General features: G+C 68.4%; 213 protein-coding genes, 1 tRNA gene, 1 pseudogene and 4 riboswitches (2 of these 219 running past the window's edge). Of the genes and pseudogenes, 109 read left to right on the top strand and 106 right to left on the bottom strand.

Annotation, left to right across the window (positions count from 1 at the left end; genetic code table 11):
• The 4 genes in view from IM738_RS04325 to IM738_RS04340 are tightly spaced (at most 24 nt apart) and all read left to right on the top strand, a layout consistent with a single transcriptional unit that may run on beyond the window.
• Positions 1–1035, top strand: the 3' portion of a protein-coding gene (locus IM738_RS04325; RefSeq protein ID WP_236964661.1) for an AMP-binding protein. Its footprint begins 417 nt before the window's first position; 1035 of the gene's 1452 nt are visible here — the last part of the coding sequence; its start codon lies off the left edge, out of view; the stop codon is at positions 1033–1035.
• Between the two features lie 20 nt (positions 1036–1055).
• Positions 1056–1754, top strand: coding sequence for a TenA family transcriptional regulator (locus IM738_RS04330; protein WP_236964662.1), 699 nt, complete (start codon positions 1056–1058; stop codon positions 1752–1754).
• Positions 1751–2569, top strand: coding sequence for an SDR family oxidoreductase (locus IM738_RS04335; RefSeq protein WP_236964663.1), 819 nt, complete (start codon positions 1751–1753; stop codon positions 2567–2569). Before IM738_RS04330 ends, IM738_RS04335 begins: the two co-directional genes overlap by 4 nt.
• Before the next feature lie 24 nt (positions 2570–2593).
• Positions 2594–3280, top strand: a complete 687-nt coding sequence (locus tag IM738_RS04340; protein WP_236964664.1) for a tetratricopeptide repeat protein — start codon at positions 2594–2596, stop codon at positions 3278–3280.
• Positions 3281–3331: 51 nt separating this feature from the next.
• Here the strand turns inward: IM738_RS04340 and IM738_RS04345 are convergent, their stop codons facing one another.
• Positions 3332–3838: a dihydrofolate reductase gene (locus IM738_RS04345; RefSeq protein ID WP_236964665.1), complete on the bottom strand. Its 507-nt coding sequence runs from the start codon at positions 3836–3838 to the stop codon at positions 3332–3334.
• A 29-nt stretch (positions 3839–3867) separates the two neighbouring features.
• The gene (locus IM738_RS04350; RefSeq protein WP_236964666.1) at positions 3868–4713 is read right to left on the bottom strand and encodes a thymidylate synthase; all 846 of its coding nucleotides are present in this window, start codon (positions 4711–4713) and stop codon (positions 3868–3870) included.
• Between the two features lie 136 nt (positions 4714–4849).
• Between IM738_RS04350 and IM738_RS04355 the strand changes: the two genes are divergently transcribed.
• Positions 4850–5470, top strand: coding sequence for a glutathione S-transferase family protein (locus tag IM738_RS04355; RefSeq protein WP_236964667.1), 621 nt, complete (start codon positions 4850–4852; stop codon positions 5468–5470).
• Between the two features lie 12 nt (positions 5471–5482).
• On the opposite strand, the gene IM738_RS04360 is transcribed toward IM738_RS04355, so the two are convergent.
• From IM738_RS04360 to IM738_RS04370, 3 genes are read right to left on the bottom strand one after another with little or no spacing between them, the layout of a single operon-like run.
• A complete protein-coding gene (locus IM738_RS04360) occupies positions 5483–6643 on the bottom strand; it encodes an MFS transporter (protein WP_236964668.1) in 1161 nt (386 codons plus the stop codon).
• A gap of 53 nt (positions 6644–6696) precedes the next feature.
• Positions 6697–8121 (bottom strand): FAD-binding oxidoreductase, encoded by a 1425-nt coding sequence (locus tag IM738_RS04365; RefSeq protein WP_236964669.1) that lies wholly within the window; start codon positions 8119–8121, stop codon positions 6697–6699.
• A complete protein-coding gene (locus tag IM738_RS04370) occupies positions 8118–8582 on the bottom strand; it encodes a DUF2069 domain-containing protein (RefSeq protein WP_236964670.1) in 465 nt (154 codons plus the stop codon). The genes IM738_RS04365 and IM738_RS04370 overlap by 4 nt, the downstream gene beginning before the upstream one ends.
• Positions 8583–8668: 86 nt before the next feature.
• On the opposite strand from IM738_RS04370, the gene IM738_RS04375 reads away from it, so the two are divergent.
• Complete coding sequence (locus IM738_RS04375) at positions 8669–9910, top strand: YihY family inner membrane protein (protein WP_236964671.1); 1242 nt, start codon at positions 8669–8671, stop codon at positions 9908–9910.
• A gap of 3 nt (positions 9911–9913) precedes the next feature.
• Here IM738_RS04375 and IM738_RS04380 read toward each other — a convergent pair whose 3' ends face one another.
• Complete coding sequence (locus IM738_RS04380) at positions 9914–11203, bottom strand: cytochrome P450 (protein WP_236964672.1); 1290 nt, start codon at positions 11201–11203, stop codon at positions 9914–9916.
• Positions 11204–11273: 70 nt separating this feature from the next.
• Entirely contained in the window at positions 11274–12782 is a 1509-nt protein-coding gene (locus tag IM738_RS04385; RefSeq protein WP_236964673.1) for an aminotransferase-like domain-containing protein, read from the bottom strand.
• Between the two features lie 194 nt (positions 12783–12976).
• On the opposite strand from IM738_RS04385, the gene IM738_RS04390 reads away from it, so the two are divergent.
• Positions 12977–13351 carry a DUF2917 domain-containing protein gene (locus tag IM738_RS04390; protein WP_236964674.1) on the top strand — a complete coding sequence of 125 codons (375 nt, stop codon included), beginning with the start codon at positions 12977–12979 and terminating at the stop codon, positions 13349–13351.
• 3 nt (positions 13352–13354) lie between these two features.
• On the opposite strand, the gene IM738_RS04395 is transcribed toward IM738_RS04390, so the two are convergent.
• Complete coding sequence (locus IM738_RS04395; RefSeq protein ID WP_236964675.1) at positions 13355–14176, bottom strand: alpha/beta fold hydrolase; 822 nt, start codon at positions 14174–14176, stop codon at positions 13355–13357.
• Positions 14177–14261: 85 nt separating this feature from the next.
• Positions 14262–15572 (bottom strand): O-acetylhomoserine aminocarboxypropyltransferase, encoded by a 1311-nt coding sequence (locus IM738_RS04400; RefSeq protein WP_236964676.1) that lies wholly within the window; start codon positions 15570–15572, stop codon positions 14262–14264.
• Between the two features lie 118 nt (positions 15573–15690).
• Here IM738_RS04400 and IM738_RS04405 point away from each other — a divergent pair, with 118 nt between their 5' ends.
• Positions 15691–16158, top strand: coding sequence for a CBS domain-containing protein (locus IM738_RS04405; protein ID WP_236964677.1), 468 nt, complete (start codon positions 15691–15693; stop codon positions 16156–16158).
• Between the two features lie 164 nt (positions 16159–16322).
• Here the strand turns inward: IM738_RS04405 and IM738_RS04410 are convergent, their stop codons facing one another.
• A complete protein-coding gene (locus IM738_RS04410) occupies positions 16323–17537 on the bottom strand; it encodes a polyhydroxyalkanoate depolymerase (protein ID WP_236964678.1) in 1215 nt (404 codons plus the stop codon).
• A gap of 131 nt (positions 17538–17668) precedes the next feature.
• On the opposite strand from IM738_RS04410, the gene IM738_RS04415 reads away from it, so the two are divergent.
• Complete coding sequence (locus IM738_RS04415) at positions 17669–18325, top strand: glutathione S-transferase (protein WP_236964679.1); 657 nt, start codon at positions 17669–17671, stop codon at positions 18323–18325.
• 34 nt (positions 18326–18359) lie between these two features.
• On the opposite strand, the gene IM738_RS04420 is transcribed toward IM738_RS04415, so the two are convergent.
• On the bottom strand, positions 18360–18782 hold the full coding sequence (locus tag IM738_RS04420) for a cupin domain-containing protein (RefSeq protein WP_236964680.1): 423 nt from the start codon (positions 18780–18782) through the stop codon (positions 18360–18362).
• 186 nt (positions 18783–18968) lie between these two features.
• Between IM738_RS04420 and aroC the strand changes: the two genes are divergently transcribed.
• Both aroC and IM738_RS04430 read left to right on the top strand, forming a co-directional pair.
• The gene (aroC, locus tag IM738_RS04425) at positions 18969–20069 is read left to right on the top strand and encodes a chorismate synthase (protein WP_236964681.1); all 1101 of its coding nucleotides are present in this window, start codon (positions 18969–18971) and stop codon (positions 20067–20069) included.
• A gap of 76 nt (positions 20070–20145) precedes the next feature.
• Positions 20146–21315 (top strand): MFS transporter, encoded by a 1170-nt coding sequence (locus IM738_RS04430; protein WP_236964682.1) that lies wholly within the window; start codon positions 20146–20148, stop codon positions 21313–21315.
• A 25-nt stretch (positions 21316–21340) separates the two neighbouring features.
• On the opposite strand, the gene IM738_RS04435 is transcribed toward IM738_RS04430, so the two are convergent.
• Positions 21341–22228 (bottom strand): LysR family transcriptional regulator, encoded by an 888-nt coding sequence (locus tag IM738_RS04435; RefSeq protein WP_236964683.1) that lies wholly within the window; start codon positions 22226–22228, stop codon positions 21341–21343.
• Between the two features lie 107 nt (positions 22229–22335).
• Between IM738_RS04435 and speB (IM738_RS04440) the strand changes: the two genes are divergently transcribed.
• The 8 genes from speB (IM738_RS04440) (at position 22336) to IM738_RS04475 (ending at position 30558) form a co-directional block, all read left to right on the top strand.
• On the top strand, positions 22336–23301 hold the full coding sequence (speB, locus tag IM738_RS04440; protein WP_236964684.1) for an agmatinase: 966 nt from the start codon (positions 22336–22338) through the stop codon (positions 23299–23301).
• A 147-nt stretch (positions 23302–23448) separates the two neighbouring features.
• Positions 23449–24450 carry an agmatinase gene (gene speB, locus IM738_RS04445; RefSeq protein WP_236964685.1) on the top strand — a complete coding sequence of 334 codons (1002 nt, stop codon included), beginning with the start codon at positions 23449–23451 and terminating at the stop codon, positions 24448–24450.
• Positions 24447–25319 (top strand): sugar phosphate isomerase/epimerase family protein, encoded by an 873-nt coding sequence (locus IM738_RS04450; RefSeq protein ID WP_236964686.1) that lies wholly within the window; start codon positions 24447–24449, stop codon positions 25317–25319. The genes speB (IM738_RS04445) and IM738_RS04450 overlap by 4 nt, the downstream gene beginning before the upstream one ends.
• Positions 25320–25332: 13 nt before the next feature.
• Entirely contained in the window at positions 25333–26412 is a 1080-nt protein-coding gene (locus IM738_RS04455; RefSeq protein WP_236964687.1) for an isopenicillin N synthase family dioxygenase, read from the top strand.
• A gap of 71 nt (positions 26413–26483) precedes the next feature.
• On the top strand, positions 26484–27281 hold the full coding sequence (locus IM738_RS04460) for an ABC transporter substrate-binding protein (RefSeq protein ID WP_236964688.1): 798 nt from the start codon (positions 26484–26486) through the stop codon (positions 27279–27281).
• A 34-nt stretch (positions 27282–27315) separates the two neighbouring features.
• The gene (locus IM738_RS04465) at positions 27316–28842 is read left to right on the top strand and encodes an amino acid ABC transporter permease/ATP-binding protein (RefSeq protein WP_236964689.1); all 1527 of its coding nucleotides are present in this window, start codon (positions 27316–27318) and stop codon (positions 28840–28842) included.
• A gap of 13 nt (positions 28843–28855) precedes the next feature.
• A complete protein-coding gene (locus IM738_RS04470; protein ID WP_236964690.1) occupies positions 28856–29605 on the top strand; it encodes a class II aldolase/adducin family protein in 750 nt (249 codons plus the stop codon).
• A complete protein-coding gene (locus tag IM738_RS04475; RefSeq protein ID WP_236964691.1) occupies positions 29602–30558 on the top strand; it encodes a 2-hydroxyacid dehydrogenase in 957 nt (318 codons plus the stop codon). The genes IM738_RS04470 and IM738_RS04475 overlap by 4 nt, the downstream gene beginning before the upstream one ends.
• Before the next feature lie 194 nt (positions 30559–30752).
• On the opposite strand, the gene IM738_RS04480 is transcribed toward IM738_RS04475, so the two are convergent.
• Positions 30753–31556, bottom strand: coding sequence for an IclR family transcriptional regulator domain-containing protein (locus tag IM738_RS04480; RefSeq protein WP_236964692.1), 804 nt, complete (start codon positions 31554–31556; stop codon positions 30753–30755).
• 189 nt (positions 31557–31745) lie between these two features.
• On the opposite strand from IM738_RS04480, the gene IM738_RS04485 reads away from it, so the two are divergent.
• Together IM738_RS04485 and IM738_RS04490 are read left to right on the top strand one after the other, a co-directional pair.
• On the top strand, positions 31746–32669 hold the full coding sequence (locus IM738_RS04485; RefSeq protein ID WP_236964693.1) for a 4-hydroxyphenylpyruvate dioxygenase: 924 nt from the start codon (positions 31746–31748) through the stop codon (positions 32667–32669).
• Between the two features lie 4 nt (positions 32670–32673).
• Complete coding sequence (locus IM738_RS04490) at positions 32674–33585, top strand: sugar phosphate isomerase/epimerase family protein (RefSeq protein WP_236964694.1); 912 nt, start codon at positions 32674–32676, stop codon at positions 33583–33585.
• Positions 33586–33671: 86 nt separating this feature from the next.
• Here the strand turns inward: IM738_RS04490 and IM738_RS04495 are convergent, their stop codons facing one another.
• From IM738_RS04495 to IM738_RS04510, 4 genes are all read right to left on the bottom strand, one after another.
• Positions 33672–34658 (bottom strand): Bug family tripartite tricarboxylate transporter substrate binding protein, encoded by a 987-nt coding sequence (locus IM738_RS04495; protein WP_236964695.1) that lies wholly within the window; start codon positions 34656–34658, stop codon positions 33672–33674.
• A 105-nt stretch (positions 34659–34763) separates the two neighbouring features.
• Positions 34764–36209 (bottom strand): pyruvate kinase, encoded by a 1446-nt coding sequence (gene pyk, locus IM738_RS04500; protein ID WP_236964696.1) that lies wholly within the window; start codon positions 36207–36209, stop codon positions 34764–34766.
• Positions 36210–37460: a glycerate kinase type-2 family protein gene (locus IM738_RS04505; RefSeq protein WP_236966247.1), complete on the bottom strand. Its 1251-nt coding sequence runs from the start codon at positions 37458–37460 to the stop codon at positions 36210–36212.
• 172 nt (positions 37461–37632) lie between these two features.
• Positions 37633–38721: a tartrate dehydrogenase gene (locus IM738_RS04510; protein WP_236964697.1), complete on the bottom strand. Its 1089-nt coding sequence runs from the start codon at positions 38719–38721 to the stop codon at positions 37633–37635.
• 113 nt (positions 38722–38834) lie between these two features.
• On the opposite strand from IM738_RS04510, the gene IM738_RS04515 reads away from it, so the two are divergent.
• On the top strand, positions 38835–39764 hold the full coding sequence (locus IM738_RS04515) for a LysR substrate-binding domain-containing protein (protein ID WP_236964698.1): 930 nt from the start codon (positions 38835–38837) through the stop codon (positions 39762–39764).
• Positions 39765–39786: 22 nt separating this feature from the next.
• On the opposite strand, the gene IM738_RS04520 is transcribed toward IM738_RS04515, so the two are convergent.
• The 3 genes from IM738_RS04520 to IM738_RS04530 form a co-directional block, all read right to left on the bottom strand.
• Positions 39787–40350, bottom strand: coding sequence for a hypothetical protein (locus IM738_RS04520; protein WP_236964699.1), 564 nt, complete (start codon positions 40348–40350; stop codon positions 39787–39789).
• 113 nt (positions 40351–40463) lie between these two features.
• A complete protein-coding gene (locus IM738_RS04525; protein WP_236964700.1) occupies positions 40464–41438 on the bottom strand; it encodes a tripartite tricarboxylate transporter substrate-binding protein in 975 nt (324 codons plus the stop codon).
• 30 nt (positions 41439–41468) lie between these two features.
• The gene (locus IM738_RS04530) at positions 41469–42638 is read right to left on the bottom strand and encodes a mandelate racemase/muconate lactonizing enzyme family protein (RefSeq protein ID WP_236964701.1); all 1170 of its coding nucleotides are present in this window, start codon (positions 42636–42638) and stop codon (positions 41469–41471) included.
• A 96-nt stretch (positions 42639–42734) separates the two neighbouring features.
• Between IM738_RS04530 and IM738_RS04535 the strand changes: the two genes are divergently transcribed.
• Entirely contained in the window at positions 42735–43667 is a 933-nt protein-coding gene (locus IM738_RS04535) for a LysR family transcriptional regulator (RefSeq protein WP_236964702.1), read from the top strand.
• A gap of 14 nt (positions 43668–43681) precedes the next feature.
• Here IM738_RS04535 and IM738_RS04540 read toward each other — a convergent pair whose 3' ends face one another.
• The gene (locus IM738_RS04540) at positions 43682–44566 is read right to left on the bottom strand and encodes a pirin family protein (RefSeq protein WP_236964703.1); all 885 of its coding nucleotides are present in this window, start codon (positions 44564–44566) and stop codon (positions 43682–43684) included.
• Positions 44567–44728: 162 nt separating this feature from the next.
• Positions 44729–45328: an FMN-dependent NADH-azoreductase gene (locus tag IM738_RS04545; RefSeq protein WP_236964704.1), complete on the bottom strand. Its 600-nt coding sequence runs from the start codon at positions 45326–45328 to the stop codon at positions 44729–44731.
• Positions 45329–45418: 90 nt separating this feature from the next.
• On the opposite strand from IM738_RS04545, the gene IM738_RS04550 reads away from it, so the two are divergent.
• Entirely contained in the window at positions 45419–46357 is a 939-nt protein-coding gene (locus IM738_RS04550) for a LysR family transcriptional regulator (protein ID WP_336886548.1), read from the top strand.
• Between the two features lie 207 nt (positions 46358–46564).
• Positions 46565–48253 carry a YbaL family putative K(+) efflux transporter gene (gene ybaL, locus IM738_RS04555; protein ID WP_236966249.1) on the top strand — a complete coding sequence of 563 codons (1689 nt, stop codon included), beginning with the start codon at positions 46565–46567 and terminating at the stop codon, positions 48251–48253.
• A 190-nt stretch (positions 48254–48443) separates the two neighbouring features.
• Here the strand turns inward: ybaL and IM738_RS04560 are convergent, their stop codons facing one another.
• The 7 genes from IM738_RS04560 to IM738_RS04590 form a co-directional block, all read right to left on the bottom strand.
• The gene (locus tag IM738_RS04560; RefSeq protein ID WP_236964705.1) at positions 48444–49034 is read right to left on the bottom strand and encodes an RBBP9/YdeN family alpha/beta hydrolase; all 591 of its coding nucleotides are present in this window, start codon (positions 49032–49034) and stop codon (positions 48444–48446) included.
• The gene (locus tag IM738_RS04565) at positions 49016–49438 is read right to left on the bottom strand and encodes a carboxymuconolactone decarboxylase family protein (protein ID WP_236964706.1); all 423 of its coding nucleotides are present in this window, start codon (positions 49436–49438) and stop codon (positions 49016–49018) included. The genes IM738_RS04560 and IM738_RS04565 overlap by 19 nt, the downstream gene beginning before the upstream one ends.
• A gap of 7 nt (positions 49439–49445) precedes the next feature.
• Complete coding sequence (locus IM738_RS04570; protein ID WP_236964707.1) at positions 49446–50444, bottom strand: Bug family tripartite tricarboxylate transporter substrate binding protein; 999 nt, start codon at positions 50442–50444, stop codon at positions 49446–49448.
• Positions 50445–50503: 59 nt separating this feature from the next.
• Entirely contained in the window at positions 50504–51562 is a 1059-nt protein-coding gene (locus IM738_RS04575; RefSeq protein WP_236964708.1) for a 3-keto-5-aminohexanoate cleavage protein, read from the bottom strand.
• 31 nt (positions 51563–51593) lie between these two features.
• Entirely contained in the window at positions 51594–52442 is an 849-nt protein-coding gene (locus IM738_RS04580) for a TauD/TfdA dioxygenase family protein (RefSeq protein WP_236964709.1), read from the bottom strand.
• A gap of 19 nt (positions 52443–52461) precedes the next feature.
• A complete protein-coding gene (locus IM738_RS04585; RefSeq protein WP_236964710.1) occupies positions 52462–53442 on the bottom strand; it encodes a quinone oxidoreductase family protein in 981 nt (326 codons plus the stop codon).
• Between the two features lie 119 nt (positions 53443–53561).
• Entirely contained in the window at positions 53562–54602 is a 1041-nt protein-coding gene (locus IM738_RS04590; protein WP_236964711.1) for an AraC family transcriptional regulator, read from the bottom strand.
• Positions 54603–54718: 116 nt separating this feature from the next.
• On the opposite strand from IM738_RS04590, the gene IM738_RS04595 reads away from it, so the two are divergent.
• The 6 genes from IM738_RS04595 to IM738_RS04620 all read left to right on the top strand — a co-directional run bounded on the left by IM738_RS04595 (position 54719) and on the right by IM738_RS04620 (position 60716).
• Positions 54719–55699 (top strand): tripartite tricarboxylate transporter substrate binding protein, encoded by a 981-nt coding sequence (locus IM738_RS04595; RefSeq protein WP_236964712.1) that lies wholly within the window; start codon positions 54719–54721, stop codon positions 55697–55699.
• Complete coding sequence (locus tag IM738_RS04600) at positions 55696–56751, top strand: YeiH family protein (protein WP_336886549.1); 1056 nt, start codon at positions 55696–55698, stop codon at positions 56749–56751. The genes IM738_RS04595 and IM738_RS04600 overlap by 4 nt, the downstream gene beginning before the upstream one ends.
• Positions 56752–56872: 121 nt before the next feature.
• The gene (locus IM738_RS04605; protein ID WP_236964713.1) at positions 56873–57472 is read left to right on the top strand and encodes a nucleotidyltransferase domain-containing protein; all 600 of its coding nucleotides are present in this window, start codon (positions 56873–56875) and stop codon (positions 57470–57472) included.
• A gap of 69 nt (positions 57473–57541) precedes the next feature.
• Positions 57542–57907: a hypothetical protein gene (locus IM738_RS04610; RefSeq protein ID WP_236964714.1), complete on the top strand. Its 366-nt coding sequence runs from the start codon at positions 57542–57544 to the stop codon at positions 57905–57907.
• 297 nt (positions 57908–58204) lie between these two features.
• Positions 58205–59572 carry a DUF1800 domain-containing protein gene (locus tag IM738_RS04615; RefSeq protein WP_236964715.1) on the top strand — a complete coding sequence of 456 codons (1368 nt, stop codon included), beginning with the start codon at positions 58205–58207 and terminating at the stop codon, positions 59570–59572.
• Positions 59573–59576: 4 nt separating this feature from the next.
• Positions 59577–60716 (top strand): DUF1501 domain-containing protein, encoded by a 1140-nt coding sequence (locus tag IM738_RS04620; protein ID WP_236964716.1) that lies wholly within the window; start codon positions 59577–59579, stop codon positions 60714–60716.
• A 21-nt stretch (positions 60717–60737) separates the two neighbouring features.
• Here IM738_RS04620 and IM738_RS04625 read toward each other — a convergent pair whose 3' ends face one another.
• Both IM738_RS04625 and IM738_RS04630 read right to left on the bottom strand, forming a co-directional pair.
• Positions 60738–61994: an Hsp70 family protein gene (locus tag IM738_RS04625; protein ID WP_236964717.1), complete on the bottom strand. Its 1257-nt coding sequence runs from the start codon at positions 61992–61994 to the stop codon at positions 60738–60740.
• An 84-nt stretch (positions 61995–62078) separates the two neighbouring features.
• The gene (locus IM738_RS04630) at positions 62079–62870 is read right to left on the bottom strand and encodes an IclR family transcriptional regulator (protein WP_236964718.1); all 792 of its coding nucleotides are present in this window, start codon (positions 62868–62870) and stop codon (positions 62079–62081) included.
• Between the two features lie 122 nt (positions 62871–62992).
• Here IM738_RS04630 and IM738_RS04635 point away from each other — a divergent pair, with 122 nt between their 5' ends.
• The 4 genes from IM738_RS04635 to IM738_RS04650 all read left to right on the top strand — a co-directional run bounded on the left by IM738_RS04635 (position 62993) and on the right by IM738_RS04650 (position 67412).
• The gene (locus IM738_RS04635) at positions 62993–63463 is read left to right on the top strand and encodes a type II 3-dehydroquinate dehydratase (RefSeq protein WP_236964719.1); all 471 of its coding nucleotides are present in this window, start codon (positions 62993–62995) and stop codon (positions 63461–63463) included.
• A 40-nt stretch (positions 63464–63503) separates the two neighbouring features.
• Complete coding sequence (gene dctP, locus IM738_RS04640) at positions 63504–64493, top strand: TRAP transporter substrate-binding protein DctP (RefSeq protein WP_236964720.1); 990 nt, start codon at positions 63504–63506, stop codon at positions 64491–64493.
• 301 nt (positions 64494–64794) lie between these two features.
• Positions 64795–65262 carry a (2Fe-2S)-binding protein gene (locus tag IM738_RS04645; protein ID WP_236964721.1) on the top strand — a complete coding sequence of 156 codons (468 nt, stop codon included), beginning with the start codon at positions 64795–64797 and terminating at the stop codon, positions 65260–65262.
• Between the two features lie 2 nt (positions 65263–65264).
• On the top strand, positions 65265–67412 hold the full coding sequence (locus tag IM738_RS04650) for a xanthine dehydrogenase family protein molybdopterin-binding subunit (protein WP_236964722.1): 2148 nt from the start codon (positions 65265–65267) through the stop codon (positions 67410–67412).
• 19 nt (positions 67413–67431) lie between these two features.
• On the opposite strand, the gene IM738_RS04655 is transcribed toward IM738_RS04650, so the two are convergent.
• Positions 67432–68355, bottom strand: a complete 924-nt coding sequence (locus IM738_RS04655) for a LysR family transcriptional regulator (RefSeq protein ID WP_236964723.1) — start codon at positions 68353–68355, stop codon at positions 67432–67434.
• A gap of 110 nt (positions 68356–68465) precedes the next feature.
• Here IM738_RS04655 and IM738_RS04660 point away from each other — a divergent pair, with 110 nt between their 5' ends.
• The 5 genes from IM738_RS04660 to IM738_RS04680 all read left to right on the top strand — a co-directional run bounded on the left by IM738_RS04660 (position 68466) and on the right by IM738_RS04680 (position 73521).
• Positions 68466–69512 (top strand): zinc-dependent alcohol dehydrogenase, encoded by a 1047-nt coding sequence (locus IM738_RS04660; protein WP_236964724.1) that lies wholly within the window; start codon positions 68466–68468, stop codon positions 69510–69512.
• Positions 69509–70246 carry a hypothetical protein gene (locus IM738_RS04665; RefSeq protein ID WP_236964725.1) on the top strand — a complete coding sequence of 246 codons (738 nt, stop codon included), beginning with the start codon at positions 69509–69511 and terminating at the stop codon, positions 70244–70246. Before IM738_RS04660 ends, IM738_RS04665 begins: the two co-directional genes overlap by 4 nt.
• Positions 70243–71238: a Bug family tripartite tricarboxylate transporter substrate binding protein gene (locus IM738_RS04670; RefSeq protein ID WP_236964726.1), complete on the top strand. Its 996-nt coding sequence runs from the start codon at positions 70243–70245 to the stop codon at positions 71236–71238. Before IM738_RS04665 ends, IM738_RS04670 begins: the two co-directional genes overlap by 4 nt.
• Before the next feature lie 106 nt (positions 71239–71344).
• Entirely contained in the window at positions 71345–72058 is a 714-nt protein-coding gene (locus IM738_RS04675; RefSeq protein ID WP_236964727.1) for a YebC/PmpR family DNA-binding transcriptional regulator, read from the top strand.
• Positions 72058–73521 carry a phospholipase D-like domain-containing protein gene (locus IM738_RS04680; protein WP_236964728.1) on the top strand — a complete coding sequence of 488 codons (1464 nt, stop codon included), beginning with the start codon at positions 72058–72060 and terminating at the stop codon, positions 73519–73521. The genes IM738_RS04675 and IM738_RS04680 overlap by 1 nt, the downstream gene beginning before the upstream one ends.
• On the opposite strand, the gene IM738_RS04685 is transcribed toward IM738_RS04680, so the two are convergent.
• Together IM738_RS04685 and IM738_RS04690 are read right to left on the bottom strand one after the other, a co-directional pair.
• Positions 73518–74462: an amidohydrolase family protein gene (locus tag IM738_RS04685; protein ID WP_236964729.1), complete on the bottom strand. Its 945-nt coding sequence runs from the start codon at positions 74460–74462 to the stop codon at positions 73518–73520. The genes IM738_RS04680 and IM738_RS04685 overlap by 4 nt on opposite strands.
• 5 nt (positions 74463–74467) lie before the next feature.
• On the bottom strand, positions 74468–75463 hold the full coding sequence (locus tag IM738_RS04690; protein WP_236964730.1) for a Bug family tripartite tricarboxylate transporter substrate binding protein: 996 nt from the start codon (positions 75461–75463) through the stop codon (positions 74468–74470).
• 105 nt (positions 75464–75568) lie between these two features.
• On the opposite strand from IM738_RS04690, the gene IM738_RS04695 reads away from it, so the two are divergent.
• Together IM738_RS04695 and IM738_RS04700 are read left to right on the top strand one after the other, a co-directional pair.
• On the top strand, positions 75569–76474 hold the full coding sequence (locus IM738_RS04695; RefSeq protein WP_236964731.1) for a LysR family transcriptional regulator: 906 nt from the start codon (positions 75569–75571) through the stop codon (positions 76472–76474).
• A gap of 49 nt (positions 76475–76523) precedes the next feature.
• Entirely contained in the window at positions 76524–77147 is a 624-nt protein-coding gene (locus IM738_RS04700) for a hypothetical protein (protein WP_236964732.1), read from the top strand.
• A gap of 6 nt (positions 77148–77153) precedes the next feature.
• Here IM738_RS04700 and IM738_RS04705 read toward each other — a convergent pair whose 3' ends face one another.
• Together IM738_RS04705 and IM738_RS04710 are read right to left on the bottom strand one after the other, a co-directional pair.
• Positions 77154–77996: a DUF3047 domain-containing protein gene (locus IM738_RS04705; protein WP_236964733.1), complete on the bottom strand. Its 843-nt coding sequence runs from the start codon at positions 77994–77996 to the stop codon at positions 77154–77156.
• Positions 77997–78172: 176 nt separating this feature from the next.
• Positions 78173–78514, bottom strand: a complete 342-nt coding sequence (locus IM738_RS04710; RefSeq protein WP_236964734.1) for a flagellar basal body protein — start codon at positions 78512–78514, stop codon at positions 78173–78175.
• A gap of 259 nt (positions 78515–78773) precedes the next feature.
• Between IM738_RS04710 and sufB the strand changes: the two genes are divergently transcribed.
• From sufB to sufT, 6 genes are read left to right on the top strand one after another with little or no spacing between them, the layout of a single operon-like run.
• A complete protein-coding gene (gene sufB, locus IM738_RS04715) occupies positions 78774–80228 on the top strand; it encodes a Fe-S cluster assembly protein SufB (RefSeq protein ID WP_236964735.1) in 1455 nt (484 codons plus the stop codon).
• Positions 80229–80262: 34 nt separating this feature from the next.
• Positions 80263–81033 (top strand): Fe-S cluster assembly ATPase SufC, encoded by a 771-nt coding sequence (sufC, locus tag IM738_RS04720; RefSeq protein WP_236964736.1) that lies wholly within the window; start codon positions 80263–80265, stop codon positions 81031–81033.
• A 2-nt stretch (positions 81034–81035) separates the two neighbouring features.
• Positions 81036–82349, top strand: coding sequence for a SufD family Fe-S cluster assembly protein (locus IM738_RS04725; RefSeq protein ID WP_236964737.1), 1314 nt, complete (start codon positions 81036–81038; stop codon positions 82347–82349).
• A complete protein-coding gene (locus IM738_RS04730) occupies positions 82342–83598 on the top strand; it encodes an aminotransferase class V-fold PLP-dependent enzyme (RefSeq protein WP_236964738.1) in 1257 nt (418 codons plus the stop codon). The genes IM738_RS04725 and IM738_RS04730 overlap by 8 nt, the downstream gene beginning before the upstream one ends.
• The gene (sufU, locus tag IM738_RS04735) at positions 83595–84068 is read left to right on the top strand and encodes a Fe-S cluster assembly sulfur transfer protein SufU (protein WP_236964739.1); all 474 of its coding nucleotides are present in this window, start codon (positions 83595–83597) and stop codon (positions 84066–84068) included. The genes IM738_RS04730 and sufU overlap by 4 nt, the downstream gene beginning before the upstream one ends.
• Positions 84065–84610 (top strand): putative Fe-S cluster assembly protein SufT, encoded by a 546-nt coding sequence (gene sufT, locus IM738_RS04740; protein ID WP_236964740.1) that lies wholly within the window; start codon positions 84065–84067, stop codon positions 84608–84610. The genes sufU and sufT overlap by 4 nt, the downstream gene beginning before the upstream one ends.
• A gap of 43 nt (positions 84611–84653) precedes the next feature.
• On the opposite strand, the gene fdxA is transcribed toward sufT, so the two are convergent.
• The 3 genes from fdxA to IM738_RS04755 all read right to left on the bottom strand — a co-directional run bounded on the left by fdxA (position 84654) and on the right by IM738_RS04755 (position 86574).
• Positions 84654–84977 (bottom strand): ferredoxin FdxA, encoded by a 324-nt coding sequence (gene fdxA, locus IM738_RS04745; RefSeq protein WP_177139339.1) that lies wholly within the window; start codon positions 84975–84977, stop codon positions 84654–84656.
• A gap of 15 nt (positions 84978–84992) precedes the next feature.
• Positions 84993–85289 carry a DUF2249 domain-containing protein gene (locus IM738_RS04750; RefSeq protein WP_236964741.1) on the bottom strand — a complete coding sequence of 99 codons (297 nt, stop codon included), beginning with the start codon at positions 85287–85289 and terminating at the stop codon, positions 84993–84995.
• Between the two features lie 67 nt (positions 85290–85356).
• Complete coding sequence (locus tag IM738_RS04755) at positions 85357–86574, bottom strand: NnrS family protein (protein WP_236964742.1); 1218 nt, start codon at positions 86572–86574, stop codon at positions 85357–85359.
• Between the two features lie 123 nt (positions 86575–86697).
• Here IM738_RS04755 and IM738_RS04760 point away from each other — a divergent pair, with 123 nt between their 5' ends.
• Positions 86698–87192, top strand: a complete 495-nt coding sequence (locus IM738_RS04760) for an Rrf2 family transcriptional regulator (protein WP_236964743.1) — start codon at positions 86698–86700, stop codon at positions 87190–87192.
• Between the two features lie 43 nt (positions 87193–87235).
• Positions 87236–87493, top strand: coding sequence for a DUF2249 domain-containing protein (locus IM738_RS04765; protein WP_236964744.1), 258 nt, complete (start codon positions 87236–87238; stop codon positions 87491–87493).
• Between the two features lie 40 nt (positions 87494–87533).
• Here the strand turns inward: IM738_RS04765 and IM738_RS04770 are convergent, their stop codons facing one another.
• Positions 87534–88133, bottom strand: a complete 600-nt coding sequence (locus tag IM738_RS04770) for a PAS domain-containing protein (protein ID WP_236964745.1) — start codon at positions 88131–88133, stop codon at positions 87534–87536.
• A 43-nt stretch (positions 88134–88176) separates the two neighbouring features.
• On the bottom strand, positions 88177–90735 hold the full coding sequence (locus IM738_RS04775; RefSeq protein ID WP_236964746.1) for a chemotaxis protein CheB: 2559 nt from the start codon (positions 90733–90735) through the stop codon (positions 88177–88179).
• A gap of 149 nt (positions 90736–90884) precedes the next feature.
• On the opposite strand from IM738_RS04775, the pseudogene IM738_RS04780 reads away from it, so the two are divergent.
• A pseudogene (locus tag IM738_RS04780) lies at positions 90885–91604 on the top strand (Crp/Fnr family transcriptional regulator).
• Positions 91605–91625: 21 nt separating this feature from the next.
• On the opposite strand, the gene IM738_RS04785 reads toward IM738_RS04780, so the two are convergent.
• The 13 genes from IM738_RS04785 to IM738_RS04845 form a co-directional block, all read right to left on the bottom strand.
• Positions 91626–92498 carry a DMT family transporter gene (locus IM738_RS04785; RefSeq protein ID WP_236964747.1) on the bottom strand — a complete coding sequence of 291 codons (873 nt, stop codon included), beginning with the start codon at positions 92496–92498 and terminating at the stop codon, positions 91626–91628.
• Positions 92499–92547: 49 nt separating this feature from the next.
• On the bottom strand, positions 92548–93381 hold the full coding sequence (locus IM738_RS04790; protein ID WP_236964748.1) for a shikimate dehydrogenase family protein: 834 nt from the start codon (positions 93379–93381) through the stop codon (positions 92548–92550).
• Positions 93382–93554: 173 nt separating this feature from the next.
• Positions 93555–94031, bottom strand: a complete 477-nt coding sequence (gene aroQ, locus IM738_RS04795; protein WP_236964749.1) for a type II 3-dehydroquinate dehydratase — start codon at positions 94029–94031, stop codon at positions 93555–93557.
• Positions 94032–94177: 146 nt separating this feature from the next.
• A complete protein-coding gene (locus tag IM738_RS04800; RefSeq protein WP_236964750.1) occupies positions 94178–95176 on the bottom strand; it encodes a TRAP transporter substrate-binding protein in 999 nt (332 codons plus the stop codon).
• A gap of 115 nt (positions 95177–95291) precedes the next feature.
• Positions 95292–96569 carry a TRAP transporter large permease subunit gene (locus IM738_RS04805; RefSeq protein WP_236964751.1) on the bottom strand — a complete coding sequence of 426 codons (1278 nt, stop codon included), beginning with the start codon at positions 96567–96569 and terminating at the stop codon, positions 95292–95294.
• 15 nt (positions 96570–96584) lie between these two features.
• Positions 96585–97118, bottom strand: a complete 534-nt coding sequence (locus IM738_RS04810) for a TRAP transporter small permease (protein ID WP_236964752.1) — start codon at positions 97116–97118, stop codon at positions 96585–96587.
• Positions 97119–97339: 221 nt separating this feature from the next.
• A complete protein-coding gene (locus tag IM738_RS04815) occupies positions 97340–98011 on the bottom strand; it encodes a TetR/AcrR family transcriptional regulator (protein ID WP_236966251.1) in 672 nt (223 codons plus the stop codon).
• A gap of 2 nt (positions 98012–98013) precedes the next feature.
• The gene (locus IM738_RS04820; RefSeq protein WP_236964753.1) at positions 98014–98481 is read right to left on the bottom strand and encodes a DUF3237 domain-containing protein; all 468 of its coding nucleotides are present in this window, start codon (positions 98479–98481) and stop codon (positions 98014–98016) included.
• A gap of 5 nt (positions 98482–98486) precedes the next feature.
• Complete coding sequence (locus tag IM738_RS04825) at positions 98487–99422, bottom strand: alpha/beta hydrolase (protein ID WP_236964754.1); 936 nt, start codon at positions 99420–99422, stop codon at positions 98487–98489.
• Between the two features lie 19 nt (positions 99423–99441).
• Positions 99442–100755 (bottom strand): TRAP transporter large permease, encoded by a 1314-nt coding sequence (locus IM738_RS04830; RefSeq protein WP_236964755.1) that lies wholly within the window; start codon positions 100753–100755, stop codon positions 99442–99444.
• Positions 100752–101285: a TRAP transporter small permease gene (locus IM738_RS04835; protein ID WP_236964756.1), complete on the bottom strand. Its 534-nt coding sequence runs from the start codon at positions 101283–101285 to the stop codon at positions 100752–100754. The genes IM738_RS04830 and IM738_RS04835 overlap by 4 nt, the downstream gene beginning before the upstream one ends.
• 175 nt (positions 101286–101460) lie before the next feature.
• Positions 101461–102453 (bottom strand): TRAP transporter substrate-binding protein DctP, encoded by a 993-nt coding sequence (gene dctP / locus IM738_RS04840; RefSeq protein WP_236964757.1) that lies wholly within the window; start codon positions 102451–102453, stop codon positions 101461–101463.
• 161 nt (positions 102454–102614) lie between these two features.
• The gene (locus IM738_RS04845; RefSeq protein WP_236964758.1) at positions 102615–103301 is read right to left on the bottom strand and encodes a TetR/AcrR family transcriptional regulator; all 687 of its coding nucleotides are present in this window, start codon (positions 103299–103301) and stop codon (positions 102615–102617) included.
• Between the two features lie 150 nt (positions 103302–103451).
• Here IM738_RS04845 and IM738_RS04850 point away from each other — a divergent pair, with 150 nt between their 5' ends.
• A complete protein-coding gene (locus tag IM738_RS04850; RefSeq protein WP_236964759.1) occupies positions 103452–104495 on the top strand; it encodes a J domain-containing protein in 1044 nt (347 codons plus the stop codon).
• A 105-nt stretch (positions 104496–104600) separates the two neighbouring features.
• Here the strand turns inward: IM738_RS04850 and IM738_RS04855 are convergent, their stop codons facing one another.
• The 7 genes from IM738_RS04855 to IM738_RS04885 all read right to left on the bottom strand — a co-directional run bounded on the left by IM738_RS04855 (position 104601) and on the right by IM738_RS04885 (position 112847).
• Positions 104601–106178 carry an acyl CoA:acetate/3-ketoacid CoA transferase gene (locus IM738_RS04855; RefSeq protein ID WP_236964760.1) on the bottom strand — a complete coding sequence of 526 codons (1578 nt, stop codon included), beginning with the start codon at positions 106176–106178 and terminating at the stop codon, positions 104601–104603.
• Positions 106179–106191: 13 nt separating this feature from the next.
• Positions 106192–107355, bottom strand: coding sequence for an acyl-CoA dehydrogenase family protein (locus IM738_RS04860; RefSeq protein ID WP_236964761.1), 1164 nt, complete (start codon positions 107353–107355; stop codon positions 106192–106194).
• Between the two features lie 204 nt (positions 107356–107559).
• Positions 107560–108375, bottom strand: coding sequence for a sugar phosphate isomerase/epimerase family protein (locus IM738_RS04865; protein ID WP_236964762.1), 816 nt, complete (start codon positions 108373–108375; stop codon positions 107560–107562).
• A gap of 7 nt (positions 108376–108382) precedes the next feature.
• Positions 108383–109009: an NIPSNAP family protein gene (locus tag IM738_RS04870; RefSeq protein ID WP_236964763.1), complete on the bottom strand. Its 627-nt coding sequence runs from the start codon at positions 109007–109009 to the stop codon at positions 108383–108385.
• 29 nt (positions 109010–109038) lie between these two features.
• Positions 109039–110805 carry an FAD-dependent oxidoreductase gene (locus tag IM738_RS04875; protein ID WP_236964764.1) on the bottom strand — a complete coding sequence of 589 codons (1767 nt, stop codon included), beginning with the start codon at positions 110803–110805 and terminating at the stop codon, positions 109039–109041.
• Between the two features lie 115 nt (positions 110806–110920).
• Positions 110921–111754, bottom strand: a complete 834-nt coding sequence (locus IM738_RS04880) for an IclR family transcriptional regulator (RefSeq protein ID WP_236964765.1) — start codon at positions 111752–111754, stop codon at positions 110921–110923.
• Between the two features lie 31 nt (positions 111755–111785).
• Positions 111786–112847 (bottom strand): Gfo/Idh/MocA family protein, encoded by a 1062-nt coding sequence (locus tag IM738_RS04885; protein ID WP_236964766.1) that lies wholly within the window; start codon positions 112845–112847, stop codon positions 111786–111788.
• Positions 112848–113002: 155 nt separating this feature from the next.
• Between IM738_RS04885 and IM738_RS04890 the strand changes: the two genes are divergently transcribed.
• The 5 genes from IM738_RS04890 to IM738_RS04910 all read left to right on the top strand — a co-directional run bounded on the left by IM738_RS04890 (position 113003) and on the right by IM738_RS04910 (position 118854).
• Positions 113003–113797 (top strand): shikimate dehydrogenase family protein, encoded by a 795-nt coding sequence (locus IM738_RS04890; RefSeq protein ID WP_236964767.1) that lies wholly within the window; start codon positions 113003–113005, stop codon positions 113795–113797.
• Between the two features lies 1 nt (position 113798).
• Positions 113799–115544 (top strand): FAD-dependent oxidoreductase, encoded by a 1746-nt coding sequence (locus IM738_RS04895; RefSeq protein ID WP_236964768.1) that lies wholly within the window; start codon positions 113799–113801, stop codon positions 115542–115544.
• Between the two features lie 208 nt (positions 115545–115752).
• Entirely contained in the window at positions 115753–116766 is a 1014-nt protein-coding gene (locus tag IM738_RS04900; protein ID WP_236964769.1) for a tripartite tricarboxylate transporter substrate binding protein, read from the top strand.
• Between the two features lie 88 nt (positions 116767–116854).
• Positions 116855–117364: a tripartite tricarboxylate transporter TctB family protein gene (locus IM738_RS04905; protein ID WP_236964770.1), complete on the top strand. Its 510-nt coding sequence runs from the start codon at positions 116855–116857 to the stop codon at positions 117362–117364.
• Positions 117361–118854 carry a tripartite tricarboxylate transporter permease gene (locus IM738_RS04910; RefSeq protein ID WP_236964771.1) on the top strand — a complete coding sequence of 498 codons (1494 nt, stop codon included), beginning with the start codon at positions 117361–117363 and terminating at the stop codon, positions 118852–118854. Before IM738_RS04905 ends, IM738_RS04910 begins: the two co-directional genes overlap by 4 nt.
• Positions 118855–118997: 143 nt before the next feature.
• On the opposite strand, the gene IM738_RS04915 is transcribed toward IM738_RS04910, so the two are convergent.
• Positions 118998–119912 (bottom strand): helix-turn-helix domain-containing protein, encoded by a 915-nt coding sequence (locus IM738_RS04915; RefSeq protein WP_236964772.1) that lies wholly within the window; start codon positions 119910–119912, stop codon positions 118998–119000.
• A 114-nt stretch (positions 119913–120026) separates the two neighbouring features.
• Between IM738_RS04915 and IM738_RS04920 the strand changes: the two genes are divergently transcribed.
• The 11 genes from IM738_RS04920 (at position 120027) to IM738_RS04970 (ending at position 130559) form a co-directional block, all read left to right on the top strand.
• Positions 120027–120845: an SDR family NAD(P)-dependent oxidoreductase gene (locus tag IM738_RS04920; RefSeq protein ID WP_236964773.1), complete on the top strand. Its 819-nt coding sequence runs from the start codon at positions 120027–120029 to the stop codon at positions 120843–120845.
• 103 nt (positions 120846–120948) lie between these two features.
• On the top strand, positions 120949–122640 hold the full coding sequence (locus IM738_RS04925) for an FAD-dependent oxidoreductase (protein ID WP_236964774.1): 1692 nt from the start codon (positions 120949–120951) through the stop codon (positions 122638–122640).
• On the top strand, positions 122637–123035 hold the full coding sequence (locus IM738_RS04930) for an NIPSNAP family protein (RefSeq protein ID WP_236964775.1): 399 nt from the start codon (positions 122637–122639) through the stop codon (positions 123033–123035). Before IM738_RS04925 ends, IM738_RS04930 begins: the two co-directional genes overlap by 4 nt.
• A gap of 33 nt (positions 123036–123068) precedes the next feature.
• Positions 123069–124019 (top strand): LysR family transcriptional regulator, encoded by a 951-nt coding sequence (locus IM738_RS04935; protein ID WP_236964776.1) that lies wholly within the window; start codon positions 123069–123071, stop codon positions 124017–124019.
• Positions 124020–124130: 111 nt separating this feature from the next.
• Positions 124131–125066: an NAD-dependent epimerase/dehydratase family protein gene (locus IM738_RS04940; protein WP_236964777.1), complete on the top strand. Its 936-nt coding sequence runs from the start codon at positions 124131–124133 to the stop codon at positions 125064–125066.
• Between the two features lie 11 nt (positions 125067–125077).
• Positions 125078–125806 (top strand): SDR family NAD(P)-dependent oxidoreductase, encoded by a 729-nt coding sequence (locus IM738_RS04945; RefSeq protein WP_236964778.1) that lies wholly within the window; start codon positions 125078–125080, stop codon positions 125804–125806.
• Between the two features lie 103 nt (positions 125807–125909).
• Entirely contained in the window at positions 125910–126983 is a 1074-nt protein-coding gene (dctP, locus tag IM738_RS04950) for a TRAP transporter substrate-binding protein DctP (protein WP_236964779.1), read from the top strand.
• A 92-nt stretch (positions 126984–127075) separates the two neighbouring features.
• Positions 127076–127588, top strand: a complete 513-nt coding sequence (locus IM738_RS04955; protein WP_236964780.1) for a TRAP transporter small permease — start codon at positions 127076–127078, stop codon at positions 127586–127588.
• Between the two features lies 1 nt (position 127589).
• Positions 127590–128903, top strand: coding sequence for a TRAP transporter large permease (locus IM738_RS04960; RefSeq protein ID WP_236964781.1), 1314 nt, complete (start codon positions 127590–127592; stop codon positions 128901–128903).
• A gap of 64 nt (positions 128904–128967) precedes the next feature.
• Positions 128968–129699 carry an SDR family NAD(P)-dependent oxidoreductase gene (locus tag IM738_RS04965; RefSeq protein WP_236964782.1) on the top strand — a complete coding sequence of 244 codons (732 nt, stop codon included), beginning with the start codon at positions 128968–128970 and terminating at the stop codon, positions 129697–129699.
• Positions 129700–129716: 17 nt separating this feature from the next.
• On the top strand, positions 129717–130559 hold the full coding sequence (locus IM738_RS04970) for an SDR family NAD(P)-dependent oxidoreductase (protein WP_236964783.1): 843 nt from the start codon (positions 129717–129719) through the stop codon (positions 130557–130559).
• Positions 130560–130628: 69 nt separating this feature from the next.
• On the opposite strand, the gene IM738_RS04975 is transcribed toward IM738_RS04970, so the two are convergent.
• Positions 130629–131519, bottom strand: a complete 891-nt coding sequence (locus tag IM738_RS04975) for a DMT family transporter (RefSeq protein WP_236964784.1) — start codon at positions 131517–131519, stop codon at positions 130629–130631.
• Positions 131520–131685: 166 nt separating this feature from the next.
• Between IM738_RS04975 and IM738_RS04980 the strand changes: the two genes are divergently transcribed.
• Complete coding sequence (locus IM738_RS04980) at positions 131686–131985, top strand: hypothetical protein (RefSeq protein WP_236964785.1); 300 nt, start codon at positions 131686–131688, stop codon at positions 131983–131985.
• A gap of 7 nt (positions 131986–131992) precedes the next feature.
• Here IM738_RS04980 and IM738_RS04985 read toward each other — a convergent pair whose 3' ends face one another.
• The 3 genes from IM738_RS04985 to IM738_RS04995 all read right to left on the bottom strand — a co-directional run bounded on the left by IM738_RS04985 (position 131993) and on the right by IM738_RS04995 (position 136343).
• On the bottom strand, positions 131993–133921 hold the full coding sequence (locus IM738_RS04985) for a potassium transporter Kup (RefSeq protein ID WP_236964786.1): 1929 nt from the start codon (positions 133919–133921) through the stop codon (positions 131993–131995).
• Positions 133922–134091: 170 nt separating this feature from the next.
• Positions 134092–134793: a response regulator gene (locus IM738_RS04990; protein WP_236964787.1), complete on the bottom strand. Its 702-nt coding sequence runs from the start codon at positions 134791–134793 to the stop codon at positions 134092–134094.
• Entirely contained in the window at positions 134790–136343 is a 1554-nt protein-coding gene (locus IM738_RS04995; protein ID WP_236964788.1) for a sensor histidine kinase, read from the bottom strand. The genes IM738_RS04990 and IM738_RS04995 overlap by 4 nt, the downstream gene beginning before the upstream one ends.
• 247 nt (positions 136344–136590) lie before the next feature.
• Here IM738_RS04995 and IM738_RS05000 point away from each other — a divergent pair, with 247 nt between their 5' ends.
• Positions 136591–137250, top strand: coding sequence for a glutathione S-transferase family protein (locus IM738_RS05000; RefSeq protein WP_236964789.1), 660 nt, complete (start codon positions 136591–136593; stop codon positions 137248–137250).
• A gap of 42 nt (positions 137251–137292) precedes the next feature.
• Here IM738_RS05000 and IM738_RS05005 read toward each other — a convergent pair whose 3' ends face one another.
• Complete coding sequence (locus IM738_RS05005) at positions 137293–137412, bottom strand: LPXTG cell wall anchor domain-containing protein (RefSeq protein ID WP_236964790.1); 120 nt, start codon at positions 137410–137412, stop codon at positions 137293–137295.
• A gap of 193 nt (positions 137413–137605) precedes the next feature.
• On the opposite strand from IM738_RS05005, the gene IM738_RS05010 reads away from it, so the two are divergent.
• Positions 137606–137962 (top strand): hypothetical protein, encoded by a 357-nt coding sequence (locus tag IM738_RS05010; protein ID WP_236964791.1) that lies wholly within the window; start codon positions 137606–137608, stop codon positions 137960–137962.
• A 423-nt stretch (positions 137963–138385) separates the two neighbouring features.
• Entirely contained in the window at positions 138386–142537 is a 4152-nt protein-coding gene (locus IM738_RS05015; RefSeq protein WP_236964792.1) for a PAS domain-containing protein, read from the top strand.
• Between the two features lie 27 nt (positions 142538–142564).
• Here IM738_RS05015 and IM738_RS05020 read toward each other — a convergent pair whose 3' ends face one another.
• From IM738_RS05020 to IM738_RS05035, 4 genes are read right to left on the bottom strand one after another with little or no spacing between them, the layout of a single operon-like run.
• A complete protein-coding gene (locus IM738_RS05020) occupies positions 142565–144883 on the bottom strand; it encodes a catalase (RefSeq protein ID WP_236964793.1) in 2319 nt (772 codons plus the stop codon).
• A 55-nt stretch (positions 144884–144938) separates the two neighbouring features.
• Positions 144939–145223, bottom strand: coding sequence for a hypothetical protein (locus IM738_RS05025; RefSeq protein WP_236964794.1), 285 nt, complete (start codon positions 145221–145223; stop codon positions 144939–144941).
• Positions 145214–145429, bottom strand: coding sequence for a hypothetical protein (locus IM738_RS05030; RefSeq protein ID WP_236964795.1), 216 nt, complete (start codon positions 145427–145429; stop codon positions 145214–145216). The genes IM738_RS05025 and IM738_RS05030 overlap by 10 nt, the downstream gene beginning before the upstream one ends.
• Before the next feature lie 49 nt (positions 145430–145478).
• Complete coding sequence (locus IM738_RS05035; RefSeq protein ID WP_236964796.1) at positions 145479–145796, bottom strand: hypothetical protein; 318 nt, start codon at positions 145794–145796, stop codon at positions 145479–145481.
• Positions 145797–146105: 309 nt separating this feature from the next.
• On the opposite strand from IM738_RS05035, the gene IM738_RS05040 reads away from it, so the two are divergent.
• Both IM738_RS05040 and IM738_RS05045 read left to right on the top strand, forming a co-directional pair.
• On the top strand, positions 146106–146312 hold the full coding sequence (locus IM738_RS05040; RefSeq protein ID WP_236964797.1) for a hypothetical protein: 207 nt from the start codon (positions 146106–146108) through the stop codon (positions 146310–146312).
• A gap of 154 nt (positions 146313–146466) precedes the next feature.
• Positions 146467–147723, top strand: coding sequence for an NAD(P)/FAD-dependent oxidoreductase (locus tag IM738_RS05045; RefSeq protein ID WP_236964798.1), 1257 nt, complete (start codon positions 146467–146469; stop codon positions 147721–147723).
• A gap of 302 nt (positions 147724–148025) precedes the next feature.
• On the opposite strand, the gene IM738_RS05050 is transcribed toward IM738_RS05045, so the two are convergent.
• A complete protein-coding gene (locus tag IM738_RS05050) occupies positions 148026–148775 on the bottom strand; it encodes an IclR family transcriptional regulator (protein WP_236964799.1) in 750 nt (249 codons plus the stop codon).
• A gap of 219 nt (positions 148776–148994) precedes the next feature.
• Here IM738_RS05050 and IM738_RS05055 point away from each other — a divergent pair, with 219 nt between their 5' ends.
• The 15 genes from IM738_RS05055 to IM738_RS05125 all read left to right on the top strand — a co-directional run bounded on the left by IM738_RS05055 (position 148995) and on the right by IM738_RS05125 (position 163959).
• Positions 148995–149843: a fumarylacetoacetate hydrolase family protein gene (locus tag IM738_RS05055; RefSeq protein WP_236964800.1), complete on the top strand. Its 849-nt coding sequence runs from the start codon at positions 148995–148997 to the stop codon at positions 149841–149843.
• An 8-nt stretch (positions 149844–149851) separates the two neighbouring features.
• A complete protein-coding gene (gene mhpA / locus IM738_RS05060; RefSeq protein WP_236964801.1) occupies positions 149852–151354 on the top strand; it encodes a bifunctional 3-(3-hydroxy-phenyl)propionate/3-hydroxycinnamic acid hydroxylase MhpA in 1503 nt (500 codons plus the stop codon).
• A 50-nt stretch (positions 151355–151404) separates the two neighbouring features.
• A complete protein-coding gene (locus IM738_RS05065) occupies positions 151405–151956 on the top strand; it encodes a VOC family protein (protein ID WP_236964802.1) in 552 nt (183 codons plus the stop codon).
• Between the two features lie 11 nt (positions 151957–151967).
• Positions 151968–152420 (top strand): PaaI family thioesterase, encoded by a 453-nt coding sequence (locus IM738_RS05070; RefSeq protein ID WP_236964803.1) that lies wholly within the window; start codon positions 151968–151970, stop codon positions 152418–152420.
• Between the two features lie 76 nt (positions 152421–152496).
• Positions 152497–153522: a TRAP transporter substrate-binding protein gene (locus tag IM738_RS05075; RefSeq protein ID WP_236964804.1), complete on the top strand. Its 1026-nt coding sequence runs from the start codon at positions 152497–152499 to the stop codon at positions 153520–153522.
• A gap of 1 nt (position 153523) precedes the next feature.
• Complete coding sequence (locus IM738_RS05080) at positions 153524–154015, top strand: TRAP transporter small permease (protein WP_236964805.1); 492 nt, start codon at positions 153524–153526, stop codon at positions 154013–154015.
• On the top strand, positions 154012–155319 hold the full coding sequence (locus tag IM738_RS05085; RefSeq protein ID WP_236964806.1) for a TRAP transporter large permease: 1308 nt from the start codon (positions 154012–154014) through the stop codon (positions 155317–155319). Before IM738_RS05080 ends, IM738_RS05085 begins: the two co-directional genes overlap by 4 nt.
• A 4-nt stretch (positions 155320–155323) precedes the next feature.
• Positions 155324–155710, top strand: coding sequence for a nuclear transport factor 2 family protein (locus IM738_RS05090; RefSeq protein WP_236964807.1), 387 nt, complete (start codon positions 155324–155326; stop codon positions 155708–155710).
• Positions 155707–156723 carry an NAD(P)H-quinone oxidoreductase gene (locus tag IM738_RS05095; protein WP_236964808.1) on the top strand — a complete coding sequence of 339 codons (1017 nt, stop codon included), beginning with the start codon at positions 155707–155709 and terminating at the stop codon, positions 156721–156723. The genes IM738_RS05090 and IM738_RS05095 overlap by 4 nt, the downstream gene beginning before the upstream one ends.
• A gap of 10 nt (positions 156724–156733) precedes the next feature.
• Positions 156734–157435, top strand: coding sequence for a 3-oxoacid CoA-transferase subunit A (locus IM738_RS05100; RefSeq protein WP_236964809.1), 702 nt, complete (start codon positions 156734–156736; stop codon positions 157433–157435).
• A gap of 11 nt (positions 157436–157446) precedes the next feature.
• Positions 157447–158091, top strand: a complete 645-nt coding sequence (locus IM738_RS05105; RefSeq protein WP_236964810.1) for a 3-oxoacid CoA-transferase subunit B — start codon at positions 157447–157449, stop codon at positions 158089–158091.
• A gap of 94 nt (positions 158092–158185) precedes the next feature.
• On the top strand, positions 158186–159220 hold the full coding sequence (locus tag IM738_RS05110) for an aromatic ring-hydroxylating dioxygenase subunit alpha (RefSeq protein WP_236964811.1): 1035 nt from the start codon (positions 158186–158188) through the stop codon (positions 159218–159220).
• Between the two features lie 151 nt (positions 159221–159371).
• The gene (locus tag IM738_RS05115) at positions 159372–160385 is read left to right on the top strand and encodes an extracellular catalytic domain type 1 short-chain-length polyhydroxyalkanoate depolymerase (RefSeq protein WP_236964812.1); all 1014 of its coding nucleotides are present in this window, start codon (positions 159372–159374) and stop codon (positions 160383–160385) included.
• A gap of 395 nt (positions 160386–160780) precedes the next feature.
• Positions 160781–163510 (top strand): PAS domain S-box protein, encoded by a 2730-nt coding sequence (locus IM738_RS05120; RefSeq protein WP_236964813.1) that lies wholly within the window; start codon positions 160781–160783, stop codon positions 163508–163510.
• The gene (locus IM738_RS05125; protein WP_236964814.1) at positions 163507–163959 is read left to right on the top strand and encodes a response regulator; all 453 of its coding nucleotides are present in this window, start codon (positions 163507–163509) and stop codon (positions 163957–163959) included. Before IM738_RS05120 ends, IM738_RS05125 begins: the two co-directional genes overlap by 4 nt.
• A gap of 169 nt (positions 163960–164128) precedes the next feature.
• Here IM738_RS05125 and IM738_RS05130 read toward each other — a convergent pair whose 3' ends face one another.
• From IM738_RS05130 to IM738_RS05140, 3 genes are all read right to left on the bottom strand, one after another.
• Positions 164129–164758 (bottom strand): FMN-binding negative transcriptional regulator, encoded by a 630-nt coding sequence (locus tag IM738_RS05130; RefSeq protein WP_236964815.1) that lies wholly within the window; start codon positions 164756–164758, stop codon positions 164129–164131.
• A 75-nt stretch (positions 164759–164833) separates the two neighbouring features.
• Positions 164834–165484, bottom strand: a complete 651-nt coding sequence (locus IM738_RS05135; RefSeq protein WP_236964816.1) for an FMN-binding negative transcriptional regulator — start codon at positions 165482–165484, stop codon at positions 164834–164836.
• A gap of 9 nt (positions 165485–165493) precedes the next feature.
• Positions 165494–166144, bottom strand: a complete 651-nt coding sequence (locus IM738_RS05140; RefSeq protein ID WP_236964817.1) for a LysE/ArgO family amino acid transporter — start codon at positions 166142–166144, stop codon at positions 165494–165496.
• A gap of 73 nt (positions 166145–166217) precedes the next feature.
• Here IM738_RS05140 and IM738_RS05145 point away from each other — a divergent pair, with 73 nt between their 5' ends.
• Together IM738_RS05145 and IM738_RS05150 are read left to right on the top strand one after the other, a co-directional pair.
• On the top strand, positions 166218–167114 hold the full coding sequence (locus IM738_RS05145; protein WP_236964818.1) for a LysR family transcriptional regulator ArgP: 897 nt from the start codon (positions 166218–166220) through the stop codon (positions 167112–167114).
• A gap of 108 nt (positions 167115–167222) precedes the next feature.
• Complete coding sequence (locus IM738_RS05150) at positions 167223–169217, top strand: acyltransferase family protein (RefSeq protein WP_236964819.1); 1995 nt, start codon at positions 167223–167225, stop codon at positions 169215–169217.
• Positions 169218–169253: 36 nt separating this feature from the next.
• On the opposite strand, the gene IM738_RS05155 is transcribed toward IM738_RS05150, so the two are convergent.
• The 6 genes from IM738_RS05155 to IM738_RS05180 all read right to left on the bottom strand — a co-directional run bounded on the left by IM738_RS05155 (position 169254) and on the right by IM738_RS05180 (position 174937).
• Positions 169254–170258 carry a transketolase family protein gene (locus IM738_RS05155; RefSeq protein ID WP_236964820.1) on the bottom strand — a complete coding sequence of 335 codons (1005 nt, stop codon included), beginning with the start codon at positions 170256–170258 and terminating at the stop codon, positions 169254–169256.
• Entirely contained in the window at positions 170255–171109 is an 855-nt protein-coding gene (locus IM738_RS05160; RefSeq protein WP_236964821.1) for a transketolase, read from the bottom strand. The genes IM738_RS05155 and IM738_RS05160 overlap by 4 nt, the downstream gene beginning before the upstream one ends.
• Positions 171110–171141: 32 nt before the next feature.
• Positions 171142–172401 carry a TRAP transporter large permease gene (locus IM738_RS05165; protein WP_236964822.1) on the bottom strand — a complete coding sequence of 420 codons (1260 nt, stop codon included), beginning with the start codon at positions 172399–172401 and terminating at the stop codon, positions 171142–171144.
• Between the two features lie 31 nt (positions 172402–172432).
• Positions 172433–172948 (bottom strand): TRAP transporter small permease, encoded by a 516-nt coding sequence (locus tag IM738_RS05170; protein WP_236964823.1) that lies wholly within the window; start codon positions 172946–172948, stop codon positions 172433–172435.
• Between the two features lie 78 nt (positions 172949–173026).
• A complete protein-coding gene (locus IM738_RS05175) occupies positions 173027–174013 on the bottom strand; it encodes a TRAP transporter substrate-binding protein (RefSeq protein ID WP_236964824.1) in 987 nt (328 codons plus the stop codon).
• A 174-nt stretch (positions 174014–174187) separates the two neighbouring features.
• Entirely contained in the window at positions 174188–174937 is a 750-nt protein-coding gene (locus tag IM738_RS05180; RefSeq protein ID WP_236964825.1) for an SDR family NAD(P)-dependent oxidoreductase, read from the bottom strand.
• Between the two features lie 183 nt (positions 174938–175120).
• Between IM738_RS05180 and IM738_RS05185 the strand changes: the two genes are divergently transcribed.
• From IM738_RS05185 to IM738_RS05220, 8 genes are all read left to right on the top strand, one after another.
• Complete coding sequence (locus IM738_RS05185; protein WP_236964826.1) at positions 175121–176005, top strand: LysR substrate-binding domain-containing protein; 885 nt, start codon at positions 175121–175123, stop codon at positions 176003–176005.
• A gap of 46 nt (positions 176006–176051) precedes the next feature.
• On the top strand, positions 176052–176897 hold the full coding sequence (locus IM738_RS05190) for an NYN domain-containing protein (RefSeq protein WP_236964827.1): 846 nt from the start codon (positions 176052–176054) through the stop codon (positions 176895–176897).
• Between the two features lie 248 nt (positions 176898–177145).
• Positions 177146–178744 carry a M28 family metallopeptidase gene (locus tag IM738_RS05195; RefSeq protein ID WP_236964828.1) on the top strand — a complete coding sequence of 533 codons (1599 nt, stop codon included), beginning with the start codon at positions 177146–177148 and terminating at the stop codon, positions 178742–178744.
• A 193-nt stretch (positions 178745–178937) separates the two neighbouring features.
• Complete coding sequence (locus IM738_RS05200; RefSeq protein ID WP_236964829.1) at positions 178938–179543, top strand: TetR/AcrR family transcriptional regulator; 606 nt, start codon at positions 178938–178940, stop codon at positions 179541–179543.
• 109 nt (positions 179544–179652) lie between these two features.
• On the top strand, positions 179653–180654 hold the full coding sequence (locus tag IM738_RS05205; RefSeq protein WP_236964830.1) for an NADP-dependent oxidoreductase: 1002 nt from the start codon (positions 179653–179655) through the stop codon (positions 180652–180654).
• An 87-nt stretch (positions 180655–180741) separates the two neighbouring features.
• Positions 180742–181446 carry an SDR family oxidoreductase gene (locus IM738_RS05210; protein WP_236964831.1) on the top strand — a complete coding sequence of 235 codons (705 nt, stop codon included), beginning with the start codon at positions 180742–180744 and terminating at the stop codon, positions 181444–181446.
• 43 nt (positions 181447–181489) lie between these two features.
• Positions 181490–182566 (top strand): alkene reductase, encoded by a 1077-nt coding sequence (locus IM738_RS05215; protein WP_236964832.1) that lies wholly within the window; start codon positions 181490–181492, stop codon positions 182564–182566.
• 13 nt (positions 182567–182579) lie between these two features.
• A complete protein-coding gene (locus IM738_RS05220) occupies positions 182580–183548 on the top strand; it encodes an alpha/beta fold hydrolase (protein ID WP_236964833.1) in 969 nt (322 codons plus the stop codon).
• 226 nt (positions 183549–183774) lie between these two features.
• On the opposite strand, the gene IM738_RS05225 is transcribed toward IM738_RS05220, so the two are convergent.
• Both IM738_RS05225 and aroE read right to left on the bottom strand, forming a co-directional pair.
• Complete coding sequence (locus IM738_RS05225; protein ID WP_442908512.1) at positions 183775–184626, bottom strand: EamA family transporter; 852 nt, start codon at positions 184624–184626, stop codon at positions 183775–183777.
• A 43-nt stretch (positions 184627–184669) separates the two neighbouring features.
• The gene (aroE, locus tag IM738_RS05230; protein ID WP_236964835.1) at positions 184670–185491 is read right to left on the bottom strand and encodes a shikimate dehydrogenase; all 822 of its coding nucleotides are present in this window, start codon (positions 185489–185491) and stop codon (positions 184670–184672) included.
• A gap of 104 nt (positions 185492–185595) precedes the next feature.
• Between aroE and IM738_RS05235 the strand changes: the two genes are divergently transcribed.
• Positions 185596–186255, top strand: coding sequence for a DsbA family oxidoreductase (locus IM738_RS05235; protein ID WP_236964836.1), 660 nt, complete (start codon positions 185596–185598; stop codon positions 186253–186255).
• A 53-nt stretch (positions 186256–186308) separates the two neighbouring features.
• Here the strand turns inward: IM738_RS05235 and IM738_RS05240 are convergent, their stop codons facing one another.
• The 6 genes from IM738_RS05240 to IM738_RS05265 all read right to left on the bottom strand — a co-directional run bounded on the left by IM738_RS05240 (position 186309) and on the right by IM738_RS05265 (position 194206).
• A complete protein-coding gene (locus IM738_RS05240; protein WP_236964837.1) occupies positions 186309–186941 on the bottom strand; it encodes a glutathione S-transferase in 633 nt (210 codons plus the stop codon).
• A gap of 22 nt (positions 186942–186963) precedes the next feature.
• The gene (locus tag IM738_RS05245; RefSeq protein WP_236964838.1) at positions 186964–188877 is read right to left on the bottom strand and encodes a B12-binding domain-containing radical SAM protein; all 1914 of its coding nucleotides are present in this window, start codon (positions 188875–188877) and stop codon (positions 186964–186966) included.
• A gap of 183 nt (positions 188878–189060) precedes the next feature.
• The gene (locus IM738_RS05250; protein ID WP_236964839.1) at positions 189061–190449 is read right to left on the bottom strand and encodes an L-serine ammonia-lyase; all 1389 of its coding nucleotides are present in this window, start codon (positions 190447–190449) and stop codon (positions 189061–189063) included.
• A 16-nt stretch (positions 190450–190465) separates the two neighbouring features.
• Positions 190466–191722, bottom strand: coding sequence for a D-amino acid dehydrogenase (locus IM738_RS05255; RefSeq protein ID WP_236964840.1), 1257 nt, complete (start codon positions 191720–191722; stop codon positions 190466–190468).
• 59 nt (positions 191723–191781) lie between these two features.
• Positions 191782–191887, bottom strand: a riboswitch (glycine riboswitch).
• 12 nt (positions 191888–191899) lie between these two features.
• A riboswitch (glycine riboswitch) is annotated at positions 191900–191996 on the bottom strand.
• A gap of 9 nt (positions 191997–192005) precedes the next feature.
• Complete coding sequence (locus IM738_RS05260) at positions 192006–193004, bottom strand: tripartite tricarboxylate transporter substrate binding protein (RefSeq protein ID WP_236964841.1); 999 nt, start codon at positions 193002–193004, stop codon at positions 192006–192008.
• A gap of 29 nt (positions 193005–193033) precedes the next feature.
• Positions 193034–194206 (bottom strand): M20 aminoacylase family protein, encoded by a 1173-nt coding sequence (locus IM738_RS05265; RefSeq protein ID WP_236964842.1) that lies wholly within the window; start codon positions 194204–194206, stop codon positions 193034–193036.
• A 106-nt stretch (positions 194207–194312) separates the two neighbouring features.
• Here IM738_RS05265 and IM738_RS05270 point away from each other — a divergent pair, with 106 nt between their 5' ends.
• Positions 194313–195236: a LysR family transcriptional regulator gene (locus IM738_RS05270; protein ID WP_236964843.1), complete on the top strand. Its 924-nt coding sequence runs from the start codon at positions 194313–194315 to the stop codon at positions 195234–195236.
• Entirely contained in the window at positions 195205–195837 is a 633-nt protein-coding gene (locus tag IM738_RS05275) for a trimeric intracellular cation channel family protein (protein ID WP_236964844.1), read from the top strand. Before IM738_RS05270 ends, IM738_RS05275 begins: the two co-directional genes overlap by 32 nt.
• Positions 195838–195888: 51 nt before the next feature.
• Here IM738_RS05275 and gcvP read toward each other — a convergent pair whose 3' ends face one another.
• The 9 genes from gcvP to IM738_RS05320 all read right to left on the bottom strand — a co-directional run bounded on the left by gcvP (position 195889) and on the right by IM738_RS05320 (position 209110).
• The gene (gene gcvP / locus IM738_RS05280; RefSeq protein WP_236964845.1) at positions 195889–198822 is read right to left on the bottom strand and encodes an aminomethyl-transferring glycine dehydrogenase; all 2934 of its coding nucleotides are present in this window, start codon (positions 198820–198822) and stop codon (positions 195889–195891) included.
• Between the two features lie 151 nt (positions 198823–198973).
• Positions 198974–199345, bottom strand: coding sequence for a glycine cleavage system protein GcvH (gcvH, locus tag IM738_RS05285; RefSeq protein ID WP_236964846.1), 372 nt, complete (start codon positions 199343–199345; stop codon positions 198974–198976).
• A gap of 128 nt (positions 199346–199473) precedes the next feature.
• Positions 199474–200613, bottom strand: coding sequence for a glycine cleavage system aminomethyltransferase GcvT (gcvT, locus tag IM738_RS05290; protein ID WP_236964847.1), 1140 nt, complete (start codon positions 200611–200613; stop codon positions 199474–199476).
• Between the two features lie 72 nt (positions 200614–200685).
• Positions 200686–200800, bottom strand: a riboswitch (glycine riboswitch).
• 12 nt (positions 200801–200812) lie between these two features.
• Positions 200813–200923: riboswitch (glycine riboswitch) on the bottom strand.
• Between the two features lie 27 nt (positions 200924–200950).
• Positions 200951–201481, bottom strand: coding sequence for a hypothetical protein (locus IM738_RS05295; RefSeq protein ID WP_236964848.1), 531 nt, complete (start codon positions 201479–201481; stop codon positions 200951–200953).
• Positions 201482–201592: 111 nt separating this feature from the next.
• Complete coding sequence (locus IM738_RS05300; protein WP_236964849.1) at positions 201593–203755, bottom strand: ArnT family glycosyltransferase; 2163 nt, start codon at positions 203753–203755, stop codon at positions 201593–201595.
• A gap of 230 nt (positions 203756–203985) precedes the next feature.
• Positions 203986–204645 (bottom strand): nucleoside/nucleotide kinase family protein, encoded by a 660-nt coding sequence (locus IM738_RS05305; RefSeq protein ID WP_236964850.1) that lies wholly within the window; start codon positions 204643–204645, stop codon positions 203986–203988.
• Positions 204646–204667: 22 nt separating this feature from the next.
• Positions 204668–205963, bottom strand: coding sequence for an ABC transporter substrate-binding protein (locus IM738_RS05310; protein WP_236964851.1), 1296 nt, complete (start codon positions 205961–205963; stop codon positions 204668–204670).
• Positions 205960–207279 carry a TAXI family TRAP transporter solute-binding subunit gene (locus tag IM738_RS05315; protein WP_236964852.1) on the bottom strand — a complete coding sequence of 440 codons (1320 nt, stop codon included), beginning with the start codon at positions 207277–207279 and terminating at the stop codon, positions 205960–205962. Before IM738_RS05315 ends, IM738_RS05310 begins: the two co-directional genes overlap by 4 nt.
• 148 nt (positions 207280–207427) lie before the next feature.
• A complete protein-coding gene (locus IM738_RS05320) occupies positions 207428–209110 on the bottom strand; it encodes an electron transfer flavoprotein-ubiquinone oxidoreductase (protein ID WP_236964853.1) in 1683 nt (560 codons plus the stop codon).
• 148 nt (positions 209111–209258) lie between these two features.
• Between IM738_RS05320 and IM738_RS05325 the strand changes: the two genes are divergently transcribed.
• The 3 genes from IM738_RS05325 to IM738_RS05335 are packed head-to-tail and all read left to right on the top strand — an operon-like array spanning position 209259 to position 211451.
• Positions 209259–210041 carry an SDR family oxidoreductase gene (locus tag IM738_RS05325; RefSeq protein WP_236964854.1) on the top strand — a complete coding sequence of 261 codons (783 nt, stop codon included), beginning with the start codon at positions 209259–209261 and terminating at the stop codon, positions 210039–210041.
• 28 nt (positions 210042–210069) lie between these two features.
• The gene (locus IM738_RS05330) at positions 210070–210984 is read left to right on the top strand and encodes a DMT family transporter (protein ID WP_236964855.1); all 915 of its coding nucleotides are present in this window, start codon (positions 210070–210072) and stop codon (positions 210982–210984) included.
• A gap of 14 nt (positions 210985–210998) precedes the next feature.
• Positions 210999–211451, top strand: a complete 453-nt coding sequence (locus IM738_RS05335; RefSeq protein WP_236964856.1) for an acyl-CoA thioesterase — start codon at positions 210999–211001, stop codon at positions 211449–211451.
• Positions 211452–211483: 32 nt separating this feature from the next.
• On the opposite strand, the gene IM738_RS05340 is transcribed toward IM738_RS05335, so the two are convergent.
• Positions 211484–212077, bottom strand: a complete 594-nt coding sequence (locus IM738_RS05340; protein ID WP_236964857.1) for a peroxidase-related enzyme — start codon at positions 212075–212077, stop codon at positions 211484–211486.
• Between the two features lie 67 nt (positions 212078–212144).
• Here IM738_RS05340 and pcaC point away from each other — a divergent pair, with 67 nt between their 5' ends.
• Both pcaC and IM738_RS05350 read left to right on the top strand, forming a co-directional pair.
• Positions 212145–212534: a 4-carboxymuconolactone decarboxylase gene (pcaC, locus tag IM738_RS05345; RefSeq protein ID WP_236964858.1), complete on the top strand. Its 390-nt coding sequence runs from the start codon at positions 212145–212147 to the stop codon at positions 212532–212534.
• 28 nt (positions 212535–212562) lie between these two features.
• The gene (locus IM738_RS05350; RefSeq protein ID WP_236964859.1) at positions 212563–213543 is read left to right on the top strand and encodes a Bug family tripartite tricarboxylate transporter substrate binding protein; all 981 of its coding nucleotides are present in this window, start codon (positions 212563–212565) and stop codon (positions 213541–213543) included.
• Between the two features lie 133 nt (positions 213544–213676).
• Here the strand turns inward: IM738_RS05350 and IM738_RS05355 are convergent, their stop codons facing one another.
• Positions 213677–214264 (bottom strand): LuxR C-terminal-related transcriptional regulator, encoded by a 588-nt coding sequence (locus tag IM738_RS05355; protein WP_236964860.1) that lies wholly within the window; start codon positions 214262–214264, stop codon positions 213677–213679.
• A 71-nt stretch (positions 214265–214335) separates the two neighbouring features.
• Between IM738_RS05355 and IM738_RS05360 the strand changes: the two genes are divergently transcribed.
• Positions 214336–215037 (top strand): CoA transferase subunit A, encoded by a 702-nt coding sequence (locus IM738_RS05360; protein ID WP_236964861.1) that lies wholly within the window; start codon positions 214336–214338, stop codon positions 215035–215037.
• Positions 215038–215047: 10 nt separating this feature from the next.
• On the top strand, positions 215048–215686 hold the full coding sequence (locus IM738_RS05365; protein WP_236964862.1) for a CoA transferase subunit B: 639 nt from the start codon (positions 215048–215050) through the stop codon (positions 215684–215686).
• 68 nt (positions 215687–215754) lie between these two features.
• On the opposite strand, the gene IM738_RS05370 is transcribed toward IM738_RS05365, so the two are convergent.
• The 6 genes from IM738_RS05370 to IM738_RS05395 form a co-directional block, all read right to left on the bottom strand.
• Positions 215755–215828 (bottom strand) — tRNA-Gly (locus IM738_RS05370).
• A 13-nt stretch (positions 215829–215841) separates the two neighbouring features.
• Positions 215842–217320: an NAD-dependent succinate-semialdehyde dehydrogenase gene (locus tag IM738_RS05375; RefSeq protein ID WP_272907792.1), complete on the bottom strand. Its 1479-nt coding sequence runs from the start codon at positions 217318–217320 to the stop codon at positions 215842–215844.
• 103 nt (positions 217321–217423) lie between these two features.
• Entirely contained in the window at positions 217424–218500 is a 1077-nt protein-coding gene (locus IM738_RS05380; protein WP_236964864.1) for an ABC transporter substrate-binding protein, read from the bottom strand.
• A gap of 87 nt (positions 218501–218587) precedes the next feature.
• Complete coding sequence (locus IM738_RS05385) at positions 218588–218872, bottom strand: cupin domain-containing protein (protein WP_236964865.1); 285 nt, start codon at positions 218870–218872, stop codon at positions 218588–218590.
• A gap of 26 nt (positions 218873–218898) precedes the next feature.
• Positions 218899–219858, bottom strand: coding sequence for an agmatinase (gene speB / locus IM738_RS05390; RefSeq protein ID WP_236964866.1), 960 nt, complete (start codon positions 219856–219858; stop codon positions 218899–218901).
• A 4-nt stretch (positions 219859–219862) separates the two neighbouring features.
• Positions 219863–220231, bottom strand: partial view of a GNAT family N-acetyltransferase gene (locus IM738_RS05395; protein WP_236964867.1) — the 3' portion only. 237 nt of this gene lie beyond the right edge of the window; 369 of the gene's 606 nt are visible here — the last part of the coding sequence; its start codon lies beyond the right edge, outside the window; it ends in the stop codon at positions 219863–219865.

Raw genomic sequence — 220231 nt, forward strand, 5'->3', positions numbered from 1 at the left:
ACCGGCACCCCCAAGGGCGTGTGCCTGAGCACTCAAGCCATGCAACGGGTGACCGACGGGCTGGTGCAGGCGCTGGAGCCGCTGGACATCCGGCGCCACCTGTGTGCATTGCCCCTGGCCGTGCTGCTGGAGAACATCGCCGGTGTCATGGCACCGCTCGCCCGCGGTGCCGAGTGCCTCGTGCCGCCGCTGGCCGAGCTGGGGCTGACCGGTTCTTCCGGTTTTGACCCGGCCCGTTTTCACGCGGCGGTCGAGCGCTTCCAGCCCCACAGCCTCATCCTGCTGCCGCAGATGCTGCGCGCCTGGACCGGCTGGCTGCTGCAACAGGGCCTGCGGGCGCCCACCAGCCTGCGTTTGGTGGCGGTGGGCGGGGCCGCGGTGGGTGCACCGCTGGTGCTCGCCGCGCGCCAGGTGGGCATTCCGGCCCACGAGGGCTATGGCCTGTCCGAGGGCGCTTCGGTGCAGACACTGAACCTTCCAGGCGCGGACCGCCCCGGCAGCGCCGGCCAGGCCCTGCCACACGCGCGGCTTCGCGTGACCGCACACGGCGAGATCGAGATCGCGGGCAGCCTGTTTTCGGGCTACCTGGGTGAAGCGGCATCGCCACGCGAGTGGTGGCCCACCGGCGACCTCGGCGAGATCGATCCCGACGGCTTTGTGCACGTTCGGGGGCGCCTCAAACACGTCCTGATCACGGCCTTCGGCCGCAACGTCTCGCCCGAATGGGTGGAGACGGCGCTGCGCAGCGGCCCGACGCTGGCCCAGGCGGTGGTGTTCGGCGACGGCGAACCGGCGCTCAGCGCCGTGGTGTGGCCGCTGGCGGCGGTCTCCGACGCCCAGATCCAGGCCGGCATCGATGCCGCCAACCAGACCTTGCCCGACTACGCGCAGGTGCGGCACTGGGTCCGCGCCCAGGCCGGATTCTCCGCCGACACGGGGCTGGCCACGGCCAACGGCCGTCCGCAACGCAGCGCCATCCTCGACCGGCATGCCGAGGCACTCGGCATCGCTTCGGCCACGGCCGCTGCTTCCTGATTCATTGACGAAGGACCCCCATGTCATTCCATGCCCAACTGCTGCAACTCACCGAATCGTCCCGCATGGGGCTGCTCTCCGCCCCCATCATCCAGGGCTGCCTGCGTGGCGAGGTGTCGCTGCCGAGCTACGTTGCCTTCCTGACCGAGGCCTACCACCATGTGAAGCACACCGTGCCGCTGCTGCAGGCCTGCAAGGCCGCGCTGCCGCCGCACCATGCCTGGCTCAACGACGCCATGGACGAGTACGTGGAAGAGGAGCGGGGCCACGAGGCGTGGATCCTCGACGACATCCGCGCGTGCGGCGGTGACGCCGAGGCCGTGCGGCTCGGTCAACCCGGCCATGCCGCCGAGGTGATGGTCGCCTACGCCTACGACACCATCCACCGCCGCAACCCGCTCGGCTTCTTCGGCATGGTGCACGTGCTCGAAGGCACCAGCGTGTCGCTCGCGCTGCTCGCGGCCGACAACATCCAGAAGCCGCTCAATCTGCCCGACGCCGCGTTCAGCTACCTGCGCTCGCACGGCACGCTGGACCAGGAGCACACCGCGCACTTCCAGTTGCTCATGGACCAGATCGAAGACCTGCAGGACCAGCGCGACATCGTGCACGGCGCACGCGCCTTCTTCCGCCTGTACGGTGACGTGTTTCGCGGCCTGCCCTTGCCGCAGTCGCCGGTGGCGTTGCCCGCGCTGGCCTCGGCCGGGGGGGCGGCATGAAGGCCCCGCAAGCCCGGGTGGTGCTCACCGGCGCGAGTGGAGGCATCGGTCACGCCAGCGCCGCAGCGCTGCTCAAGGCCGGCGCGACGGTGATGCTGGTGGGGCGCTCGGCCCCCCGGCTGGCCGAGCAGGCGCGGCAACTGGTGCGCGAAACGGGCACCGATGCCTCGCGCGTCGAGCACCGCCTGGCCGATCTCTCGCGTCCGGAAGACCTGGCCAGCCTGTCGGTGATGGCCGCAGGCTGGGGCTGCAACGTGCTGGTGCACAACGCCGGTCTGGCCTCGTTCGGTCACTTGCAGGACCTGCGCCCGGCGGACGTGCAGGCGGTGCTGCACACCAACCTGATCGCGCCCATGCTGCTGACGCAGAGCCTGTTGCCCCACCTGCTCGCGCAGGCCCGGGCGCAGGTGATCTGTGTGGGGTCTGCGCTGGGGGCCATCGGACTGCCGGGCTACAGCGTGTACAGCGCCAGCAAGTTCGGCCTGCGCGGGTTTGCGCAGGCCTTGCGCCGCGAGCTGTGCGAGACCTCCGTGCGGGTCCAGTATCTCGGGCCGCGCAGCACGCGCACCGCCTTCAACAGCGAGGCGGTCGAGGCCTACAACCGCGCCACCGGTTCGGCCATGGACCGCCCCGAACAGGTGGCGCTGGAGCTGCTCGCCCTGATGGAGAGCGAGGCGGCCGAACGTTTTGTGGGCTATCCCGAGAAACTGGCCGTGCGCCTCAACGGCCTGGCGCCGTCCTGGCTCGATGGCAGTTTCAAGAAGCACAGCCGCAGCCTGCCACCGCTGGCGCCGGCGCTGCTCGCCCATTCCTGAACCGTTCTTTTTGGAGAAGATGTCATGCGTTTTGTTTCTGCCTCGAACCCCCTGACGATCGGCGCCACGCGCCGCCGTGCCACGCTGTCCCTGCTGGCCGCCGCCGTGATGGCGCTGAGCCCGACGGTCTGGGCCGCGACCTCCGATGAAGCGGTGGTTGACCTGCAGCAGGCCTGGGAGTTGATCAACTACAGGACCCCCGCTGCGGAGCGAGAGAAGAAATTCGAGGCGCTCGCCGACCGTGCTCACAAGGTCAGCGAGGCGTTCGCCGGCAAGCCCGAGCCCATGGTCTGGGAAGGCATCATCCTGAGCTCCTGGGCGGGCGAGAAGGGCGGCCTGGGTGCGCTCTCGCTGGTCAAGCAGGCCAAGGCGCTGTACGAAACGGCGATCCGGATTGACGGCAACGCGCTGGACGGTTCGGCCTACAACAGCCTGGGCGTGCTGTACTACAAAGTGCCGGGCTGGCCGCTGGGATTTGGCGACAAGGCCAAGGCGCGCGAGATGCTGCAGAAGGCGCTGGCGATCAACCCCAACGGCATCGACCCCAACTACTTCTACGCCGACTTTCTCGTGCAGACCGAGGAACCCCAGAAGGCCGTGGCCCACCTCGAAAAGGCCTTGCAGGCACCGGCCCGCGCCGGCCGCGCGGTGGCCGACGAAGGCCGCCGCACCGAGGTGCGCCAGCTGCTCGACAAAGTCAAGGGCAAGTAAGTCCCGCAGACATCGCGCGTGACGCGTGGAGCGCGGCAGGGCCGGGGCAATTCAACCGATGCGACGGTAGGTGACGAAAGCCAGCGGCAGGCCGCTGGCGGCCACCTGGCTGTCGCGCGCGGTTTCCTGCCACTCCACGCCCAGCGTGGGCGCGAAGGCGTCGCCCTCGAAGTCGCGTGCGATCTCGGTGACCACCACCGTGCTGGCCAGCGGCAGGGCCTGCGCGTAGATCTGCGCCCCGCCGATCACCCAGGCGTCGCTGCCGGGCGGGCACAGGGCGCGCGCCGCTTCCAGCGAATGCGCCACCAGGGCGCCCTCGGCACGCCAGTGAGCATCGCGCGTGACCACGATGTTCAGCCGGCCCGGCAGCGGGCGAAATTTCGCTGGGAGTGAATCCCAAGTCTTGCGTCCCATGATCACCGGGCATCCCATGGTGGTGCGCTTGAAGTGCGCCAGGTCTTCGGGCAGGTGCCAGGGTATGGCGTTGTCCTTGCCGATCACGCCGTTGGCGGCGCGGGCGTAGATCAGGTGGAGTAGGGCAGGAGGGAGGTCGGCCATGGGTGGGGGTGTGGTCGGAGCCCTCGGCCTCACACCGCCACCGGGGCCTTGATCGGCGGGTGGCACTCGTAGCCCAGTACCTCGAAGTCTTCGTACTGGTAGTCGAAGATCGAGTCGGGGCGGCGTTTGATGTTCAGCGTCGGGTAGGCGAAGGGCGCGCGGCCCAGTTGCAGGGCCACCTGCTCGTGGTGGTTGTCGTAGATGTGGCAGTCGCCGCCGGTCCAGATGAACTCGCCCACGTCGAGATCACACTGCTGCGCCACCATGTGGGTGAGCAGCGCGTAGCTGGCGATGTTGAAGGGCACGCCGAGAAAAATGTCGGCGCTGCGCTGGTAGAGCTGGCAGCTGAGCCTGCCGCGTTCGCCCGGGTTCTGGGGCGGCGCCACGTAGAACTGGAAGAAGGCGTGACACGGCATGAGCGCCATCTTCGAGAGCTCGGCCACGTTCCAGGCGCTCACGATGATGCGGCGTGAATCGGGGTTGGTCTTGAGGGTGTGGATCACGTCGGTGATCTGGTCGATGTGGCCGCCGTCGGGCGTGGGCCAGCTGCGCCACTGCACGCCGTAGACCGGGCCGAGGTCGCCGTCGGCGCGCGCCCACTCGTCCCAGATCGTGCAGCCGCGCTCCTGCAGCCATTTCACGTTGCTGTCGCCGCGCAGGAACCACAGCAGCTCGACGATGATGGCCTTCAGGAACACCTTCTTGGTGGTCACCAGAGGAAAGCCTTCGTTGAGGTCGAAGCGCATCTGGTGGCCGAAGACGCTCTTGGTGCCGGTGCCGGTGCGGTCGCCTTTGTCCACGCCGTTCTCAAAGACGTGGCGCATGAAATCTTCGTATTGCGAGCGCACGGGGCGCTGGGGGCGGTGGTCGGTCATGGGGCAACTTCGATGGGCAACGGGTGGGCCAGACCCGGATTGTGCCCGCTCTGCACCGTCCCCTGCGCCAGGGTGGACCGACACCCGCCAGCCGACTACGATGCGGCCTCGTTGTACGCCGACAGGAGACCCCGCCATGCCTTCACTCACGCTCTACACCAACCCCCAGTCCCGTGGCCGCATCGCGCACTGGATGATGGAAGAACTGGGTGAACCCTACGAGACCGTCTGGCTCGACTACGGCAGCGCCATGAAAGCGCCGGCGTATTTGGCGGTCAACCCCATGGGCAAGGTGCCGACACTGTGCCACGGCGATGCGGTGGTGACCGAGGCCGCGGCCATCTGCGCCTACCTGGGCGACCGGTTCCCGGAAAAAGGCCTGATCCCGCCGCCTGGTTCGCCGGCCCGGGCCGACTACTTCCGCTGGCTGTTTTTCGCCGCCGGGCCGCTGGAGCAGGCCGCCGTGGCGCGCTCGTTCGGCTGGGAGGTGCCAGCGGGCCGCAGCGCCATGGTGGGCTTCGGCAGTTACGCCGATACGATGCATGCGCTGGAACTCGGGCTGTCGAAGGGGCCGTATGTGTGCGGTGAACAGTTCACCGCGGCCGATGTCTATGTGGGGTCCAGCCTGGTCTGGGGCCTGATGTTCGGCACCATCGAGAAGCGGCCGGTGTTCGAGGCCTATGCCGCGCGGATGCAGGCACGGCCGGCTTCGCAGCGCGCGGACCGGATCAACGAGGCGCGCCTGAAAGCCGCCTGATACCGGGCCGTTTCAGGTCAGCCGGTCGAGGGCGCGGGTCGTCCACAGCAGGGCGATCAGCAGCAGCACCACCACCGGCATCACGGCACCGAGCCCGACCCAGGTGGCCAGCAGGCCGAACGCGGCCGGGATGACCGAGCCGCCCGCGTAGGCGGCCATCATCTGCCGGCCGATCACGGTGCGCGCCACGTCCGCCGGAAAGCGCCGCGCGGCCTCGTGCATCAGCGAGGGAAACACCGGCGCGCAGCCGAGCCCCATGAGCACCAGGCCGGCCAGCGACAGCGCCGGGGGCAGGCCGGGCAGGGCGAACAGCGTGGCACCGGCCAGGGCCAGCAGGACCCCCAGGCCCACCAGCCGCCGGTTGCCCAGGCGGTTCGAGACCAGGCCCACGCCGAAGCGCCCCGCGGTGATGGAGCCGAAATACACCGAGACCCAGAAGCCCGCCTGGGCCAGGCTGGTGCCCCGGTCATTGACCAGGATGCTGGCGGCCCACAGGCCGGTGCCCATCTCGGCCGCCACGTAGAACAGGAAACACAGCGGCGCCAGCCACAGGGCGCGTGGCGCGACCGGTTTGAACACCACGGGCGGCTCGCCCGTCGCCGCGCTGTCCGTGGGGTGGCCGTGTTCGCGCCGCCAGAGCGGCAGCGTGGCCCAGAGCAGCGCGGCCAGCGTGAGCTGGGCCAGCCCGAGGGCGAGCACGCCACGGGTCCAGCCGCCCGGGCTGGCCAGCGCCAGGCCCATCACGGCCGGGCCGGTGGTGGCCCCCACGCCCCAGAAGCCGTGCAGCCAGTTCATGTGGCGCGACGAGTAGTGCGCCGCGACGAAATGGTTCAGGCTGGCATCGACCGCGCCACCGCCCGCGCCCAGCGGAATGCCCAGCAGCACCAGCCAGGCAAACGACGGCGCGACCGAGAAACCCACCAGGGCCAGCGCGGTCATGAGGCAGCTGGCCGCCACCACCACGCCGGTGCCCACCCGCGCCACGAGGCGCCCGGCGAAGCCCGCGCTGAGCGCGGCGCACACCGTCATGGTGATGGTCAGCACACCCACGGCGGCGAGCGGCTGGCCCATGTCCGTCCGCATGGCGGGCCAGACCACGCCCATGACGGCGTCGGGCAGCCCCAGGCTGACGAAGGACACGTAGACGATGGTGAGCAGGAGCAGGTGGGCCAAGCAGCGGATCTCGGTGGGCGGTGGGTATGAGGGGCCGGCGCGGCCGGCCTGGCTCAGCGCGTCAGCACGCGCCCGGGGTTCAGCAGGTTCTGCGGGTCCAGCGCCTGTTTGATGGAACGCATCAGCGCCAGCGCCACCGGGTCTTTGTACTGCGGCAGCTTGTCCACTTTGAGGCTGCCGATACCGTGCTCGGCGCTGATCGAGCCCTCGAACCGCGCCACCGCGTCAAACACCAGGGTGTTCACGCGCGTCTCCTGCTCGCGCAGGAAGGCCTGGGGATCACCGTCGGCCGGCGCCTGCACGTTGTAGTGCAGGTTGCCGTCACCCAGGTGGCCGAAGTTGACCAGGCGCACGCCGGGAATCTCGCGCTCCAGCAAGGCGTCGGTCTCTTCGCAGAAGGCCGGGATGCGCGAGACCGGGATGCTGACGTCGTGTTTGATGTTCAGGCCTTCTTCGGCCTGCGCCAGCGGGATGCTCTCGCGGATGTGCCAGAGCGCGTGGGCCTGCTGCAGGCTCTCGGCGACCACGGCGTCGCTCACCACGTCTTGCTCGAACGCGGTCTCCAGCAGGCGCTCGAACTGCTCGCGGGCATGCGCTTCGGACTCGCTGTCGCTGTTTTCAAGCAGCACGCAATAGGCGCTGTGTTCCCAGAGCGGCACGCGCTGCTGCGGAAAGTGTTTCGCCACCAGGCTCAGCGCGAACTGGCCCATGACCTCGAAGCCGGTGAGGCCCGCGCCGAGGTGCTGGTGCGCCAGACCCAGCAAGGCAACGGCCGACGCCAGGTCGGGCACGGCGGCCCAGGCCGTGAGCCGGGCTGCGGGCTGCGGGTAGAGCTTCATGGTGGCGGCGGTGATGATGCCCAGCGTGCCTTCGCTGCCCACGAACAGGTCACGCAGGTCGTAACCCGTGTTGTCCTTGCGCAGGCCCGAGAGGCCATTCCAGACCTCGCCCTGCGCCGTCACCACCTCCAGCCCCAGGCAGAGGTCGCGCGCGTTGCCGTAGCGCACGACCTGCGTGCCGCCCGCGTTGGTGGCGAGGTTGCCGCCGATGGTGCAGCTGCCCTCGGCCGCGAGCGACAGCGGGAACAGGAAGCCCGCTGTCTCGGCGGCGTCCTGCAGGTTCTGCAGCACGCAGCCCGCGTCCACCGTCATGGTGAGGTTGGCGCCGTCGATGGCGCGCACGCGGTTCATGCGCGTCAGCGAGAGCACGACCTCGGTGCCCGAGTCGTCGGGCACCGAGCCCACCACGAGGCCCGTGTTGCCGCCCTGCGGCACGAGGGGCGCACCGGCCGCCACACAGGCCTTGACCACGGCCGCGACCTCGGCGGTGTTGCCCGGCCGCACCACGGCGAGCGCCCGTCCGCGCGAACGTTTGCGCCAGTCCTGCTCCCAGGCGGCCAGGTCGGCGCCGGGGTCGTCGTGGGTCAGCACCTGGGCGGCGCCCACGATGTCTCGAAGGGAGTGCAGCAGTTCGCTCATGGTCGGGCTTTGGGAGGGATCGGATCGCTGGCGTAGCCAGCCGCTGCGGCGCGCCGCGCCGCGTCGTCGGCGACGGCCGCCTTGCCGGCCGCGCGCAGGCGGGTGCGCACGTGCAGCGCGCAGGCCACGAAGAGCACCACGCACAGCAGCACCTCGATGCCCGCGAGCGCGGCCGAGAGGCCGGTGTCGCTCCAGGCACGCACCGCGCCTTCGGTGAAATACAGCCAGACCAGCAGGCTCACCCAGCGGTAGGTGTACATGCGGTTTTTCAGCAGGCCGGCCAGCGGGATGGTGAGCGGCAGCACCTTGATCACCAGCCACGAACCGCCCGGGCGCAGCGGCGCGAGCCACAGCTCCCAGGCCAGGCCGAGCACGATCAGGCCCAGCAGGCTGCCCACGGCGAGCGTGCGCGTCCAGCGCACGGCGGGGGAAAGGGGCGTCGAGGCGGGGGAGGGTGTCATGTGGGGGCGGGGGAGGGTTCGGGGCACCCGGGGCGCTGACGCACGAAGGTGGGTGACCCGGGGCATGGTTCTGGGATGATACCGGGATGACCCTGAATGAACGCTGGCGCCAACTGGAAACCCTGCTGGGCGAACTCTGGCGCGACACGCTGAATTTCCCCTGGCGCAACACCGCGCTCACGCTGCGCGAACGCTTCCGCGAAGACCAGCTGGGCGTGGCCGCGTCCAGCCTGACCTTCACCACCACCATCTCGCTGGTGCCGCTGTTCACCGTGGCGCTGGCGATCTTCAGCGCCTTCCCCATGTTCGCGCGCCTGCAGACCACGCTGCAGCGCTGGCTGATCGAAAGCCTGGTGCCCGAGAACATCGCCAAGCAGGTGCTGAGCTACCTCAACCAGTTCGCCGCCAAGGCCGGGCAGATGGGCTGGGCCGGCGCGCTGATCCTGCTGGTGACGGCGCTGGCGCTGATCCTGACGATCGACCGCAAGCTCAACGACATCTGGCGCGTGCGCCAGCCCCGGCCGCTGACGCAGCGCATCCTCGTCTACTGGGCGGTGCTCACGCTCGGGCCGCTGCTGCTCGCCGCCAGCCTCGCCGCGACCTCCTACGCCGTGTCGGCGTCGAGTGGCATGGTGTCGGAACGGTCGGGTGTGCTGCGCCTGCTGCTCGACTCGCTGCAGTTCGCGCTGATGACCGGTGGCATGGCCGCGCTGTACCGCTTCGTGCCCAACACCCACGTGCGCTGGAGCCACGCGCTGGTGGGCGGCCTGTTCGTGGCCGGCGGCATCGAGCTGGCCAAGGGCGTGCTGACCTGGTACCTGGCCAAGGTGCCCACCTACTCGGTGGTCTACGGCACCTTTGCCACGGTGCCGATCCTGCTGGTGTGGTTCTACGTGGCCTGGGTGATCGTGCTGCTGGGCGCGGTGGTGGCCGCCTACCTGCCCAGCCTGCTCTCGGGCATCGCGCGGCGCGGCAACTACCCCGGCTGGCGTTTCCAGCTCGCGCTGGAGACGCTGGCGCAGCTGCACACGCTGCGCGAGACACCGCAGCGCGGCCTGAGCCTGCAGGCGCTGGCGCAGACCCTGCGCGTGGACCCGCTGCACCTGGAGGAGCCGGTGGCGGCGATGGTCGCGCTCGACTGGCTGGGGCGGCTGGACGAAGCCGACGAGCGCTACGTGCTGTTGCAAGACCCGGCGAACCTGCCGCTCGCGCCCCTGGCCCAGCGCCTGCTGCTGCCACAGTCGGCCAGCACCGAGGCCTTCTGGGCGACCAGCGGCCTGGACGCGATGACGGTGGCGCAGGCGCTGGAAGCGCCCTCCGTGCCCTGAGCTTCAGCGGACGCTGAACGGCGCGCGCAGAAAGCCGCGAAAACGCGCCCGCCCGCCCCGGGTGGGCGCCTCACTCAGCTGGAAATCCGGGAAGCGCCGAAGGAAACGGCCGATGGCGATGCGGCCCTCCAGCCGCGCCAGGCTCAGGCCCGCGCACTGGTGGATGCCGAAGCCGAAGGCGAGGTGTTTGTTGCCTTCGCGTTTCGGTTGCAGCGTTTCGGGCTGAGAGTAGACAGATGGGTCGCGGTTGGCCGCGCCGATGCACAGCGTGACCAGCGCGCCGGCGGGCAGGTCGATGCCACCCACCTGCGTGGCCACCAGCGCGCGCCGGTTGCCGAGCTGGTTGGACGATTCGAATCGCAGGCACTCGTCCACCGCCAGCGACAGCACCTGCTCTTGTGCCGCCGCGTCGCCCTCCGTGGCCCGCAGGTCGGCCAGCCACAGGGCTCGCGCCACCGGGAACTCCTGCATCAGGATCAGGCCGTTGCCGATCAGGTTGGTGGTGGTCTCATGGCCGGCGTTGAGCAGGAAGATGCAGTTCTGCAGCAGCTCGACCTCGCTGAGCCGGTCGCCACCGGTCTCGCCCTGGATCAGGCGCGTGAGCACGTCGCGCTCGGGGTCGCCCGGGGCCTTGCGCCGTTCGGCGACCAGACCGCGCAGGTAGTCCAGCATCTCGGTCACGCTGCGGTTGCCGGCGGCGTGCTGCGCGGGCGTGGGCACGGGTTCGAGCGCACCCAGGATGGCCAGCGACCAGTCGCGCAGCGGGCTGCGGTCGGCGTGCGGCACGCCCAGCAGGTTGCCGATGATCTCGACCGGAATGGCCGACGCGAAATCCTCGATCAGGTCGCCGCCGCCCTGCGCGTCGATGCGGTCGAGCAGGCTGTCCACCAGTGCGATCAGGCCTGGCTCCATGTCGGCGATGGCGCGGCGCGTGAGGGCGCCCATGATGAGCTTGCGCACGCGGGTGTGCAGCGGCGGATCGTTGAACACCAGGCTGGTGGTGTGGTGCTCGTAGAGCGGCGAATCCGACCCGTACTTGGGCGCGAATTCCACGTGTTTGTCGGAGCTGAAGGTGGCGGCGTCGCGGTACACCGCGACCAGGTCGGCGTGGCGGGTCAGGAAGTACGAACCGTCGGGCATGCGGCGCACCGGCTCCGTCTCGCGCAAGGCCGCGTACACCGGGTAGGGGTTGGCCAGGAAGTCGGCGGGCAGGGCGCGCAGGTCGAACGAGGTGGCGATGTCACGCGCGCGCTCGGCGCTCATGGGCGGGGTGATCTGGTGCGGCTGGATCATGGTCCGGCCATTGTGGCAGCGACCCCCGCGAAGAGGGTCACCTGTGCGCGGCGGTGTGCGGGGGCGGTGTTCAGGCCCGGCGGCGTTCGTTCGGCCGGTGCTCGTTCAGCATCTCGCCCGCGATCTCGCCGATGCGCGCCAGTGCCTGCATGCTGACCGGGTTCCAGGGGCCGGAGAAGTTCAGGCGCAGGCAATTCCGGTAGCGGTCGGTGGCGGTGAAGAGCTCGCCCGGGCCGAAGGTGATGCCCTCGCTGGCGCAGCGCTTGAACAGCGCCATGCTGTCAATCACCGGGTCCAGCTCCAGCCAGAGCGTGTCGCCCGAGGGCGGGTTGCTCACGCGCGTGCCGCTGGGAAAGTGGTGCCCGATCAGGTGGCGGGCCTCAAAGCGGCGCTGGCGCATGTGGGCGGTGAGGCGCCGCAGGTGGGCCTCGTAGCTGCCCTGGGTCAGCAGGTCGGCGAGTGCCTCTTCCAGCACCACGTTGGTGGCCGCGCCCTGCAGCCGTTTGTGGGTGGCGACGGCATCGCGCCAGCGGCCGGCCTCGACCCAGCCGAGGCGGATGCCCGGGGTGAGCGTCTTGGCAAACGAGCCACAGACCATGACGTTGCCTTCGGTGTCCCAGGCCTTGGCGGCCTTGCGGCGCTCGTCGCCGGACAAGAGGTCGTTGAACACCACGTCCTCGATCAGCGGCACGCGCCGCTGCGTCAGCAGGCGCACCAGCCGCTGCTTCGCCGCCAGCGGCATCACCGAGCCCAGCGGGTTGGACAGCGTGGGCGCGGCGAGCACGGCCTTGATGGGTTGCGTGTCCAGCGCCAGCTCCAGCGCGGGCAGCGAGAGGCCGGTGGCGGGGTGCGTGGGGATCTCCAGCACCCGCAGGCCCAGCGATTCGATCAGGTCGAGGTAGCCGAAAAAGGTGGGCGACTCCAGCGCCACCACGTCGCCTGGCTGCGTGACCGCGCGCAGGCACAGGCTCACGGCTTGCGTGCAGCTGGCGGTGATCACGATGTCGTTCGCGTCCAGCGCGCAGCCCAGGTGCAGGGCGCGCTGGGCCACGGCCTGGCGCAGCGCGGGCCGGCCCGCGTCGGCCTTGTTGTATTCGGTGAGGCTGCGGCGGTGCACGCGCGAGGCGCGGCCCACGGCCACGCGCAGCCGCGCGTCGTCAAACAGCTCGCTGCTCTGCGGCGTGAAGCCACCGAAGCTGGCGCGGTCACCGGGCTGGTGCAGCATGGCGAAGGCCTCGGAGCGGCTTTGCCGCTCCAGCAGGAAGCTGCGCTGCGGCGGCGCGCTCAGGCTGGGCTGGGCGATGCGCTGGGCGCGCTTCACGAAGTAACCCGCCTTGGGCCGGGCCTGCACCAGGCCCTGCTCTTCGAGCTGGCGGTAGGCCTGCATGACGGTGGAGATGGACACACCCTGGGTCAGCGCCGTTTCGCGCACCGAAGGCAGGCGCTGGCCGGTCTTGAAGCTGCCGCCGTGGATCAGCTGCGCCAGCGCCTGCGCGATCTGCTGGTACAGCGGCAGGGCAGGGGCGGGTTCGGCCGACGGGACCGGACACAGCGCCAGGGTGGGTGGCGGGGCGGACATGGCCTTTCCATGCTAACCGAGGGGCCGTGGTCCGGCGCCGCGGGAGGGGCGCTGCGACCGGTACAGATGGACCCGAAACCGACCACACAGATGGGGTCTGTGCGGCATCTGGTGGCTCGAACTGTGTGGTCTGTGTGTCTGTTGCGCCAGCGCCCGAAACGGGACAGTGGAGCCTCATCCACAGGAGGCCCGCCATGCACCCCACCACCGCCCAGACCACCCGCCTCTTGCCGCGCCAGACCCGGCTCATCCACGCCAGCCACGGCATGCGGCTGCGGGTGGTCAGCGGCCGCCTCTGGCTGACCCAGCCGAACGTGGCGCAGGACCTGTTTCTCGGCCCCGGCGCCACCATCGACCTGCTGCAGGACTGGGTGGTGATCGGCGCCGACGCCGAGCCCCGCCGATCCGAGGACGCGCCGTCCTGCTACAGCGAGTACCTGCTGACGCCGCTGGTGGCGCCCGCGCCCCGGCGCAACTGGAGTGCCGCCGTCTGGCGCGCGCTGCGCCGACTGGCCGGCCGGGCCACGGCGACGACCTGCAGCGTGTGGGAGCGTTCGTTCGCCCGCTGAGGTTCAGCGGCCCTGCAGGAAGTCCCGGATGGCGAACAGCGTGGCGTCCGGGGTTTCGGTCATCTGGTGGTGGCCCACGGGCAGGCTCACGATCCGCACCGCCTTCCCGGCCGCCTGGGCGGCCTTGATCAGGCCCTGCGCGGCCTTGGGCGGTGTCATCTGGTCCTGGGCGCCGAGCAGGAACAGCACCGGGCAGGTGAGGGTCGCCATCGCGGCCTCGCCACCCGCGTAGGTGTCGCAGGCCACGAAGCCCCGGTGGAACACGTTCACCTTCGTGTTGCTGGCCAGCACCCGTTGGCCCAGCGCCATGCTGCCGCCGTAGACCCAGGTGCCCGGGCCGAGCGCCGATGGCGGCGCGGCCAGCGTGCTGCGCGAGAACACGTTGACCATGGTCAGCGCCTTCATGGGCTGGTTCAGCGAAGCCTCGATCAGCGCGGGCGAGACCTCCATGGGAAAGGCCGTGCCCACGAGCACCAGGTGGCTCACGCGCTGCTTCAGCCGGGCGGCGGCTTCCATGGCGATCAGCGAGCCCCAGCTGTGGCCCACCAGCGCGGCGGTCTGCGCACCCGCCGCGTCGAGCAGGGCACCGACGAAGTCGGCCGCAGCCTCGACCGAGGAGGGCGCTTCGCCGCCGCTCCGGCAATGGCCTGGCAGGTCCACCGCGAGCACGTTGAAGCCGTGGTTGGCCAGGTAGCGGCTCTGCAGGGCCCAGACGCTGTGGTCGTTGACCACGCCGTGGATGAAGACGACGGTGGGCTTGGCGGGGTCGAAGGCTTTGCCGCCGGTGTAGCAGTAGGTGGTTGCGCCATTGACTTGCAGGTACATGGTCAGGACTCCCGCCGGGCCGCCCCAAGGGAGGCCTTCGCCCCCTTGGGGGGCAGTGAATACACGAAGTGATGAACGTGGGGGTTCATGGCTTGCCCGCTTTCTCTGCGGCCTTGAGCGCTCGTTTCAGGTCGTCGATCAGGTCGTCCGGGTCTTCCAGTCCGATGGAAAGGCGGATCGTGCCGGGGCCGATGCCCGCACCCGCGAGCGCCTCGTTGCTCATCCGAAAATGGGTGGTGCTGGCGGGGTGGATCACCAGCGAGCGGCAGTCGCCGACGTTGGCCAGGTGGCTGAAGATCTTGAGCGCCTCGATGAAGGCCTTGCCCTGTTCGCGCGAACCTTTGATGTCGAAGCTGAACACCGCGCCCGCGCCCTTCGCGCCGTGCTTCAGCAGCTTCTGCGCGAGCGCGTGGCTGGGGTGCGATTCGAGCAGCGGGTGGCCCACGCGGCCCACCAGCGGGTGGCTGGCAAGGAAGCCCACCACCTTTTCGGTGTTGCTCATGTGCCGCTCCATGCGCAGCGACAGCGTTTCCAGCCCCTGCAGGATCAGCCAGGCACTGTGCGGCGAGAGGCAGGCGCCGAAGTCGCGCAGGCCTTCGCGGCGCGCGCGCAGCAGGAAGGCGCCGACCGTGCTTTCTTCGCTGAAGGTCATGCCGTGGAAACCGTCGTAGGGCTCGGTCAGCTCGGGGAATTTCCCCGAGGCGTCCCAGTCGAAGCTGCCGCCGTCCACCACCACGCCGCCGATCACGGTGCCGTGGCCGCTCAGGAATTTGGTGGCCGAGTGGTAGATGAGGTCGGCACCGTGCTCGAAAGGCTTGATCAGGTAAGGCGTGGTCAGCGTGCTGTCCACCAGCAGCGGCACTTTCGCCTCGTGCGCGATCTGGGCCACGGTGGGGATGTCCAGCACGTCCAGCCCGGGGTTGCCCACGGTTTCGCCAAAGAACAGCCGGGTGTTCGGCCGCACGGCGGCCTTCCAGCCATCGATGTCGCCGGGCTTCACGAAGGTGGTGTCGATGCCGAAGCGGCGCAGTGTGTAGTGCAGCAGGTTCTGGCTGCCGCCGTAGAGCGCGGTGCTGGCCACGATGTGCGAGCCCGCGCCCATGAGGGTGGCGATGCTCAGGTGCAGCGCGGCCTGGCCGCTGGCGACCGAGATGGCGCCGATGCCGCCTTCGAGCGCCGCCATGCGCTGCTCGAACACCGCGTTGGTCGGGTTGCTGATGCGGCTGTAGACGTGGCCGGCGCGCTCCAGGTTGAACAGCGCGGCGGCGTGGTCGGTGGACTCGAATACAAAAGACGTGGTGAGGTGGATCGGCACGGCGCGTGCGCCGGTGGCGTCGGGTGTGGCGCCGGCGTGCAGCGCCAGCGTGTCGAAGCCGGGGTCGGAATATCCGGGCATGAACGTGTCTCCAGTTGTTCAACACGCCCCCCAAAGGCGTGAGATTTGCTGGATTGTGGGCTATATTGCGGTGCATGCCAGCCATGCTGGGGACAGCCAAACACCGAGGAGAAGAGACATGAAAGTCAGTGACATCCTGCGCGTCAAGGGCGGCACGCTCTACACCATCCAACCGGACGAATCGCTCAGCCGGGCGATCGAAACCATGGCCCAGTTCGACATCGGTTCGCTGGCGGTCATGAACCATGGCGAGCTGGTGGGCATGTTGACCTTCCGCGAGGTGATCCACACGCTGGCCAAGAACGGTGGCAGCCTCGGTGACCGCACGGTTCGCTCGGTGATGGACGATCACCCCATGAGCTGCACGCCCGAAACCGAGCTCGAACAGGTGCGCCCGCTCATGCTGGAGCGCCACACCCGCTACATGCCCGTCATGGACAACAAGATGCTGATGGGCGTGATCAGCTTCTACGACGTGGCCAAGGCGGTGGTGGACAGCCAGAACTTCGAGAACAAGATGCTCAAGGCCTACATCCGCGACTGGCCCGAAGAAGAAACCGGCAAGAACGAGCCGAACTTCCCCTGAGCGCTCCCCGCTTCAAAACAAAACGCCCCGTGATCCGGGGCGTTTTGTTTTGAACGATCGTTTGAGCGAGGTGGCGCCAACCCAGAACACCGCGGGGCTGGCTTTGCCAGACCGCTGGTGTTGCCCCCAGCAGGGGGGTGACGCGCGCAGCGCGGCGCGGGGGGTTACATCGAACCATGGATCATGTCTCTGACGCGCGGATAGATCTGCTGGTTCCACCGGCGACCGCTGAACACACCGTAGTGGCCCACGCCGGTCTGGATGTGGTGGGTCTTCAGGTAGGGACGCACGTTCGGGCACAGGTCCTGCGCGGCCACCGTCTGGCCCACGGCGCAGATGTCGTCACGCTCGCCCTCGACCGTCATCAGCGCGGTGCGGCGGATCGCGGCCGGATTCACGGTGCGGCCCTGGTAGGTCAGTGCGCCGCGCGGCAGGTCGTAGGTCTGGAACACCTTCTCCACGGTCTCCAGGTAGAACTCGGCCGGCAGGTCGTTGACCGCCAGGTATTCCTCGTAGAAGTCCTGGATGATCGCGGCTTCCTCCACCCGGCCGTGCTCCAGGTGCTCGTAGATGTTGCGGAACGACTGCTTGTGGCGCTCCGGGTTCATGCTGATGAAGGCCGAGAGCTGCACGAAGCCCGGGTAGACGCGGCGCATGAAGCCCGCGTGCGGCAGCGGCACGTGGCTGATCAGGTTCTTCTCGAACCACTCGATGGGCTTGCTGGTGGCCAGTTTGTTGACCTCGGTCGGGTTGACCCGGCAGTCCACCGGGCCGGCCATGAGCGTGAGACTGCGCGGCTGGGCCGGGTGGTCGTCTTCGGCCATGACGGCCGTGGCGGCCAGCGCGGCCACGCAGGGCTGGCACACCGCGATCATGTGGCTGCCTTCGCCCACGGCTGCCGTGAAGCGCATCAGGTAGCCGATGTAGTCGTCCAGGCTGAAGCCGCCGTGCAGCAGCGAGACGTCGCGCGCGTTGTGCCAGTCGGTGATGTAGACGTCGTGGTCCTGCAGCAGCGTGCGCGCGGTTTCGCGCAGCAGCGTGGCGAAGTGGCCCGATAGCGGCGCAGCCAGCAGGACCTTGGGTTGGTCTTGCAGGCCGGGGTCGTCCTTGCGAAAGCGCAGCAGGGTGCCGAAGGGCAGGGTGAGCACGGTCTCTTCGACCACGGGCACCTCCCGCTCGCCGACCATGACCGAGTGGATGTTGTACGGCGGGCGCGAGTGGGTGAGGCGCAGGCGCGAGAGCACGTCGCAGGCGGCGGCCACCTTGCGCACCATGGTGCGTTCGGTTTTCTGCAGCCACAGCGATGCGCTGAGGTGCTGCGCTGCGAGCCGCAGCGGGGAGACCAGGTCGGACTGAAATTGGTAAGCCTGATACAGCATGACGGTCTTTCCTGTGGGTGATACCGCCTGCAGGCAAGGAACGGGCCAGCCGCGTGCACGGCGCTGGTGCGGTCGCCGTGCACAAAGGTGGCACAGGGATTGCTCAACAGACCCTCAACGAGGAGTGTTCCATGGCCAAAGCGGTTCTCACGATCAGCAGCAAAAACTACGGCGCCTGGGCCTTTCGCGGCTGGCTGATGGCCAAGCTGGCCCGGCTGGAGTTCACCGAACACGTCATTTCGCCCGACGACCCGGCCATGAAGGCCGAAATGCTGCTGCTCTCGGCCTCGATGCGCGTGCCCTCGCTGGACCACGACGGCGTGCACGTGTGGGACACGCTCGCCATCGGCGAATACCTCAACGAAATCAAACCCAAGGCCGGTCTGCTGCCGGCCGACCGCGCGGCGCGCGCACACTGCCGCGCGATCTGCGGCGAGATGCACTCGGGGTTCTCGGCCCTGCGGTCCTCGTTGCCCATGAACATCAAGGCGCATTTCCCGGGCTTCAAGCTCTGGTCGCGGGCCCAGACCGACATCGACCGCATCGAGATCATCTGGCAGGAATGCCTGGCGAAATATGGCGGCCCGTTCCTGTTCGGCGCCAAGCCCTGCATCGCCGACGCGATGTTCGCGCCGGTGGTCATGCGCTTCATCACCTACGACGTGCCGCTGGACGAGGGCTGCGTCGCCTATTGCGACGCCATCACGGCGCTGCCGGCGGTGAAAGAGTGGGTGGCGGCGGCTGAGGAGGAGCCGGACGAGATCGACGAACTCGATGCGGAGTTCTGAAAGGCGGGCACGGCCCGCCTTTCAGAACGGTCACTCAAGCCCAGGGCGTGGGCGGCGGGATCTCGCACACCGGGTCCACCGGCACCGATTTGAAATCCGCCGGGGAGACGATCTCCAGGTACTCCATGTCGGGTGAGTAGTCGAACAGGTAGTGGCGGATGCCCGGGCGCTGGTGCACCACGTCGCCCGCTTCCACCAGGGTCACCTGGTCTTCGTACATGAACTTGGCCCAGCCCTTGGTCATGATCACGATCTGGAAATCGGCCTCGTGGATGTGCCAGCCCGTGCCGCCGTCGGGGGGCAGGTTGGCTTTCACCAGGTGCGCGACCACCTGGCCGTGTGTGGCGGCGGCGATGCCCAGGTCGCGGTAGAGGAAGAAGTCGCGCAGGCCGCCGCGAATGAACTCGGTTTCGCCGGGTTTGACGTGGGAGAACAGGGTGGTGGTCCGGTCCAGCATGGGGCGCTCCTTGTCGGGTGGGGCAATCGGATTGTTGCGATGCAGCACAAAGCATGAAATGTTCCATTGGCCTTTCTGCCCGGATCGGGACGCCGGTGCACCGCCATCCGCGCCGGCACGCACCAAGCTGGGTTTGGCGGCACCATCCCGGTCACCGCATGCCCCTCTGGGATAATCCGGTCCACTATGAGCGGCAACACCTTCGGCACCCTGTTTTGCGTCACCAACTTCGGTGAATCCCACGGCCCGGCCATCGGCTGCGTGATCGACGGCTGCCCGCCCGGCATGCCGCTGACCGAGGCCGACATCCAGTTCGACCTGGACCGCCGCCGGCCCGGCACCAGCAAGTTCGTGACCCAGCGCAACGAGCCCGACGCGGTGGAAATCCTGAGCGGCGTGTACGAGGGCCAGACCACCGGCACGCCCATCGCCCTGCTGATCCGCAACACCGACCAGCGCAGCAAGGACTACGGCAACATCCTGCAGACCTTCCGCCCGGGCCACGCCGACTACACCTACTGGCAGAAGTTCGGCATCCGCGACCCGCGTGGTGGCGGCCGCAGCTCGGCCCGCCTGACCGCGCCCACCGTGGCCGCGGGCGCCGTGGCCAAGAAGTGGCTGAAAGACAAATACGGCACCACGTTCCACGCCTGCATGACGCAGGTGGGCGACGTGGCCATCGCCTTCGAAAGCTGGGACCACGTGCCCCACAACCCGTTCTTCGCACCGGTGGCCGACGTCTCGGCCATCGAGACCTTCATGAACGAGTTGCGCAAGAGCGGCGACTCCTGCGGCGCGCGACTGCGCGTGGTCGCGCAGAACATGCCGGTGGGCCTGGGCCAGCCGCTGTACGACAAGCTCGATGCCGACATCGCCTACGCGATGATGGGCTTGAACGCCGTCAAGGGCGTGGAGATCGGCGCCGGTTTCGCCAGCGTGACCGACCGCGGCAGCACGCACGGCGACTCGCTCACCCCCGAAGGTTTTGTGGGCAACAAGTCGGGCGGCGTGCTCGGCGGCATCAGCACCGGACAGGACCTGGACGTGTCCATCGCCATCAAACCCACCAGCTCCATCCTGATCCCGCGCGACAGCATCGACGTGGCGGGCGCGCCCACCGAGGTGATCACCAAGGGCCGTCACGACCCCTGCGTCGGCATCCGCGCCGCGCCCATCATGGAAGCCCTGCTCGCGCTGGTGGTGATGGACCACGCGCTGCGGCACCGCGCGCAGTGCGGTGATGTGCACGTGGACACGCCGGACATCGCGGCTGCTTCGCGCGTGTGATCCGTTCACCGTTCGGGCTGAGCCTGTCGAAGCCCTCGCGAGCCCTTCGACAGGCTCAGGGCAAACGGGGGTTTCTGTGAGTCAGCGAAAACAACTCTTGCCTTTCGCCGCGCTCTCCGCCAGCTACTTCGCGCACATCGGCTTCTTCAACCCCTACCTGCCGCTCTGGCTCAAAGAGCTGGGCTTCGGCCTGATCGCCATCAGCGTGCTGACCTCGGTGCAGTCGGCCACGCGCCTGTTTGCGCCCTACGCCTGGGGCACGCTCTCCGACCGCACGGGCGAGCGCGTGAAGCTGCTGCGCTACGGCGCCACGGTGGCGCTGCTGCTGTCCGTCGGCCTGTGGTTCCCGCTCGGGGGCGTGGCGTTGTTCATCGTGCTGCTGCTCATGTTCACCCACACCAGCGCCATGATGCCCATGAGCGAGGCGGCGCTCGCCCACCTGGTGAGCCAGGGCGGGGCGTTTGACGCCAAGCGCTACGGCCGCGTGCGGCTCTGGGGCTCGCTGGGTTTCCTGATCACCGTGATGGTGGCGGGCTGGTGGTTCGAGCGCTTCGGCATGGGGCACTTCCCGGCCTGGACACTGGTGACGCTGATCGCGGTGGTGGTGAGCGTGTGGTGGCTGCCGGACTTCAAGGAGGTCGTGCACCACGACGAGGACCACCCGGCGGTCTGGCCGCTGCTGCGCCAGCCGCCGGTGCGCTGGTTCTTCGCGGCGGTGTTCTTCCACGTGCTCGCGCACATCTTCATCTACGTCTTCTTCTCGCTCTACCTCGATTCGCTGGGCTACAGCAAGACGGTGATCGGCCTGCTGTGGGCCGTGTCGGTGCTGATCGAGATCGGCTGGTTCTTCAGCCAGGGGCGCTGGCTGCCGCTGCTCTCGCTCACCGGCTGGCTGGTGCTCGCGTCCGCGCTCATGGCCCTGCGCATGGGGCTCACCGCCGGCCTGCCGCTGCTGTGGCCGCTGCTGCTGGCCGCGCAGGCGCTGCACGCCATCACCTTCGCCGCGCACCACACGGTGTGCATCGCGCTGCTCTCGCACCACTTCCCGGGCCGGCTGCGCGGGCGCGGGCAGGCGCTCTACACCGTGGTGGGCTACGGCTTTCCGGGTGTGATCGGCGGGCTGGGCGGCGGGGTGCTGAGTTCGGCCTTCGGCCTGGCCAGCGTGTTCTGGCTCTCGGCCGCCTGCGCGTTGGTGGCGACCGGCTGCGCGCTGCGGCTGCGCGCGCTGGCGCACCGCGCCCCGTGAGCTGAGCGCCCCCACGGGCCGGCGCTCAGCCCCGCATCTTGCGCAGCAGCAGCTCCTTCATCACCTGGATCGGGGCCTCGCGCCCGCGGCCGCGCCGCGTGGCCAGCATGAACTGCGACTGGTAGCCGAACGCGGCGGGCAGCAGCACGCGCAGCCGGGCCTGGTCCACCCAGGGCTGGGCGTAGTGCTCGGGCAGATAACCCACATAACCGCCCGAGAGGATCAGGATCAGCTGGGCCTCCATGCTTTCCACCGTGGCCACGCTGTGCTTGAAGCCGTGGCGGCCCAGTTCGGTCTGGCTCCAGTAGCTGCGGCGCACCATGTTGAGGTCCGACACCAGCGCCTCCGGGATCTGCCGCTGGCCGTACATCGGGTGGCGGTCGCTGCAATAGAGCCACTGCTGTTCCCGGTAGAGCGGCTGGAACACCAGGCCCGGCGGGCGCGTGGGGAAAAAGCCCATCGCCAGGTCCAGCTCGTTGTTCAGCACCCCCTCCTGCAGCTCGTAGGGGCTCTTCACGAACAGGCTCAGGTGCACCGCCGGGTAGCGCTGGCAGAACACCCCGATGGCGTCGGGCAGGGGCAGGGTGGGGTCGGTCACGGTGGAGTCCAGCACCCCGAGCTTGAGGGTGCCCTGCAGATCGCCCTTGAGTGATGCGGCGTAGGCGCCGAAGCCGTCGAGCTCACCCAGCAGCCGCTGGGTTTCGGCCAGCAGGCGTTCGCCCCGTTCCGTGAGCGAGAAGCCGCCGCGCCCGCGCTCGCAGAGCTTGAAGCCGAGCCGGGTCTCCAGCTGCCCCATGTAGGTGCTGATGGCCGAGGTGGTGAGGTTGAGTTCCTGCTGGGCCTTGGCAAAACCCTGGTGGCGCGCGACGCACACAAAGATGCGCAGCAGCTTGAAATCGGGCGGGGTGGACATGGGGCCGGATTGGTTGTGATTTTTCTGAACTGAGTATTTGGTTCTGAGCATTTGTCGTGCCAGCGCCCGGTTCAAGAATGCGGCCAACGCCATGTGATGCCCCCGCCATGAACCCCACCGACCTGCCCCCGTCCCTGAACCAGCCACAAGGTGGCAACGAGATGCCGCGCTTCGCCGGGCGCGGCACCATGCTGCGCCTGCCCCCGGCCGACGACCCGGCCGACCTGGACGTCGCCTTCATCGGCGTGCCGCTGGACATCGGCACCTCGCTGCGCGCCGGCACCCGCTTCGGCCCGCGCAGCATCCGCAACGAGTCGGTGATGATCCGCCCCTACCACATGGCCACGGGCGCGGCCCCGTTCGACGCCCTGCAGGTGGCCGACCTGGGCGACGTGCCCATCAACACCTACAACCTGCTGGCCTCGGTCGACATCATCCAGGCCTATTTCGAGCGCCTGCTGCCGCACCGTGTGGTGCCGCTGGCGCTGGGCGGCGACCACACGATCACGCTGCCCATCCTGCGCGCGCTGGTCCAGAAACACGGCCCGGTGGGGCTGATCCATGTGGACGCCCACACCGACACCAACGACCACATGTTCGGCGAGAAGATCGCCCACGGCACCACCTTCCGCCGCGCGGTGGAAGAAGGCCTGCTGGACTGCCGGCGCGTGGTGCAGATCGGGCAGCGCGCCCAGGGCTACACCAGCGGCGATTTCCAGTGGGGCGTGGACCAGGGCTTTCGCCTGTTCACCGCCGAGCAGTGCTGGCACCGCTCGCTGGCGCCGCTGATGGACGAGGTGCGCCAGATCGTGGCCGGCGGCCCGGTCTACCTGAGCTTCGACATCGACGGCATCGACCCCGCCTGGGCGCCCGGCACCGGCACGCCCGAGGTGGGCGGCCTCACCAGCATCCAGGCGCTGGAGATCGTGCGTGGCTGCCGCGGCCTGCCGCTGATCGGCGGTGATCTGGTGGAGGTCTCGCCGCCCTACGACCAGAGCGGCAACACCGCGCAGCTGGCCGCCAACCTGCTGTACGAAATGCTCTGCGTCTTGCCCGGCGTTCCACGCCGATGACACCCCCCTGCGCGGCTGCGCCGCTACCCCCCCGCTCTGGCGCGCCTGCGGCGCTGGGCAGGGGGACGGCACCTGAGGCCCGGCGAAGCCGGTTCCTCGGTGCCCCTGGTCGAAGACACCGCTTGCATCCACTTCTGAAACACCGACATGACCTCTGAACACCGGTTCCCCCAGCCGCAGGACGCCGCCCAGGTGCCGCGCTACGCCGGCCTGCCCACCTTCATGCGCCTGCCCATGGCCGACCCCGACCGGCTGGGCGAGGTCGACATCGGCCTGATCGGCGTGCCCTGGGACGCCGGCACCACCAACCGCGCGGGCGCCCGCCACGGCCCGCGCGAGGTGCGCAACCAGTCGTCGCTGATGCGCAAGGTGCACCACGTCAGCCGCATCGCGCCCTACGACCTGGCCCGCGTGGCCGACCTGGGCGACGTGGCCCTGCCGCCCATGGACCTGATGCTCGGCCTGGACCTGATCGACGCCTTCTACCGCCGGGTGCACGCGGCCGGCGTGCGGCCGCTGTCGGTGGGCGGCGATCACCTGGTCACGCTGCCGGTGTTCCGCGGCATCGCCCGCGGCGCGGCGGTCGGCATGGTGCATTTCGACGCGCACTCCGACACCAACGACAGCTACTTCGGTGGCCAGCGCTACACCCACGGCACGCCGTTCCGCCGCGCGGTGGAAGAGGGCCTGCTCGACCCGAAGCGCACGGTGCAGATCGGCGTGCGCGGTTCGGTCTACGACCCGGCCGACCTCGACTTCGCGAAGGCCGTGGGCATCCGCGTGATCCAGATGGAAGAGGTGGCCGCGCGCAGCGACGACGACCTGCTGGCCGAGGCGCGCGCCATCGTCGGCGAGGCGCCCACCTACATCAGCTTCGACGTCGACTGCCTCGACCCCTGTTACGCGCCGGGCACCGGCACGCCCGAGATCGGAGGCATGACCACGCTGCAGGCGCAGCACCTGGTGCGCGGTCTGCAGGGGCTGAACCTGATCGGCGCCGATGTGGTGGAGGTGAGCCCGCCCTTCGACGTGGGCGGCGTCACCGCGCTGGTGGGCGCCACCATGGCCTTCGAGCTGTTGTGCCTCTTGGCCGATGCCCACGCCAGGTTCGGCCGCCTGCCGGTGGCGGGCGTGGGGGTCGCCCTATGAAGCTCGACCTGTTCCGCTCCCTCTGGGGCTGGCAGGGCGACTGGGCCCGCTGCGCGGCCGAGCTGCGCCAGATCGGCTGCGTGGGGGTGGAGGCGCGCCTGCCCACCGACCCCTACGCCCAGCGCGCGCTGCGCCAGAGCCTGCAGCAGGAAGACCTCGCCTACATCGCCGTGGTGTTCACCGGCGGCGACGTGGTGCCGCACCAGGGCTGGACCCTGCAGCAGCACTGGGACCGGCTGGCGCTGTCCATAGCCGGGGCGCAGGCCGTGGGCGCGCGTTTCCTCAACGTGCTGCCCGGCAACGACCGCTGGCCGCTGGCGCAGCAGGTGGAGTTCTTCGGCCGCGCGCAGGCGCTGGCCGACGCGGCGGGTGCCATCTGCAGCTTCGAGATCCACCGCGCCACCTCGCTCTACAGCCCCTGGGTGGCGCTGGACGTGATCGCGCAGCTGCCGCAGCTGCGCTTCACCGCCGACATCAGCCACTGGGTGGTGGTGTGCGAACGCCTGCTCGACGACCCGGCCGACGACCTCACGCCCTTCATTCAGCGGGTGCACCACGTGCAGGCGCGCGTGGGCTACGACCAGGGGCCGCAGGTGCCGCACCCGGCCGCGCCCGAGTACGCGCGCAGCCTGGCGTTTCACCAAAGCGTGTGGGAGCGCATCTGGGCCGCGCAGCAGGCCCGGGGCCAGGCGGTGACCACGCTCACGCCCGAGTTCGGCCCCGACGGCTACACGCACCTGCTGCCCTTCACCCAGGCGCCCGTCGCCGACGTGTGGGCGCTCAACCAGTGGATGACCCGCACCGAGGCCGAGCACTTCGCGCGCTGGCAGGCGTCCACCGCCACCGATTCTTCCGTTGTTTCTTCCTGACCGGGTTCCCGCCATGCCTTCCACCGCCAACTTCGACTCCCTGCCCGTCATCGACATCCGTGGTCTCTTCAGCGAAGCGCTGGCCGAGCGCCAGGCCGTGGCCGACCAGCTCGGTCACGCCGCCCGCCACGTCGGCTTTTTCTACGTCAAGGGCCACGGCATTCCCGCCGAACACATCGCCGGCCTGCGCCGCGCCGCCCGGCAGCTGTTCGCGCAGGACCTGGCCTGGAAGATGGGCCACCACATCGGCCTCGGCCGGGGCCACAAGGGCTTCGTGCCCGAGGGCGAAGAGATCTACGGCACCGGCAAGCCCGACCACAAGGAGGCCTACGACATCGGCTTCGAAGCGGGCGACGACCACCCCTTCGTGCGGGCCGGCCAGCCCCTGATCGGCGGCAACAAATGGCCCGACCTGCCGGGCTTCCGTGACGACGTGGCGACCTACTACGCCAGCATCTTCGCGCTCGGCCGCCAGCTCATGGGCGGCTTCGCGCTCGCGCTGGGCCAGCCCGAGGACGCGTTCGACAAGTACGTGACCTGCCCGCCGTCCAAGCTGCGCCTGATCCACTACCCGGTGGACGCGGCGGCGGAGGACACACCCGGCATCGGCGCCCACACCGACTACGAGTGTTTCACCCTGCTGCTGGCCGACCAGGCCGGGCTGGAGGTGCTCAACGACCAGGGCACCTGGGTCGACGCGCCGCCGCTGGCCATCGACGGCGAGGAGCTGTACGTGATCAACGTCGGCGACATGCTGGAGGTGATGAGCGCCGGCGCCTTCGTCGCCACCACCCACCGCGTGCGCAAGGTGCGGCACGAGCGCTACTCGTTTCCGCTGTTCTTCGCCTGCGACTACGCGACCCGCATCCAGCCGCTGCCGGCCTTCGACCCGGACGGCAGCAAGGCCGCGCGTTACGAACCCATCACCATCGGCGAACACATGTGGAGCATGGCGCTGCAGACCTACCGCTACCTGCGCGAGAAGGTGGCGCGCGGCGAACTGCAGCTGCCGGCCCAGGCCCGCGGCACCACCAGCTTCGGCCAGTTCAAGGCCCTGGCCAGCGCGCCGGCCGCCACCGCCACCGCGCCCTGATCCCCCACCCGATTCCGTTCCGCGTTCCCTGCCTTTCCTTGTCTGTTCCCTTCCTCACAGGAGTCCTTGCCATGTCCCCACTGACCCGTTCCTTCACCCGCACCGCACTGGCCGCTCTGGTCGGTGTCGGCTGCCTCGCCGCTGCGCAGGCGCAGACCATGGCGCCCGGCGTGCTCAAGGTCGGCCTGGAAGCCACCTACCCGCCCTTCGAGTCCTATGAGGGCGACAAGATCGTCGGCTTCGACCCCGACCTCACCGCGCTGCTGACGCGCGAGATGAAGCTCAAGCCCGCGCTGACCGACACCAAGTTCGTCGGCCTGATCCCCGGCCTGGCCGCCGGCCAGCACGACGCCGTGGTCTCCGGCCTGTACATCACGCCCGAGCGCCTGGCGCAGGCCGATGCGATTCCCTACGCCAGCTCCGGCGCCCTGATCATGGTGGCCAAGGACAGCAAGGCCCAGCCCAGGACCGAGAAGGACCTGTGCGGCCTGAAGGTGGGCCTGCAGGCCGGCACCTCGTGGGTCAAGCTGCTCAGGACCCTGTCGGACGAGCACTGCAAGGCCGCCGGCAAGGGCGCCATCACGGTGATGGAGTTCCCCACCGCGCCCGAGGTGTCGCAGGCCATCATGTCCCGCAACGTCGACGCCCAGATGGAGATCGCCGGCGCCGCCAAGATGATCGTGGAGAAGACCAAGGGCCGCGTGGCGATCAGCTCGCCCGACCTGGTCTACCCGCAGACCCTGGGCATCTACGTCAAGAAGGGCAACACGGCGCTCAAGCAGTCGTTCGAGACCGCGATGGCCGCGATCCGCAAGACCGGTGAATACGACGCGCTGATCAAGAAGTACGAGCTCACGCCCGTCAAATAAGCCGCCGCTGCCCCACGACACGAGGACGCCACCCATGGAACTGGACTGGACCTATTTCTTCTCGCTCTTCTCCATGGGGGCGTTCTACCGGGCCAGCGCGATGGTGATCGCGCTGGGCTCGCTGTCCTGGCTGTTCGGGCTGGTGCTGGGTTTCGGTCTGGCCCAGGCCGACGGCTCGCGCCAGCCCTGGCTGCGCTGGCCGGCGCGCGCCTACATCTGGTTCTTCCGCAGCGTGCCGCTGCTGGTGCTGCTGGTGTTCGTCTACAACCTGCCGCAGATCTTCCCGGCCACCGGCGTGGTGCTGGGCATCCCGTTCCTCGCCGGCCTGGTCGGCATGGTGATGACCGAGGCCGCCTACATGGCCGAGATCCATCGCGGCGGCCTGCTGTCGGTGGCCAAGGGGCAGCGCGAGGCGGCCCACGCGCTCGGCCTGGGCTGGTTCGCCACCCAGGTGCGCATCGTGCTGCCGCAGGCCTTCCGCATCGCCTTGCCCTCGCTCATCAACGAATTCGTCACCATCATCAAGCTCACCTCGCTGGTGTCGGTGATCTCCCTGCCCGAGCTGCTGCTGACCGGCCAGCGGCTCTACACGCAGAACTTCCTCATCCTCGAAACCCTGCTGGCCGTGGCGGTGTATTACGTCGCCATCGTCACGGTGTTCGGCGCCGTGCTGGGCGCGCTGGAGCGCCGGCTGGACCTGGCCCGCCGCCAGCCCGAGGCGCTGGCAGAACCGGCGCTGGCCGGCCTGCGCCAGGGCCTGGGCAGCGCACCGGTGGTCGCGCCCGCCGTGCGGGGCCATGGCGCGCCGCCCGCGCTGGAGCTGCAGGGCGTCCACAAGGCCTACGGCTCACACGCCGTGCTCAAGGGTGTGAACCTGACGGTGGGCGCGGGCGACGTGATCAGCATCATCGGCCCCTCGGGCTCGGGCAAGACCTCGCTGATCCGCACGGTGAACGCGCTGGAGCGCCTGGACCGTGGCGAGATCGTGCTGTTCGGCGAGAGCCACCTCAAGGGCGGCGCGCCGGTGGATGCGGCCCAGCTGCGCCAGGGCATCCGTCGCATCGGCATGGTGTTCCAGGGCTTCAACCTGTTCCCGCACCTCACGGTGCTGCAGAACATCCTGCTGGCGCCGGGCCTGCACGGCCAGGGCAGCGCGGCCGAGCAGCACGCCACCGCGTTGCGCCTGCTCGACAAGGTCGGCCTGCTGGCGCACCTGCACAAGTACCCGCACCAGCTCTCGGGCGGGCAGCAGCAGCGCGTGGCCATCGCCCGCGCGCTGGCGCTGCGGCCCGACGTGATGCTGTTCGACGAACCCACCTCGGCGCTCGACCCCGAGCTGGTGGGCGACGTGCTCAAGGTGATCCAGGACCTGGCGGCCGAGGGCATGACCATGCTCATCGTCACGCACGAGATGGAGTTCGCGCTGCAGATCTCCGACCGCATCGTGTTCATGGAAAACGGCCTGCTGCAGGTCGACGTGACGCCCGAACGCCTGCGCCAGAGCGACAGCGCGGACGACACCGTCGAGCGCGTGCGCCGCTTCATGCAACTGACCCCCTGACCCCGGAGACCCCATGCCCGCTGCCACTTTGCGCGCCGCCGACGAAAAAACCCTGCGCCGCGACCTCGCCGCCGCCTACCGGCTGGCCGCCCGCTTCGGCTGGGACGACACGCTCTACACCCACTTCTCGGTGCGCCTGCCCGGCGCGGGCGAGCGCTTTCTGCTCAACCCCTTCGGCCTGATGTTCAACGAGGTCTGCGCGAGCGACCTGATCGTGGTGGACCTGGAGGGGCACATCGTCGACGGCGACGCCCGCTACAACCCGGCCGGCTTCACCATCCACAGCGCCGTGCACATGGCGCGCGACGACGCGCACTGCGTCATCCACACCCACACGCTGGCCGGCATGGCGGTGGCCGCGTGCGAGCAGGGGCTGCTGCAGCTCAACCAGATCTCGGCCGAGTTCCACCAGTCGGTGGGTTACCACCCCTACGAGGGCGTGGCCTTCAACCACGAGGAGCGTGCGCGCATCCAGGCCGCGCTGGGCGAGCACATGGCGCTGATCCTGCGGCACCACGGCCTGCTCAGTGTCGGCCCCACGGTGGCCGACGCCTTCTGCATCATGTTCTACCTCAACCGCGCCTGCGAGATCCAGCTCGCGGCCGCGCAGCTGGCCGGCCTGGCCGGCCCGGTGACGCGCATCGCGCCCGCCGTCAGCGCCCACGCGCGCCAGCAGTTCCGGCGCGTGGAGCACGAGCGCGCGCTGGTGTGGGCCGCCTGGCTGCGCGAACTGGACCGGGTGGACCCGGGCTACCAGCGTTGAGCGCCGCGCCCACGCTGCTGCTCTGCAGCGAGACCGACGACCTGGGCGATCTGCGGCCGGCCTTCGAGCAGGCGGCGGCCGAGCTGTGCCCCGGCCTGCGCGTGGCGCTCTGGCCCGAGGTGGCCGCCGGGGCGGCCGAGGTGGTGGCGCTGGCGAGCTGGTTCGCGCCGCGCGGGCTGCCCGCCACGCTGCCGGGCCTGCGCCTGATCGCCTCCATCGGCGCCGGGGCCGAACACGTGCTGCGCGACCCGGGCCTGCCCGCCGGTGTGCCCGTCACCCGCATCGTCGACGAACAGCAGGCGCGCGGCATGGCCGAGTACGTGCTCTGGGCCGCGCTGTACTACCACCGCGGGCTGGACCGGGTGCAGCAACAGCAGCCACGCGGCGTCTGGCGCATGCCGCCGCAGCGGCCCGCGGCGCAGACCCGCGTGGGCGTGATGGGCCTGGGGGCCATGGGCGCCGAGGTGGCGCGCTGTCTGGCCGGGCACGGGTTCGAGGTGCACGGCTGGTCGCGCCGCCCGCAGACCATCGAGGGTGTGCGCACCTGGGCCGGCGATGCGCAGCTCGGCGACTTCCTGCGCCCGCTGGACATCGTGGTTTCGTTGTTGCCCCTGACCGAACACACGCGCGGCCTGTGCAACGCGCGCTGGTTCGCCCGCTTGAAGCCCGGCGCGGCCTTCATCAACTGCGGGCGGGGCGAACAGGTGGTGCTGCCCGACCTGCTGGAAGCGCTGGAGCGGGGGCAGCTGGGCGGCGCGGTGCTGGACGTGTTCGAACACGAGCCCCTGCCGCCGGCGCACCCGCTGTGGCACACGCCGCGCCTGCTGGTGACACCCCACATGGCCTCGTCGGTGTCGCCCGAGGCCATGGCCCGGCAGATCGTGGGCGACACGGCGCGCGTGCTGGCCGGGCAGGCCCCGGTGCACGCCATCGACCGGGGCCGGGGGTATTGAGGGACCACCCCCGCCGCGCTGCGCGCGACCCCCTCAAGGGGGCTGAGGGCCGCGGCTCCGAGCCTGCCTGCGCAGGCTTGGACGGCCCGAAGAAGCCTCGCCTCTGGCGAGGCTGCGGCCTGCAAGGCGCACTGGCCGTCCGGCGGAGCCGGCCCGGCGGTGCCCTGGGTCGCAGCGTTGCTGCTCCGGATCGGTTACAGCAGCGGCCTCAGGCCTCTTGCGGCTTCCTGCAGCACGGGCAGCACGCGCTTGGTGGCGTCTTCGCTGCTTTCCTGGTTGATCGGCATGGTGATGCTGATCGCGCCGTGCACCTCGTTGTTGCGGTCGAGCAGGGGCACGGCGATGCCCCGGTAGTTCAGCTCCAGCTGCTGCTCCGACAGCACCCAGCCCTGGCGCCGGTGGCGCTTGAGCTCGCTGCGCAGCTGCTCTTTGCTGGAGGTGGTGAAGGAGGTGAAGGCGCGCAGCGCGTGTTGCTCCAGCCAGGCGTCGGAGGCGGCCTCGCCCCGCGCCGACAGGATGGCCATGCCCGCGGCCGTCACCTGCGCCGGCACGCGCGAGCCCAGCATGTAGCCCGCGTTCATGTGGCGCTGCGCGCCGCTGCGCGCGATGTACACGGTGTCGTCGCCGTCGATCACGCCGAGGTAGGCGATCTCCTGCGTGCCGCCCGCGATGCGCTGCAGAAAAGGTTGCACCAACCGCGGCAACCGGGCCGATTCAAGGTAGGCGTGGCCCAGCCGCAGGATGCGCGGCGTGAGCCAGAACAGCTTGCCGTCGCTGCCCACGTAGCCCAGGTGCGCGAGCGTCAGCAGGTAGCGGCGCGCGGCGGTGCGCGTGAGGCCGCAGCGCGCGCCGGCCTGGCTCGCCGTCAGGCGCGGGTGCTGGTCGTCGAAGGTCTCGATCACCGCCAGGCCTTTTTCCAGGCCGGCGATCCAGTCGCGTTTTTCGAGCGGGGTCTGGCTGGGGGCGGGGGGCGCGAGTGACACGGTGGGGTCTTTCATGGGGGCTCAGGGGCGACGGTGAACGGGTCTCGGAAACCCTGATATCGTGCGATCAACAGGTGATTGCGTGCGATTATCGACCGGCTCGCGCTTCCCTTTCCAGACCCCTGCCGGCTGAAACCTCTACAGTGCACGCAGTGCATTTCCGGGCCCGCCGCACCGGCACCGCCCGCCCCACGGAGACCTTTCATGAGTGACCTGCTGCTCAACACCCCCGACACCCGCGAACCCCTGCAAGCCTCGTTCAGCGACGCCGCCAACCCGCTGGGCCTGGACGGCATCGAGTTCATCGAATACGCCACCACCAAGCCGCAGGCGCTGGGCCAGGTGCTGGAGATGATGGGCTTTCGCCCGGTGGCGCGCCACCGCTCGCGCGAGGTGCTGCTGTACCGGCAGGGCGAACTCAACATCGTCGTCAACGCCCACCCCAGCGACACGCAGGGCGCGGGCCACGGCAGCGACGTGCCCTCGATCTCGGCCATGGCGCTGCGCGTGCGCGATGCCCGCGCCGCCTACCACTACGTGCTGGAGCGCGGCGCCTGGGCCGTGCCCACGCACGCCGAGGTGATGGAGCTGAACATCCCCGCCATCCACGGCGCGGGCGGCAGCCGCATCTACTTCGTGGACCGCTACAAGGAGTTCTCGATCTACGACGTGGACTTCGTGCCCATCCCCACCGTGGACCAGCGCCCGCCCGCCACGGCCGGCATCCACTTCTTCGGCGTCGTGCAGTACATCGGCCCCGAGCGCAGCAACGACTGGATCGCGTTCTACGCCGAGCTGTTCGGCACCGAGCTGATTCCCGACGAGCAGCGCTTCGGCATCATGCCCAAGGGCACGCTGCTGCGCACGCCCGCGCTCGACCCGGCCAAGCGCTTCATGCTGCAGCTCGTGGAGCCGCCGCTCAACGTGCACGACGCCGACGAAAAGCTGCAACGCATCGGCCTGGGCGTGCCCGACGTGATCGCCGCCGTGAAGGCCTTGCGCGCGCTGGGCGTGGAGTTCGTCGAAACCGAAGCCGCCCACACCGAACAGCGCGGCGCCATCAGCAAGACCTACCTGGGCTCGGTGGTGTTCGAGCTGGTGCACAGCCAGCGCCGCAGCGGGGAGTGAGGCCATGAGACCCAGCCCCGCCGCGATCAGCGAAGCCATTGCCGGTTTCGGCATGGACACCATCACCCTGGCCGGCCCGCTCGAAGCCAAGCTCGCCGCCATGAAGGCCGCCGGCTTCTCGCAGGTGATGCTCAAGGCCAACGACATCAACGGCCACCCCGGCGGCATCGAGGCCGCGGTGGCGGCCGTGAAAGCCAGCGGCCTGCGCGGCACCGGCTTCCAGGTGCTGCGCGATTTCGAGGGCCTCAGCGGCCACCTGCACCACTACAAGGTGGACATCGCCAAGGCCATGCTGGAGATGTGCGCCGCACTCGACTGCAAGGTCTTGCTCGCGTGCTCCAGCACCTCGGCCCACGCCAGCCAGGACCTCGACCACCTCGCGCGCGACCTGCGCAAGCTCGCCATGCTGGCGCTGCCGCTGGGCATCAAGATCGCCTACGAAGGCCTGTCCTGGGGCCGCACGGTCAACGAGTTCACCACCGCGTGGGACGTGGTCTGCCGCGCCGACTGCCCCAACCTCGGCCTGGGCATCGACTCCTTTCATATCGTCGCGGCCAAGACCCCGCTGGAAGAGATCGACTACCTCGACCCGAGCAAGATCTTCCTGGTGCAGCTCGCCGACTTCATGTGGCAGGAGACCAAGACCTTTGAAGAGCGCATGAGCACCGCGCGCACCTTCCGCGTGTTCCCCGGCGAAGGCGTGCACAGCGAGCAGCTGGTGGAGCTGGTGCAGAAACTCGACCGCCTGGGCTACGACGGCGACTACAGCTTCGAGGTCTTCAACGACGACTACCAGCAGATGCCGCTGCCCATGGTGGCCGAACGCGGCAAACGCGCCGCGCTGTGGCTGGCCGAGGACGTGCTGCGCCGCTCGGTGCCGCTGCCGAACCAGATGCGATTGAAATCGGTGGATTGATCGCCAGGGCCTGACCCCCAAAGGAAACCCCCGCCAGCGTGTCGATGGCGGGGGTTTCTTTTTCAGCGGACCGATGGCCGCTCAGCTCACTCGATCTCGACCTTGGCTTCCTTGACCAGCTTGCCGAATTTTTCGGTCTCGCTGGCGATCTGCTGCGCCATCTGGGCGCTGGTGTTGCCGATGGGTTCGGCGCCGATGTCGGCCATCTTGGCCTTGAACTCGGGCGACTGGATGATCTTGACCATCTCGGCGTTGAGGCGGGCCACGATGTCCTTGGGCGTGGCGGCGGGGGCCAGCACGCCGAACCAGGTGCCGATGTTGAAACCCTTGAGACCGGCTTCGTCCAGCGTGGGCACATCGGGCAGCGCGGCCGAACGCTTGGCCGTGGTGACGGCCAGCGGGCGCAGCTTGCCGGCCTTGATGTGCGGCAGCACCGGCGTGATGGTGTCGAAGCTCATCAGGATCTGGCCACCCAGCAGGTCGGTGGAGAGCGGGCCGCTGCCCTTGTAGGGGATGTGGATCACGTCGGTGCCGGTGAGGTTCTGGAACTGCGTGCCGATCAGGTGCTGCGCCGTGCCGTTGCCGTTGGAGCCGAAGGCGTGTTTGCCCGGCGCCGGCTTGATCATGGCCACCAGTTCGGCCACGTTCTTGACCGGCGTGGTGGCGTTCACCACCAGCACGTTGGGCACCAGTGCCACGGTGGTGATGGGCGCGAGGTCTTTGGAGAAGTCGTAGGGCAGCTTCTTGTAGACGCTGGAGGCGATGGTGTGGTGCACCGCGCCCATCAGCAGGGTGTGGCCGTCGGGCCTGGCCTTGGCCACGTAGTCCGCGCCGATGGTGGCGCCCGCGCCGGGCTTGCTTTCCACGATGACCGGCTGGCCCAGGGCCTGCGAGAGCTTGTCGGCCAGCGCGCGGGCCAGCACGTCGGTGGTGCCGCCGGCGGCGAAGGGCACGATCAGGCTGACCGGCTTGCTGGGGAAGGCCTGCGCCATGGCGCTGCCACCGGACACGGCGAACGTGAGGGCGATGGCCTGCACCACGCTGCGGCGGCTGAAGAGGGAAGGGATGCTCATGCTTGTCTCCAAAAAATGGCGCGGTCTGCGCTCTGGTGAACCGGACTGTAGGTGCCGGACGGGTCGCCGAATCACCTGAGAAGTGAATCCGGCGTGAACTTCAAGTCAACAATTGGGCGCATTGGGGTCGTCTCCATCGACTTGTGCGATGCGCAGCAGGTTGGTGCTGCCCGGGGTGCCGAACGGCAGGCCGGCGGCGATCACGAGGGTCTGGCCCGGCTCGGCAAAACCCAGGCGCTTGGCGGTGTCCACGGCCAGGCGGGTCATGCGGTCCACGTCGGGCACGTCGGGGCTGAGCACGGGCATCACGCCCCACACCAGGCTGAGGCGGCGCGCCGTGCTCGCGCGTGGTGTGATGCCCAGGATGCTGGCGCGCGGGCGCTCGCGCGCCATGCGCAGGGCCGAGGAACCCGAGCTGGTGTAGGCCACCAGGGCCGCCACGTCCAGCAGACCGGCCACGGAGCGTGCGGCCCAGCCGATGGCGTCGGCCGTGTTGGCCGCGGGTGGTGTGTGCGAGGCGTCGATGGCCTCGCGGTACTGCGGGTCGGCCTCGGTGCGGGCGATGATGCGGTCCATCATCGCCACCGATTCCACCGGGTAGCGGCCCGAGGCGGATTCGGCCGAGAGCATCACGGCGTCTGCGCCGTCGTAGATGGCGGTGGCCACGTCGGAGGCTTCGGCGCGCGTGGGCACCGGCGCGCTGACCATCGACTCCAGCATCTGCGTCGCCACGATCACCGGCAGGCCGCGCTGGCGGCAGGCGCGCACGATGCGCTTCTGGATCGCGGGCACCTGTTCGGCCGGCATCTCCACGCCCAGGTCGCCGCGCGCCACCATCACCGCGTCGGTCACGTCGAGAATCGCGTCCAGGCTGTGGATGGCGGCGGGTTTCTCCAGCTTGGCCACGATGCCGGCGCGGCCCTGCACGATGGCCTTCACCTCCTCGATGTCGGCCGCGCGCTGCACGAACGAGAGCGCGACCCAGTCCACGCCGAGGTTGAGGCCGAAGTCCAGGTCGGCGCGGTCCTTGGCCGTCAGGGCCGAGAGCGGCAGCACCACCCCGGGCACGTTCACGCCCTTGCGGTCCGACAACAGGCCGCCGTTGAGCACGCGCGTCTCGGCAAAGTCCGGCCCGCAGCGCTCCACCACCAGGCGCAGCCGGCCGTCGTCGAGCAGCAGCTCGGCGCCGGGCTGCAGCGCGGCAAAGATCTCGGGGTGCGGCAGGGGCGCGCGGGTCGCGTCGCCCGGCGTGGCGCGGTCCAGGTCGAGCCGGAACGGTGCACCTTCCACCAGCGTCACCGGCCCATGGGCAAACGTGCCCACGCGCAGCTTGGGGCCTTGCAGGTCGAGCAGCACGCCGATCGGGTGGCCCAGGTCGGCTTCGATGCTTCGGATGAGTTCGAGGCGCTGCCGGTGGTCGGCGTGCGTGCCGTGGCTGAAGTTGAGGCGGAACACGTCGGCCCCGGCGCGCACGAGGGCTTCGATGGTGGCGCGGTCGGCGCTGGCGGGGCCGAGCGTGGCGACGATCTTGGCGTTGCAGGGGCGTGGCATTCAGGTGTTCTCGGGTTGTATGACGATGGCGCGGAAGTCGTTCACGTTGGTCAGCGTCGGGCCGGTGATCACCGCGTCGCCCAGGGCTTCAAAGAAGCCGTGGCCGTCGTTGGCGTCCAGCCGTTCGCGCGGGTTCAGGCCCAGCGCCCAGGCGCGGGCCAGGGTGTCGGGGGTGAGCAGGGCGCCGGCGATTTCTTCCTGGCCGTCGACGCCGTCGGTGTCGCCCGCCAGCGCGTGGATGCCGGGCTCGCCGTTCAGCGCCACGGCCAGCGCCAGCAGGAACTCCACGTTGCGGCCGCCGCGCCCTCTTGGCCCGTGCTCGCGCAGCGTGACCGTGGTCTCGCCGCCCGACAGCAGCACGCAGGGCCCCTGGAACGGCTGGCCCCGGCGGGCGGTCTGCAGCGCGATGCCGGCCAGCGCCTTGGCCACGTCGCGCGCTTCGCCTTCGATGGCGTCGCCCAGGATGTGGACTTGGAAACCCGCTTGTCGAGCGACAACGGCGGCGGCCTCCAGCGCCCCCTGCGGCGTGGCGATGAAGCGGGTGTCGATGCGCGGCAGGCGCGGGTCGCCGGGTTTGAGCGATTCGCCGTCGCCGCTCTCCAGCCAGGCCAGCGCGGCCGGCGGCACGCCGATGCGGTAGCGCCGCAGGATGGCCAGCGCGTCGGCGCAGGTGGTCGGGTCGGGCACGGTGGGGCCAGAGGCGATGTCGATCGGGTGATCGCCCGGCACGTCGGACAGCAGCAGGTTGAGCACCCGCGCCGGGTGGCAGGCGGCGGCGAGGCGCCCGCCCTGGATGGCGGACAGGTGGCGCCGCACGCTGTTCATCTCGGTGATGCTTGCGCCGCTGGCGAGCAGGGCCTGGTTCAGCGCCCGCAGGTCCGCCAGCGTGAGGCCGGGCGGCGGCAGCGGCAGCAGGGCCGAGCCGCCGCCCGAGATCAGGCACAGCACCAGGTCGTCCGCGCTGAGGCCTTGCACGGTTTGCAGCAGGCGCTGTGCCGCCACCTCACCGGCCGCATCGGGCACCGGGTGCGCGGCCTCCACGATCTGAATGCGTTCGCAGGGCACACCGTAGCCGTAACGTGTGACCACCAGGCCGGACAGCGGGCCGGGCCAGTGGTCCTCCACCGCGCGCGCCATGGCGGCCGACGCCTTGCCTGCGCCGATCACCACCAGCCGGCCTTGGGGCGGTGGCGGCAGCTGTGGCGGCAGGCACAGCGCGGGCTGCGCGGCGGCGATGGCGGCGTCGAACATCTGGCGCAGCAGGGCGCGGGTGTGTGTGGCGTTCACGGCAGGTCCTGGCAGCAACACGGGGCTTTCCTGAAGGCGGACGGGCGCCCGCCACCGGCGCGCACGGCGCCGGGAGGGAGACTTCAGGAAAAGGGGATCGGCCCGGCCGCCGCAGCGGCTTGCCGGGCCGCGGCCTTCAGGCGGCCAGGCGCTGCTGGCCGGCGCCGAGCAGATCGCACACGGCCTGCGTGACCTGGGCCGTGGTGGCCTTGCCGCCGAGGTCGCCGGTGTGCAGCGCGGGGTTGGCGGTGACCTGTTCGATCGCGGCCATCAGGCGCTTCGCAGCGTCGAATTCGCCCAGGTGTTCGAGCAACATCACGCAGCTCCAGAAGGTGCCGACCGGGTTGGCCAGGCCTTTGCCCATGATGTCGAAGGCCGAGCCGTGGATGGGCTCGAACATGCTGGGGTAGCGGCGCTCGGGGTCGATGTTGGCCGTGGGCGCAATGCCCAGGCTGCCGGCCAGCGCGGCGGCCAGGTCAGAGAGGATGTCGGCGTGCAGGTTGGTGGCGACCAGGGTATCGAGTGTGGCCGGGCGGTTCACCATGCGGGCGGTGGCCGCGTCCACGATTTCCTTGTCCCATTTCACGTCGGGGAACTCCTGCGAGATCTGCAGCGCGATCTCGTCCCACATCACCATGGCGTGGCGCTGGGCGTTGCTCTTGGTGATGACGGTCAGCAACTTGCGGGGACGCGATTGCGCCAGCTTGAAGGCGAAGCGCATCACGCGCTCCACACCGGCGCGGGTCATCATGGTCACGTCGGTGGCGGCTTCGATGGGGTGCCCCTGGTGCACGCGGCCGCCCACGCCGGAGTACTCGCCCTCGGAGTTTTCGCGCACGATGACCCAGTTCAGGTCTTGTGGCTTGCAGCGCTTGAGCGGCGCGTCGATGCCGGGCAGGATGCGCGTGGGGCGCACGTTGGCGTACTGGTCGAAGCCCTGGCAGATCTTCAGGCGCAGGCCCCAGAGCGTGATGTGGTCGGGGATGTCCGGGTCGCCGGCCGAGCCGAAGAGGATCGCGTCCTTGTGGCGCAGCGGCTCCAGGCCGTCGGCCGGCATCATCACGCCGTGTTCGCGGTAGTAGTCACCACCCCAGTCGAAGTTTTCGAAATCGAAGCGGATGCCGCTGCTGGTGGCGGCAATCGCTTCAAGCACCTGTTGGCCGGCGGGCACGACTTCTTTGCCGATGCCGTCTCCGGGGATGGTCGCGATGGCGTAGGTCTTCATGGTTTGTCTCCGTGTGGGGTGAATCGATGCCATGACTGTAGGACCGGGACGGGGCGCGTATTCACCGCTATAGTGAATCCATTGTTCACTTGAATTCAATAGTGGAGCACCCCATGAGCCACCCCATCCAGCCCGCCGACCTGGGCTTCTTCTCCGTGCTGGCCGGCGCCGGCAGCCTGAGCGCGGCGGCGCGTGAACTCGGCATCACCACGCCCGCAGTGAGCAAGCATCTGGCGCAGATGGAGGCGCGCGTGGGCGTGTCGCTGGTGAACCGCACCACCCGGCGCATGAGCATGACGCCCGAGGGTGAACTCTACCTGGAGCATGCGCGCCGCATCCTCGGCGAGATCGATGGCATGCAGGAACTGCTGGGCGTGTCCAAGGCCACGCCCAAGGGCCTGCTGCGCGTGAACGCCACGCTGGGATTTGGCCGCAGTCACGTGGCGCCGCTGATCTCGCGCTTCGTGCGCCAGTACCCGCAGGTGGAGGTGCAGCTGCAACTCTCGGTGAACCCGCCCGCGCTCACCGACGATGCCTTTGATGTCTGCATGCGCTTCGGCGCGCCGCCCGACGCGCGTGTGATCGCCCGCCATATCGCACCCAACCGGCGCCTGCTCTGTGCCTCACCGGCCTACCTGAAGCAACACGGCACGCCCAAGGTGCCGAACGACCTGGTCAAACACAACTGCATCGGCATTCGCCAGGGCGAAGAGGCGTATGGCCTGTGGCGCCTGTCCAGCGGGCGCGGCAAGAACGCGAGCACCGAGGCCATCAAGACCCGCGGCAACCTCACCACCAACGACGGCGAGATCGCGGTGAACTGGGCGCTGGACGGCCACGGCATCCTCATGCGCGCCGAGTGGGACATCCAGCGCCACCTGGCCAGCGGGCGGCTGGTGCAGGTGCTGCCGATGTACTTCACCCCCGACGCCGACATCTACGCCGTCTACCCGCAGCGCCACCAGCTCGCGGCGCGGGTGCGGGCGTTCGTGGACTTCGTGGCGCTGTCGTTTGCGCAGCAGCCGGGCGGCAGCAAGGGGTAGCGGAGAGACCCGACGCGGGCGTTCAGGGCACCGACTGGCAGCCACCCTTGAGCAGGTACTCGGGAGAGCGGGGGCTGAACAGGCTGGCCGGGTGGTCCGTCATGTCCGTGATCTCGCGCCGGAGCGATTCGATCTCCCTGTCCGTCATCCACGCCTGGGGCTTCTGGAGGGTGTCCATCGTCGGGTAGTGGGCGTGGCCGGCATCGCCGAGCAAGGCCAGCAGGAAGGTGGTCCCTCGGCTCCGCTGGGCGGCGCGCAGGCTGCTGTCGGTGGCCGCGTAACGGTGCCAGAGGCCCATCTCGACCAGGGTCGGGGTGTCTTCAGGGCGGATGGGCAAGCGGCAGAACACGCGGGCGACGGTGTTGAAGGTGACCTGGAACGACGGCAGGCCGGGCATCGCGTGGCCAGTGCCTGCCCACTGCATCTCCTTTTCCATCGCCCGGCAGATCACCCTTGCGCGTTCGCTCTTTTCGCTGGTGCATTTCAGGTCCCGCTGCCAGAGCGGTGCCGCTGCGTGCGTGCCGCCGCTGACCAGGGCCAGGGTCAGAAGGCACAGGGTGGCGGAGGAAGCCGGGTTCGCGCGCATGCCCGGCATTGTCGCCTCGACCGATGGCGCCCCGTTCCCGGGCCGCCTGCGTTGGCCGCCACCGCGGCCTGCGCGCCGCCATGGCGGTGTGATCTGGACCCGGGAACGGGGTGTCAGTCGGCGTATTGCCCCGCCGCCTTGATGACGACCGACCAGCGGGCCATTTCGTCTTCCACAAACTTCTTGTGCCCGCCGGCCTCCAGACGGCCGTCGTTCACCACCGACACGCCCAGCGCTTCCTGCTTCTTCACGAAGTCCGGATCTTTCAGGGCCGCTCGCAGCGCGCCATTGAGTTTGCCCAGCACCGCGGCGGGCGTGCCCTTGGGCGCGTAGAGACCGTGCCAGATCGAGACGTTGAAACCGGGCAGGCCCGCTTCGCTCAGCGTGGGCGCGCTGGCAATGGCCGGCTGCTTCGAACGCTGTGCGCTGGTGACGGCGTACAGCTTCACCTTGCCGGCCTCGATCTGCGGCACCGCGTTGGTGGCCTGGTCGCACATGATGTCCACCTGACCGCCCAAGAGATCGGTCATGGCGGGCGCCGTGCCCTTGTAGGCGATGGTGGTCATGTCCGCCTTGAGCGCGCTCTGCAGCATCAGGCCGCACAGGTGCGAGGCCGATCCCAGGCCCGCGTGCGCCAGGTTCACCTTGCCCGGATTGGCCGCGATCCACTGCCGCAACTCGCCGAAGTTCCTGGCCTCCATGGTCGGTCGTGTGATCACCGTGGACGGCGACTCGTTGATCAGCCCCAGGTACTCGAAGTCGTCCGGCATCTGGTAGCTGAGCTTGCGGTACAGCGCGGGCGCGGTGGCCATGCCGATGTGGTGCACCAGCAGGGTGTGGCCGTCGGCACTGGACCGGGCCACCTTGGCCACGCCGATGGTGCCACCGGCGCCCGCCGCGTTCTCCACGACCACGGGCTGCGGCAGGGTCTTGCGCATGGCCTCGGCCAGGTCCCGGGCGATCTTGTCGCTGGGGCCGCCGGCCGCGAAGGGCACGACCAGCACCACCGGTTTGTCGGGGAACTCGGCCAGGGCGGCGGTGGACAGGGCCGCCAGCACGGCGACGGAACACAGTTGCTGAATCTTCATGGTTGTCTCCTGCGGGTGGAACAGAACGAATCAGGCGGAGAGCGCCTGCATTTCCTTGAACAGATCGGCCTTACCTTCAAAGCCGATGCCGGGCAGGTGGTCGGGCAGGGTGACGTGGCCACCCTCGACCTTCACGCCGTCCGGGAAACCGCCGAAGGGCTGGAACAGGTCGGGGTAGCTCTCGTTGCCGCCCAGGCCCAGGCCGGCCGCGATGTTCAGCGACATCTGGTGCCCACCGTGGGGGATGCAGCGGCTGGCCGACCAGCCGTGTTCCTTCAGCATGTCCAGCGTGCGCAGGTACTCCACGAGGCCGTAACTCAGCGCGCAGTCGAACTGCAGCCAGTCGCGGTCGGGGCGCATGCCGCCGTAGCGGATCAGGTTGCGCGCGTCCTGCATAGAGAACAGGTCTTCGCCGGTGGCCATGGGGTTCTTGTAGTAGTTGCGCAGGGCCGCCTGCAGCTCGTAGTCGAGCGGGTCGCCCGGCTCTTCGTACCAGAACAGGTCGTACTGCGAAAGTGCCTTGGCGTACTGGATCGCGGTGTCCAGATCGAAGCGGCCGTTGGCGTCCACGCACAATTTCTGGCCGTCCTGCAGCACCTCCATGATCGAGTCGATGCGGCGCAGGTCTTCGTCGAGCGAGGCGCCGCCGATCTTCTTCTTGACCACGGTGTAGCCGCGGTCGATGTAGCTGCGCATCTCGTCTTGCAGCTTCTTGTGGTCCTGCCCCGGGTAGTAGTAGCCACCGGCGGCGTAGACGAAGATCTTGCGGTTGGCCTGGCCGTTGCCGTAGCGGTTGGCCAGCAGCTGGAACAGCGGCACGCCTTCGATCTTGGCCACGGCGTCCCAGACCGCCATGTCGATGGTGCCGATGGCCACCGAACGCTCGCCGTGACCGCCCGGCTTTTCGTTCGTGAACATGGTGTTCCAGATCTTGTGCGGGTCCAGGTTCTTGCCGCTGTCGTCGATCAGCGCATCGGGGTTGGCCTCCATCACGCGCGGGATGAAGCGCTCGCGCATGAGCTTGCCCTGGCCGTAGCGGCCGTTGGAGTTGAAGCCGTAGCCGACCACCGGTTGGCCGTCGCGGATCACGTCGGTGATCACGGCCACCAGGCTCAGCGTCATCTTGCTGAAGTCGATGTAGGCGTTGCGGATGGGCGAGCTGATGGGCAGGGTTTTTTCTCTGATTTCAACGATTTTCATGAGGGGCTCCAGAAAGAAGAGGGCCTATGATTTCGGAATCCAAGCGCGCTGACCAATGCTGTTTTTCTCTGCTTCAATGCTTTCAAAGCACCGCCCATGAACCTCTCCTGGCTGGACGATTTCGGGGCCCTGGCGGCCACCGGAAATTTCTCCCGTGCGGCCGAAGACCGGCACATGACGCAGCCCGCGTTCAGCCGGCGCATCCGTGCACTGGAGGAGTGGCTGGGGGTTGAACTGTTCGACCGCAGCTCGCAGCCGGCGCGCCTGACCGAGGCGGGGGAATGGTTCAGGGGTGTGGCGCAAGGCCTGCTGGCGCAGGTGGCGCGCCTGCCGGGCGAGGCGCAGTCCATTGCCGAGGCCAGCGCATCCACGCTGAAGTTCGCAGCGACGCACGCGCTGTCGTTCACCTTCATGCCGGGCTGGTTGCGTGGCCTCGAATCGCAGCTGGCGGTGGGCCCGGTGCAGCTGGTGTCCGACGTGATGCACCGCTGCGAGTCGCTGCTGCAGGACAGCAAGGTGCACTTCATCCTGAGCCATGCCCACCGGGGCACCCGTGGGCCGCTGGAGACCGCCGGCTATCCGTCGCTGGTGGTGGGTAGCGACACCCTGGTGCCCGTGTCGGGCGTCGATGCCCAGGGACGGGTGGCCCATGCCCTGGAGCCGGACAGCGCGCGGGGCGCGCCGCTGCTGGCCTACAGCGACGAGTCGGGGCTGGGGCGGATGCTTCGCGAAGCCAGCGGGGAGCGGTTGGCGCACTTCAACCTGCAGACCACGTTCACCGCGCACCTGGCCTCGGTGCTCCGGACCATGGCCCTGGGCGGACGGGGCATCGCATGGCTGCCCATGACGCTGGTGGCCGATGACATGGCCGCCGGTCGTCTGGTGAAGGTGGGTTCAACCGAATGGGACTTGGCCCTGGACATCCGCCTGTTCCGGGACAAGCGGGCGCTCGGGCCGGCGGCCGAGGTGTTCTGGCACGCCGCGTCGCGGCAGGCCGATCCCACGCCGTCGGTCGCGCCGCAGGGGTAGGACGGTCAGGCCGTTCAGGCCCGCGCCTCTTCGCCCAACCGCCCGTCGCGGAAGTCGTTCAGCGCCTGGTAGATCTGATCCTTCGTGTTCATCACGAACGGGCCGTACTGCGCGATGGGCTCGTTCAGCGGGCGGCCGGCGATCAGCAGGGCTTTCGCTTCGCTGCCGGCCTCGATCACCACGCCGTCGCTGCCGGCGGTGTTGGCGAGCAGGGCCATGCGGCCGGCCGGCACGCGCTGGCCGCCGATGCTCACTTCGCCCCGGTACACGTAGACGAAGGCGTTGTGCCCGGCGGGCAGGGCCTGCGCGAACGAAGCGCCGCTGGGCAGGTGCAGGTCCAGGTACACCGGCGCGGTGGTCTCGCGCGTCACGGCGCCGCCCACGCCATGGCTGTCACCGGCGATCACGGTCACGCTCACACCCTCGGGCGTGGTGAACTGCGGCAGCTCGGTGTTCTTGAAATCGCGGTACCAGGGCGGATTCATCTTGTCGCGCCCGGGCAGGTTCAGCCAGAGCTGGAAGCCTTCCATCACGCCCGCTTCCTGCTGCGGAATTTCGGAGTGGATCACGCCCTTCGCCGCCGTCATCCACTGCACGCCGCCGTTCTCCAGCAGGCCCTCATTCCCGGCGCTGTCGCGGTGCAGCATGCGGCCCGCGATCATGTAGGTGATGGTCTCGAAGCCGCGGTGCGGGTGGTCGGGGAAGCCGGCGATGTAGTCGTCGGGGTTGTCGCTGCCAAAGGCATCGAGCATCAGGAACGGGTCGAGCCGGCGCTGCAGGTCTTGCGTGAGCACGCGGGTGAGCTTGACGCCCGCGCCGTCGGACGTGGGCTGCCCCGCGATCAGCCGCTCCACGCGGCGTGCTTGCTGGACGCTGGGGGTGATGAGGGTGGTGGTCATGGCAGTCTCCTTGTGAAGTGGGGGCGGGACGCGCAGCGCGTGCGGTGGGTCAGCAACCGCTCCGGCGCGAAATGGGTCCACCCAGAACGCGGTGGAACCGGCTTTGCCGGGCCACTCGCGTTGCCCCCTTGAGGGGGGCGCGCGCAGCGCGGCGGGGGTGGGTCAATTCAACGCCGCTTCGATGTCCTGTTCGGCTTGCGCAAAGCCCTTGGCAGCCGCTTCCGGGCCCATGTTCAGGCCTTCGGCGTAGATGAAGCGCAGGTCGGTCAGGCCCAGGAAGCCCAGCACGGCCTTCAGGTAAGGTACCTGCGAGTCGTTCGGCGTGTCGCGGTACAGGCCGCCGCGCGCCAGGGCGACATAAACGGTCTTGCCCTTGAGCAGGCCTTCGGGGCCGGTCGCGGTGTAGCGGAAGGTGGTGCCGGCGCGGGCAATCGCGTCGATCCAGGCCTTGAGCTGCACCGGCACGCCGAAGTTGTACATGGGCACGCCCAGCACGATGGTGTCGTGCGCCTGGATCTCGGCGATCAGCGCGTCGTCCAGCGCCACGCGGGCGGCTTGCTCGGGACTGCGCTGCTCGGCCGGGGTGAACAGGGCGCCCAGGGCGGCTTCGTCCAGCACCGGGTGCGGGGTCACGGCCAGGTCGCGCAGGGTGAACGTGGCGGCGGGGTTCGAGGCCTTCAGGCGCTCCACCACGCTGTTGGCGACCTTGGTGGAGTTGGCGCCTTCGCGGCGGGCACTGGCGTTGATTTGCAGGATGTTCATGGTGGATTCCTTGGAAGGGTGAGTCGATGGAGTGACTTTAAGGCGCACCAATCACCTTGAAAATCCCTTGAAATGGATATGATTGTTGCCATGATGGAACAATCAAGCGCCGAAACCGGCATCGACCCCAACGACCTGCTGATCTTTGCGCGCGTGGCCGAACTGGGCAGTTTCAGCCGTGCGGCCGAGCGCCTGGGCCTGCCCAAATCCACCGTGTCGCGCCGGCTGGCCGCGCTGGAGCAGCGCATGGGCGAGCGCCTGCTGCTGCGCACCACGCGCCGCCAGACCCTCACCGAGTTCGGCCTGCAGCTGCTGGAGCACGCGCGCCAGGTGGTGGCCGAGCTGGACGCCGTGGGCCTGCTGCGCGAGCAGCGCCAGGCCGCGCCCAGCGGGCGGCTGCGCGTGTCCATGCCGGGCGACTTCGCCAACATGGTGCTGGTGGACAGCCTGGCCGCCTTCATGGCGCTGCACCCCGCGATTTCGCTGGAACTGGACCTCTCGCCCCGGCGGGTGGACCTGCTGGGCGAGGGGTTTGACGTGGCGATCCGCATGGGCGACCTGGCCGACGACGCCTTGCTCGTGGCCAGCAAGCTGGCGGTATTCACCCACGGCCTGTACGCCTCGCCCGGCTACCTGGCCGAACACGGTGACCCGCAGACCCCGGACGACCTGGCCGGCCACGCGGCCGTGCGCCTGATGCGTGGCAACGGCGAAGCCGCCGGCTGGACGCTGCTGCAGGGCGAGCAGCGCTGGACGGGTGTGCCCGCCGGCCGCGTCAGCGCCAACTCGCCCGAGATGCTGATCCGCCTGGCCAGCGCGGGCGCCGGCATCGCCGCTGTGCCCGACCACTATGCCGTGGCCGACGTGCGCGCCGGCGCGCTGCGCCGCGTGCTGCCCGGCTGGGACCTGCCCACCAGCACCGCCTGGGCGGTGTACCCGGGGCGCAAGCTCATGCCGGCCAAGACACGGGCGTTCGTCGACATGCTGCAGGTGGCGCTGCGGGGCTGCAGCGAGCCGCCGCTGGCCTGATCCGGCCGCCCTTCGCGGGCTCGGCGACGGGTATCCAGGGTGCCGTCACCGGGCGGGCATGGTGGGCATTTATATTGGGGTTGCCGTGTGCCGCCCCTCACGCCAGGGCCGGTGGGCCGCACACTGGCATCGCCCGCTCCCGCAGGCCCCCCATGACCCCCAATGGCCAGCGCCGCTGCCCGCCCTCAGGACGAACAGGACCCGACCATGCCGCACAACATCTCCCTCATCAACACCATCGCCGCCGGCCTGGGCCTGGCGCTGATCTTCGGCTTCCTGGCCACGAAGCTGCGCCTGCCGGCGCTCGTGGGTTACCTGCTCGCGGGCGTGGTGATCGGCCCGTTCACGCCGGGCTTCGTGGCCGACGCAGCGATCGCGGCGCAGCTGGCCGAGATCGGCGTGATGCTGCTGATGTTCGGCGTGGGCCTGCACTTCTCGCTCGACGACCTGCTCTCGGTGCGCAAGATCGCGCTGCCCGGCGCGGTGGTGCAGATGGTGGTGGCCACGCTCATGGGCATGGGGCTGGCGGTCTGGTGGGGCTGGGGCATGGGGTCGGCGCTGGTGTTCGGCATCTCGCTGTCGGTGGCGAGCACGGTGGTGCTGCTGCGCGCGCTGGAAAGCCTGGGCATCCTGGACTCCTTCACCGGGCGCGTCGCGGTGGGCTGGCTGGTGGTCGAGGACCTGGCGATGGTGCTGGTGCTCGTGCTGCTGCCGCCGCTGGCGGGCTTTCTCGGCGGCACGCAGCCGGCCGGCAGCGACGTGTCGATCTGGCAGACCCTGGGCGTGACGCTGCTGCAGGTGGGCGGTTTCGTGGCGCTGATGCTGGTGGTGGGGCGGCGGCTGTTTCCCTGGGTGCTCTGGCAGGTCACGCGCACCGGTTCGCGCGAGCTGTTCACGCTGTGCGTGGTGGCGGCGGCGGTGAGCATCGCGTTCGCGTCGGCCGCGCTGTTCGGTGTGTCGTTCGCGCTCGGGGCCTTCTTCGCCGGCATGGTGCTGCGCGAGTCGGAGTTCAGTCACCGCGCGGCCGAAGAGTCGCTGCCGCTGCGCGACGCCTTCGCGGTGCTGTTCTTCGTGTCGGTGGGCATGCTGTTCGACCCGTCGGTCTTGGTCGAGCGGCCCCTGCAGGTGCTGGCCGTGGTGGCCATCATCCTGCTGGGCAAGTCGCTGGCGGCGGCCTTGCTGGTGATCGCGCTGCGTTACCCGCTCAACACCGCGCTCACGGTCTCGGCCAGCCTGGCCCAGATCGGCGAGTTCTCGTTCATCCTGATCGGCCTGGGCGCCGCGCTCGGGCTGCTGCCGCCCGAAGGGCAGAGCCTGGTGCTGGCGGGCGCGCTGATCTCGATCGCGGTCAACCCGCTGCTGTTCAAGGCCATCGCGCCGGTTCAGGCTTTCCTGCGCGCGCGCTCCGGATTCGTCCGCCAGCTGGAGGAACGAGACGACCCGCTGGCCGAGCTGCCCACCGCCACGGAAGAGCGCTTCCTGTCGCGCCAGGTGGTGCTGGTCGGTTACGGCCGGGTGGGGCGCCGCATCGCGCAGGCGCTCACGCAGGCACAGCAGCCTTTCGTGGTGGCCGAACAGAACCGCGAGATCGTCGAGCGGCTGCGCGGGCAGGGCATTGCGGCGGTCTATGGCGATGCCGCCGACCCGGCGGTGTTGGTGCAGGCGCACGTGGCGCGCGCCCGCATGCTGGTGATCGCCACGCCCGACACCATGGCGGCGCGGCCCATGATCGACACCGCGCGCACCCTCAACCCTGGCATCGAGGTCGCGGTGCGTTCGCACAACGAAGAAGAGGCGCAGCGCCTGCGCGACGACGGGGCCGGCCACGTGTTTCTCGGCGAGGCCGAGCTGGCCGAGGCGATGGTGCGCCACGTGATGGCGGGGCGCGGGGCCTGAGCGGCGCGGTTCAGCGCCTGCGCATCCGCGTCGGTCGATCCACAGCACGGCCGCGCCGGCGTGGCCGATGCCGGCCAGCGCACCAAGCCGCGTCAGGTCGCGCCGCTCGGTGCGCTGCCGCCAGGCCAGGAAGGTGGTGAGGATGGGGATGGCTGCCACGGCGGCGGCCATGCGCACCAGCCCGTGCCAGTCAGCGGTCCAGATCGGCCATCAGCACCCGGGCCTGCGGCCACGGGCCATGGCCCGAGGCGGGGTTGAGGTGACCCGCCTGTCCCAGGTCGACCACGCGGCTGCCCCAGTCCCGGGCCAGCTCCCGCACACGGTCCGGCCGGCCCAGCGGGTCGTTCTCGCTGAGTGCGACCCGGCTGGGGAATGGCAGCGGGGCGCGCGGCACCGGGAACCAGCCCGCGGCACGCAGCGCGGCCGTGTCCGGGTAGCCCTCGGGCATCGGGGTGTCGAAGTCCGGTGGCGTGGCCAGGAGGGCGCCCCTCACACGGGCCGCCCGCTGGGTCGTTGCGGCCCAGTGCGCCACGGTGATGCAGCCGCCGCTGTGCGCGACCAGCAGCACCGTGCCGTCGACCGAGGCCACCGCCGCTTCCAGCGCGTTCACCCGGGCCTGGCGGTCCAGGTTCTCACGCCCCATCGGCGCCACCGTGACGCAGCCGGGCAGCTCGGCCGCCAGCAGGGTCTGCCAGTGCTGCGCGACATGGTCGCGCAGGCCGGGCACGATGACGATGGTGGACCGGGCGTTGGCCTGCACCATCACAGGGTTCCTGGGCATGGCCTTGCCGATGCCTTGGCCTGGTGGCGGGCCACTTCCTCCAGCAGCATGGGCGCACCCAGGCTGCTGGCATGCAGGCCGAGCACGCTCACGCCCTGGAGCACCGCCGCAATCTCCTCCTGGGTGGCTCCCAGCTCGAGCGCGCGGCGAATGTGGCGCCGTGTGCCCGGGCCGTACATGTGCGTGCAGGAGGCGTCCACCGCAATGGAAATGAACTCCCAGACCTTGGGTTCGATCAGGGCCTTGCGCATGGGGTGCATGGCCATGTCGAGGAATTTTTCGGTCCACAGCGGGTCGAGTTCGGCGAAGCTGTCCCACTCCGGGTTCCAGTAGCCACTGGCGCGCAGTTCGTCGCTGACCGGTGTGGCGCAGGAGGCCGGGGCGGCGGAGGTGGGGTGGCTCATGGGGGTCTCAAGCGGGCTTGTAGTTGATCGAACGCAGCATCCGGCCGGTGCTTTCGTTGTCTTGCCGGTGCGACTTCTCCAGCTCGGGAACGGTTTGAGCCGGGTTGCCAACCTCCATGCCCAGGGCGCCGAACTGGCTCTTCACCGAGGGCGTCGTGATCGCCTTGATCAGCTCCTGGCGGAACCTGTCGCGGATGTCCTGTGGAACGTCGGGCGTGGACCAGATCGTGGTGCCCATGGTCTGGCTCAGCTCGGGGAAACCGGCTTCCGCCAACGTGGGCACGTCGGGCAGGTGGGGCGAACGCCTGGCCGAGGTGACGGCCAGCGCGCGCACCTTGCCACTCTTGATCAGGGGCAACGAGGTGCCCATGCCGTCGAACATGAACTGCACCTGGCCGCCCATGAGATCCTGCAAGGCGGGCGGGGACCCCTTGTAACCCACGTGCTCCATGTCCAGCCCCGCGACCTTGCTGAACTGCATGCCCTTGAGGTGCGACAGCGTTCCCGGGCTGTAGGACGCGTAGGAGGTCTTGCCCGGGTGCGCTTTCACGTAGGCCACCATCTCGCCGAGGTGGGTGACCGGCAGGGAAGGGTCGGCCACCAGCACCAGCGCGACGGAGGCCACCTCGGCGACCGGGGTCAGATCTTTGAAGGGGTCGAAGCGGAACTTGTAGCTGTGCGGGTTTTCCGTCACCAGGGAGTTGGGCGACAGCACGAAGGTGTGGCCGTCGCGGGGCGCACCCAGCATGCTCTCGACCGCCAGGATGCCGCCCGCCCCGGGCTTGTTGTCGACCAGGACCGTCTGGTTCGTGCTTTTGCGAACGCTCTCCGCCACGGTGCGCGCGATCATGTCGGACGCGCCGCCGGCCGGCGCGGGGACGACGATGCGGATCGGCCGGCTGGGCCACGCGCCTTGGGCCGCCACCTGGGCGCAGGGCAGGACCAGCAGCGAGGCCAGAAGCAGGGTCCGGCGAGGGAAAGATGAGGAAGTGGGTTTGAAGATCATGAGGGTCTGCTGAGGAGGTCTACAAAGGGTTTTGATCGGTCGATGCCGGTGGCACCGGCTCAGGCCACCTTGCGCAGGTAACCCTGCTGGCCGCCGTTGCGGTTGGGCGCGAAACCGTTGGCGGCCAGCGTCTCCTCCACGCTGTCGTAGAACACGCCGATCTTGCAGATCGCGCGCGCCTGCTGCGCCGTGGCGATGGGGCGGCCGAATTCGCGCGAGATGCGCACCAGCTGCTCGATCTGCGCCACGGTGCCGATCTTGGCGCTGCGGTCCTGGTTCCAGAGGTTGTCCTCCGTGCCTGTGCGCACGTGCAGGCCCATGGCAATGCCCATCATGTTGACGGGCAGCACGTTGAGCACCGAGCTTTCCACCGTCAGCATGGCGCCGTCGGGCACGGCGCGCACGAAGTTGGCCAGGCTGTAGATGTTGGGCACGTCCATGCCGCCGCCGATGGCCACCCAGTTCATCACCAGCGGACCCTTGTAGATGCCCCGACGCATCAGGCGCTCCACCGACTCGAAGCTGTTGATGTTGTAGCACTGGAAGGCGCTCTGGATGCCGGCGGCCGAGAGGCGCCGGATGTGCTCCTCGGCCCAGCCAGGCTGGGCCGGCACCGTCATCTCCTTGTAGGCGTTGAAGACCACCGGGTCTTCCATCGACGAGCCCTGGATGTCGCGGAAGTCGAACTGCTCCAGGATGTTCATCTGCGAGGTGTTGATGGTCACCGTCACCTGGTCGGGCTTGGGGTCCAGCTCGGCCAGCATGTGGCGCGTGTCGTCGCTGAGCCATTTGGCGGCGGCGCCGTCGGTCTCGGGTGCGAAGCTGATCGAGCCGCCCACCTGGATGATCATGTCGGGCACGCGGGCGCGCACGCCGGCGATCAGCTCGTTGAACTTGGACAGGCGCTTGCTGCCTTTGCCATCGAGTTCACGCACGTGCAGGTGCAGCACGGTGGCGCCCGCGTTGTAGCAATCCACCGCTTTCTGGATCTGCTCCTCCATCGTCACGGCGATCTCGCCCGGGAAGTCGGAGGGCAGCCACGAGGGTGCGTAGGGGGCGGCGGTGATGACCAGGGGTTGCTGGTTTTCGGGGAACAGGTGGCCGTCAAGGAAGTTCATGGGGGGCTCCGCAAAAAAAGTTGAAGAAGGTTCAGAACGTGGGCGTGCCGACGATGCCGGCGCGCTCCATCTTTCGGTGGCAGGGCGGGTAGTCCATCACCGCGTAGTGCTGGGTGGTGCGGTTGTCCCAGATGGCGACGCTGTTGGGCTGCCAGCGCCAGCGCACCTGGTATTCGGGGATCGCGGCCTGGCTGATCAGGTACTGCAGCAGGCCCGAGGTGCCCTGCGTGAAGTCCTGCCCATAGCGCACGTTCTCCGGTGTGTGGTAGTTCGTGAAGTGGGTGGTGAAGCCGTTGACGAACAGCACCTTCTCGCCGGTCTCGGGGTGGGTGCGCACGACCGGGTGTTCGGCGTCGGGGAACTGGGCCTTGAGCGCCAGGCGGCGTTCGATCGGCATGGCCGCGCCGAAGCTGCATTCGATGCTGTGGCGTGCGCGCAGGCCGGCAATCTGCTGCTTGACCTGTTCGGGCAGGCGCTCGTAGGCCAGCGCCATGTTGGCCCACATCGTGTCGCCGCCCACCGGCGGGCACTCCACGCAGCGCAACACGCAGCCCATGGCGGGCGCCTCGCGCCAGGTGCCGTCGCTGTGCCAGGAGTTTTCGTAGCGGTCGTTGGGCGCGTCGGGCGTCTTGTAGATGCGCACCAGGCCGGGGTGTTCCGGGTCGCTGCCGGCCACCGGGTGGTCTTCCAGCTCGCCGAAGCGGCGCGCGAAGGCCACGTGCTCGGCGCGCGAGATGTCCTGGTCGCGCAGGAACAGCACCTTGTGCCTGAGCAGCGCGGCCTTGATCTCTTCGTACAGCGCGTCGTCGCGCGCGGCGTCGGCCAGGCTCACGCCGCTGATCTGTGCGCCGATGGCGCAGGTGAGGGGTTCGATCTTCATGGTGGTCTCCTCGGGCGGTTCAGATCACGAACACCGACGAGCCGGTGGTCTGGCGCGATTCGAGGTCGCGGTGCGCCTGTTGCGCGTCGGCGAGTGCGTAGCGCTGGTTCACTTCGATGCGGATGCGGCCGGCGGCCACGTGGCCGAACACCTCGGCCGCCAGCTCGGCCTTCTCGGCCGGGTCGGCGATGTAGTCGGCGAGCGCCGGGCGCGTCAGGTAGAGCGAGCCCTTCATGGCCAGCAGGTTGGGGTTGAAGCCGTCGATGGGGCCGCTGGCCGTGCCCACGCAGACCATCAGCCCGCGGCGCTTGAGCGAATCGAGCGAGGCCATGAAGGTGCTCTTGCCCACGCTGTCGAACACCACGTCCACGCCCTGGCCGCCGGTGAGTTCCTTGACCCGCGCGGCCACGTCCTCGTGGCTGTAGTTGATGGTGTGGGTGCAGCCGTGCGCTTTGGCGACTTCGGCCTTGGCGTCGGTGGACACGGTGCCGATCACGGTGATGCCCAGCAGCTGCGCCCATTGCGACACGATCAAACCCACGCCGCCCGCCGCCGCATGCAGCAGCAGCGTGTCGCCGGCCTTGAACGGGTGGATGCGCCGCATCAGGTAGGCCGAGGTCAGGCCGCGCATGGTCATGGCGGCGGCGGTCTCGAAGCCGATGCCATCCGGCAGCTGGATCAGCGGTGCGGCCGGAATCAGTCGCTCGGTGCTGTAGGCGCCCAGGGTGTTGAGGAAGCCGGTGTAGGTGACACGGTCGCCGACCGCCACGTTGTTGACATCGGGGCCGATGGCCTCGACCACGCCTGCGGCTTCCACGCCCATGCCGGCGGGCAGGGGCATGGGGTAGGTGCCGTTGCGGAAATAGGTGTCGGCGTAGTTCAGGCCGACGGCGGCGTGGCGCAGCCGGACCTGGCCCGGGCCGGGCTCGCCCACCTCGACCTGTTCGAGCTCCAGCACCTCGGGGCCGCCGGTGCGGTGCATGCGGATGGCAGTGGCCATGGGGGTTGTCTCCTTCGTGTGTTCGGGGCGCCGGGTGTCCGGGCCATGGAACGCATCGTAGGAGTCACCGCCATCCGCTGCTTGTCAAATTGGGACAATGGCTTGCGAATGTGGGACAGTCAGGGTTGACCCTGACGCACCGCCGCTTTCGCCTTTTCCTGCGTCCGCCAGGCCGTCACGCTGCAGCCGAAGGTGTGGCGGAACCAGTGCGAAAACGCGGCCGGTGCTGCGAACCCCAGCAGCTGCGCCACTTCGGCCAGCGGCAGGTCGCTGTCCCGCACCTGGCGCAGCACCAGCTCGGAGCGCACCGACTGCAGCAGCGTGGCGAAGCTCTCGCCTTCCTTCGCGAGATGGCGGTGGATGGTGCGGCGGTCCACGCCCAGGTGCTGCGCCACCTGCTGCGAGGTGCAGCGCCCGCCGGGCAGCAGCGCGGCGATCAGCTGGCGCACGGTGGCCTTGGTGCTCTGGTGCTGGCCCGAGAGCGCGCGGTCCAGGTACTCGCGGGCGAAACGCGCCATCTCCGGGTTGTGGCCCGCCATCGGTGCCTGCAGGTCGGCCGTGTGGCAGACGATGCCGTTGAACTCGCTGTTGAAGTCCACGGTGGTGCCGAAGAAGGCGCGGTGCGCCTTGGCGTCGCGCGGTGGCCGGTGGTTGAAACACACGCGCACCGCCTTCCACTGCAGGCCCAGCAGCTCGCGCAGGATGCGGAACATCACGCCCACCGCCAGCTCCATCGACTGGCGCGTGCTGGCCGTCTGTTCGACCAGGATCTCTTCGCGGATCACCAGCCGGTCGCCGTGTTCCTCGATGCGCGTGAGCAGCGAGGCGTTGAGCAGGCGCAGGTAGCGGCACAGGGTGTCCAGCGCGGCGCGCGCCGTGGGCTCTTCCTTGAGCACCAGGCTGATCGGCCCGAGGTTGCTGAGCTGGCGCCGCGCGGCCAGCCGCAGCCCAAAATCTTCGACGCCGCTGGCCTGCGCGCTGTGCTCCATCAGCGCGCTCACGGCCACCGTGCTCAGCGGGGTTTCGGGGTTCTCCAGGCTGCGGGGAGACAGGCCGGCACGGCGCAACATGGCGTGGGCATCGAGGCCGACGGACTGGGCCAGGTCCAGGTAGCCGTTGAGGCTGGCGCTGCGCACCACGGGCACGTAGGGGTAATCCATGAATGTCCCAATATCGAAAATCGCTGTCCCAATTAAGCAAGCAGAGACGGAGGGCGAATCCTAGTATTTGCCCCAGGGTGCTAGCCATGGCCCGAGAACCACACTGGAGACAACACATGACGCGCTTTTCCTTCTCTCCCCTTCGCCGCACCGTGTGCGCCGCCGCCCTGGCGCTGGCGCTGCCCGCCGCCCACGCATGGACCGACAAGCCGGTGCGCATGGTGGTGCCTGCGCCCGCCGGCGGCACCATGGACGTGGTGGCCCGCATCGTGGCCGAGCAGCTGGCGGCCGACATCGGGCAGCCGGTGGTGGTGGAGAACAAGCCTGGGGCGGGCGGCGCGATCGCGGTGCAGGCCATGCTGGCGGCGCCGGCCGATGGCAACACCATCATGATGACGGCGAGCAACATCCTGACCGAGATTCCGCATGTCATGAAGACGGCCTTCGACCCGTTGAAAGACGTGAAGCCCGTGACCGCCATCGCCCGCGCCAGCATGGTGCTGATCGGCGCGCCCAATGTGCCGGCCAAGGACCTCAAGGGTGTGATCGCCTGGGTCAAGGCCCACCCGGGCACGGTCAGCTTCGCCTCCTACAGCGCGGGCACCAGCTCGCACTACGCCGGCATGATCCTCAACCAGAAGGCGGGGCTGGACATGCAGCACGTGCCCTTCGCCGGCTCGCCGCCCGCGCTGGTGCAGGTCATGGGTGGCCAGATCCCGCTGATGTTCGACGGCATGGCGACGGCCAGGAAGATGATCGAAGGGGGCAAGGTCCAGGCCTACGGCGTGGCGTCGAAGAAGCGCTCGCCGCACCTGCCCAACCTGCCCACGCTGGCCGAGCAGGGCTACCCCGATCTCGACTTCAGCAACTGGGTCGGCATCATCGTGGCCACCAGCGTGCCGTCGGCCGTGGTGCAGAAGATCAACGCCGCGGTGGACAAGACCGCCGCCGCTCCCAAGGTCAGGGACCGCCTGCAGGGCGCGGGCTTCGACGCGGGCGGCGACGAGACCGCCGAGCAGATGGCGCAGTCGCTGCGCGCCGACTTCGAGCGCAACGCGGCCATCGTCAAGAGCTTCGACATCAAGCTCAACCCGTGAGCACCGCCGTGCCATCGGCCATGACACCGGGGGGCGACGGGCTCAAGGCCCAGGCGGCGCACTGGCTGCCCGGCGTGATCCTCAGCGCCACCGTGGCCGTGGCCGCCATGGCGCTGGCCAGCCACTACGGCGCGCCGGTGATGCTGTTCGCGCTGCTGCTGGGCATGGCGCTCAACTTCCTCTCGGCCGAGGGCCGCAGCGCCCCCGGCATCGACTTCACCGCCCGGCAGGTGCTGCGCCTGGGCGTGGCGTTGCTGGGGCTGCGCATCACGACCACCCAGGTGATGGCGCTGGGCTGGGAGCCGGTGGCGATGGTGGTGCTGGCCGTGGCGCTGACCATTGGCGTGGGCATCGTGCTCGCGAAGCTGATGGGCTTCCAGATGTTCTTCGGCCTGCTCACCGGTGGCGCTGTCGCGATTTGCGGCGCATCGGCCGCGCTGGCGCTGTCGGCCGCGATGCCGGCGCACCCGCTGAAGGAGCGCGCCACGCTGTTCACCGTGATCGGCGTGAGCACGCTCTCCACGCTGGCCATGATCCTGTACCCGCCGATCACGCACGCGCTCGGCCTCTCGCCGCTGGACGCGGGCACCTTCATCGGCGGCACCATCCACGACGTGGCCCAGGTGGTGGGCGCGGGCTACAGCCTGTCGCACGAAGCGGGCGACGCGGCCACGCTGGTCAAGCTCTTGCGCGTGGCGATGCTGCTGCCGGTGATCGCGCTGGCGGCCTGGCTGGCGCGCCGGCACCAGCGGGCGCAGGGTGATGGTGACGCCGGTGGCCCGCGCCCGCCGCTGCTGCCCTGGTTCGCCGTGGCCTTCGCGGTGCTGATGCTGCTCAACAGCACGGGCTGGTTGCCGGCGGTGGTGGTGGAGGGCGGCCAGAGCGCTTCGCAGTTCTTCCTGGTCGCGTCCATGGCCGCCATCGGCATGAAAACCCACCTGCGCGACATCGTCACCGTGGGCTGGAAACCGGTGGCGCTGATGGTGCTGGAGACCGTGTTTCTCGCTGCGCTGTTCTACGGGCTGCTTCTACTGAAATCGCAGGTGGGATGACGGGCTGAGCCCCTACCCCGACCGCGTCGCTGAACCTGGCGGTTGACAGTGGTGTGTAGTCAAATTGGCATCAGTGTAGTCAAGTTGACTACGTCGTAGATAAATCGTCTACATTCGTGCCATGAACGAACTGCAAATGGTGGAAGTGTTTGGCAGCGTGGGCCGCTTTCGAGCCCTGCGGGCCTTGTTTGCCGAGCCTGGCAGGGGCTTCGGGCAGCGTGAGCTGGCGGCTGAGGCGGACATTGATCCGGGCGGTGTGGCCAGGTTGCTCAAGCGCTGGGTGGCGGCTGGTCTGGTGACGCGACGGCAGCAAGATGGCTTGCCTCGTTACTACGCTAGCACCGATCCAGCATTGAAGCCCTTGGTCACGCTCATGCTGCAGGACAGTGTGTTGGTCAGCACGCTGCGGGAGGCTCTGGCCACCGTGCCAGGGGTCGCTGTGGCCTTGGTTTTTGGTTCCGTGGCGCGGGGTGAAGCCGGTGCAGGCAGCGACGTGGATGTACTGGTGCTGGGCAATGCGTCCGAGCTGAAGGTGAACGCTGCCCTCAAGCCAGCAGGGCGAATCCTGGGCCGTGCGGTACACGCCACGGCCAGTACCATCAACGCATTCATTGAACAGGTTCGCGGGGGAGAGAGCTTTGCACAGGACATCGTGCAGGGTCCGCGGATCGCCTTGCTGGGGAGCTTGGAAGATGCGGTCATTTCAAACATTGGCGGCTGAGCCCGGTGCGCCGTTGAAGCGTCAGCCCGCCAATGGGCACGACGCGTGCATTGGCTCAAACAGGCCAGCGTGAAGCTGGAGGACGCGAGGCAGACGGTGATTTCTGCCAGCACCCGAATGGACGCTGCGTGGGACGCCGTGCTGATGGCTTGCCTGGCTGTGGCGTGTGCCGAAGGTTGGCGAGCGACCAGCGACAAAGGTCATCACCAAGTGGTTCTGGAAGGCACTGCATCGTCCATTGGCCTGACTCAGGCGCGTATGGACGAGCTGGACACCTTGCGCGACTGGCGCAACCGCAAGTACCGGGCAGGCTTCAACGTGGACCCTGAAGAACTTGACGAGGCCATCGCTTGGGTGTCCCCTTTTCTGGATGCGGTAGGGCGATGGTTCAAAAGGGAAAAGGCGGCTCTGGTGAAACAGGGGCTGGCGCCATGAGCGGGGTCTCTGATGGGCGGTTGCATGGAACGGTCGCACAACCCGGTGACGTGCTGTGGCACTGCATGCAGCTGCGCTTGTTGGCTCTGCTGGGCTGAGGACCCCGACCGCTGGTCCCCGAGTGATGGCTGATGTCGGCGGACGGCAAGCTGATCGAGGCGTATCTGGCTGAGTAGTGGGAAGTCCTGCCGACACGTGTGGCCAAGCCTAGCAGTGCAAGCCGGCCTCGCCCGACCTTTACACGCCAGACACAAACCCTTCACCCCGGGTTGCATTCGACGGACCGAGAATGCGGCGATGAACGCTCCCGCGACAGCCCTGAACCGCTTTGGCCTCGGCGCCCGGCCCGACGAGCCACCACCGGACGACCCACCACGGTGGTTGTTGTCCCAGTTTGAAGAATACGAGCCGCTGCCGCCGGCCTGGCGGTCTGCCGAGCGCACACCGGCGCTCGTCGGTGCCTGGCTGGCGCAGCAGCGCGCGGTGCGCCTGGCGCCGGAAGGGCAACGCAGCGGCATCCGCGAAGCCTATTTGCGCCAGGGGCGGGACGCGCATGTGATGGCGGTGGGTGCCCGGACCGACAGCGCACTGCAGACGGGCACACCGTTTGTCGAGCGGCTGGTGCACTTCTGGTCCAACCACTTCGCGGTGTCGGTGGACAAGCTGCTGGTGGTGGGGCTGGCGGGCGGGTTCGAGGCCGACGCCATCCGTCCGAACGTCTTGGGGCGCTTTGAAGACCTGCTGCTGGCCGCCGTGCGCCATCCGGCGATGCTGCTCTACCTGGACCAGGCCCAGTCGGTGGGCCCGGGCAGTGCCGCGGGCCAGCGCGCAGCGGCCCGGCAGCAGCGGGTTCGTGGCCTGAACGAAAACCTGGCGCGCGAAATTCTGGAGCTGCACACGCTCGGCGTGCGCAGCGGCTACACGCAGGCCGACGTGACGGAGTTCGCCCGCGCGCTCACCGGCTGGACACTGCCGGGCGACGAGCCTGGCGACGGCGCCGAAGCCACGTTCCGCTTCGCTCCCGCCCTGCACGAGCCGGGCCCACGCACCGTGCTCGGCCGCCGTTACGCCGACGGCGGCGAGCAGCAGGCCCGCGCCATCCTCCACGACCTGGCCACCGCGCCCGCGACCGCCCGGCACATCGCCACCAAGCTCGCGCGCCACTTCGTCGCGGACGACCCGCCGCCCGCGCTGGTGCAGCGGCTGGCCGACAGCTTCGTGCGCACCGGCGGCGACCTGACCAGCCTGTACCGGGCCTTGGTGGCTTCGCCGGAGGCCTGGGCGTCTGCGCAGGCCAAGTTCAAGTCGCCCTGGGAGTGGGGCGTGTCCAGCCTGCGCGCCATGGGCCGGCGGGAGCTGCCGCCCATGCAGGCCACCAATTTGATGACCCAGCTCGGCCAACCGGTGTGGCGGCCCGGGTCGCCCGCGGGTTACGCAGACCTGAGCGCCACCTGGGCGGCACCGGATGCGCTGATCCGCCGCGTGGAGGCCGCGCAGCGTTTCGCCCAGCAGGCGGGCGGCGCCCTCGATGCCCGGGCACTGGCGACACGGGTGTTGCCGGGCGGCGCTCTCAGCGACGCCACGGCGGGCGCGATCGCCCGCGCCGACAGCGGGGGCACCGCCCTGGCGCTGCTGCTGGTGGCGCCCGAATTCCTGAGGAGGTAAGACGATGGACCGACGCCGCTTCCTGGGCTCCGCCACATTGCTGGCGGCCCCCCGCATCCTGTTCGCGAAGGCCGCCACCGAGCGGCGCTTTGTCTTCATCATCCAGCGCGGCGCGGCCGACGGCCTGAACACGCTGATTCCCTACGCCGACCCGGCCTACGCGAGTGCGCGGGGCGCCCTGGCCATCGACCCGGCCAGCGCGCTGAAGCTGGACGGCAGCTTCGCGCTGCATCCCTCCCTGGGCCATCTGCGCACGCTGTATGCCGCCGGGCAGGCGACCCTGTTTCACGCCGTGGCCTCGCCGTACCGCGACCGGTCCCACTTCGACGGACAGAACGTCCTGGAAACCGGCGGCAGCGCGCCTTACCAGGTCAAGGACGGCTGGATGAACCGGCTGCTGGGCGTGTTGCCGCGCGAAGGCAAAGAGGCCATCGCGTTCTCGCCCGCCGTGCCGATGGCGTTTCGGGGCGCGGTTCCGGTGACCTCCTACGCGCCCTCGGCGCTGCCGCAGGCCAACGAGGATCTGCTGATGCGCGTGGAACAGCTGTACGCCCGGGACGGCCAGCTGCACGCGCTGTGGTCGTCCGCGCTGGAGGCCCGCGGCATGGCGGGCGGCATGGGCGGTGGCGCCAACCGCCAGGACGCGGGCGCGCTGGGGCGCATGGCGGCCGGCTTTCTGGGGCGTGCGGATGGACCCCGCATCGCGATGATCGAGACCGGCGGCTGGGACACGCACAGCGGCCAGGCGGCGCGGCTGGCCGCGCAGCTCAGGAACCTGGACCACATGCTGGCCGGCCTTCAGGAGGGACTGGGGCCGGTGTGGGACCAGACGGTGGTGCTCGTGGCCACCGAATTCGGGCGCACCGTGGCGGCCAACGGCACCGGTGGCACCGACCACGGCACGGGCGCGATGGCGATGCTGGTCGGGGGTGCCGTGGACGGAGGACGCACCGTGGCCGACTGGCCGGGTTTGTCGGCCGCCAACCTGCTGGACGGTCGCGACCTGAAGCCCACCCTGGCGCTGGACGCGCTGATCACCGCCGCGTGTGCGGAGAGCTTTGCGCTGGAGCCGGAGCGGCTGTCGCCGGTGCTGTTTCCGCACGGCGGCAAGAGGCCGTTGGTGCCGCGTCTTCTGCGGTCATAGCGGCGTCATGCCCAGCAGGCTTCACCCCCGCGAATAAGCCAGCCCCGACGCCACGCCCCCAAACAGATCCCCCTCGATCAGCGGCACGCTCGGGAACGCCGCGCGCAGCGTCTCTTGAAACGGACGCAGGGCCGACGAGCCGCCGGTGAGGTAGACCGCGTCGAGCTGTTCATCGCGCAGGCCGGCGCGCTGAACGCACTCGCGCGCGCAGGCCACGGTGCGCGCCAGCAGGTCATCCAGGTGCTCGCGCAGCGCGGCCGTGCCCAGGGGCGCGGTGAGCGCCGCCTCGACGATGGAGAGGTCCACGGTGGTGTCCGCATCGGCCATCGAGCAGCGGATCTTGGCCAGCTCGACCTCGTGCGCGATGTGGTGGCCGTGTTTCTCGCGCAGCACGCGCATCAGCCGCTCGTGCAGCCGCGCGTCGCTGTAGTTGACGCGCAGCGCCTGCGCCTGGCTGATGGCGCGCGGCACATAGAGCCACTGGATCAGGTGCCAGGTCGAGAGGTCGAAGAACACGCGGCTGGGCACCTCGCGCCCCTGCGGGCCGAGCTGGCGGTAGCCCAGCAGCGGCATCACCTGCTCCAGGCTGAGGCGGTGGTCGAAGTCGGTGCCGCCGATGTGCACGCCGGTGGTGGCGAGCACGTCGCCCGAGCGATCGGCCAGCGCCATGTGCTGTGGGCCCAGGCGCACCACGGTGAAGTCGGAGGTGCCGCCGCCGATGTCCACGATCAGCACCACGGCCTCGCGGTCCAGCCGGCGCTCGTGGTCCAGCGCGGCGGCGATGGGTTCGAGCTGGAAGCTCACCTCGCGAAAGCCGGCCGCCTGCGCGGCCTCCAGCAACGACTGCTGGGCCATGGCGTCGCGCTCGACGTCGTCGTCGACGAAGTGCACGGGCCGGCCCATGACCACGCGCTCGGGCGCGCTGCCCAGCGTCTGCGTGGCGCGCTCGCGCAGCTCGACCAGGAAGGTGGTCACGATCTCCAGGAAGCTGATCGAGCGGTGGTTGACCTCGGTGCTTTCGTTGATCAGCGGGCTGCCCAGCAGGCTCTTGAGCGAGCGCAGCAGCCGGCCCTCGGTGCCGGCCAGGTACTGGGCCACGGCGTCGCGGCCGAAGTGGGTGCGGTGGTCTTCGGCGTTGAAGAACACGGCGGTGGGCATGGAGACGGCGTCGCCTTCCAGCGGGATCAGGCGCGACAGGCCGTGGGGCGACGCCCAGGACATGGCGGAGTTGGACGTGCCGAAGTCAATGCCGAGGGTGCCGGCGGGGTGTTTTTGCATGGAGGGAGAAGGGAAAGGACGGCGGACGGGGCTGGGCCCGGGCGCACACGGGGGAGCGGCATTCTCCCACCTCGCGCAAGGCGCTCAACCCTTGCCCAGCGGAGGGCGCCCAAACAGGCTGCTGGTGTTGCAGATCGGCCCGAGTTCGGCGGCCGCGGCCAGCAGGTCGGGCGCCATCTCGTGCATGCGCGCGGCGGTCAGGCGCTGGCGCGGGCCGGCCACGCTGATCACGCCGATGGCCTCGCGCCGGCGCAGCACCGGCACCGCGATGGCGCTCATGCCGGGCGCGAACAGCTCGTCGATCACGGCGTAGCCGCGCACCCGCGCCGCGTGCAGGAAGCCCAGCAGGGCTTTCACGGTGGTGGGCGCCTTGGGGCCGTACTCGGCGGGTTCGCCAAAGCCCTGCTGCGACACCAGCGCCAGCGCGCGCTCGTCGCTCATGGACAGCAGCCAGGCGTGGCCCGAGGCGGTGCACGAGAGGCGCGCGTCCTGCCCCATGTCGGGGTCGTAGCGCAGGCCCTTGCGCACGCCCTGCGCCTTGGCGATCCAGGTCAGGCGGTCGCCGTCGACGATGGACAGGCGCACCAGTTCGCCCGTGCGCTGCGCCAGCCGCTCCAGCAGCGGCTCGGCGATGTCCACGATGCCCGCGCCGCTGAGGTAGCCCAGCCCGAGCGAGACGATCTTGGTGGTGAGTAGGTAGTCGCCCTGGGCGCGCGCCTGCCGCACATAACCGCGCGCCTGCAGCGCGGCCAGCAGGCGGTGGCAGGCGCTGAGCGGCATGTCCAGCTCGTTGGCGAGTGAGGCCAGGGGCACGCCGTCGGGGTGGGCGGCGAGGTGTTCGAGCAGGGCAAGACCGCGGTCGAGGGCAAGGCTCATGGGTGGTATTTCTTGATATGAAACATCTTTCCAGAAAGAAAAGTGTTTCTCCATCGGGTCCAAGAATGGCATGGCCGCGGGCCTTTTCAGGCGAGCGCAGCCACAGAGGAGACCAACACTGTATGACCAAACACCCCGATACGGGCCAAGCCGCTGTCTATGTGCTCAACGGCCCCAACCTCAACCTGCTGGGCCTGCGCGAGCCGCACCTCTACGGCAGCGACACGCTGGCCCAGGTGGAGGCGCTGTGCCGCCGCGTCTGCGCCGAGCTGGGGCTGGCCTGCGAATTCCGGCAGACCAATCACGAGGGCGTGCTGGTGGACTGGGTGCAGGAGGCGCGCGAACGCGGCGCGGCCATCGTCATCAACCCGGCGGGCCTGTCGTTCCGTTCGATCCCGCTGCTGGACGCGCTCAAGACCATCGACCAGCCGATTGCCGAGGTGCACGTCACCAACATCCACCGCCGCGACCCGATCTACCAGACCTCGCTGGTGTCGCTGGCCGCGAGTGGCGTGATCTGCGGCTTCGGCATCTTTGGCTACGAGATGGGCGTGCGCGCCGTGGCCCACCAGATGGCGCGGGCCGCCGCCTGAACCCGTTCCCTTCACCGACCCCCACCCCAGGAGACACACCATGAACAGCTCACTTCCCCGCCGTCACGTCCTTCAGATCGGTGCCTCGCTGGCCGCCGCCACCGTGCTGCCCGCCTGGGCACAGACGCCGCCCACGCTGCGCTTCGCGGCGGTGTTCTCCGAGCGCGACATCCGCGCCGACATGATCAAGATGCTGGCCAAGTCGGTCGAGGCCGATTTCAAGATCGAGCCCTTCCTCAACAGCACGCTCTACAAGCAGGGCACCGAGCTGGTGGCGCTGCAGCGCGACAACCTGGACATGGGCAACATCGGCCCGCAGGACATCTCCAAGCAGGTGCCTTCGTGGTCGCTGCTGGCCTCGGCCTACCTGTTCCGCGACGCGAACCACCTCAACACCTTCTTTGCCAGCGAGCTGGGCGCGCAGATGAAGAAGACGGTCGAAGACCAGCTCAAGGTGAAGATCCTCGGCCCGACCTTCTTTGGCACGCGCCAGGTCGGCCTCAAGGGCAAGAAGAAGATCAACACGCCGGCCGATCTCGCCGGGGTGAAGCTGCGCATGCCGCCGGGCGAAACCTGGCAGTTGCTGGGCAAATCGCTCGGCGCCAACCCCACGCCCATGGCCTACGCCGAGACCTACACCGGCCTGCAGACGGGCGCCATCGACGGGCAGGACAACCCGCTGCCCAATGTGCAGAACATGAAGTTCTACGAGGTGATGCAGCAGATCGTGTTGACCTCGCACCTGGTGGGCTACGACCTGCTGACCATCAACCTGAAGGTCTGGCAGGGCATGTCGCCGGCGAAGCAGCAGGCCTTCCAGGCGGCGGCCGACAAGGCCATCGCCTGGAGCACGGCCGAGCACCTCAAGCGCGAGGCCGAGCTGGTGGCCGAATTCAAGCGCGCGGGGCTGGAGGTGTACACCCCCGACCTCAACGCTTTCCGTGATCACGCCCAGAAGATCTACCTGGCCTCGGACCAGGCCAAGGACTGGCCTGCCGGCATGTTGCAGAAGATCAACGCATTGAAGTAGATCCCCCCCTGCGCCGCTTCGCGTCACCCCCCCCCAGGGGGGGCGGCACTGGCCGTCCGGCGGAGCCGGCCCGGCGGTGCCTCTGGGGGCGTTGTGGTCATCGTTGGGGCTTGCGCTCCGGCTCGGTCGAAAGCAGAGCAGGGGCCGGCGGGGCGGTTCAGCGGCGGGGCTTTGTCCCCACTGCGACGTGGGGCAAGGGTTTGCGAGCAGCGGGTGATTGCCCGCACTCGCTACATTGACTTTGCCCCCACGGGCGCGCGCACCCAAGCCCGCGGCGACCACCACCACAGGAGACAACCCCATGCAGAACCTGACCGTCAACGGCCGGGCCGCGTCCATCGACGCCGAGCCCGACATGCCCTTGCTCTGGGCCATCCGCGAAGACCTCAAGCTCACCGGCACCAAGTTCGGTTGCGGCATGGCGCTGTGCGGTGCCTGCACCGTGCACCTCGACGGCGTGCCCGTGCGCTCCTGCTCCACGCCGCTCTCGGCCGCTGCGGGCAAGAAGGTGATCACCATCGAGGCCATGGGCGCCAGCAAGGCCGGCAAGGCCGTGCAGGCCGCCTGGGTCAAGCACGATGTGCCGCAGTGCGGCTACTGCCAGAGCGGCCAGATCATGAGCGCCACCGCGCTGCTGGCGGCCAACGCCAAGCCCAGCGACAAGGACATCGACGAGGCCATGAGCGGCAACATCTGCCGCTGCGGCACCTACAACCAGATCAAGGCGGCCATCAAGGACGCCGCGGTCGCACTGAGCAAGGCGGCCTGATCATGAACACCCCCCACACCCTCGACATCGACACCCCCTCGGGCACCACGCGCCGGGGCTTCCTGGCCGGCGCGGGCGCCGCGCTCGTGGTCGGCTTCACGCTGCCGCACGCCGGCCGCGCGCTCGCCGCCGAGGCCAGCTTCACGCCCAACGCCTGGCTGCGCATCACGCCCGACAACCGCATCACCGTGATCTGCGGATCGGCCGAGATGGGGCAGGGCGTGCTCACCGCCATCCCGCAGCTCATGGCCGAAGAGCTGGACGCCGACTGGACCACCGTGCGCGTGGAGCAGGCGCCCGCCAACACCGCGTTCAACAACCCTGCCTTCGGCATGCAGGCCACCGGCGGATCGACCACGGTGCGTGGCCACTGGGACGTGATGCGCAACGCCGGCGCCACCGCGCGCGCCATGCTGGTGGCGGCCGCCGCCGAGCAGTGGACGGTGCCGGCCAGCGAGTGCCGCACCGAAGCCGGCCAGGTGATCCACGGCAGCAAGAAGCTGAGCTATGGCGCGCTCGCCGAAGCCGCCGCGAAGCAGAAGGCGCCCGAGAAGGTGGCGCTGAAAGACCCGAAAGATTTCAAGATCGTCGGCCAGCGCAAGGCGCGGCTGGACACCGTGGGCAAGACCGACGGCACGGCGATGTACGGCATCGACGTGAACCTGCCCGGCATGCTGGTCGCGGTGATGGCGCGCGCGCCGCTGCCGGGCGCCAAGGTGGCCAAGCTCGACGACAGCAAGGCCAAGGCGGTCAAGGGCGTGAAGCAGGTGATCAGCCTGCCCACCGGCGTGGCAGTTTTGGCCACCGGTTACTGGGCGGCGAAGAAGGGGCGCGACGCGCTGCAGGTGGACTGGGACCTCGGCGCCAACACCGGCCTGAACTCGGCCAAGGTCACGGCGATGCTGACCGAGGCCGCGTCGGCGCCCGGCGCCGTGGCGCTGCAAGCCGGCTCGGCCGACGCCAAGGGCGCCAAGACCGTCGAGGCCACCTACGAAGCGCCGTACCTGGCCCACGCCTGCATGGAGCCGATGAACTGCTCCGCCTGGGTCAAGCCCGATGGCGTGGAGATCTGGGCCGGCACGCAGAGCCAGGGACCGGTGCAGGGCATCCTCTCGCAGGTGGCGTCGGTCGACCCGGGCAAGGTGAAGGTCAACACCATGATGCTGGGCGGGGGGTTCGGCCGCCGCTTCGCGCCCGACTTCGTGATCGACGCGACCCTGCTTTCCAAGATCAGCGGCGCGCCGGTCAAGCTCATCTACACCCGCGAAGACGACATGGCCGCTGGTTTCTACCGGCCCGCGTCGGTGGCGAAGTTCAGCGGCGGCCTGAGCGCCGACGGCAAGGCCACCGTGTTGAATGCAGGCGTGGGTTCGCCCTCCATCATGGCGGCCTCCGGCTTCATGAAGATCCCCGACAACGGCGTGGACACGTTTGCCATGGAAGGCATTGCCGACCACCCCTACGACATCGCCAACCAGCGCCTCGCCTACGGCCGCAAGGAACCCGGGCCCAGCGTGTGGTTCTGGCGCTCGGTGGGCCACTCGCAGAACATCTTCTTCATGGAGAGCTTCATCGACGAGATGGCCGCCGCCGCCGGCAAGGACCCCTATCAGTTCCGCCGCGCCCTGCTCGACAAGCAGCCGCGCTACAAGCAGGTGCTCGAAGTGGCGGCCGAAAAGGCCGGTTGGGGCAAGCCGCTGCCGGCGGGCGTGTTCCGCGGCATCGCGGTGGCGCAGAGCTTCGGCAGCTACGTGGCCGAGGTGGTCGAGGTGTCGGTGAACGCCGACGGCAGCCCCAGGGTGCACCGCGTGGTCGCGGCCGTGGACTGCGGCATGACGGTCAACCCCGCGATCATCGAGCGCCAGATCGAAGGCGGCATCGTGTTCGGCCTCACCGCCGCGCTCTACGGCAAGATCACCCTGAAAGACGGCCGCGTGGAGCAGGGCAACTTCCACGACTATCCCGTGCTGCGCCACAACGAGATGCCCAGGGTCGAGGTGCACATCGTCAAGAGCACCGAGAAACCGGGCGGCATCGGCGAGCCCGGCACGCCGCCCATCGCGCCGGCGGTGGCCAATGCGCTGTTCGCGGCCACCGGCAAACGCCTGCGCAGCCTGCCGTTTGACACGGCGCAGCTGAAGAAGGCCTGAAGAAGGCCTGAGCCGGGCCTCAGGGCACGGTCTGGCGGATCACGGCCTCCAGTGCGGTCATCTCGTCGGTGGCCGCCTGGATGACCTGCTGGCCCCAGTCGTCCTGCATCTGGTGTTCGCCGCGCACCATCACCAGCCGGCTTTTCTGCTGGGTGCCGCCGATCCGCCGCAGTTTCACCTGCGGCGGCGCCATGGACGCGCACGAGGCGGGCACGATGGCCACGCCCAGCCCGCAACCCACCATCGCGAGCACGCTCACGAACTGGCCGCCCGTGTGCCGCACGTCGGGGGTGAACCCGGCTTCTTCGCACAGCGCGGCAGTCTGGTCAAAGTAGTCGCTTTCCACGTAACGCGCGAAGCTCACGAAGGCCTGCTGGGCGACCTGCCGGAGCTGCACGGGACCGCGCCCCCGGGCGGCCGGCAGATCGCTGTGCAGCGCCAGGCAGTACGGGTCGTCGATGCTCACCAGTGCTTCCGGGGGCAGCTGGTTCTGTCCGGGGCGGATGAAGCCCAGGTCGATCTCGGCGTTGCGCAGCGCCTGCAGCTGCCGCGCGGACGGGATCATTTCCCGCGCCTCCACCGCGACCGTGGGATCGGCCTGCCGCAGGCGCTGCAGCAGGCCCGGCAGCAGGGTGTGGGTGGCCGACGGCATGAGTCCCAGCCGCAAGGTGCTGCGCTGGCCCGCCTGCCGCTCCCTTGCGCGCATCCCCGCCTGCTGCGCCCGCGCGAGGATCGCCCTCGCGTCCTCCAGAAACGACTGACCGGCGGGCGTGAGCCGCACGCCGCGGGGCAACCGCACCAGCAGGGCGGCGCCGACCTCCTCTTCCAGCTGCCGGATCTGGGCCGACAGCGGCGGCTGCGCCATGAAGAGCTTGACGGCGGCTTTGCTGACGCTGCCGAGTTCGGCCACGGTGACGAAATAGCGCAGGTGCCGGAGTTCCATGGTGGCGTTCAATCCATACTCAAAAAATATGCGATTCATACTAAACCAGTATTTGACGTATGTGATGGCGGCCTCGACACTCTCGCCACCCGAGCTTCAGAGAGATGCCCATGACCGCCTTGCGAAAACGCCACCCCGGACAGGGGCTGTCCCTGGAGGACACCGCTCGCCCCGAGCCCGGGCCCGGGGAGGTGCTGATCGGTGTGAAGTTCGCCGGGGTCTGCGGCACCGACCTGCACATCGATGAATGGACGCCCAGCTACCACTTCATGCACGCCCACCTGCCCGTCACGATCGGCCACGAGTTCAGTGGCGAGGTGGCGGCGCTCGGCGAGGGCGTGAGCGGTCTGCCCCTGGGTCAGCTGGTGACGGTGCGTCCCTCGGTGGTGTGCGGCCGGTGCGAAGCCTGCACGGCCGGCCGGTACGACGCCTGTGTCGCCCGGCGCGGCATCGGCGTGGCGCGCGACGGCGCGTTCGCCCGCTGGGTGCGCGTGCCGGCCCGCAACTGCGTGCCGGTGCCGGCCGGGGTGGACCCGGTGGTGGCGGCGCTGGCCGAGCCGCTGACGGTGAGCCTCGAATCCGTGCGGACGGGCGGCGTGAAGCCCGGCGACCGGGTGCTGGTGCTGGGGCCCGGCAACATTGGCCAGGGCATCGCCCTGTTTGCCCGCGCGGCGGGCGCTGCCCAGGTGGTGGTGGCCGGGCACGACGACGCGCCCCGGCTGGCCGTGCTGCGACAGCTGGGCTTTGCCGACCTGCTGGACTTTGCCGAGACGCCCATGGACCAGGCGCTGGCGCCCTACCTCGCGCAGGGCAGGTTCGACGTGGTGATCGAGGCGACGGGAGCGCCTGCCGTGATCGCGCCGGCGCTGGCCGCGCTCAAGGTGCATGGTGTGCTGGTGGTCACCGGCATCCATCCGCGGCCGGTTCCCATCGACCTCACGCAGCTGGTGCGCCAGCACCAGCAGATCCGCGGCTCCTACCGCGCCCCGGAAAGCGCCTGGCCCGAGGTGGTGGCGTTCATGGGCACGCACCAGGCCGAGTTGCGCGCCATGATCACGCACCGCGTGCCGCTGTCGCGCGCGGTGGATGGCTTTGCGCTTGCCCGGGGCAAGCAGGCGACCAAGGTCATGGTCGAGCCGGATGCCGCGGCCGCATGAGCACGCACCAGGCGGGCGCTTTTCTGGCGCTCTGGAACAGCATCAGCGACCCGCGCCTGGCGCGCGAGCACGACACCTGGCACAGCGTCGAACACGTGCCCGAGCGGGTGGGGCTGCCCGGCTTCCTGGAGGCCCGGCGCTACCGCTCTGTGGACGCGCCGCTGCGGTACTTCACCCACTACCGCCTGGACGCGCTGGCGGCACTGGACACGCCCGAGTACCGCGACGTGTTCGAGCACCCGACACCCTGGTCCGCCCGCATGCGCACCGTCCTGCGCGATTTCCACCGCCAGCCCTGCGAGCTGCGGGGCACCTGGGGCAGCTCGTCGGCGCGCTGTATCGCCACCGTGTGCCTGCGGGCTGACGGCGACGCGCTGGCCGGGCCGCTGGACAACGCATTGCGGCAGACCGTGCTCGAGGCCGGTCTGTTGAGCGCCCAGTGGGGGTCGGCCCGCCCCACCAGCGCCTTTCCCATCGCCAATCAGCGGGCGGAGATCGCCGGGGCTGGCCAGACGCACGTGGTGCTGCTGCAGCATCCGGATCTGGCCCGCCTGCGCCAGTGCACGCAGTCGCTGCTCCAGGCCATCGCGCCGCTGGCCCGCGTGGAGACGGCGCCCGAGTTCCACGAATGGCTCACCTCGGTGAGCCGCGCCGACCTGCCCGACGCAGCGGCCGGCCGGCCGCCGCCCCGCACCGATCTGTTCACCCATTTCAACCCAGGAGACACACCATGATTCCCCACGTTCAACGCCGCTTCTGGGCCCGCTTCGGGCTCCTCACGCTGGCCCTCTCGGCCCTGCACCCCAGCGCGGGCGCCCAGACCGCAGCCGCCTGGCCCAGCAAGCCGATCCGCATGATCGTGGGCTATCCCGCCGGTTCGTCGCCCGACATGCAGGCGCGCCTGCTGGTCGAGCCGCTGTCGCGCGCGCTGGGCCAGCCGGTGGTGATCGAAAACAAGCCGGGGGCCAGCGGCAACATCGGCGCCGACCTGATCGCCAAGGCCGACGATGGCCACACCATCGGCGTCATCGGCAACGGGCCGCTCACCAGCTCGCGTTTCCTCTACGCCAAACTGCCCTACAACCCCGAGACCGACTTCGCTCCGATCGCCCTCATCGGGACGGCGCCGCTGGTGTGGGTGACGGCCAAGCCTGCCGCCGAACGCAGCCTGGCGGCCTACCTGGCCCAGGCGCGCACCGACGGTGACAAGCTCACCTACGGGTCCATCGGCGCGGGTTCCGGCGGGCACCTGGGCATGGAACTGCTCAAGCAGTCGCTGGGCATCAGGCCGATCCACGTGCCTTTCAGCGGCGGACCGGCCATCCTCAACGCGATCATCGGCGGCCATGTGCAGATGACCCTGCTGCCCGCGTCCACCGTCAACCCGCTGGTGCAGGCGGGCAAGCTCGATGCGCTGGCCGTGACCTCGGCCAAACGCAGCCCGCTGGCGCCCACGCTGCCGTCGATGGAAGACCTGGGTGTCAAGGGCGTCAGCATCGAGGTCTGGAACGCGGTCATGGCCCCGGCGCGCATGCCGGCGGCGCACCAGGCGCTGCTCAGCCGCGAGCTCGACAAGATCATCGGCGCGCGCGAGATGCGCCAGAAGCTCTTCCTGCAGGGCTGGAAGGTGGACGACACCAGCGCCAAGGGCCTCACGCAGCGCATCAAAGCCGACACCGCCACCTACCAGGCGGTGATCAGCAGCAACCACATCCGCATCGACTGATCGCCTGTTCCTGTGGCAGGTCGGTCGCCGCCGTCCTGTTTCCGGGCCGACCGGTGCTCCACTAAACTCATGGACCCCGGTCGGCACACAACACAAGGAACTCCCCATGGGCGCGCAGTGGAAAGCGAAACACAAGGATCTGGCGGCCAACGCCAAGGGCCGGCTCTTCGGCAAGCTGGCCAAGGACATCATGATCGCCGCGCGCCACGGCGCCGACCCGGCGGCCAACGCGCGCTTGCGGCTGGTGATGGAGCAGGCGCGCAAGGTGTCCATGCCCAAGGACACGCTGGACCGCGCCATCAAGAAGGGCGCGGGCCTGACCGGCGAGGCCGTGCACTTCGAGCACGTGATCTATGAAGGTTTCGCGCCGCACCGCGTGCCGGTGATGGTGGAGTGCCTGACCGACAACGTGAACCGCGCCGCCTCCGACATGCGCGTGCTGTTCCGCAAAGGGCAGCTCGGCACCAGCGGCACGGTGTCGTGGGATTTTGCCCACGTCGGCATCATCGAGGCCGAGGCCGCCGCCAAGGGTGCCGACGCCGAGGTCGCCGCGATCGAGGCCGGCGCGCAGGACTTCGAACCCGCCGACGAAGAGGGCGTGTGCGTCTTCCTCACCGACCCGACCGACCTCGACCTGGTCAGCCGCGCGCTGCCGGCGCAGGGCTTCACGGTGCTGTCCGCCAAGCTCGGCTACCGGCCCAAGAACCCGGTCAACCCGGCGAGCCTGAGCGCCGAGGCGCTGGAAGAGGTGGAGGCCTTTCTCGCCGCCATCGACGAAAACGAGGACGTTCAGAACGTCTTTGCCGGGCTGGGCGGCTGATGGCCGCGCGCGGCAGCGGCGGCACCTCGCGCTGGCACCCCTGGCGCGTCGTGCGCTGGATCGGCATCGTGCTGCTGGTGCTGGTGGTCGGCGTGCCGCTGCTGTTCTACGCCGCGTTCATGGGCATCCAGGAAGCGAGTGAGCGCCAGTGGCTGGGCCAGGCGCCGCAGCACGCGGCCATCGACGTGCGTTCGCGCAAGCCGCACCCGGTGGCGCTGCTCGACGTGGGTTTTGATTCGCTGGCCGTGCGCCTGCGCATGATCGAGGAGGCCCGCGAGTCCATCGAGCTGGAGTTCTTCATCTACGAGCTGGACGAAGCCAGCCGCCTCATCACGCAGGCGCTGGCGCGCAAGGCCGCGCAGGGTGTGAAGGTGCGCATCCTGGTCGATTTCGCGCTGCCCATCTTCAAGCTCGCGCCGCACTACGCGCGCACGCTGGAGGCGGCGGGCGTGCAGGTGCGCTACTACAACACCTCGGGTCTGGCGCGTTTCTTCGCCATGCAGCACCGCACCCACCGCAAGCTGCTGGTGGTCGACCGCAAGGAGGCGGTGATCGGCGGGCGCAACATCGGCAACGACTATTTCGACCTCTCGCCGCACTACAACTTTCTCGACAGCGACCTGCTGATCCGGGGCGAGATCGCCTCGGCCATCGTCGACAGCTTCGAGCTGTACTGGGCCTCGGACTGGGTGACCCACCCGAAGGACCTGGCGGCCGACGCGGGCGCGGCGGGCCTCGATCTGCTCGCCCAGCCCACCGCCGCCGAAGACGCGCTGCGCGCCGAGCTGAAGGCGCACAAGCCGCAACACAGCTTCACCACCTGCAACGACACGCACTTCGTCACCGACTACCCCGGCTCCGGCGTCGAGCGTCGCCGCGTCTACACCGCGATCGCGCAGCTGGTGAGCGAAGCGCGCCAGCGCGTGATCGTCGAGAGCCCGTACCTGGTGCTGCGCGACGACGGCGTCGGCTTGCTGCAGAGCGTGTTGCAGCGCGGCGTGAAGCTGCAGTTCCTCACCAACACCCTGCACTCGACCGACGCGTTTTACGCCGTGGCCAGCCTGTCCGATTCGCTGGACCGCCTGAACCTGCCCAACCTGGAAATCTGGGGATACAACGGCCGTCCGCTGAAGCAGGGTGATCGCCCGCCCGCCTCCGAGCGCTGGGGCGTGCACGGCAAGCGCGCCGTGTTCGACGACCGCACCGTGGTCGTCGGCACCTACAACATGGACCCGCGCTCGGCCAACCTCAACTCCGAGCTGATCGTGATCTGCCGCAACAACCCCACGCTGGCCGCGACCATGACGCAGAGCCTGCAGGCGCGCCTGAAACAATCGCGCCCCATCACCGGCACCGCCAACGCGGGCGGCTACAGCGCGCTGATCGAAGGCGCCGACGCCGACGCGATCTTCCAGATGCGCATGGTCACGCCGTTCGCGAGCTTTCTCGACTTCCTGCTTTAGGGCGGCCCGGCCAGACGCGGAAACAGCGCCTGCGCATTGCCGCGGTGGATGGCGTGGCGCAATCCGTCAGGCATCGGGTAGCCGTCCAGCATGCCCGCGAAGTACAGGCTGCGCTCCTTGGGCGCAAAGGGCCAGTCGCTGCCGAAGGTGATGTGGGTCGGGTCGGCAAACGCCAGCAGCGAGGGCAGTGCGTACGGGCTGCTGGAGAGCGCCGTGTCGAAATAGAACTGCCGCAGCCGCGCGATGCCGCCCGGGTTGAGCCCGTCGGGTGAGCAGATGCGCGCCACCCGCTCGGCCGCGTAGGGCAGAAACCCGCCCGCGTGCGACAGGATGACCTTCAGGTCCGGGAAGCGCTCCAGCGACCCCGACTGGGCGTAGCGGATCGCCGCCCGGGTCGTGTCGAGCAGAAAGTCGGCCGCGAAGGGGGGAACCCCCGGAACCTCCGGGCAGGGCAGCGCGGACGGGTGCACGAACACGACCGCCTGGCGCTCGTTCAGCTCGGCCATCAGCGGTTCCCACGCCGGGTCGCCGAGGTAGATGCCGCCCGCGTTGGCCAGCATCAGCACGCCGTCGGCCTTCAGCACGTCCAGCGCGTAGCGGGCCTCGCTGATGGCCCCGTCCACGTCGGGCAGGGGCAGCGCGGCAAAGAAACCGAACCGTTCCGGGTGCCGCGCGGTCACCTCGGCGAGAAAAGTGTTGACCTGTCGCGCCATGTCGCGCGCCTCCGCGTCGTCGCCCATGTGCAGGCCGGGGGTTGAAATCGACAACACGGCGGTGGCGATGCCGGCCGCCTCCATCAGGTCGAAAGCACTCTCGGTGCTCCAGCTCGGAAACTGCCGTCCGCCCGCGTGGTCGATGCCGTGCTGGTTCAGCCACCGGGCATAGAACGGCGGGACGACGTGCTGGTGGGTGTCGATGCGTGGGGGGGCGTTGGTGGGCATGGGCATCACTCGCGTTCGATCCTGGCGGCCTGCACCACATGGCTCCACTTGGCGCGTTCTTCTTTCACGAAGCGGTCGAAGGCGGCGGTCGTGCCGCCCAGCTCGAAGGTGCCCAGCGCACGCAGGCGGGCCACGTTGTCGGGCTTGGCCAGCACCGTGTTGACGTCGCGTGCCACGCGCTCGACGATGTCCGCCGGTGTGCCGGCGGGGGCCAGAAACGCCAACCAGCCCTGCATCACCAGCTCGACGCCCTGCTCACGTGCGGTGGGGATGTCTTCATGACCTGGCAGCCGTTGTGCGGTGGTCACGGCGAGGGGCCGCAGTTTGCCGTCGGTGCCGATGAATGGCGCCATCGGCGGCACGGCATCGATGTAGAGCTCGGTGCGCCCGGCGATGGCGTCGACGGCCGCCTGCTGGCTGCCCTTGTAGGGGATGTTGAGCATGTCGATTTGCGCAACCTGGTTCAGGGTTTCGCCGACCAGATGGGGAATGTTTTTTGTACCCGAGGTCGCGAAGGACACCTTGCCCGGGCGTGCCTTGACGTAGGCCACCAGCTCCTTCAGGTTCTTGACGGGCACGCCCGGGTTGACCGAGATCACCATGGGGTTGACGCCGACGCGCACCACGGGATCGAAGTCTTTCTCGGAGTGGAACCCCGGGTTCTTGAAAAGGAACTGGTTCATCACCACCGGCGTCGCGTGGGCAAACCACAGGGTGTGGCCATCGGGCGCGGAGCGCGCGGCGGCCTGGGCGCCGAGGTTGCCGCCCGCGCCGGGGCGGTTCTCCACCACGGTGCCCTTGCCCCACATCTGGCCCAGCTGGTCGCCGATGAGGCGGGCGATGATGTCCGGCGCGCTGCCGGCGGCAGCACCCACGAAGATCTTCACGGGCTTGTCGGGCCAGGCCTGGGCATGAACCGCCAGAGGCGCGAGCAGTGCGGAGCAAAGGCAGAGCGCGGCGGCGCTGATGAAGCGGGTGGCGTGACGTCGGCTTGATGGCATGAATGTCTCCAGAGATGGCCTGCTCAAGTTGGCGGCCTGGGGCAGAGACTAGTGCCCGGCCACTGTTCTGAAAAGACGATCACGGCAATAATCAAATTCAGCTTCATGGATATCAGAAACGTCGACCTCAACCTGCTGCCCGTGCTGGACGCCTTGCTCCGGCACCGCAGCGTCACGCTCGCCGCGCGGGAGCTCGACATGAGCCAGTCGGCGGTGAGTACCGCCCTCGGGCGCCTGAGAGAGACCCTGGGGGACCAGCTTCTGGTGCGCACCGGGCGCGGCATGTTGCCCACCCCTCGGGCGAGCCGCCTGGCCGAGCCGGTGGCGTCCATCCTCGACCAGGTGCGCGACCGGCTGCTCTCGGCCAGCGGCTTTGTGCCCGCCGAATCGGAGCGTGTGTTCTCGCTGTGCCTGTCCGATGTGGGCAGCTACGTGCTGTGGCCCCGCATCGTGAGTGCCGTCGCGCAGGAGGCGCCAAGGGTGTCGCTGCGCATGCGCACCTTGATGCAGCCGATGATTGCGCCCGCACTCGAACACGCCGAGATCGACCTCGCGCTGGGCGCCTACCCCGAGCTGCCGGTCACGCTCTACCAGCGCCGCCTGTTCGAACGCAAGTACGTGGCCCTGGTGCGAACGGGCCATCGCCTGGCGGGCAAGCGCCTGACCATCCAGGCCTTTGCGCGCACCCCGCAAGCGGTCGTCCGGCTCGCGTCGGGCATCCAGGACAGCGTGGACGCAGCGCTGGCGGTCCAGGGCCTGAAGCGTGACCAGGTCCTGGAGATGCCTTCGTACCTGATGCTGCCGCCCCTGCTGGAAGCGGGCGACCACCTGACGGTGATCCCCGGTCAGCTGGCCGAGGCGTTTTCCCGCCATGGGCATTTCGTCAGCCTGAAACTGCCCTTCGACCTGCCCGCCAGCGTCATCCGCATGCACTGGCACCGCCGCTTCCATGAAGACGCCGGCAACGTCTGGCTGCGCGGCCTGATCACACGGGTGTTTGATCGCGTCTGAGGCCCCCGGGCGTTAGCATGGGTGCCGTTTGCCGCGAAGGAGCCGCCCCATGCCACGCCAGAAGCCCGTGTCGCCCAACAACCCCTGTCCCTTCCTCCGGGCCCTGGTGGCCCAGGGCCTGGTGCCCGACGACGTGGTGCCCATCGGTGAGCTGACGGACACGATCCTGGCCGTGGCCCGCACCGGCGAGGGCGAGCCCACGCTGCCGGCCACCGCGATCCGCGCGGTGGCGCTGGCGGCGAATGGTTTGGGCCCGCTGCAACTGTTGCGCTCTGGCATGGACGGTGTGGCGTTGAACGCGCTGCGCGACGGACCGCTGGACAAGAAGGGCGTGGGCTCGGGCATCCTGGACGCGACGGCGAACGTCGACGCGGAGCAACTCGACCGGCTCGATCGGTTCTCCAGCGACCACGTGAACGCCCGGGGCCGCAAGGAGCGCGGCCTCGACCAGGCCGCGCTGGACCGCATGATGGACGCCAACGTCGAGCGCGCCGCCAGCCCGCGGCTGCTCGACCGCCAGCTCATGGACGGCGAATGGCCCATCCTGCTGCAGGTCATGGGCAAGGACGGCCGGGCGGGGCGTTACCTCAGCGTCAGGGAGGTGCGAGCGCTGTTCCTGCACCGGCGCTTTCCCCGGCGCATGGCCGCTGCGCTGAAGGCTCAGCGCGGCTGATCGCCGTTAAGGCGTGGGCGCTGACAGCGTGACGTCCAGCGGCCCGTACCAGGCGGTCACGGTGGCGCCCGAGTTGTTCGAGTCGGTCATCAGGCCCAGGCCAATCAGCGCGCCAGGCGTTTCGCCGAAGGCCTTCTTGAAATCGGCCTCGATGTCGCGGTCGAAGTCCACCCACTGGTTCAGTCGCTCCGGCCCGGACTCGACCACGATCTGGCGGATGCGGCTGGTGTAGGGGTTGGGGATCACGCTGCCGGCGGGGTAGCGGCTGTCCCACACGTACATGATCGACGCGTAGGGCAGCGGCTTGCCCGCGATCAGGCTGGACAGCTCGGACACGATGTGGTCGCGCGCCGTCCACTGCTTGCTGCGGTCGCCCTCGAAACTCAGGATCAGCCGCGCCACCGCGTCGTCTTCGCCCTTTTCCTTGAGGTTGAACGCCGGGTTCAGGGTCGGGACGAACAGCGAGAATTTGATGCGCTTGGGCAGCGCACCGGGCGTGGGGGCCAGGGGCAGGCTCAGTGTGCTGTTGGCGCCCTCGGCCTGGGCCATCACGGCCGGGCGGCCGGCGTGCTCGGTGGCGTTGTAGTGCGTGGGCCGGCGGTTCATGTAGACCTGATGCTCCCAGCGGGCGGTGGGCGCGGCGCTCTCGATGTGGTTGCGGCTCTGCCAGGCCGTGCCGTCCAGCACCACCGGGCGCGACTTGGCGCGGCCACCGTCTTCTTCCGACTCGTCGGCTTCGACCACATCCGTCGCATCGGGCTGTGGCCCGGCGCAGGCGGCGAGCACGGCGCACAGCAGCAGCGGCGCGAAACGGGTGATGACGGGGGAGGGGCGGGGCAGGAGCGTCATGGCGAACGGCGGTGAGGGCCTGGCCGGGTGCCGGGCCAGAAATCGGGCGAAAAATTGGGACGTATTGTGCCGTTGCCCGCCTTAAGGGAGGCTTGCAGCACAGCGCCCCTTGCCTTCGGTTACCGGCCTCGCGGTCTGTTACGAATGGTCCGTGGCCGAGTTGAACTGGCGGGGTGTCAGGCCCGCGTGTCGAGCAGGGAGCCCAACATGCGGTCCTCCGTCTCGACCGTGCGCAGGTTGGCGGTGAAGCTGTAGACGCTCATGCGCTGCGCGACCAGGTCCTCGGCCAGGTGAGCGAAGTCGCCGCTCGCCGGCGTGCCCGCCGCGTCCTGCCCGATCTGCACATCCACCCCACCCAGACCCGGCCGTGCCGTCTGCGTCACCACCTGTCGCTGGAAATCCGGCGTCTGCGCGTTGGCCACGTTGTGCGCGCTGGTGTCCAGCCGCAGCTGCGCCGCGCGCATGCCGCTCAGGCCGATGGCGGCGGCGGAGGAACCGGAGAGGGCGGAGATGGACATGGTGTGTGGCGACGGGGCAGGGGGCTTCTGTCGGGTTTTCGGTGAGTTCGCCAGAAACTGAAGGCGCGGGGCCCCGGTGTGCGACGAACGGCGGGCAAAGGGCGGGGCCACGCACGGACCCAATGACCCTGGCAAGCCCGCGGGCAACGCGGTTTTTGATGGTGACGGCTTTTAAAGAGGCATACAATGTGCATCTTTAAAAGAAGGTTCAGTTCGGTCTTCCATCGAAGCTGCACCCCATCGCCGCAGGAGCCCCGCCATGACCACCGTTGAACAAGCACCGCCGCTGACCCAGGCCTTGCAGCAGTCCTACCGACACGGGTTCGTCACCGACGTGGAGAGCGACTCGCTGCCGCCGGGGCTGGACGCCGACACCGTGCGCGCCATCTCGCGCCGCAAGCGCGAGCCCGATTTCCTGTTGCAGTGGCGCCTGGCGGCCTTCGAGCGCTGGCAGTCCATGGCGCATCCGCACTGGGGCCAGCTGCGCATCGAGCCGGTGGACTTCCAGGCCCTGAGCTATTACTCGGCGCCGAAGTCGCAGAAGGACGGCCCCAAGAGCCTCGCCGAGGTGGACCCCAAGCTGCTGGAGACCTACGAAAAACTCGGCGTGCCGCTGCACGAGCGGGCGCGCCTGGCCGGGGTGGCGGTCGACGCGGTGTTCGACTCGGTGTCCGTGGGCACCACCTTCCGCGAGCAGCTGGCCGAAGTCGGCGTGATCTTCTGTTCGTTCTCGCACGCCGTGCAACACCACCCGGAACTGATCGAGCGCTACCTCGGCACGGTGGTGCCGCCAGCCGACAACTTCTACGCCGCACTGAATTCGGCGGTGTTCTCCGACGGCTCCTTCGTCTACATCCCCAAGGGCGTGCGCTGCCCGATGGAGCTGTCGTCCTACTTCCGCATCAACGCGGCCAACACCGGCCAGTTCGAGCGCACGCTGATCATTGCCGAGGAAGGCAGCCACGTGAGCTACCTCGAAGGCTGCACGGCGCCGCAGCGCGACGAGCACCAGCTGCACGCGGCGGTGGTCGAGCTGATCGCCCACGACGACGCCCACATCAAGTACTCGACGGTGCAGAACTGGTACCCCGGCGACGAACAGGGCCGGGGTGGCATCTACAACTTCGTCACCAAGCGCGGCCTGTGTGCGGGCCAGCGCTCGCACATCGCCTGGACGCAGATCGAGACCGGATCGGCCATCACCTGGAAGTACCCGAGCGTGGTGCTGCGCGGCGACGATTCGCGCGGCGAGTTCCATTCGATCGCGGTCAGCAACCACTTCCAGCAGGCCGACACCGGCACCAAGATGATCCATCTGGGCCGCAACACCAAGAGCCGCATCGTCTCCAAAGGCATCAGCGCCGGACACGCCCAGAACAGCTACCGCGGCCTGGTGCGCGTGGCCCCGACCGCCGCCGGCGCCCACAACCACACGCAGTGCGACTCGCTGCTCATCGGCCCCGACTGCGGTGCCCACACCTTCCCGTACATCGAGGCCGCGCGCGACGACGCCCTGGTGGAACACGAAGCCACCACCACCCGCATCTCCGAAGAGCGCCTGTTCTATTGCCAGCAGCGCGGCATCGACCCACAAGACGCCACCGCCCTCATCGTCGGTGGCTTCTGCCAGGCGGTGCTGGACGAGCTGCCGATGGAATTCGCGCTCGAAGCCAAGGCGCTGCTGGCCGTTTCGCTCGAAGGCGCTGTCGGCTGAACCAACCCACACGATCCATCAGGAAAGACCCACCATGACCCATGCCGAACCCCTGTTGCAGGTGCGCGATCTGCGCGTTGACGTTGGCGGCCGCCACGTGTTGAAGTCGATCTCGCTCGATGTCCCGGCCGGTGCGCTGGTGGTGCTGATGGGCGCCAACGGCAGCGGCAAGAGCACCCTGGGCCTGACGCTGGCCGGCCATCCGCGCTACAGCGTGGTCGGCGGCCAGGCCCGCTTTGGCGGTCAGGACCTGCTGGCCATGAGCCCCGAGGCGCGCGCCCGCGCCGGGCTGTTCGTCTCGTTCCAGGCGCCGCCCGAGATCCCGGGCGTGAAGAACAACCTGTTCATCCGCACGGCCCTCAACGCCGTGCGCGAGGCGCGCGGCGATGCGCCGCTGGATGCCTTCGATTTTCTGGGCGACGCGCGGGCCACGGCCAGCCGTCTGGGCCTGCCCGAGGCGATGCTGGCGCGTCCCGTCAACGACGGCTTCTCGGGCGGTGAGCGCAAGCGCAACGAGCTGCTGCAGCTGGCCTTGCTGCGCCCGCGCCTGGCCATGCTCGATGAAATCGATTCGGGCATGGACGTCGATGGCACCCGCGCGGTGGTGGATCTGGTGCAGTCGCTGCGTGCGCAGGGCACCGCCTTTGTGGTGGTCTCGCACTACCTGCACCTGATCGAGTCGCTGCAGCCCGACGCGGTGCTGCGGCTCGACCAAGGCTGCATCGCCGAGACCGGCGATCTGGCGCTGGCCCAACAGATCGCGCGGACCGGCTTTGTGCGCGCGGCCGACGCGCTGGAGGCCTGAGCATGGACCACGCACGCGCCGACATCCTGGCCGCCCGCCACCGGCTGCAAGACGCCGGCTGGGTCCCCCGCAACGCCGAGGCGTTTCGCCATCTGCCGCCACCGCCGGCCGCCGTCTGGCTGGGTGAAGCGCCCGAGGCCGAATCGGCCGGCTGTGACGCCCACCCGCTGAGCGGCGCCGGCTGGACGCTGCACCCGCTCGGCGACACGCCGCAGGGTCGCGTGGACGCCCGCTGGCTGGACGCCGCCGACCCGGCGCAGCGCCAGGAGCTGTTCGCCGGCCTGCCGTTGCCCATCCATCCCGATGGGGGGTCGGCCCCCGGCGACATCGCCCAGCACGATGCCGCGCCGTTTGCCTGGGTGCACCACGCGCTGTGCCGTCGCGGCCTGCGGCTGCGCATCGGCGGTGAACACGACAGCGGTCGCGGGGCCGGCGAGACGGTGTGGATACAGCTGCGGCACCAGCCACGCAGCGCGGTCGAAGCGCCGATGCTGGTGATCGAGGTGCAGGACGGCGTGCACTGCGTGCTGGTGGAAACCCATCACCGTCATCATGGCGAAGGGGTGGCCTGTGAACAGCCGGTGGTGCAGAACCTGCACACCCACATCCGGCTCGGCGCGGGCGCCACCCTGCAGCACCTGCGCAGCGTGCAGCCCGGTGCGGCCGACCGGGTCGCCCACCACCTGCAGCTGCAGCTCGGGGCTTACGCGCGCTACGAACAAGGCCTGATCGCCACCGGCAGCCGCTACCACCTGCAACGCCAGGTGGTCGAGCTGGCGGGGGACCGCGCAGAGGCCCGCAGCGCCGGCCTGCTGCTGGCGGCCGGCGCCGACCTCGAACAACAGGTGCGCATGCATCACACCGGCGAGCGCACCCGCAGCCACGTCGAGGCCCTGGCGCTGGCCAGCGGCGCGGCGCGCGCGGTGGTCAACGCCCACACCCGCATCGCACCGGGCGCGGCCGACGCCGAGGTGCGGCAGCGGCTGACCGGCGTGCCCACCGGCGGCCAGCCCAGGCTGGTGTTGCGGCCGCACCTGGAGATCCACCACGACCAGGTGCAGGCGGCACACGGCGCCACCTGGGGCGCCTTGCCCGAAGACGCGCTGTTCTACGCCCGCCAGCGCGGCCTGGACGAACGCAGCGCGCGCGGTCTGATCATCGAAGGCATGGCCAGCGCCTTGCTCGCGCGGGCCTTTGGTGATCCCCTGTTCATCGAGTCGCTGGACCTCGCGGGCCTGCTGAGACAGGCGGTGGCCCAACACCTGAGCGATGACCCCACCACCCCCACCACTCCGCAGGAGGCCACCCATGGGTGACGCCCTTTTGACCGACCGCAGCGCGCTCGATACCGTGCGCTCGCAGTTTCCGGTGCTCGCGCAGCGCATCCACGGCGCCGAGCTGGCCTACCTCGACAACGCGGCCACCACCCAGATGGCCCTGGCGGTGCAGGACGCGATGCGCGCCTTCGAACAGCACGACCGGGCCAACATCCACCGCGGTGTGCACACGCTGAGCCAGCGCGCCACCGACGCCTTTGAGCGCGCCCGCAGCGAGCTCAAGCGCTTTGTCGGCGCCGGACCCGACCACGAGCTGGTGTTCACCTCGGGCACCACCGACGCGCTGAACATGGTGGCCCATGGCCTCTCCACCACCGGCTTGCAGCCCGCCTGGCTGCAGGCCGGCGACGAGATCGTGGTCAGCGGCCTGGAGCACCACGCCAACCTCGTGCCCTGGCAACAGGCGGCGCGGCGCACCGGCGCGGTGTTGCGCATGTTGTTGCCCGATGCCCAGGGGCGGCTGCATGCGGCCGACCTGCGCCGCCTGCTCAGCCCCCGCACCCGCGTGCTGGCGCTCACCGCCTGCGCCAACGCCACCGGCGAGCGCCCGCCCTACGAGGCCCTGCTCCAGCTCGCCGCCGACGCGGGCGCGCTGACCGTGCTCGACGCGGCCCAGGCGATGGCCCACGGCGGGCCCGACCTGTCGGCGCTGGCCTGCGACTTCATGGCCTTTTCGGGCCACAAGATGCACGGGCCCATGGGCACCGGCGTGCTGGCGGGTCGGCGTGCCGCGCTGGAACGGCTGGAGCCCTTGCGCTACGGCGGCGACATGGTGGCCTGGGTCAGCGCCACCGAGGCCAGCTTTGCCGAACTGCCGGCGCGGCTGGAAGGCGGCACGCCCAACGTCGCGGGTGCGATCGGCATGGCGGCTGCGGCGAGCTTCATTCAACAGATCGGGCGCGATCGCATCGACGCCCACCTGAGCGCGCTGCGCGAACACGCGGTGGCGGGGCTGGCCGCGCTGCCCGGCATCACGGTGCTGTCGGCCCACAGCCGCGCATCGGCCATCGTCTCGTTTGTCGCCGACGGCGTGCACCCGCACGACATCGGCACCGTGCTGGACCAGCTCGGCATCGCGGTGCGCACCGGTCACCACTGTGCCCAGCCGCTGCTCGAACACCTGGGCCTGGGGCCCACCACGCGCGCCTCGTTCGCGCTCTACAACACCCACGCTGAAATTGAGCGCCTGCTCGCCGGCGTGGCGCATGCCCTAAAGGTGCTCAGATGACCCCCGAAACCGCTGCCGAACTCGACCTCTACCAGGACGTGGTGATGGACCACAAGCGCGCGCCGCGCCACTTCGGCACGCTGGCCGCGCCGACCCACCAGGCGCGCGGCCAGAACCCGCAATGCGGTGACGACCTGCGGGTGGCCCTGGTGGTCGACGACGGGCGGGTGCGCGACATCCGCTTCCACGGCCAGGGCTGCGCGATCTGCATCGCGTCCGCGTCCATGATGAGCGAGGCGGTGCTGGGGCAGGATGTGGCGCTGGCGCAGGCCTTGCAGGGCCGTTTCCGGGCCGTGCTCACCGGCCAGATGGAAGCCGAAGAAGCGCACCTGGGCAAGCTGATCAGCCTGGCCGGTGTGCGCCGCTACCCGGGCCGCATCAAATGTGCGCTGCTGGGCTGGCACGCGCTGATGCACGCGCTGGGCAGCGAAGCGGATCGCATTGACAACGCGACGGAGGCCAGGCCATGAGTACAAAGCGCGAACGGGTCATGGTCACGCGCGAGGTGGCGGTGACCTGCGTGCCCGATGGTCGCCCCGCCGAATTGCCGGCCGGCACGCTGGTGCAGATCACCCAGGCGCTGGGTGCCTCGTTCACCTTGCTGGTTGACGGCCAGCTGATGCGCCTGGCCGGCGCCGATGCCGACGCCATCGGCAAGCCGGTGCCGATCGCGCCGGTGCTGCCGGACGTGGCGGGGCCGGCCGGCCTGCGTGGACAGGTCTGGCAAATCCTCAAGACCTGCTACGACCCGGAGATTCCGGTCGACATCGTCGAGCTCGGGCTGGTCTATGTGTGCGACGTGCTGCCGATGGACGGCGGTGACTTCAGGGTGTCGATCAAGATGACCCTGACGGCGCCCGGCTGCGGCATGGGCGACATGCTGGTGGACGAGATCCATGAGAAGTTGCTGGCCTTGCCCCGCGTGGCCGAGGTGGACCTGGAATTCGTGTTCGATCCGCCCTGGGACCGTTCGCGGATGTCCGAAGCCGCGATGTTGTCACTCGGCCTGTGACGCGGCCCGGTGGCGGCCCCGGGTGCTTGCACCCGGGGTGGTTTCAGCGTTCGAGCTGGTCGCGTTTGTCCTGCACCGCGCTCCACGCGTCGGCATCGGGCAGCGCGGGCTTGGTCCGGGTGATCGGCTTCCACACCAGCGCCAGCTCGGCGTTGAGCGGCGTGAAGTCCCGCTGATCCTTGGGCACGTCTTCTTCGGCGTAGATCGCCGAGACCGGGCACTCCGGGACACAGACCGCGCAGTCGATGCACTCGGCGGGATCGATCACCAGGAAGTTCGGTCCCTCGCGAAACGCGTCGACCGGGCAGACGTCGACGCAATCGGTGTATTTGCACCGGATGCACGATTCGGTCACCACAAAGGTCATGGCGCTGGCTCCCGGTCAGCCGCCGCAGGACCCGCAGCAGGAATCCACCCCGTGCACGGGCGGGCTGTCGGCCGGCTTGGCGATCTGCACGCGCCATTGTTCGGGTCCGCTTTCCAGTGGAGTCCAGCTGAAGGGGCCGTAGAGACCGCTCTCGAACTGCCCGCGCAGCGGCTGCGGGTTGTGGTCGTTGATCAGTTCCATGGCCGCGCCGGGTGGCAAGGCCTTGAAGGTGGAGAACACCAGCGAGTGGCGTTCGCGCGGCGCGATGGTGCGCAGGTCCACGGTGGGGGCGGGAGCGGTGGTGGTGTTCATGAACAATTCCTGAGGTGGGTGAAAAGGGAGGGGTTGAAAAAAAAGCGGAGCGGGATGAAGAAAAGCGTCAGCCGTCCTTGCCGTCGAAGCGCGTCTGGAGCAGCCAGGGGGTGTAGATGAAGAGGTAGATCGCAAACGCCACCGACCAGGCCGCTGCCGCCACCACCAGGGCCAGCGGCAGCCATGACGGCACGGCCAGCGGCGGCAGCACGCGGGTCGCCGCCGCCAGCATCACGAGCACGTAGGCCGTGATCTCCGGGCGGGACACCTGCAGCGCGCGCCCGGTGTGGCCGCGGGCGGTGCGGGTGATCATGCCGATGATGAGACCGGCGGTGGCACCGATCGCAAGCGCATGCACGCCCGCTGAAACGCCGACCCAGCCGAACCGGGCCGCGGCCAGCAAGGCCAGGCCGAAGGGAATCCAGGCGTAGGACACATGCAGGATCCACAGGATCGGGCGGTGCCGGGTCAACGCGGGCCGCCACTGCAGCAGCCGCCCCACCTGGGCCAGCGCCGCGAGCGAAAAGACCAGGCCACCGACCATGTTCCAGCCCGCCGAGGCCGGCGCCAACACCCACAGCAGCAAGGCCAGCGCCGTGAGCGCCAGCGCGGCGCGCTCCACCGGCGCGCGCACCTGGAGCTTCAGACCCGGGGTCGCGCTCATGGTGAAGGCCGGAATCACCCGCCCTGCGATCACGCACTCGATCATCACGATCAGGGCCAGGGCGGCGTACAACGGGGTCAGCGGGGAGACATCGATGGCGCCGATCACCCCCAGGTGAAAGACACCGTTGGCCAGCGCGAGCAGCATCAGCATCCCCGCCAGCGGCAGGTTGCGCCGGTTGCCCGCGCGCAGCAGCAGGCGGGTGAGCACCGCGGCCACCAGGGGCAGCAGCGCCAGGTCCAGCAGGGCGTACAGCGCGTAGGGCCCGGTCACGGCGGCCACCCGGGCCGCCAGCCACAACAGGGCAAGGGCCCCCAGAAAAGCGCCACGCGGCGTGGCCAGCCCCGTCCAGGCTTTGACCGCGGTCAGCAGGAAGCCCAGGATGACCGCGATCGCAAAGCCGAACAGCATGTCGTGCGCGTGCCACAGCAGCGGTGGCAGCGCCATCGTGAGGTGCCACTGGCCCAGAAACAGCCCCACCCAGAGGGGAATCGCGAGCAGGGCGAACACCGCAGCGCCCAGGTAAAAGGGCCGGAACCCCAGCCTCAGCAGCGGCCAGCCCGGGGGCTGTGGCGCGGCGGTGGGCTCGGGTGGCGAGACGTGCAAGGTGGGGAGGGCCATGGTGTGGTGGGCGTTGCAGGGACGGTCGGGTCGCTGCGAAGACCTCATAAGAAGTATGTCGGATGAATCTTATACCCAAACCGCCTTCAAAGAAATATACTTCGTACCTCTTTAGGGGTTTCCATGCGACTTGCCGAGTACACCGACTACACCTTGCGCGTGCTGATGTACTGCGCGGCCCGCCCGCAGCAGATGGTGACCATCAGCGAACTGGCCGAACAACATGGGGTGTCCCGCAACCACCTGATGAAGATCGTCACCGACCTGGGCCGCCAGGGCGTGCTGGAAACCACGCGTGGCCGCGGCGGCGGACTGCGCCTGCTGAAAGACCCGGCCCAGCTGCGCATTGGGGACGTGGTGCGCGCTTCCGAGACCGACTTCCGCCTGGTCGAGTGTTTCGACCCGGGCTCCAACCAGTGCGCGCTGTCGCCGACCTGCCGCCTGAAAGGCCTGTTCAACGCCGCGCTGGGGGCCTACTTCAAGGAACTCGACGGCATGACGCTGGCCGACATCGTCGAGCCCGTGCCGGCCAAAGGGCACGCGCTGTCGCCGGGACTGGCTCCGGTGGTGGCGCCCCGCAGCCTTCGCCAGCCAGCCAGCAAAGCCAAGCCCTCCTGACGCCCTGCGCCGGGTCCCTCCACCGTCCACTCAAGGAACCGACATGTCACAAGCTCACACACACCTGTCACCCGACGCCATCTACCCGTTCGACGCCCGCGGCGTGGCCAAACGATTCCGGCACGCCGCCATCTTCGGAGCGCTCGACAGCCTGCAGCCGGGCGAGACCATGCGATTCGCCAACGACCACGACCCCCTGCCGTTGCTGTCGCAGATCGCGCAGCGCTACGGCGACCGCATCGGTGTGGCCTACCGGCAGCGCGAGCCAGGCGCGATCGTGATCGACTTCAGCGTGCTTTGAGAGGCTCAGCGTTGCGGCCCGGCCCTCGGGCGCCGCAGCCCTAGCAGGGCGACGGAGGCGCCAGGAGCACGAGCAGAAACCGCCCCGAAGACACCTCACGGTCAGCGGTGCACAGAAGCCTTCGGCTGACACCGCCCTGTGGCAACAGCGGCAACTCGAAGGTCTCGGGCACAGCGCCACCCCGTGCCAGCGCGAGCATCTTCCGCAGCTGTTCGCCCCCGGCCGCCGAAAGCAAACTGGCCAGCGGTCGGCCCAGCACCTCATTGCTCTCGGCACCCAGCAGCCGGGCGCCGGCGAGGTTGATTTCGAACAACACGGTGGCCTCGTCGACGACCAGAAAAGCGGCCGGCGCCCGCTCGATATGGGCGGTCTGGCGGATCAGGTCGCTCTCCAGCTCGACACGGGAACGGCGCAGTTCCTCGTGCTGCATATCGACTTCGACCTGGTGGACCTGGAGTTCGTGCAGCAGGGCAAGGGCATCACCCGCTGTGGATGGCGAAGACGCGAGCTTGAACAACACCGCCATCGCCTCCGAGGTGCTGGCGCGCGAGAGATCGCTTCGCATGCCGTCCGTCAGTTTCGTGGTCGCCCGCTCGCGCAGGCCCGACAGATAGGAAGAGGTTTCAGCGAGGTTTGACATGGATGCTCCCGATGTGTGGTGTCCCGGCCGGGATGTCTGCACTCTACCCCTTGCGCAGGCGGGCTTCGAGCTCTTTCGCTGCGGTGATGTCGATCAGGGTGATGACCACGCCCTGGATCAGGTTGGTCAGCGTTCGATACGGCTTGATGCGCACCAGAAACCAGAATCCATCGGTGGTCGTGATCTCTTTCTCCGTCAATGTCAGCGTCTTGAGCGTTTGCTGGGCGTCATCGTTGAGCGTGGGGTAGTTCAGCGTGCTGGCCAGGTCGGTGAGCGGCCGGCCAATGTCACCTTCTCGCAGGTGGATGATGCGGGTGATCTGCTCGGTGTAGCGGCGCACATTCAGCGCGCTGTCGAGGAACAGCGTGGCGATGTCCGTGCTGTTGAGCAGGTTCTGCATGTCACTCTGCGCCAGGGCAAGGTCGTCCAGCTTCGTCTGCAGCTCCTGGTTCAGCGTCTGAAGTTCCTCATTCATCGACTGCGACTCCTCCTTGGAAGTGGTCAGTTCTTCGTTGGCCGACTGAAGCTCCTCGTTGGTGGACTGCAACTCTTCGTTGGCCGCCTGCAGCTCTTCAGCGGAGGCGCCCATCTCCTGGCGCAAGGCGTGGATCTCGTCCTTGCAGCGCTGCAGTTCTTCGACCATGTGCGGGTCAGCCACACCTTCCGCGGCCCTGCGCCTGCGCTTGGCCGCAGAGGGCGCAGACACCTCGCGAAAGACGATCATGACCAGGCCCGCCAGGAAATGGGGTTCCTGCATCACCTTGACGGTCACATCCAGCGAGGATGCCGCAGGCTCCTCACTCAGCCTGAGTCCGCGCACCTCCACGCGGCCCTTGTCCTGGATGGCCTGTCGCAGGGCCGCCGCAATCTGTGTCCTGATGCTGGGCCGGGCCATCACATGGATGTTCCAGTTCGCTTTCCCCGACGCTGGCTCCAGGTACCTGCCCACGCGGCCATTGATGAAGACGACGTCGCCCTGGTCATTGACCAGCACGGCGGCGGGAGAGAACTCCTGAAGCAGCGCCTGCTCGGCATGGGTCTGCAGATTGGGGGGAAGCGTGGCCGAAGGGGGCACCTTGAACTCCTGAGGAAGCCGGTTCATCGCCCGGGGAGGGCTGGTCGGAAAGTACACCGAGCCAGCGTTGACGGGGTTTTCGCTGCGCCAATAGAGCCGGGACTTCTGATGGATCGGCGTGAAGAGGGCATGCGAATGGCCGATGGTCTCCGAGCCGCCCAGCAACAGCGCACCACCCGGGCGCAAGCTGTAGCTGAAGAGCGGCATCAGGCGACTTTGCAGGGCCGCATTGAAGTAGATCATCAGGTTTCGACACGACAGCAGGTCCAGCTTGGTGAACGGCGGGTCGAGAATCACATCGTGCTGCGCGAACAGCACCATCTCCCGGATCTCGCTGTTGATCTGGAAGCCACTCCCCTGCGCCGTGAAGAACCTGCTCAGGCGCGTCCGATCCACCTCGTCCGAGACGCGTTGCGGGTAGTGACCTCTGCGAGCGACATTGATGGCATCGGCGCTCAGGTCGGTGGCGAAAATCTGCAGCGAATGGCTCTCCGCGCCGGAAACCTCCGTCACCGCCTCCTTGAAGACCATGGCCAGGGAGTACGCCTCTTCGCCGGTGGAGCACCCCACGACCCAGGCCCGAAGGCGGGTGCCCTGCGGGCAGCGCGCCAGCAGGGCCGGCATGACCACGTCCTTGACATCCTGCCAGACCGAAGGATCGCGGAAGAAACTCGTCACGCCGATGAGCATCTCCTTGAAGAGCAGGTCCAGCTCCTGCGGGTTCTCCCGCACGAACCGTTCATACGCGTCATGGGTGGTGAGGCCGTGCACGCCGAGGCGCCGCTCGATGCGTCGGCGCAGCGTGCTGGGCTTGTAGTCCGAGAGGTCGTGTTTGCTGCGCTCTTTCAGCAAGCGCAGGATCGATCCGAGCGCCTGCGCACCGGCTTCGGCATCGTCCTCCTGCCACAGGGAAAGACCGTTCTTGTCTTCGATGACGCGGAGGATGCGATCGGGCAATTCAGCGGCCAGGTCGATGATGTCCACGCAACCAGCGGCGATGGCACTCTGGGGCATGGCGTCGAACTGTGCCGAATCGGGCAACTGCGCCAGCGTCAGACCGCCCTGCGACTTGATGGCCTGCAAGCCCAGGGTGCCGTCTGCCCCCATGCCAGACAGCACCACGCCAATCGACCGCTCTCCCTGGTCGCGCGCCAGCGATGAAAAAAACAGATCGATGGGCAGTCTCATGCCCCGGGGCTGAACAGGTTCTGCGAGGTGCAACAGCCCCCTCGCGACGGTCAGCTCCTTGTTGGGGGGAATGACGTAGACCACGTCCGGTTCCAGGCGCATTGTGTCGGTCGCCTCCCGCACCGGCATGGCCGTTGAGCGCTGCAGCAGTTCAACCAGCATCGCCTTCTGCGTGGGGTCCAGATGCTGGACAACGACATACGCCAGTCCGCTCGACGGTGGGACACGGGCCAGGAACTGCTCGAGAACGATCAGGCCCCCGGCCGACGCACCCAGACCCACGGCACGAACTGCACTCGAAGAGCGTGCGCCGATTCCGGCGCTGGGGGGGTGGCTCATGCCCGATTATCGGGGCAGCATCGCGGCGGAAGGAGCCGTCACATGCGCGGGCCCGGAGGGTTGGGCGGTAGTATCCAAAGGGCACCAAAAGGAATACAACCCCACCATCGCGCAGTGTGCCGCGACAACAGGCATTCGAGACCCACCCATTGACCGATCCCGTCGACCCACGCCAGAACCAGCTGCTGGCTTCGCTGCCGGATGCCGACTGGCTTCGTTGGCAGCCTCAGCTGGAGCTTTGTGAGATGCCGCTGGGCAAGGTGCTGTACGAATCCGGTGCGTCTCTTCACTGCGTCTACTTTCCAGTCAACGCCATCGTTTCGCTGCTGTATGTTCTGGAGGACGGCTCCTCGGCGGAAATCGCGGTGGTCGGTCGGTAGGGCGTGGTGGGCATCGCCATCTTCATGGGCGGAGGTTCCACGCCGAACCAGGCCGTGGTGCAAAGCGCGGGCATGGGTTACCGGATGCGCGCCGACGCCATCAAGGGTGAGTTCGAGCGCTCGATTCCGGTGATGCACCTGATGCTGCGATTCACCCAGGCGCTGATCACGCAGATGAGCCAGACAGCGGTGTGCAACCGGCACCATTCGGTGGACCAGCAGCTCTGCCGCTGGCTGCTGCTCAGCCTGGACCGCCTGTCCGGCAACGAGCTGGCGATGACCCATGATTTGATCTCCCACATGCTGGGCGTGCGCCGTGAGGGCGTCACCGAGGCGGCGCGCAAGCTGCAGGAGAGCGGCCTCATCAGCTACGCCCGCGGCCGGATATCGGTGCTGGACCGCCCGGGCCTGGAGCGCCGCGTGTGCGAGTGCTACGGCGTGGTCAAGAAGGAATACGACCGCCTGCTGCCCCATCGGGTGGCTGTCTGAACCGGTCGCTTCGGTTGCGACCTACCGCACCCGCACCCCCAGGCCGCCGCACAACGCGATCAGCGCCACCCCCAGCACCGTCCACCCGTCGGGCGTGTGTCCGAACACCACCCAGCCCGCCAGCGTGGCAAAGGCGATCTGGGCGTACATGTAGGGGGTGATGAGCGACGCGGGCGCACGGTGGTAGGCCTGGATCATCAGGTAGTGGCCCAGCGAGCCGAACACGCCCATGAGCCCGACCAGCCCCCAGAGTTCCCAGGTCGCCATGGGGGCCCAGCTCCAGGGCAGGGCGACGGTGCCGAACACCAGGCCGGTGAGGCCGGTGTAGAAGTGCATGGTGCCCGGGTCTTCGGTCTTGACCATCTTGCTGGTCACGATCTGGTAGAGCGCGTTGATGAACACCAGCACCAGCGGCAGGAACATGGCGCCGTGCAGGCCGCCCGCGAAATCGGCGGTCTTGGGGCGGATCACGATCAGCGCGCCGATGAAGCCACCGGCCACGAGCGCCCAGGTGAGGGCGGACACGCGCTCGCGCAGCAGCGGGGCGGCGAGCACGGTGATTGCCAGCGGCACGAGCATGAGGATGGCGGTGAATTCACCCACCGGCACGTGCTGCAGCGCGAGGTAGGCGATGGTGCCCGAGGTGACCATGAGCGCGCCGCGCAGCAACTGCCAGCCGGGTGCCTTGGTGATGAAGAGCGACCTGCCTTGGCTGGGGTAGAGCATGGCGGCGGTCATGCCGGTCTGCACCATGAAGCGCAGCCACACGGCCATCATCACGGGCACCACGCCCCCCACGTATTGCGAGGTGGTGTCGAGCAGGGCGAAACAGGCTGTGGCGGCGACGGCCAGGGCGATGCCGAGGGCCGGGTGGGGGTAGCGGGGATCGGTCAAGCGGGGGCTCTTCGGGTCGGCGGCGGCGCGGCCCGACAGCGCGGCCAGGTCAGTAGCTGAGGCGGGCCACCGAGCGCAGCACGTCGGGTGTGGTGGTGGGGAAGCCGAAGTATTCCAGATACGCGGGAATCATTTCGAACAGCATGTCGGAACCCACTTGCACGGGGCAGCCCCGGGCCTTCGCGGCGCTGAGGAAGGCGGTCATTTCGGTGCGCATCACGACCTCGCCCACGAAGGTGCGAGCGTCCAGGCGCGACACGTCCATGGGCAGCGGGTCGCCTTCGTTCATGCCCATGGGCGTGGCGTTGACCACGAGGTCGAAACCGGCCGGGTCGTTGCTGCCGGTGCTCACGGTGATGGCCGGGTAGTTGTCGCGGATGCGCTGGCCCAGGGCTTCGGCCGAGGCGTTGTTCACGTCGAACAGGCTGATGTGGGCGATGCCCGCGCCGGCCAGCGAGGCGGCAATCGCGCAGCCCACCCCACCACTGCCCACCACCAGCACGCGCGCACCTTCGAGGTTCAGGCCTTTGCGTTGCACGCCACGCACGAAGCCGGCGCCGTCGAACTGGTCGCCGACCAGGCGGCCGTCGGGCAGGCGCTTCACCGCGTTGCAGGCGCCCGCGACCTTGACGGTGGGCGTCACCTCATCGAGCAGGCCCACCGTGACCACCTTGTGCGGCATGGTGATCAGCGCGCCGCGGATGTTGGTGAGCGTGAAGACGCTCTTGAGGAACGCCGGGTAGTCCTCGGGCTTGCAGCCGAAGGGCACCACGATCGCGTTCACCCCGACGTGCTCGAAATAGGGGTTGTAGATCGACGGCGACTTGAAGCTGTGCGTCGGGTAGCCGATGTGGGCGATGAGTTCGGTGTGGCCGTTGATCATGATCTGGACTCGTGCGGAGGGCGAAGACAAGCTGGGCGGGACTGTAGGAGCGTCGGCATGGAAGCGGGTCGTCTGGCCTGCTTGTCTTGTCTGTTGAACGGTCGTTTCTGTGCGTTTATCGCGCATTTCAGGGGTAAACCCGCAGGCGTCGGTGACGCCTGCGGTCGCTCAGCTCAGGGCTTCTGGGTGGCGGCGGAGTGGACGAATTTGCGCACCAGCCCGTCCATGGCGATCAGGTAACCGTCGACCCCGAAGCCGACCACGATGCCGGCGGCAGCGGGGGAGACCCAGGAGTGGTGGCGGAATGCTTCCCGCGCGTGCACGTTGGAGATGTGGCACTCGATGACCGGCATCGGGTCCACGCCCTTGATGGCGTCGTGCAGGGCGATGGAGGTGTGGGTCAGCGCGCCGGGGTTGATCACCACACCGAGCACTGCGCCCGCCTTGTGGAGCCGGCCGTACTCGTGGATCTTGTCGAGCAGCGCGCCTTCCCAGTTGCTCTGCAGGCACTCCACCTCGTAACCGATCTTCTCGCCATGCGCCTTGCAGAAGGCCTCCACGTCGGCCAGCGTGGTGTGGCCGTACTGCGCCGGTTCGCGCGTGCCCAGCAGGTTGAGGTTGGGGCCGTTGAGGATCAGGATCTTTTTCATGGCGGACGGTTAAGGTGTGAGCGGTAGCGAGATTCGACCACAGGCGGTGTCTCTTCCAGCAATCACGGCGGAACCGGCTCTGCCGGGCCGCTCGTGATGCCCCCTTGAGGGGGTGACGCGCCCGAAGGCGCGGCGCGGGGGTGGGCTTACTTCCGCGCTTTGGCGAGTTCGGCCAGCAGGTCGGTCACCGTCGCTTCGCCCACGTTGGCGGCGTGCTTGCCGATCACCGGCTTCATCTTGTCGACCAGCTTGACCTGTTCGGCGGCGGGCAGCTCGGAGACGGTCATGCCGGCCTTCTTCAGGTTGTCCAGCGTGCTGGCGACCGACGCGCGGGCCTGGGCGCGCTGGAACTTGGCGGACTCGGCCACCGCGTCAGCCACGATCTTCTTCTCGTCGGCCGACAGCGCGTCCCAGAACTTCTTGCTGATCACCACCGACTGCGGGTTGTACTGGTGGTTGGTCAGGGTCATGAACTTCTGCACTTCGTGCAGCTTGGCGCCCCAGATCGTGGCGACCGGGTTCTCCTGGCCGTCGACGGCCTTCTGCTCCAGCGCGGCGTACAGCTCGGGGAAGGGCAGGGGGGTGGGGTTGGCGTCGAGCGCCTTGACCCAGTCCACGTTGATCGGGTTGGGGATCACGCGCAGCTTCAGGCCGGCGATGTCTTCCACCTTGGTGATGGCGCGCTTGCTGTTGGTGATGTTGCGGAAGCCCAGCTCGTAGTAGCCCAGACCGACCAGGCCCTTTTCTTCCAGCTTGGCGTGCAGCTTCTTGCCGAAGGGGCCGTCGACCACGGCGTCGGCTTCCTTGCCGTTGGCGAACATGAAGGGCAGGTCGAACACCGCGAAGTCCTTGACCTGGGCGGCGAAGATGCCCGAGTTCATCGAGGCCATCTCCAGCGTGCCGCCCTGCAGGGCCGAGACGTTGGCCTGGTCGCTGCCGAGCTGGCCGCCGGGGAAGACGTTGACCTTGATCTTGCCGCCCGACTTGGCCGCGACGATCTCGGCGAACTTCTCCATGCCCTGAACGATGGGGTGGCCCGCCGCGTTCTGGTTGGCGAACTTGATGACCTTGTCCTGGGCGGCGGCGATGCCGACGGTGCTCAGGGCGGCCACGGCCACGAGGGTCTTGATGAAGGTGCGTTTCATGGGTTTGTCTCCTGCAGACAGCTTGGGACGCGGTTTGAAAATGCCCTTGCCGTGGCGTACCCGATTCCGGGCAAGGGTGAGGTAACGGAGAGGTTCGGTGTGGGAAGCGGGGTGGTCAGTAGAACCAGCCCAGCGGAACCAGCACGATCTGTGGGAACAGCACCATGAGGAACATCAGGGCGAACTGGGCGATCATGAAAGGCCACACGCCGCGGGTCACCTCGTCCATGCTGATCTTGCCGACGCCGGCCACGGTGTTGAGCACCGTGCCCACGGGCGGCGTGATCAGGCCGATGGCGTTGTTCATCACGAACAGCACGCCGAAGTAGACCGGGTCGATGCCGGCGGCCTTGACGATGGGCATCAGCACCGGGGTCAGGATCAGGATGGTGGGCGTCATGTCCATGGCCGTGCCCACGAGGATCACCAGGAACATGATCGCGAACATCAGCAGCGTCGGGCTGTCCAGCAGCGGCTGCAGCAGATCGACCAGCTGGGCCGGCAGTTGTGCCACCGTGATCAACCAGGCCGAGACCATCGCGCCAGCGACCAGGAACATGATCACCGAGGTGGTCTTGGCCGCGGCCAGGAACAGGCCGTAGAGCTGGCTGATCTTGAGCTCGCGGTAGATCACCAGCGAGATGAACAGCGCGTAGACGGCGGCCACCACGGCGGCTTCGGTCGGCGTGAACACACCGAACTTCAGGCCCACCACCACGATCACCGGCAGGCCCAGGGCGTAGGCCGCGTCGCGCAGCGCCTGGAACACCTCGGCGCGGGTCTTGCGGACCGGCGGCTTGACGTTTTCCTTGCGGGCCACCCACCACCAGGTCAGGCACAGCGCCACGCCCAGCAGCAGGCCGGGCACGATACCGGCCATGAACAGCTTGGAGATCGACACGTTGGCGGCGACGCCGAAGATCACGAAGCCGATCGAGGGCGGGATGATGGGCGCGATGATCGAGGCCGCCGAGAGCAGACCGGCCGAGCGGGCGCGGTCGTGGCCGGCGCTGTGCATCATGGGCAGCAGCAGGGCGGCGAGTGCGGCGGCGTCGGCCACGGCCGAGCCCGACAGCGAGGCCATGATCACGGCGGCCATGATGGCCACGTAACCCAGGCCGCCGCGCACGTGGCCGACCAGCGACATGGCGAAGGTGACGATGCGTTTGGACAGGCCGCCCGCGTTCATGATTTCGCCGGCCAGCATGAAGAAGGGCACGGCCAGCAGCGGGAAGCTGTTGGCGCCCTCGATCAGGTTCTGCGCCAGGATCTGCGCGTCGAACATGTTGAGGTGCCACATCAGCGCGGCGCCACACAGCAGCAACGAGAACGAGATGGGCACGCCGATCATCATGGCGGCGATGAGGGAGCTCAGGAAGATGGCAATGGTCATGGTCTGGCTCCAGGCTCAGGGGTGCGGGTTGCCGTGGGGCATGTCGTCGGATTCGCGGATGCCGATCAGCTCGTTGTCGGGCATCTGGCCCGAGACCAGGCGCCACAGGTTGAGCAGCAACACGGGCGCGGCCAGCACGGCAAACGCCACGCCGCTGGCGTAGAGGTAGCCCATGGAGGTTTCCATCACGGCGCTGGTGGAGTCCCAGTTGATCTTGGTCTGCTCCAGCGAGCCCTGGAAGATCAGCCAGCAGATGAAGAGCATGGCCACGAAGGTGGCGCCCAGGCACAGCTTCTGGCCGGTCACGGGCAGGCGCACGATGAGCGAGTCGGTGCCCAGGTGGGCGCGCTCGTTGAGCGCGACGACCGCGCCCATGAAGGTCATCCACACGAAGAGCCAGCGCGAGAGTTCTTCGGAGAGGGTGAGGCCGGAGTTGAAGCCGTAGCGCATGACCACGTTGCCAAACACCATGACCACCATGAGCGCCAGCGAGGCCACCATCAGCCAGCCCAGCAGGCGGCAGTAGGCGTTGATGAGTTTCTGGATCAAAGGGATGTCTCCTTCGTTGTGATTGCCCATAATGTACGAACTGGTTAGTTTTTTGTGATGCGGGTTTTCCCTGATCCAGACGAACGGTTGTTCTGAGCCGCCACCAAAACCGCTGCGCAAGGTGTGTGGCTTCGAGGATGCGGTGGAGCCGGCCCAGCCGGTCCAGCCGGTCCGCCCGCATCGCCCCCATGACGGGGTGACACCGAAGGCGGCGCGGGGGGCTACTTCTTCAGGAAGCGCACGACCATCTCGACCACCGCGGCGCGGCGGTGCGTGGCCACCGCGGGGGCGGTGAAGTCGCGCTTGAAGATGCGGCCGAAGGTGTGGCGGTTGGAGACGTTGAAGAACGACAGCGCCGAGATCGAGGCGTGGATGTCGATGGTGTCCAGCCCCGGGCGGAACACGCCCTGGGCCACGCCGCGCGCGTAGAGCTTGTCGATCGCGGCGATGGCCTTGAGGTTGAGTTGCTGCATGGTCTTGCTCTGCGCCAGGAACTGCCCCCGGTTCATGTTTTCGGCCATGACCATGCGGATGTAGGGCTCGTTGCCGGCGTGGTGGTCGAAGGTGAATTCGACCAGCCGTCGCAGCGCGGCCTCGGGCGCCAGATCGTCCAGCCTGAGCTCGCTCTCGGTGGCCCGGACGCGGCGGTAGGCCTCTTCCAGTGCGGCCAGATACAGGCCTTCCTTGCCCTGGAAGTAGTAATAGATCATGCGCTTGCTGGTGTTCGTGGCGGCGGCGATCTCGTCGATGCGCGCGCCGGCCAGCCCCTTCTCGGCGAACTCCGCCATGGCCACCTCCAGGATGTTGGCCATGGTGCGCTCGGGGTCGTTGGTGCGCGTGGCCACCTTGGACGCCGGCGGCCTGGCTCGCCTCGGGTGTGGCGTCGCGTCCATCGTCATTCGACCTGGAACACCTGCAGCCGCACCCCGTCGCCCGCGCGCGCCAGCGTGGCGACAAACAGGTGGTTGTTGAGCCAGCTGTGCGGGCCCTCGGGGGCTTCAAAGCTGGGCGTGCCCCTGAAATACACCTCAGCGGGGTCCACGGGCTGCCCGGCGCGCATGCGCGCCAGCACCTCGGGCGACGACACCCGCAGGCCGCGGCTGCGCACGTAGATCAGCGCGCCATCGCTGGCCTCGATGGTGTAGTGCGCGTCGATCAGCGAGGCGCCGTCGGCGCGCACCAGCGCCCAGTCGGAGCCGCCGGAGCGGATGCGGCCCTGCAGCGCGGGGCCGCTGACCTCGCCGCCCTCAATGGGGATGTGCTGGCGCTGCCCCAGCGGCCCGGGTCCGCCCATGCCGATGGCGCCGATGCGCGCCACGATGGTGAACGCGTAACGCAGGCCCGGGGGCGACGGGTCGGCCATGGGGCTCAGCCGAGCGTGGCCTTGAGCCAGGCGGCCATCTGCTCAAAGCGCACCTGGGCCGGTTCGCAGTAGGCCTTGGCGCGCAGGTAGCCGTGGATCAGGCCCTCGCCCCGGTCGAGGTGCACCGGCACACCCGCGGCCTGCAGCGCGTCGGCGTAGGCGATGCCTTCGTCGCGCAGCGGGTCGTGCTGCGCCACCGCGATGAAGGCCGGCGGCAGGCCGGCGTGGCTCTCGGCCAGCAGGGGCGCGGCGCGGGGCGTGAGCAGGTCGGCCGGGTGGGGGCAGTACATCGCGTTGACGGCGGCCATGGACGCGACCGTCACCAGCGGGCCGTTGGCGTTCTCCACGTGAGAGGGGCGGTCGGTGTTGAACGACACGGCCGGGTACACCAGCAGCTGCGCCTTCGGGGCCTGCGGCGTGCCGCGCAGCAGCAGGGTGGCGGCGGCGGCGAGGTTGCCGCCTGCGCTGTCGCCACCGATGGCGATGGCGCTGCCGCGGATGCCCAGCGCCGGGGCCTGCTCGAAGGCCCAGCGCACCACGGCCATGGTGTCGTTCAGCGCGGCGGGGAAGGGGCGCTCGGGGGCCAGTGCGTAGTCGATGCTGATGACGATCTGCTGGTTGGCCGCGGCGATGCCGGCGGTGATGTCCCAGTGCGTTTCGGGGCTGCCCTGCATCCAGGCGCCGCCGTGCATGTAGACCAGCGCGGGCACCGGGCCGGCCGCCGCTTCGGGGCGGAACACGCGCACGCGCACCGGCTGGCCGTTCTCGGGCACTTCCACCCAGTGTTCCTGGGTGCCGATGCCTTCGGGGTGGGGCTCGCGCATGTCGGCGGCGACGGTTTCAAAGTGGGCGCGGCGCCCGGCCGGGCCGGCGCCGGCGGGCAGGGTGGCCCAGGCGGCGTCCCAGTCGGTGAGAAAGCGTTGGATGTCGGGATGGATCATGGTGTTTCTGCAAAAAAAGTCAGCCCTGGTAGCCGAGCACGCGGGGCAGCCACAGCACGCTCTCAGGGACATAGGTCATGAAGCCCAGGGCGGCGATGAGGACCAGGATGAAAGGCACCGTCTCGCGAATCACCGCCATCAGGGGTTGGCGCGACAGGCTGGAGGCGATGAACAGCAGGAGGCCGTAGGGCGGCGTGATCAGGCCGATCATCAGGTTGACCGTCACCACCAGCCCGAAGTGGATCATGTCGATGCCCAGGGCCCGTGCCGTGGGGATCAGGATGGGGATGACCACCAGCAGGATGGTCCCGCCTTCGAGCAAGGCCCCCAGCACCAGCAGGATCACGTTGACGGCCAGCAAGAACTCGTACTTGCTGAGCTCGTATCCCGCCAGCCACATCTGCACATCCTTGGGGATGTCTTCACGGGTGACCACGTAGTTGAAGACCAGCGCGCCGGCGATCAGGAGACCGACCGAGGCCATCTGGCGCCCGCTGGACAACAAGGCCGTGTACATGCCATTGCCGGTGACGGAGCGGTACAGCACGACCGAAATGACCAGGGTGTAGAGGGCGGCCATCGCCGCGGATTCCGTGGGCGTCATCACGCCGCTGTAGATGCCGCCCAGCAGCACCACCGGCATCAGCAGCGCGGGCAGGGCGCGCACGGTCAGCGGCAGCAGCTCTTTCATGGGGACAGCGGGCTCCACCGGGAAGTTGCGTGTGTGGGCCAGGTAGCTGTTCAGCGCCATCATCACCACCGTCATCAACAGGCCCGGGACCACGCCGGCCGCGAACAGGTACCCGACCGAGGTGTCGGAGATGAGCGCGTAAAGCACCAGCGGGATCGACGGCGGAATGATGGGGCCGATCACCGCGGTGGCGGCGGTGATCGCGGCGGCGTACGCCGGGGTGTAGCGACCGTCCTTGGTCATCATCTCCATCGTCAGCTTGCCCACCCCCATCATGTCGGCGATCGCGGAGCCCGACATGCCCGAGAAGATCAGGGACGACACGACGTTGACGTGCCCGAGACCGCCGCGGAATCGGCCCACCAGTGCATTGCACCAGGTCAGCAGGCGGTCGCTCAGCGAGCCCAGGTTCATCAGTTCGCTGGCCAGGATGAACAGCGGGATCGCCAGCAAGGTGTACGAGTTGTTCAAGCCGTTGAGCAGCTGCTCGGCGGCGATGCCGATGTCCTGACCCGAGACCAGGAGGTACAGCACCGAGCTCCCGATCATCGACAGGCCAATGGGCAACCCCAGCAGGCTCAGCACCACGATGCTGGCCACGCACCAGCCGAAGGGGGTCATGATGTTCAACAGATCGGTCATGGAGCAGCTTCCGTGGGCGCCGGGGAATCGTCTTCCACCAGGCGGTTGTTCAGGGCGTCCCAGGCGATCAAGCCATGCCGTGTGACCATGGCCACCACAAACACCGGGTAGATGACAAACATCCAGTTCATGGGGATTTGAAGGCTCGCCGAGCTCTCGACCTTCATGAAGCTCACATACGACCAAGTGGCCGGCAGGCTGATGAGCAGCAGCGCGACGATCAGCACGCTGGCCAGCAGGGTGAAGGCTCGGCGCAAACGCCTGGGCAGCACGTTGTAGAGCATGTCAAAGCGGATGTCCTCCCGGTTGCGCATCACGAACGAAGCGCCCCACAGGATGCCCCAGAGCCAGACGATGGTGCAGACCTCGTCGGTCCAGGCCAGCGGCAGGTTGAGCGCGTACCGGAAGGCCACTTGCAGGATGAAGGCCACGAACATGGCGGCCATCATCAGCACCAGCACATGGTTCGCGCCCAGCCGCAGCCAGCGCAGCAGCCGGTGGCCCGGCCGCTCAGGGGAAGAAGAGGTCATGGTGGAGTTCCGGGGGGCAGGTCAGATCAGCATCTCAGTTTTCCAAGGCGCCGGAGCGCCACCCGCACCGCATGAAGCCACGCCACCCAAGGGCACCGCCGGGCCGGCTTTGCCGGACGGCCAGTGCCGCCCCCCTTGAGGGGGGTGACGCGCAGCGGCGCGGGGGGTGTTCAGCTCACAACTTGTTGATGCGGTCCAGCATGCCGGCGGGCCAGTCGGCCGCGAACTTGCTCTTGCCGTACTGCTCCAGCACGTGCTTGCGGAAGGCGGCCAGGTCGGGCGTGTACACGTCCAGGCCCTGCTGCTTCATGAAGGCTTCCTGCTCGGTGTCGTCCTTGAGCGCCTGGGCCGTCACGGCGGCGGCGAACTTGTCGGCCGCTTCCTGCACCGTCTTCTGCTGCGCCGGGCTCAGGCTGTTCCACTTGCTCAGGCTGATGGCGAACAGGTTGTTGGCGATCAGGTGGCCGGTCTTGACGATCTGCGAGCTGACCTCGTAGAACTTCATGCTCTTGACCGCGCCCATGGGGTTGTCCTGGCCGTCGATGGCGCCGGTCTGCAGCGCGGTGTAGACCTCGGTGAAGGCCAGCGGCGAGGGGTTGGCGCCCATGGCGGTGCCCACGAACTGCCAGCCTTCGCCGGGCGGCATGCGCAGCTTGATGCCGGCCAGATCGGCCGGGGTCATGATCTTTTTCTTGGGCTTGAGGCCGACGTGGCGGGTGCCGATGTAGGGCACCGACAGCACCTTCAGGCCCATCTGCTTTTCCATCATGGCGAACAGCTCTTTGCCCACGTCGCTGTCAAACACCTTCTTCATGTGGAGGTGGTCGCGGAACACGTAGGGCGTGGTCACGATGCTCCAGGCCGGGACCTGCTTCTGCACGTCGAACGCGGCCAGGTTGGCCAGGTGCAGGTTGCCGCGCTGCATGGCGACCGGCTCGGTGCCTTGCTTGAACAGGGTGGCGCCGAAGTAGGGCTTGAAGTCGAAATCGGCGCCCAGGCCCTTGCCGAACACGTCTTTCAGGATCGCGGCGCGCGGGTCGGTTTCGGTGACGGTGTCCGAATAGATCAGCTCGATCTTGCCCTGGGCCAGGGACAGACCGGGCAGGGTGGCGGCGCACAGGGCGGTGGCGGCGCCGAGCAGCACGCGGCGGGTGAAGCGGTTGTTCATGGGTGTCTCCTGGGGAAATGGGCGTTGGTCAACGGCGCGGCACAAGGAATTTCCGGCCGTTCAGAAATAATGTACGAACCAGTTAATCCAGTCAACGGGAGCGGCGTAGGTGTTTTCCCGCTGGGTCGGCCGGGCGGGCCGCAGTCCCTGGAGCCGCTGGCTCAGAGCGCGAGCACGAAGCGCTCGACCATCTCGATCACGCTGCGGCGGCGCTGGGCCATCCAGTCGTCGCCGGCGGCGTCGAACTTGAAGATCAGGCCGAAGGTGTGGCGGTTGGAGACGTTGAAAAACGTCAGCGCCGAGATGGAGGCGTGGATATCCAGGGCGTTCAGGCCGGGACGGAACACGCCCTGTGCCACGCCGCGTTCGTAGAGCGAGCGGATGGCGGAAATCGCCGGCACGTTGAGCGCCTGGATGGCCGGGCTCTGCGCCAGGTACTGGCCCCGGTTGATGTTCTCGCCCATCACCAGGCGGATGTAGTTTTCGCTCAGGCGGTGGTGGTCGAAGGTGTAGGCGACCAGCTTGCGCAGGGCGTCGAGCGGCGCCAGGTCGTCCAGGTTCAGCTCCGCCTCGTGTGTCCGCATTTCCCGGTACGAGGCCTCCAGCACGGCGGTGTACAGACCTTCCTTGCTACCGAAGTAGTAGTAGATCATGCGCTTGCTGGTCTGGGTGGCGGCGGCGATCTCGTCGATGCGCGCGCCGGCCAGCCCCTTCTCGGCGAACTCCACCTGGGCCACGTCCAGGATGTTGGCCATGGTGCGGTCGGGGTCGTTGGTGCGCGTGGGCTCCTTCGCCGCCGACGTTTTGGCGCGAACCACGGGCCGCCGGGAATGTACTGGTTCGTTCATTTTGTCAGTATAGGGTGGGCGTCTGGCGCAGGGCGCCCTGAAGCCCTGTGTGGCGCCCTGAAACAAGGCGTTTGACGCTGTTTCTCGGGGTTTACCCTGTACGATGCACCGCTGTTTCTGACATGTTGTCCCGCCCGGACACCCCACGCCATGCCCCCAACCACCGCCCACGCCGCTGCGTCGGCTTTCTCGAAACGGCCCGTCGAGATGCCGACCGAACGCTGGAGCGGGCGGGTTCATCCCGACGGGCTGAAGCGTCCCGGTGGCCTGCTGATCGCGGCCCTGATGCAGGTGGCCGCGGAGCGGAATCTGTCGCTGGGCGAGCTGGCCACGGCGATGGGCGTGAGCTACTGGAGCCTGAGCCAGTTGCGCATCGGCTTTCGCCCCATTGAGTCGCTGGACGACGACATGGCCCAGGCCAGCGCCGCCTTGCTCGACCTGCCGCCTTTGACCATCGAGCTGCTGGCGGGTCTGGTCGACCCGGCCGAGGCGCTGGCGTCGATGCCGCTGACGGGCGAAGACATCTGGCACCTGCGCCAGCTGCTGGACACCGAGCCGGCCGATCTGGTGCTGCTGCCCCCGCCCAACCGCGCGCGGCCCCTGCAGTCCCTGAGCGTGGACGAGCTGGCGGTGTTGCACCAGGGGCATGGCGGGAACGCCTCGGTGTGTGAAGCGGTGCGCGCGGAGCTGGCCTGCCGCCCGCTGTCGAAGACCGAGCGCCTGCGGGCCGCGCTGGGCGTGAACGCCGAGGCGGCTGACAAGCCTTTCTCAGCGGCACCGCATCCACCGCCCATCCTGCGCTGCGTGTGTTGCCAGAAGCGCCTGCGCATTCCGCTGCTGGACGCCCCCGGCGAGGTGCGCTGCCCGACCTGCCAGACCGAGTACGCGGTGCACTGGCAGGCCTCGGTGTGCCTGGTGCAACGCATTGAGGCGCCCGAGGCCGAGGGCGATGCTGAAGACAGCGGCGAGGGCGACGAAGCGTTGCTCGACGGCGCCGCCGAAACCACGCCCTGGTCCGTGCTCGGCCTGGAAGAGGGCAGCCCCTGGGACGCCGTCGAACGCGCGCGGCGCACCCTGCTGCAGCAGTACCACCCCGACCGCCTGGGCCACGTGCCGCCGCTGGTGCGGCAGCTCGCCGAGCGCGAGTTCAAGCGCGTGAGCGAGGCCTACGACGCGCTGAAGACACAGCGCTGAGTCGCTGCCACCCAGGGCACCGCCGGGCCGCCCTTCGACAAGCTCAGGACGGACGGCCAGTGTCGCCCCCTGGGGGGTAGCGCGCAGCGCTGCGGGGGGGGCACTTCAAACCGCCGTGAAGTGCGCGGCGTCCATCACTTTCAGGTCTTTCGCCACCAGTGGCACAAAGTCCATCTGGTCCAGGATGTCGCGCTGCAGGTCGATGCCCGGCGCGATCTCGAACAGTTCGATGCCCTGCGGCGTGAGGCGGAAGCTGCCGCGCTCGGTGAGGTACAGCACCTCCTGCCCACGCACCAGGCCCTGCGGGCCGCTGAAGGTGATCTGGTCGACCTGCTTCACGAGCTTTTTGACCGCGCCCTGCTGCAGCACGCGCATCTGGCCGTCGCCGGTTTGCAGCTTCACGCCCTTGGCCGCGAGCGTGCCGCAGAACACCACCTTCTTCGCGTTCTGCGCGATGTCGATGAAGCCGCCGGGGCCGACGGTGACGCCGCCCAGGCGCGAGACGTTGACGCTGCCTTCGGCGTCGAATTCGCCGAAGCCCAGGCAGGCCACGTCCAGCCCGCCGCCGCCGTAGAAGTCGAACTGCGTCGCCGCGTCGAGCATGGCCGTGGCGTTGCGCGCGTAGCCGAACAGCACGCCGTCCATCAGCGTGCCACCGTAGGTGCCATGTTCGATGGTCTGGTAGATGCGGTGCTGCTCGTTGCGCGCCGCGATCAGCTTGGCCACCGCGTCGGGCACGCCCACGCCGTAGTTGATGACCGGGCGCGCCTTGCCGGTGTTGAAGAGTTCGACGTGCGCACGGCGCGCCACGGCCTGGCGTTCGCTGAAGGCTTCCTGTGATGCGGCGAGTTCGCGCGCATGGTCCTCGGCTTCGCTGGCCGCGCGGGCCTCGCCGGTCAGTTCGCCGCTGAGGGCCGGGTCGAACGGGATGTGATAGCTGGTCTGCTGCGCCGGGTCCACCACGATGGCGTCCACCCAGGCCGAGGGGATGCGCACTTCGCGCGCCTTGAGCGCGCCTTTCGGCAAGCGTTCCTTGACCTGCACGATCACCGTGCCGCCGCTGTTGCGCGCGGCCAATGCGAGCGACTGCGCATCGAGGTTCGCGGCTTCGTGTTCGAAGCTGATGTTGCCGTCTTCATCGGCCGCGCTGGCGCGCACGATGGCGACGTGGATGGGGAAGGGCTTGTAGCGCAGCCACTCGCGGCCATCGATCTGGATCACCTCGGCGAGGTCGTCTTTCGCGGCGTCGTTCATGCGACCGCCGCCAAAGCGCGGGTCGCAGACCGTGCCCAGGCCGACGTGGCTGATCAGGCCGGGCCGGCCGGCGCCGATCTCGCGCATGAGCTGGCTGCTCACGCCGCCGGGCAGGATGTAGGCCTGAATCTTGTTGTCCAGCGCGAGCTGCTGCATCGCGGGCGACCACACCCAGTGGCCGCCGACGACCTTCTTCACCAGGCCTTCGTGCGCGAAGCAGTTCATGCCCTTGGTCTTCTTGTCGCCGATGCCCAGCGCGTGCATCACCGTGAGATTGCGCGGTTGCTGGGTGGACAGGTAGCGCGCCTGCACAGCTTCGAATACATGGGTCGCCTCCATCAGGCCGCCGCCGCCGCCCATGAGGCCCACGGTGTCGCCGTCCTGGATCAGGTTCGCGGCCTCGGCGGCCGTCATGAATTTGCTGCTCATCGTGTGTCCCCGTTCAGCGGTTCACGTCGAACAGCACGGCGCCTTTTTTCAGCGCGCTCTTGGCGATCACGCCGCGGTGAATCTCCGATGTGCCGTCGAAGATGCGGTAGATGCGCGCGTCGCGGTAGTAGCGCTCGATCGGCAGCTCCTTGCAGAAACCCATGCCGCCGAACACCTGCACCGCGCGGTCCACCACGCGGCCCAGGGTCTCGGCCGCGTGCACCTTGACCATGGCGATCTGCTCGCGTGCGTCCAGGCCCTGGTCCAGCATCCAGGCGGCGTGGTAGACCATCCAGCGCGCGGCGTTGATCTCGATCACGCTGTCGGCCAGCATCTGCTGGACCATCTGGAAGTCGCCGATACGGGTGTTGAACTGTTTGCGGTCGTTGGCGTAGGTCAGCATCAGCTCGCACACGTGCGTGGCCTTGCCCACGGCGCGCGCGCCCACCTGGGCCAGGCGCACCACGTTGAGCGCGCCCATGGCCAGCTTGAAGCCCTGGCCCTGCTCGCCGAGCAGGGTGGCGTCGTCCAGCACCACGTTGTCGAAGAACAGCTCCAGGTGCGGCGTGCCACGGATGCCCATCATGGCCTGGTCCTTGCCGACGGTGAAGCCGGGCAGGCCCTTGTCGACCATGAACATGCTGATCTCTTTTTCACCCGTCTTGGCCGAGACCAGGAAGAAGTCGGACCAGATGCCGTCGCTGATGAAGTGTTTGCTGCCGTTGAGCACCCACTGGCCTTGCTCGTTGCGTTTGGCGTGGGTCTTGATGCCCGCGGCGTCCGACCCCGCGCCCGATTCGGTGATGGTGATGGCGCAGGTGCGGATGCCTTCCACGGCGGGTTTGAGCCAGCGCTCGACCTGCTCGCCCTTGCAGTGCAGCAGCGGTTCGTAGACGTTGCCGAAGGCGCGGCGGATCAGCATGTCGCTGGTGTGGCCGAACTGCTCTTCGCAGATGATGCGGTCCAGGTTGGACAGGCCGCCACCGCCGAGTTCGGCCGGCATGTTGAGCGCGTAGAGGCCCAGCTCCTTGGCTTTGGCGTGGATGCGGCGGGCGTCGGCGTCGGGCAGCGCGCCGGAGTTTTCCAGCGCATCTTCCAGCGGGTGCAGTTCTTCGGCGATGAAGCGACGGATGGTATCGATCATCATTTTCTGTTCGTCGTTGAGTGCGAAATCCATGGGGTTCTTTCGAGAGGGGTGAAGTTGGCTTATCCGGGGACACCGCCGGGCCGGCTTTGCCGGACGGCTGGTGTCGCCCCCTTGAGGGGGTGGCGCGAAGCGCCGCAGGGGTGGGCCATTTCAAGCACTGCTGAACCAGCGGGCGCCGAAGAAGAACGGCAGACGGGAAATGCGATCAAAACCAATCACCATGGATGTCTCCGTTCAGCCGTTCTGCTCGACAAACGGACGGCTTGCGGCCATGCAGAGTGCGGCCCATTCGCCGGGGTCTGCGGTCTTCTCGCGCTCCAGGTTCACCACCTCCACGCTCACCGGCAGGTCGGCGGGCAGGGCATCGAACAGGCCTTGCACATCGATGGTTCCGTCGCCGGGCAGCAGGCGTTCACAGCGCGCGGTGTGGATCATTTCTTCGACCGTGAAGTGCGTGCCGGCCACGGCGTCGCAGATCTGCGCGTAGTGCAGCAGCTCGCGCGGGATGGCGCGGATGTCGTCCAGTGTGGTGGTGGAGCGGCCGAAGTGCAGCGCGTCGACCAGGATGCCGGCGTTGGCGGGTGAGCCTGCGTTCTGCACGATGCGCAGGGCCGACTTCGCGTCCTTCACCGCCGTCCAGGGCATGAACTCGAGGTCGGCCGTCAGGCCGTAGGGCCGCATCACCTCGCACAGACGGGCGTAGTTCTGTGTCAGGCGCGCTTCGTCGAGGTCGTCACCGGCCACCAGGATGGCCTTGGCTTTCAACGCCGCGCAGGCGTCGTAGAGCGCATCCCAGGTGTGCGGGTCGAAGCCTTCGCCGATGCGGATGATCTCCACGTCGAAGATCCCGACGCCGGTGTCGGCCATCACGGCCTGTGTTTCCTTCAGCACCTCGGGTTTACCGAGCAGGAACTGCTGCGGTGCGCCCGGCGCGTTCGGCCAAAGGCGCAGGCCGACGTACTGGTAGCCGTTGGCTGCGGCGATCCGCACCGCCTCGGGCGGCGTGCAGCGGTGCGAACTCAGGTAAGCGAGGGAATGAACGCGGGCCATGTTCAGCTCACTTCAAGGGCGACACCGCGGTGGGCATCGCGATGGTCGAGACCATGTTGGTGGTCAGGTGCGCCGGCCCGCCCTTGGGCGGCCAGATGCTCTGGGCCACCGCGTCGGCGCGGGCCTTGCTGCGCGCGTCCAGCGAGGGGTAGGCCCAGATGTTGGTGAAGCGCAGGGGGCCGTCGAGCGCGACCATGGCGACCACGCAGGGCGAGAGCTGGTCGCGTGCCGGCACGTGCTGTTCCCAGAGGTCAATGGTGGGCAACACGCCGCCCGGCTTGATGCCGTAGGTGCGGATCTCGTACACCGGGCCGGTGATGCCGCTCTCGGCGCTGGGGCGCACCGGCTTCATCCACGGGAAGCCTTTGTAGCTGTGCTGCTCCAGGGTCTGGAAGATGTCGCCACAGCCGAAGGGCGATGCGCTGTGCTGCGTGCGCTCACGTTCGGCCTGCAGGTCGGCGAGCGACGCAAAGCCACGCAGCACGATCATCTGGTTGAGCTGGCCGATGTCGGTGAACCAGCAGGCGAGCAGCTCGCCCTTCGCTTCGGGCGCTGTGCAGTAGGCCTGCACGTTCTGGGCGGCCGTGCCGGCGGTGCCGAACGGCAGGGTCATGGTGGCGAGTTCGTAGTGCATGTGGGGTGTCCTCGGTTGGGTGGTGTCTGTCAATGGCGGTGTCGGGTTCCGTCACCATCACGCGATGGGTTTGGAGAGGGCTGGGGTGAGGGCTCGCGTCCGGCAGCGTGGTGAGCTGCAAGAAATCCAAAGACCATGGCCGGCCCGAGCGTGATGCCGCCGCTGGGGTAGTGACCGGCCATCATCGAATTCATGTCGTTGCCCCCGGCGTACAGGCCGGCGATGGGTTGGCCCAACGCGTCGAGCACCTGGGCGTGGGCGGTGGTCTTCAGTCCTGCAAACGTGCCGAGGCTGCCGGCGACCACCTTCACGGCGTAGAACGGACCGCGTTCCAGCGGTCCCATGCAGGGGTTGGGCCAGCCGCGTTCTGCCGCGAAGGGCGCGTCGCCCTGCATGCGGTTGTAGGGGGTTTCGCCTTTGGCGAAGTCTTCGTCCTGGCCGGCGAGTGCCATGGCGTTGTAGCGCTGCACCGTCTTCTGCAGGGCATCGCCGTCGATGCCGCAGACCTTGGCGAGATCGGCCAGCGACTGGCCACGCTTCAGGTAGCCGTTGTCGATCATCGGTGCCAGCGGCATCGGGGCCGGCTTGGCGGCGCCCAGGCCGTAGTGGCGCATGAAGGCGTGGTCGCAGACCAGCCAGGCTTCCACCGGCTGACCCGCCGGCACCGCGGCCAGCAGGCCCTGCATGAAGTCGTGGTACGAGTCGGCTTCGTTGGTGAAGCGGCGCCCGCGGCGCGTGACGGCGATCAGGCCGGGCTTGCCGCGTTCGATCAGGTGGGGGAAGTGCGCGAACGAGCCGTCGGCCTGCGGCACCAGCGACACGGGCGCGAGGGCCGCGGCCTGCGCGCCGTCGGTGGCCACGCAGCCGCCGGCGGTTTCACCCAGGCGCAGGCCGTCGCCGGTGTTGCCGCGCGACGCGGCCGAGTGGTGTTCGCGGCCGGTCGGCGCGTGGGGCAGCAGGGCGGCCTTGCGCGAGGCGTCGTGGGGAAAGCCGCCGCAGGCCAGCACCACGCCACAGCGGGCCTGCACTTCGATGGCGCCTTCGGGCGTGCCAAGCACGGCGCCGGTGACGCGCTCTCCATCGCGCAGCAGTCGCCGCGCCGGGCAGCGGGTGCGGACCTGAACGCCGGCCTCCAGCGCCGAGGTGGCCAAGGCCGCCACCAGCGCGTTGCCGTTCACCAGCCGCAGGCCCCGGCGGTGCAGCAGCAGGTCTTTCCCGTGCGCCAGCACGCGCTGGGTGACGTACCAGAGTGAAGCCGGTTTGCGCAGGGCGTTGAAGAAGTGGCGCAGTTCGGCACCCGAGGCGATGCCCATGCCCCAGAGGGTGGTCTCGGGCAGGGGCGGCTTGAGGTCGGCGAAACGTGCGCCCAGGCGGCGGCCGTCGAAGGGCGCCGCGCAGAGCGAGCGGCCGCCGAGCGATGCGTGTGGCGCGCGGCCGTGGAAATCGGGGATGGCGTTGCCATCGATGAAGCGCAGCGAGGTGTTGGAGCGGAAGAACTCGACCATGCGTGGCACCGCTTCGAGAAAGGCGCGGGCGCGGCTTTCGTCAAAGCGGTCGCCGAGTTCGTGGCGCAGGTAGGCCAACGGTTCGTCGATGGGTTCGACGATGCCGGCCTCCACCGCCAGCGGGTTGCGCGGCAGCCACATCCAGCCGCCCGACCACGCGGTGGTGCCGCCGAACTGCGCTTCCTTTTCCGCGACGATGACCTTCAGGCCCAGATGGGCGGCGGTGACGGCCGCCGAGAGGCCGCCCGCGCCGGAGCCGATCACGAGGAGATCACACTGGACGGCGCTCATGAGGCAGCCCCAACCCAGGGACACCGCGGAACCGGCTTCGCCGGGCCGCTGGTGTCGCCCCCTGAAGGGGGTATGCGGCTACGCGCAGCGAGCAAGCAACGGGGGGGAGACATGGTCAGACGGCGTAGATCGGCTTGCGGCCTTTGACGTCGCCTGGAGTGCCGGTCTCGGCCGTGAGCTGGAAGAAGGGCGACGCCCCGCTGGCCGCGGCCAGCTGCGAGGCGATGGACAGCAGCTCGGGCGCCAGCGCTTCCATGCGCTCGACGGTGAAACGCACCGTGGGGCCGGCGACGGTGATCACCCCCATGGCTGGCTGGCCGGCGAACCGCACCGGCGCCGACATCGCGGACAGGCCCAGGCTGTAGGTGTCCACCGTCAGGCTGTAGCCGCGTTCGCGCGTGGTGTGCACGGCGTCCAGCACGGCCTGCAGCGAGGTCGGGGCGGCCGGGCCAAACTGCTCGGGCAGGCCCAGGCCCTGTTTCGCCACCAGGGCCATGCCGGCGTTGTCGTCCAGTGTGGACAGCCAAGCCCAGCCCGACGACGAGCACGACAGGCGAGCATCGCTGCCCATGTCGGGGTCGTAGCGCAGGCCCTGGCGGGCGCCTTGTGCGCGGGCGACCCAGGTGAGGCGTTCACCGTCCACCACCGAGAGGCGCACCAGCTCGCCGGACAGCTCGGCCAGGCGGTTGAGCAGGGGCTGCGCGATGTCCACGATGCCGCTGTTGCTGAGGTATGAGAGGCCCATGCTCACCAGCTTGGTGGTCAGCAGGTAGTCACCATGGCCGCGCGCCTGGCGCACATAACCCAGCCGCACCAGATCGGCGAGCAGGCGGTGCACGGCGCTGCGCGGGATGTTGAGCTGGTCCGCCACGGCAGCGAGTTCCATGCCTTCGCCGTGTTGTGACAGCAGTTCGAGGATGCCGAGGGTTCGTTCGAGGACGCCGTTCATGGGGTGGGTTCCGTGTGTTCTGAGGGGAGGCTCAAACGGTGCAGGAGACCGGTGCGCCGGCGGTTGCCGCTTCCAGCACGGCCAGCGTGGCCTGCAGGGTGCGCAGCCCGTCGAGCGCGCTGCACAGCGGGGCTTCTTCGCCGCGGATCACGGCCGCGAAGTGCAGCAGCTGGGCGGTGTAGGGGTTGGCCCTGAGCGCCACGGTCTGCTCGCGCGTGATCTCGGCGTGCCAGCTGCGCTCGCCGCGGTAGTGCCAGAGCGAGAGGTCGGGCAGCGAGAGCGAGCCGTGCGTGCCGGCGATGAAGTGCGAAGGCACATCCTGGCGCGGGTACTGGTCCTGCTCGCCGGCGCTGAAGTCCCAGCCCCAGGGCGCCGTGGCGGTGTCCGACAGCACCAGCGTGCCCAGCGCGCCGTTCTCGAAACGCAGCAGGGCGGCGGCGGTGTCTTCCACCGCAAAGCCGCGCACCGCGTTGCTGCTGATGGCCTGCACCTGCGTGATCTCGCCGCAGAGAAAACGCAGCTGGTCGATCTCGTGGATCAGGTTGATCAGCACCGGGCCACCACCCGGCTGGCGGCGCCAGGCGGCGTCGAAGTAGGCCTCGGGCTTGAAGAAGGTGGCCATCACGTTGGCGCTCACGATGCGGCCGAGCCGCCCGCTGGCCACGATCTCGCGCGCCCGGCGGTTGATCGGGTTGTGGCGGCGGTGGTGGCCCACCAGCACCGGCACACCGCCGCGCGCCTGCGCGTCCACCAGCGCCTGCGCCTCGGCCACCGTGTCGGCCACGGGCTTTTCCACCAGGGCGGCGACACCGCGCGCCAGGCAGTCCAGCGCCATGGGCACGTGGGCCGGGTTGGGCGTGGCGACGATGGCGCCCTGCGGCTGGAACCGCTCCAGCGCGCTCAGGTGGTCGGGCGCCCAGGGCGCACCGAGGGATTCGGCCAGCGCGCGCCCGGCGTCCGACGGGTCGGCGATGCCGGCCAGCGCCAGGCCCGGCGTGCTGCGGATGCGCTGAATGTGCGTGCGGCCGATGGCGCCGGCACCCACCACCAGCAGGTGTACGGGTGCTCGATCGGTCGGAGCTGGGGCGGGCATGGCTTTGTCTCGTGAGGTGTTGTGTGGGCCGTTGAGGCGCCTGTTGAGGCAAAGTCTATCCAAAAAAAGAATGTTATTCAATACTTGAACACAATTCCACTTTTGCATATGATCCAGATCAACCATCCGATCCACCGCAGATCCGAGCGAGACACATGACACAAGCTTTGAGCGGCGCCACGCGCCTGCACTTCATCGTCGGCGACCCGATTGCCCAGGTGAAATCCCCCGCCGGCGTGACGCAGGCCTTTGCCGACCATGGCCGCGATGCGGTGTGCGTGCCGGCCCACGTCTCGCCCGCCCACCTGGCCGACTGGGTGCGCGGCGCCTCGCTGGCGCAGAACGTGGACGGCATCATCGTCACCGTCCCGCACAAGTTCGCGTGCACCGAGCTCTGCGCCACCACTTCCGAGCGCGCCGCCTTTCTGCACACCGTGAACACCATGCGCCGCAACGCCGACGGCAGCTGGCACGGCGACATGTTCGACGGCCTGGGCTTCGTGACCGCGATGCAGGACAACGGCTGCCAGCCCGCAGGCAAGAAAGCGCTGCTGGTGGGCGCGGGCGGCGCCGGTTCGGCGATTGCCCACGCGCTGGTGATGGCCGGTGTGAGCGAACTCGCCATCTTTGACCCGGACGACCAGCGCCGCACGGGCCTGGTGAACCGCCTGGCCAGCTTGAACCAAGGCACGGTGGGCCACGGCAGCGCCGACCCGACGGGCTTTCACATCGTGATCAACGCCACGCCGGTGGGCATGAAAGAGAGCGACCCCTATCCGCTGCAGGTGGAGAAGCTCGACGCCGCCATGTTCTGCGGCTGCGTGATCACCGCGCCGGCCATCACGCCCTTCATCGCGGCGGCGCGGTCCAGAGGCTGCGCCACGATGACCGGTGCCCACATGTTTGCGCGGGTCCGTGACCTCATGGTTGCCTTTCTGCTGGGCCAATGACATGCAAGTCCTGACCTCGCAGAACCAAATTCCCTCCGACGCGTCGTTCGACCTGGTCGTGATCGGTGCCGGCGGGGCCGGCATGGCGGCCGCGCTGTTCGCGGCCCTTGAAGGCCAGCGGGTGCTGCTGGTCGAACGCACCGAACACGTGGGCGGCACGACGGCCTGGTCGGCCGGCACCACCTGGGTGCCGGGCACGCACCACGCCGCGAAGGTGAACCCCACCGACACGCTGGCCGACGCCGCGGACTACCTCACCAACGCCATCGGCGAACGCACCCCGTCTGCGCTGCGCCAGGCCTTTCTGGACCACGGCGCTGCGGCCATCCGCCTGCTGGAAGACCGCAGCGAAGTGAAGTTTCGGCCCTACCCGAAGCACCCGGACTACATCTCCGAACTCGGTGGCTCCACGCTGAACGGCCGCGCGCTGGAGCCGCTGCCGTTTGACGGCCGGCTGCTGGGGGATTTGTTCAAGCTGCTGCGCCCGCCGATCCCCGAATTCACCGTGCTCGGCGGCATGATGGTCGACCGCACCGACATCAACCACCTGCTCGCGCTCACCAAGTCGTTCGCGTCTTTCAAGCACGCGCTGAAGATCATCTTGCGCCACGGCATGGACCGCCTCAGCCACCCGCGCGGCACGCGCCTGGTGATGGGCAACGCGCTGGTGGCGCGGCTGCTGCATTCGTTGTCGGCACACGCCGACGTGACGCTCTTGCTCAACACCTCGGTGGACCGCTTCGAGCGCGATGCCGATGGTGTGAGCGGCGTGGTGCTGCAGGGGCAGGGTGGTTCGCGCACCGTGGCCGCCTCGGGCGGCGTGGTGCTGGCCAGCGGTGGCTTCAACCGCCACCCCGAACTCCGCGCCGCGATGCTGCCTGGCGCCGACATCGCCTGGTGCCCGGCCGCGCCCGGCCACACCGGCGAGGCGCACGCGCTGGCCCAGGGCGCGGGTGCGGTCTACGGCCAGGGCGCTTTGAGCAACGCCTTCTGGGCACCGGTGTCGCTGCGAAAGCGCGCCGATGGCAGCACCGCCGTGTTCCCGCACTTCGTGATGGACCGCGCCAAGCCCGGCATGTTGACCGTGAACCAGGCCGGCGAACGCTTCGTCAACGAAAGCACCTCGTACCATCTGTTCGGCATGGCCATGCAGGCTGTCCACAACGGTTCACGCAGCGTGCCGGCCTACCTGGTGTGCGACGCGACCGCGCTGCAGAAGTACGGCATCGGCATGGTCCGCCCTGGCGCGAGCGCGAAGGACATGGCGCCCTTCCTCGCCGACGGCTACCTCACGCAAGCTCAGACGCTGGACGAACTGGCGGGCAAGCTCGGCATCCACGCCGCTGGCCTGAAAGCCAGCGTGCAGAAGATCAACGCCTGCGCACAGACCGGCGTGGACCCGGACTTCCAGCGCGGTGTCACGGCCTACCAGCAGAACATCGGCGACGCGGCCGCGGGCGGCAAGAACCCCAACCTCGGTCCGCTGGACACCGCGCCGTTCTACGCGGTGAAGCTCTACCCCGGCGACATCGGCGCGGCCACCGGTTTCGCCACCGATACCAGCGCCTGCGTGCTCGATGCGAGCGGCCAGCCCATCCCCGGCCTGTACGCCGTGGGCAACGACATGCACTCCATCATGGGCGGCGTTTACACCGCGCCCGGCATCACCATCGGCCCCGGCATCGTGTTCGCTTGCCTGGCGGCGCGCCACGCGGCGGCACACGCTCAGGGGAAACCCGGGTTCTGATCGATGATCGAACATGGGTGTTCATTTATCGCTCATCAAAGGGTGAGCAAGCATGGACCGTCCAGCGGGGCGGTCCTACATTCGAGGCCTTCATCTCAAGGGCGCTGCGCCAGCGCAGTGCCTGAGGAGGGGGCTCTCACTCCGTGTGTGAAACCCATGAGTCCGGGTCCCAGGGCTTGATTTTTTTCCAATAGAAGGAGACATGCAGATGCAATCCACCAAACGTCAATGGCTCGGCGCAGCCGTCGCTGCCCTCACCGCCGTCACCTTCGCCGGCCATGCGTCGGCCCAGAACTACCCCGAGCGCGACGTCACCGCCGTGATCCAGTGGGGCGCTGGCGGCGGCACCGACGTGGCCATGCGGGGCTACGCGCCGTACGCCGAAGAAGCCCTGGGCAAGAAAATCATCCTGCAGAACAAGCCGGGCGCGGCCGGCGTGATCGGCGCCAACTTCGTGCTGCAGCAGCCGTCAGATGGGTACACCATCCTCATGGGCGCCGAGCCGCAAGCCCTGTACCGCGTCATGGGCGTGGCCGAGTTCGACTACAGCGAGTTCACCCCCATCAACATCGCCGCCGTGGCCAACACCATCCTGCTGGTGACCAAGCCCGACGCGCCGTGGAACAACATGCAGGACCTGTTGAGCTTTGTGCAGGCCAACCCCAAGAAGGTCAAGCAGTACCTGGCCGGCCAGGGCACCGTGCCCTTCACCATGAACGCCATGATGAGCACGCTGACGAAATTCGAGACCATCAATGTGCCGTTTGACGGCGACGGCCCGGCCATCGCCGCGCTGCAGGGTGGCCACGTGGACATCGGCTTCATTGCTTCGGGTGCGGCCATCGAACACGTCAAGGCCGGCCGTCTCAAGGCCCTGGCCGTGGTGGACAGCAAACCTTATCAAGGCATCGCTCCGGTCACCGACGCTCCATCGCTCAAGGGCATCACCAAATACCTGCCCTGGGGCTCGTGGTACGGCGTGTTCGTGAAGAAGGACACGCCCGAGCCGGTCAAAGCCAAGCTGGTGGCCGCCTTCAAGAAGGCAGGTGACAACCCGCAGTACCGCAAGCTGATGGAAGGCCGCGGCACCACCATGCTGAACATCAGCGGCGCCGAAGCCGAAGCCTTCATCAAGAAGTTCCAGTCCACCACAGCGTGGCTGTACCAGGGCGCTGGTGCGGCCAAGAAGAACCCGGCCGATCTGGGCATCGCCAAGCCCTGATCCCGCGGGCTGACGAAGACGGTCTGTGGCAGTCCTTTCGCCCAGACCGTTTTTTTCACCCTTAGATCCCCACAACGAGGAGAACACCATGCACACCAGCCATTCGCGGCTGCCCGGTGAGCTGACCTTCATGGCCTTGATCGTGCTTTTCAGCGCGTTCATGCTGTGGGCGTCGTTCCAAATTTCCCGCTTCGACTCGCTGTCGTCGCCCGGCTTCTTCCCCATGCTGTGCGCGGCAACCATGCTGGTGACCGGGCTGTTGAGCCTGGTGAAAGCCGCTCGCGCCAAGCTGGCGCTGGAGCCCAACCAGTCGGTTTTCCAGCAGTTCGTGCAGAAGCTGGCGCCGCTCACGCTGGTGCTGTTCACCGTGCTGATCGTGGTCTACATGCTGCTGCTGGAGGTGCTGGGCTTCATCGTCGCGTCCTACCTGTTCCTGCTGCTGTCCATGCAGGTGCTGGGCAGCAAGCGACTGGGTCTCAATCTGGCTGTCAGCGCCGTGGTGCTGGCGGCCATCTTCATCGTTTTCCAGACGGCCTTCTCCGTGGTGTTGCCTTCCGGCAGCCTGGTGGGACCGTACCTACCGGAGTTCCTGAAATGATGGAAGCCATCGGTTATTTCTTCATGTCCTGGTTGGACGTGAAGATGCTGCTGCTCACCGCGATGGGCACCTTCGCCGGCATCTACATCGGCGCCATCCCCGGCCTGTCGGTGACGATGGCGGTCTCCATCCTGATCTCGTTCACCTTCAAGTGGGACGTGAACCACGCGCTGGCGCTGATCTCAGGCATCTACCTCGGTGGTGTGTATGGCGGCTCGCGCAGCGCCATCCTGCTCAACATCCCGGGCGCGCCCGCGGCCATTGCGACGGGTCTGGACGGTTATCCGCTGGCCAAGCGTGGCGAGGCAGGTCAGGCCATTGGTCTGACCACGGTGGTCTCGGTGTACGGTGGTTTCATCGGCATCCTGGCGCTGGCCGTGGCGGCGCCACTGGTGTCGGACCTGGCGTTGATGTTCGGGCCGCGCGACTACATGCTGCTGGCGATCTGGGGCCTGCTGCTGGTGGGCAGTCTCTCGGGTGAATCGCTCTCCAAGGGTATTTTCTCGGGCGCGCTGGGTGCGCTGATCGCCTGCGTGGGGCTGGACCCGATGACGGGCGAGAACCGGCTGACGTTCGGCAGCATGCAACTGTCTGCCGGCATCGCCTATGTGGCCGCCATGATCGGTTTCTTCGGTGTGGCCGAGGTGATCGCGCAGATCCACGAACTCAAGCTCAAGGCGATCAAGCAGAACGTGAGCAAGATCATTCCGTCGTGGGCGCTGGTGCGCAAATACCTGCCGCTGGCCACCCGCACCTCCACCATCGGTGTGGTGGTGGGTGCGCTGCCGGGCGCTGGTGGCGACATCGCCGCGCTGATGGCCTACGACCACGCCAAGCGCACGGTGAAGAACCCGTCGCGCCCGTTCGGCGAAGGCGCCTACGAAGGCCTGGTGGCGCCCGAGTCGGCCAACAACGCGGCGGTGGGTGGCGCCTACGTGCCCATGCTCACGCTGGGCATCCCGGGTGACGCGGTCACCGCTGTGATCATCGGCGCGCTCTACATCCACGGTCTGAAGCCAGGGCCGATGCTGATGATCGAGACCCCACACCTGTTCTGGTTCATCGTTGGCTCGCTCACGCTGGCCAACATCTTCCTGCTGGTGTTCGGCCTCACCGGCATCAAGATCTTTGCCAAGATCGTCGAAACACCCAAGCCGGTGCTGCTGCCGCTGATCCTGGTGTTGTCTGCGGTGGGCGCCTACGCCATCAACAACAACCCGGTGGACGTGTACTGGATGCTGGGCTTCGGTGTGCTGGGCTACTTCCTCAAGATGTACGGATTTCAGGTCGGACCGGTCATCCTGGGCATGATTCTGGGCCCCATCATGGACCGCAGCTACCGTCAGGCCATGATCTCCAGTGGCGAGGACCTGGGTGTGTTCGTCACCGAGTTCTTCACCACCCCGCTGTCGGCGATCCTGCTGGCCTGCGTGGTGTTCACGGTGGTGAGCCAGGCCGACTGGTGGAAGCGCCTGATCGGGAGGAAGTAGCTCCGCCCTGCGCCGCTGCGCGGCTTCCCCTCAGGTGGACCACGCCTTTGGCCCGGCGAAGCCGGTTTCGTGGCGTGAGCTGGCCGGTGACACGTGCTTCGGATGCGACACCTCGGGACCTTCGGGTACCGAGGTGTTTTCTTTTATGTGTTCGTTGGGTTGGCCAGTTGAGCCAGCGCCTGCGCGCGGAACTCGCGCGGGCTCAGTCCCGAGTGGCGCTTGAAGAAGCGACTGAAGTAGGCGTCGTCTTCAAACCCGAGCTCACCCGCCAGCTGTTTGATGCTGCTGCTGGTGTAGACCAGCTCACGCTGCGCCTCGTGCAGCAGCCGCGCGTTGATCACGTCCAGGCTCGACATGCCCAGCACCTCGCGGCAGATGCGCGAGAGCTGCCCCGCGGTGAGGCCCATGGCCTCGGCGTAGTGCTGCACCGGAAAGTGTTCGCGGAAATGCTGGTCGAGCAGGGTCTTGAACCGCTCGATCTGCCCGTTCTTGCGCGAGCCCGCCGCCGGCTCGGCGCGCATGCCCGCGTCGGGCGCCCCGACGATGCGGGCCACCTGCACCAGCAGCGCGGTCAGCAGCGACATGCCCGCGGCCGTCTGCCCGCTGGCGTGGATGCGCGACTCGCGTTCCAGCGCCAGGAACAGCGGCATCAGCGAATCGACGTGGCGGCTGTCTTCGGGCAGCGTCATCACGCGCGGCGTGCGGATCACCGCCAGCAGCTCTGGCATCAGCAGCGTGGCCATCGACTCCAGCACCTTCTGCGTGGCGGTGACCACCGGGCCGTCCACCTGTGGCGAGAAGCTGAAGCCGTGCGCCGTGCCGGCGGGGATCACGATGAAGCAGGGCGCCTCGGCGCGGATGCGGGCGTTGTTGACAGTGACCTCGGCGAAGCCCGCGCTCAGGTACAGCAGCTGCACGAAGGCGTCGTGCCGGTGCACCTGGATCTCCCATTGATACGGTTTCGAGCGCTGGGGGATCCATTCAAAGTTGAATGAATTCGACCAGTCGGGCGAGGCCTGGTCGCCGTAGAGATCGTAGTTCGGTATCGTTTTGGCCATCGGCCGTGTCTCCCGGTTTGTGCACGAATTGTCCTGTTGATGGCTGGAATCGTCAAAACACATTCCCGCGCCGCGCAGAACAATCCTTCACCACCCCATAAGACAGGAGACAACATGACCAACCACTCACCCCACTGGCTGGGCCTGGAAGGCCGCGTTTGCGCCGTGACCGGCGCGGCCAGCGGCATCGGCGCCTCGGTGGCGCGCCAGCTGGCCGCAGCCGGTGCGCTCGTGGCCCTGCTCGACCGCGACCTCGCTGGCGCCGAGAAGCTGGCGGCTCAACTCGCTGCAGAATTTGCAGAAAAAGGCGTGCGCACCCTGGCCGTGGGCTGCGACATCGCCAGCGAAGCGCAGACGCTCGCCGCCGCCGAGAAAGTGCAGGCCGAACTGGGCGACTGCGCCGCGCTCATCAACAACGCCGGGATGTTGCGCCCGGGCAGCCTGGACAGCGTCAGCCTCGACGACTGGAACGCTGTGCTCAGCGTCAACCTCACCGGCTACCTGCTGTGCTCGCGCGCCTTCAAGCCGCAACTGGAGCGCACGCGCGGCGCGCTGGTGCACGTCGCCTCCATCTCGGCCAATTTCCCGCAGAGCCACAGCGGCGCTTACAGCGCGGGCAAGGCCGGCGTGTTGCTGATGTCGCGCCAGATGGCGGCCGAGTGGGGCTCGCTGGGCATCCGCAGCAACGCCATCTGCCCCGGGATGATCCGCACCGCGCTGTCGGCGAAGTTCTACGAAGAGCCGGGCTTTGAAGCCAGGCGTGCGTTGGTCACGGCCAGTCGCCGCATCGGCGAGCCGCAGGACATCGCCGACGTGGCGCTGTTTCTCGCCAGCCCTCGCGCGGGCTACATGAACGGCGCCGAACTCGCGGTGGATGGCGGCATGTCGTCCATGCTGATGGACATGGTTCCGCGCCCTGGATTTAACCAATGACCCCCACGCTTGTCACTGCGTGTACTGCGCTGCCCCCCAAGGGGGCGCGGCCTTGCTTGGGGCGGCCCGGCGCGGCGGCCCACAACTTCTTGAGGAGACCTCTGTGAACAAGACTGAATTTGATGTGATCGTGGTGGGCTCCGGCGCCGCCGGCCTGGCCACCGCCATCACCGCGAAGAAGCGCGGGCTGGACGTGGTGGTCATCGAGAAAGAACCCGTCTTCGGCGGCACCACCGCGCTCTCGGGCGGCGTGCTCTGGATTCCGCTCGGGCCCCACGGCCGGCAGCAGAACCCGGCCGACACGCGCGAGGCCGTGCGTCGCTACATGATGGAAGAGACCGGTTCGTTCTTTGACGAAACCGCGGTCGAAGCCTTCATCGACAACGGCCCGAAGATGGTTCAGTTCTTCGAGCGCGAGACGGCCATGCAGTTCGTGCCCACGCTTTACCCGGACTACCACCCCGACGTGGCGGGTGGCGTGGACATCGGCCGCTCCATCCTCGCCAAACCGTTCGACATCCGCGAGCTCGGCGCCGACATGGCGCGCCTGAAACCGCCGCTGAAGACCATCACCTTCATCGGCATGATGTTCAACTCGTCGAACGCCGACCTCAAGCATTTCTTCCAGGTCACGAAGTCGCTCACCTCGTTCCTCTACGTGGCCAAACGCCTGGCCACGCACCTCAAGGAACTCGCGCTCTACCGCCGCGGCATCGCGGTCACCAGCGGCAACGCGCTGGCGGCGCGGCTGGCCAAGTCGGCGCTGGACCTGGGCATTCCCATCCTCACCAGCACCCCTGCGCAGGGCATTGAGATGGACGGGGAACGCGCCGTGGGCGTGCGCACCGCGCAGGGCATCCTGCGCGCGCGCCACGGCGTGGTGCTGGCCTGTGGGGGTTTCCCGCACGACGTCAAGCGCCTGGCCCAGGCCTACCCGCACGTGAAGCGCGGCCACCAGCACCTCTCGCCCACACCGGTCAGCAACACCGGCGACGGTGTGAACATGGCCGAGCAGCTCGGCGCCGTGGTGGACATCCGCTTCAAGGACGCGGCGGCGTGGATGCCGGTCTCGCGGGTGGACTACGGCAACGGGGAGATCGGTGTCTTCCCGCACCTGCTGGACCGTTACAAGCCCGGCATCATCGGCGTGCTGGCCAACGGCAGGCGCTTCACCAACGAGTCCAACTCATACCACGACGTGGGCGCGGCCATGGTGCGCGCTTGCGAAGGCCAGAAAGAAACAGCGATGTGGCTGGTCTGTGACAAGGCCACGCTGGCCAAGTACGGCATCGGTTTCGTCAAGCCCGCGCCCATGCCCATTGGCAAGTTCCTGCGCAACGGCTACCTGGTCAAGGGCAACACGCTCGCCGAACTCGCGAAGAACTGCGGCATCGATCCGGCCGGCCTGGAGCAGACCGTGCGCGAATACAACGTCGGCGCGGTCAATGGCGAAGACCCGGCGTTTGGCCGCGGCCGCACCAGCTTCAACCGCTACCTGGCCGACCCGGCCCACCGGCCCAACCCCTGCGTGGCGCCGGTGCAGACCGGGCCGTTCTTCGCGGTCAAGCTCATCATGGGCGACCTCGGCACCTTCGACGGCATCCAGACCAGCGTGGTCGGCGAGGTGCTCAGGCGCGACGGCAGGCCAATAGCTGGCCTCTACGCCGTGGGCAACGACCGCGCCAGCATCATGGGCGGCAACTACCCCGGCGCCGGCATCACCCACGGGCCCAACATGACCTTTGGCTACGTCACCGGCAACCACCTTGCCGACCGCGCAGGAGCAGCCGCATGAACGCCGCCATCACGCCACTGCCCTGGCCGATCCACAGCGCGAGCAACCTGAGCAAGCCGCTCGTGGACCACCGCGTGTACACCATCGCGCTGCGCCGCATGCCCGAGTTTCTCGACGTGTTCAACCGCCTGGCCATGCCCATCCTGATGCAGACGCTCGGGCACCCGGTCGGCTTCTACACCAGCCTGGTCGGTCCGCAGAACCAGTTCATGCACCTGTGGGCCTACGACGACCTGACCGACTATGAACGTCGCAGCCGTGCGCGCGACGCGCACCCAGACTTCCCGGCCTACCTGCAGGCCTCGGCCCACCTGATCACTGCCCAGGAAACGCGTCTGATCCGGGCGGCCTCCATGCCCGGCTGGCTGCCCGTGGCCAGCGCTCACCTGCCGTGAAGGAGGGATCGACCGTTCAGATGGATCACCTGGATGAAACGCCCCGAAAAACCCCGGCCCGACGACCTGTTGCTTGACGTCAAGCTGCTGCGCTTCTTCGACGTGCTGTACAGCACCCGCCGGTTGGCGCGGGCTGCCGAACAGTTGGGACAGAGTGCCCCCACCGTCAGCATCTGGCTCACCCAGTTGCGGGAGGCGCTGAAGGATCCGCTGTTTGTCCGCACGGCCAGCGGGATGCTGCCCACGCCCAGGGCCGATGCGCTCCTGCCCACCGTGCAGGAGGCACTGCGCGCCCTGCGGGCGCTCAGTTCGGAACCCCGGCCTTTCGAGCCGGAACACGCAGATCGCGTGTTCCGGATCTGCATGACCGATGGCGGCATGCTCACGCTGCTGCCCCACGTGCTCATGCGCCTGCGAAAGCTGGCACCCCATGTGCAGGTGGAAGTGATCAAGCTCGGGTCGGACACTGCGCCGCTGCTCGAAAGCGGGGAGGCCGATCTGGCGATCGGCCTGGTGCCCGACCTCGACGCCGGGTTCTACCAGCAGGCACTGTTCGACCAGGTGTGGGTTTGCCTGGTCAATCCGGAACATCCTCGCGTGCGCAACCGGCTGAACACGGACGACTACTCCCTTGAGGGGCACATCGACATCGTGCACGGTACCGGCCATCGCATGCTGGCAGCCGCGCTCGAACGCGCGCGGGTTTCCCGCAAAGTCTTTGTGGAGTTGCCGGTGTACCTGGGGGTGCCGGCCATTGTCTCGTCGAGCGACCTGATCGCCACGATGCCGAGTCGGACCGGGCACACGCTGGCCCGCAGCTTTGGGCTGAATCTATTTGCATGTCCGGTGCCCGTGCCGCCCTTCACGGTCAAACAGTACTGGCACGAACGTTTCCACCACGACGCCGGTCATCGGTGGCTGCGCGGGCTGGTGCAGTCGCTGTTTCTCGAACACGTGGCAGAGCATCCGGACGCTGGCGCATGACTTAAAAAATCACAAACTTCGTGTTTGGCTCTACCGCCTATTGCAGTCGAAGTCCCGTTCCTAGAATGAAAACCAGACCATGCGTTTCACAACAATCATTCGAGGAGCAACATGCGGGTACTGGTGACTGGAGGCAGTGGCTTCCTGGGGGCCTGGGTGATCAAACACCTGGTCGAGGCCGGGCATGAACCCCTGGTTTTCGACGTGGTCGGGGACCGCAGCAAGGTGGCGGAAATCGCCGGACAGCGGGTCGCCCGTGACCTGGTCTGGGTGGTGGGCGACATCCGTCGGCTCTCTGACGTGGAGATCGCCGCGCAGGACTGCGATGCGATCGTGCACCTGGCGGGAGTGCTCACACCCACGTGCCAGCAGTCGCCAGTGCTCGGCGCAGAGATCAACCTGCTGGGCACGCTCAATGTGTTCGAGGTGGCTCGCAAACAGGGTATCGGCTCCATCGCCTATGCCAGCACCGCGGGCGTGTTTGGTCCTCACGACAACCGGCAGCCCTTGCCCGAGACGCACTATGGCGCTTTCAAGCTGGCGTGCGAAGGCTCGGCGCGGGCCTACTGGCACGACGCGGGCATTGCCAGCGTGGGGTTCCGGCCCTTCGTGGTCTACGGACCGGGGCGCGACAGCGGCCTGAGTGCCGGACCCAGCCTGGCCTGCCGCGCTGCGGCCTTGGGCGAGGCCTACGTGCTGCCTTTCAGCGGGCGCTGCGGGCTGGTCTATGTGGCCGACGCGGCGGCACTGTTTGCCTGCGCGGCGCTGCAGCGGCACGAGGGCGCCCGGGTGTTCAACCTGATCGGTGAGGAGGCTTCGGTTGAAGATGTCATCGCCGGCATCCGCACCATCGTGCCGGATGCACGCCTGTCGAGCACGGGTCCTGCGTTGCCGATCTCGGTGGGTCAGGACGAGGCCGATCTCGACCTGTGCTTTCCCGGCATGGCCCGCACCTCTTTGGCCGATGGCCTGAGAGAGACGGTGCGTTTCTATCAGCGGCAGCCGTTCCCGGCTGCGGACCGAGCCGGCTGCGGGCTTGCCGCATGAGGCAGGCGTCCATGAACGGCCGCGTGGCGGTGATCGCTGGCGCGGCGGGCGGCATTGGCCGTGCCATCGCCAGCCGACTGGCCCGGGAGGGCGTTCGACTGGCCCTGCTGGACCTCAATCCCGGGGCGCTGAAGGGGGTGGCCGATGGATTGCCCGGCAGCCTGGCCATTGCAGCAGACCTGACGTCCGAGCGGGAGGTCCAAAGCGCGATCCGTCGCGCGGAAGAGGCACTCGGACGGATTGACGTGCTGGTCCACAGCGTCGGTGTGACCGGACCGTCTTTGCCCGTGCACGAGTATCCGGTCGATGTCTGGCTCCAGACGCTGGCCATCAACCTGCACAGTGCCTTCCTGTGCAGCCGCGCCGTGGTGGAGCCGATGCTGCGCTCGGGTTTCGGCCGCATCGTCAACATTGCCTCCATCGCCGGCAAGGAAGGCAACGCTCACCAGAGCGCCTATTCCGCCGCGAAAGCGGGCGTGATCGCGTTGACCAAGTCCATGGGCAAGGAGCTGGCGACCACCCCGATCCGTGTCAACGCGATTGCTCCGGCGGTGATCCAGACGCCGCTGATTGAACAGATGTCGCCTGAACTGCTGGCCACGGTGCTGGCCAAGATTCCCATGGGTCGCCCGGGCCTGCCGCAGGAGGTCGCGAATCTCGTGGCCTGGCTCAGCTCGGACGAGTGCTCCTTTTCGACAGGGTTCACCTACGACCTGTCCGGGGGCCGGGCCACGTATTGAGTGCCCTTGCGGCACGAAGGCATTTGTCCATCCAGCAGCCGCTGCGGATGGTCAATCGATGGCTCCATGGCGAGCCGATTTTTTCCACCAAGAGGAGACAGACATGAAGATCACCACCCCATTGTTGGGCCATTCCCCGCGGGACAGCCGCCGCACTTTCCTTCAGACCAGTGCCGGCGCCGCCGTGGCCGCCGGCATGTCCGCCGGGCTGTTGTCGCCCGCACTGGCCCAGGCCAAGCCCGTCATCCTCAAGGCGGTGATCCAGCACCGCAACGGCGAGTCGTACAAGAAGTGGCTGTGGCTCCAGGAGCAGGTCAAGACCCGTACCCAGGGCCGCGTGGAGATCGAGACCACCACCATCGGCGAACTGGGGCTGGGCGGAACCGAGATGCTGCGCGTGCTCAAGTCGGGCGTGATCGACATGGCAGAGATCCTGCCGGGCTACGTGGCCGGCGACTTCCCGCTGATCGAGGCCTGCGACCTGCCAGGCATCTCCACCGGCTTCGCGCAGTCGCGCAAGCTCTATGACGCCTGGACCGAGAACGTGGTGGGCAAGAACGAGTCCGTCATGGGGGGCAAGATCATGGGCTCGTTCTGCTGGTCCACGATGTTCATGTACACCAAGTTCCCGCTGGCCAGGCTGGATGACTTCAAGGGCAAGAAGATCCGCGTGTTCGCCCCTGCGCAGGCGCGCTTCCTGACCGCGCTGGGCGGCGAGCCGGTGAGCATGACCACCGCCGACGTCTACCCCTCGCTGCAGCGTGGCGTGATCGACGGCGCCATCACGGGCACGGAGCACGTCAAGGCCAGCAGCCTGTGGGAGGTCACCAAGTACATGACCAACGTGAACATTCCGCCCATGGGTTCGTACGTGGTCATTGGCACCCGGGGCCTGGCCAAGGTGCCGGCCGAGCTGCGCGGCATCTTCACCGGCATGTACAAGGAGTTGAGCGACCTGGGCTGGAAGCTGGGCAGCGACAACGACCAGCTCGGCTTTGCCTATGCGCTGGAAAAGGGCATGGTCCTCACCAAGGAGACCAAGCCCGAGTTCGTGCCGCAGCTCACCAAGATCTCCGCCGAGGACATCGTTCCCTGGTGGGCTGGCCGCGCCGGTGCGCGCGCCAAGCCGCTGTTCAACGAGTTCCTCTCGCCCATCGTCGGCTACAAGCTGAGCTGACCGGGTCGGCCCGGCGAAGACCGGGCGTCTGAAGGGGGCGGCTCTGTGAAGGGCCGCCGCCCTCTGGCCATTTCAACACCAAGAGGTTGTCCGTGCACATCTTCCACACCACGCTCATACAGCTGGCCAAGGCCATGGCCTGGATCAGTGGCCTGCTGTTTCTCCTGCTGGCCTTCTACATGACGGGGGATGCCGTCAGCCGCACCCTGGGCGGACCTTTCACCGGTGTGTCCGACCAGATCGCCTCCTACTGCCTTTCGCTGGGTGCCACCTGGGCTCTGGCGCACGGTGTCGTGGCCGGCACTCACGTGCGCTCGGACGTGCTGCTGCCGCTGGTGCCCGCGCCGCTCAAGCGCTGGTTTGGCGTGCTGGCCCTGGCCGGGCTGACCGTGTTCGCCTGGATGCTGGCCTATTCGTCCTATCTGCTGACGATGGAGTCTCACGACATGGGCTCGACCGTGCCGCAGTCCATCATCGACATGCAGCTCTACATCCCGCAGGCGGTGTCGACCTTCGGCTTCATCGTTTTCGCCATCACCGCGTTGGTGTCCACCCTGGTGGCCGCAGGCAACCCCGAGCCCATCGCCGAAGAAGGAGGTATCTGACATGGCCGCCATCGTCATCACCACATTGTTTGCGCTGATCGGCTGTTTCCTGCTGAGCTTTCACATCGCCAGTTCGCTGGGGCTGACCGCCGCCGTTGCGGGCGCACTGCACATCGGCGAGATCTGGGGGTTCTTCGGCCAGATACCGTGGAACAACATCAGCAACAGCGGCATGATCGTCGTGCCCCTGTTCATCCTGATGGGCGAGCTGCTGCTGCGCAGCGGCGTGACCGAAGAGCTCTACGGGATCCTGAGCAAGTGGATGGGGCGCGTGCCCGGTGGCCTGTTGCACACCAACGTGCTGGCCAGCGGGCTCTTTGCCTCGATCTGCGGCTCCAGCGTCGCGACCACCTCCACCATCGGCGCGGTCGCGCTGCCGGAGATGCGCCGTCACGGCTACGACGAGAAGCTCGCCATGGGCTCGATCACGGCCGGCGGCACCCTGGGCATCCTGATTCCACCGAGCGTCATCATGATCATCTACGCCATCATGGCGGAGGTGTCGATTGCCCAGCTCTACATGGCCGGCATCGTGCCCGGGCTGCTGATGATGGCGGCGTTCATGCTGGTCATCCTGCTGGCGGCGCTCATCTCGCCCAAGCGCGCACCCAAGCTGTCCACGCTCTACAGCTGGTCCGAGCGGATACGCGGCCTGACGGCGGTGCTGCCGGTGCTGTTCCTGCTGGGCATGGTGATGGGCACCATCTATGCGGGTGTGGCCACACCCACCGAGGCCGCGGGCTTCGGTTCGGTCGGAGCCTTCCTGCTGGCCCTGCTCAAAGGCCGGGTCAACCGGCGCATGCTCAGCGAGACCTTCCTGGCCACGGCGTCGACCACGAGCATGGTGTTGCTGGTGGTGGTCAGCGCCTTCCTGCTGCAGTTCGTGCTGTCGCTCGGCGGTGTGCCGGCGGCGATCTCCAACTGGATCGCCGGGCTGGGGCTGAGCCAGATCGAGCTGATCCTGATCATCGCGCTGATCTACATCGCGTTGGGCATGTTCATGGAGAGCATGGCGATGATCGTCTGCACCCTGCCGATCCTGTTGCCCATCCTGCACGCGGCCCAGGTGGACCTGGTGTGGTTCGGGGTACTGGCGGTGATTCTGGTGGAGTTGTCGCTCATCACGCCGCCCGTGGGCATGAACCTGTTCGTGATGCATGGCCTGCGCGCCCGCATGGACGGACCACGTGCCGGGCCACTGACGGAGATTTTTGCCAGCAGCGTGCCATTTGTGGTGGCCATGCTGGCGGTGCTGGGCCTGATCATCGCCTACCCGCAGATCGCCACCGGCATCTTGGCGAACATGAAGCAATGATCCGCAGACACCGGTCGTCCGGCCGGTGCGGAACCCCTCAACCTGTTTTCGAGGCATCACCCTCATGACGCTCCCTTTCAAAGAACAATTCGCCGTGGTCACGGGCGCCGGCAGCGGCATCGGCAAGGAAACCGTGCGTGTTCTGGCCGAACGCGGTGCCAGGGGCATCGTGCTGGCGGACCTGAACCTGGACAGCGCCAGCCATGTGGCCAGCGACATCGCAGCGACCACGGGATGCGTGTGCGTGCCCTGCCAGCTCGACGTGGCACAGCCGGCTTCGATCGAAGCGATGTTCAGGTTCGCCATCGAACGCTTCGGGTCGCTCGATGTGCTGGTCAATGGCGCCGGCATCTGCACCTATCTCCCGGTGGAGGAACTGGATGCCCAGAAGTGGGAGCGCGTCATGGACATCAATCTGAGAGGGTCTTACCTCTGCGCCCGTGAGGCCATCCGGCTCATGAAGCCGCGACGCCGCGGCAAGATCGTGAACATCGCCTCCGTGGCTGCGCGCATCGGCGGTGTTGCTTCCGGTGTGGACTACGTTGCCTCGAAGGGTGGGGTTCTCTCCATGACCTACGCACTGGCCAAGGCGTGCATTCCGTTCGGCATCAACGTCAACGGCGTGGCCCCCGGTGTCATCGACACGCCACTCATCACCGCGCACAGCTATCCCGAGGGCACCATCATCGGCCACCCCCGTGACGTCGCGAACGTGATCGCCTTTCTGGCCAGTGAGGACGCACGGCATGTGCAGGGATGCACGATCGATGTCAACGGTGGCCTCTACATGCACTGAAGCAGAGGGATGTCCACATGAGCCAGAACACCACCCCACCCATCCCGGATACCCCGCAGCATGTGCTCGTCACGGGCGCGACCGGCGGCATCGGCCTCGGCATCTGTCATGCACTTGCCGAACGTGCACGCCGGGAGGGCCAGCCCCTGCGCCTGACGGCAGCAAGTTCCCAGCCTGGCGATCGGCTGAACGCTCTGGTGGACGGTCTGCGACGGGCCGGCGTCGAGGCCCAGGGTGTCTTCGGCGACGTGACGGTCCCCGAACAATGCCACGCCCTGGTGGCGCAGGCCATCGCCGCAGGCGGCGACCTCACGGCGCTGGTCTGTGTGGCCGGAGCCTCCGGCCCGGGGCGCCTGGCCGACCTGCCGGTCGAGCAATGGGACCTCACGTTCCATCTCAACACGCGATCGGTCTGGTTGCTGGCGCGTGCCGCTCGCGAATCCCTGCTTCGCACGCGCGGCAGCATCACGGCGGTGGCGTCCATGTCGGGCCTTCATCCCCACCCTGGCTACGGTGCCTACTCGCCGGCCAAGGCCGCTCTGGTGATGCTGTGCCGCCAGCTGGCACAGGAATGGGGCCCCGAGGGCATCCGCACCAACAGCGTGTGCCCCGGAATGATCCGCACACCGCTCACGGAAGGCGTGTACCAGGACGAAGAAACCCTGCATCAGCGGGAGGCCCTGGTGCCGGTGGGGCGCATCGGTCGACCGGATGACATTGGGCAGGCCGTGGCCTATCTCTCCAGCGAAGCAGCCTCTTACGTCAACGGGATGAGCCTGGTGGTCGACGGCGGCGTGTCGGACCACATGCTGTCGATGATCCCCGGACGACCAGGCAAACGGCCGATTGGGCAGACCTGAGCACAGTCCGAGAAGATCCGCCGCAGGTTGTTGACTAGAGGAGGCCGCTGTCGCCTCGTGGAGCGGCGTTCAGGGTTTCGGGTTGTCGATCTCGGCCCGGCGCAGCGGGTTGAACCCCGTCACCAGCGCGGTCGCCAGCAGCACCAGCGCACCCCCGGCGAAGATGCCCGACGACACGGTTTCGCCGAGGAAGATGTGGCCCCAGGTCACGCCGAACACCGGGATCAGGAACGCCGGGCTGGTGGCCGCCACCGGCGACACGTGGCGGATGATGCGCAGGTTCAGCCAGTAGGCCAGGCCCGAGGTGAAGACGCCCATGATCAGCAGCGCGACCATGGCCGTGGGCGTGAAGTTCGCCTGTGGCAGCGTCCACAGCGCGCCGGGCAGCAGCAGCACCATGGCGGCCGCGCTGATGCCCGCGGCGATGGCCAGCGGCTGCATGTGGTTGGTGGCGCGCTTCATCAGCGGCGTCGAGGTGCCGTAGCAGGCCGCTGCCACGATGCAGGCCAGTGCCGCGGTGATGGTGGCCGCGTCCGGCTTCACCGGGCCCAGCTGCAGGATCAGGCCCACGCCCACGAAGCCCAGCGCGCATCCCAGCAGCTTGCGGGCGTTCAGGGTGTCCTGCCCGAACCAGGCCGACGCCAGCGCGCCGAACAGCACCACCGTGGTGTTGAGCAGGGCGCTGTAGCCCGCGGGCAGGCGCAGCGCGGCCCAGGCGTAGAGCAGGAACGGGGCGGCCAGCGAGAGCGTGCTCAGGCGCAGCAGCTCGCGCCAGTGGCGCCAGGGCCAGGGTTCCCGCAGCGCGGCCATCAACACCGCCAGTGTGACCGTGGCCAGCAGCACACGGCCAAAGGCCATGACCTGCGGCCCGAGCAACGGGCTCGCGATGCGCAGGAACAGGAAGGAGGCGCCCCACAGGGCAGACAGGCCCACGAGCTGGGCAAAGTGGCGTGTTTTCACACGACCATTGTGCGGGGCTTTGGGAGGCAGGTCTGTCCGGTAGGCGCAAGGGCTTCCCTCCGTTGGGGTGGGTGGGGGCCGGTCGGTGCCGCACCTCAGTAAAATCGCCCACCTCACCAGGCGGCCAACCGGCCCGCTGGCACATCGACCCCACCACTGGACACCCATGCGTTATTCCGTCTCTCACCACAAGCTCAACCAGATCCTCGCGGCCCACGGCCTCAAGAACGGCGACGCGGGCGGCATCGACAAGCTCTTTGGTGGCAACGACGGCTACTACTGGTTCGGCACCGTGCGCGACCTCTGCCCCCCCGGCAAGACCATCAGCTGGGACGACCAGTACAGCATGGTCAATGCCATCCAGGCGCACGAAAACGCCACCGCCGCCGAAGACGAGATGAAGCCGCAGGTGCCCAGCGCGGCCAACATCGCGGCGCTCTCCAAGGTGCTGGGCGACCCGCTCTGAGCCGGTTTCAGATCTGCACCCGCGTGCCCAGCTCCACCACCGCGTTGCCGGGCAATCTGAAGAACTCCACCACGCCACCGGCGTTCTGGCTCATGGTGGCGAACAGGCGCTCGCGCCAGTTCGCCATGCCGCCGCCGGGCGTGGGCACCACGGTTTCCCGGCTGAGGAAGTAGGTGGTTTCAAACAGCGGGATCGGCAGGCCCTGGGCCTGCGCGAGTTCCAGTGCCTTGGGCACGTCGGGCGTGTTCATGAAGCCGAAGTTCACCGTCACGCGCCAGAAGCCGTGGCCCAGCGGCGCGATGTCGAGCCGCTGCGCCATGGGCACCCAGGGCACGTCGCGGAACACCACGGTCAGGATCACGTTGCGCTCGTGCAGCACCTGGTTGTGCTTGAGGTTGTGCAGCAGCGCCTGCGGCACGGTGCTCGGGTCGGCCACGGCGTAGACGGCGGTGCGCTGCGCGCGGTTCACGCTGCGCGGGTCCAGCGTGTCGATGAAGTCCTGCAAGGCCAGGCCCTCGGCGCGGATGCTCTGCAACACCAGCGTGCGCCCGCGGGCCCAGGTGCTCATGGCGCCAAACAGCAGCAGGCCCAGCACCAGCGGGAACCAGCCACCGTCGAGAAACTTGATGGCGCAGCCGGCGACCAGCAGCGCGTCGATGGCCAGGAAGAAGGCCGTGGCGACCCAGGCCAGCGGCGCCGGCAGGCGCCAGCCATCGCGCACCACGAAGAAGGTGAGCACGGTGGTGATCATCATGGTCAGCGTGACGGCGATGCCGTAGGCACTGGCCAGCGCCGATGAGCTGCCGAAGAACAGCACCACCGCCACCACACCGGCCAGCAGCGCCCAGTTGACGGCGGGCATGTAGATCTGCCCGATCTCGCGGGCCGAGGTGTAGCGCACCGCCATGCGCGGCAAGAAGCCGAGCTGGATCGCCTGCTTGGTCATGGAGTAGGCCCCCGAGATCACGGCCTGCGACGCAATGATGGCCGCGAGTGTGGCCAGCAGCAGCGCGGGCAGCACCCAGGCGTCGGGGAACAGGCGGTAGAAGGGGTTCTGGATGGCGCTCGGGTCGCCCATCAGCAGCGCGCCCTGGCCCAGGTAGTTCAGCGCCAGGCCGGGCAGCACCAGGCCGGTCCAGGCCAGCTGGATCGGCTTGCGGCCGAAGTGGCCCATGTCGGCGTACAGCGCCTCGGCGCCGGTGAGCGCGAGCACGATGGCGCCCACGGCGGCGAACACGTGCCAGCCCCGGTCCATCAGAAAGCTCCAGGCGTGCAGCGGGTTGAGCGCGGCCAGGATGGCCGGCTGCTGCGCGATGTGCAGCGCCCCGACGGTGCCGAGCACCACGAACCACAACACGATGATGGGCCCGAAGAAGCGGCCCACCACCGCGGTGCCGAAGCGCTGCATGAAAAACAGGCCGACCAGGATGGCCAGCGTGATCGGCACCACATAGGGCTTGAGCGCGGGCGTCACCAGCTCCAGCCCCTCCATGGCGCCGAGCACGGAGATGGCGGGCGTGATCACGCTGTCGCCGTAGAACAGCGTGGCGCCGAACATGCCCAGCAGCAACAGCGCCTGGCGCAGCGCGGGGCGGTGGTGCACCGCCTTGGCCGCCAGCGCGGTGAGCGCGAGGCCGCCACCTTCGCCGTGGTTGTCGGCGCGCAGGATGAGGATCACGTACTTGAGCGTGACCACCAGCATCAGCGCCCAGAAGAGGGTGGACACGGCGCCGATCAGGTGCAAGGCGTCCAGTGGCACGCCGGTGTGGGGCGCGAAGATTTCCTTGATGGTGTAGAGCGGGCTGGTGCCGATGTCGCCGTACACCACGCCGAGCGCGGCCAGGGTGAGGGCGGCCGTGCCCTGGCGGGCGGGCGATGTTTCGCCTGGGGCGGTGGTGGCGTTGGGGGGTGAGGCGCTCTGCGCTGCGGGGGTCATGAAGGCTCCGGTGTTTCCAAGGCCCGCACGATGGCACCGCACGCATCAGGATCGCATAAGGACCGATCGGGTACAGCTCAATGGCACCCGGCGTGCAATGCCTGCTCCAGGGCACCCGTGGAGCGGGCTTCGCCCGGCCACAGGGTGCGTCCCCCCGGCGCAGGGGGGGCTTATTCGTGCTCCGCGATGCGGTAACCCACGCCCGGTTCCGTCAGCAGGTGTTGCGGCTCGGCGCTGTCCGCTTCCAGCTTGGCGCGCAGCTGGCCCATGTAGAGCCGCAGGTACTGCGTCTGCTCGGTGTGTTCGGCGCCCCACACGTCGGCGAGCAGCTGGCGGTGCGTGACCACCTGGCCGGTCTGGCGCACCAGCCGGGCCAGCAGCTTGAACTCGGTGGGCGTGAGGTGCACCTCCTGCCCGTCGCGGCGCACCTTCCGGGTGGTGAGGTCGATGTCCAGCGCGCCCTGGCGGTAGCTCAGCACCGCCGGCTGGCTGTGCCGGCCCCGGTGGCGCAGCGCCACGCGCATGCGCGCGAGCAGCTCCCCGATGCCAAAGGGTTTGACGAGGTAGTCGTCGGCGCCGCTGTCGAGCAGGCGGATCTTCTGGCCCTCGGCCTCGCGGGCCGAGATCACGATCACCGGCGTGCCGTGCTGGCCGCGCAGTTCGGCCAGAAAGTCTTCGCCGTCGCCGTCGGGCAGGCCCAGGTCGAGCAGCACCAGCTCGGGCGCGGTGTCTGGCCTGGTGTGCTGCAGCAGGGCGCGTGCGTCGGCCAGGCTGGCCGAGGTCTGCACCGCGTAGCCCTCCACCGAGAGCGCTTCCTTCAGCGTCGCGCGCAGCTCGCGGTCGTCTTCGATCAGCAGGACGCGCTGGCTCATGGCGCGCCTTCTTCGGGCGGTGTGGGCTGCAGCTCGCGCAAGGGCAGGGCGCATTCAAAGCAGCAGCCACCGTGCGCGCGGGTCTGCAGGCGCAGCTCGCCGCCGTGGGCCCGGGCGATGGCGCGGCACACCGCCAGGCCCACGCCGGCACCCTCGCGGCGGGTCTCCACCGAGGCGGCACGGCTGGCCTCGTCGCCGCGCTGGAACACCTCGAACACCCGCTCGCGCCACGCCGGCGCGATGCCCGGGCCGTGGTCGCACACGCTGAGCAGCGCCTCGCCGCCCTGGCGGCACACCTGCAGCTCCACCGGCGATTCGCTCGGGCTGTACTTGAGCGCGTTGTCCAGCAGGTTGTCCAGCAGCTGCGACACCAGCATCGGATCGCACCACAGCAGCGGCATCTCGGGCTCGATCCAGGCCTTCACCCGGGCGCCGTCGGGGCGGCGGCGCGCGCGGCGCAGCACCGCCCCCACGATCTCTTCGGCCGATTCCCAGTCGCACCGCAGCTGCACCGAGGGCGCGTCGAGCCGGGCCAGCTGCAGCGTGTTGTCGGTCAGGCGGCTCAGGCGCTCGGCTTCTTCCACGATGCCGGCGGCCAGGCGGCGGCGCTGGTCGGCGTCGAGTTTGTCGGCCTGGTCGTGCAGGGCCGAGGCCGCGCCCATGATGGTGGCCAGCGGCGTGCGGTGGTCGTGCGAGATGGCGGCGAGCAGCGCGTTGCGCGTGGCCTGCAGCTGCGCCTGTTCACGGGAGCGCTGAGCCTGCGCGCTGATCAGCGAGCGGTGCAGGGCGCTGCCCATCTGGTCGCACAGGGCTTGCAGGTGTGGCCGCAGCTCCGGGCCGTTGCGCAAGGTGGCCATGCCACACACCAGCGCCGCGCCCAGCGTCACGCCGCGCCCGCGCAAGGGCAGGTAGCCGTCGGGCAGCTCGTCGTAGCGGCCGGTGCCCGAACCCATGGCCCGACCGTCGCGGATGCACAGGGCGAGCCCCGTGCGCTGCTCGTCGTTCGCGTCGCCCACGTGCAGGGTGGAATCGTCTTCGGGCTGGGCGCCCAGGCCCCGCAGCACCGACACCGCCACCGGCGCCTGCGTGGCCTCGGCCAGCGCGGCGTGCAGGGCGCTGGCGTGGGCGGCGGGGTCGGCCGCGTCGCGCAGCGTGTCGCCCCAGGTGCGCAGCCTTTTTTCGCGCTCGGCCAGCTGGCGCGCGGCGTCGGCCAGCTGGCGCTGACGGATCACCAGGCCTGAAATGACCCAGTTGGCCACCAGCATCGCCAGCAGCAACAGCGCGTGCTGGTGCAGGTCCACCGTGAAGGTGAAGCGCGGCGGCACAAAGGCCCAGTTGAAGGCGATCACCCCGGCCGCGCTGGCCGCGGCGCTGATGACCCCGGGCAGCCAGAGCGACGCCACGACCGAGGTCAGCATCAGCAGCATGGCCAGGTTGGCCAGGTCCAGGTGGCGGTCGAGCGCCAGCATCAACGCCCAGCCGACCAGCCACGTGAGCCAGGGCCAGGGGCTGTGCCATCGCGGAGCGGGGGTGTTCAGGTTGCTTTGCATGGTGAGGCAGCCTAGCGGCAAGGCCATCAGGAAAGCATAAGGCCACCCAGGTTTGCCTTGCATCCGCCAACCGGGCAGCATCTGGCGCCCGGAGCCATGCGACAGCGTGGCCCGGGGCGCGTTTCGACGGTCGGGCAGCGGCGCGGCCTCGGGCGCCCTAAACTGATCAGCCCAAAAGAGGTTTCGGCGTTGGTCGGCCAGAGCGGCCCAGGCGCCATGAGAACGGTTTGATTCGAGAGGTTCCACCATGTCGCTCGCGCTCTACGGCCACCCCTTTTCCTCGTACACCCAGAAGGCGCTCATCGCGCTCTACGAAAACGGCACCCCCTTCGAGTTCCGCTGCATCGGGCCCGACACGCCGGAGCACGCGGCCGAGTGGCTGCGGCGCTGGCCCATCGCCCGGTTCCCGCTGCTGCTGGACGGCGAACGCCAGATCGTCGAGACCGGCCTGATCATCGAGTACCTGCAACTCGCGCACCCCGGTCCGGTGCGCCTGCTGCCCGCCGACCCGATGGCCGCACTGGACGTGCGCTTTCTCGATCGCTATTTCGATCTGTACGTGATGAGCGCCGTGCAGCTGGCCGTGGACACCGCGCTGCTGCGGTATCCGATGCCGGTTGACAAAGGCCGAGCCATCGCCAGCGAGCGGCTGGAGCGCGCCTACGGCTGGCTCGAAGGGCACCTGGCCGGCAAGACCTGGGCCGCTGGCGATCACTTCACGCTGGCCGATTGCGCGGCCGCGCCCTCGCTGTTCTATGCGGACTGGGTGCACCAGATCCCCGAGACGCACCCGGTGCTGCGCGCCTACCGCTCGCGCCTGCTGGCGCGTCCGTCGTTCGCCCGGGCGGTCGAAGAGGCGCGGCCATTCCGCTCGCTCTTTCCGCTGGGGGCGCCCGACAGGGACTGAGGCCGGGCGCGCGCTGGCCGCAGTCCGCTGCGTGGGTGGGTCTCAGCGCAAGCCAAAAAACGACAAGGCGGCGAGAACAATGACCACCAGGCCGACGATATAAATGATGCTGTTCATGAAGGGCCCCGTTTGCTGAAGTTGCAGGTTCAAAAAGCGGTCCACGTGTCAGAAGTCACAGGAACCGAATCTCCATTTCAACGCGCCGGGACAGATCTGTCGGTGTGCCAGCCCACAGAGGCAGGGCTGGCCTGATGAAAGCTCCGCGGTGACGGGTGTTCGTGTGGCGGCGCACAGACAAAACGGCACGGACCGCGTCTCATGTTCGCTCCACCTTCCACCGAAGCAGGAGCTGAACATGAACCCGTTGACTCCCCCCGCCTCCCACACACCCGTGGATGGAGACCTGGCCGAGCAGGCCAACCCTGGCCAGGGCATTCCCTCCCAGGACCCGGACGCCGAAGCGCAAACGCTGCTGGAACCGCACGAAGCCGAGCGAGAAGGCAAATCGATGCTGGTGGGCGGTGGCATGGTGGCCGGTGCGGCCACGGGCGCCGCCATCGGTGTCGCGGTCGCCGGCCCCGTCGGCATTCTGGCGGGGGCCACCCTGGGCGCCGTTGCCGGTGCCCTCGGCGGCGCCGCCGCCGGCGCCGCAGCCAACCCTGAAGAAGAAGCGGACACCGAGGCCCCCGAGCCGACTGATTCCGCTCGGTGAGGCGACCACCCGTGGCGACCGGTTCGCCCGGCACAACCCGCGGCATGGCGCCCGGCAGGGTTTCCGCTGGCTAAGTGTGCGTACGTATGTGATGATCGTCGCCGAGTCCCTGTGGTTGGGGGCGGGGGCCATCATGCGGGTCCCTGCGTCCGGAGCGCAGACCGCACACGATCTCCACAGGTTCACCCCATGACGATTCTGAACATGACTTTCCCACAAGCCATCAACGCGCGCCAGGCCGGTCGGAACCCGCGCGGCGCCCACGATGCGAACCGAGCACCGACCCGCTGACATGCCCTTGACCGAAGGCCCCGTCCACCGCTTCACGTTCCACATTTCCGGCGAGCCCGTGAACCCGCCGCCTGCGCTGGCCCACCGGCAGGCACGGGCTGGCACCACCTTGAGCCTGGGACCGGCACAACCATGAAATCGGAGCCTTTTGACACAGAGGCGCTCCGCCAGGCGCGCATCGCGGAGCTCATCGAGACCCTGCACGACGTGGAGCAACAGCTGGAGGCGTTGACCGGGGGCGAAGTCGACGCCGTGACCAACCGGGCCGGCCGCACCTGGCTGTTGCCCAGGGCCCAGGAAAAGCTGCGTCACGAGGTCGCCAGGAAGCAGGCCGCGTTGCTGGACGCGCTGCCGTCGAGTGTCGCGTTGCTGGATGCCAACGGCGTGATCGTCGCGGTGAACGAGGCTTGGCGGCGTTTCGGTGATGCGAACGGCCTCCGGGACCCCGATCACGGCGTGGGCCGCAATTACCTCGACATCTGCGACACGGTCGCCAGCCCGGACGCGGCCCGGAACCCGGCGGTGGCGGTCGCGCTGCGCGCCGTGCTGGCGGGTGAGCGCAGCACCCTCTCCATCGAGTACCCCTGCGACTCGCCGCAGGAACAACGGCGTTTCCTGCTGACGGCGGCTCCGCTGGAGGCGGGGCGGCGCGCCGGCGCGGTGATCATGCATGTGGACATCAGCGACCGGGTGCGGGCCGAGCAGGCCCACCTGCACAGCGCGGAACTGCTGCAGGCGGTGGCCGACGGCACGCCCGACATCGTCTTCGTCAAGGACCTGGAAGGGCGCTACCTGCTGTGCAACAACGCGCTGGCCCGTTTCACGGGGCGCGCGGTCGAACAGATTCTCGGCCACGACGACCGTGCCTTGTACGGCGCCGCAGAGGCCTCGAAGACCATCGAGAACGACCGCAGGCTGTTGGCCTCGGGCGAGGCGCACGCCTCCGAGGAGTCGCTCACGGGCCCGGGTGGGCGGCGCACCTTCAATTCGGCGCGGGCCCCCTTCCGCAACGCGCAGGGCGAGGTGATCGGGGTCATCTGCATCGCGCGGGACATCACCGACGACAAGCGGGCCCACCAGGCCCTGCGTGACAGCGAGGCGATTCTGGACATGGCGGGCCGGGTGGCCAAGGTGGGTGGCTGGCGGCTGGACACGATCCACCGCCATCTCCACTGGTCCGACATCGTGGCCAGCCTGCACGATGAGCCGGCGGGCTACTCGCCCTCGCTGGAGGAGGGCATTGAATCCTTCGTCGCCGAATACCGCGCCGGTGTCCGCACGGCCGTGGAGCGCTGTGCCAAGTTCGGTGTGCCCTACGACGTGGAGGCTGAAAAGATCTCGGCCACGGGGCGCCGTTTCTGGGTGCGCACCATGGGCGAGGCGGTTCGGGATGATGCGGGCCGCATCGTGTACATCCAGGGCGCGCTGCAGGACATCACCGAACGCAAGCTGGCCGCGCTGGACACACAGAAACTGGCCACGCGGCTCACGAACACACTGGAGAGCATCACCGACGGCTTCTTCACCGTCGACCGGGACTGGCGCTTCACGTATGTCAACCGCGAGGCAGCGCGCCTGTGGGGGCGGCCTCGCGACATGCTGCTGGGACACGTGATGTGGGACCTCTTCCCCGAGGCACTGGGCACGGCCTTCGAACAGGCGTACCAACGGTCGATGGGCGGCGAAACCGGTGTCAGCATCGAGGGCTTTTACGCCCCCCTGCAGACCTGGTTCGGCATCGACTGCCACCCGTCAGAGGACGGGCTCTCGGTGTATTTCCGGGATGTCACCGCGCGGCGCCTGGCGCAGCAGCACCTGAAGCTGCTCGAAGCGGGTGTGGCGCAGCTCAAGGACACGGTCATCATCACCGAGGTGGCGCCCGATGTGTCGCTGGGAGCCCGCATCGTGTTCGTCAACGAAGCCTTCGAACGCATGACCGGCTACGCCCGCGACGAGGTGCTGGGGCGCTCACCGAGCCTGCTGAATGGTCCGCTGACCGATCCCGTCGAGATTCACCGCATCAGCGCGGCGTTCGAACGCCTCGAACCCGTGCACGTGGAAATGATCGCGTACACCCGCAGCGGCCGGTCGCACTGGATCGAGCTCGACATCACCCCGGTGGCCACGTCGGGCGACCAGTGCACCCATTTCGTCTCGATCGCGCGCGACATCAGCGAGCGGCGTCACCACGAGCAACACCTGCGCGATCTCAACGCCGGGCTGGAGGACCGGGTGCGCCACCGCACCCTGGAACTGGAGCGGGCGCGCGAACTGGCCGAACAGGCCAACCGCGCCAAGTCGTCGTTTCTGGCGATGATGAGCCATGAGATCCGCACGCCGATGAACGGCGTCGTCGGCATGATCGACGTGCTCGAAGAAAGCCGGCTTCGCCCTGAACAGCGCGATCTGGTGAACACCGTGCGCGAGTCGGCCTATGCCCTGATGGCCATCGTCGACGACGTGCTGGATTTCTCGAAGATCGAAGCCGGCCAGTTCGACATCGATTGCGAGCCGATGGACGTGATCGCGGTCGTCGAGGGGGTCAGCGATGCCTTGCACCCGCTGGCGGTGAACAAGGGCGTGGGCTTTCACCTGTACACCGACCCCCGCCTGCCACACGGCATGCTGGGCGACGCCGCGCGCCTGCGCCAGGTGCTCATGAACCTGCTCGGCAACGCGATCAAGTTCAGCCAGGGGGTGTCGCGCCGTGGCACCGTGTCCCTGCGCGCCCTGCGCGTCGCCGGACCTGCCGGCGAAGACACGCTGCTGGTGGAGGTGTCGGACAACGGCATCGGCATGGACCCCGCCACCCTGGCGCGCCTGTTCTCGCCGTTCACGCAGGCCGACGCCAGCACCACCCGGCGCTTCGGTGGCACCGGGCTGGGGCTCAGCATTTCGCACCGCCTGTTGTCGCTGATGGGGGGTGAGGTGACGGTCCGCAGCGCGCCGGGCGAGGGGTCGACGTTCACCGTGCGCCTGCCCATCGCGGTGGCGCCGGACGACCCCCGCACCGGGACCGCAGAGGCACGGCCGCCGCTGGCGGGTTTGCCCTGTCTGGTGGTGGGCGCTGCGACCGGCCCCGCCCGCGACCTGGGCGACTACCTGGACCACGCCGGCGCCGAGGTGACCTGTCGGCAGACCCCGGAGCAGGCCCAGGCGTGGTTGCGCAGCGTCGGCCCGGGCCCCTGTGTCGTGGTCATCGCCGACGCCCCGGACACCCCCGAAGACAGCGACCCGATGCTCGCGGCCTGTCGTGCCGTCGGGGCGCAACGCCCCGAGCTGGCGCTGGCCTTCGTGCTCTTCGAGCGGGGTCGCCGGCACCCGCCGCGCCAGCACGCGCGGGACCAGGTGTGGCTGGACGGCGAAGGCCTGCACCGGGCCCGGTTCCTGGACGGCGTGGACCAGGCGGCGCGCCTCCGGCCGTGGGACGACCCCGCCGAGCCACCCGCCGAGGGGGAGACCGCGCCGATGCCGCTCCAGGCGCTGGACGGCCCCGCGAGCCGCCCTGACGCGAAACCCCTGATCCTGGTGGCAGAAGACAACGAGATCAACCAGAAGGTGCTGACCCAGCAACTCTCGTTGCTCGGCTACCGCGCCGAGGTGGCGTCCAACGGCGTCGAGGCGCTGGCCTGCTGGCGCCAGGGCGGGCATGTCCTGCTGCTGACCGACCTGCACATGCCGCTGATGGACGGCTACACGCTGGCCGCTGCGGTGCGCGCCGGTGAGGTGGGCGGTGCCGCGCGACTGCCCATCCTGGCCCTGACCGCGAACGCCCTGCGGGAGGAAGAGCTGCGCTGCCTGCAGGCCGGCATGGACGCCTACCTGAGCAAGCCGGTGCGCCTGGCGCAACTCAAGTCGGCCATCGAAACCTGGCTGCGGCCCACGCCAACGCCCACGCTGTCGCCCGTGACCGTGCCGGGAGGCGCGGCGGCGACCGCATCACCACCGGTGAACCTGGGCGTGCTCGCCGACCTGCTCGGTGACGATCCGGCCGTGATTCAGGACGTGCTGGCGACCTTTCGCGCCAGCACGGTGGGCGCGGCGCTGACGATGGCCCAGGCCCACGCCGCCGGTGAGGCGCAGACCCTGTTTCAAACCGCCCACAAGCTGAAGTCGGCCGCGCGTGCCGTCGGGGCGGCGCGCCTCGGGCGGATCTGTGCCGACATCGAAGCGATCACCGCCCAACGCCACTCGCCGCTGCTGGCGGCGCTGGAGCCGCTGATGGCCGAGTTCCGCATCGAGTTGCGAGCGGTGCACTCGTTTCTCGACCAGCAGCAGCGTTAGGGCGGCGGCGGACCGCCGTTGCCTCGCTCAGGGGGCCAGGGCGCCCGCTTCGCGTTCGGGGTGGCGGTGTCTGCCCAGCGCGGTGATGAAGTCCGCCACCGCGCGCTCCGCCTTGGCGGCGGTGCCGATCACGATGCCCGGATCGGCTTCGCCGCTCGCCAGCGTCGGCGAGGCGCCCGCCTGCGCCATCAGTGCCTTCGAGGCCCCGAGCGCGAGCAGGGTCTTGCCATGGCGGTGCTGGTTCGAGATGAAGTCCATCACCTCGATGAGGGTGCCGAGCGCTTTCACGCCCCTGGCGCCGTCGGGCAGCACGACGCCGTCGAACAGCACCGCGGGCGAGTTCTCCAGCGTGCCGGTGGCGTCGAAGGGGTCGCCGCTGGCGGGTTTCACCGGCCCCAGGCGCGGGGCGATCAGGTGCACCGTGGCGCCAGCGGCCCGCAGCGCCGCCTGCGCGGTCGCGAGCGACTTGCCGTCCACGCCATCGGCCACCAGGATGGCGACGCTGCGCGAGCGGATGCCGCCGCTGCCCGGCAGGGCCGTGAGCGACAGCGCGGTCGAGGTGGTGACCTCGGGTGGGGCGGGGTTCGCCAGCGCCTTCGGTATCGCGGGCGGGACGGCCATGCCCAGCCCGGCGGCGACGGAGGCAGCAAGTTCCTCGGACACGTTGACCAGCGACGACACCATGCGCTCGCGGATCGCCGGCACCGTGAGCTTGCTCAGCTCGAAGCGGAAACCGCCCGCGATGTGCGCCTTCTCGACGGCGGTCTGGCTCTCGTAGAAGAGCGTGGCCTGGGTGTAGTGGTCGGCGAACTTCTCGGGCTTGCCGCGCAGCTTGTCGCTCTGGCCCTCGTCCACCGGTTGCGGGAACGAGACGAAGCCCGCGGTGCCGGCCTGGAAGGGGCAGCCGCCGCCGAGCGAGTTGGGCTCGTAGGCGACACGGCCACGCGGGATGGCCCGGCGGTGCAGCCCGTCGCGCTGGTGGTTGTGCGGGGCGGCGAGCGGGGCGTTGATCGGAATCTCGTGGAAGTTGGCGCCGCCCAGCCGCGTGATCTGGGTGTCCACGTAGGAGTGGATGCGCCCGGCCAGCAGCGGGTCGTTGCTGAAGTCGATGCCCGGCACCACGTGCGCGGTGCAGAACGCCACCTGCTCGGTCTCGGCAAAGAAGTTGTCGGGGTTGCGGTTGAGCACCATGCGGCCCACCGGCGTCACGGGCACCAGCTCTTCGGGGATCAGCTTGGTGGCGTCGAGCACGTCGAAGCTGAAGGCCTCGGCCTGTGCCTCGGTGAAGATCTGGAAGCCGAGTTCCCACTCGGGGTACTCGCCCGCTTCGATGGCTTCCCAGAGGTCGCGGCGGTGGAAGTCGGAATCGGCGCCCGAGAGCTTCACCGCCTCGTCCCACACCAGCGAGTGCGTGCCAAGTTTCGGAGTCCAGTGGAACTTGACGAAGTGCGACTCACCCGCCGCGTTGACCAGCCGGTAGGTGTGCACGCCGAAGCCCTGCATCATGCGCAGGCTGCGCGGAATGCCCCGGTCCGACATCACCCACATCAGCGTGTGCGTGGTCTCGGGGCTGAGCGAGGCGAAGTCCCAGAAGGTGTCGTGCGCCGAGGCGGCCTGCGGCATGCCGTGGTGCGGCTCGGGCTTCACCGCGTGCACGAGGTCGGGGAACTTCATCGCGTCCTGGATGAAGAACACCGGGATGTTGTTGCCCACCAGGTCCCAGTTGCCTTCGTGGGTGTAGAACTTGACGGCGAAGCCGCGGATGTCGCGCGCGGTGTCGGTCGAGCCGCGTTCGCCGGCGACGGTCGAGAAGCGCGTGAAGACCGGCGTGATCTTGCCGGCGGTCTGGAACGGCGCGGCACGCGTGAACGCCGTCATCGGCTCGTAGGCCTCGAAGAAGCCGTGCGCCGCCGAGCCGCGCGCGTGCACGATGCGCTCGGGGATGCGCTCGTGATCGAAGTGCGTGATCTTCTCGCGCAGGACGAAGTCTTCGAGCAGGGTGGGCCCACGCAGGCCGGCCTTGAGCGAGTGCTGGTTGTCGCCGATGGCCACACCCTGGTTCGTGGTCAGCACCTGGCCCGAGGCGTCCGAGCGCGCGCGGTCGAGGTCGCTGCTCTTGGCCGACACGTTGACCTCGCTCAGTGTGCTGGCCGACGCGATGGGCGACGGGCTGGGCACGGTGGCGCCCGGCGGTGGTGTGACGGCGTTCTCGCGGCCGAACTCCAGCGCCTTGTTGGCGTTGTGGGGCATCGCTGCGGCGAGCGCCTGCGCGGCGGCACCTTGAGCCGCCAGTGGGGCGCTGTCCTGCGTTGGGTGGTCGGCGCGTTTGACAGGGGTGGGCTTCATGGGAGACCTCGTGAGGGTTGAAGGACGGCGCAGGCGGTGTGGCCTGGGGCAGGGATCAGCTGCCCGACGGCGGCTGCCCACCGGGGCCGGGCACCAGGCGGGCGCGGCGTTTCGCGTCCAGGCCGGGGGTGGCCCGCATGTCGGTGTCGACCAGGCCGGCGTCGAGGTCGCGCTGGGCCTGGACCATCTTGGGATCGGGTGCCTCGGCCGTGTCGTTGACGGTTTCGTCGCGTTCGTGGGGGAGCGGCAAGCCGGGGGGCGAGAGGGGCGCTTTCGCACCCCGCGGTGGCGTGGCCACCTGGCGCCCGACAGGCCGCCGGCCGCTGGGGTTCATGGACATGCGGCTTCCTCCACTGGGGAACGGCTGGGCCGGGTCTGCAGGCCGGGTTTGATCGCGGGGTCGATGGTCCGGTCGTGCTCGGGGTCGTCCGGGATGGCCGGGGGCATCGGCCCCTCGTCGGGTTCGACGGGCGGCGCGCCCGGTTCGAATTCATCCGGCACGTCGTTGTCGGGGAGATGGGGTCTGTGGGCGTGGACACGGGACATGGTGGGGCCTCCTGGGTGATGGGGGTTGGCTGGCGTGGCGGCTGCCGGCTTATTTGGCCGGGCTGAGCGGTGCCGAGTGGTCGTTGTTCTGCCCCGGCATCGGCTTCGTGTCGGATTCCTGGGCCGGTTTCCGGGTGCCGTCTGTTTTGCCGAGCGCGGGGTCGGTGGTCCCGGGTGGAAACACCGTGGAAGCGGGCGGCAGCGACGGGTCGGTGGTCGAGCCGGTGGTCGCGCCTGTCGAGGCACCGGACCCGGCCGGCACCGGCAGGGAGAGCGCTGGCGTCGGGGGGGCGGTCGGTTTCTTGTCGCAGGCGCTCAGGGACATCACACAGGCGCAGAGCGCGATCAGGGCAGAAGGTGTGTTCATGACGGTTCCTTGTGGGTGGGCCGGCGGGTGGCAGGCGTGGGTGGCGAGCGCATCGTGCACAGGACTTCAGTGCGCGGGGCCGTGCCTGAAGCGGTTCACGAAGGTGACCATGCTGTCCGTCGGCGGGGGGTGTGTCTGTGCGCCATCGAACGTGACTGGGACCGGCGATCAGGTCGCGGGTCCTGGGCAACGGTGTGCCGTCCATGAGCAGGCCGGCCGTTGCATTTCGTTTCGCGGGAATGTACGTCAGCGCACAGTGTTCCAGGCGACCGGCATCTAAATTGGTCCATCCATCAACAAGGGTCATCCATGAACGCACCTGTCGCCTGGGACGATGCTGTGAACCTGCTGGAACAGCGGGTCATGAAGGTGTGCCACGTCGGTTACGACGCGGCGGCCCGGCAACTTTGCCTGTTGTCCGACCAGCGTGTGCTGGAGGAGCGGGAACAGATGGTCCTGAGAGCGGGCCAGGCTGCACTGGGCTTGCGCGGAATGGCTCAGTCGTTCTGGCGATGAGTGCAACGTTCTGCGATTGCCAAGCCATTTGGAAGCAGCGGAGAATCGGCGGGGTCTGGGCTGAGGCCATGCCCTTCCACCGTTCGGAGAATCCGCCGTTCCCACACACCTGCTTCCCGCTGCCGGGGCGAACCACCCGGCCACACCCCATGTCGTGATCATCGGTGGGGGCTTTGCCGGCCTGTGGTGCACGCGTGCGCTGGCGTCGGCGCCGGTCCGCATCACCCTGGTCGACAAGGCCAACCACCACCTCTTCCAGCCGCTGCTGTACCAGGTCGCCACGGCGGGCCTCTCGGCCCCCGACATCGCGGCGCCGCTGCGGCACATCCTGCGGCGCCAGCGCAATGTGCGGGTGCTGATGGCCGAAGTGACCGGCATCGACGTGCAGGCGAAGGCGGTGCACCTGGGTGGGCCGGTGGCGCCGCAGACCCTGCACTACGACCGGCTGCTGGTGGCCAGCGGCGCCACCCACGCCTACTTCGGCCGCGATGAATGGGCCGCGCACGCGCCGGGCCTGAAGACGCTCGACGATGCACTCGCCATCCGCCGCCGCTTGCTGCTGGCCTTCGAGCAGGCCGAGGCCGCCACCAGCGACGAAGAGCGACAGGCGTGGCTGCACTTCGCCATCGTGGGCGGCGGGCCCACGGGCGTGGAGCTGGCCGGCACGCTGGCCGAGCTGGCGCGCCACACGCTGCGCGAAGAGTTCCGCCAGTTCGACCCGCGGCAGGCGCAGGTGCGGCTCATCGAAGCCGGCCCGGCGCCGCTGGCCAGCTTCCCTCCGAAGCTCCAGCAGCGCACGAAAGCCCAGCTGGAGTCGCTCGGTGTGGAGGTCTGCTGCGGCACGCCCGTGGCCGACATCACCGACCAGGGTTACCGCCTGGGCGACCAGTTCGTGCCCTGTCGCACGGTGCTGTGGGCCGCGGGTGTGGCCGCGTCGCCGCTGGGCGCGATGCTGGGTGCCCCGCTGGACCGGGCGGGCCGCGTGAAGGTCAACCCCGACCTCACGCTGCCCGGTCACCCCGAGGTGTTTGTCGCCGGTGACCTGGCGGCCCTGGCGCGGCCCGACGGCCGCCCCGTGCCCGGCGTGGCCCCCGCGGCCAAGCAGATGGGCGCGCACGTGGCCCGCAGCCTGCGCGCTGGGCTGGCGGGCGGCAGCGCAAGGCCGTTTGCCTATGCGGACCAGGGCAACCTGGCGACCATCGGCCGCATGGCGGCGGTGGTGGACCTGCGCGGCTTCCAGTTCTCGGGCCTGCTGGCCTGGTGGTTCTGGCTGGCCGCGCACGTGTTCTTCCTGATCGGGTTTCGCAACCGCGTCAGCGTGCTGTTGAACTGGGCCATGGCCTACTGGACCTACCAGCGTGGCGCGCGCATCGTGCTGGGCGAGGACCGTTCCTCAGACCAACCGGGCTGACGACCTTGACGCCTGGGGCGTCAGGCCCGGCGCGGGGTCCTGGCCGGGGACTTCTTCTTCGCGACGGGGCGGTCTCGCCGGCTTGCACCTTCTGGTTCACCAGGGCCAGGATGGCGTCGCTGAACCGGTCGGCGCAGGCGTCCGACTTCCAGGGGCCGGTCATGTCCGCGATGAGCTGCGCGAGTGCGTCGAGTGCCGGACAGTCCGGTGGCTCTTGCTTTGCGCAGGGCGGACCGTAGAGCCATGCCCGGGTGTGTCGGTGCGTTTTCGGTCCCTCGCCGCCAGACGCAGGCGTTGCGCGCCTACGCCTGGGAGGCCGCGAGCCGGGCGTTGATGTCATCGCGCGCCCGCTCCAGCAGCGTGCGCAGCTTGGTTTCACCCAGCTTGTCGAGCGATTCGGTGAGCCCGATCAACGCAAGACCCGCCGCCACCTCACCGTCCGCATTGAACAACGCGATGCCGGCGCCGGACACCGCGGGTTCCAGTTCTCCGCGGGACCAGTAAAACCCGGCGCGCCGGATTTCGCTCATGCGCGTTCGGAACGCATTCCAGTCGGCACCCAGTTGACAACGGGCGATCTCCTCGGCGTGGTCGGCGTACAGCCGGACGAGCTGGGGCCGCGCCAGATGGGCCAGGATCACCTTCGCCGCCGCGCCCAGGAACAGGGGACGGGGCCGTCCGCGCCCGTAGCTCAGCTCCAGGGTCGGATCGATGCTGGTCCGGTGGATGTCCACGAGGTGGTTGCCGAAAAGGGTCGTCAAGACAGCGTCCAGCCTGGCCTTGCGCACCAGTTCTTCCATCACCGGCACCGCCGTGAGCAGCAGGGGGTCTGAGCGGCGCAGCTGGAAGTCCAGCTCGATGATGCGCGGCCCCAGCGCATAGCGGCCAGCGGAGACCTTTCTCAGGAAGCCGAACTCGACCAGGTCCTTCACGTACCGGTACCCGGTGGCGCGCGTGTAGCCCGCCGCTTCGTTGATCTCGTCGGTGTGCCAGACAGGGTGCTGCTCATCGAACAGGCTGAGGATGGCAAGGGCCCGGGATGAGCTGGTCATTCTTGTTCTTCCTTTGATGGAGGCGAGGGACAACGGAATGCCGCTATTTTGATCGCCGTCCTGCCCGCCCCTTGCCGACGCGATCGCCACAGGGCGGTTTCCTGTGTCATTTAATAAAATCTCACACTGTGCGATATAGGGAAACCACCAGGGTTGATCCAGGTCAATGCATGTTCAACTTATATCTCAATTAATGAGATTAACGAACTTGGAGCATGCATGAAACTGGTGAGCTATGAACGCAATGGCGTGGCGGGGTTCGGGCTGGTTCGCGACGGTGGCGTCATCGACCTGCTCAGCGCCTTCGACGGTCGATATCCCGACCTCAAGGCGCTGATCGAGGGCAACGCGCTGGACGAGGCGCGCGGCTTCGCGTCGCGCCCGGCGGATTTCCCGCTGGACAGCGTGTCGCTGCGGCCTGTGATCCCCAACCCCGGAAAGATCTGGTGCGCGGGCTTGAACTACGGCGAGCACGTGCGCGAAACCGGGCGCGAGGTGACCGAGCAGCCCACGTACTTCCTGCGCTTCGCCGACTCGCAGGTGGGCCATGGCGGCAGCATCGTGCGCCCGCCCGAATCGATCAAGCTCGACTACGAAGGCGAGATCGCGGTGATCATCGGCAAGCCGGGCCGGCGCATCGCAGAAGCCGACAGCTGGGACCACATCGCCGGCTACGCCTGCTACAACGACGCTTCGGTGCGCGACTGGCAGCTTCACACCTCGCAGTGGGGACCGGGCAAGAACTTCTGGTGCACCGGTGGTTTCGGCCCCTGGATGGTGACCGCCGACGAGATCCCGGCCGACACCGAGATGACGCTGGTCACGCGGCTCAACGGCACCGAGGTCCAGCGGGCCACCACCCGGCAACTCATCCACAGCATTCCGCGCCTGATCGCCTACGCGTCGACGGTCGCGCCGCTGCGCGCGGGTGACGTGATCGTCACCGGCACGCCCGGTGGCGTGGGCGCCAAGCGCAGTCCGCCGCTGTGGATGAAGGCGGGCGACGTCGTCGAGGTCGAGGTCGACCGCATTGGCGTGCTGCGCAACACCGTGGCCGACGAAGCCTGAGGCACACGATGGCTGCCACCCACGACACGCCCCTGTCCAGCCGCTACGACGTGGCCATCGTCGGTTTCGGACCGGCGGGCGCCACGCTGGCCAACCTGCTGGCCCTGCGCGGGCAGAGCGTGCTGGTGCTGGACCGCGAGGCCGACCTCTACCGCCTGCCGCGCGCGATCCACTTCGACGGCGAGTGCATGCGCGTGTTCCAGACCATCGGCATCGCCGACGCCTTGTCGCCCGACCTGGTGGTCGCGCCCGGCATGAAGTTCGTCGCCGCCGATGGTGAGCTGCTGCTCGACTGGACCCGCCCCACCGAAGTGGGGCCACAGGGCTGGCACGCCAGCTACCGCTTTCACCAGCCGACCCTCGAGGCCTTGCTGCGCCAGCGCCTGGCCGGGCAGGCGGGGGTGGACGTGCGCCTGCGCCACGAGGTGTTTTCGGTCGAGCCGGGCGACGACGCGGTCGCGCTGCGCCTGGAGGACACCTCCACCGGCCGCCTGCTGCGCACCTCGGCCCGCTACGTGGTCGGCTGTGACGGCGCGCGCTCCACCGTCCGCCGGTTCATGGGCACCGAGCTGGAAGACCTGAAGTCGCACGAGCGCTGGCTGGTGGTGGACCTGATCCTCCAGCGCGAGCGCCCGGACCTCGGCGACCACAGCGTGCAGTTCTGCGACCCTGCACGGCCAGCCACCTACGTGCGTGGCCCCGGGATGCGGCGGCGCTGGGAGCTGATGCTGATGCCCGGTGAAGACGCCGCCCTGATGAGCCGGCCCGAAACCATCTGGCGCCTGCTGTCGCGCTGGGTGAGCCCGGAGGACGCGGTGCTGGAGCGGCCTGCCGTCTACACCTTCCACTCCGTGGTGGCACGGGGGTGGCGCAACGGGCGGCTGCTGATCGCCGGTGACGCCGCGCACCAGACGCCGCCGTTCATGGGCCAGGGCATGTGCGCCGGCATCCGCGATGCCTCCAACCTGGGCTGGAAGCTGGCCGACGTGCTCGACGGCGTGGCCGATCACAGCCTGCTGGACACCTACGAATCCGAGCGCTCGCCCCATGTGCGGGAGTTCATCGAGACCGCGGTGCGACTCGGCAGCCTGATCCAGACCACCGACCCCGAAGCCGCCCGCCGACGCGACGCCGAAATGCGCGCCACCAGACCGGTCTTCAAGACCCCTTCGCCGCAGCTCGGGCCCGGGTTGCACGAGGCGGGCGCTTTCGCCGGCTGCATCGGAGAGCAACCCGCGCTCGGTGACGGGACGCGGCTCGACGACCGCATCGGCTACCGGGCCGCGCTGTTGATCGACCCGGACTGGGCCATCGGCCCCGTGGGCGAGCACCTGACCGTGGTGCCCGCCGATTCACCCGCCGCCAAGGCCTGGTTGCAACGCCTGGGCGCCCGGGCGCTGCTGCAACGGCCCGACCGCTATGTCCTGGGCGTGGCCAGTGATCGCCAGAGCCTGGACCGACTGCTCAGCGCCTGGCCCGACCGTCGCGAGACCGCGCGGCAGGCGGCCTGACGCCGGCCCATCCACCGTCCTGCCCGCAGACATTTTTTGGAGAGTTGTTCATGTCCAGACCCGGCCTCACCTTCAGCCATGTGGGCTTCTTCGTCCACGACATCGCCCGGATGGAAGACTTCTACACCCGGCTGCTCGATTTCACGGTCACCGACCGCGGACAGCTGTCAGGGCCGAAGGGCCCGATGGACCTGGTGTTCCTGAGCCGCGACCCCGACGAGCACCACCAGATCGTGCTGATCTCGGGGCGGCCGCAGGAGATCCCCTTCAACGTGATCAACCAGGTCTCGCTCAAGGCCGACAGCCTCGGCACGCTCAAGGCCATGTTGCGGCGGCTGCAGGCGGAAGGCGTGGCGGGCATCGCGCCGGTGACGCACGGCAACGCCCTGTCGGTCTACGCCCCCGACCCCGAAGGCAACCGCCTGGAGCTCTACATCGACCTGCCCTGGTACGTCTCGCAGCCGCTGCGCGTGCCGGTGGACCTGGCGCTGTCGGACGAGCAGATCATGGCGACCGCCGAAGCCCACGCGCGGTCGCTGCCCGGCTTCCAGCCGCGCGCGCAGTGGCGGGCGGAGATGGCGCGCCGCATGGGCCTGGCGTGAGCCGCCCCGCCATGAGCGACGTTCAACAAGGCTGGTTCTGGGCGATGCACCGTGGCGAGGCGCCGCAGCCGCCCGTGGCCCACCTGCTTGGCCAGACCATCACGCGCGTGGACCCGGTGGCCGGTGAGCTCGATGCCGACTACGTGGCGGCGCCCGCGTTCGCCAACCCGGCCGGCCATGTCCAGGGCGGCATGCTGGGCGCGATGCTGGATGCGCTGACCGCCAGCGTCGTCGACGCCACGCTGCGCCCGGGCGAACGTGTGGCCTCGCTGAACCTCAACATCGCCTTCTTGCGGCCGGCCGGGCTGGGGGCCTTGCAGGGCAAGGCCCGTCTCGCGCGGCGAGGGCGCAACGTCGCCAACGCCGAGGCGCAGCTTCTGCAGGGCGGCAAGGTGGTCGCCACCGCCACCGCGGTCTGCATGCTCGTCGCCGCCCACAACGCTGCGCCAGCTGCACCTCCCTAGACACCGATCGCGCTCCCGCCACGTGCGGCCGCCGGCCGTTCGCCCCTTCCCAGACCGACAACACATGGAGACACACATGAACACCTCGCACCCCATTCGCCGCCGCACACTGCTTTCACTGGCGGCTGCCGGCCTGGCCGCACCGCTGGCCCACGCCGCCGACCCGGTGAAGCTGAAGTTCACCAGCTTCGAGCCGCCGATGGCCAACATCACCTCCACCGTGCTGACACCTCTGGCCAAGGACATCACCGCGGGCTCCGGTGGCACGCTTCAGATCGACATGTTTGCGGGCGGCACACTCGGCCGCAATCCGCTGCAGCAGCTGAAACTGGTGACCGACGGCGTGGCCGACCTGGGCTGGGTCGTGTTGCCCTACACACCGGGCCGCTTCGACGACACCGACATCGTGGGCCTGCCGTTCCTGGCGAGAAACGCCACGGAAGCGAGTGTCGCGCTGCAGCGCCTGTACGCGGGTGGCTCGCTCGTCGGCTTCCAGGGGCTGAAGTTCCTCGCGGTGGGCGCCACGCCGCCGGTGGCGATCCACGCAAACCAGGCCATCCGCCTGCCGGGCGAGCTCAAGGGCAAGCGGGTGCGCGTGTCGGGCGACCACCTCACGCGGGTCGTCGAGGCCCTCGGAGGCGCGCCCGTGCAGGTCGGCGGCGGGCAGATCGCCGAAGCCTTGTCGCGCGGCGTGGTCGACATGACGCTCAACAACTGGGGCTTTGTGGGTGACTTCAAGGTCAACGAAGTCAGCTCGCAGCACCTGGACATCCCGCTCGGCGCGGTGGCCGTCGGCATCGTGATGCGGCAGGACCGCTACGACGCGCTGCCCCCCGAGGCCCGCTCGGCCATCGACAAGGCGAGTGGCGAGGTGCTTGCCCGCAAGCTCGGCGAGGCGTTTGACCGGCAGGAACGCGAGGTGCGCGAGCGGGTGTCCAGGTCGGGCAAGAACACGGTCGTGGCGCCCTCGGCGGCCGACCTGGCGGAATGGCGGCGCGTGATCGATCCCGTGAACGAGGGGTGGCGCACGGCCAGGCCGCGCAACGGGCGCATCCACGCCGAGTTCACCGAGCAACTCAAGCGCATCCGCGCCGCGGGGTGACATGGCCGAACCTCGTCTTGCGCACGCCGCCTCGGGCGCCGCGCGCGCTCTGGCCTACGTCGCGGTGGTGGCATTGATGCTGCTGGCCCTGGGAACAGTGGCCGACATCGTGATGCGCTACGTGTTCGCCCGGCCCATCCGCGGCTTCGTCGACATCGCGTCGCTGGCCGGCGCGGTGATGCTGGCGGCCTGCTTCCCGCATGTGCTGGCGAGCCGCGGAAACATCGCCATCGACGCGCTCGGCAACTGGCTGGGGGCCTCGGCCAGCCGCTGGCTGGACCGTTTTGCGGCCCTCGTCAGCACCGCCTTCTTCAGCGTGATGGCGTGGCAGTACTGGCGTTTTTCGGCCGGCCTCAAAGACGATGGCCAGACGATCCCGGTGTTGCGCTGGCCGGCGTGGCCCTGGTGGGCGGCGGTCGCGTTCTTCGTGCTGGTCGCCGCGGTCACGGCGCTGCTGACCTTGAACGTGGCGCGCGAGAAGGACGCAGCATGAGCGGCCCGGTCGCGCTCACGCTGTGGGGTCTGCTCGGCACCTTCGTGCTGATCGCGTTGCACGTGCCGGTGGGGGTTGCCATGGGCATCGCCGGGGTGGTGGGCTTTGGCGTGCTGGCCGGCTTCGGCCCGGCGTTTGCGATGATCGCCTCGGAGACCTCCAACAACCTCGCCTCGCTCGACCTGGCGACGATTCCGCTCTTCGTGCTGATGGGCTCTTTCGCCGGCATGGCCGGCCTGTCGGAAGACCTCTACCGGCTGGCCTATGCGGTGGTGGGGCACCGTCGCGGCGGCCTGGCGATGGCCACCATCGGTGGTTGCGCGGGCTTCGGCGCGGTGTGCGGCAGCTCGGTGGCCACCGCGGCCACGTTCGGCAAGGCCTCGCTGCCCTCCATGCTGGCGCGCGGGTATTCGCCCGGCTTCGCGGCGGGCACCGTGGCCTCGGGGGGCACGCTGGGCATCCTGATCCCGCCGTCGTCCATCATGGTCATCTACGCCGTGCTGGCGCAGGAGCTGATCATCACGCTCTACATCGCCGCGCTGGTGCCCGCGCTGATCGCGGTCGCGCTGCATCTGGTGACGATCTCGCTCTACACCCGCCTGCGCCCGGGCGAGGCGCCCACCGGGCCCAAGGCCACCGCGGCCGAACGCCTGAAGGCACTGAGGGACAGCTGGCCGGTGGTGGTGTTGTCCAGCACGGTGATCGGTGGCATGGCCTTCGGCATCTTCACCGCGACCGAGAGCGCGGCGGTGGGGGCGGTGATGGCCCTGCTGTTCGCGCTGGGGCGCCGGCGCGTGCGCCGGGCTTCCCTGCGCGTCGCCTTGCTCGGCACCGCATCGGCGGCCGCGATGATCTATGTGCTGGTCATCGGCGCGTCGCTGTTCGGTTACTTCGCCGCCGTCACCCAGGCCCCGCAGGCGCTGGTGGAGGCCGTGCAGGCTTCAGGCATACCGGTCTGGCTGGGCGTGGTCGCACTGATGGCGATGTTCATCGTGGCCGGCGCCGTGTTCGACGAAGTGGCGGCCATGGTCGTCACCATGCCCTTTGTGCTGCCCCTCATCACGAGCTGGGGCTTCGACCCGGTGTGGTGGGGCGTGATCAATGTGGTGATCATCGAGCTCGGCATGCTGATCCCGCCGCTGGGCATGAACGTCTTCGTCATCAAGGGCGTGGCACCCCACATTCCGCTGAGCGCCATCTACCGGGGTGTCGCTCCCTATGTGGCATCGAACGTGGTTCGCCTGGGCATCCTGCTCAGCTTTCCGCCCCTGGTGCTGTGGCTGCCGCAGGTGTTGAAGGGGTGATGCCGTGAACCAGGGTTCAGTGATCGAGCGCGTGCTGGAAGCAGAGCGCTTGCGCGCGGCGGCCGTGGTGGCGCGCGATATCGCAGCGTTGCGAGCCGTGGCGCACGACGAGCTGGTCTACGTGCATGCGACCGGCGCTCGCCACGGCAAGGCCGAATGGTTGAGCCATGTCGAGCGCGGGCCCCGTTTCACCCAGGTGGATTTCGAGGTTCAGCAGGCGCTCGCGCTCGGCACGGCGGTGCTGCTCCACGGCGAGCTGCGCCTGCAACTGCGGCGGCACGGAGAGTCCGTTGCCGTGTCGGCGCAATCGTGGGCCAGCGCCCTGTGGCGGTGTGATGCATCGGGCCAGTGGCAGCTGCGCCTGTTTCAGTCCACGAGGCCGGCCGCATGACAACGCCCCGTCATCAACTCGCGATCCACATCGCCCGAGCCGGCGGCCCTGAGGTGCTGGAGGCCCGCACGGTGCCCGTGCCACGGCCGGGGGACGACGAGGTGCTGATCGAGGTGCGCGCGGCGGGTGTGAACCGCCACGACTGCAACCAGCGACGGCGCGGCCCGAGCGCCGTGCACAGCGACATCCCCGGCCTCGAGGTGGCGGGCGTGATCGTCGCGGCCGGGAAGGGGGCCGGTGCCCACCGGGTCGGCGAGGCCGTCTGTGCGCTCACCGATGGCGGTGGCTACGGCCCGTACGCGGTGGCGCAGTCGGCGCAGGCCTTGCCCATTCCGGCCGGGCTCGACTGGGTGACGGCGGCGGCGCTGCCGGAGGCGGCGTTCACGATCTGGCACAACTTCTTCCGCGTGGCGGCCCTGCAGCCGTCGGAAAGCGTGTTGCTGCACGGCGGCACCAGCGGTGTGGGCAGCCTGGCGATCCAGGTGCTGAGCGCGATGGGGCACCCGGTGTTCACCACCTGTGGTTCGGCGGCCAAGATCGAGGTGGCGCGCGGCCTCGGCGCCCGGCAGGCGTTCGATTACCACGAGGCCGCGTGGGTGGCGCAGACCCGCGAGGCCACCGCGGGCCAGGGTGTCGACGTGATCCTCGACATGTCGGGCGGGCGGCACACCGCGCTGGACGTGGAGGCCCTGGCGCGGCGCGGCAGGCTGGTGCACCTGTCGCCGGGCGACGGCGCGCTGTTTTGCGCACCGCTGCGAACGCTGATGGCCAAGGAACTGAAGATCACCGGCTCGCTCCTGCGGCCGCTGCCCGATGCCGAGAAGGCGCTCATTGCCGAGGCCTTGCTCAGCGCGGTGTGGCCGCTCGTCGCCGCGGGCCGCGCCCGGCCGTTGGTGCACGAGGTGCTGCCACTCGCCGCCGCCGCCGAGGCGCACCGGCTCATGGAAGACGGCCGCCACATGGGCAAGCTGGTGCTGGACGTGTCGCTCACCGGCGCGGCCGCCCCCCACTGAGAGACCAAACATGATCGACAAGACCTGTTCGAACCTGGCCGAAGCCGTGGCCGACGTGGCCGATGGCGCCACCGTGATGGTGGGGGGCTTCGGCACCGCCGGTCAGCCCAACGAACTGCTCGACGCCTTGATCGGGCAGGGCGCCCGAGAGCTCACCATCGTCTGCAACAACGCCGGCAACGGCGACACCGGGCTGGCCGCGCTTCTGGCCGCCGGCCGCGTGCGCAAGATCATCTGCAGCTTTCCGCGGCAGGCCGATTCGTGGCACTTCGACCGCCTCTTCCGCGAGGGCCGCATCGAACTCGAACTGGTGCCGCAAGGCAACCTCGCCGAGCGCATCCGCGCCGCGGGCGCCGGCATCGCGGGCTTCTTCACCCCCACGGGCTATGGCACCGAGCTCGCCAAAGGCAAGGAAACGCGCGTCATCGACGGCAAGGGCTACGTGCTGGAGTCCCCCATCCACGCCGAGCTCGCGCTGATCAAGGCCGAGCGCGCCGACCGCTGGGGCAACCTGGTCTACCGCAAGACCGCGCGCAACTTTGGCCCGGTGATGGCGATGGCCGCGCGCACGGCGGTCGCCACCGTGCACGAGCTGGTGCCCCTGGGCGAGCTCGACCCCGAAGCGGTGGTGACACCCGGCGTGTTCGTGCAGCGCGTGGTGCGCATCGAACGCAGCCGCACGGCCGCCGGCGGTATCAGGGCGGCGGCATGAAGGAGCAGACGATGTCGAAGTGGAACAAGACCCAGATGGCGGCGCGCATCGCACGCGACATCGAAGACGGCATGGTGGTCAACCTGGGCATCGGCATGCCCACGCTGGTGGCCAACCAGCTCGACGCCGACCGCGAGGTGATGATGCACAGCGAGAACGGCGTGATCGGCTTCGGCGCGGCGCCCGCGCCCGGTGAAGAAGATTACGACCTCATCAACGCCGGCAAGGAGCCGGTCACGCTGCTGCCCGGGGGGTGCTTCTTCCACCACGCCGACAGCTTCGCCATGATGCGCGGCGGGCACATCGACGTCTGTGTGCTCGGGGCCTTCCAGGTGGCGGCCAACGGCGACCTCGCCAACTGGCACACCGGCAGCGCGGACGCGATCCCGGCCGTGGGCGGCGCGATGGACCTGGCCATCGGCGCCCGGCGCACCTGGGTGATGATGGAACACACCACCAAGACCGGCGAGCCCAAGATCGTCGACCGCTGCAGCTACCCGCTGACCGGCCTGGCCTGTGTGAGCCGGATCTATTCCGACCTCGCGGTGATCGACGTCACGGCGCAGGGCCTGCGCGTCGTCGACATCGTCGAAGGCTTGTCGTTCCCTGAGCTTCAACGCCGCACGGGAACCGAACTCATCGACGCGCGCAGGTGATCCGCGCGCCGGTGAACGGGGTCTCTCGCTCACCGCCGTTCGGGACTGGGCTTCTTTTTTGAATGGACATACAAAGGAACAAAGGAGACTGGATGTGAGCAACACCTTCGTGATGGATGCGTGGTACGTCATCGCCTGGAGCGAAGACCTTCCCGCGATGGGCCGCGTGTCGAAGACGATCCTGGGGCTGCCGGTGGTCGCGTTCCGCGGTGAAGACGGGGTGGCGAAGGCGGTGACCAACCGCTGCGCGCACCGGGGCGTTCCGCTCAGCATGGGCACGGTCGTGGGCGGCAACATCCGGTGTCCGTACCACGCCCTGGAGTTCAATGGCGGCGGCGTGTGCGTGCGCAACCCTCACATCAAGGGGGAGCCCGGCCGGCTGACCGTGCGCAGCTACCCCGTGGCCGAGCGCCACGGCGCGGTCTGGGTCTGGACCGGTGACCCGGCGCGGGCCGACGCTGCGCTCATCCCGGACTTCAGCGGGTTCGACGTCGATGTGCCTGGTTACCGGACCATTCACGGTTACGTGACCGTGGAGGCGGACTACCGGCTGGTGATCGACAACCTGCTCGATCTGAGCCACGCCGAGTACCTGCACGCCAACACGGTCGGCACGCCGGGATCGTCTGGCTCGGTCAAGACCTCCGTGGACGTGGGCGACCAGCGCGTCACGGTGTTGCGAAAGGTCTTTGACCTCACACCTTCGGCCGTGTTCAAGCCGGTCTGGAGCCGGTCCGAGCGCATCGACCAGCAGGCCAACATGACCTGGCGCGCTCCCTCGCACCTGTTGCTCGACCTCGGGATCATGCCCACGGACGGCGTGTTGGCCGACGGCCTGCACTTTCCGTCGGCCCATCTGCTGACGCCCGAGACCGAACGAACAACGCACTACTTCTACGCCAACACGCGCAATTTCCTGATCGAAGACGCGGGCTTCGACGACAAAGTCCGCGCGACTTTCGTGCAGGCCTTCGGCAACGAGGACCGCCCCATCATCGAGGCGATCCAGCGCGCTGCGGTGGATGCCTCGGATGGATTCAGGTTCGCCGACTTCACGACCGGTGATGCGGCGGCCAGCCGCGTGCGCCGCATGCTGGACAAGCTGGCAGCCCCGCATTCGGCTTCCTGAGGTCGGATCGTTCGGCGTGCACCTCGCTGTCGGGCGGGCGCTGGTGCGCATCCGGGGGAGGGGCGGGTGCATGCGGGTATACCCTTACAGGTCGCTGCCTTCACCCGCACGCGAACCGCAGCGGACATGCCCCACCTGCAGAATGACCTGCATGAAAAAACGACCACGCGCGTCCACCTGGGCCAAAAGCTTCGAGCGCAGCCTCAACGCGATGACCCGGCTGGCGACCGCCTCCGGTGCCCGGGCGCTCAAGAAGACCTTGAAGCCCGTCGCGGCCCGGCGCACGCCGCCACCCGGTGCCGGGGCATGGATTCCCGGCGTCGTCATGGGCGCGGCGGGTGCCCGGCGCTTTCGCCTCTACCGCCCGCCCGGGGTGTCCTTCGGCGAGAAGCTGCCGCTGATGGTGATGCTGCACGGCTGCGGTCAGGACGCCAATGGCTTCGCGGCCAGCACGCGCATGAACCGCATCGCCATGCGCGAACGTTTCATGGTGCTCTACCCGGAGCAGGACCGCCTCGCCAACGCGCAGGGCTGCTGGAACTGGTTCGACACGGGCAGCCGCCGTGCCTACGGCGAGGCCACGTTGATCGTGAAGGCGGTCGATCAGGTCTGCCTGCTGTACCCGGTGGACAAGGCGCGCGTGGCCATCGCCGGCCTGTCGGCCGGCGCGAGCATGGCCGCCCTGGTGGTCACGCGGCACCCGGGGCGGTTCAAGGCCGTGATCATGCATTCGGGCATCCCGCCGGGCACCGCGCACTCCACCTTATCGGCGCTGGGCGCCATGCACGGCCATCGCGCCACCACGCCGTTGGCCGCCACGCCGGGCACGATGGAGGCCAGCTGGCCGCCCTTGCTGGTGATCCACGGCGACGCCGACGGGGTGGTTTCACCCAAAAACGGCCTGGCCGCGACGCAGGTCTGGGCTCAGGCCGCAGGGGCGAAGGCGGGCCCGGCACGCAGCGTGCAGCGGGGCAAGCGCTACCCGATGTCGGTCACCGACTTCAAGCGCAAGGGCAGCACGGTGGCCACGCTGGTCGCCGTGAGCGGCCTGGCGCACGCCTGGAGTGGCGGCGCCGCGAGCCAGGCGTTCAGCGATGGGCAGGGGCCGGACGCGTCGCGCATGGCCTGGGCGTTTGCGGCCAAGCAGTTTCCGGCTGGTGCGTGACGGCATGCCGGTGTGCAGCCGCTTCGATGGTCCCCTGTCGACACACTGCAGCCAGTTGCCATCGCCAAGTCAAGGCCCGGTGTGCGGCGATGGCTGCCCGGACCGCCCTATACTGAGCCCATCGATTTGCAGTCGCACAACCTCACTCCGTTGCCCGCGGATTGAGACAGCCCAAAGTGGTTTGGCGACTTGGTGGTAGGTCTCCGCGCTGTTCAGCCGCGCGCACAGTGCAATACATGACTTCACACGCATGACATGCTGCCCCAACACCTCAGCGAAAGCAGCTTGACGCCCCAGTCAGGTCGGTTCGTCGCGGCATCGCTTTTGCGTGGCCGAGAAGGGGCCGCATGCGCTTGAGTGGCCACTGCCGCGCAGCCCTTGTTTTCCTCGCGGTGATGGCCGCAAGTGCCGTGCAGGCTGCGCCGCGCGTGGTCCGGGTGGGCGTCTACGAGAACCCGCCCAAGCTGCTGGCCGGGCCACAAGGGCAACCCAGCGGCATTCTCGGCGACTTGCTGCACGAAGTGGCCCAGGTCGAGGATTGGACGCTGAAAGCGGTGCCTTGTGAGTGGGAGCGCTGTCTGCGGCTGCTGGAGGACGGCGCCATCGACCTGATGCCGGACGTGGCCTACAACGAATCCCGGGCGCAGCGCTTTGACTTCCACCGCGTGCCCGCACTGTCCAGCTGGTCGCAGGTGTATCGGAGGCCTGGCGTGACGCTTCAGTCGGTGCTCGACCTGGAGGGCAAGCGCGTGGTCGTGCTCGACGGCTCGGTCCAGCAGGAGCACCTGGCGGGCCTGCTGGCCAGCTTCGGGCTGCGTGCCGAGCTGGTGCCGGTGAAGTCCTTTGAGGAGGCTTTCAGCATGGTGGCCGCCGGCGAGGCCGACGCGGTGGCCGCGAACCACTTTTCTGGCGGAGGTGCGGCGAGCCGCCACGGACTCTCGGCCACGAGCCTGGTGTTCCTGCCCAGCAAGCTGTACTTTGCCGCGGCCAAGGGGCGCAATGGCGACCTGCTGGCCGCCATCGATGCCCGGCTGGACGCCTGGCAGGCGGACACGGGCTCGGTCTACTTTCAGGCGCTGGCACGCTGGGGGATGCAGAGCGCGCCATCCCGGGTGCCGGTCGCCTTCTGGTGGGGGTTGGCGGTGCTGCTGGGGTTGCTGGCGCTGGCGCTGGGCTTCCTGGCCCTGCTGCGGCGCGAGGTCGCGCGGCAGACGCTCGCCCTGCGCGCCAGCGAAGAACGGTTCCGCAACCTGGCCGAAAACTCCGTTGACTGGATCTGGGCGCTCGACCTGAACGGCCGCCACACCTACAGCAACCCCGGTGTCGCCACGATCCTGGGTTGCCGACCCGTGGATTTCCTGGCGCTTGACCCGGCGACGCTGGTGCACCCCGATGACCTGGCGTTGTTTGGTGCCACCCTGGAAGCGGCCCGAGCGCACCGGACCGGCTGGCGCAACGTCGTCATCCGCTGGCGCCACGAGGACGGCAGCTATCGGGTGCTGGAATCCAATGCCGAACCCGTCCTGGATGCCAAGGGGGAACTGCAGGGGTTCCAGGGGGTCGACCGCGACATCACCGAGCGCGTACAGGCCGAGCAGGAACGCCAGCGACTGGCCTCCATCCTGGAGGCCACCAGCGACATCGTCAGCATGGCCGATCCCGAGGGCCATCCCATCTACCTGAATGGACCGGGGCGCGCGTTGCTGGGCGTTGCCCCAGAGGGGCCCTTGTCGGAGGTGATCGCCGATGCGCATCCCCAGTGGGCGAGCGACATCATCCTGAACGAGGGCCTGCAAACGGCGATCCGGGAAGGCCGCTGGTCGGGCGAGACGGCGGTTCTCGGACCGGGTGGGGAGGAGATCCCGGTGGCGCAGCTCATCCTCAGTCACAAGGACCCACAGGGCAAACTGCTGTTCCTGTCCACCATCATGCGCGACATCCGCGCGAGCCGTGCGGCCGAGCTGGCGCTGCGCGAGAGCGAAGAGCGCCTGCGCCTCGCGCTGACCGCCGCCAGCCAGGGCCTGTACGACCTGGACCTGACCACGGGCGATGCCAAGGTGAGCCCCGAGTACGCGACCATGCTGGGTCACGACCCGGCCACCTTCCGGGAGACCAGCGCGGCGTGGCGCGATCGCATGCACCCGGACGACCTGCCCGCGGTGTATCGGGCCTATGAGGACTGCGTGGCGGGCCGCCTGCCGGAAATCCGGGTCGAGTTCCGCCAGCGCACGCGGGAGGGCGGCTGGAAGTGGATCCTCTCGCTGGGCAGGATTCAGGAGCGCGCGGCCGACGGGCGCCCGCTGCGCATGCTGGGCACCCACACCGACATCGACGCCATCAAGTCCGCCGAGGCGGCCCTGCGGGAACTCAACGCCACCCTCGAAGCCCGGGTCGCGGAACGCACCGCCGAGCTCACGGCGGCCAACCACGAACTGGAGACGTTTGCCTACGCCGTCTCGCACGACCTGCGTGCGCCACTGCGCGCGATGAGCGGTTTCTCCAGCGCACTGCAGGAAGACCATGCCGCCTCCTTGCCCAGCGAGGCCAAGGTCTATCTCGAGCAGATCGTCCTGGCCGGACGCAAGATGAGCGATCTGGTCGAGGGCTTGCTGACGCTTGCGCGCAGCACGCGCGGCGATTTGCGGATGGACTGTGTCGACGTGTCGGTGCTGGCCCAACGCCATCTGGCCGAACTGGCGGCGGCCGAGCCGGCGCGTCGCGTGTCGGTCGAGGTCGAGCAAGGCCTGACGGTGACGGGCGACGAGCGCATGATGGCCAGCGTGCTGGACAACCTGCTCGACAACGCCTGGAAGTACACCGGCGCCACGGCAGAGCCGAAGATCCGGGTGCACGCCTGCGCTGTCGACGGGCGGCCCGGTTTCTGTGTCTCGGACAATGGCGCCGGCTTCGACATGGCCCACGCGGCGCGTCTGTTCAAGGCCTTTCAGCGCCTGCACCGCCAGGACGAGTTTCCGGGCATCGGGATCGGTCTGGCCACGGTGCAGCGCATCGTGCAGCGTCACGGTGGCCAGATCAGCGCGCACGGTGTGCCCGGCCAGGGCGCAACGTTTTCAGTGGTCTTGCCGGCCAGGGCTGGCCAGCGGGAAGAGGAGTCAACGACATGAACATGAAGACCATCCTGCTCGTCGAAGACAACCTTCAGGACGAGATGCTCACCTTGCGCGCGCTGAAGAAGGCCCATCTCGCCAACCGCATCGACGTGGTTCGCGACGGCCAGCAGGCGCTGGACTACCTGTTCCGTGCCGGTGAGTTCGCCGACCGCGACGGCCCCGACCTGCCCACGGTGGTGCTGCTGGACATCAGCCTGCCGCGGCTGTCGGGCCTGGAGGTGCTCGAACGCCTGCGCGCCGACACCCGCACCGAGCTGCTGCCGGTGGTGATCCTGACTTCGTCCGACGAGCAGAAGGACCGCCTGAAGAGCTACGAGAACGGCTGCAACAGCTTCGTGCAGAAGCCGGTGGACTTCGCGGACTTTGCCGAGACCGTGGCCCGCCTCGGCGTCTACTGGCTTGCAACCAATGAGCCGCCACCTGAGCGGGCAATGCCGCGTTGAACCCGAGCTGGCCGACGGTGTCGACCCGTGGGAAAGACAGCGTTTCTCCTGGCAGGCCGTGGCGCCGCGAAACGCGTCCGTTTGGGCAGCACCCGTCGGTCAAGGTTCGACGCTGAGGGGCGGCCCCTGGCAAGCCGCCGCCGACCTCACTCCCTCACTCCCTTGCCCCTCACACCCCACGCATCGCCTGCGCCGCCTCTGCATTCCCCAGCCCGGCCACCCCCGCCGCCGCGCCCAGCCGGTCCCGCTCTTCGCGGTTTTGCCCCAGCTTGGACTTGCCCACCAGGCGGGTGATTTCAACCTCGATGCCGACGATGGCCTGCAGCAGGCCGGTGATGAACTCGGGCGCGGAGTCGCCCATCTTCCAGGGCCTCGCCTGCTGCGAGCGTTGCTCGTGCTCGCGCGTGAGGCGCGCCACCAGGCCGCGCACGAAACGCTCGTCGTCCATCACGCGCAGGCGACCGTGGGCGTGCACGACCTGGTAGTTCCAGGTGGGCACGTGGCGGTGGTGTTCGGGTTTGCTGGGATACCAGTTGGGCGAGATGTAGGCCTCGCTGGCCTGGAAGATCACCAGCACCTCGGCACCCTCGGCGGGCACCTCGCGCCACACCGGGTTGGCGCGCGCCACGTGGGCGTTCAGCGTGCCGTGCGGCCCGGCGGCTTCATCCAGCTCGAACGGGATGTGGTTGGCGTCCAGGCCGTGGGGGCCTTGCGTGATCAGCGCGCCGAGCGGGTGTTCGCGCATCACGCGCTGCAGTTCGCCGGGCCGGGTTTCTTCGAAGTGGGTGGGGAGGTACATGGCGGGTGTGGGGTGCTGGGTGCTGAGAAGGGGTTTGTATCGGTATCGGTTCTGGCGGGTGGCGGGCACAGGGTGTCAGGGCCGGGTGTCGGTGTCCAGGGCCTGCTGGACCAGCTCGGCCATGGCCTGCGTGGCCTCGCCGGGGCAGGCCCGCAACCCGTTCACGGTGCCCACCCGGTCCGCCCGGGCTTCGTCCTGGCTGGCCTTGAGTTTGCCTTCGAGCCGGTCAATGGGGATCTGAATGCCGACGATGGCGCGCAGCATCTGGTCAATGAACGGCGCGGGCGCATCGGCCACGCGCCAGGGGGTGGCTTGCCGGGCTTCGTGCGCGTGTGTGAGGCGGTTCAGCAGGTCGAGCAGCGCGTCGCGGTCGTTGATCACGCGCGCCACGCCGTGCGCGTGGGCGGCGGTGTAGTTCCAGGTGGGCACGACGCGGCCGTGCTCGGCCTTGCCCGGGTACCAGCCCGGTGTGATGTAGGCCTGCGGGCCCTGGAACGCCACGACACACGGCGTTGCCGTGTGCAGGTCTCGCCAGACGGTGTTGGCTCGGGCCACGTGGCCGAGCAGGGTGCCGTGCGGGCCCTGGCGGCGGTCCAGCAGGAAGGGGATGTGGTTCACGGTCAGGCCGCCCGGTCCCTGGCACACCCAGGTGCCCAGCGGGTGGTCGTCGATCAGCGAGAAGAGGGCGTCCCGGTCGGTGAGCCGGTGGCAGGGGGGCAGGTACATGGGTGGGCCTCAGGTGTTTTGCAGCGCGTGACGCACCAGCATCGCCGACAGCACCCACATCGTCACACCGATCAATGCGTCCAGCACCTGCCAGGCGCGGGGCCGGGCGAACAGCGGCGCGAGCCAGCGCGCGCCGAAGCCCAGCGCGCTGAACCAGGCCAGGCTGGCGATGCTCGCGCCCGCCACGAACCAGGCTTGCAGCCCGGCGGGTTGCTGGGCGCCGATGCTGCCCACCAGCAGCACGGTGTCGAGGTAGACGTGCGGGTTGAGCAGGGTGAAGGCGGCGGCCTGCGCCATGGCTGTGCCGAGGCTCAGGCCGGCGCCACCTTCGGCCGCCTGCAACTGGCTCGCGTGCCTCGCGCGCTGCAGCGCCCGCCAACCGTACACCGCCAGAAAGGCCGCACCGGCCAGCGCCAGCGCGCGGGCCAGGCCCGGGCTGCTGCCCAGCGCCTGCGCCATGCCCAGCACGCCGGCGGTGATCAGCGCCGCATCGGCCAGCGCGCAGAACAGCACCACGCTGCCCACGTGCTCGCGCCGCAGGCCCTGGCGCAGCACGAAGGCGTTCTGTGCGCCGATGGCGACGATGAGGCCCAGGCTCAGGATCAGGCCCTGGGCGAAGACGGGCAACACCAGCGAGGCGGGGACGGGAACAGCGTTCATGCACCGAGATTGCCTGCGTTGTCTGATGAAGGCAAACTGTCTTTCCTTCACCCGATTAAGAAAAACTGCATTCATGCTGGACTATGCCGCCCTCCATGCCCTGGCCGCCGTGGTGCGGGAAGGCAGTTTCGACCGTGCGGCCCGCGCGCTGCACGTGACGCCCTCGGCCATCTCGCAGCGCGTGCGCCTGCTGGAGGAGCGGGTGGGCTGCGCGCTGGTGGTGCGCGGCCAGCCCTGCCTGCCGACCGACACGGGCCGGCGCATGTGCCAGCACATGGACCGCGTGCGCCTGCTGGAGCACGAACTGCACGACGCGCTGCCGGCCCTCGCGCCCGAAGGTGGCACGCGGGTGGCGCTGCCGGTGGCGGTCAACGCCGACAGCCTGGCCACCTGGTTCGCGCCCGCGCTGGCCGCGTTCGCCGCGCAGGCCCCGGTGCTGATGGCCGTGAGCGTGGACGACCAGGACCACACCGCCGAGTGGCTGCGCACCGGCGCGGTGCTCGCGGCCGTGACCGGCCACGCCCGGCCGGCGGCCGGCTGCAACAGCCAGCCGCTGGGCGCCATGCGCTACCTCGCGGCGGCCAGCCCGGCCTTCGTGGCGCGCTATTTCGGCGATGGGGTGGGCGCGGGCAGCCTGGCGCACGCGCCCAGCCTGGTGTTCAACACCAAGGACGAGCTGCAGGCGCGCTGGGTGCGGCGCCTGTGCCACCGCCATGTGGAGCTGCCCCGCCACACCCTGCCGTCATCCCAGGCCTTCGTGACCGCCGCGCTGGCCGGCATGGGCTGGGGGTTGCAACCCGAGGCGCTGATCGCGCCGCACCTGGCCGACGGCTCGCTGGCCGAACTGGTGCCCGGGCAGGCGCTGGACGTGCCGCTGCACTGGCAGACGGCGCGGGCCGCCTCCGGCCTGCTCGACGGCCTGACGCGGCAGATGCTGGCGGCCGCTCGCGACGCCCTGCGGCCACTGTGAGCCCTGCGGTCGCCCTTCAATGACCTTGGCAGGCCGCTGGTACCCACGGGCGTGTCCCTGTCGTTTGCTAGGATGCGACGCTGCTTTCCCGCCATTCATCCCCGTTTCATGTCGCATTCCCCTCACCCAGACCACTACCGCCCCGACATTGATGGCCTGCGCGCCATTGCCGTATCTGCTGTGGTGATCCACCACGCTTTCCCCGAGTGGTTCCCGGGTGGCTTCATCGGGGTGGACATCTTTTTCGTGATCTCGGGCTACCTGATCAGCTCGATCATCCTGGACAACCTGGCGCGCAACCGCTTCAGCTTCGCGGACTTCTATGCCCGCCGGGTCAAGCGCATCTTTCCCGCCCTGTTCCTGGTGCTGGCCTTCACGCTGGTCTACGGCTGGTTCGTGCTCTCGCCCTTGGACTACAAGGCGGTGGGCAAACACGCGGTGGCCGGCAGTTTCTTCATGTCGAACTTCGCCTTCTGGCGGGAGGCGGGCTATTTCGATGCCTCGGCGGTCGAAAAACCGCTGCTGCACCTGTGGTCGCTGGCCATTGAAGAGCAGTTCTACATGTTCTGGCCGCTGGTGCTGGTGGCGCTGCACCGTTGGCACCAGCCCAAGAAGATCTGGGTCCTGGTCCTGCTGCTGCTCTCGCTGGGTTTCAACCTCTGGCTGGTGCGGGGGGATGCGAACTCGGCGTTCTACAACCCGCTGGGCCGCTTCTGGGAAATGATGATGGGGGCCTACCTGGCCGCCAGCCGTCCGGCCCCGGGTGCACCGGTGCCCGTCACGGCCCGCCGGGCGCAGTGGCTCTCCAGCCTGGGCATCGGTTTGCTGGTGCTGGTCATGGTCGAGCTCCACCCTGAACGGCGGTTTCCCGGTGGCTGGGCCTTCTTCGGCACCCTGGCCACCTGCCTGCTGATCGCTGCCGGCCCCCGGGGCTGGTTCAACCGGTATGTGCTGTCGAGCAAACCCATGGTCTGGATCGGTCTGATCAGTTACCCCCTCTACCTGTGGCACTGGCCGCTGCTGGCCTTCCCGCACATCGAGCACGGAGGGGTGCCCCCCGCGTTGCACCAGGTCGGCTGGATGTTGCTCGCGGTGCTGCTGGCCTGGCTCACGTACCGGCTGGTCGAACAGCCGATCCGGTTCGGGCATTGGCGCCAGTGGCGCTTCACCACGGTGACCCTGAGCGCCGCCGTGGCGGTGACCGGTCTGACCGGCTTCACCATCTACAGAAAGGAGGGGCAGCCGGAGCGCCTGCAGATGCTGGCGGCGAACCAGGCAGCGAATCAGGCGGCCCGTGACGGCTCGCCCGAGCAGATCCAGAAGCTGCTGGCCACGCTCTCGACCAAAGGCGGGAAGCCTGCGGTCATCGAGGGCTGGCGCGACGGCGACTGCATGCTGGACTACAACCTGCCGCCCAGCAACTTCAAGCCGTTCTGTGTCGAGAAAAAGCGGCCCCTGGTCTTCCTCTGGGGCGACTCGCACGCCGGTTCGCTGTACCCGGGCTTCAAGGCGCTGCAGGACAGCGGCAAATACAGCTTCGGTCTCGGGGAGCGCACGGCCGCGATCTGCCCGCCCATCCTGGGCATCGAACCACGCCCGCTGTGCCAGAGCCTGAACGACGACACCATCCGCGTGATCCGCGAGACCAAGCCCGACATCGTGGTGCTGTACGCCTGGTGGCACGAGGGCAAGGTCAAGGGCCGCTACAAGGACATCCGTGGCCTGGAGCCGACCGTGGCCGAACTCAAGAAGGCCGGCGTCAAACGCATCGTGCTGCTCGGCGCGGTGCCGTACTGGCGCGAGGACCTGCCCAAGGTCTTGCTGAAGCTGTGGAAAGAGCAGCAGCGTCTGCCGCTGCGCCTGGGTGACGAGTACCTGGACCCCCACGTCAAGGCCGCCACGGCCGACATGCGCCGGCGTTCCGCCGCCATGGGCATCGAGTTCATCTCGGGGATGGATTACTTCTGCAACAAGGACGGCTGCCTGACGCGCATGGGGCCGGGGTCCGCCGAGCCCCTGAGCTTCGACTACGGGCACCTGTCGCTGCCCGCAGCCACGTACTACGTCGATCAGATCGCACCGCTGATCCTGGGCCAGCGCTGATGCGGCCTGGCCACGTGGCGGTGCGCCGAGCGCCCGTCAGGCCAGCCAGGCCTTGACGCGGCCTGACAGCGCCTCGGTGCTGATGCCGTAGCGCTCGTGCAGCGTCGGCAGGGCGCCGGCGTCGAGGTAGGCGTCGGGCAGGCCCGCGAGGCGGAATCGCGCGGGCTGCACGCCGTTCTGCAACAGCGCGCTGGCCACGGCTTCGCCCAGGCCGCCGATCACCGAGTGGTTCTCGGCCACCACCACCAGGCGCGGCTTGGAGCCCACCTCGGCCAGGAGGGTCGCGGTGTCCAGCGGCTTGATGGTGGGGCAGTGCAGCACCGCCACGCCGATGTTGTCGGCCTTGAGCGCCTGCGCCACTTCCAGTGCGCGCATGGTCATGAAGCCGCTGGAGACGATGAGCACGTCGTTGCCATCCACCAGGCGCTTGGCCTTGCCGAGCTCGAAGCTGTAGTCGTATTCGTCCAGCACCAGCGGCACGTTGCCGCGCAGCAGGCGCATGTAGACCGGGCCGTCGTGGGCAGCCATCTGCGGCACGGCCTGTTCGATGTCCAGCGCGTCACACGGGTCGATGATGGTCAGGCCGGGGATGCCGCGCATCATGGCCAGGTCTTCGGTGGCTTGGTGGCTGGGGCCGTAGCCGGTGGTGAGGCCAGGCAGGGCGCAGCACATCTTGACGTTGAGGTTTTCCTCGGCGATCACCTGGTGGATGAAGTCGTAGGCGCGGCGCGTGCCGAACACGGCGTAGGTGGTGACGAAGGGCATCAGGCCTTCCTTGGCCATGCCGCCGGCCGCACCCATGAGCAGCTGCTCGGCCATGCCCATCTGGAAGTAGCGCTCGGGGAAGGCCTGCGCAAACAGGTGCAGGTCGGTGTACTTGCCGAGATCGGCGGTCATGCCGACGATCTCGGGCCGGTTCGCGGCCAGCTCGACCAGGGCCTTGCCAAAGGGTGCGGCCTTCACCCGCTGGCCTTCGCTCGCGATGGACGCGATCATGGCCGAGGTGGTGAGGCGGGGTTTCTTTTCAACAACGGTGTTCATGCGGCGGCTCCTTCGGGCGCGGATTGGTCAAGGACGGCGAGGGCCTGCTGCCACTCGGGCGGGTCCACGCGGATGAAGTGGTTCTTGTCACGCGTTTCGAGGAAAGGCACGCCCTTGCCCATCAGGGTGTTGAACAGGATCACGCGGGGCTTGGCGTCTTTCAGGTTGCGCGCCGTGTCGAAGGCGGCGCGCACAGCGGCCATGTCATTGCCGTCGATGCGCTGCACGTGCCAGCCGAAGGCCAGCCACTTGTCGGCCAGCGGCTCGAAGCCCAGCACCTTGCTCGATGGACCATCGGCCTGCTGGTTGTTGATGTCGACCAGGCAGATCAGGTTGGAGAGGCCGTGGTGTGCGGCCGACATGGCGGCTTCCCAGGTGGAGCCTTCGTCGAGCTCGCCGTCGCTCATGGAGTTGTAGACAAAGGCCGGGTTCTGCTTGTGGCGCAGGCCCAGCGCCATGCCCACCGCAATCGGCAGGCCTTGACCCAGCGAGCCGCCCGAGATTTCCATGCCCGGCGTGTAGGTGGCCATGCCCGACATGGGCAGGCGGCTGTCGTCGCTGCCGTAGGTTTCCAGCTCTTCCTCGGGAATGATCCCGGCTTCGATCAGCGCCGCGTAGTGGGCGATGGCGTAGTGGCCGTGCGAGAGCAGGAAGCGGTCGCGGCCTTCCCACTCGGGGTCTTCGGGTTTGAAGTTGAGCGCGTGGCCGTAGGCAGCGGCCAGCACGTCGGCCCAGCCCAGGGCCTGGCCGATGTAGCCCTGGCCCTGGACCTCGCCCATGCGCAGGGCGTAGCGGCGGATGCGGTGGGCGCACTGCGCCAACGCAGGAAGTTGGTCTGCGGATGAAGTCATGGAAATGCTCCTGAAAAGAAAGGGGGAGGTGCTCAGCGCAGGATCGATGCAGGCACGTAGGAGACCAGCGCGAGGACGAGGAAGGCCACGAAATAGAAGGGGCCGAGTTCGCGCACCGTCTGGCCGACCTTGACCTTGGCCAGCGCGCTGGTGATGAAGAGCGTGGTGCCCACCGGGGGCGTGTAGAGCCCGACCGCCAGATTCACGACCATCATGATTCCCAGTTGCACCGGGTCCATGCCGATGCTGGCGGCCAATGGCAGGAACACCGGGGTGAGCAGCAGCACGGCGGCGGGCAGGTCGATGAACATGCCGATGAGCAGCATGAGCAGGTTCATGATCAGGATCACGATCCAGTCCTGGCTCACGTTCTGCGTGATCCAGTTCGCCACGCCGGCGGGCATCTGGTCGTAGGTCAGCAGCCAGCCGATCGCGGCCGAGGCCATGATCACCAGCAGCACCACACCGGTGGCGAGGCCAGCGGACACGACCGCGTCGTTCAGGCGCTTGAACGACAGGTCGCGGTAGACCACCACCGACACGGCGGCGGCGTACAAGGTGGACAGCACGGCCACTTCGGTGGGCGTGGCGATGCCGAAGCGCAGGAACACCACGATCAGCACCGGCAGCAGCAGAGCGGGCGACGCGTACTTCAGGTGGGTGCGGAAAACGCGCCAGTCCATCGGCGTGGTGTCGCGTGGGAAGTTGCGGCGCTTGCCCACCCACCAGCACATGAACATGAACCCGCCGCACATCAGCATGCCCGGCAGGATGCCGGCGACGAACAGCGCTGCGATGGAGGCGTTGGCCGTCAATGCGAACAGGATCATCGGGATCGACGGCGGGATCAGGATGTCGATGGTGGCCGCAGCGGCCAGCGTGGCGGCCGAGAACGCCGGTGGATAACCCAGGCGCTTGTGCCAGGGGATCAGCAGCGAGCCGATGGCCGAAGCGTCGGCCACCGCCGAGCCGGAGACCCCACCGAACAGCGTGGACGACAGCACGCCCACCTGCGCCGGACCACCGTGGAAACGGCCGATCAGCGTGCTGAGCACGCCGACCAGCGCCGCGCCCAGGCGCCCGCCCATCATCAGCGAGCCGGTGAGCATGAAGAAGGGAATGGCGATCAGCGGGAAGCTCTGCACCTGGGCCACCATCTGCTGCACCAGCAGGTCCAGCGGGACGCGGTCGGAGGTGGCGGCGGCGGCCATGGCCGCGATCAGCAGCGCGTGGGCGATGGGCACGGCCAGCACGGCCGCAGCGAGAAAGACAAGAAGAATGAGGGCGCTCATGGCGTGTTCCTTGGGCAGGGTTTGCAGTGGCTTACCAGTGCGCTTCAGGCACGGCGCGTTCGTCACCCGGGTCGTGTTCCACCGGTGGTGCCTGCCACGCGTTCCAGGCCGACTTGCATGCGAGCAGGCCCAGCATCAGCAGTCCCACCATGACGCAGCCGTAGGTGAACGAGCCAGGCACCTGCAGGATGGCCGACTTCTCGTCGTGCACGATCTCCAGCATCTGGAATGTGGCCCAGGCCAGCGTGCCGTAGAGGGCCGCGACCACCAGCCAGGTGCCGATGGCCGTCCAGCGGCGCAGCGCAGGCGGCACGGTGTCCATCAGGAAACTGGTGGTGATGTGGGCGCCGTGCGCGGCCGCCAGCACCACGCCCGACATGACCAGCCAGGGAAAGAGCAGCTCAGGCACTTCGTTGGCCCATTGCAGGCTGCTGCCGGTGGCGTAGCGCAGCACGGTGTTGACCACGAGGATCGCGAAGATGACGGCCGTGCTGATCCACAGCAGCACACGGCACAAGCCGACGACGGCCCGTTCGATGAAGTTCATCGGAAGACTCCTTGTGCTGCAGGGGCCTGGGCCCCTGCAGCGGCTGAAGGGAAGGACTGGCTGGAGCGCGCGAGGCGATCAGCGCGTGGCGGCGATGACCTTCTTGAGGTAGGGGCCGATGGGCGTGGCCAGCCACTTGTCGTCCACCGCGGCGGTGGCCTTGGCGAACGCGGCCTTGTCCACCGTGGTCACCTGCACGCCCTTGGCCTTGAGGTCGTCGAGCAGCTTGGCGTCGGCGTCGGCCGAGAGCTTGCGTTGCAGCGCGGTGGCTTCCGCCGCGGCCTCGGTCACGGCCTTGCGGTCGGCTTCGGAGAGGCGGTCCCAGCTGCGCTTGCTCATCAGGAACGGCGTCATCTGGAACATGTGGCTGGTCAGCGCCAGGTGCTTCTGCACTTCATACAGTTTGCTGGCGTGGATGTTGACCAGCGGGTTCTCCTGGCCGTCCACCACGCCCTGCTGCAAGGCCACGTACAGCTCGGCGAACTTGATCTGCTGCGCCTCGGCGCCCAGGGCCTGCATGATGTCGACCAGCACCGCGTCGGGCGGGGTGCGCATCTTCAGGCCCTTCATGTCCTCGACCTTGCCGATGGGGCGCTTGCTGTTGGTCATGTGGCGGATGCCGTTGTCCCAGTAGCCCAGCACCACCATGCCTTTGTCGGCCGATTTCTGCGCCAGCTCCTGGCCCAGCGGGCCGTCGAGCAGCTTGAAGGCCTGCGCCGGCGTGGAGAACATGAAAGGCATGCCGTAGGCCGCGTACTCGGGCACGGCGGACGACACCGCACCTTGCGAGTTGGCCGTCATGTCGAGCGCGCCGGTGCGCACCGCCGTCACCATGGCGGCATCGTCGCCGAGCTGGCCTGATGGGGCGACCTGCACCTCGATGCGGCCAGCGCTCTTGGCCTTGAGCACCTCGGCGAACTTGACGGCGGCTTCGTGGCGCGGATTGCCCGGCGCGGCACCGTGGCCCAACGTGAGTTTCGTGGTCTGGGCCTGGGCGGCGAGGGGCAGGGCGGCGGCCAGTGCGGCCACGGCGAGCAGGGTGCGGGTGAAGGTCTTGCGTTGCATGGTGTTGTCTCCGGTGGTTGTGGGTGAAGGTGAAGGGTTCTCTTGAATCGGTGCGCCTCGGCGCCTGCAACGGTCCAACCCAGAGGCACCGCCGGGCCGCCCTTCGACAAGCTCAGGACGGACGGCCAGTGCCGCCCCCTGGGGGGTGACGCCGCAGGCGGCGCGGGGGGGGGGTCAATGAATCAACATGCCGCCGTTCACGTCGAGCGTGATGCCGGTGCAGTAGGTCGAGAGCGGGCTGGCCAGGAACACGCAGGCGCCGGCGATGTCGTCGGCGCGGCCCAGGCGGGCCAGCGGGATGGTTTCGGCGATCTCGGCCTTCTTCTCTTCGGTGAGTTTGCCTTTGATGATGTCGGTGCCGATCAGGCCGGGCGTGATGCAGTTGACCCGGATGTTCTCGGGGCCGAACTCGCGCGCCATGGCACGCGCCAGGCCCAGCACGCCGGCCTTGGCGGCCGAGTAGTGAGGGCCGCCCAGGATGCCGCCGCCGCGCTGCGCCGACACCGACGAGATGCAGACGATGGAGCCGCTCTGCTGCGAGCGCATGGCGGGCAGCACGGCCTGCGACATGTAGAGCGTGCCGCGCAGGCTCACGTCGAGGATGCGGTCGTAGTCGGCGCCGGTGATCTCCAGCGTCTTGACCGGCTGGGTGATGCCGGCGTTGTTCACCAGCGTGTCGATGCGGCCGAAGGCCTGGAGCACCGCGGCGGCGGCGGCGTCGCACGAGGCTTTGTCGGTCACGTCGGCCACCAGGCCAATGTGGCCCGCGCCCAGCTGGGCGGCGGCCCCGGCCGGGTCGGCGCGTTCGAGGTCGAGGATGGCGACCTTGGCGCCCTGGGCGGCCATCAGGCGGGCGGTGGCGAAGCCGAGGCCATTGACGCCGGCACCGCCGGTGATGATGGCAACCTGGTCTTTGAGCAGCATGGGTTTTGTCTCCTGTGGGTTGAACAGCTCAGGAGTCGCACAGAGCGGGGTTGTCTGTGGTGGCACATCGCGTGCCTTGTCTCCTGTTCTTGGAGCGGATTCTGAAAGCCATGCAAGTTGATGACAAGCGATGAAATGTCAGCGTAAGATGAAGATCTGTCATTTGACGTCAGGGTTGACCCCATGGCCGCATTGCCCCCCATTGCCAACCTGCAGGCCTTCGAAACCGTGGCGCGGCGCCGCAGCTTTGCCCTCGCCGCGGCCGAGCTGCACCTCACCGCGTCGGCCATCAGTCACCAGGTGTCCCGGCTTGAGTCGCACCTGGGCATCCGCCTGTTCGAGCGCAGCGCGCACGGGGTGCGCCTGAGCCCGGCGGGCGAGCACTACCTGCTGCACGTGGGGGCCGCGCTCAATGCCATCGCGACCGCCACCGACGACCTGCGCCAGGGCATCCGCAACAGCCTGTATGTGCACTCGGCGCCCAGCATCGCCAGCCTGTGGCTCATGCCGCGCCTGCACCGCTTCGCACAGGCCTACCCGGACATCTCGCTCAACCTCTCGGCCGCCCACACGCCCAGCGACTTCGCACTCGGCCAGTCGGACATCGACATCCGCTACGGTATCCCGCAGTGGGGCGACCTGGTGGTGGAGCCCCTCTTCGAAGAAGCCATCGTGCCCCTGGCCAGCCCGGCCTTCATCCGGCAGCACAAGCTCAAGCGGGTGGAGCAGTTGCTCGAGCTGCCGCTGATCCAGAGCAATGTGAGCATCGTGCAGTGGTCCGACTGGTTCGGCCGCTTCACGAAGCTGCGGGCCCCCGACCGCTTTTCCCTGCGCTTCGACCGGGCACAGATGTCACTGGATGCCGCGACGCAGGGCCTGGGCGTGGCGCTGGAGAGCGCGATGAATGCGGGCGGCCACCTGGCCGACGGCAAGCTCAAGGCGCCGTTCGGCATGGACCAGGTCATTCGCGTGAAGGCGCACTTTGCCGTCTACCCGGAGCGCCATGCCAAGCGGCCGGCGGTCGAGGCGTTTCTGTCGTGGCTGCACAGCGAGGCGGCGAAGACCTGACCCCGCCGCCTGTGTACATTGCAGGCTCCACCAGGAGGACACCACCATGCGGGTATTTTTGATCGATGCGGACAACCTTTCCTCGCCCGCCTGGGTGGACGAGGCTTTCCAGGCGCTCGAAAACGCCGAGGGCAGCATCGCGGTGCGACGGGCCTACGGCAGCGCCGAAAACCTCAAGGGCCTGGCCGACACGCTGCGCACCTGGGCCATCCGGCCGTTCGTGAACCTGTCGCTGAGCAAGAACACCACCGACATCGCGCTCGCGGCCGACGCCATGGCGTTCGCCTGCCAGCAGCCGGCGCCTGCCATGATCGTGATCGGCTCGGGCGATGCGGACTTCTTGCCGCTGGTGGTGCGGCTGCGGGAGCGGGGCATCCAGGTGGTCTGCGTCTCCGAGGCCAGCAAGATGGCGCCCGAGGCCGTGCCGGCCTACGACCGCGTGCTGTACGTGGGCCACGCCGCGTCGGCCCGGCGGACGTCGCCGTCGCCCGCGCCGTCGCCCGCGCCCGCGAAGGCCCGTCGCGCCGCGCCCGCGGCGGCGCCGGCCACCAAGGCCGCGGCCAAAAAGGTGCCGGCCAAGAAGGCGGCCGCCCGCAAGGAAGCGCCCGCGGCCCCGCCTGCGCCGAAGGAGCCCGCGCGCAAGACCGCCGCGAAACCGGCCGCACCCGCCGACGGCCTCACGGTGTCGCGCATCCTCGCTGCGGTGCCGGCCTTCGAAGCCGGTGCCTGGCAGCCGCTGGGCGACGTGGCCAAGGCCCTGCGCGATGGCGGTTTGCTGGGCAAGAGCGCGCTGTCGACCAAGCTGTTCAAGAAGTTTCCCGAGCACTTCGAGCTCCGCCCCGGCCGGCAGCCCAACGAGGTTCGCCTCGTGTCGCCTCCGCCTTCCGTCTGAGCGCGTTCAGCGCACCGCCAGGCGACAGCTGGCGCGCAGCACCCCATGGTCAGGCCCCGGGCCGACGCTGCCCCCTTTCTTCGTTGAAGGACTCAATCCGTTTCAGTCGTGTCTGTCTGTAAGTGCCCTTGTGGCCGTCCTGCGCAGGGGAGTACGCTGATTTCCCCCTCGCGGTCGGTGCCGACCGGCAAGCCCGTGGATCGATGGCGGCGGGACCCGATGACGTCAACAACACACAGGAGACGGACATGAAGAAGAGCGGTATGGATGGTGGGCACCTGGCCCGTGGACGGTGGAGCGCGACAGCGCTCGCGGCGATGCTCTTGGTGGCCTGCGGCGGAGGTGGCGAGGGCGGCAGCGACGCGTCCGGCGACGCGGCCGTGGCCAAGCTGGCGCCTGCCGGCGCTTCTGCAGCGGGGGAGTCCTCCAGCTGCCTCAACCGGGTCAACAACACGTTCAACAAACTGCTGGAGTGCGTCACGCTCGACGGCGTGCGGCGCCACCAGCAGGCGCTGCAGACCATTGCCGACGAGAACAACGGCATCCGCACCTCGGGCACGCCGGGCTACGACGCCTCGGTGGACTACGCGGCGCAGGTGCTGCGCGACGCGGGCTACCGGGTGACCGTCACGGACTTCCAGTTCCAGACCTTCATCACGCTCTCGCCCACGGTGCTGGAGCAGGTGTCGCCCGGCCCGGCCGGCCCGCTGGCGAACAACGTCATGGAGTACTCCGGCAGCGGCGATGTGACCGCCCCGGTGACGGCGCTGACCCCCCCGCCGGGTGACGGCACCCCGGGCTGCGAGGCCGCGGATTTCGTGGGCTTCCCGGCAGGCAACATCGCGCTCATCAGCCGCGGGGCCTGTCCCTTCGCCCTCAAGGCCGCCAACGCGCAGGCCGCCGGGGCCGGCGGCGTCGTGATCTACAACAACACCGCCGGCGACCTCAACGGCACGCTGGGCGAGGCGTTCACGCTGGACATCGGCGTCACCGGGATCACCCAGGCCCTCGGCCAGCAACTGGCGGCCACACCGGGGCTGGTGCTGCGCCTGAAGACCGACACCTTCCGCGGCGAAGCGACCACCAGCAACGTCATCGCGGAGTCGCGCTCGGGTGATCCGAACAACGTGGTGATGGTGGGAGCGCACCTCGACTCGGTCAACGAAGGCCCGGGCATCAACGACAACGGCTCGGGCGTCGCGGCGATCCTGGAGACCGCGGTCCAGATGGCCAAGGTCAAGCCCCGCAACAAGCTGCGCTTCGCTCTGTGGGGCGCGGAAGAGTCGGGGCTGGTGGGCTCCACGAACTACGTGGAAGCCCTGTCCCAGGCCGAGAAGGAGCGCATCGCGCTGTACCTGAACTTCGACATGATCGGTTCGCCCAACCACGTGTTCTTCGTCTACGACGGCGACGACTCGGACGCCACGGGCGAAGGCCCCGGCCCCGGCGGATCGGACCAGATCGAGAAGGCGTTCGAGTCCTTCTACATGCAGCGCGGCGTGCCGTTCAAGGGCACCGACTTCGACGGACGCTCGGACTACCGTGCCTTCATCCAGAACCTGATCCCCGCGGGGGGGCTGTTCACCGGGGCCGAAGGCATCAAGACCGCCGCCGAAGCGGTGACCTGGGGCGGCACCGCAGGCCAGCCCTACGACCCGTGTTACCACCAGGCCTGCGACACCTTTGCCAACAACAACGACACGGCCCTCGACGTGAACGCCGACGCGGTGGCCTACACCACGCTGCTGTTTTCGATGAACACCTCGACCGTGAACGACCAGCGCGGCAAGGGCAACTTCCGCATGCCGGCGCTCAAGCCGCTGCACCCGGTGCCTTCGGCGAACTGATCGCTCTCTGAAGGCCCATGCCCGCCTTGCGGCTGGCATGGGGCCTTCCCGGATGGGCGGGGGTCAGTGCAGGGTGAGCGTCATCGCCGATGCGCCGCGGACCCCTGGCGCCGATGGTCACCAGTGGGCAACACATGTCGGTCCTGATTCGGGCCTTCTCCACACGGGGTTGCCCATTCTTCAGATCGGTTGTATGATGCGAATCATGCGAAAATCGCCAACCAACATCCGAACCGCCGCCAAAGAAGCCTCGCACGAGCGCATCGTGCAGGCCGCTGCCCGCGCCATCCGGCGCAGCGGCTACGACGGTACCGGGGTGGCCGACATCATGAAAGAGGCGGGTCTGACGCACGGTGCGTTCTATGCCCACTTCGAGTCCCGCGAAGCCATGCTGGCCGAGGCGGCGGACCGGGCGGGAGCCGAGTCCAATGCCTTCGCGGCCAGTGTCGTCGCCGCTGCGCCACCCGAGCAGGCCTTGCAGGCGCTGATGCAGACCTATCTTTCCAAGGAGCACCTGGCGGGCATCGAGACGGGTTGCCCTGTTTCAGCCCTGGGTTCTGAAATGCCCCGCCAGTCGCCCGAAGTGCGCCGGGCCGCCACGCGCCGCATCAAGGAGATGATCGATCTGGTGGCTCGTCAGTCACCGGATTGGGGGCAGCCCGGCGCCCACGAGCGCGCGCTGGTGACGGTGGCCACCATGGTGGGCACCTTGGTGCTGGCCCGTGCTGTCGATGACCCTGCGTTGTCGGACGCGCTGTGCAGTGCCGCCTTGAAGCGCCTGGATCCTTCGGAGGCCTGATCATGGGCCTGTTTTTTTTGCCTTTAAGTATGATGATCATCATGTCAAAATCTCTCCCATCCCGGTCCGCCGGGTCGGTCTCTTGCTCGCTTCTGAAAAAGGAAACGCCATGAAAGCCTTCGTCCTGGACCGCTACGGGAAGAAAGAAACACTGCGGGCCGCCGAGGTGCCGGAACCGGAGTTGCGTGAAGACGATGTGCTGATCGAGGTGCACGCGACCGCGGTGAATCTGCTGGACGTCAAGCTGCGCAACGGCGAGTTCAAGCTCATCCTGCCGTACCGCACGCCCTTGATCCTGGGTCATGACGTGGCCGGTGTGGTGGTCCGTGTCGGACCGCGGGTGCGCCAGTTCAAGGTGGGCGACGAGGTCTACGCCCGGCCCGATGATTTCCGCATCGGCACCTTCGCCGAGCGGATTGCCGTCAAGGAAGACTCGGTGGCGATCAAGCCGAAAAACATCACCATGGAAGAGGCCGCGTCCATCCCCTTGGTGGGCCTGACGGCCTGGCAGGCGCTGGTGGAACGCGCGAAGCTCAAGGCGGGTCAGAAGGTCTTTATCCAGGCGGGCTCTGGTGGCGTGGGCACGTTCGCGATCCAGCTGGCCAAGCACCTGGGCGCGACGGTGGCCACCACCACCAGCGCGGGCAATACCGCCCTGGTCAAAAGCCTGGGTGCGGACGTGATCGTCGACTACAAAAAGGACCACTTCGAAGAGCAACTGAGCGACTGCGACGTGGTGCTCAACAGCCAGGACGGCAAGACCCTGTCGAAGTCCCTGGGCGTGCTCAAGCCAGGCGGCCACCTCATCTCCATCTCGGGGCCACCCGATCCGCAGTTTGCGCGGGACATCAAGGCCAACTGGCTGGTGCAGCAGGTCATGCGCGCCATCAGCTTCGGCGTTCGCTGGCAAGCGCAGCACCTGAGGGTCGGCTATTCGTTCCTGTTCATGAAGGCCAGTGGCAGCCAGCTGCGGCAGATCACGCCGCTGATCGAGTCGGGCGCCATCCGCCCGGTGATCGACAAGGTCTTCCCGTTTGACGCCACCAACGAGGCCCTGGCCTACGTCGAAAGCGGCCGCGCCAAAGGCAAGGTGGTCATCAAGCTTCGCTGAACCTTTTCACCCATCCGATTTTTGTTCGCCTATACATATGACGAGCGTCATGTGAAAACCGTATCCCCACTTTTTTTGGAGCCCCTCATGAACATTCAAAACGCCGTCGTCCTCATCACAGGCGCCAACCGAGGCATCGGCCTGGCCTTTGCCCGCGAACTGCTGGCGCGTGGCGCCCGCAAGGTCTACGCCGCCGCACGCGACCCTGCCACCGTGACCTTGCCGGGTGTCCAGGCCTTGCGGCTCGACGTCACACAGCCCGAGCAGATCGCGGCCGCCGCACAGCTGGCCACCGACGTGACCCTGGTGATCAACAACGCGGGCATTGCCCAGCCCGGCGGTTTCCTTTCGCCCGACAGCGACGCGGTGACGCGCCGCATCTTCGAGACCAACTTCTTCGGCGTGCTGAACGTGAGCCAGGGGTTTGCGCCCGTGCTCAAGGCCAACGGCGGTGGTGCGCTGCTCAACGTCTTGTCCGTGGCGTCGTGGGTCAACGGTGGTGAGCTGGCCGCCTACTCGGCCAGCAAGTCGGCGGCGTGGTCGCTGACCAATGCCCTGCGCCACGAGCTGGCCGCGCAGAAGACCCAGGTGCTGGGCCTGCACATGGCCTATGTCGACACCGACCTCACGCGTGGATTCGAGGTCCCCAAAAGCAGCGCCGAAACCATCGTGCAGCGGGCGCTCGACGGGCTGGAAGCGGGTGCCGACGAGGTGCTGGCCGATGTACTCACCGAGCAGGTCCGGCAGGGCCTGACGGCAGCGCGCCCGGTCTACCTGCCCCAGGGTGCTTGAGCCCAGCCCCTTTGAACCCACACCACCCCACAGAAAGACCGCCATGCTCTTCACCCCGCTCTCCGCGCCTTCCCTGCAGCTCCGCAACCGCATCGTCATGGCGCCCATGACGCGCAGCCGCGCGGTGGACCACAACACGCCCAATGCCCTGATGGCCGAGTACTACGGCCAGCGGGCTTCGGCCGGCCTGATGATCACCGAGGGCACCTCGCCCTCGCCCAACGGTCTGGGCTACGCCCGCATCCCGGGCCTGTTCAACGAAGCCCATGTGCAGGGCTGGAAGCAGGTGACAGACGCCGTGCACGCCCAAGGCGGCAAGATCTTTGTCCAGCTGATGCACACGGGGCGCGTGGGCCATGTGGCCAACCTGCCGGCCGGCGCCGAAGTGCTCGCGCCGACCGCCGAGGTCTGCCCCGGCGAGATGTTCACCGACACCCAGGGCATGCAGCCGCACAGCGCGCCCCGCGCCATGAGCGAAGAAGACATCCACCACGCCGTGGCGGAATACACCCAGTCGGCCCAACTGGCGATGGAAGCGGGGTTCGACGGCGTCGAGCTGCACGCGGCGAACGGCTACCTGATCGAGCAGTTCCTGAACGCCAACGTCAACCACCGCACCGACGGCTACGGCGGCAGCATCGAAGGCCGCAACCGCTTCGCGCTGGAGGTGGTGCGCGCGGTGGTCGCCGCCATCGGCGCGGACCGGGTGGGCATCCGGTTGTCGCCCTACGGCGTGTTCAACGGCATGGGCGCCTACCCCGACGTCGAGGCGCAGGTCCTGGCCCTCACCGAAGCGCTGTCGCAGATGGGCATCCTGTACCTGCACCTGCTGGACCACTCGGCCCTGGGCGCGCCGCCCGTGCCCGCCGAGTTCAAGTTCCGCCTTCGCGTGGCGTTCCACAGCGTGTTCATCCTGGCCGGAGGCTTCGATCGGGCCAGTGCCGAGAGCGCACTTCATGCGGGTCACGCGAACCTCATCGCCTTTGCCCGCCCCTTCATCGCCAACCCCGACCTCGTCGAGCGCATGCAGGCCAAGGCGGCTTTGAACCCCCTGGACATGACCACCTTCTACACCCCCGGCCCCCAGGGCTACACAGACTACCCGGCGCTCAGCGCCTGAGGGGAGGCCCACGATGAAACACCTGCTCAAGACGGCCATGCTGGGGCTCGCCCTGTCCACGACCCTCCAGGCGCCCACGCTGCGGGCGGCAGAGCCTGTCGCCACCGTTGCGAACCAAGGCCAGCTGGCGGCAGGACCAAAGTCCGAAGTCACCTGGAAGAACGTGCCCACCCAGACCCTCACGGCCGGCGACGTGACCTTCGCCTACCGCGAGCTGGGCCAGCACCACGGCGGCACGCCCGTGGTGATGCTGACCCACCTGGCCGCGGTGCTGGACAACTGGGACCCGCGCATCATCGACGGCATCGCGGCCCAGCACCACGTCATCGCCTTCGACAACCGGGGCATCGGGGCCTCCAGCGGCTCGCCGTCGAGTTCGGTGGAAGAAATGGCGGCCGATGCCATCACCTTCATCAAGGCCAAGGGCTTCCAGAAGGTGGACCTGCTGGGCTTCTCGCTGGGCGGCATGGTTGCCCAGGAAATCGTGCTGAAGGAGCCGCCACTCGTGCGAAAGATGGTGCTCGCGGGCACCGGCCCTGCGGGCGGCGAAGGTATCAGCACCGTGGCGGGCGTGACGGTCTACGACATGGCCCGGGGCTTCTTCACCGGGCAGGACGCCAAGCAGTTCCTGTTCTTCACGCGGACCCCCGGTGGCATCGAGGCTGGCAAGGCCTTCCTGGCGCGCTTGAAGGAACGCACCGAGAACCGCGACACCGAGATCTCTGTGAGTGCATTCATGGCACAGCTGGAGGCGTTGCGCGTGTGGGGCAAGAAGGCGCCCGCCGATCTGTCGGTGGTCCAGCAGCCGGTGTTGGTCGTCAACGGCGATCAGGACCGCATGGTCCCGACGGTCAACACGCACGACCTGGCGCGGCGGCTGCCGAACAGCCAGCTGGTCATCTACCCCGATGCCGGACACGGCGGTGTCTTCCAGTTTCACGCCGACTTCGTGCGCAGCACGCTCGAGTTTCTGGCCCGCTGACGCTGGCCAGGGCTGCGGCCACCGCCAGCGGCCCGATCGAGGGTCTCCAGGACGGGCACCGCGGCGCGCCGCTGTGCGTGACCTGCGTCTGCCCCGGCGGCACCGACGCCGCGTTCCACGCCACCTCTGGCGAGGGCGAGCACCCGTGGATCGAGAACGCGTCGCCGAAGAGCCCGGCGTTCGTGGCGCAGGCCGTGACAACCCTGATCGCGTCGCCGCGAAGCGATCACTGCACGATTTCGTCGGCGGGTCCGTGGTGGGTGTTGGCCTGCGCGGTCACCGAGCTGCCGGCGGCTGCGGCCATGATGAAGCCGATGGCCAGCCACTGCAGGCCGCTCAGCTGCTCGCCCAGCACCAGCAGGCCGAGCAGCGCGGCCACGGCCGGCTCCATGCTGGCCATGACGCCGAACGCGCTGTGTGAGAGGCGCTTGAGCGCCACCATCTCCAGCGAGATCGGGATCGCGCTGGACACCGCCGCCACGCCCAGCCCGTACAGCAGGATGCCCGGGTCCAGCAGGGCGCTGCCGGCGTGCCAGACGCCGAAAGGCACGACGGTGATCGCGGCCATGGTGAGGCCCAGTGCCACCGAATGGCCGGCGTGCAGGTGGCCCACGCGTTTGCCGAACACGATGTACGAAGCCCAGCACACCGCAGCGCCGAGTGCGAACACCACGCCTTCGGGGTCGAGGCTGGCCACGTCATGACCCAGCGGCAGCAGCAGGCCCAGGCCCACGATGGCCAGCGCGATCCACACATAGTCGATGGCCCGGCGCGACGAAAAGAAGGCCACCGCGAGCGGCCCGCTGAACTCGATGGCCACCGCGACACCGAAGGGAATCGTGCGCAGCGACTGGTAGAACATCAGGTTCATGCAGCCCAGCGCCACGCCGTAGCGCACCAGGCTCCTGGCGTCGGCGCGCGAGAGCGGCCAGCGCCAGGGGCGCCAGATCAGCAGCAACAGCAGCGCCGAAAAGCCCACCCGCAGCGCGGTGGTGCCCAGCGAGCCCACCTGCGGGAACAGCTGTTTGGCGAACGAGGTGCCGATGCCCAGCGCCACCACCGAGCCGAACACGGCCATCAGGGGCACGGCCTGTGACCAGCGTTGCGAGGTCAAAGCGGGCTCAGACCAGCGGCACAGTGAAACGCGCGATCACCGGCTGGGTGTCAGGGCGCACGCCGCGCCACCACTCGAAGGCCTCGGCCGCCTGCTCCACCAGCATGCCCACGCCATCGGCGATCCGGGTGACGCCGGCGGCCTGGGCCTGCTTCAGGAAGGGCGTGAGGCCTTTGCCGTACACCAGCTCATAGGCCAGCGCGCCGGGCGCGAAGGCGCTGGCCGCCAGCGGCAGATCGGCCTGCGAAAGACCGGTGGAGGTGGCGTTGAGCACCACGTCGAAACGCTCGCCAACCAGTTCGTCGTAGCCACCGGTCTGCAGCGTGGCGTGGGCCGCGAAGTCGCGTTTCAGGCCATGGGCCTTGTCGGCGGTGCGGTTGGCGATGGCGATCAGGGCCGGCTTCTGCATCGCGATCGGCAGGATGGCGCCGCGCGTGGCACCGCCCGCGCCGCAGATCAGCACCCGCTTGCCCGCGAGCGACACGCCCAGGTTGCGCTGGATGTCGTTCACCAGGCCGAGACCGTCGAAGTTCTGCGCGTGGATGCGGCCGCCCTCGAACTTGAGCGCGTTCACCGCGCCAGCGAGGCGGGCCGATTCCATCGGGTCGGTGGCGATCTCGAAGGCCTGCAGCTTGAAGGGAATCGTCACGTTCATGCCGCGTCCGCCGGCGGCGATGAAGGCCTCGACCGTGGCCTTGAAGCCGTCCAGCGGGCCCTCGATGGCGGTGTATTCGATGTCCTGGCCGGTAGCCTGCGCGAAAGCGCTGTGGATCAGCGGCGACTTGCTGTGGCCAATGGGGTTGCCGATGACGGCGTAGCGGTCGGTCATGGTGCGTGGAAGCAAAGAAGGGGGCGTTTGAGAGGCGAAACGTCGATTGTCGCGCAAGCCCGCGCGCGGGCACGGGTCATGCCCGCGCCGTACCATCTTCACCCATGACCACACACCTCAAAATCGATTTCGTGTCCGACGTGTCCTGCCCCTGGTGCGCGATCGGCCTCTCCGCGCTGGAACAGTCCCTGGGCGCCGTGCAGGGCGACATCGCGGTCGAGATGCACTTCCAGCCTTTCGAGCTGAACCCGCAGATGGGCCCCGAGGGCCAGGACGTCACCGAACACCTGACACAGAAGTACGGCAGCACCGCCGAACAGCAGGCGCAGATCCGCGAAACGATCCGCCAGCGCGGTGCCGAGGCCGGGTTCACGTTCAAGGCCGAAGGCCGCGGCCGCATCTGGAACACCTTCGACGCGCACCGCCTCCTGGCCTGGGCGGATGTGGAGGGCGCCCCCGGCCAGCAGCACGCGCTGAAGAAAGCGCTGCTGACCGCCTACCACGGCCGTGCAGAAAGCCCGGCGGACCACGCGGTGCTGCTGGCCGCTGTTGAGGCGGTGGGGCTGGACAGGGCGCGCGCCCAGGCCGTGCTGGCCAGCGGCGAATTTGCCGACGAGGTGCGCGAGCGCGAACAGTTCTTCTCCCGCGCCGGCATCAGCTCGGTGCCGGCCGTGATCGTCAATCAACGCCACCTGATCTCGGGTGGCCAGCCGGCCGCGGTGTTCGAGCAGGCCTTGCGCCAGATCGCTGCGGAGGCCGGGTGAGGGATACCCGCGTGTGAGCGGCAGGCGTTGTTGGGCGCAAGCCCTGCCAAGGCTCAGGCAGCGCGGTAGGTGCTGTCGCCGTGGGGTGCGGCGCAGAACTCGGGCAGCGCTTCGGCGGCCTGCGACAACGAACACAACAGCGGGTAGCGCTCAGCGGGCACCACGTCCGGCAGCATCTGCTGGATGAACTGCCAGGCGACGGCGGTGCTCACCTCGGCCTGGCCCAGCGTGGCGTGCGAAACGTTCAGTGTCTGCGCGTTCAGCCCGGCCTCCAGGCCGCCGCAGGCGGCAAGCAGTTGCCCGGTCACCCGCGTGACCCAGGGCTCATGCTGCTTCTCGGCCGGCCGCAGGCCGCGCTCGTAGACGATCTGCACCGCTTTCTCGCACGCGGCCAGGGCCAAGCCGGTGGCGCGCAGCGCCTGCGCCAGAGCGGCCGGCTCGGTGGGCAACAGGCTGCGTGGGTGGGCCAGTGCTTCGGCGTACTGCAGGATCAGCGTCGAGTCCATCAGCACCGTGCCGTCGTCGCACACCAGCGTGGGCGCTTTCACCACCGGGTTGGTTCGGCTGAACTCGTCAAACCCGCGGAACACCGAGAGCGACTGGTGTTCGAACGGGAGGTCGAGCAGTTGCAGCGAGATGGCGACGCGGCGCACATAGGGCGAGTCGAGCATGCCGATGAGCTTCATGTGCTGTCTCCGGTGAGGGGGGTCAGTGGTGGGCGGCGAGCGCCTTGGCGATTTTTCCGCGCTTGACGGTCGATCTCGGCACTTGCTGCGGCAGGTGCTCGAACCAGCGGCGCACGTCGTCTTCCACGCACAGGCCGTGCATGTAGTTGTAGATCGCTTTGCGCAGGCCCTGGCCGAGCGCGTCGTGGTCGGTGCCGGTGGGGTCGATGAAGCCGATGTCGTTCTTGGCAAAGCTCACCGGCGGCAGCGGGATCAGTTCGATGCCATAGGCCGCCGGGTCCATGCCCACGGGCGAATGCACGGTGCAGCTGAAGCGGTGGAAGAAACCGCTCTGGATGCAGCCGGCCTCGAACAGCTGGCGCACGTATTCGAGCGCGTCCACCGTGTCCTGCAGCGTCTGCGTGGGAAAGCCGTACATCAGGTAAGCGTGCACCAGGATGCCGGCGTCGCTGAAGCCCTTGGTCACACGCGCCACCTGCTCGACCGACACGCCTTTTTTCATCAGGTTGAGCAGGCGGTCGCTCGCCACTTCCAGGCCACCGCTCATGGCGATGCAGCCGCTCTGCGCGAGCAGCTCGGCCAGCTCGGGTGTGAAGGTTTTTTCGAAGCGGATGTTGCCCCACCAGCTGATGTGCAGGTCGCGGCGGATCAGCTCTTCGGCCAGTGCTTTCAGCGCCTTGGGCGGTGCGGCCTCGTCCACGAAATGGAAGCCGGTCTGGCCGGTTTCTTCGACGATCTGCTGGATGCGGTCGGCCAGCTTCCCTGCCGTGGCGGTTTCGTAGCGGCCGATGTAGTCGAGGCTCACATCGCAGAAGCTGCACTTCTTCCAGTAGCAGCCGTGCGCCACGGTGAGCTTGTTCCAGCGGCCGTCGCTCCAGAGGCGGTGCATGGGGTTGAGCATGTCGAGCAGGCTCAGGTAACGTTCCAGCGGCAGGCCGTCCCAGGTGGGCGTGCCCACGTCTTCGAACGGGATGTCGGGCTCGGCGAGGTTGATGTACCTGACCTCGCCGTTCTCCCGCACAAACGTGCGCTGCAGCCGCTGGCGCCCGCGTTGCCCATGCAGATGTTCAATCAGCGAGAGCACCGGGCGTTCGCCCGCGTCCAGCGTCACGAAATCCACAAAGTCAAAGACACGCGGGTCCGACAGTTCACGCAGCTCGGTGTTCACAAAGCCGCCACCCAGCGCGATGCGGATGTGCGGGTTGTGGGCCTTGATGGTCTGCGCGATGCGAAACGCCGCGTACACCGAGCCGGGGAAGGGCACGGAGAGCAGCACCAGCGTGGGCTGGTGGCGGTGGATGGCGGCGAGCGTCAGGTCGCTCAGCAGATCGTCCACCAGCGTGGGCGGCGCGGCCAGCGCTCCGGCCAGCGGGTCGAAGCTGGGCTGGCTGCTGGCCAGCGACTCGGCGTAGCGCACGAACTCGAAACGATCGTCGACCGCGTCGCGCAGCACGTCGGCCAGGTCGTTGAGGTAGAGCGTGCAGAGGTGGCGCGCCTTGTCCTGCACGCCGAGCGCACCAAAGGCCCAGGCCAGCGGGTCGCCGCTGCCATCGTCTTCGTAGGCGTCGAGCGCCGAGAAACGTGGGCCTTCGGGCAGCAGGCCGCGCGCGGCGATGCGGTGGGCCAGCGTCGAATCGCGGCCTTGCAGGTAGGCGATGGCCGGGCCGATGGTGCCCCGGTAGTGCTCGAACTGGTCGAGGAAAGCGTGCACGCTGCCCGAGCGCTGTGCCTCGGGTAGGGCCAGCGCACGGCCGCGCACGGCCTCCAGCCCGGCCGGCGTGAACAGTTTCAAGACCAGCGCCAGCGCCAGGTCTTCCTGCACCGCATCGATGCCGCGCGAACGCAGGAAGCCGGTGAGGTAGGCGGTGGAGGGGTAGGGCGTGTTGAGCTGCGTCATCGGGGGGATGAGGCTCAGCACGCGGAAATCGGTGGTCATGCGCGCGTGGGGAGAGAGTGAGCGGGCAAGCTTAGCCCAGAAGGCCGCCCGCAGTGCATCCGGCGACGCGTGCCCCCGTCAAGGATGCGGTGGAGCCGGCTTTGCCGGGCCACCCGCATCGCCCCCTGGGGGGGTGACGCCGAAGGCGGCGCGGGGGGGGCAAACCCCGCGGCGCAGGGGGGGTCAACACTCCACGATGTTCACCGCCAGGCCGCCGCGCGAGGTCTCCTTGTACTTGGTCTTCATGTCGGCACCGGTCTCGCGCATGGTCTTGATGACCTTGTCCAGGCTGACGTGGTGCACGCCATCGCCGCGCATCGCCATGCGGGCGGCGTTGATGGCCTTGACCGAGGCGATGGCGTTGCGCTCGATGCAGGGGATCTGCACCAGGCCGCCGACCGGGTCGCAGGTCAGGCCCAGGTGGTGTTCCATGCCGATCTCGGCCGCGTTTTCCACCTGCTCGGGCGTGCCGCCCAGCACCGCACACAGGGCGCCGGCCGCCATGGAGCAGGCCACGCCCACCTCGCCCTGGCAGCCCACCTCGGCGCCGCTGATGCTGGCGTTCTCCTTGTAGAGGATGCCGATGGCCGCAGCCGTGAGCAGGAAGTCGACCACGCCGTCGTCGTTCGCGCCGGGCACGAAACGGCGGTAGTAATGCAGCACGGCGGGCACGATGCCGGCCGCGCCGTTGGTGGGCGCCGTGACCACCCGGCCACCGGCGGCGTTTTCTTCATTGACGGCCAGTGCGTAGAGGTTGACCCAGTCGAGCACGGCCAGCGGGTCGGTCAGCGCCTTCTCGGGGTGTTCGGTGAGGTCGCGGTAAAGCTGCGGTGCGCGCCGGCGGACCTTGAATCCACCCGGCAGTACACCCTCCGCCGTGCAGCCGCGGCGCACGCAGGCCTGCATCACGTCCCAGAGGCGCAGCAGCCCGGCGTGCACCTCGGCGTCGCTGCGCCAGTGCCGCTCGTTGGCGCGCATCACCCCGGCGACGGACAGACCGTGTTCGCGGCAGCGCTGCAGCAGTTCGTCGCCGGTGCGGAACGGGATGGGCAGTTGCGTGGCGTCGGGCGCGATCACCTTCTGGCGCTCGCCGTCGGCCGCCACTTCGTCGCTGACCACGAAGCCACCGCCCACGGAGTAGTAGGTGCGTTCCGACAGCAGCACCCCCGCCGCGTCCCAGGCCGAGAGGCGCATGCCGTTGGCGTGGAAGGGCAGTGGCGCGCGGAAGAAGGACAGGTCGTCCCGTTCGTTCCAGGCGATGTGATGGCAGCCCATCAGCGGGAGGCGGCTGGCGCTGCGGATGGCGGCGATGGTCGGCTCCACCGCTTCGATGGGCACCGTCTCGGGCTCCTCGCCACACAGGCCCAGCAGCACCGCCTTGTCGCTGCCGTGCCCTTTGCCGGTGGCCCCCAGCGAGCCATGCAGCCCGCAGTGCACCCGGGCCACGCGTTCGAGCAGGCCTTGCGCCTGCAGACCGGCCGCAAAGAGGCGGGCCGCGCGCATGGGCCCTACCGTGTGCGAGCTGCTGGGGCCGATGCCGATCTTGAAGAGGTCGAACGCGGAGATGGCCATGGCGGTTCCTTGGGTGTCAGACGGCGGGGGCGGGCATCACCACGCGGGTGTGGCGATGCTGTGCCTGCCACTGTGCCACGTGGCCGGTCAGCTGGTGCGCGGTGATGGCCGAGAGCGTCCAGCCCAGGTGACCGTGGCCGGTGTTGTAGAACACGTTGGGCCGGCGGCCGGGGCCGACGCGCGGCAGCATGTCCGGCATCATGGGCCGCAGGCCGGCCCAGGGCTCGACCCGGCGCGTGCTCACGCCCGGGAAACACTGGTTGACCCAGTTGACCAGCGGGCGGATGCGGTCGGCGCGGATGTCCAGGTTCATGCCGTTGAACTCGGCCGTGCCCGCGACGCGGAATCGGTCCTGCCCCAGGCGGCTGGTGACGAGCTTGGTCTCGTCGTCCAGCAGGCTGACCTGCGGCGCAGCGGCCTGGCTCTGCTCATCGTTCAGCATCACGGTGATGGAGTAGCCCTTGACCGGGTAGACGTTGAGGCGGTCGCCCAGCTGAGCGCCCAGCGCCCGGCTGTGCACGCCGGCGCAGACCACCACCGCGTCGCCGCTGACCACTTCGCCATTCGACAGGGTGACGTGCGCGGTGTTGCCGTCGCTCTGCACACGCGTCACCGTGTGGCCGGTCAGCAGCTTCACGCCCATTCGCTCGCAGGCGAGCGACAGGCCGTGGGTGAACTTGTGGATGTCACCGGTGCTGTCGCTCTCGGTGTAGTAGCCACCGTGGTAGTCACCGGCCAGTGTGGGCTCGATGGCGCGCATCTCGTCGGGCGTGACGGCGCGGCGCGGCAGGCCGCCTTCGGCCAGCAGCTTGGAGACTTCGCCCGCGTGGTCGAAGCCGGCCTTGTCGCGGTAGATGTGCAGGATGCCTTGTTGCTTCAGGTCGAAATCAATGCCCTCGGCCTGTGCCCAGCCGAACAGGTGCTCGCGCGCAGCGATCGCCAACTTCGCGGTGGCGATGGTGTTGTCGCGGTACTTGGGGATCGACGCCGCGAACTCGGCGAACCAGCTGAGCTTGTGCCAGCTGGGCTTGGGGTTCACGAGCAGCGGTGCGTCGGCCTTGAGCATCCACTTGATGCCCTTGAGCAGGGTGGACGGGTGGGTCCAGGTTTCGGCGTTGGAGGCCGAGAGCTGGCCGCCGTTGGCGTGGCTGGTTTCCATGCCCGCGTAGCGGTGTTTTTCGATCAGGGTGACGCGGTGACCCTGACGGGCCAGGGCGTAGGCGCTGGTGACGCCGGTGATGCCGCCGCCGATGACGATGAGGTGCTGTGCCATGGGAATCTCTTTGAAAGCCGTCAAACAAAGGGGCACGCCCCGCACACCGTGTGCGGGCCATGACCCCCTCTGTTTGTGACCTGAGAGATTCACCCGCCATGCTGACGGGCTTGCTCCTGCGGTGGGCCGGGAGACGAATCCTGGCCACTCTTCAGAGTGTTGCGCTTTGAAAAGCGCGATCGTCGATCGGTCCTTTTGCCTGAGAGTTTCCGGGGCGGTTGCTCCTTCGGCGCCGGCCTTCCCTGAGGGTGCCGGTCTCTCCCGATCGACGGGTTTGAGGCGCTTATTGTGCCTGCAGTCCGATGGATTTGACGATGGCCCGGAACTGTTGTGTGCCGTCGGTGTAGGCCTTGTCGGCCTCGGCCAGCGTCTGCGGTTTGGGCAGCAGCTGGCTGTTGGCTTCGAGCGCGGCGTGCACGGCCGGGTCGCCCAGCGTGCCGGCGATGGCCTTGTGCAGAGCGGTGACCACCGGTTCCGGGGTGTCCTTCTTGACGAAATAGCCGGTCCAGATCTTGAACGTGAAGTCCTTGAGCTGCTTGCTCTCGCTGACGGCGGGGTACTGCTTCACGCTCTCCAGCCGTTCGCTGTTGAGCATGGCCAGCACCTTGACGCGGCCCGTCTTGTGCATCTCGTCGTACTTCTTGCCGTAGGGCGCGAGGAAGAAGTCGACCTGGCCGGCCATCAAATCCTGCTCGGCGGGGGCCGCGCCCTTGTAGGGCACGTGGATCATCGGGATGCCGGTGACCTTGGACAGGTGCTCGCCCAGCAGGTGGTAGAACGAACCCGGGCCGACGCTGGCAAAGGTCAGCGGCTTGCCGTCCTTGGCGGCCTTGCGCGCGTGGTCGAGGAACTCGTCCACGCTGTTGACCGGCAGATCCTTCTTGGCCAGGAAGGCGATCTGCGCGGTGGCGATCATCTGCACCAGGCGGAAGTCTTCGCTCTTGAACTTGATCGACGAAATCGCCAGCGGCGCGAGGATCAGCTCGTTGGGCGAACCCTGGAACACGGTGTAGCCGTCCGAGGGGCCGTTGAGCACCTTCTGCGCCGCAATCGACCCGCTGGCGCCGCCCAGGTTTTCGATCACCACCGGCTGGCCCAGCTGTTTGCCCAGCGTGACGTTGACCGAGCGTGCGATCACGTCCGACAGGCCGCCGGCCGGGTAGGGGACCATCAGGGTCACTGGCCTGGCGGGGAAGGTCTGGGCGATGGCTGTGCCGGCCAGGCTGAGGGCGGCCAGTGCGGCGCCGGCCAGAGCTAAGTGGATGCGGATGCGTGCGTTCATGGGGTGGTCTCCGTTGTGGTTGTCGAGGCTCAGGGGTTGGGGGAAAGCAGGTCCAGCACGAGCGCGATCCAGTAGGCCGCGCCGGGGGCGATGTTGAGGTCGTTGAAGTCGTAGGCCGGGTTGTGCACCATGCAGGCGCCGGGCTCGCCGTCGGCGCCGTTGCCGATGAACAGGTAGCTGCCGGGCACGCGTTCGAGCATGAAGGCGAAGTCCTCGCTGCCGGTCAGCATGGGGCCTTGTGGGTTGATCTGTTCCGGGGGAAAGTGCTTCTGCGCCACCGCCAGCGCGCGGGCGGTCTGCTGCGCGTCGTTGACCAGCACGGCGTAGCCCGGGCGCCAGGTGATCTCGGCGCGCACGCCAAAGCTCTCGGCCTGCAGGCGCACCAGCTCGCGGATGCGCTGCTCCATGCTGCGCCGCACCTGCGGGTCCAGCGCGCGCACGCTGATCTCCAGCCGCGCTTCTGCAGGGATCACGTTGTTGGCCTCGCCGGCATGGATGGCACCCACGGTGACCACGGCGGGCTGCATCGGGTCCACATGGCGCGAGGCCACGGTCTGCAGCGCCATGATCAGCGAGGCCGCCGCGACCACCACGTCGGTCGCCTTGTGCGGCATGGCGCCGTGCCCGCCGTGGCCGTGCAGGATGACGGTGGCGTAGTCGGACGAGGCCATGGTCGGCCCGCTGCGGAACACCAGCTGCCCCTGCGGCATGCCCGGCATGTTGTGCATGGCAAAGATCGCGTCGCAGGGGAAGCGCTCAAACAGGCCGTCTTCCATCATCTTCAGCGCGCCCCCGCCGCCTTCTTCGGCCGGCTGGAAGATCAGGTTCAGCGTGCCTTCGAAATTCCCCAGCGTGGCCAGGTGCTGCGCGGCGGCCAGCAGCATGGCGGTGTGGCCGTCGTGGCCGCAGGCGTGCATCACGCCGTGGTGGCAACTGGCCCAGGCCGCGCCTGTGGCCTCGGCGATGGGCAAGGCGTCCATGTCGGCGCGCAGGCCGATCGTGCGGTCTGACGTGCCGCGCTTCAGTTGACCGACCACGCCGGTGCCGCCCAGGCCGGTGGTGACCTCAAAGCCCCAGGCGCCCAGCTGGGCCGCGACCAAGGCCGCCGTGCGGCGCTCGTTGAAGGCCAGCTCGGGGTGGCGGTGGATGTCGCGGCGGACGGCGATGAACTGTTCGACGGCGGCGTCACTGAGGCGATCCATGCAAAGCACTCCTGAAACATGAACTTTGTTGCATGTTAGGAAGCGTCTGATTTAAAGTCCAATGCATTGATCATCAACAACCCATGACTTTGAGTGAAGGTTCGGGATGACCCTCGTGCAACTTCGGCACTTCGTGGTGCTGGCCGAGCTGGGCGCTTTCGTGCAGGCCTCGAAGGCCCTGTACCTCACGCAGCCCGCGCTCACGCGCAGCATCCAGGCGCTGGAAGACGAGCTGGGCGGCCGCCTGTTCGACCGGCTGGGTCGGCGCATCGCGCTCACGCCGTTCGGGCACGAGGTGCTGCAGCGCGCCCGGCGGCTGGTGAGCGACGCCGACGCACTGAAGCAGACCGGCAAGGGCCTGCACGCCGGCCTGATCGGCACGCTGCGCATCGGCCTGAGTTCGGGGCCGGGCGCGCTGCTGTCCACGCCGCTGATGCTGCACACGGCCGAGCACCACCCCCGGCTGCAGCTGCAGATTTCGCGCGGCAACACGGGGGTGCTGATCGACGCCCTTCGGGAGCAACTGCTTGACGCGGTGGTGGTGGACGTGCGCTCGGTGCGGCCAGCGGCCGATCTGCAGATCACCCAGGCCTTCGAGCTGGCTGCCGGGTTTCTGGTGCGGCCGGACCACCCGCTGGCTCAGCGCGGTCAGCCGGTCACCATCGACGAGGTGCTGACCTACCCGGTGGCGTCCACGCCGCTGAGCGACGAGGTGGCGCGGATGCTGATCGGTCGCTATGGCCCGCAGGCCAATCCGGATGACATGGTGACCCTGCGCTGTGACGAGACCTTGAGCATCGTCGAGGTGGCCCGGCGCAGCCTCGCGATCGTGCTGACCGCGGACGCCGCTGCCGAGGGGCTGGTGCGGCTGGACATGACGCCGCCGCTGGACGCCACGGCGCGCTTTGGTCTGGTCACGCTCAGCCAGCGGCAGGAAGCCCCGGCGCTGCGCATCCTGCGCGAGTGGCTGGCGCGCTGGGTGGGCCAGAATGGTGCCCATGAAACTCTCGGCACTGCTGATCGCGATTGAGGTGGGTGGCACGGTGGCCTTCGCGGTCTCCGGCCTCATTGAGGCCATGCGCAAGCGCATGGACGTGGTGGGCGTGTTCTCTGTCGCGTTTGTCAGCGCCTTCGGCGGCGGCACCGTGCGCGACCTGCTGCTCGACCGGCGCCCGCTGTTCTGGGTTGAACACGAGGCCTACCTCTGGCTGGTCTTCGCAATGGTGATCACCGCGCCCTGGTGGCTCAAGGCCGTGCTGCAGGACGCGGGCGCCCGGCTCATGGACGTGGCGGACGCCTTCGGCCTGGGGCTGTTCGCGATCTCGGGCACCAGCATCGCGGTGGCGGCCGGCATGTCGGTGGGCGTGAGCGTGCTGATGGGCGCCACCACCGCCATCGTCGGCGGCGTGGCGCGCGACGTGCTCTGCAACGAGGTGCCCAAGGTGTACCAGGACCATCGTCCGTACGCGCTGTGTGCCGTGGCTGGCAGCTTGGCTTTTCTCGGGCTGTCGGCCGTGGGGCTGGCGTCCGAGCTGGCCAGCCTGATGGGCATCGGGGTGGCCACGGGCAGTCGCTGGCTGGCCATCGCCTTCGACTGGCAACTGCCCAGCTGGCGCTCGCCGCAGAAATGACAAACGCCGGTGAGTCGCCTCACCGGCGTTGTCTTTCGTGGGGCCCGAGGATCAGGCCAGTTCGCTGATCGGCACGCAGCTGCAGAACAGGTTGCGGTCGCCGTACACGTTGTCGATGCGGCCCACGGGCGGCCAGTACTTGGCGTGCGCGCGGGTCGAGGTGCTGGCGGCGCCCACGTCGCGGCCATAGGGGTGCGGCCAGTCGGCCTTCATCAGGCTGTCGGCCGTGTGCGGTGCGTTCTTCAGCGGGTTGTCGTCCTGCGGCCAGCTGCCGGCTTCGATCAGGCGGATCTCGTCGCGGATGGCGATCATCGCGTCGATGAACCGGTCCAGCTCTTCCAGCGTCTCGCTCTCGGTCGGTTCAACCATCAGGGTGTTGGCCACCGGAAAGCTCAGCGTGGGTGCGTGGAAGCCGTAATCCATCAGGCGCTTGGCCACGTCCTCGGCCATCACGCCGCTGGTGTCCTTCAGTTGCCGCAGGTCCAGGATGCACTCGTGCGCCACGTGGCCGTTGGCCGAGGCGTAGAGCGTGGGGTAGTGCGGCGCCAGGCGCTTGCTGATGTAGTTGGCGGCCAGGATGGCGGCCTCGGTCGCGTGCTTCAGGCCATCGGCGCCCATCATGCGGATGTACATCCAGCTGATCGGCAGCACGGCGGCGTTGCCCAGCGGGGCGGCGCTCACGGCGCCGACGCGGAACTCGTCTTCGGTCTCAGGCGTGTCACACACACCGGCCGGCTCGGCGCCCGCGCGGTGACCCGGCAGGAACGGCACGAGGTCGGCCACCACGCAGACCGGGCCGACGCCCGGGCCGCCACCGCCGTGCGGGATGCAGAAGGTCTTGTGCAGGTTCAGGTGGCTCACGTCGCCGCCGAACTCGCCGGGGGCTGCCACGCCCACCAGGGCGTTCATGTTGGCGCCGTCCACGTACACGCGGCCGCCGTGCTGGTGCACCAGCGCACAGAGTTCCTTGACCGTGGTCTCGAACACGCCGTGGGTCGAGGGGTAGGTGATCATCACGCAGGCCAGGTGGGCGCTGTGTTTTTCGCACTGCGCCTGCAGGTCGGCCATGTCCACGTTGCCGTTCTCATCGCACTTGGTCACCACCACCTGCATGCCGGCCATCTGGGCCGATGCGGGGTTGGTGCCGTGGGCCGACGAGGGGATCAGGCAGATGTTGCGGTGCGCTTCACCGCGCGAGGCGTGGAAGGCCTTGATGGCCAGCAGGCCGGCGTATTCGCCCTGCGAACCGGCGTTGGGCTGCAGGCTGATGCCGGCGTAGCCCGTGGCCTGGCAGAGCCAGGCGCGCAGCTGCTCGTCGAGCTCTTGGTAGCCTTGCAGTTGATCGGCCGGGGCGAAGGGGTGCACGTTGGCGAACTCGGGCCAGGTGATGGGGATCATCTCGCTGGTGGCGTTGAGCTTCATGGTGCAGCTGCCCAGCGGGATCATGCTGCGGTCCAGCGCCAGGTCCTTGTCGGACAGCGCGCGGATGTAGCGCAGCATGCCGGTCTCGCTGTGGTGGCTGTTGAACACCGGGTGCGTGAGGTAGGCGCTGGTGCGGCGCAGCTCGGCGGGGATCAGCGGCTCGATGCCTTTCTCAAAGGCGTCGAAGGTCGGCAGGGCCTGACCGTCTTTCGCGAACGCCGACCACAGCAAGGCGATGTCTTCGCGGATGGTGGTTTCGTCGAGCGACATGCTGACGTACTGGCCCCAGGACAGCTTGAGGTTGGCGCCCTGGGCCACGGCCTTGCCCACGATGGCCTGGGCTTGCGCGGCGTCAGCCGCCTTCACGGTCAGCGTGTCGAAAGCGGACGCGCTGGTCAGCGTGTGGCCCAGCTGCTGCAGGCCCTGGGCCAGCACGGCGGTGTAGGCGGCCACTCGCTGCGCGATGCGCTTCAGGCCCTGCGGACCGTGGTACACGGCGTACATGCTGGCCACGACGGCGGGCAACACCTGTGCCGTGCAGATGTTGGAGGTGGCCTTCTCGCGGCGGATGTGCTGCTCGCGCGTCTGCAGCGCGAGGCGGTAGGCCGGGTTGCCATGGGTGTCCACGCTCACGCCGACCAGGCGGCCGGGCAGCGAGCGCTTGAACTCGTCGCGACAGGCCATGTAGGCGGCGTGCGGGCCACCGGCACCCATGGGCATGCCGAAGCGCTGCGTGGTGCCGACCACGATGTCGGCGTCGAACTCGCCCGGGGGCACCAGCAGTGTGAGCGCCAGCAGGTCGGCCGCCACGATGAAGGCGGCCTGCTTGCCGTGCACGGTCTGCACCTCGGCGCGCAGGTCATCGATGCGGCCGCTGGTGGACGGGTACTGCGCCAGCACGGCGAAGTAGTCGTCAGCGGCGAGCGCCTCGGCCCACTCCTGCGCCGAATTCGCAAGCTTCACCGTCAGGCCCAGCGGCGCGGCGCGGGTCTGCACCACTTCGATGGTCTGCGGGTGCGCGTCACCCGCCACCACGATCACCGTACCCTTGGCCTTGACCGAGCGCTTGGCCAGTGTCATGGCCTCGGCGGCGGCGGTGGCTTCGTCGAGCATCGACGCGTTGGCGATCGCCATGCCGGTCAGGTCGGTGACCATGGTCTGGAAGTTCACCAGCGCCTCCATGCGGCCTTGCGAAATCTCGGCCTGGTAAGGCGTGTAGGCGGTGTACCAGGCGGGGTTCTCCAGCACGTTGCGCAGGATCACGCCGGGCGTGTGCGTGCCGTGGTAGCCCTGGCCGATGAAGCTCTTGAAGACCTTGTTCTTCGAGGCAATCGCCTTGAGCTCGGCCAACGCGGCGGCCTCGGTCACGGCGGGCGGCAGGTCCATGCCGGTGCTGCGCGCGATGCTGCGCGGCACGATGCCGTCGATCAGCGCGCGGCGCGAGACCTCGCCGATGACCGACAGCATCAGCGTTTCATCGGCTTCGCTGATGCCGATGTGGCGGGCAATGAACTCGCTGGGGTTTTCGAGTTCATCCAGGGGTTTGACGGACGGCATCAGCATGGGAAGACCTGCAGATTGGATTGGAAACGTGGGGCGATGGACTGGTGGTTCGCGTGAGGGGCAGCGAGCCAGCGGGTGCCGCGGAGCCGGCTTTGCCGGGCCGCTGGCGCCGCCCCCTTGAGGGGGACGCGCGCAGCGCGGCGGGGGTGGATCAGCCTTGTTTGGAGAAGGCTTCGTAAGCGGTGGCGTCGAGCAGGGCGTCGACTTGCGAGGCGTCGCTCAGCTTGACCTTGAAGAACCAGCCGGCGCCCAGCGGGTCGCTGTTGGCCAGGGCCGGGTCGGCGCGCAGGCCTTCGTTCACCTCGGTGACTTCGCCGCTGATGGGCATGTAGACGTCGGCAGCGGCCTTGACGGACTCGACCACGCCGGCCACGTCCTTCTGCGCAAAGGTCTTGCCCACTTCGGGCAGGTCGACGAACACCACGTCGCCGAGCGCATCCTGCGCGTGGTGGGTGATGCCGACGGTGGCGATGCCGCCGTCAACGGTGATCCATTCGTGGTCTTCGGTGTACTTGGTGGTCATGGTGGTCTCCGGTGAAAAGGTTGAAACGAAAGGCAGCTTATCTGCTCCGCGGGCTACCGCAGAACCGGCTTTGCCGGGCTGCTGGTAGCGTCCCCTTCCAGGGGGAAGCCGCGAAGCGGCGCAGGGGGTCATCCCCTGTGGTATCGGTTGGGGACGAAGGGCATGGGCGCCACTTCCATCGGAACGGCCTTGCCGCGCACTTGGGCATTCACGCGGGTGCCGACCGTGGCGAACCCGGGTGCAACGTAGCCGATGGCCACGGGCTTGTCGGCCGTGGGGCCGAGCAGGCCGCTGGTGACTTCACCGATCTTCACGCCCTCCAGGCTGTGCAGCTCGACGTGTTCGCGCACGGGCACACGTTCCAGCGCGATCAGGCCGACGCGCTTGCGCGTCAGGGCGACCGTGCCGTCGAGCTGGCCCAGCACGCGTTCAGCGCCCGGGAAACCGCCGGCGCGTTCGCCGCCGGTGCGGCGAACCTTCTGCATCGCCCAGTTCAGCGCGGCCTCGACCGGCGTGGTCGTGGTGTCGATGTCGTTGCCGTAGAGGCAGAGGCCGGCTTCCAGGCGCAGCGAGTTGCGCGCACCCAGGCCGATGGGCTTGACCTCGGGCTGAGCGAGCAGGGCGCGGGCGAAAGCCTCGGCGCTGGCGGCGGGCAGGGAGATTTCGCAACCGTCTTCGCCGGTGTAGCCGCTGCGCGTGACGAACACATCCGCACCGTGCCAGGTGAACGCAGCGCCGGTCATGAACACCAGCTTCTCCACACCGGGCAGCAGGCGCTGCAGCGCGGTCACGGCCTGCGGACCCTGCAGGGCGAGCAGGGCGCGATCGAATTGCGGGGTGACGGTGCAGCGGCCACCGATACGGGCCTGGATGTGCGCCAGGTCGCCGTGTTTGCAGGCGCCGTTGACGATCACGAAGATGTCCCCACCGTTGGCGATATCGCGGTTGACGAACATCAGGTCGTCGATGATGCCGCCCTCGTCGTTCAGCAGCAGGCCGTAGCGCTGCTTGTTCACACCCAGGCCGATCACGTCCACCGGCATCAGGCTCTCGAACGCGGCAGCCGCATCGGGGCCGGAGAGCGTGAGCTGGCCCATGTGCGAGACGTCGAACAGGCCGGCGGCGCTGCGGGTGTGGTGGTGTTCGGCCATCAGGCCGGCGGGGTACTGCACCGGCATGCTGTAGCCGGCAAACGGCACCATGCGGGCACCGAGTTCGAGGTGGAGGGCGTTGAGCGGGGTCTGGAGCAGGGCGGTGGTGTCGGACACGGGGGGCTCTCGCGGTCATGTGGGGCAGGACCCGCAACACCAGGGTCGCGGGAACAACACGGTTCATCCGTGTGCTGCCCCACTGTCCGCTTTACCTGAGAGATTCGCGCGGGCGATGCCACGTTTGCTCCTTCGGTGGGCCGCCAGAACCCTTGTCGGGCAGCGGCCTCTCTCCAGTGGGGGACACCGCCCTTTCGGGCGGTGGTTGCCAGTCCTTTTGCCTGAGCGTTCAGGACCTTCCACGACATGCGGGCCGGTCTCCTGCGCCTTCGGCGGCACCCGGTTGGGCGCTCTCTCCTGACCGGGCGAGTTTAACGGAATCGCCAGTGCCCGATGTTCAGATCGGCTCCAGCACCACGTCGGAAGGCAGCAGCTTGGCCAGGCGTTCGCTGATCCCGTCGGCGCGCTCGCTCCCGGCAAACTGCTCCACCTTGGCGATCATGGCGCGTCCCACGGCCAGCATGGCCGCGGCGTCGCGCGCCTCGCGCAGCTCGTCGCGGAAGCGCTGCGCCAGCTGCTTGTCACGGGGGGCGAACAGGCGTTCGCTGAGGTCGAAGAGAAACATGCGCGCCGTGGCCAGTGAGCGCGTGCCCACGAACGGATCGCCATGGGCGGCGCCCGTGGTGGGCGGTTTCGGCAGCGCTTCCACGGCAGCGGGCCGGTTCGGCGCCTTTTCTTCCGCGCGGGACAGGTGACCGCTGCGCAGCAGCTGGTCGATCAGGGTCTGCCCCTCCCCCAGAAACAGGTCGGCGATGACCTCCTCCGTCTGGGTGCCGTCCACCAGCAACAGGATGGCCCGCTCGCGCTGGCCCAGGGAACGGTGGCCCGGGCGCAGTTCCTGGCGGCCTTTTTCAGTCTTGATCAGCATCTCTCACTCCAACAACGTGGTGGAGATGCTGCCCGGGCATTGTGTCGAATGTGTTACATCCCGTGCGTTCCGGGATGGGCGGCCTGTGGGGCAGCACCGGTGGTGACCGGATCAGCCGATCAGCCGCGTCGGTCCCGCGCGTTGGCCACGCGCACGCCAGCGCAGCCACAGCGTGCGCAGCACCAGCACGAACGCCAGCAGCATCATGGGGTGTGCGGGCGTGGAGTAGCGCGGGATGTTGTGGGTCAGGAAGGCATAAAACACCAGCAGCCCGACCGGAAGCACGGTCACCGCCACCCACTGCGCGTGGCGGCGCAGCAGCCCGTAGAGAAACACGCCGAACAGCGACACGCCGGCGAACAGATTGAGCAGCTCACCCAGGGCGTCCTGCGTTTCCAGTGACACCCAGGGCACTTCCACCTTCTTGAAACTCCAGAAACCGTGCCAGAAGAAGGGCAGGGTCATGACCACGTGCCGCCAGGGCCGTTCCTTGAGGAGCTTGAATGCTTCGGCTTTCAGTTCGTCACCCACGGCCTGATCCGGGTTGGGGTGTCCCTGGTCGCGCAGCTGGAACACACGCTGGTTGTATTGCGCGGCGGCGTGGTAGTGGAAGCTGACCGCGTTCTCCGGTTTGCCCTCGTAGGCGGCGCGGCGGTCGGACTCCCAGAAGCTGGAGCGGTAGCGGTTGTGGCGCTGCCAGCGTCCACCGATTTCGAAATCACCGGGCGCCTCGGCCAGGCGCGTGCCTGCGACGGCCCTTTTGTACAGGGACGGGCTCTTGTCGTAAATCAGGCCCAGCACCTCGTCGTTGCTCATGTTGTTGAGGTGGGCGCGGCCCCAGAGAATCAACCCGCCGCGCTCGGTGATGCGCATGTTGCCGAACTGCGCCTGGTTGCGCAGCAGCCAGGGCGAGAGCGTCAGCAGGAAGGTGGTGGTCATGGCCAGGCCCCAGACCATCACCTGGGTGAAGGCGAAGCGGTCGGGCCGGCGCGCGAACAGCAGCGCGATCATCAGCAAGGGCACCGCTGCCGCCCCGATGTAGACGAACGAGGCCTTGCCCAGCGCCAGCAGGCCCATCAACACGCCCGAGCCCAGGAACCAGGCCATCGACTGCTTCTGCACCGAGCGCAGCAACCCGTAGGTGGCCCAGATCATGAGCGTGGCGGTGGACAGCTCGGTGTAGAGCGTGTCGATGTAGGTGCCACCGTGGAAGAAGATCTGGAAAGACAGCACCGTGGCGATGAACCCGGTGAGGTTGGTGCCGCCCACGCGCAGGGTGAGCAACCAGATGCCCACCAAACCCGCGTACACCCAGAACAGGTTGCTCAGCTTCACCGTGCGGGTGAATTCGCCGGAACGGAAATCCGCGAACGGCCGGTTCACCGCCTCGGGCACGGCCAGCTTGAGGTGCAGTCCCACCAGCAAAGGATCCAGTGGCTCGCGGAAATTGGTAGGCCGGACGCGGTCACCGGTGTCGAGCGAGAAGGTGTTGTGCTTGAACACGTTGACGGCCATCAACAGGTTCTGGATGCCGTCGCCCAGGATCGGGTCGTCCGAGATGCGGTCGGCCGCGCGGTAGGTGAGCGCCAGGCACACCGCCAGCGGCACGATCCAGCCGCGTGCGGCGATCCGGCCGAGCCGGGCGTGCCATTCGGGTTTTCTGCGTTTCAGACGACCCAGCGCGATGTCGAGCACCAGCCAGAACAGGCCCGCGCCCAGGCCCGCCATGAGTACCATCGGCAGCTGCTGGGCCATGTGCGGCTTGACCACGGCTTGGGGCAGCTGGAACACGAAATGGGGATCGCCGCCGGCGCCGCGCATGCGGATCACGGCGGGGTCGACCCCTTCGATGACCAGGTCCTGCAAACCCATGATGGCGGCTTGGAACGCGGGGCCTTGCAGCGTGAGCCGGCCCCAGCGGCTGCTCATCTCGATCGAGCCGATCTCCACCGTGCCCGGCCCGGTGATCGGGTCCATGCGGATCAGGGTGAACCTGCGCAGGCTGTTGATGTCGATGGTGTGCCGCTGCCAGACCCCGGCGGGGGTGTAGCGGGTGACGTTCTGGCGTTCATTGAAGGCCGCGTCAGGGCCGGCGTAGTAGAACTGGAACGGCCCGGCGCGTTCGGTCCGCATGTCGAATGACACCTGGAGGTCGCGGTTCAGCCGGGAAAGGGACAGGGCCACGAGGGTGGCGAGCAGGGCCACGACCGCGGCCCGAAGGAGAAGGTGCGCCGGTGAGCGGCTGCGCAGCAGGGTTTGAAGCGCCAGAAACATGCAAAACCACCTGATCTCGTGGGAAGGGCGCCGGGGTTTCCTGACCCTGAACACCGTGTTTTTTTGGGGGTTTTGTACTGCTTCCCTGTTGCGGGGTTCAGAGAAAACAATAACTTTCGGATGATAGGGGCCGATGCTTAAGAACCTTTTAGGGGCGTGAACAACTCACCCCCTGGGAGGGGGTAGTGTTGCGCTGCGGAAACACTCCGGCGTCTGCGAGCGGGAGACGTTCAGGGCACCAGCCAGTGAAAGAGGCCTTGCGCCTCGTCCCAGCCGATCTGGCGCTGGGCGCGGTGCTGCACCGCTTCGATGCGGCGGGCGTTGGGCTCGTCGGTGGACGCGATCCAGGCCAGCGCCGCTTCGCGGCTGCGCCCGAACCGCTGGTGGCGCTGCGCCAGCCGCTCCAGCCGAAGGCCGGGTTCCACCTGCAGGTACCAGACCTCGTCCAGCAGGCCGGCCACCGGTTGCCAGGGGCCGTCGTCCAGCAGCAGGTAGTTGCCTTCGGTGACGATCAGCGGCGTGTCGGGGAACACGGGCAGTGCGCCGGCCACGGGCTCTTCGATCTCCCGCCGGAAGTCGGGCGCGTAGACCACCTCGTCCTCCTTCTGCGCGCGCAAGCGCCGCAGCAGTGCTGCATAGCCGGCGGCGTCGAAGGTGTCGGGTGCGCCCTTGCGCGAGGCTCGACCGAGGCGTTCCAGCTCGGTCTGTGCCAGGTGGAAACCGTCCATGGGCACGGCCTGGGCCTGCTCGCCGACGGCCTGCGCCATCAGGCTGGCCAGGGTGGACTTGCCGGCGCCGGGGGGGCCGACGACGCCCAGCAGGCAGCGGGGGCCGCTGGCCAGCGCACGCAGGTGTTGGATCAGGTCGGGGTGGAGTGCGGGCGCGGTCATGGCCGCTGAATGTAGCGCAGCCTCAGGCCGGTTTCAGGGCCAGCAAACGTTCGCGCGCTTGCTGCAGGTGTTCGCGCAGGGTGTACCAGCGGTGGGCGTACCGGTCGGGCAGCTCCATGGTCGAGACCTCCCGCTCCAGGAGGTCGAGCCGTCTCACAAACGGCTGCAGGACGGCGGAATCACCCGGCGCGGCGTGCGTGAGCTCCTCTTCGAGGAACTTGAGCTCCCCATAGAAGTGCTGCAGTGCGGCGTCCACCCGCCAGTCGATGTAGCGAGGGGCCCGCAGCAGCAGGGCCGTGCCCACCAACCCCATGGGCAGCAGGGCATACAGCACCAGCTCGGCCCATTGCGCCGTGCCGTAGGGCAGCAGGGTCTCGAGCCATGGACGGCCGCCCCTGAGGTGCCGCGCCGCGGTGGGAGAGACCGGGAAGTCGCTGCCCACCGTGGACGGATACAGGCCCTGGCCTTCGAGAAAACCGGCCATCACATGCAGTTCGCCCGCGACGTCCAGCAGCGCGCGTTGCAGGGAAGGGTGCAGATCAGGGCGCACCAGCAGGTGGGTGAGGGTCACGACGCTGGGCAGGTCGGCGGCGGGCAGGTTGCTGCGCAGCTCGATGGAGCCTTGCGGCATGACCACCGCGCGCAGCCGCGGCTCGCGTGTGGCGAGCAGGCCGGCGCGCTCCACGCCGAGCAGGTGCACGCCATCCAGCCGCGCCAGGGTGGCGGCGGTCTGCGAGTCGCCGGTGGCCACATGGACCACCGCATCGACACGGCCTTCGCCGAAGGCACTGATCGCCGCGTCGCCCACGTCGGTCGTGAAGCTCACCTCGTCGGGCCGGATGCCGACATGCTGGAGCAGCAACTCGGCCGCGAGCCGGTTGGACGAACCCGCCACCGCGCTGGCGATGCGCTGGCCCTTGAGTTGTGACAGGCTGTGAATGCCTTCGCGGGCGAACAGCCACACGATCTCATGACCGATCACCGCCAGCGCCTGCACCTGCCCGCCTTGCGGCGCGTAGAGTCCCTGGGCGAAGCTCACGTCCAGCCCCGCCCCGCCGCGCGCCAGGCGTTCGAGTGGTTCCTGCGGCCGGTCGTGGGTGACGATGTCCACGGCAATGCCCATGTGCTCCAGCCGGGCGGCGTAGGCCCTGGCCAGAGCGAGGTAGCTGCTCTGGCCCGGCCCGGTGCCGATGACCACGCGCGGTGGTGGCAGCGGTTTCCAGACCCACAGTGTCACCGCCAGCAGCACACACACCGCCACCAGCACCGGCAGGTAGATCAGCCACCAGCGGCGGCGGTAGAGCAGCAGGATTTTCATCGCCCCCGGTACCCCCGGATGTGGCCGCGAACGAAATCGACGTGCTGGCGAAGGAGGTACCAGCGCTGGGCGAGTTCGGGTGGCAACTTCACCGACGCGATGGCGTCTTCCATCTCGCTCAGGCGCGAATTGATGCGACTGAGTTCGATGCCACCCACGTTGAGGGTGCTGGACGCCAGATCGTTCTCGATGAACATGAGTTCGCCATACCAGCGCGACACCCGGCTCTCCAGGCGCCAGCGCACCCAGGCCGGGACCAGGCGGAACAGCAGCACGGTGACCAGGGCCAGCGGCAGGCCGATCACCAGCAAGCGCTGCAGCACCTGCGCCCACCAGAAGGGCAGCACCGCCTCCAGGCCCCCCAGCCCTCGTGTCAGCACCATGCGGGCTTCGGGCGCGGCCGGGAAATCGCTGAAACGCAGCGCCGGGTATTCGCCTGCGCGGTGGAAGGCGCCTGCCTCGCGGTGCACCTCCAGCGCGATGGCGGTGGCCATGCGTTTGAGGGCGGAGTCCAGATCCTGGCGCGCGAGCAAGTGCGTCGGTGTGGTCAGCACGGGGGCGTCGGCTGGGGGCTGCCTGGGGCCAAGCGCATCTTGTGGCAACAGGCGGTTTTCAAGGTAGTTGTTGCGTTCGGCGATGGCTGCGGTGCGGTGCAGGGTCGCCAGTTGCACGCCGGGCGCGGTGAGCAGTGCGCTGACGCCCGGCGCGCTGGGCGCGGCCACCATGAACACCGCGTCGACGGTCTGGGCTTGCAGGGCGTCGCGTGCGGCCACGCCACTGAGGTCCGACAGGGTCACAGATTCAGGTGACACGTGCTGTTGCGCCAGCAGGCGGCGCAGCAAGCTGCGGTGGCCACTGCCTTCAGGGCCTGCAGCGACCCGCAGACCGGCCAGTTGCACCAGCGAGGTCATCGGGGTGTCCCGGCTGAACAGCCACAACACTTCGATGTCCACGCTGGCCAGCGTCTGCACCGCAGCCATGTCTCTGGGGTCGCCGGACGAGGACGACCACCCGAAGCCGCCCTGGACCAGCGCCAGATCGGCTTGGGGCGGGTCCGCCTGCAGGCGCCGGAGGTTGTCGGCCGAACCCGGAGACTCCAGCACCGTCAGTGTGATGCCTCGCCGGGCGAAGGCCTCGACGTACCGCGCGGCGTGCCAGTGGTAGGCGCCGTCGGCCTGGCCGGTGCTGATGGTCAGGCGCGAGGGGGGCATCGGGTAGAGCCACCACCAGGCCATGATGGCCAGCGCCACTGCCAGCAACGCCAGCGGCAAGCGGATCAGCATCCAGCGGTGGCGGTAGAGCGAGGCGGATGTCATGGGTTGGGGTTGAACGCCTTGCCAGCATAGGAGATTTGTATCTTTTTGCAATGCATGAATCGGACCCAGTCGTTCGACCGTCCCCCCGGTGCGACAGTGCAAAAAAAAAGCCGCCCGAAGGCGGCTGTTGCTGTTGGCCGGGACGGCCTCACATGCCGGCGTAGTTCGGCCCACCGCCGCCTTCTGGGGTGACCCAGACGATGTTCTGCGTCGGGTCCTTGATGTCGCAGGTCTTGCAGTGCACGCAGTTCTGCGCGTTGATCACCAGTTGATCGGCGCCGTCCTTGTTCACGAACTCGTAGACGCCTGCCGGGCAGTAACGGCTCTCGGGACCGGCGTACTTCGCCAGGTTGATCTGCACCGGCACGCTCGCGTCCTTCAGCGTCAGGTGCGCCGGCTGCTGCTCTTCGTGGTTGGTGTTGCTCACGAACACGCTGGAGAGGCGGTCGAAGGTGATCACGCCGTCCGGCTTCGGATACGTGATCTGCGGCATCTCCGCCGCTGGCTTGAGCTTGGTGTGGTCTTTGGTCGTGTTGTGCAGCGTCCAGGGCGGGGTGTTCACGCCCACCTTGGGCAGGAACCAGTGTTCGACACCGGTCATCAGCTTGCCCATGAGCGGGCTCTTCTTGAACCAGTTCTTGAAGTTGCGGTAGGTCCAGAGTTCCTCGTGCAGCCAGCTGGCCTTGAAGCCGGTCTCGAACGCGCTCAGTTCATCGGACTGGCGTCCCGCGGCCACGGCCTCGAACGCCGCTTCGGCGCACAACATGCCGCTCTTGATCGCCGCGTGGCTGCCCTTGATGCGGGCGGCGTTCAGGAAACCGGCGTTGCAGCCGACCATGGCGCCACCCGGGAACACCAGCTTGGGCAGGGCCTGGGGCGTGCCGTTGTTCAGCGCACGCGCGCCGTAGCCCAGGCGCTTGCCGCCTTCGATGTGCGCCTTGATGCTGGGGTGCGTCTTCCAGCGCTGCATCTCTTCGAACGGGCTCATCCAGGGGTTCTGGTAGTCCAGACCGATCACGTAGCCCAGCGTGACCTTGTTGCCTTCGAGGTGGTAGAGGAAACCACCGCCGAAGGCGTCGTCGTTCAGCGGCCAGCCGGCCGTGTGCACCACGAGACCGGGCTTGGCCTTGTCGGCCGGCACTTCCCAGAGTTCCTTGATGCCGATGGCGAAGGTCTGCGCGTCCTTGCCTTCGTCGAGCTTGTACTTGGCAATGAGTTGTTTGCCCAGGTGGCCGCGGGCGCCTTCGGCGAACACGGTGTACTTGGCGTGCAGTTCCATGCCGATCTGGAAGCTCTCCATGGGTTCGCCGTCTTTGCCCACGCCCTGGTTGCCGGTGGCCACACCCTTCACAGAGCCGTCATCGTGGTAAAGCACCTCGGCGGCCGAGAAGCCGGGGAAGATTTCCACGCCCAGGGCTTCGGCCTGCTCACCGAGCCACTTGGTCACAGCGCCCAGGCTGATGACATAGCAGCCGTGGTTGTCGAAGTTGCGCGGCATCAGCCAGTCGGGGGTGCGGGTGGCGCCGGTCTCGCTGAGCACCAGCAGGTCGTCGCCGGTCACGGGCTGGTTCAGCGGTGCGCCGAGTTCTTTCCAGTTCGGGAACAGCTCGGTGATGGCCTTGGGGTCCATGACCGCGCCACTGAGGATGTGGGCGCCGGGCTCGGAGCCTTTCTCGAGCACGCAGACGTTGATCTCGCTGCCTTTGTCGGCGGCGAGCTGCTTGAGGCGGATGGCGGTGGCCAGGCCGGCGGGGCCGCCGCCGACCACGACGACGTCGTATTCCATCGCTTCGCGTGGGCCGTAGGTGCTCAGGATTTCTTCGGGACTCATGATGGGCTGGCTTCCTCTTGTGTGGGGGGCCCGCCCGGAGGCAGGCCCTGTCGTGGGCGTGAAGGATTCTAGTGGCCGATGGCGCACAATGTTTGTCACCTGCGCCGCCCCGGCGGCGTTCCGATTGTCTTTCGAGGAGGTTCTCTAGATGGCCTACAGCCTTGACCTTTCCGGCCGTGTGGCCCTCATCACCGGTGCTTCGGGCGGCCTGGGCGAACAGTTTGCCAAGACCCTGGCCCGGGCAGGTGCGGCTGTGGTGCTGGCCAGCCGCCGCACCGATCGACTGATGGCGCTGCGCGCGCACATCGAGGCGGAGGGCGGCGACGCCCATGTGGTGGCGCTGGATGTGACCGATCTGGCGTCCATCAAGGCGGCCATCGCCCATGCCGAAACCGAGGTCGGCGCGATCGACATCCTGGTCAACAACTCGGGAGTGAGCACGACCCAGCGCCTGCAGGACGTGACCGAAGAAGACTTCGATTTCATCCTGAACACCAACACCAAAGGCGCTTTCTTCGTGGCCCAGGAAGTGGCCAAGCGCATGCTGGCGCGCGCCAAGGGTGCGGCACCGGGTACCTACGTGGGCGGTCGCATCATCAACATCGCGTCGATGGCCGGGCTCAAGGTGCTGCCGCAGATCGGCGTGTATTGCATGAGCAAGGCCGCCGTGGTGCACATGACCAAGGCCATGGCGGTGGAGTGGGGCAAGTACGGCATCAACGTCAACGCCATCTGCCCGGGCTACATCGACACCGAGATCAACCACCACCACTGGCAGACCGAGCAGGGCCAGAAACTCATCAACATGTTGCCGCGCAAGCGCGTGGGCCAGCCGGCCGACCTGGACGCGATCCTGGTCATGCTCGCTTCCAACGAGAGCCATTTCGTGAACGGCGCGGTCATTGCAGCGGATGACGGCTTCGGCGTCTGAGCGCGCGCCAGCGGGCCTGCCGCCCGGAATGGCTGCGGGCATTGCGGCTGGTCTGGGTGCAGGGGCGTTCTGGGGCACGACCTTTGTCGCGCCGCTGGTGGCACCCGGTTTCTCGTCGGAGGACTACACGGCGGGGCGGTTCATCGCCTGCGGCCTGTTTTCATTGGCGTGGATGCTGTGGCAGACGCTGATGACATCCCCGAAGGCACGCTCCGGCCTGTGGCCCGATGCGGCGCAGACGGGTGCAGCCCTCGGACTCAGCGTGCTGGGCTACACGGGCTACTACCTGCTGCTGGTCTACGGCATCGCGGACGCCGGGGCGGCGCTGCCGGCGCTGATCATCGGCACGCTGCCGGTCTGGATGATGCTGCTGGGCAAGCCGGATCACCTGCGCTGGGTGGCGCTCCTGCCTGGGCTGGTGCTGACCGCGGCCGGCATGGCGCTGATGATGGACGCCACCTCGGACGCAATGGGCGAGACCGGTTCGGGCCATTTGTGGCGAGGCGTGTTGCTCGCGGTCGGCGCCATGCTCAGCTGGCTGGCTTTCGGCATGCTCAACGCGCGCTGGATCCGCCGCCACCCCGAGGTCAAGTCCACCGCCTGGGCCAACTGGCTGGGGCTCGCGGCGGGTCTGGGCGGGCTGCTGCTCTGGCTGGGCTGGGGCACCGCCTGGCATGCACTGGTGTCACGGCCTGGCTTCGGCGCTTTTGTGTTCGTCTGTGCCTTCACTGGCATCGGCTCGGCCTGGATCGCGTCGGTGATGTGGAACGTGGCGAGCCGCCGCCTGAGCACCAGCCTGGCCGGCCAGCTCGTGGTGAGCGAAACCGTCTTTGCCTTGATTTATGCTTTTGTGTGGAGCGGCGACTGGCCGGCCACCGCTCAGCTGCTGGCGTGTGTGCTGTTCGTGGCCGGCATCCTGGCCTCCATCCGTGCACATCGATAGAACACCCATACAAGATGAAGCTTGAACTGCCTGACGACAAGACACTGGTGCACTCCATCGTGGTGCCCATCCGCTGGGGCGACATGGACGCCATGGGCCATGTCAACAACACGATCTACTTCCGTTACATGGAGATCGCCCGGCTGGACTGGTTCTTCGGCATGGGGCTGCCGGCAGATCCCAAAGGAGAAGGGCCGGTGATCGTCAACGCTTTCTGCAACTTCATCCGGCAACTGGAGTTCCCGGGCGATGTGCTGGTGCGAACCTATGCGGGGACGATGGGCAAGAGCTCGTTCGACACCTACCACGAGATGTCGCGCGTCGACGACCCGGACACGGTGTGTGCCAATGGCGGTGCGACCATTGTCTGGGTGGATTTCCCCCGGCAGAAATCGGTGCCCATGTCCGATCAGGCGCGGGCGCTGATCGAGACGGCCGGTGGGCCCCCGAGGCTCACCAAAGGTTGAACAGCCGATCCGTTGCAGGGACGCTTGGGGTCTTACTTGGCCTTGGGCACACGACCCATCAGGTAGAACTCGGGGTTCGGCATCATCCCGGTGACGTTGGCGACCCGGTTGGAGAGGCCGAAGAAGGCGGTGATGGCGGCAATGTCCCAGGCGTCTTCGTCGTCGAAACCGTGTTCGGCCAGTGCGGCGAAATCGGCATCGTCGATCTCGTGCGAGGCCAGGCAGACCTTCATCGCAAAGTCGAGCATGGCGCGCTGGCGTGGTGTGATGTCGGCCTTGCGGTGGTTCACCGCCACCTGGTCGGCCACCAGCGGTTTCTTCTCGTAGATGCGCAGGATCGCGCCGTGCGCGACCACGCAGTACAGGCAGTGGTTGGCCGCGCTGGTGGTGGTGACGATCATTTCGCGGTCACCCTTGCTCAGACCCGAGCTGCGACCCACCGCCTCCGGTGTCATCAGCGCGTCGTGGTACGCGAAGAACGCGCGCCACTCGGCCGGGCGGCGCGCCAGCCCCAGGAACACGTTGGGCACGAAGCCTGCTTTCTCCTGCACCTCAAGGATCTTGGCTTTGAGGTCATCGGGCAGGCTGTTCAGATCGGGCAGGGGATAGCGGGGTTTGGCGCTCATGGGGGTCTCCGTTCAGGTTCGTGGAATCTCGCCAGCTTATCCTCGGCCCTTGATCCGAATCTGACACATGGAGCACAGCATGCAGGACGAGCAATACCAGAAAGGCCTGGCCACCCGCCGCGAAGTGATGGGCGATCCGTTCGTGGACCGCGCACTGGCCGGCGCCACCCCCTTCACCCAGCCCATCCAGGACCACATTTCCCGCGCCGCCTGGGGCGACGTGTGGCAGCGGCCCGGGCTGGACCGCAAGACCCGCAGCCTGGTCACCGTGGCCATGCTCACCGCGCTGGGCAAGCAGCACGAGCTCAAGGGCCACGTGCGCGGCGCGCTCAACAACGGCGCCACGGTCGAGGAGATCCAGGAGGTGCTGCTGCACGCGGCCATCTACTGCGGCATCCCCACCTCGGTGGAGGCCTTTCGCACCGCGGCCGAGGTGGTGGAACCGCCCGCCGCCTGATCTGTTTTTTCTTTGAATGGAGTTCACCATGACCACGTTTCGCCGTTCCTTTTTGACGCGCTCCCTGCGCGCCGCGCTTGCTCTGGGCGCAGTCGCCAGCATGGGCCTGGCCCAGGCACAGACCACCACCCGGCTGATGGTGGGTTTCCCCGCCGGTGGCGGCACCGACGCCATCGCCCGCATCCTGGCCGAGCGCCTGCAGGCCGAGCTGGGCGCGCCGATGGTGGTCGAGAACAAGGCCGGGGCTGGTGGTCAGCTGGCGGCACAGGCCCTCAAGGCCGCCCCTGCCGACGGCCACACCTTGTTTCTGAGCCATGACCACAGCGTCTCGATCCTGCCGCTGACCATGAAGAACCCAGGTTTCGATCCCGTCAGGGACTTTGTGCCGGTGGCCGGGTTCGCCACCTTCGTGAACGCGGTGGCGTTGTCGGGCGGCACGCCTGCGCGCGACTTCAAGGCCTGGATCGACAGCGTGAGAAGCGCCGGCGGGAAATCCGCCATGGGCATCCCGGCACCCGCTTCCACGCCGCAGTTCGCGGTGCAGGTGATCGGCAAGCAGTTCGGCCTGGACCTGGTGGCCGCGCCCTACCGGGGCAGCGCGCCCATGATGGCGGACATGCTGGGCAACACCATTCCCGCGGGCGTGGGTTCTGTGCCCGACTTCATCGAAAACCACAAGGCCGGCAAACTGCGGGTGGCCGCCGTGATGGGCACGCAGCGCCAGGCGTCGCTGCCCGAGGTGCCGACCTTCACCGAGGTCGGCATCAAGGGCTTCGAAGAGGTGCCGTACTACGGCATCTTCGCGCCCGCCGGCACACCCAAGGCCACGCTGGACAAGCTGGCGGCGGCGGTCCAGAAAGTGATCGCCCTGCCAGACGTGAAAGACAAGCTGACCGCCATGGGCCTGACCGTGGGTTTCATGAGCGGCGCCGAACTCGGCAAGCGCGAGATCGCCTACCGCGAAGTCTGGGCAAAGATCATCAAAGACAGCGGCTACCAGCCACAGTGAGGCGGCTTAGCCGAGAGCTCCGCCGGGTGGCCTTGCCGGAGTGCTGTGTCCAAACCCAGAACGCGGCGGAACCGGCTTTGCCGGGCTGCACCGCGTTGCCCCCTGTAGGGGGTCGCGCGCAGCGCGGCGGGGGTTAGCTCAACAAGCGGTGCACCAGATCCGGCGTGCTGTGCGCCTGGTATTTGCGCATCAGCCGCGCGCGGTAGATTTCCACCGTGCGGTGGCTGATGCCCAGCAACTTGCCGATCTCCTTGCTGGTCAGGCCGTCCATCAGCAAGGCGGCCACCTCGCGCTCGCGCCCTGTCAGTTCGGCCTTGACGGCCCGGCGTGAACTCAGGTCCTCAAAACTCCAGATGCCGGCCTCGTGCGGCGCCTCACGGCGCAGCGCGCGCCCGGTCACGTGGCACCAGAAGGTCTCGCCCTTGAAGCGGCCGTCCATGCGCTTCATGATGCGGTCGTCGGCGTAGGTGCCGCTGCGCCCGAGGATGGGTTCGATGCGCGCGCCGGTGCGCTCGTACTCGTCGGCACTCGGATACAGCACCTGAAAACTCTGGCCCACCAGCTGATCGCGCGCGGCGCCAAACATCTCGCACAGGGCCTGGTTGCAGTCCACCATCGTGCGCTGGCGTGAGAGCGCCAGCCCGATGGGGGCCAGGTCGAAGGCGAGGCGATAGTCGATGCCGCTGACGCTGTCCATCGGGTCGGTGTTCGGGTTAGCCATTAGGTCAAACTACGTATGCTGTTACGTAGTATCGTAGCGCCCATCCCTGTTCAACCACTGGAGCAACCGACGTGAACAAGATTTACCCGAGCGCAGCCGAGGCCCTCAAGGGCGTGGTGGCCGACGGCCAGCTCATCGCCGTGGGCGGTTTTGGCCTGTGTGGCATCCCCGAAGCGCTGATCGACGCGCTGCGCGATTCCGGCGTCAAGAACCTGACCGCCATCTCCAACAACGCCGGCGTGGACGACTTCGGTCTGGGCAAGCTGCTGCAGACGCGCCAGATCAAGAAAATGATCTCGTCCTACGTGGGCGAAAACAAGGAGTTCGAGCGCCAGTACCTGGCCGGTGAACTCGAACTTGAATTCACGCCCCAGGGCACGCTGGCCGAGAAGCTGCGCGCCGGCGGGGCCGGCATCCCGGCCTTCTTCACCAAGACCGGTGTCGGCACCCTGGTGGCCGAAGGCAAGGAACTGCGCGAGTTCGACGGCGAGACCTACGTGATGGAGCGCTCGCTGCTGCCCGAGGTGTCGCTGGTGAAGGCCGACGTGGCCGACATGTCCGGCAACCTGCGCTTCAACATGACAGCACGCAACTTCAACCCCGCGGCCGCCACCGCCGGCAAGATCTGCATCGTCGAGGTGGAGCGCATCGTGGCCACCGGCGAGATCGCCCCGGACGACGTGCACCTGCCCGGCATCTACGTGCACCGCATCGTGCTCAACGCCAGCCCGGAAAAGCGCATCGAGAAGCGCACCACCCGCGACCGCAAATAAGGAGAACACCATGCCTTGGACCCAAGACCAGATGGCCGCGCGCGCGGCGCAGGAACTGCAGGACGGTTTTTACGTGAACCTCGGCATCGGCATCCCGACGCTGGTGGCCAACCACGTGCCCGACCACGTGGAGGTGTGGCTGCAGAGCGAGAACGGCATGTTGGGCATCGGCCCCTTCCCCTACGAAGACGAGGTGGACCCGGACCTGATCAACGCCGGCAAGCAGACCGTGACCACCATGAAGGGCTCGGCCATCTTCGGCAGCGACCAGTCGTTCGCCATGATCCGCGGCGGCAAGATCAACCTGTCCATCCTGGGCGCCATGCAGGTGACGGCCGAGGGTGACCTGGCCAACTGGATGATCCCCGGCAAGATGGTCAAGGGCATGGGCGGCGCCATGGACCTGGTGGCCGGCGTCAAGCGCGTGATCGTGCTGATGGAACACGTGGCCAAGAAGAAAGACGGCACCGAAGACCTGAAGATCCTGCCGAAGTGCACCTTGCCACTCACGGGCAAGGGCGTGGTGAACCGCATCATCACCGACCTGGCCGTGATGGACGTGACGCCCGAAGGCCTGAAGGTGGTGGAGATGGCGCCCGATGTGACGCTGGAGCTGCTGCAGTCCAAGACCGGTGTGACCCTGATCTGACGCGGGCAGGCCGCGGTGCCTGGCGACCGATCCGCATGGAAAAAGGCCCCGAGGGGCCTTTTGAAATCTGGAGCGGGTGAAGGGAATCGAACCCTCGTATGAAGCTTGGGAAGCTGCCGTTCTGCCATTGAACTACACCCGCGAAGCCGCGTAGTTTACTTGAGGATGTCGCCCAGGCAGAGGTACTTGATTTCGACGTAGTCGTCCATGCCATGGTGTGAGCCTTCGCGGCCCAGTCCCGACTGCTTCACGCCGCCAAACGGCACGTGTTCGGTGGCCAGGATGCCGACGTTGATGCCGACCATGCCGTACTCCAGCGCTTCGGCCACGCGGTAGATGCGGCCGATGTCGCGGCTGTAGAAGTAGCTGGCCAGACCGAACTCGGTGTTGTTGGCCGCGTCGATGGCTTCCTGCTCGGTGGTGAACTTGAACACCGGGGCGAAGGGGCCGAAGGTTTCTTCCTTGGCGCACAGCATGTCGGCGGTCGCATCAGCGACCACGGTGGGTTCGAAGAACTGGCCGTCCAGGCGGTTGCCGCCGACCAACACCCGGCCGCCTTTGGCGCGGGCGTCGTCCACGTGGCGCTGCACCTTGACCAGTGCGGCTTCTTCGATCAGCGGGCCCTGGTTCACGCCGTCTTCAAAGCCGTTGCCGACCTTGGCGGTCTTCACCCTGGCGGCGAACTTGGTGACGAACTCGTCGTACACACCTTCCTGCACGTAGAAGCGGTTGGAACAGACGCAGGTCTGGCCGGCGTTGCGGTACTTGCTGGCGAACGCGCCTTCGACCGCCGAGTCGATGTCGGCGTCGTTGAACACGATGAAGGGCGCGTTGCCGCCGAGTTCCAGCGACATCTTTTTCACCGTGGGCGCGCTCTGCGCCATCAGGATGCGGCCCACTTCGGTGGAGCCCGTGAAGCTGATGTGGCGCACCACATCGGAGGCGCACAGCACCTTGCCCACCGCGATGGAGTTCTGGTCATCGGCCGTGATCATGTTGAGCACACCGGCCGGGATGCCGGCGCGGATCGCCAGCTCGGCCGCGGCCAGCGCGGTCAGCGGCGTGAGTTCGGCGGGCTTGATGATGACGGGGCAGCCGGCGGCCAGCGCGGGCGCCACCTTGCGCGTGATCATGGCCAGCGGGAAGTTCCAGGGCGTGATGGCTGCGCAGACGCCGATGGGCTGCTTGAGCACCATCAGGCGGCGGTTGTTGTCGAACTGCGGCAGGGTCTCGCCGTTGACGCGTTTGGCCTCTTCGGCGAACCATTCGACGAAGCTGGCGCCGTAGGCCACTTCGCCCTTGGCTTCGGGCAGGGGCTTGCCCTGCTCGGCCGTCATGATGCGGCCGAGGTCGTCCTGGTTGGCCATGAGCAGGTCGTACCACTTGCGCAGGACGATGCTGCGCTCCTTGGCGGTCTTGCCCTTCCAGCCGGCCCAGGCGGCGTTGGCGGCGGCGATGGCGGCTTCGGCGTCGGCGGGGCCGAGGTTGGCCACATCGGCCAGCTTCAGGCCGGTGGCCGGGTCGAGCACGTCAAAACGGCTGGCGCCTTTGACCCACTCGCCGTTGATCAGCGCGTCGGTCTTGAGCAGGGTCGGGTCCTTGAGCAGGGCCAGGGGGGAAGTCTTCATGTCCATGCGGTCTCCTTGAATGGGTTGGGAGGGATTTTATTTAACTTGTTAAACAGCTGCGGCCGGAGGGTGATGTGGCCCCCCCCGGTTTCGTGGGTCCGGATCGGATTCACTTCAACAGCTCGGTCAGCTTCTTGTCGATCTGCGCACCGTTGGTCACCCAGTACGACGGGCTGAAGGCCAGCGAGCGGCGCAGGTTGCCGGGGGCCGAGGGCAGGTCGCTGGGCGCCATCGACAGGTCGATCAGGTGCTTGTCGTCGGGCACGCGCTTGCGCCCGGTGTCGTAAGCGAGGATCGCGTTGTAGTTGGTCGGGCCGTAGGTGATCTCGCGCGAGAAAGCCAGCTGCGCCGGGTCCGACGTCGCGAAGTTCACGAAGGCGCGCGCCCGGTCGGCGCGGGGTGAGCCCTTGACGATAGCCCAGTAATCGAGGTCGTAGATCGCGTCGTTCCACGCGATGGTCAGGCCATCGGCACCGTCGGCCACGGCGGCCGAGATGCGCCCGTTGTAGGCCGTGCTCATGACCCATTCGCCGCCGGCCAGCGCCTTGGGCGGTTGCGAGCCCGACTCCCACCAGACGATGTGGGGCTTGAGCTGCTGCAACTTGTTGAGCGCACGCTGCAGGCCGGCCTCGGTGCCCAGCGTGGCGTAGACGTCGCGGCGGTGCACGCCGTCGGCCATCAGTGCGAATTCGAGGTTGTACCGGGCACCCTTGCGCATGCCGCGCTTGCCCGGAAACTTCTTGATGTCCCAGAAATCGGCCCAGCCGGTCGGTGCGGTTTTGAGTGTCGCGCTGTTGTAGGCCAGCACGGTCGACCAGACGAAAGCGCCGACACCGCAGGACTGAACGCTGCCGGGCATGAGCATCGACGCGTTCTTGACCTGGGCCTTGTCGAAGGGCTCGAACAGACCTTCCTTGCAGCCCACGGTCAGTTCCGACGATTCCACCTCGACCACGTCCCAGGTGGGCTTGTTGGCCTGCACCATCTTGCGCACCGCGCCGAGGTCGCCGTCGTACTCGACGCCCTGGGCGGCCGAGTTCGATTCGCGGGAGAAAGGCTTGAGGAACGCGATCTCCTGGGCCTTGCCGTTGGCACCGCCGAAATTGGCGACCACCAGCGGCTGGGTCTGGGCCGAGACCATGGCCGGGAGCGCCATGGTCAGGAAGAGGAGGTGTCTGGAGATCATGTGCATGGCGTCAGCGGCGGGGCGGACCACGGGGCGGTCTTCATGCCCTCGGTCTTTGGGGTGTCTGTGGTGAAAGGGCGAGCGCGTTCAGCGCATTTCAATTTCCACGAACACGACGTCGTGTCCGGTGGGGTTGATGACGTTGTGCTCCACGCCCACGTTCCGGGTGTACGACTGGCCCGGCGTCAGCGGTGCCGTGCGGTTGCCTTCCGGGGTTTCCAGCAGCAGCTCGCCGCCGGTCATGGGCACGACCACGTAGTCGTGTGCGTGGCGGTGCCAGCCGGTTTCTGCGCCCGGGGCAAAACGCCACTCGGTGACGATCACGCGTTCGTTGGAGATCTGCACGGTGGGGACGGCTTGGGGGCGGCTCATGGGGGGGCTCCTTGTCACAACGGGGGTCAGCGGTAGGCCACGCCGGGCAGCACGCACAACATTTCAAACAGCAGGTTGGCGCCCAGCAGGGCGGTGTTGCCGCTGGTGTCGTAGGCCGGGGACACTTCGACCAGGTCGCAGCCCACCAGGTTCAGGCCGCGGCAGCCCCGCACGATCTCCAGCGCCTGCGGCACGGTGAGGCCGCCGATCTCGGGCGTGCCGGTGCCGCCGGCGTAGGCCGGGTCGATGCCGTCGATGTCGAAGCTGAGGTAGGTGGGTGTGTCGGGGCCGATCTTTTGCCGGATGTCGGCCATCAGCGGCGCCAGGCTGGTCCACCAGACCTCGTGCGCGGGCACCACGGTGAAACCCTGCTGGCGCGGCCAGTCGAAGTCTTCGGCCGAATAGCCGCTGCCGCGCAGGCCGATCTGCCAGACCTTGTCCCCAATCAGCAGGCCTTCTTCCACGGCGCGGCGGAACGGTGTGCCGTGGGCAATGGCCTCGCCGAACATGTCGGGGTTCACGTCGGCGTGGGCGTCCACATGGATCAGCGCCACCGGACCGTGCTTCGCCTTCATGGCGCGCAGGATGGGCAGGGCGATGGTGTGGTCGCCGCCGAGCGTGAGCGGGATGCAGCCGGCGTCGATGATCGGGCGGTAGTGCTGCTCGATGAGGTCCACCGACTTCAGCAGGTGGTAGGTGTTGATCGCCACGTCGCCGAGGTCGGCCACCTGCAACGCGTCGAAGGGCGCGGCCCCCGTCGCCATGTTGTAGGGCCGGATCAGGCATGACTCGGCGCGGATCTGGCGCGGGCCGAAACGCGCGCCCGGGCGGTGGCTGGTACCGATGTCGAGTGGCACGCCGATGAAGCCGGCGTTGAGCCCGACGGCCGACGTGGCGACCGGCAGCCGCATCATGCTGGCCAGGCCACCGAAGCGCGGCATGGTGTTGCCGCCGAGCGGCTGGTTGAAAGCGTTGGGTTCGCTCATGGCATCAGGTGCGTGGTTTGCTCAGCTGGAAGTCCAGATGCGCCTTCACGCTGGGCCACTCGTGCGCCACGATGCTGTAGACACAGGTGTCGCGCAGCGCGCCGTGGGCGTCGGGGTGGCGGTTGATCTGGTGCGAGCGCAGCACGCCGTCCAGTTTGGCGCCCAGGCGCTCGATGCCGCGCCGGCTCTGGTGGTTGAAGAAGTGGGTGCGGAACTCCACCGCGATGCAGTCCAGCACCTCGAAGGCGTGCGTCAGCAGCAGGCGTTTGCATTCGGTGTTGATGGGGCTGCGCTGCACGGCCACGCGGTACCAGGTGGAGCCGATCTCGACGCGGCGGTTGGCGGCGTCGATGTTCATGTAGGTGGTCATGCC

Origin of the sequence: Hydrogenophaga sp. SL48, from assembly GCF_021729865.1 — a bacterium.
In the GTDB taxonomy this organism is placed as follows: Bacteria; Pseudomonadota; Gammaproteobacteria; order Burkholderiales; family Burkholderiaceae_C; genus Hydrogenophaga.

What these genes read in the sequence shown, in the direction of transcription:
- IM738_RS04585 (WP_236964710.1), bottom strand. Translation starts at nt 53,442, where the DNA reads ATGGCCACTGCCATCCGCATGCACCGCACCGGCGGCCCCGAGGTGCTG.
- speB (WP_236964685.1), top strand. Translation starts at nt 23,449, where the DNA reads ATGACCTCTGAACACCGGTTCCCCCAGCCGCAGGACGCCGCCCAGGTG.
- IM738_RS04805 (WP_236964751.1), bottom strand. Translation starts at nt 96,569, where the DNA reads ATGACCATTGCCATCTTCCTGAGCTCCCTCATCGCCGCCATGATGATC.
- IM738_RS04755 (WP_236964742.1), bottom strand. Translation starts at nt 86,574, where the DNA reads ATGGCCCTCCCCACCTTGCACGTCTCGCCACCCGAGCCCACCGCCGCG.
- IM738_RS04820 (WP_236964753.1), bottom strand. Translation starts at nt 98,481, where the DNA reads ATGGCCGACCCGTCGCCCCCGGGCCTGCGTTACGCGTTCACCATCGTG.
- IM738_RS04545 (WP_236964704.1), bottom strand. Translation starts at nt 45,328, where the DNA reads ATGAACATCCTGCAAATCAACGCCAGTGCCCGCCGCGAAGGCGCCAAC.
- IM738_RS04535 (WP_236964702.1), top strand. Translation starts at nt 42,735, where the DNA reads ATGAACCTCTCCTGGCTGGACGATTTCGGGGCCCTGGCGGCCACCGGA.
- IM738_RS04970 (WP_236964783.1), top strand. Translation starts at nt 129,717, where the DNA reads ATGAGCCAGAACACCACCCCACCCATCCCGGATACCCCGCAGCATGTG.
- IM738_RS04990 (WP_236964787.1), bottom strand. Translation starts at nt 134,793, where the DNA reads ATGAGCCAGCGCGTCCTGCTGATCGAAGACGACCGCGAGCTGCGCGCG.
- sufB (WP_236964735.1), top strand. Translation starts at nt 78,774, where the DNA reads ATGACCACCGTTGAACAAGCACCGCCGCTGACCCAGGCCTTGCAGCAG.
- IM738_RS04350 (WP_236964666.1), bottom strand. Translation starts at nt 4,713, where the DNA reads ATGACCGACCACCGCCCCCAGCGCCCCGTGCGCTCGCAATACGAAGAT.
- IM738_RS04705 (WP_236964733.1), bottom strand. Translation starts at nt 77,996, where the DNA reads ATGACGCTCCTGCCCCGCCCCTCCCCCGTCATCACCCGTTTCGCGCCG.
- IM738_RS04980 (WP_236964785.1), top strand. Translation starts at nt 131,686, where the DNA reads ATGCGTTATTCCGTCTCTCACCACAAGCTCAACCAGATCCTCGCGGCC.
- IM738_RS05180 (WP_236964825.1), bottom strand. Translation starts at nt 174,937, where the DNA reads ATGCTGCTCAAAGACCAGGTTGCCATCATCACCGGCGGTGCCGGCGTC.
- IM738_RS04760 (WP_236964743.1), top strand. Translation starts at nt 86,698, where the DNA reads ATGCGACTTGCCGAGTACACCGACTACACCTTGCGCGTGCTGATGTAC.
- IM738_RS05165 (WP_236964822.1), bottom strand. Translation starts at nt 172,401, where the DNA reads ATGAGCGCCCTCATTCTTCTTGTCTTTCTCGCTGCGGCCGTGCTGGCC.
- sufC (WP_236964736.1), top strand. Translation starts at nt 80,263, where the DNA reads ATGACCCATGCCGAACCCCTGTTGCAGGTGCGCGATCTGCGCGTTGAC.
- IM738_RS05300 (WP_236964849.1), bottom strand. Translation starts at nt 203,755, where the DNA reads ATGTTTCTGGCGCTTCAAACCCTGCTGCGCAGCCGCTCACCGGCGCAC.
- IM738_RS04635 (WP_236964719.1), top strand. Translation starts at nt 62,993, where the DNA reads ATGACCAAACACCCCGATACGGGCCAAGCCGCTGTCTATGTGCTCAAC.
- IM738_RS04355 (WP_236964667.1), top strand. Translation starts at nt 4,850, where the DNA reads ATGCCTTCACTCACGCTCTACACCAACCCCCAGTCCCGTGGCCGCATC.
- IM738_RS05055 (WP_236964800.1), top strand. Translation starts at nt 148,995, where the DNA reads ATGAAACTGGTGAGCTATGAACGCAATGGCGTGGCGGGGTTCGGGCTG.
- IM738_RS05115 (WP_236964812.1), top strand. Translation starts at nt 159,372, where the DNA reads ATGAAAAAACGACCACGCGCGTCCACCTGGGCCAAAAGCTTCGAGCGC.
- IM738_RS05205 (WP_236964830.1), top strand. Translation starts at nt 179,653, where the DNA reads ATGAAAGCCTTCGTCCTGGACCGCTACGGGAAGAAAGAAACACTGCGG.
- IM738_RS05170 (WP_236964823.1), bottom strand. Translation starts at nt 172,948, where the DNA reads ATGAACTTCATCGAACGGGCCGTCGTCGGCTTGTGCCGTGTGCTGCTG.
- IM738_RS04905 (WP_236964770.1), top strand. Translation starts at nt 116,855, where the DNA reads ATGCACACCAGCCATTCGCGGCTGCCCGGTGAGCTGACCTTCATGGCC.
- IM738_RS04415 (WP_236964679.1), top strand. Translation starts at nt 17,669, where the DNA reads ATGGCCAAAGCGGTTCTCACGATCAGCAGCAAAAACTACGGCGCCTGG.
- IM738_RS04985 (WP_236964786.1), bottom strand. Translation starts at nt 133,921, where the DNA reads ATGACCCCCGCAGCGCAGAGCGCCTCACCCCCCAACGCCACCACCGCC.
- IM738_RS05240 (WP_236964837.1), bottom strand. Translation starts at nt 186,941, where the DNA reads ATGAAGCTCATCGGCATGCTCGACTCGCCCTATGTGCGCCGCGTCGCC.
- IM738_RS04550 (WP_336886548.1), top strand. Translation starts at nt 45,419, where the DNA reads ATGATGGAACAATCAAGCGCCGAAACCGGCATCGACCCCAACGACCTG.
- IM738_RS05000 (WP_236964789.1), top strand. Translation starts at nt 136,591, where the DNA reads ATGTCGCTCGCGCTCTACGGCCACCCCTTTTCCTCGTACACCCAGAAG.
- IM738_RS05340 (WP_236964857.1), bottom strand. Translation starts at nt 212,077, where the DNA reads ATGAGCGCCAAACCCCGCTATCCCCTGCCCGATCTGAACAGCCTGCCC.
- IM738_RS04695 (WP_236964731.1), top strand. Translation starts at nt 75,569, where the DNA reads ATGGATATCAGAAACGTCGACCTCAACCTGCTGCCCGTGCTGGACGCC.
- IM738_RS04420 (WP_236964680.1), bottom strand. Translation starts at nt 18,782, where the DNA reads ATGCTGGACCGGACCACCACCCTGTTCTCCCACGTCAAACCCGGCGAA.
- IM738_RS05375 (WP_272907792.1), bottom strand. Translation starts at nt 217,320, where the DNA reads ATGGACATGAAGACTTCCCCCCTGGCCCTGCTCAAGGACCCGACCCTG.
- IM738_RS05195 (WP_236964828.1), top strand. Translation starts at nt 177,146, where the DNA reads ATGAAGAAGAGCGGTATGGATGGTGGGCACCTGGCCCGTGGACGGTGG.
- IM738_RS04520 (WP_236964699.1), bottom strand. Translation starts at nt 40,350, where the DNA reads ATGCGCGCGAACCCGGCTTCCTCCGCCACCCTGTGCCTTCTGACCCTG.
- speB (WP_236964866.1), bottom strand. Translation starts at nt 219,858, where the DNA reads ATGAGCGAACCCAACGCTTTCAACCAGCCGCTCGGCGGCAACACCATG.
- IM738_RS04505 (WP_236966247.1), bottom strand. Translation starts at nt 37,460, where the DNA reads ATGTTCGACGCCGCCATCGCCGCCGCGCAGCCCGCGCTGTGCCTGCCG.
- IM738_RS05020 (WP_236964793.1), bottom strand. Translation starts at nt 144,883, where the DNA reads ATGAAGCCCACCCCTGTCAAACGCGCCGACCACCCAACGCAGGACAGC.
- IM738_RS04790 (WP_236964748.1), bottom strand. Translation starts at nt 93,381, where the DNA reads ATGATCAACGGCCACACCGAACTCATCGCCCACATCGGCTACCCGACG.
- aroQ (WP_236964749.1), bottom strand. Translation starts at nt 94,031, where the DNA reads ATGAAAAAGATCCTGATCCTCAACGGCCCCAACCTCAACCTGCTGGGC.
- IM738_RS05065 (WP_236964802.1), top strand. Translation starts at nt 151,405, where the DNA reads ATGTCCAGACCCGGCCTCACCTTCAGCCATGTGGGCTTCTTCGTCCAC.
- IM738_RS04380 (WP_236964672.1), bottom strand. Translation starts at nt 11,203, where the DNA reads ATGATCCAGCCGCACCAGATCACCCCGCCCATGAGCGCCGAGCGCGCG.
- IM738_RS04850 (WP_236964759.1), top strand. Translation starts at nt 103,452, where the DNA reads ATGCCCCCAACCACCGCCCACGCCGCTGCGTCGGCTTTCTCGAAACGG.
- IM738_RS04675 (WP_236964727.1), top strand. Translation starts at nt 71,345, where the DNA reads ATGGGCGCGCAGTGGAAAGCGAAACACAAGGATCTGGCGGCCAACGCC.
- IM738_RS05015 (WP_236964792.1), top strand. Translation starts at nt 138,386, where the DNA reads ATGAAATCGGAGCCTTTTGACACAGAGGCGCTCCGCCAGGCGCGCATC.
- IM738_RS04770 (WP_236964745.1), bottom strand. Translation starts at nt 88,133, where the DNA reads ATGTCAAACCTCGCTGAAACCTCTTCCTATCTGTCGGGCCTGCGCGAG.
- IM738_RS05255 (WP_236964840.1), bottom strand. Translation starts at nt 191,722, where the DNA reads ATGGCACAGCACCTCATCGTCATCGGCGGCGGCATCACCGGCGTCACC.
- IM738_RS05135 (WP_236964816.1), bottom strand. Translation starts at nt 165,484, where the DNA reads ATGTACCTGCCCCCCTGCCACCGGCTCACCGACCGGGACGCCCTCTTC.
- IM738_RS05125 (WP_236964814.1), top strand. Translation starts at nt 163,507, where the DNA reads ATGAACATGAAGACCATCCTGCTCGTCGAAGACAACCTTCAGGACGAG.
- IM738_RS04580 (WP_236964709.1), bottom strand. Translation starts at nt 52,442, where the DNA reads ATGAAGATCGAACCCCTCACCTGCGCCATCGGCGCACAGATCAGCGGC.
- IM738_RS04395 (WP_236964675.1), bottom strand. Translation starts at nt 14,176, where the DNA reads ATGTACCTGCAAGTCAATGGCGCAACCACCTACTGCTACACCGGCGGC.
- IM738_RS05210 (WP_236964831.1), top strand. Translation starts at nt 180,742, where the DNA reads ATGAACATTCAAAACGCCGTCGTCCTCATCACAGGCGCCAACCGAGGC.
- IM738_RS04645 (WP_236964721.1), top strand. Translation starts at nt 64,795, where the DNA reads ATGCAGAACCTGACCGTCAACGGCCGGGCCGCGTCCATCGACGCCGAG.
- IM738_RS05190 (WP_236964827.1), top strand. Translation starts at nt 176,052, where the DNA reads ATGCGGGTATTTTTGATCGATGCGGACAACCTTTCCTCGCCCGCCTGG.
- IM738_RS05080 (WP_236964805.1), top strand. Translation starts at nt 153,524, where the DNA reads ATGGCCGAACCTCGTCTTGCGCACGCCGCCTCGGGCGCCGCGCGCGCT.
- IM738_RS05140 (WP_236964817.1), bottom strand. Translation starts at nt 166,144, where the DNA reads ATGAACGCTGTTCCCGTCCCCGCCTCGCTGGTGTTGCCCGTCTTCGCC.
- speB (WP_236964684.1), top strand. Translation starts at nt 22,336, where the DNA reads ATGAACCCCACCGACCTGCCCCCGTCCCTGAACCAGCCACAAGGTGGC.
- IM738_RS04725 (WP_236964737.1), top strand. Translation starts at nt 81,036, where the DNA reads ATGGACCACGCACGCGCCGACATCCTGGCCGCCCGCCACCGGCTGCAA.
- IM738_RS04345 (WP_236964665.1), bottom strand. Translation starts at nt 3,838, where the DNA reads ATGGCCGACCTCCCTCCTGCCCTACTCCACCTGATCTACGCCCGCGCC.
- IM738_RS05385 (WP_236964865.1), bottom strand. Translation starts at nt 218,872, where the DNA reads ATGAGCCGCCCCCAAGCCGTCCCCACCGTGCAGATCTCCAACGAACGC.
- IM738_RS05085 (WP_236964806.1), top strand. Translation starts at nt 154,012, where the DNA reads ATGAGCGGCCCGGTCGCGCTCACGCTGTGGGGTCTGCTCGGCACCTTC.
- IM738_RS04330 (WP_236964662.1), top strand. Translation starts at nt 1,056, where the DNA reads ATGTCATTCCATGCCCAACTGCTGCAACTCACCGAATCGTCCCGCATG.
- IM738_RS04620 (WP_236964716.1), top strand. Translation starts at nt 59,577, where the DNA reads ATGGACCGACGCCGCTTCCTGGGCTCCGCCACATTGCTGGCGGCCCCC.
- sufU (WP_236964739.1), top strand. Translation starts at nt 83,595, where the DNA reads ATGACCCCCGAAACCGCTGCCGAACTCGACCTCTACCAGGACGTGGTG.
- IM738_RS05260 (WP_236964841.1), bottom strand. Translation starts at nt 193,004, where the DNA reads ATGAACGCACGCATCCGCATCCACTTAGCTCTGGCCGGCGCCGCACTG.
- IM738_RS05155 (WP_236964820.1), bottom strand. Translation starts at nt 170,258, where the DNA reads ATGAACACCGTTGTTGAAAAGAAACCCCGCCTCACCACCTCGGCCATG.
- IM738_RS04365 (WP_236964669.1), bottom strand. Translation starts at nt 8,121, where the DNA reads ATGAGCGAACTGCTGCACTCCCTTCGAGACATCGTGGGCGCCGCCCAG.
- IM738_RS05335 (WP_236964856.1), top strand. Translation starts at nt 210,999, where the DNA reads ATGAAGCTTGAACTGCCTGACGACAAGACACTGGTGCACTCCATCGTG.
- IM738_RS04940 (WP_236964777.1), top strand. Translation starts at nt 124,131, where the DNA reads ATGCGGGTACTGGTGACTGGAGGCAGTGGCTTCCTGGGGGCCTGGGTG.
- IM738_RS04480 (WP_236964692.1), bottom strand. Translation starts at nt 31,556, where the DNA reads ATGAAAGACCCCACCGTGTCACTCGCGCCCCCCGCCCCCAGCCAGACC.
- IM738_RS04370 (WP_236964670.1), bottom strand. Translation starts at nt 8,582, where the DNA reads ATGACACCCTCCCCCGCCTCGACGCCCCTTTCCCCCGCCGTGCGCTGG.
- IM738_RS05185 (WP_236964826.1), top strand. Translation starts at nt 175,121, where the DNA reads ATGGCCGCATTGCCCCCCATTGCCAACCTGCAGGCCTTCGAAACCGTG.
- IM738_RS04710 (WP_236964734.1), bottom strand. Translation starts at nt 78,514, where the DNA reads ATGTCCATCTCCGCCCTCTCCGGTTCCTCCGCCGCCGCCATCGGCCTG.
- IM738_RS04860 (WP_236964761.1), bottom strand. Translation starts at nt 107,355, where the DNA reads ATGGATTTCGCACTCAACGACGAACAGAAAATGATGATCGATACCATC.
- IM738_RS04815 (WP_236966251.1), bottom strand. Translation starts at nt 98,011, where the DNA reads ATGGACGCGACGCCACACCCGAGGCGAGCCAGGCCGCCGGCGTCCAAG.
- IM738_RS04900 (WP_236964769.1), top strand. Translation starts at nt 115,753, where the DNA reads ATGCAATCCACCAAACGTCAATGGCTCGGCGCAGCCGTCGCTGCCCTC.
- IM738_RS04455 (WP_236964687.1), top strand. Translation starts at nt 25,333, where the DNA reads ATGCCTTCCACCGCCAACTTCGACTCCCTGCCCGTCATCGACATCCGT.
- IM738_RS05245 (WP_236964838.1), bottom strand. Translation starts at nt 188,877, where the DNA reads ATGACCACCGATTTCCGCGTGCTGAGCCTCATCCCCCCGATGACGCAG.
- IM738_RS05270 (WP_236964843.1), top strand. Translation starts at nt 194,313, where the DNA reads ATGACCCTCGTGCAACTTCGGCACTTCGTGGTGCTGGCCGAGCTGGGC.
- IM738_RS05310 (WP_236964851.1), bottom strand. Translation starts at nt 205,963, where the DNA reads ATGAAAATCCTGCTGCTCTACCGCCGCCGCTGGTGGCTGATCTACCTG.
- IM738_RS05145 (WP_236964818.1), top strand. Translation starts at nt 166,218, where the DNA reads ATGCTGGACTATGCCGCCCTCCATGCCCTGGCCGCCGTGGTGCGGGAA.
- IM738_RS04965 (WP_236964782.1), top strand. Translation starts at nt 128,968, where the DNA reads ATGACGCTCCCTTTCAAAGAACAATTCGCCGTGGTCACGGGCGCCGGC.
- IM738_RS04945 (WP_236964778.1), top strand. Translation starts at nt 125,078, where the DNA reads ATGAACGGCCGCGTGGCGGTGATCGCTGGCGCGGCGGGCGGCATTGGC.
- IM738_RS05320 (WP_236964853.1), bottom strand. Translation starts at nt 209,110, where the DNA reads ATGAGTCCCGAAGAAATCCTGAGCACCTACGGCCCACGCGAAGCGATG.
- IM738_RS04460 (WP_236964688.1), top strand. Translation starts at nt 26,484, where the DNA reads ATGTCCCCACTGACCCGTTCCTTCACCCGCACCGCACTGGCCGCTCTG.
- IM738_RS05265 (WP_236964842.1), bottom strand. Translation starts at nt 194,206, where the DNA reads ATGGATCGCCTCAGTGACGCCGCCGTCGAACAGTTCATCGCCGTCCGC.
- IM738_RS04935 (WP_236964776.1), top strand. Translation starts at nt 123,069, where the DNA reads ATGAAACGCCCCGAAAAACCCCGGCCCGACGACCTGTTGCTTGACGTC.
- IM738_RS04890 (WP_236964767.1), top strand. Translation starts at nt 113,003, where the DNA reads ATGACACAAGCTTTGAGCGGCGCCACGCGCCTGCACTTCATCGTCGGC.
- IM738_RS04575 (WP_236964708.1), bottom strand. Translation starts at nt 51,562, where the DNA reads ATGAACTTCCTTGACGGCCACCTGTTCCCCGAAAACCAGCAACCCCTG.
- IM738_RS04615 (WP_236964715.1), top strand. Translation starts at nt 58,205, where the DNA reads ATGAACGCTCCCGCGACAGCCCTGAACCGCTTTGGCCTCGGCGCCCGG.
- IM738_RS04765 (WP_236964744.1), top strand. Translation starts at nt 87,236, where the DNA reads ATGTCACAAGCTCACACACACCTGTCACCCGACGCCATCTACCCGTTC.
- IM738_RS04730 (WP_236964738.1), top strand. Translation starts at nt 82,342, where the DNA reads ATGGGTGACGCCCTTTTGACCGACCGCAGCGCGCTCGATACCGTGCGC.
- IM738_RS04960 (WP_236964781.1), top strand. Translation starts at nt 127,590, where the DNA reads ATGGCCGCCATCGTCATCACCACATTGTTTGCGCTGATCGGCTGTTTC.
- IM738_RS05380 (WP_236964864.1), bottom strand. Translation starts at nt 218,500, where the DNA reads ATGATCTCCAGACACCTCCTCTTCCTGACCATGGCGCTCCCGGCCATG.
- IM738_RS04450 (WP_236964686.1), top strand. Translation starts at nt 24,447, where the DNA reads ATGAAGCTCGACCTGTTCCGCTCCCTCTGGGGCTGGCAGGGCGACTGG.
- dctP (WP_236964757.1), bottom strand. Translation starts at nt 102,453, where the DNA reads ATGAACAACCGCTTCACCCGCCGCGTGCTGCTCGGCGCCGCCACCGCC.
- IM738_RS05355 (WP_236964860.1), bottom strand. Translation starts at nt 214,264, where the DNA reads ATGGCTAACCCGAACACCGACCCGATGGACAGCGTCAGCGGCATCGAC.
- IM738_RS05150 (WP_236964819.1), top strand. Translation starts at nt 167,223, where the DNA reads ATGTCGCATTCCCCTCACCCAGACCACTACCGCCCCGACATTGATGGC.
- IM738_RS05175 (WP_236964824.1), bottom strand. Translation starts at nt 174,013, where the DNA reads ATGCAACGCAAGACCTTCACCCGCACCCTGCTCGCCGTGGCCGCACTG.
- IM738_RS04750 (WP_236964741.1), bottom strand. Translation starts at nt 85,289, where the DNA reads ATGAACACCACCACCGCTCCCGCCCCCACCGTGGACCTGCGCACCATC.
- IM738_RS05070 (WP_236964803.1), top strand. Translation starts at nt 151,968, where the DNA reads ATGAGCGACGTTCAACAAGGCTGGTTCTGGGCGATGCACCGTGGCGAG.
- IM738_RS04660 (WP_236964724.1), top strand. Translation starts at nt 68,466, where the DNA reads ATGACCGCCTTGCGAAAACGCCACCCCGGACAGGGGCTGTCCCTGGAG.
- aroE (WP_236964835.1), bottom strand. Translation starts at nt 185,491, where the DNA reads ATGACCGACCGCTACGCCGTCATCGGCAACCCCATTGGCCACAGCAAG.
- IM738_RS04665 (WP_236964725.1), top strand. Translation starts at nt 69,509, where the DNA reads ATGAGCACGCACCAGGCGGGCGCTTTTCTGGCGCTCTGGAACAGCATC.
- IM738_RS04855 (WP_236964760.1), bottom strand. Translation starts at nt 106,178, where the DNA reads ATGAGCAGCAAATTCATGACGGCCGCCGAGGCCGCGAACCTGATCCAG.
- dctP (WP_236964720.1), top strand. Translation starts at nt 63,504, where the DNA reads ATGAACAGCTCACTTCCCCGCCGTCACGTCCTTCAGATCGGTGCCTCG.
- IM738_RS04410 (WP_236964678.1), bottom strand. Translation starts at nt 17,537, where the DNA reads ATGCTGTATCAGGCTTACCAATTTCAGTCCGACCTGGTCTCCCCGCTG.
- IM738_RS04485 (WP_236964693.1), top strand. Translation starts at nt 31,746, where the DNA reads ATGAGTGACCTGCTGCTCAACACCCCCGACACCCGCGAACCCCTGCAA.
- IM738_RS05010 (WP_236964791.1), top strand. Translation starts at nt 137,606, where the DNA reads ATGAACCCGTTGACTCCCCCCGCCTCCCACACACCCGTGGATGGAGAC.
- IM738_RS04685 (WP_236964729.1), bottom strand. Translation starts at nt 74,462, where the DNA reads ATGCCCACCAACGCCCCCCCACGCATCGACACCCACCAGCACGTCGTC.
- dctP (WP_236964779.1), top strand. Translation starts at nt 125,910, where the DNA reads ATGAAGATCACCACCCCATTGTTGGGCCATTCCCCGCGGGACAGCCGC.
- IM738_RS05235 (WP_236964836.1), top strand. Translation starts at nt 185,596, where the DNA reads ATGACCACACACCTCAAAATCGATTTCGTGTCCGACGTGTCCTGCCCC.
- IM738_RS04375 (WP_236964671.1), top strand. Translation starts at nt 8,669, where the DNA reads ATGACCCTGAATGAACGCTGGCGCCAACTGGAAACCCTGCTGGGCGAA.
- IM738_RS05225 (WP_442908512.1), bottom strand. Translation starts at nt 184,626, where the DNA reads ATGGCCGTGTTCGGCTCGGTGGTGGCGCTGGGCATCGGCACCTCGTTC.
- IM738_RS04400 (WP_236964676.1), bottom strand. Translation starts at nt 15,572, where the DNA reads ATGCCCGGATATTCCGACCCCGGCTTCGACACGCTGGCGCTGCACGCC.
- aroC (WP_236964681.1), top strand. Translation starts at nt 18,969, where the DNA reads ATGAGCGGCAACACCTTCGGCACCCTGTTTTGCGTCACCAACTTCGGT.
- IM738_RS05025 (WP_236964794.1), bottom strand. Translation starts at nt 145,223, where the DNA reads ATGTCCATGAACCCCAGCGGCCGGCGGCCTGTCGGGCGCCAGGTGGCC.
- IM738_RS04510 (WP_236964697.1), bottom strand. Translation starts at nt 38,721, where the DNA reads ATGAAGACCTACGCCATCGCGACCATCCCCGGAGACGGCATCGGCAAA.
- IM738_RS04655 (WP_236964723.1), bottom strand. Translation starts at nt 68,355, where the DNA reads ATGGAACTCCGGCACCTGCGCTATTTCGTCACCGTGGCCGAACTCGGC.
- IM738_RS04845 (WP_236964758.1), bottom strand. Translation starts at nt 103,301, where the DNA reads ATGAACGAACCAGTACATTCCCGGCGGCCCGTGGTTCGCGCCAAAACG.
- IM738_RS04595 (WP_236964712.1), top strand. Translation starts at nt 54,719, where the DNA reads ATGACGCGCTTTTCCTTCTCTCCCCTTCGCCGCACCGTGTGCGCCGCC.
- IM738_RS04495 (WP_236964695.1), bottom strand. Translation starts at nt 34,658, where the DNA reads ATGAGCATCCCTTCCCTCTTCAGCCGCCGCAGCGTGGTGCAGGCCATC.
- IM738_RS05075 (WP_236964804.1), top strand. Translation starts at nt 152,497, where the DNA reads ATGAACACCTCGCACCCCATTCGCCGCCGCACACTGCTTTCACTGGCG.
- IM738_RS04880 (WP_236964765.1), bottom strand. Translation starts at nt 111,754, where the DNA reads ATGAACGGCGTCCTCGAACGAACCCTCGGCATCCTCGAACTGCTGTCA.
- IM738_RS05295 (WP_236964848.1), bottom strand. Translation starts at nt 201,481, where the DNA reads ATGCTGATCAAGACTGAAAAAGGCCGCCAGGAACTGCGCCCGGGCCAC.
- IM738_RS04385 (WP_236964673.1), bottom strand. Translation starts at nt 12,782, where the DNA reads ATGTCCGCCCCGCCACCCACCCTGGCGCTGTGTCCGGTCCCGTCGGCC.
- gcvP (WP_236964845.1), bottom strand. Translation starts at nt 198,822, where the DNA reads ATGCTGATGCCGTCCGTCAAACCCCTGGATGAACTCGAAAACCCCAGC.
- IM738_RS04680 (WP_236964728.1), top strand. Translation starts at nt 72,058, where the DNA reads ATGGCCGCGCGCGGCAGCGGCGGCACCTCGCGCTGGCACCCCTGGCGC.
- fdxA (WP_177139339.1), bottom strand. Translation starts at nt 84,977, where the DNA reads ATGACCTTTGTGGTGACCGAATCGTGCATCCGGTGCAAATACACCGAT.
- IM738_RS05250 (WP_236964839.1), bottom strand. Translation starts at nt 190,449, where the DNA reads ATGGCCATCTCCGCGTTCGACCTCTTCAAGATCGGCATCGGCCCCAGC.
- IM738_RS05330 (WP_236964855.1), top strand. Translation starts at nt 210,070, where the DNA reads ATGGCTGCGGGCATTGCGGCTGGTCTGGGTGCAGGGGCGTTCTGGGGC.
- mhpA (WP_236964801.1), top strand. Translation starts at nt 149,852, where the DNA reads ATGGCTGCCACCCACGACACGCCCCTGTCCAGCCGCTACGACGTGGCC.
- IM738_RS04630 (WP_236964718.1), bottom strand. Translation starts at nt 62,870, where the DNA reads ATGAGCCTTGCCCTCGACCGCGGTCTTGCCCTGCTCGAACACCTCGCC.
- IM738_RS04340 (WP_236964664.1), top strand. Translation starts at nt 2,594, where the DNA reads ATGCGTTTTGTTTCTGCCTCGAACCCCCTGACGATCGGCGCCACGCGC.
- IM738_RS04895 (WP_236964768.1), top strand. Translation starts at nt 113,799, where the DNA reads ATGCAAGTCCTGACCTCGCAGAACCAAATTCCCTCCGACGCGTCGTTC.
- IM738_RS04700 (WP_236964732.1), top strand. Translation starts at nt 76,524, where the DNA reads ATGCCACGCCAGAAGCCCGTGTCGCCCAACAACCCCTGTCCCTTCCTC.
- IM738_RS04335 (WP_236964663.1), top strand. Translation starts at nt 1,751, where the DNA reads ATGAAGGCCCCGCAAGCCCGGGTGGTGCTCACCGGCGCGAGTGGAGGC.
- IM738_RS04930 (WP_236964775.1), top strand. Translation starts at nt 122,637, where the DNA reads ATGAACGCCGCCATCACGCCACTGCCCTGGCCGATCCACAGCGCGAGC.
- IM738_RS05120 (WP_236964813.1), top strand. Translation starts at nt 160,781, where the DNA reads ATGGCCGCAAGTGCCGTGCAGGCTGCGCCGCGCGTGGTCCGGGTGGGC.
- IM738_RS05315 (WP_236964852.1), bottom strand. Translation starts at nt 207,279, where the DNA reads ATGACATCCGCCTCGCTCTACCGCCACCGCTGGATGCTGATCCGCTTG.
- IM738_RS05200 (WP_236964829.1), top strand. Translation starts at nt 178,938, where the DNA reads ATGATGCGAATCATGCGAAAATCGCCAACCAACATCCGAACCGCCGCC.
- IM738_RS04865 (WP_236964762.1), bottom strand. Translation starts at nt 108,375, where the DNA reads ATGGCCCGCGTTCATTCCCTCGCTTACCTGAGTTCGCACCGCTGCACG.
- IM738_RS04920 (WP_236964773.1), top strand. Translation starts at nt 120,027, where the DNA reads ATGACCAACCACTCACCCCACTGGCTGGGCCTGGAAGGCCGCGTTTGC.
- IM738_RS04530 (WP_236964701.1), bottom strand. Translation starts at nt 42,638, where the DNA reads ATGAAAATCGTTGAAATCAGAGAAAAAACCCTGCCCATCAGCTCGCCC.
- IM738_RS04465 (WP_236964689.1), top strand. Translation starts at nt 27,316, where the DNA reads ATGGAACTGGACTGGACCTATTTCTTCTCGCTCTTCTCCATGGGGGCG.
- IM738_RS05100 (WP_236964809.1), top strand. Translation starts at nt 156,734, where the DNA reads ATGATCGACAAGACCTGTTCGAACCTGGCCGAAGCCGTGGCCGACGTG.
- IM738_RS04800 (WP_236964750.1), bottom strand. Translation starts at nt 95,176, where the DNA reads ATGAAACGCACCTTCATCAAGACCCTCGTGGCCGTGGCCGCCCTGAGC.
- IM738_RS04830 (WP_236964755.1), bottom strand. Translation starts at nt 100,755, where the DNA reads ATGACCGATCTGTTGAACATCATGACCCCCTTCGGCTGGTGCGTGGCC.
- IM738_RS05365 (WP_236964862.1), top strand. Translation starts at nt 215,048, where the DNA reads ATGCCTTGGACCCAAGACCAGATGGCCGCGCGCGCGGCGCAGGAACTG.
- IM738_RS05130 (WP_236964815.1), bottom strand. Translation starts at nt 164,758, where the DNA reads ATGTACCTCCCCACCCACTTCGAAGAAACCCGGCCCGGCGAACTGCAG.
- IM738_RS04565 (WP_236964706.1), bottom strand. Translation starts at nt 49,438, where the DNA reads ATGAGCCACCCCACCTCCGCCGCCCCGGCCTCCTGCGCCACACCGGTC.
- IM738_RS04910 (WP_236964771.1), top strand. Translation starts at nt 117,361, where the DNA reads ATGATGGAAGCCATCGGTTATTTCTTCATGTCCTGGTTGGACGTGAAG.
- IM738_RS04835 (WP_236964756.1), bottom strand. Translation starts at nt 101,285, where the DNA reads ATGACCTCTTCTTCCCCTGAGCGGCCGGGCCACCGGCTGCTGCGCTGG.
- IM738_RS04515 (WP_236964698.1), top strand. Translation starts at nt 38,835, where the DNA reads ATGAGCCACCCCATCCAGCCCGCCGACCTGGGCTTCTTCTCCGTGCTG.
- IM738_RS05105 (WP_236964810.1), top strand. Translation starts at nt 157,447, where the DNA reads ATGTCGAAGTGGAACAAGACCCAGATGGCGGCGCGCATCGCACGCGAC.
- pcaC (WP_236964858.1), top strand. Translation starts at nt 212,145, where the DNA reads ATGGAGCACAGCATGCAGGACGAGCAATACCAGAAAGGCCTGGCCACC.
- IM738_RS04670 (WP_236964726.1), top strand. Translation starts at nt 70,243, where the DNA reads ATGATTCCCCACGTTCAACGCCGCTTCTGGGCCCGCTTCGGGCTCCTC.
- IM738_RS04690 (WP_236964730.1), bottom strand. Translation starts at nt 75,463, where the DNA reads ATGCCATCAAGCCGACGTCACGCCACCCGCTTCATCAGCGCCGCCGCG.
- IM738_RS04605 (WP_236964713.1), top strand. Translation starts at nt 56,873, where the DNA reads ATGAACGAACTGCAAATGGTGGAAGTGTTTGGCAGCGTGGGCCGCTTT.
- sufT (WP_236964740.1), top strand. Translation starts at nt 84,065, where the DNA reads ATGAGTACAAAGCGCGAACGGGTCATGGTCACGCGCGAGGTGGCGGTG.
- IM738_RS05215 (WP_236964832.1), top strand. Translation starts at nt 181,490, where the DNA reads ATGCTCTTCACCCCGCTCTCCGCGCCTTCCCTGCAGCTCCGCAACCGC.
- IM738_RS04885 (WP_236964766.1), bottom strand. Translation starts at nt 112,847, where the DNA reads ATGCCCGCCCCAGCTCCGACCGATCGAGCACCCGTACACCTGCTGGTG.
- IM738_RS04825 (WP_236964754.1), bottom strand. Translation starts at nt 99,422, where the DNA reads ATGATCCATCCCGACATCCAACGCTTTCTCACCGACTGGGACGCCGCC.
- IM738_RS04650 (WP_236964722.1), top strand. Translation starts at nt 65,265, where the DNA reads ATGAACACCCCCCACACCCTCGACATCGACACCCCCTCGGGCACCACG.
- IM738_RS04435 (WP_236964683.1), bottom strand. Translation starts at nt 22,228, where the DNA reads ATGTCCACCCCGCCCGATTTCAAGCTGCTGCGCATCTTTGTGTGCGTC.
- IM738_RS05160 (WP_236964821.1), bottom strand. Translation starts at nt 171,109, where the DNA reads ATGACTTCATCCGCAGACCAACTTCCTGCGTTGGCGCAGTGCGCCCAC.
- IM738_RS04525 (WP_236964700.1), bottom strand. Translation starts at nt 41,438, where the DNA reads ATGAAGATTCAGCAACTGTGTTCCGTCGCCGTGCTGGCGGCCCTGTCC.
- IM738_RS05350 (WP_236964859.1), top strand. Translation starts at nt 212,563, where the DNA reads ATGACCACGTTTCGCCGTTCCTTTTTGACGCGCTCCCTGCGCGCCGCG.
- IM738_RS04775 (WP_236964746.1), bottom strand. Translation starts at nt 90,735, where the DNA reads ATGAGCCACCCCCCCAGCGCCGGAATCGGCGCACGCTCTTCGAGTGCA.
- IM738_RS05030 (WP_236964795.1), bottom strand. Translation starts at nt 145,429, where the DNA reads ATGTCCCGTGTCCACGCCCACAGACCCCATCTCCCCGACAACGACGTG.
- IM738_RS04490 (WP_236964694.1), top strand. Translation starts at nt 32,674, where the DNA reads ATGAGACCCAGCCCCGCCGCGATCAGCGAAGCCATTGCCGGTTTCGGC.
- IM738_RS04390 (WP_236964674.1), top strand. Translation starts at nt 12,977, where the DNA reads ATGCACCCCACCACCGCCCAGACCACCCGCCTCTTGCCGCGCCAGACC.
- IM738_RS04915 (WP_236964772.1), bottom strand. Translation starts at nt 119,912, where the DNA reads ATGGCCAAAACGATACCGAACTACGATCTCTACGGCGACCAGGCCTCG.
- pyk (WP_236964696.1), bottom strand. Translation starts at nt 36,209, where the DNA reads ATGCCACGCCCCTGCAACGCCAAGATCGTCGCCACGCTCGGCCCCGCC.
- ybaL (WP_236966249.1), top strand. Translation starts at nt 46,565, where the DNA reads ATGCCGCACAACATCTCCCTCATCAACACCATCGCCGCCGGCCTGGGC.
- IM738_RS05040 (WP_236964797.1), top strand. Translation starts at nt 146,106, where the DNA reads ATGAACGCACCTGTCGCCTGGGACGATGCTGTGAACCTGCTGGAACAG.
- IM738_RS04995 (WP_236964788.1), bottom strand. Translation starts at nt 136,343, where the DNA reads ATGCAAAGCAACCTGAACACCCCCGCTCCGCGATGGCACAGCCCCTGG.
- IM738_RS04570 (WP_236964707.1), bottom strand. Translation starts at nt 50,444, where the DNA reads ATGATCTTCAAACCCACTTCCTCATCTTTCCCTCGCCGGACCCTGCTT.
- IM738_RS05305 (WP_236964850.1), bottom strand. Translation starts at nt 204,645, where the DNA reads ATGACCGCGCCCGCACTCCACCCCGACCTGATCCAACACCTGCGTGCG.
- IM738_RS05035 (WP_236964796.1), bottom strand. Translation starts at nt 145,796, where the DNA reads ATGAACACACCTTCTGCCCTGATCGCGCTCTGCGCCTGTGTGATGTCC.
- IM738_RS05325 (WP_236964854.1), top strand. Translation starts at nt 209,259, where the DNA reads ATGGCCTACAGCCTTGACCTTTCCGGCCGTGTGGCCCTCATCACCGGT.
- IM738_RS05275 (WP_236964844.1), top strand. Translation starts at nt 195,205, where the DNA reads ATGAAACTCTCGGCACTGCTGATCGCGATTGAGGTGGGTGGCACGGTG.
- IM738_RS05220 (WP_236964833.1), top strand. Translation starts at nt 182,580, where the DNA reads ATGAAACACCTGCTCAAGACGGCCATGCTGGGGCTCGCCCTGTCCACG.
- IM738_RS04470 (WP_236964690.1), top strand. Translation starts at nt 28,856, where the DNA reads ATGCCCGCTGCCACTTTGCGCGCCGCCGACGAAAAAACCCTGCGCCGC.
- IM738_RS04875 (WP_236964764.1), bottom strand. Translation starts at nt 110,805, where the DNA reads ATGAGCGCCGTCCAGTGTGATCTCCTCGTGATCGGCTCCGGCGCGGGC.
- IM738_RS04405 (WP_236964677.1), top strand. Translation starts at nt 15,691, where the DNA reads ATGAAAGTCAGTGACATCCTGCGCGTCAAGGGCGGCACGCTCTACACC.
- IM738_RS04625 (WP_236964717.1), bottom strand. Translation starts at nt 61,994, where the DNA reads ATGCAAAAACACCCCGCCGGCACCCTCGGCATTGACTTCGGCACGTCC.
- gcvH (WP_236964846.1), bottom strand. Translation starts at nt 199,345, where the DNA reads ATGACCACCAAGTACACCGAAGACCACGAATGGATCACCGTTGACGGC.
- IM738_RS05050 (WP_236964799.1), bottom strand. Translation starts at nt 148,775, where the DNA reads ATGACCAGCTCATCCCGGGCCCTTGCCATCCTCAGCCTGTTCGATGAG.
- IM738_RS04590 (WP_236964711.1), bottom strand. Translation starts at nt 54,602, where the DNA reads ATGGATTACCCCTACGTGCCCGTGGTGCGCAGCGCCAGCCTCAACGGC.
- IM738_RS04870 (WP_236964763.1), bottom strand. Translation starts at nt 109,009, where the DNA reads ATGCACTACGAACTCGCCACCATGACCCTGCCGTTCGGCACCGCCGGC.
- IM738_RS04560 (WP_236964705.1), bottom strand. Translation starts at nt 49,034, where the DNA reads ATGCCCAGGAACCCTGTGATGGTGCAGGCCAACGCCCGGTCCACCATC.
- IM738_RS05095 (WP_236964808.1), top strand. Translation starts at nt 155,707, where the DNA reads ATGACAACGCCCCGTCATCAACTCGCGATCCACATCGCCCGAGCCGGC.
- IM738_RS04540 (WP_236964703.1), bottom strand. Translation starts at nt 44,566, where the DNA reads ATGACCACCACCCTCATCACCCCCAGCGTCCAGCAAGCACGCCGCGTG.